The organism is Bacillus cereus group sp. BfR-BA-01380 (assembly GCF_022663535.1).
GTDB lineage: Bacteria > Bacillota > Bacilli > Bacillales > Bacillaceae_G > Bacillus_A > Bacillus_A cereus_BB.
Genome location: NZ_JAKUFS010000005.1, coordinates 1 through 230686, shown reverse-complemented (window position 1 = coordinate 230686; position 230686 = coordinate 1). Strand labels below are relative to the sequence as shown.

The window sequence follows — 230686 nt, the reverse complement described above, 5'->3', positions numbered from 1 at the left end:
ATATTTTATTCACGCGACGTGTACAGGACAAACTTACAAATACAGATCCCGAGTGTTCAAACGGTTCCGAGCACCATCCTTCTCCTACAAACCTTATGCATTACATCATTCCTCCACCTCATAAATCACAAATAGATTCCTTATTAACAGATACACAAAGAGAATTATCTTTACAAAGCCCTTTATTGCGTAAAGAAAAAAGGTAACTGTTACAGTTACTTCTACATATACAAGTTAAAAATCCGACAAAAAACCCCTTTTTTAGAGGAGCATCTGGCCATACATAGAAACGGTCAGCAACTCTTCCTACCACATGCAAGGTTGAAAACAAAAGAAAAAAACAAGTTATATTCTGCATAACAGCAACTTATATGTTGAAAAATCACCATGAATTTATATGAGTAATTCCTCTCTTCTACCGCTAAAGATTTTATATCTTCTTTTATTCCTGTTACCATTAAATATGCTCCTATATCTTCTAGAAACTACTTTGATTGTTTTGAAAACCTCTAACTCTCTCCTATCTTAACTATCTCTGTACAATATTTTGTCGTTTGGAATCCCATATCATAAGCAGTACTAAGCTTCCATATGACACAATTGGCTCTAAATTTCCCCATCCCGTATTATTAATTTTAAAATATTCAAATATAAACATAATGAAAAGCAAAACAAATAATGTAAGTACCCCCATCCAGTTATTTAAACGAAAATTAATTATTATAGCTGCTGCAAATAATAAAAAACCAAAAATATAACTTTGAGTCGAAGTTAAAGAGAAAAATGGTGTACCATACTGTTTATCTAGTAGCATTAGTCCAACAAGTAAAACCATTGGAATGACAGCCATTACCACATATATAATAGAAAACTCTCTCAATTTACTTTGAAAACTAGAGCTACGAAAAGCAAAAATCATCCCTGCTATCATCAAAAATAAAACGATAGGATATCCAATTAAATTAATAAGTGATACAGTGAATGGTTTCCCTGCATTTCGAAATACAAGTTCTGGAATCATCCAATAAGCTGCTGTTGCAATCACGAAAGAAATAAGTAAATTCCAATTTTCTTTCTTATCAACTTCCATCTCTTCAGCCAATTCTTCCGCATACTCTCTCGGCGAATCCCCAAAAATATCTGTTACCGTCTTTCCTTCTTTTTCTCCTTCTATTAAATGAAGCTCAGCATCTTCTAAAAAGCTATTTATATCTTCTTCCTTTATTCCTTTTGTTAATAAATACACTTTCATATCAGTTAAAAACTTTTCGCCTTCTTTAGAAACTTGCACAATATTCCCCCTCGTTTAGGCTATTTATTTTTACTTTACTTTCATCACATCAGCATTATCGCACCCTTCCTTTTCCTTCTAACAAGCGCTGTACACCACTTTGCATCGCTTCCCACCGTACCATAAAATCATCTAGTGCATCTTCACCTTGTTCTGTTAATGTGTAATATTTTCGCTTTGGACCAGATGGCGATTCTTTCATCGTACTTGTAATCAATCCTTCTTTTTGCATGCGAATTAATAACGGATAAATACTTCCTTCACTTGCCATTGTAAAACCATACTGTGCCAGTTTTTCACTCATTTCATATCCGTATATTTCTCCTTCAGAAATAATGGCAAGTAAGCATCCTTCCAAAATACCTTTTAACATTTGACTCGTCGACATCATTCAAATCCTTCCTCTACCTTGTTTTACAAGATAGATAGGTATAAGTATCTTGCTTTACAAAATAGTATAGCAAACAGTATTTTGTAAAGCAAGATAGCTTGTGTATTTTTTCCAAAAGGTTGCAGGATTTCCCACTTCGTTTCTATAAATAGAGCATTAGAGCTAACTATATTCATGGGGGAGATGGAATAAAAAATGTTTAAAAATCGCGTTGTATTTTTAACAGGTGCAGCAAGCGGCATTGGATATGAAATGGGAAAAGCCTTTGCGAAAGAAGGTGCAACTGTAATGATTACGGATCGGTTAGAGGACCGAGTACAAGAGGCAGTGAAACAATTACAGAACGAAGGATATAAAGTATTGGGAATGCAATGTGATGTAACAGTAGAACGTGAGATTGAACAAGCTATTTCTGAAACTGTTACACGATTGGGTTCACTTGATGTATTAATTAATAATGCAGGCATGCAATACGTTTCTCCAATTGAAGATTTTCCAACTGAAAAGTTTGAAATGCTTATTAAAATTATGCAAATTGCACCGTTTATTGCAATAAAACATGCGTTTCCTATTATGAAAAAACAAAAATACGGGCGTATCATCAACATCGCATCTATTAATGGTCTCGTTGGCTTTGCAGGCAAATCTGCATATAATAGCGCCAAGCACGGGGTAATCGGACTTACAAAAGTCGCTGCATTAGAGGGCGCTGAACATGGCATTACTGTAAACGCACTTTGTCCTGGCTATGTTGATACACCGCTTGTTCGCAACCAACTTCAAGATTTAGCTACAACGAGAAATGTCCCGCTTGAACATGTATTAGAAGATGTCATTTACCCGCTTGTACCGCAACAACGATTATTACATACAGAAGAAATTTCAGACTACGCCTTATTTTTAGCAAGTGAAAAAACGAAAGGCATTACAGGACAAGCTGTTGTCATTGATGGCGGTTATACTGCACAGTGAAATCCGACAATTTTTTCTTCTATTAAATAGATACAAGAAAACGGATTGTGTCTGTACCACACAATCCGTTTCCATTACATATTTTCTTTTGGAGCTTCATATCTTTGCATCTGCTTTGGTAGTTTCTCAATTGCGATAATAACGCTATCTAACTTACTTTCAACTCTATGCAATAAGTATAGCGTAACAACAATCGGAAAACCAACATTGCCAATAACTGATATCCATTCCTCCATCGTTGTCTCCTCCCTTCTTTTTATAAATAAGCGAAGAGACAAAAAAGTGGTAACTATATAAAGTGAAACTTTAATCAGTGGGGGTTTTCTTCATCCCCCACTGATTATCAGCCCTCACCAATCGGGCTTTTACAGGCAGTTTATCTCCCGCCTAACTTCTTCAGAAAAGCGGAAGCGTCTCGCTCAGAATCGCAGGACGCCCACGAATAGCGGGATAAATACAAACTAAAAAATCGACATAAAAACCCTCTTTCTTTTTAGGGGGGACGAAAGCATCTGGCCATGCATAGAAGCGGTCAGGGCCCTTTTCTGCCACATGCAAGGTTTAAAACAAAAGGAGAAAGCAAGTAGTGATCATGTTGTATTCTGCATAGCAGTGACTTATATCAAGAATAAAAAATTGTTTATCAACATTTTTTTGGCATATACAATTCTGGACGCCGATCAAAAAAAACAGGAATCCCTTTACGCACTTCAGAAACTTTCTTTATATCTAACGTTCCATACAAAATCGTTTCTGTTTCATCAGCCTCAGTAACGATTTCTCCCCAAGGATCAATAATAAGAGAATGGCCTGCAAATACATTATTAGGATCACTTCCAGTGCGATTGCACGCCACAACATAACATTGATTTTCGATCGCCCTTGCTTGAAGCAATAATCGCCAATGTGCTAAACGAACAAGCGGCCACTCTGCTACAACAAATAATACTGTTGCCCCATGTACAGTATGAACACGCATCCACTCTGGAAAACGAATATCATAGCAAATTGTTCCTGCACAAGGTATATCTTCCAATAGAAAATGCCCCGTTTCATTTCCAGCAATCAAATATTTATGCTCATCCATCAGTTGAAACAAATGCACTTTACTATATTCAGCCACAATTTTTCCGTTTCGATCACTAATATACATCGTATTTGTAATACCATTCTCTGTCTGCTTTGCGATTGAACCACCGACAATATTTATACCATTTTGCTTACTCCACTGTGATAATAAACGTTTCGTATAATTACCATCTAGGTCAGCAATATCAGGAAGACGCTCTAAATCATAACCCGTTGTCCATAACTCTGGTAATACAATAACATCTGGATGTTCCTTCATTGCTTCGTTTATTTTTTTTTCGGCATGTTCTATATTTTTTTCAACATCACCAAAAGTAATATTCATTTGAACACAAGCAATTTTCATTACTTTCTCCCTTCTTCCTTTTTATTTTTTTATTTACAAAAAGTTGGAAAAATCATATTATTTGTCACTAGAATTGTAACAACTTTCAAAAGAGGTGGGAAGTATGAAACATTTTCAAAACGCATTGATAACATAAAGTGAAACTTTAATCAATGGGGGTTTTCTTCATCCCCCACTGATTATCAGCCCTCACCAATCGGGCGCATGCCAGCAGTTTATCTCCCGCCTAACTTCTTAAGAAAAGCGGAAGCGACTCGCTCAGAATCGCAGGACGCCCACGTACAAGGCGGAGAGGCGCTTTTTGCCTCGCAGGAAGAAGCGAAGCCACCGAACATTCTAGCCACTGGAACTGGACAATGCTTCCGCTGAATTTTGAGGCGGGAGTATTACTGCCCACGAATAGCGGGATAAAAGTTCTCTGTCAAAATTCAGTTATCAAAATTTTAAACAATTCTAAAATACTCCTTATCAAGAGCTGGTGGAGGGAAGAGCCCGATGAAACCCGGCAACCGATCTACTTTATGTAGGCACAGTGCTAATTCTCGCAGCGTTATGCTGACAGATAAGGAGCTGGTTGTAAAAAACCTCTCCTTATCTGAGAGGTTTTTTTATTCAACTAGGAGGTTATGAAAATGAGCGGAATAACAGTTTATGAGATAAACCTTCTTTTTTGTTGAATATTTTTTACAATTTTATGAACATTTTATGAATTTTTTCTGAAAATTCTGTTTAAAATATGTTATAATACAAATAATAGAAAAAAAAGAACGAAATTGTAAAAAGGAGGAAGGGAATACATGGAGTTAATTTTAGCAATTTTGTTTGGTGTCGTTTGTGGGTCTATACCTGCTGTTGTGGGTGCTATTATGGATGAGTTAGAAATTGGTATGATTGGTTTCGTCGCATCTACTGTAAGCGCTTTATTGTTTGGTTTATATGGTGCAATTCCTGTTGGTATACTGTTTGCATTTTATATATTACGCCACGCTCGCACAAAACGATCTACTCGAAACAGAATGGCTACAGTGATTCCCTTTCCAATTGAAAAAGTACGCCGAGCAACAAGCCTTTCCTAAATGAAAAAGTCCTCATATGAGGATTTTTTCATTTATTCTCTTCTAAAAATTGAAACAGCTCTTGTAAATGAAGTGCATCGTCTCCGTAGCTAACCGAAACATAAAATTTCCCGTCTACTTCTGCATTCATATATAAATCAATGAGATCACGCTCATATTTTAGTGCTAAATAAAATTCCATCTCTTCTAGCATTTCTTTCGTTGTTCGAATAACATAACGACCTGTTGCATCTCTACCATATTCAAATACCGGTTCAAAGTTATACTTCTTTTGAAATGCCGCCATTTGCTTATCATTTATGAGAAGCGTTTCGGTACACTGTACTGTGCGAATAATATTATCGAACTTTTCTAAACTCATACACTCACTCCTTTATGTACTGTTTATATAATGCTTGTGTTCCGCTATTTTCTTCACCATCTTGCATCAATTGCTCATATAATTCTTTTGCAAGAGTTAGGCCAGGTGCAGATAATCCAAGTTGCTCAGCTTCCGCTAAAGCAATGTTCATATCTTTCATAAAGTGTTTCACGTAAAATCCTGGTTCAAAATCACCTTGTAACATACGAGGTGCTAAATTACTTAATGACCAGCTGCCTGCTGCACCAGTAGAAATACTTTGCAACACTTTTTCTGGATGTAACCCTGCCTTTTTTGCATAAGCAAGTGCTTCACATACACCAAGCATGTTAGATGCAATAGCAATTTGATTGCACATTTTTGTATGCTGGCCACTCCCTGCTTTTCCTTGCAACATAATATTTTTACCTAACAGTTCGAATAATGGTAAACACGCTTTATATACTTCTTCGTCTCCACCAATCATGATTGCAAGACGACCTTCTTTTGCTCCAATATCTCCACCCGATACAGGAGCATCTAATACATAAATCCCTTTACTCTTTCCTTCTTCGTAAATACGTTTCGCCAAAGTTGGTGTTGAAGTTGTAAAGTCGATCGTAATCGTTCCTTGTTTTGCGTGAGTAAGAATTCCATTTTCACCAAAGTATACTTCCTCTACATCATGCGGATATCCGACCATAGTCATTACGACATCTACTGTTCTTGCAATTTCCTTTGGAGAATCACACCAATGTGCACCTTCTTCAATTAAATCTGCTGCTTTTTCTTTTGTACGATTATATACGTACACCGTATAACCCGCCTTTAGTAAATGACGCACCATACTCTTTCCCATAACACCGATACCAACAAAACCAATGGAAGTTAGTGGTAATAACTGCTTCATCTTCCCATCTCCTCTTTTTCTAATAAATCACTCACAAGTTTGCGAAATTCGTTATTAAAATCATCATTAATTCCGTTTTGCACATTTGAAAATTCAATAACAAATAGTTGTTTATCCCGATTAAAGTTATTAAAAGTATTCCATCCCGAAAGTACCCCATGATTGTGATAATAATCTGGATATATATAAAAGCTAAATGCGTATTTTCTTCCTGGAGATGGTGTAAACATTAAATTTAAACTTTCAGACGAAATAAGTTTACCTGTCATAATTGCTTCGTCTAACTTTTTCATATCATGCACCGTTGTATACATTTCACCGCATCCATATAACCAACTCATGATTAATTTTGGGGCTAATACAAGCTCATTCTCTTTCTTTTTATATCCTTTTGCAACAGTCACATCTTCTTCCCGTGTCTCTCCCATACCTGACTCTGTCATTCCTACTGGGGTAAAAATATGATCTTTAACATATTGCGCTACCGATTGACCCGAAATCTTCTCTAAAATATAAGCCAACAACATATAATTATAATCTGTATATAACCATCCTTGTCCTGGTTGAAAAGCGGTTGGCTGTTGTCCAAGCCACGTTACTAAATTAAGACGGGATGCAGCATTAACTTTCCCTTTCCCGTGTTCAGGGAGTCCTGATGTATGCGTTAATAAATGATATAATGTAATATTCTTATTAACAGGGAAAGACGGAATATACGTATGCACGTTATCCTGTATATTTAATTTCCCTTGTTCTTGCAACTGCAAAATCGACACAGCAATTGTCGTTTTTGTAATAGAACCAATTCGATATTTTGTTTGCGATGTATTTTCAATTTGTTTTTGTACATCCGCATAACCATACCCTTTATCTAATATTGTTCGACCTTGATATGAAATAAGGACCGATCCATTAAATTGTTTATCTTTTAGATACTGATCTAGTTTTTGAGTAACAGCAGCATAATCAATTTCTTTTTCTTTTTCTTTTGGTTTTTCTTTCGTTGTATTAGCAGGGGCAGTTGTTTTTACTAATTGAGCTTCTTTTTTAGCAGGTACTTTAAAAAAGAAATAGCTCCCTACTAATAAAACAGAAAGCAAAAAAATAATTGTACTCCATAACGTCTTCATTTCTAAAAATCCTCCATCGCATCTAAGTATTTACTCCCCCCCTCTTTCCCATTATCCGTCAATAAAAAAAAATCGCAACAATTTGTTGCGAAAAAATACTATATTTTTTCTTTTCGATATAAACACACTTGATTTTTCCCCTTCTTCTTCGCTTCATATAGTGCAATATCTGCTCGATGCATTAACATTTCTTTTGTAATTCCATTTTCAAATGCAGCAACACCAAAGCTTGCCGTTATCTTTGAAATTCCAGAAAATTTTTTTGTTTCAATAAAAAATCGGAGTGCTTCTGCAATTTGAAATGCTTCTTTTTCTGTTGTTTGAGATAAAAAAATAATAAATTCTTCTCCGTCCCACCGCGCAAAAACATGACGCGTCTGTAATTTTGCTGTTACAAGCTCCGCCAATTGTACCAGTGCTAAATCTCCAAAATCATGACCATATGTGTCATTTACTTTTTTAAAATCATCCAGATCAAATAAAACAAGAGCAAATGATTGATTCATTCGCACAGAAGTTTCCCAACCTTCTGAAAATAGTCTTTGAAACTTCATCCTATTATAAATATTTGTCAGAGAATCAGTTGTTGCTAAACGCTCTTGCTCTTTATATTCTTCTTCTAACTCTGTAATATCTGTACATGTAGCGATGAATCTCGATACATCATTAGGCATCGGAGCAATGCGTAACAAGAATACACTCGCTTCTCCAATCTCATTATACATTTTAATTTTTCTCGATTGCGTTAAGCAATCATCAATCCACATTGTATTATTTTCCGCGATATAATACCCATTCTCCTGTGCAAAATGTTCTGCAAATGTCATATGATGCTCATGATATGACATAAGATCTTCGTATCCGAAAAAACGTAAAAAATTCGTATTGCAATCTATAATTTCATCATCTTCTACAATAAACAATAAATCATTCTGAAAATCAAATATCAGTTGAAGTAACTCTTGCTGTAATATAACTTGTTTTACTAATGACAACTCATACACACTCTTTTGCACTTCAGCAAGTACAGATTGCGGCGTAATTGGTGGTAAGATAATGTTTCGCACACCAAGTTTAATAAGGTCAACAAATTGAGATGTCACTTCTTCACTCCATACAATGATAAACGAAATATCTGAAGTAAAGATTTCCTTCACAAAATCAACCTGAGAAGCTTTAGAAATGTATATAATCACGATTTGCGGCTGAACTTTTCCAAATAATATTTTTCCTTCTTCAAAACTATGTGCCAAAAACAAGCACTTTGGCTTTACCATTGCAATTGTCTGTCTCTCGTTATGACCATCTTCAATATACAAAACATTCATATCGAGATCTTTTAATACATTTTGAAAAACTGTGTGTTCCAATAAAAAATGTAGAATGTTCACCATTAGGCTTTCACTCACTTCATTTATCCCATTCTTACAAACTTAAAAGAACTTGATTGATTCAACAAACTATTACATGGGAGCTTACATTGAAGCCCTGTATCATCTTTTATTGTATGTCAAGAATAAATAAGACGTTTGTGCGAATATCTTCTTTTATCTATATCTTTTTTCAAAAAACTTGACAATAGAAATGTATATATTATATCCTTTTACAGTACTAACTTACAAAATGTAAGTAAAGAACGTTTTTACATTTAAAATGATTTACAATTAGAAATGAAGCTTGGAGGAACTATAATGACAAAGCAAGATTTCTTTACTGTTTTATACGAACGTACATCTAATCGTGCCTTCAACCCTGAAAAAGAAATTTCAAAAGAGGAACTATATGATATTTTAAAGGCTGCTGGCCAAGCACCGTCAGCTTGGAATTTACAACACTGGAAATTCCTCGTATTCCAAGGAGAAAATGCACAACGCCGCTTACATCCGATTGCATATAATCAACAACAAATTCTTGATGCATCTGCAGTTGTCGCTATATTAGCTGACTTAGAAGCATATAAAAATATTGATGCTGTATACGGCCCACTTGTAGACCAAGGACTTATGCAAGAAGAAGCAAAAAATCGTTTAACACAAAATATTGAAAGTGCATATAAACGTGAACAATATCCACGTGATGCAGCATTCTCAAACGCATCTTTAGCAGCAATGCAACTTATGCTTGCAGCCAAAGCAACTGGTTGGGATACATGTGCAATCGGCGGATTTAACCCACAAGTATTAATGGAAGAGTTTAATGTTTCTTCTCGTTACCTTCCAATTATGTTAATTACAATTGGCGAATCTACATTAGAAGGACACCCAGCACCACGTATGAGTGTAGAACAAGTAACAGAATGGGCAAAATAAAAAACCTCCACTGATGGAGGTTTTTTCATCCTCATTAATGGGAGCTCTCACCAATCGTACACATGACAACCGTTATCCTCTACCTATCTTCTTCACTTCTCTTTGAATCTTAAGTGAGAATTACTACCTAAGAATAGCGGGTTGGAATCTAAAAGTGATTTTTTGTTACAATTATGATACAATAGTAACAAATTGATAACAAGTGAGGGATTTTCGTTGAATTTATATGGAAGCTTTATCGCCATATTATGCTACATAGTCACAGTACTGCTTCTGTACTTCGTTGGGGATATGACAAATATTGCGATGCTACAGTTTTCAAAAGAAACAACGCTTCAATCAGAAATTAGTCAGTATACCTCTCGCTCTTTTGCACCATTACTGTTAGCACTTCCTGTATATATCATTGTTTTATATAAAAGCAGAAAAATATAAAGACTGCCCTAAAAAAAGGGGCAGTCTTTTTTATTTCCATATCAGCTTTTGTCCAAACTCTCATTTCCCCCTTCTCATATGTTATAAGAAGAATCGCAACAGTCTACCTAAGACATTTATTCTTTTCCTACAAAATAGGAAAAAATCTTTTAAAAAAATTGCACTATGTCCAAACAAAGCATGTACCTAGAGCATATCTTATTAATGTGAAGGGGGTGAGAATTATGTTCGGAGGATGTTTTGGATTTGATGACTGTGGTCGCCGTAGCAATAGACACAACGTCTGCCGTAGCAATAGACGCAGCAACCGCCGTAGCTTTAAACACGACGATCGCCGTACTGGTAATAGAAATCGTTTTTGTAACGTTCTTAGAAATCTTTCAGTCGGTACTCGAGTCACTCTATTAACAATTAGAGATAACGGTACTTTTACTAACGTTGTATTTGAAGGCTTCTCAAATGGCGTAGCACTTTTCTCAGGAGGCAGTATACCAGGTGGAGGTATATTACGTGTTTGCCCAGAAGACGTTGTAGCCATCGCTTTCTAAAAGGAGTGAATAATTCCCAGGAAAGCAATTGCTTTCCTGGGTTTATTTCTACTGACAAACATGAAAAGTTAATTAACTCGAAAACAATGAATTGTATAAAAAAACCTGGGACCGATTTCAAATCAGTCCCAGGTTTTTTCATTAAATACTTTTCACAAGTTCTACTACTTCTTCAGCAGTTGACATGTTTAAAGCTTTTTGTGCTAATTCTTCCATTTGTGCTTTTGAAAGCTTGCGAATTTGTGTTCTCGCTGGAAGAATAGATGTTGCACTCATACTAAACTCATCTAATCCTAATCCAACTAACAACGGAATTGCTAGGGCATCCCCAGCCATCTCACCGCACATACCAGCCCATTTTCCTTCTTTATGAGCTGCATCAATAACCATTTTTACAAGACGTAAAATCGCTGGATTATATGGTTGATATAAGTAAGATACGCGTTCATTCATACGATCCGCTGCCATTGTGTATTGAATTAAGTCGTTCGTTCCAATAGAGAAGAAATCTACTTCTTTTGCAAATTGGTCAGCTAATACTGCAGAAGCAGGAATTTCAACCATCATACCTACTTCAATAGCGTCTGAAACAGCTACATTAGCTTGCACAAGTTTTTCTTTCTCTTCTAATAATACTGCTTTTGCTTGACGGAATTCATCAAGAGTTGCAATCATCGGGAACATAATTTTTAAGTTACCATATACACTTGCACGAAGTAAAGCGCGAAGTTGTGTACGGAAGATATCCTGTTCTTCTAAGCATAAACGAATTGCTCTGTAGCCTAAGAACGGGTTCATTTCTTTTGGTAAATGTAAGTACGGAAGCTCCTTATCGCCACCAATGTCAAGTGTACGAACGACAACTGGCTGACCTTCTCCTACACCTTCAAGAACAGCTTTGTATGCTTCAAATTGTTCTTCTTCTGTTGGAAGATTGTCACGGCCCATGTACAAGAATTCTGTACGATATAAGCCAACGCCTTCACCGCCGTTGTCGATAATACCTTTTACATCTTTCGGTGTACCGATATTTGCTACAAGCTCAACATGTTGATTATCTGCTGTAACTGTCGCTTCATTTTTTAATTTTGCCCACTCTGTTTTTTGTTCTTCAAATTGTGATTTTTTTTCTTCATAAACACGAAGAGTTTCTTCAGATGGGTTTACAATTACTTCTCCGTCTAAACCGTCGATAATTACGATATCGCCGTTTTGGATTTGTTCCATAACAACCTTTGTACCAACAACAGCTGGTATTTCCATAGAGCGAGCCATAATTGCAGAGTGAGATGTACGTCCACCAATATCAGTTGTAAAACCTTTTGCATATTTGCGGTTTAACTGAGCTGTATCAGATGGTGTTAAATCTTCTGCAATGATGATTACTTCTTCAGCAATTGTACTAGGGTTTGAGAAGTTAACTCCAAGTAGATGTGCAATAACACGCTTTGTCACATCACGAATATCAGCTGCACGTTCTTTCATATATTCGTTATCCATGCTCTCAAACATAGTAATGAACATTGATGCAACTTCATCCATCGCGAATTCAGCGTTTACTTTTTCGTTTTTCACTTTATCTTTCACTGGGTTTACTAGTTCTGGATCATTTAATACTAGTAAATGTGCTTCAAAGATAGCAGCTTTATCAGCACCAAGCTCAGCAAAAGCATGATTTTTAATTGCTTCTAATTCAGATTTTGATTTTTCAAGCGCAGCTTCTAAGCGTGCGATTTCCGCAGCTTCATCCGAAATCATTTTCTTTTCAAGGTTAAATTCAGGATTTTCTAGACGGAATGCCTTCGCAATGGCAATACCACTTGATGCAGCAATCCCTTTAATGTTAAGAGTCATTATTCTCCTAATCCTTCGTTTTTCATAGTTTCTTCGATAGCTGCTACTGCTTGAGCTGCATCATCACCGTTTGCAGTAATCTTGATTTCTGCGCCTTGTTGAATCCCTAAAGACATAACACCCATAATTGATTTTAAGTTTACAGTTCTTCCATTATATTCCAAGTTAATATCTGCGCCAAATTTGCTTGCAGTGTTTACAAGTAAAGTTGCTGGACGAGCATGAATTCCTGATTCGCTAGTTACTTTAAAGATTTTTTCCATAATAATCTATCTCCTTTAAACTACAATATTTTTAAGTTGTATAGACGTAAGTATTACCTCATCTATATTGTATAAAATAGGCGATGAGCGGTCAACTGCATCGCCTATTTTAATTATCAAAATTTTGTGTCTACATGTTAATGAATGTCAATAACGCTTGTTTCACCTGTCTTAACATTACCTTGCTTTTTAATTTCAACTTGTTGGCCTTCTTGTAAGTTTGTGAAAACAATTGGCGTAATAATAGAAGGTGCATTTTCTTTTACAAACGCTATATCTACTTTTAATAATGGTTGGCCTTGTGTTACTTTATCTCCTTGAGAAACTAGTGCTTCAAAGCCTTCTCCATTTAATTTTACCGTATCAATACCGAAGTGAATTAAAATTTCTTTTCCGCCTTCTGATTGAATACCAATTGCATGTTTTGTTGGGAATACGTTCACAATTTCACCATTTACAGGAGATACTACTGTTCCTTCTGTTGGTTCAATTGCAAAACCATCACCCATCATTTTCCCAGAAAATACTTGATCTGGCACTTCAGTAATTGGTAAAATTTTACCTTCAATTGGAATCGCAATTACTTCATTTGTATCTTTTTGGACAGGTGCTTCTACTTTTGCAGGTACTTCTTTTGTAACATGCACTGCACGACCTGCCATAATATCTTGAATTTGTGATTTTAATGTATCTGATTTTGGACCAAAGATAGCTTGAATATTGTTACCAATTTCAAGAACACCTGCTGCTCCAAGCTCTTTTAAACGATCTTTGTTTACACCCTTTTGTTCCTTTACTTGTACACGTAAACGTGTAATACAAGCATCTAAAGAAGCGATGTTTTCTTTTCCGCCAAGTGCTACTAAAATCTCACCTGGAAGTTCGCCTGCTTCTACTTTTCCTGCTCCGTCATTTTCTTCAACAACTTCACGACCTGGTGTTTTTAAATCCCATTTGCGAATTGCAAAGCGGAATCCGAAGTAGTAAATCACTGCTAGTACAAGACCAACAATAATTACCCACCACCATGCTGTACGGTTTGGTAATACACCGAATAAAATAAAGTCAATTAAACCACCAGAGAATGTCATCCCGATTTTAACGTTTAAAATTTGCATAGTCATAAATGATAAACCAGCAAATACTGCATGGATTCCAAATAATACAGGTGCTACGAATAAGAATGAGAACTCAATCGGTTCTGTAATACCAGTTAAGAAAGCTGTTAACGCAGCAGAAGCTAAAATACCAGCTGCTATTTTTTTATTTTCTGGACGTGCTTCATGATACATCGCTAACGCTGCTGCTGGAAGACCGAACATCATGAACGGGAATTTACCAGTTGTAAATGTACCAGCTGTTAACTCAACACCATCTTTTAATTGTGCCATGAAAATCTTTTGGTCACCGTGAATAACGTCACCCGCCGCATTTGTATATTGACCAAACTCAAACCAGAATGGTGCATAGAAAATATGATGTAATCCAAATGGAATTAAAGAACGCTCAATTAAACCGAATATAAATGCTGCTAACGTTCTATTTGTATCAATCATGTGATGCGAGAATGAATTCAACCCGCCTTGAATTGTCGGCCAAATAAAACACATTAAAATCCCTAAAAGTAAAGAGAATGTTGCTGTTGCAATTGGAACGAAACGTTTACCAGCAAAGAATCCTAAATATGATGGTAATTCAATATTAAAGTATTTATTATAACAGTATGCTGCTAATATCCCTACAAGGATACCGCCAAACACTCCCGTTTGAAGTGTCGGAATGCCTAATACATTTGCATATGCTTGATCTGTAAAACCAGTTTTAACTGGAACTTTGTCACTTACAATTGTAACAAATTTTTCTACTCCTAAGAATACACTCATCGTTTTGTTCATAATTAAGTATCCAACGAAGGCTGCTAACCCAGCTACTCCATCTCCACCTGCTAACCCGATGGCAACCCCTACTGCGAATAATAATGCAAGGTTTCCGAAAATAATATCACCAGATTGTTCCATAATTTTTGCAACTAGAACGAACCAATCTGCTTTTAAAGCTGGGATATGATTTGTTAACTGCGGATTTTGGAATGCATTACCAAATCCAAGTAAAATCCCTGCAGCCGGTAAGATTGCAACTGGTAACATAAGCGCTTTACCGACTTTTTGAAGAACACCAAAGATCTTCTTAAACATAAAAACCCTTCCTCTCTTATAAAATTGATACTTTCGACAAACGCCAAAAGGCATGAGGAAAAAAAAGATAGAACAATAGCTATACAAAGGGTAGTATGTCCCTTTCTTTAGCTTACATTCCCATCTTTTCTTCACTCATGCCTGATCGAATCAGTAACACGTGTCAAAAATAGGTATACATAATAAGTTCACAAATTTAAGCAAACGTTTTCTTTGTGTACTGTTATTCATTTGTCGAATTTAGTAGAACTTTGTATAATTGATTATACATAACAATTGTAAGCGATTCAACAATTTTTTTTAACGTTTACATTTTTGACAAAGTTTAAACTTGTTCAACTTTCATTAAACGCTGCAAATGCATAGTTAAATAAATCGTTTCTGCTTCATACACAGGTAATTGCAATTGTTTTTGCATCACTTTTACAAGTTTCCACGCTAAATTATAGCACTCTGGATATTCAGCTTTTAAAAGATCCGCAAAGTTTTGTGATTCTTCCACTTTCTCTCCATTCTTCACCCGCTCAATTGCATATTGCAGATGACGAACGAGACGTAAATAATGAATGCTCTCTTTGTCTAACACAAGTTGTAAATTTGTTTCAATTAAAGAAACAAGGTGAGCAATTAATTTAGAATTTTGATTAACAGAAGACAATTCAGAGTTTGTAACAGAGCTATAAATATGCAGTGCAATAAACCCAATCTCTCCTTCTGGAAGATGAATATTTAAGCGAGAATTGATTAATTCTACTACTTCTTCTGCAATTTTATATTCATTTGGATACAACACTTTTGTTTCCACTAAAAATGGATTATCTACTGTAAACCCTTGCTTTAATCGCTTTATGGCAAAAGCAATATGATCGGTTAAGGCAATATGAATATGCTCATTTAATGGTGTTTCTACTCGATCTTGAATATAAAACATGAGATCGTTCATTAATTCAATCAATTTCTCGCTCACATGCGGAACAAGAAGTTTGTATTGTTCACGCTCACGTTCATTTGTTAATACAAACATTTTTTCAATCTGTTCTACTTGTAACATTTCTCTTGCTTTTTTCCCAAACCCAATCCCTTTTCCGATAACGACCACTTCTTCGTGTTCTGGATGGACAGCAATAATAACATTATTATTTAAAACTTTTTTAATTTCGAGACAATTATCCATACAACACCACCCTTGTGCGTAAAACGTCTACTTTCATGTTACAGAACAATCTTATTTTTCGTCAATGTCAAACATCTACCATTTTAGAAATGTCATTTTTTAGACATGAATGTTCGAGATGCGTATAATGTAAAGGCATACGTCTAGTAGAAAGGAGCCACATCATGATTAAAATGTTTATAAGCGATATCGATGGCACAATGATGCAACACGGAGGTGTAATCGATAACCAAGATGTAGATGCACTGCGTAGCCTTGCTGATCAAAATATAATTCTTTGTTTCGCATCTGGAAGGCTTGATAATGAAATTGCTGATTTAATGAACAAAGTTGACATGAATTTTCATCGTATTAGTGTGAACGGTGTATTTGTATATACACACGAAAATAAACAACTCTTATCAGCAACATTCGATTCTACTATTTTACCAGAGCTGTTATCTATAACAAATAAAGAACCATTCTTTCGTTATGTAAGTGATGAATATAATTATTACATCGAGGAAAAAACACCATTTATTCATGAGCTCGAAAAACAGGTAAAAATGACTTCCGTTGAAGAACCAAACTTGCTCGGAAAAATTGATACAACAATTTTCCCAAATAAAATTTCAGTTGGTGGTACAAAAGAAGATTTAATTGTTCTTCAAAAGCAAATCGACGAAAAATTCAAAGGAAAGATAAGTACTTTTATTTCTGCCGAACAATGTTTAGATGTTATGCCTCCTAACATTAGTAAAGGTTCAGCTATTTCTGTTTTATTAAAGGAATTTAATATTGGTCCTAATGAAATAGCTTGTATTGGTGATTCTTATAATGATATCCCTATGTTTGCTTTAACACCTCATAGCTTTGCGATGGCGGGTGCAGACGATGAAGTAAGGCAGCATGCATCACATATTGTTCCCTCTGTCAAAAAAGCAATCGAATATGTTCTTCGTTATAATCAAGAACAAAAAAATACGACTCACTCCTTTTAAGGATGAGTCATATTTTTACCCTTCATTAACGGGCAATAAAGCCCTTACCTCAAGATTGTGAGTCGTCCAATTAACTATCAGCGGGAATCCTCCGCTAATAGAAGTATCACTTTATTTCACAACATAAAACTTCACGTTTTACTTACTGCGTGAAATGTTTGTAATAAACTTATAACGATCTCCTCTGTAAATACATTTTACATATTCCAACGGCAGCTCGCCTTCTGCATATGACCATTGTCTCATTACAAGCACTGGTGCTTTATTTGGAATATGAAGGTGCTCTGCCTCTTCGTCCGTTGCAATAGACGCTTCAATAGATTGCGTAGCACGAATTAGCTTAAAGCCTAGTTTTTTTTCTAAGTGCTCATACAATGATTGCTGCAAAATTTCTTCATTAATATCTTTTACAAGAGATGATGACAAATACGTTGTCTCAAACGCAATTGGTTCTTCATCAGCTAAGCGAATACGCCTTACCTCGTAAACCGATTCTCCCTCTTGAATTCTAAGCCTCTCTGCTATTTCAGCAGTAGCTGGAACAAGGTGAAAGCTTAATAACACACTACTTGGTTTCATTCCACGAGAGAGCATATCCTCTGTAAATCCTGTCATGCCTTGCAACTTTTGCTCAACCTTCGGAAGTTGCACAAAAGTTCCAATTCCACGTTTCCGATGTAAATACCCTTGTTCAACTAAGTTATTGATGGCCTGTCTAATTGTCATTCGACTTACTTCAAACTTATCACATAATTCATTTTCAGATGGAATTTTATCTCCCGGCTTCCATTCACCGGCTTCAATTAGTTGCTTCACCCACTCCTGAATCTGATAATAGATCGGAAATGGTGAATACTTGTCGATATTCATCAGCAATCGCCTCACTGCATAAAGATAGAGCTTCTTGATCTGCGATTACGGTTACATTTGGATGATGTTGTAAAACAGTAGCCGGACACCCTTCGCTTACTTTCCCTTGTAGCATTTCCTTAATCGCTGCTGCTTTTTTCACACCAGAAGCGACGAGTAAAATTTGCTTTGCTTTCATAATGCTACCGATCCCCATTGTAATAGCATGCGTTGGCACATCTTCTTCTTTTTCGAAGAAACGACGGTTTGCTTGACGGGTAGATTCTGTTAACTCCACAATGTTAGTTACAGAATCAAATGGTGTTCCCGGCTCATTAAATCCGATGTGACCGTTTTCACCGATTCCAAGAATTTGTAAATCAACTGAATTGGCATCAATAATACTTTCATAACGCTTACATTCTTCTTGTAAATCGCCTGCCATTCCATTTGGTACATACGTTTCTTTAAATGGAAGATGATTAAACAACTGTTCTTTCATAAAATAATGATAGCTGTTTTTGTCTTCCTGTGGTAAATTTACGTACTCATCTAAGTTTACAGTGGTTGCACGGCTTGTATCAAGTTTATTTTTTCTCATTAATGCATAAATCCCTAATGGAGAGCTGCCTGTAGCCATTCCTAATACTGGATTTTCTTTTGATTTTACAACATGTTCAATTAATTTATAGCCCGCTTCTGCTAATTCTTCCGGAGTTTTTACAACAACGATATTCATTTACTTCCCCTCTTTCATATGAATCCCTAATCGAACTGTATCTTGTACATATAAATCTTCAGACATAATAACAAAATCCGCATCTTTTCCTGTTTCTAAAACGCCCTTGTTTACCAATCCAAATTCCTCTGCTTGGTTAACTGATGTCATAAGAACAGCTTCTTCGATGGAGCATCCAGTAAACGCTATTACGTTGCGCAACGCTTCGTCCATTTTCAAAATACTACCTGCTAATGTGCCATCTTCTAATCGTGCGCTACCATCTTTTACGATAACCGGTTGTCCGCCAAGTTCATATAATCCATCTGCTAAGCCTTTTGCACGCATCGCATCTGTAATGACACTCACTTTTTTAGCGCCTTTTAATTTATATGCCACTTTCACCATATCCGGGTGAATATGAATACCATCTGTAATTACTTCGACCATTACATCTGAATTTAATAACACATGACCAACTACACCTGGCTCACGGTGATGCAAACCACGCATTTGATTATAAAGGTGCGTTGCATGTGTAATGTTTCTCCCTATTAATTGCTCATTCGTTGCATCTGTATGTCCAATTGTACCGATGACACCCGTTGCTGCGAGATATTCTTCAAACTCACGCGCCCCTTCTTCTTCTGGAGCATATGTTACAAGTTTAATTAAATTTCCGCTTTCTGTTTGCCATTGCTTAAATTGCTCAATATTTGCAGGGACAATGTATTCCAGTGGCTGTGCACCTGCACGTTTTTTTGAAACGTACGGACCTTCTAAATGAATATATTCGAAATGTGCACCTTTTCCCTTTGCTTCCTTCGCAGCGCCCAAAGCCGCTTCAATTGCTTGAGAAGACTGTGTCATTGTTGTTGGAAAGAACGTCGTAACTCCTTCTTGTAACAGCTGTTTACCGAGAGTTACTAATCCGTCGCTATTTGCATCCATTGCATCAATATCGTACCCACCGTGAATATGAACATCAATCATACCTGGAATCACAATATTCCCTTTTATATCATGAACCTTTTCATTTTCTTGCGGTACATACTGAGCCATCAATCCAAGTTCTTGAATTTGATCCGTGTAACGAATAAAAGCACTTTCTACCACTTCACGACCTGTATAAATTTTGGCATTGATGACGACTTGCGTTTTCATTTTCATCGATCCTTTCCCCTGTAATCCCTACTTGTCTTATTACCTATCACTATCATATTATATACACGAGTAGTTGTCTATACATTATAGATGGATTTTTGATATAAGAAAAAGGGAATTTTGTTTTTCTTCTCTAATTATAATATAGAACATTCATTTTATTAAAAAGGACTTTCAAAATATTCCCTCCTATACGAAACAAAAAAGGAACTACACTTGTAGAAATACACCGTATGATGCATGACTTAAATATTTCATTATATGTATATTAAGAAAAACCATGAAACGCTACTGTATATAAAGTGAAACTTTAATCAGCCCTCACCAATCGGGCGCATGCTAGCAGTTTATCTCCCACCTAACTTCTTAAGAAAAGCGGAAGCGGCTCGTTCAGAATCGCAGGACGCCCACGCCCCTGACAGAGAGGCGCTTTTTGCCTCGTCCGAGGGGGCGAAACGGCCGGAGATTCTAGCCGCTAGAGCTGGACAACAAAGAAATGTGGAAGTGGCTCGCCCAGAATGTGAGGGGGATGGAGCTTCTGACGTAGAGGTGTTTTTTACCTCGTAGGAAGAAGCGAAGCCACCAAACATTCTAGCCACTGGAACTGGACAATGCTTTCACCGAATTTTGAGATGGGAGTATTACTGCCCACGAATAGCCGGATAAACGAATGTAACTATACTTATCATTTCAGCAGCTTTGATTTCTTTCATACGCTGCTGAAATGAATGATACATACACTATTTTAACAACGGCAAAGGTAACTGATGCTGGAATGTGATACACTCACCATCCGTTTCAATTTCAACATCATTTTTCACCGTAGTATGTACGGTCACACCATGCCGATATAATCGTTTCACCACACTTCGATGCGGATGACCATACGGATTCTTTTTATCATACGAAATAATAGCAAACTGCGGTGCAACAGCCGTTATAAACTGTTCGCTCGTTGATGTATATGAACCGTGATGGCCAACTTTTAGCACATCTGCATGCACATCGTACTTCTTCACAATTTCTTCCTCTGTATGTGTATCAGCATCCCCCATGAATAAAAAATCAGCCTTACCATAACGAATTTTCAATACAATAGATGACTCATTATTTTCTCGTTTTGTTTTTCCATCATTTAATACTTGAACAGAAATATGAGGATCTAAGGGAATATATTGTCCTTCCTTTACACGTAAAAATGGAACTCCTCTTTTTTTAATACTTCTCATATACGAATGATATGTAAATGAACTATATAATTTCCCACTATCTAACACAAGTGAAACCGGCATTTGTTCAATAATTGGAATTAACCCTCCGATATGATCCATATCAGGATGTGTACCAATAACAACATCTAAGCGTTTAATCCCCTTCTTAATTAACTTATCTATAATAGGCTCCCCGGCCTCATACGGACCACCATCAATTAAAATTGTTTTCCCGTTTGGTAAGGAAATAATTGTTGCGTCACCTTGTCCAACTCTTAAAAAATTTACAGTCATCTTACCTAAATGTGTACGCTGACTCGAAAAGGAGGAAACCATATGTATAGAAGCATGCTGACGTATAGGAGATGCACTATTTAAAGTTATACATAATACTGCTGAAAATAGAAAAAGAGCGATACGTACATCTTTCATACACCTTCTCCTTTTTCTATTTAGTATGACGCAGCTTTGATTTCATATACAAAAAAGCTTGGCAAAATGCCAAGCTTTCACTTCGAAATTTCTTGTAAAGAACCAAAGAATAAATCCGCTTCATTCATTCCTTCGCCTTCTTCTGACAGAGCAGGTAATTCATCTAATGTTTGCAATGCAAATGTATCTAAAAACTCTTTTGTTGTGCCGTATAAAATAGGGCGTCCCGGCCCTTCTGCACGTCCTACTTCTTTAATTAATAAATGAGATACAAGCGTTTGAAGAGCGCGCTCTGTTTTTACACCGCGAATTTCTTCGATTTCAGTTCTTGTAATTGGCTGGCGATAGGCGATAATCGCTAATGTTTCTAATGCTGCTTGCGATAAAGATGCAGTTGTTGGCACATCCATCAATTTTTGATAATACGGTGCGTGCTCTTTTTTCGTTGTAAAACGATACGCTTTTGCAAATTGAACAATCTGCAAGCCGTGATGCAATTGATCATATTCTTCCTGCAGCTCTTCTACAAGTTGTATTACATTTCTCACTTCTACCTCTAATACTTTTGCAATTTGTTCTGGATAAATCCCTTCATCCCCTGCTACAAACAGCAGCCCCTCTATAACTGCCTTTTGTTCTTGTCTTTCCAACGCAAAAAGCTCCTTTCTCGCATTCTTTGTATCCATATACGTCATAAAGACCGAACAACAATTTACGTTCGGTCAAACATTACAGCTATTGTTTCATTAAAAAGATTTCATCAAAATTACGCTCTTGCTCGATAACAATTTTCTGATGTTTCATAAGTTCCAAAATTGCTAAAAATGTAACAACAATCATATCTCGATCATCATCTACAAATAAATCGTAAAAACTTTGACGACCTCCTGCAAGCTCCAATTGTTTTAAAACATCGCCCATTCGTTGTTCAATTGGGATTTCCTGCCTAGTAACTGTAGCTGTAACCGGCCGCTGTATTTTCTTACGACGCATGAGCTTTTGGAATGCTGCTAACATATCATATAACGTAACATCAATCGGCAGCTTTTCAGCCTCCTCTTTTTGAAACATCATAAAATCAAGAGGAGGCCGTGTATATAACTGCGCTCGTTCTTGTTCTTTTTCTTTTAATTGAGTAGCAACTTGCTTATATTTCTTATATTCAATTAGACGTTCCATTAATTCTTGCCGAGGATCTTCCATATATTCTTCACTGCTATCTTGTACATCTTCTTCATACTTTGGAAGCAACATTTTACTTTTAATTTGTAATAGCGTCGCTGCCATAACTAAATATTCACTTGCAACATCAAGCTGTAATTCTTTCATCGCATGGATATATGATAAATATTGTTCTGTAATTTCCGCTACAGGAATGTTATATATATCAATTTCATAACGATTAATTAAATGTAATAGTAAATCTAAAGGGCCTTCAAATGCCTCAACTTTAAAATTATATTGCACAAATCATCCCACCACATTTTTTCTATAACATCATAAGTATAGTGCATACTTATGTACTATCCAACCTTTTTCAAAAAATTAATTAAAAATAGACGTATACCTAGGCCACAATGCCCATCCGATTCATATGATAACAGTGTAATGAGTACATTGTAGGAGGTTACAAACTATGGGTCATGTTACTGGAGGTTTCCACGGCGGATTCGCTTTACTAGTTGTGTTGTTTATTTTATTAATTATTGTCGGCGCAGCTTGTTTTTGCTAACCGACATAAAGCGACTAGAGCACTCTCTAGTCGCTTTATGCTACACTATATACAACACTGCTTAGAATTGGAGTGAAAAGCATGTATTATGAAGCATACATACAGTTTTTAATTCATTTTCATAGTGATTACGACTACTTTGAATGTCACGAAGTTTTAGAAGAACATTGGAAAACAAAGCCACGCGGAGAGCGAGAACAGCATTGGGTCGGACTCATTCAAATTGCTGTCGCTTTATATCACCATAGACGCTCTAATTGGAACGGTGCTGAGCGAATGATGAAGAGTGCCCTATTTATTTTACAGAATGAAAAACAACATATAGAAGCATTAGGTTTAGAGTATTCGCAACTACTATTGATTCTTGAGGAACGACTGCACATCATTCAAAATCATGATTCTTATACAACACTATTTCTTCCTATTGCTGATTCGAATTTAGAAAACATATGTATACAATTATGCCAAACGAAAGGCTTACCATGGAAAGAGACTTCTTCTACTCCAAGCGAAGATATTATTCATAAACACTCCCGCCGTAATCGTGAAGATGTAATTAGCGAGCGAAATATACAATTACAAAAGAGAAAGCAGAGATAAGGTTATCTCTGCTTTTACTAATGCACATTATGTTCAACTTCTTTGCACTTCTTACAAAAACTAGATGTTTGTTCGTTTCCGCATACCGTAATATTTGGCAGCATTGTTTGTAATTCTTGTACCATTTTTGTTCCAATTCCCGCTTGACGATGCGAAGGATTCACACTAATATGTTGAATTTCTAGTACACCATCATCGTGCTTTACCGTCCCAATAATCCCAACAATCGCATCGTCTTCCTTCCATAAGTACAGCTGCCAATCATCATTTTGTTCATAATCTTTCATCGTTGCTTGTAATCGCTTTATGTCTTTTTCCATTGGCATAAAAGAAAGAAGTCCCATTGCAATTTTTTCATAACTTTTTTTAAAACGAATTAACATGAAATTTATCCCTTCTTACAAAAGTTACAAATCATATCCCCTCAGCCAGCATGTTCATATCATGTCTATTTTACAATATTTCTAACACGCTGAGAAGGCTTGCCTAAAAACAACGTTATAATCATACAAAGAGGGATAGCGGAAGTCAAATGTTGATATTCTGTTTATATTATGCTAATAGCATTGTATTGTTCATATCTATATATACAAGTTAAAAAACCGACATAAAAACCGCTTTCTTTTTAGGGGGGCGAGAGCTTCTGGCCATGCATAGAAACGGTCAGAACCTTTTTCTGCCACGTGCAACGTTTAAAATAAAGGGTGGAAACAAGTGCAGCTCACACTTCTGCATAGCTGCAACTTATATGTTGAAAAAATTTAAATGACACAAAAAATACACAAATTCTCCTATACGTATCTTGTACTGATCTTACCTTACAAATTCTTTTTTAATAAAAAAAGAGAGAGCCTTTTGCCCCCTCTTACCATTTTACTCTTCCCAAACTTTAACTTCTTTCATAACATCGCCTTGACGCATATTTAATACTGTCTCAATACCGCTTGTTGCTTTTCCGAATACAGTATGAACGCCGTCTAAATGCGGTTGTGGTTCATGTACAACAAAGAACTGGCTTCCTCCAGTATTTCTTCCAGCATGCGCCATAGAAAGTGCGCCTACTGTATGTTTGTGAGGATTTCCATCTGTTTCACATGGGATTGAATAGCCTGGTCCGCCAGTTCCGTTTCCAATTGGGCAGCCCCCTTGAGATACGAAACCAGGAATAACGCGGTGGAATGTTAATCCATCATAAAACCCCTCATTAGCTAATTTTCTAAAGTTTTCTACTGTTTTTGGTGCTTCTTCTGCGAAAAATTCTAATTCGATTTTTTCACCATTTTCCATTAATATGTATCCTAAAGTTTTCATGTATAATAAGCTCCTTTCAACAATCTCAGCCTTATATTACCACAATCACTGTAATAAACAAAAATATTATTGTGAAAACCGTGTTAAAATCCGACAATCCTACTGTTTCTTTCTAAAATCAATCTAAAGACGGATGACAAACATAAAAAATATACTATAATTACTTTGTTACCCGAAAATTTCAGAAAGAGAAAGGGAGCGATTTTTCGTGAAAACGAAATTGTTAGCACTGCTACTAGCTGTTATGGTCTTTTTGATTCCAACAGCTTCATATGCAGACGTGATTGAGGGAGAGTCTATTGTTACATTAGGAGAAAATTTAACAGATCAGCAAAAACAACAGCTTCGCGAAGAAATGAAAGCGCCAAAAGATGCGCAAATTATTACGGTATCAAATGCGGAAGAACATAAATATTTAGATGGGGTTGTACCAAACGCTCAAATTGGCACGAAAGCAATTTCTTCTTCTATGATTACGTATACAAAAAAAGGATCTGGCCTTGTTGTACAAGCGCATAATATTAATTGGGTAACAGATGCAATGTATACAAACGCATTAATTACAGCAGGTGTAAAAGATGCGAATATTTACATTACCGCACCATTTAAAGTATCAGGAACTGCAGCTTTAACAGGCTTAATGAAGGCTTACGAGACAGCAGCGAAAAAAGAAATTCCAGAAGAAGTTAAAAAAGTTGCGAACGAAGAAATGGTTCAAACTGCAAAACTTGGTGACCAAATCGGAAATGATAAAGCTGTACAACTTGTTGCAAAAGTTAAAGAAGAAATCGCAAAAGAACAACCAAAAACAAAAGAAGATTTACGTTCACTCATTAAAAAGATTGCAGATCAGCTCGGAATTACATTAACTGATGAACAACTTGATAATTTAGTATCACTCTTTGACAAAATGAAAAACTTAAATATTGATTGGAATCAAGTTAGTAGCCAATTAAATAAAGCAAAAGAACACGTTTCAGCGTTTCTAGGTTCTGAACAAGGTCAAGGCTTTTTAGAAAAATTAAAAGGCGTATTCGCTAGCTTCATTGACTTTATTAAATCGCTATTTAAGTAATAAAAAGCTCGTTAATAACGAGCTTTTTATTATGCTAACAATGGTAGTTTCATAATCGCTTCTTCTACAGAACGAACAATATGACTCGCTTTTTCTTTCACATATGGATGAGCATGATGCAATGTAAAGGAATGCGGCGTCACAGAAAACATGGAAATATCATTAAAAGAATCCCCGATACACGCTACTTCATGTGCTTCTATTTGTAAATGTTCCATTAAAAGCTGCAGTGCACTTCCTTTACTAATCCCCATTGGCATAATATCCACGTATCGCTTTCCTGAAATTACGACTTCTGCCTTGCCTTGGAATTCGTTTCGCAACTCTTGATCTAACATTGTAATTTTCTCTTCTTCTCCATAAACAAATAATTTTGCTGGATGAATAGTTTGTCCGAATTCTTCCTCTAATGTCTCTACTTCTGCGATTTCTCCTTGAATATATTCTTCAAACATACGATGATGTTCATTTTTCTTTTTTGTATATCGATGCTCCTTCGCACATACAATATCCACCATCTTTTTTTCATGTATATATTTATATATTTCCCGGGCAACCTCATCATCAAAAGTTGATTCGTTTAACATTGCTCCTTCTTTTGTTAATAAAACGGCGCCATTTAATCCTGTTGTATAATAAGGGAAAGCGAATTGTTTCACAACAGCATGAATACGGTGAGTAAAGCGACCAGAGGCAAAACAAATATTCGTACCTTTCTCTGCTAACCAGCATAATGCTTTTTCATCGTCACGATGGATCCGATTCACGTTATAAACGAGTGTGTCATCTAAATCGCTAACAAATAACTTAATCATGTAATCTCCCCTTTCATACATCATATTTACTTCTAGTGTACAAAAGAAATGTTATGTTTTTGTTAAAAACAGATAAATTTATAACAAAAATGAGCAGAATTGATTCTTCTGCTCATTTTTGCCTCTTTATATTTTGAGGATGAACGATACTAGGGCGTACCTTTAAACTAGAAATAGATGGGCGTATTAAAATTTTCACCAATGCTCCCCAATCAAACGGAAGAAACGGCCAAAGGTATGGCGTTTGTAAACTTCTAATAGATGCTAAAAATAAAATCAACAATGTCATTCCGACAACAAATCCTATTTCCTGAAATAAAGCAGTACATATAATGAGGAACAATTTACCAATCTTATTTCCTAATCCTAATTCATAACTTGGCGTTGCATAGGATCCAATCATAGAGATGGCAGTATATAAAATGACTTCTGGTACAAATAGACCGACATTGATTGCAATTTGACCAATTAATATAGCCGAAATTAACCCAGCCGCTGATGACAGCGGTGTTGGTGTATGGATCGATGCCATCCTCAGAAATTCCAGCCCTACTTCTGCTAAAATAATCTGTAAGGCAATCGGTAAATTGGTCACTTTATTCGGTCCAATAAACGCTAGCTTTTCTGGTAATAAAGCAGGGTCCATTACAAACACAAGCCAAAGTGGCAATAAGAACAGAGAAAATACAACTCCTAAAAAACGAACCCAGCGTAAAAATGTTCCAACAGCAGGATTTTGCCGAAATTCCTCCGCATGCTGTACATGATGAAAATATGTTGTTGGTGTAATAATTGCACTAGGAGAAGTATCTGTCATGAGTAAAACATGTCCTTCTAACAAATGGGTCGCAGCGACATCTGGTCTTTCTGTATATCGAATCAGCGGAAAAGGGTTGTACCCTTGTTTTACAAGAAACTCCTCAATCGTTTTATCTGCCATTGTGACACCGTCGACTTGAATATTTTCTAGCTCTTGCTTTAATATTTTCACTAAATCAGGATTCGCAATATCTTGTATATATGCGATACAAAGATCTGTGCGTGACCGCTCTCCCACCCGAATAATTTCATGTCGCAAACGAGGATCACGAATACGTCTCCGAATAAGGGCTGTGTTTACAATAATATTTTCAACAAATCCATCGCGCGCACCTCTGACAACTTTCTCTGTATCCGGCTCTGTCGGAGTGCGTCCTGGATAGCTACGAACATCGATTACAAATGCTTCTGTCTCTCCTTCTACAAAAATAACGATTAAACCTGATAAAACTTGCAATATGACGTCATCCATCGTCTTTACTTTACTTACTTGTTGATGAATAAGACGATTTTCTAACAACTTTACCGTATTTTCTCCATACCTTCGGATTCCATTCGTATCAATAGCCTCTTCGAGAATGTGTATGATATAGTTCGTATCACATAAACCGTTCACAAACAAAACACCAATTTCTTTATCTAAGATTTGAAATTTACGAATTCCCACATCAAACGTAACACCAAGTCCAACAGTTTGCTTCAAATAATTTTCATTGTCACTTAAAAATGAAGAAATTGGTATATTAGTCTTTTGGGTGTTGGTCATAAAACCCACTCCTTTCTAAAATTAATTGAATTGCTTGTTTTGAAATGGGCGACCCGCGTTTCCAGTCATCATTGCCGTACATTTTCCCAATATCACCGATTCCAACAATAATAGGAACATGTAATTCATCTAAACAGTAAACGGTATCACCGTTAATTCTTCCTATTTCTACATCTGCCAATCCAAATTTATCAACGCCATATTCAGTTAATCGTCCTTCTCGATCGACACTTACATCAACACGTGCCCATTCCCAATGATGCGTATTAGAAGCAACAGCTAACACGCCAAGCACATCGATTTGTTTATTCGTTGCCACATATTTTAATGCCTTTTCTCCTGATCCTTCCCCAATATATCCGCTATCATCAAACATAACAAAAACAGGGTCATGTGGTGTTTGCATGATAAGCTCAACAATCTTTCTCCCCGTTAATTTCGTTGGATTACTTTGCGTGGCCGAAATACATCGTCCACCAAACTCCTTTGCCAGTAACTCGATTGTTCGCTGTGCATATTCATCTCCGTCTGTCACCAAAATAACCCTTCTTCTCATCTTATTTATCCTTTCGGTTTAAAAATAAGTGCTGCTAAAAATGCAAACAAAATCGCTGCTGAAATTCCAACAGATGTTAACTTAAACATTCCCATTCCAATCCCAAGATAACCATGCTTTTCTGCAGCTTCCATCGCACCATGCAATAAAGAATGACCAAAACTTGTAATCGGAACAGTTGCTCCCGCTCCTGCAAACTGAATCAGTTTGTCATAAATGCCAAAACCATCTAAAATAGCACCAGCTACTACGAAGATTGCCATAACATGTGCAGGTGTTAATTTTGCAAAATCTAACAATAGTTGTCCGACAACACAAATCGCACCTCCAACTAAAAATGCATATATAAATTCCACTATTACACCCCTTTTATCCCGCATTAACGGGCAGTAAGCACCCACCTCCAGATTGAGAGAAAAGCGAAGAAGATAGGTGGGGGATAACTGCCCGTGAAAGCCCGATTGGTTCAACTAACCATAATTTTGGGATGAAGCCCCAAAAATTATGGAAGTTTCACTTTATTCTTTCAAATACAATACCGTGTGCAATCGTTGGAATCGATTCTTTTTGTTGAATCATAATCGGATTTAACAAAGCACCTGTTGCTACGACAAAAATCCGCCCGAAATTCCCTTTTTCCATTTCTTTCATTAAATGTCCATATGTTACAACTGCAGAACAAGCACAGCCACTTCCCCCAGCAAATACTTGCTGATCATCTCTATAAATCATTAAACCGCAATCATTATAGACATTACCTATATCATAGCCTTCATCTAACAAAAGTTGCCGTGCAATCGGTGTTCCTACTGCTGATAAATCTCCTGTCACAATTAAATCGTAATCGGCAGCACTTCTTTTTAAATCTTCAAAGTGTTGCCCAATTGTATGAGCTGCAGCAGGGGCCATCGCAGATCCCATATCAAATGGATCTGTTATACCTAAATCTTGTACTTTTCCAATAGTTGCTGCTGTGACTTTAATTGAACTTCTTTCACGACTTATTAAAGCCGTGCCAGCTCCTGTAACAGTAAACGTCGCTGTAGTTGGTTTTTGTCCTCCGTACTCTGTTGGATAACGAAATTGCCGCTCGGCCGTCGCATTATGGCTACTAACTGTTGCTAATACACGATTTGCAAACCCGCCATCAATAAATGCCGCGCCAACAGCTAACGTCTCCATTGAAGTGGAACACGCTCCAAACATTCCTAGAAAAGGAATCGAAAGCTCTCTAGCAACATAATTCGCTGTAACCGTTTGATTTAATAAATCTCCAGCCAAAAAGAAATCGATATCAGATGCTTGTAGCTTTTCTTTTCGCAATGCTTGTTGAATCGAATCTCTCATTAACCGTCTTTCTGCTAGCTCCCAACTCTCTTCTCCGCAATGTAAATCATTATATGTAATATCAAAACTATCCCTAAGCGGTCCCTTTGCCTCTTCCGGTCCAACGGCCGTCCCCGTCGCATTCACATATACATCATTTTGAAATAGCCACGTTTGTTTCCCAGTTAATCTCATCTGCCTTCTCCTTTGCTTACATAGGCTGAAACTTTCATCAATGGAGGAGCTTCCATGTATACCGAATGAGACCTACAACATACGCTCCAACAACTCCAAATACAATTACACTTCCAGCAATTTTGAACATATTTGTCGCAATCCCAAGAACAATTCCTTCACTGCGGTGTTCCATTGCTGCGCTCACCATTGAATTTGCAAATCCAGTTACCGGGATTGCTGAGCCTGCTCCTGCAAATTGTCCAAGTTTATCATATACACCAAGTCCCGTTAAAATTGCTGATAGTAATATTAATGTTGCAATTGTTGGATTTTCTGCATTTTTCTCCGTAAAATCGAAATAATGTATATACATCTTCGTCAAGACCTCACCTAATGTGCAAATAAGTCCACCCACAACAAAAGCCTTGATACAATTCATAATATAGTTAGGTTTAGGTTGATACTCTTTCACGTTATTCGCATAATCATCTTTTAATTTTCGCGGTGACATTGACATACCTCCTATTTCACAAAATAAATCCAATGAAATAAAGAACCTATAACCTTACCAAGAACAAGTGCGATAAGAAGAATAACAATTTTCCCATCAACGCCAACACGTTTCGCTAATATCGGAAGTACATTCAGCACTTCTGTTAAAGCAGCCGCAAGCATCCCAATAAATGTGCCGCATAACAATCCAAGAAGCAAAAGCCAATACGGCGGGGCCATCAATGTAATATCACGTAAACTGCACCATGCTCCGCTTAATGCACCGCCCACAACAGCCCATTCATAATATTGAACTCGATGACCACTTTTCGTTAACTGAGCGAGCCTCGGAATCATACCCAATACAGTTAAAAATGCAACGTATCCTCCTCCAACAGCAATTCCACCAGCAAATCCAATAAAGATGACCCCCATATATTCAATCATTTTGGATTTTCTTTATCATTTCTTTATTTTCATTCATCATCACATATTGATCGAGAGATTGCTGGTATTGAAACATTTCAACTTCTAATGGGCTTGGCTCTTCATTAATGCGCTTTTGAAAAACGTGATTAAAAAAAAGAATCATTCCAAGCCCAAGTCCTAACGAATATGGGATTTGAAATAAAAGTGGCTTTTTGTTGCTTTCCCCTGTAACCATGTAATATAAACGTTGATGCACTTGCTGCATACTAACGTCTTCATGAAAATAAATAATCGCAAGAGCCGCTCCCACAAATAGTAATAACCACACTATTCCAAAGAAAAATGGATTTACTTGTTTTTTTCATATACAATTTCAACAATCGTTTGTGCCGAACCAAGCAAATTAATTTCTAAACTGTTGGAATACTGCCGAATAGCCTGAATAACTTTCATCACATCAATTACAACATGCGTTTTATCTTTCTTTGTAATTTTATATACAGCCTGTCGTTTTATCTCGTCTACAATATGTGACTCTCCAACCACTTGTGCAACATCACCAATTTTAATCTCATAATCAGGTGACACTTGTAGACGATTCCTCATTTTTACATATATCGTTTGCTCCACTCCAATCACCTCTTAACTATTCCTCGTAGTTGTAGTATGGATATTGGAAAATTTTCTAATACAACTTTTTTAAAATAAAAAAACGAATAGACTATTCGCCTATTCGTTCCTTCATTTGCTTTAATATTTTCTTTTCTAGCCTTGATACTTGTACTTGAGAAATTCCTAAACGCTCCGCTACTTCCGATTGTGTTTGATCTTTATAATACCGCAAATATACAATCAGTCGTTCGCGCTCATCTAATTCACGAATTGCTTCTTTCAACGCAATCTTATCAAACCACTTTGTTTCAGAGCGATCCGCAATTTGATCTAAAACGGTAATAGGATCACCATCATTTTCATACACCGTTTCATGTATAGATGATGGTGTCCGGCTCGCTTCTTGCGCCATTACAACTTCTTCTGGCGTTAACTCTAACGCCTCTGCTATTTCGTTAATTGTCGGTGCACGGCCATACTCTTTTGATAATTCGTCTTTCATTTTACGAATTTTATTTCCAGTTTCTTTTAAAGAACGACTTACTTTCACTGTTCCGTCATCACGTAAAAACCGTTGAATTTCTCCAATAATCATTGGAACTGCATATGTTGAAAACTTTACATCAAAAGATAGATCAAATTTATCGACAGATTTCAGCAATCCAATACAGCCAATTTGAAACAAGTCCTCCGGCTCGTAACCGCGATTTAAAAAGCGTTGTACAACCGACCAAACAAGTCTCATATTACTTTGTATAATTAAATCTCTTGCTCCTTGATCACCATCTTGACTTCGCTTAATTAATTCTTTTAACTCATGATCCTTTAACTGCCCTTTTCCTTTTCCTTTTTCACTTCTGACCTCTATGTCCATAGGCAATTCTCCTTAATTGCATAGAGCGTTACTTTTTGATAGATACTTCGTCAAATGGATCGTTGTCCCGAAAGATTTATTAGAAATAACCTCTACTTCGTCCATAAAATTTTCCATAATGGTAAATCCCATTCCGGAACGCTCTAATTCGGGTTTTGTTGTAAAAAGGGGTTGCCTTGCTTCATCTAAATCTAGAATTCCAATCCCTTCATCACGAATCGTTAACTTTACCATGTCATCTTCCAAAATAACCGTAATATACACAATGCCATCTGGGTGTCCTTCATATCCATGAATAATGGCATTCGTTACCGCCTCAGACACAACTGTTTTCACTTCCGTTAGCTCTTCCATCGTTGGATCAAGCTGCGCAATAAAAGCGGCAACTGTAACCCGAGCAAACGATTCATTTTGACTTAATGCTGAAAATTGAAGGTTCATCTCATTTCTCATCTATGCCACCCCCAATGTCGCGAGCGCACGCACTTCATTTTCTTCTAATCGAATAATTTTAAATAGCCCTGACATCTCAAATAAGCGCTTTACAGCAGGAGAAATTGCACAAACAACCATTTCGCCGCCTAAGCTTTTGACATGCTTATATCTTCCTAATACAACACCAAGACCAGAACTATCCATAAATGCTAATTGTTCTAAGTTTAAAATAATATGATGAACATGATGCGTCTCAATCATATCAGTTACTTTCGCTCGCAACTCTTCGGCAGTATGATGATCTAGTTCGCCCGCTAAACGAACACATAAGACGTCACGCTTTACTTCTAAATGGATGGAAAGACTCACTCTATTTCCTCCTTACATTCAAAATTCGCGTATACACGCAAAACATATAAGAAGTTTTTCTCTAAAATAAATGTAGAATCCTTCCACCTGACAAAAGAAGTACTATTTCGTCATAAAATGAACCTTCTATATAAATCCAAATTAAAAAACCGACATAAAACCATTCTTTTTCGGTGGGCGAGAGCATCTGGCCATGCATAGAAGCGGTCAGTGCCCTTTCCTGCCACATACAAGGTAAAACAAAGAGAGAAAGCGGCAACTAAATTGCCGCTATTTCGATGTCGAGAACATCCCAAAACTTCGTTTAAATAATTCCCACCAGCTCGCTGCTGCAACATCTTCTTTTGCAACAATTGTTTGTTTGAGTAACACTTCATTACCTTTTTTTATAACAAGTGTACCTAAGGCATCTCCTTTTTTAATTGGAGCTTTCACCTTCTCCTCAGCAACTACTTCTTTTTTGAGATTCTTCATTGTTTCTCCCTTTTTCATTAACAGAGAAACATTGTCAGAAGCTACTAAGTCGACAGTTTCTTTTTTTCCTTTCCCTACTTTTACCGTTTGAATTTTTTCTCCTCTTGTATACATCTTTTTCGTCATATATTGACTAAATGCATAATCAAGAAGCTTCGTTACTTCCGCATTTCGTTCCTTTGATGTTGGAGATCCCATAATGACAGAAATGACACGCATGCCATTGCGTTCTGCAGATGCTGTTAAACAATATTTTGCTTCTGTTGTAAAACCTGTTTTTACACCGTCAACACCTGGATAGAAACGAACAAGCTTGTTTGTGTTTACAAGCCAAAATTTCTTATCCGTATCTTCCCGTAAATAATCTTCATATTTCCCTGTATATTTACGGATTAACGGGTATTTCATTAATTCCTTTGCCATAACTGCCATGTCATATGCTGTTGAATAATGATTTTCGGCTGGAAGACCTGTTGGATTTTGAAAATGAGTATTTTTAAGTCCTAAATCTTTTGCTTTTTTATTCATCCTATCTACAAATCCTTCTTCCGATCCAGCAATGTGTTCAGCAACTGCAACTGATGCATCATTTCCAGATGCAATGGCAATGCCTTTTAACATTTCATCGACTGTCATCTCTTCACCAGGTTCAAGGAAAATTTGTGAACCGCCCATTGAAGCTGCATGTTCACTTGTTCTCACTTTATCTGTCAGTTTCAATTTTCCTTTTTCAATTTGTTCCATAATAAGTAACATGGTCATAATTTTTGTCATACTAGCAGGCGGCAACTTTTCATTTGGATTTTTTTCAAATAAAACTTTCCCCGTATCCTGCTCAATCACAATTGCTGACGATGCTTGTTCCGCTAGTTTTGGTTTTGTTTCTGCTTCGACTTCTTTTTTCTCAGACTGCGCAAAACTAATTGGAACTGCAGAAAGCAATAACATGAAACAAACAAGTATTCCTATTAATCGCTTCATGACTAACCCTCCATTCTATATCACACCTATTTTTTCCAAACGAAGGGGTTTTATACCATAATTTTCTAAAAATATAGTTGACAAATAATGATGTACTATATATTGTATTAAGTGTATTACACCTAATAGTACACTCATACTTTTTATTAGAAGGGAGACTTTGCTCTTGCACATTCAACTAGATCCAAGAAGCAACACTCCGATATGGGAACAAATTGTTCATAATGTTAAAGAGCTCATTTTAAGAGGGATGCTCGAATCTAACGATAAACTCCCTTCCGTTCGTGAACTTGCCTCTTCACTTGTGATTAATCCAAACACAGTGAGTAAGGCTTATCAAGAATTAGAGCGACAAGGAATTATCGAAACACTGCGCGGCAAAGGAACATTCGTCTCGCAATCCATTACTCCCGCACAAGATGAAAGGAAAATCGCTATGGTAGAAAAACAATTCCATCAATTGTTGCTAGAAGCTTCGTATCTCGGTATTTCAAAAGAAAAAATTCATGATTGGATTGATTCATACTATAAAGAGTTAGGAGGACATACTCATGTTAAAGGTGACGAACGTAAAGAAAACAATTGATAATCAAACGATATTAGAAGATATTTCATTTACTTTAAAAAAAGGGAGCATTGCTGGATTACTCGGAAGAAACGGAGCTGGAAAAACAACATTATTACGTACACTCGTTGGAATTTTAAATCCAGATGAAGGCACTGTTACCTATAACGAAGTTGACGTGCATAAACACCCTGAAGTGAAACAAACCGTTGTATATGTTCCAGACTCTACAAATGTATTAAGCGGATATACAGTAAAAGAAATCGTAAAATTCTATAAAGCAGTCTATCATAATTTCAATGCAGACTATTTTTATAAGTTACTAGAGCGTTTTAACTTACCAGACAAACGCATTCGCAGCTACTCCCGCGGAATGAAAGCATTATTAGCGATGATTTTAGCCTTTTCTACTGGCGTAGAATACATTATTTTAGATGAGCCCACAAACGGACTTGATCCAATTGTAAAAAGACAAATCCTGCAATTTTTAATTGAAGAAGTAGCAGAACGTGAAATTACCATTCTCATTTCTACGCATCACTTAGATGAAATTGAAAAAATCGCAGACACAGTCATCATTTTAAAAGATCATACAATTGCATCGATTACAGCTTTAGAAGATACAAAATCACGTTATGCAAAAATTCAAGTCGCTTATGAACGCTCACTACCACAAAAACTAGAAAACTTAAGCAACGTGAAAGTATTACAACAAACAGGAAAAGTATACACCGTTTTAATCGAAGGAAATGTCACAACTACGTTAGAAAAGTTTCATAAAGAACAGCCGCTCTTATTAGAAGAATTGCCAATGTCACTTGAGGATGTATTTGTTACGGCTTTTGAGGAGGGGTCACATGTTTCATAAGGCGTTGTGGATGCGAACGTTTAAACAGGGGAAATATGTACTTCTACTCTTTTGGTGAAAGATAACGCTATTTTTAATCAAGAAGCAGACACATACAAATAGAGGTGAATTACATGTTTCATAAAGCATTATGGTTTCAAACATACAAACAAAGTAAATATATCGTATGGTTATTTTGGCTCGTTAACTTCTATCTACTATCGTGCAGATATTATTTGGCAGCTGTAGAACAACTAAACTATTTTCACGATAATATGAAATGGAATTATCGTTTTCATTACCACTATATTTTTCCTGAAGAAACTATAGTAATACAGGGTGCACTTGTTATTATTTTAGGTTGTGTTCTCATTGGCTGGGATCGTCATAATCAATCTATCGATCTACTTTGGTCAATGCCATTCAAGCGAACACATATCTTTCTTACAAAGTGGCTTTTTGGTGTTTGTAATATTATGAGCGTTCTCGTATTGAACTGGGGAATTTTCGCTATTATGAAAAAAACAACTTTCCATAATAAATATCAAATATTTGCACCGTTTCACTATTATTTTCTATACGCAGCCATTGTACTCATTGCCATCTATACGCTAACGCTATGTATTGGAACAATTGCTGGAAATGTTGTTTCACAAGGTCTGCTAACTACAATTGTTCTTATTTTACCTTTCGTATTATCTATTTTGATTGCTGGATTCATTTCTGTTCATACGAATAAATCGTATGCTAACACTTATGAACGAGAAAATGCATATACGAATGATATTGAAAAATTCACTGTCTTTTCACCTATGATAGATTTTCAAATTTATTTTAATTACGATCCGCAGTCTAATTTTAAAGATAAAACGGGAAAACGAATCAATGAGCCTAACTTTAGCTCAATCCCGTCTCCCTGGACATTAATAAGCCCTATTGTATATACATTAATTTTATTACCATTAAGTGCGTACTTATATGCCCGGTCACCTAACGAACAAAACGGAAAAATACTACTTTTTCCAAAGCTACAAAAGCTCTTTATCGTTTGTACGGTAACGTGCTTTGCCTTGCTTGGTGCTCGTTTACTAGGAGGAATCAATTCGTTAGTAAGCTATTATATCGGTTTTCTAGGCACAGGAGTTATCACTTATCTCATTTTATCTCGCTTACTAAAATGGAAATTTTCTTTAGTAGGAAAATAACGATACTGTTTTAACCAATAAAAGTACACATATAAATCGAGGTGAATTACATGTTTCAAAAAGCGTTATGGATGCGAAACTGGAAGCAAGGGAAATATGTCATTCTGTTATTCTGGCTCAGTACCTTATATCTCTTACCATATGGATATTATAGAGACGCACTGCACAGAGCTAAGTACTTACGCGAAACAACGAATACGTATTATTCCTATCATTTGAACGGAGATAGTCCTACATTTTTCCCTGCCCTGCTTTTAATTGGATTAGCAGTCATATTAATAGGCTGGGAGCGTCATAATCAAACAAATGATTTTTTATGGTCTATGCCATTTAAACGCTCACATTTATTTTTATCAAAATGGTTATTTGGTACGGTTCATATCGTAAGTGCACTTAGCGTAAGCTGGTTCCTTATGTATATCATCTATAAAACGACGATACACGCCGATTATCAATCATTTACACCGTTTCATCTATACTTTGTCTATACAATCATGACATTAATTGCAGTTTATACACTAGCTCTTTTTATCGGAACCATTACAGGAAATATTGTTTCACAAGGTGCGCTAAGTTATATTTTAATGGTTTTACCTATTTATATTTTTCAGCTTGTGTTCCCTTTCTTTGCATTACATGTTGATTTACCAGAAAAAGAATATAACAATGCCTACGATAAAAGTTCCATGTATATAGAAAATACAAGTACATTAGCTCCTCTTACCCATTTTAACATTAACTATGACTATCAACCGCAAAGAGAAGCTATCAAGGATGAATATGGAGATGTACATGCGGGACCTGCTTATCATCATATTCCATCTGCATGGACGCTACTAAGTCCGGCATTTTATATACTTATTTGTCTGTCACTAGGAGCCTATTTGTATGCCCGTTCACCAAATGAACAGAATGGAAAGATATTGCTATTCCAAAAACTTCATGTCTATTTTTCAATATGTACTTCCATTTGTTTCGGACTTCTTGGCAGCGAAGTTTTCACTGATGGCAGTAAATCGATCCCGCTTCACTATATGTATTTTATAGGGTTTGGCATTTTGACATATGCTATTTTACAGTGGGTGTTAAAACAGAAACTTTCTTTATATGCAAAATAGCCTCCTCGGAGGCTATTTTATCTTCTTTCTTCTTTCACTATAGTTCTTCTCTTCATCTGTCCCAAATCCATCGTGGTTTGTCACAATTTGATCCGTCGGTGCCACAATACTTTCGGCAATTTTCCAATCTCCATACTCTTGTACAAACACTTGTAAGAAGTAGTTCGTTCCATTCATTTGATATGTATTTTCTTTTTTCACATCATACTGCACAGCTAAATAGTACACTTGTACATTTTCTTTTCCGAATTTTGATACATACTGAGAAACTCGCGGCATATAAACCGCTGCTTTCGTTAGTGACATTTGTTTTATATCAACAAGAGAAGAATGTTTTATATTATGTAAAGTATCTTGATGATGAATGCGATCATTATGATGAAATAATACGGACGTTTGCATCGAACGCATCCATAGCTTTGAATATAAAACAGATTTATGATTTGAGATATATTCCAGTTCTTTTTGGACAATTTGATTGGGAGACGCTGCACTGATCTCAGTGCCGTAACACAATAAACAGATACCGACAATTCCAAAAGAAACAATACGCTTCATTGTCTGCCTCCTATTTCATATACGTAAAGTATAGGAATATAGGCCCATTTTTATGCAATGCATAAATCCCTTTTAATCTTTCGACATTTTTGTCTAGCTCCAGCCGCTTCCGCTTTTCTTTATAAATCGCTTCTATGCATGGCCAGATGCTCTCGCCCATCTAAAAAGAAAGAGAGTTTTATATCATTTTTTCAATTTACACATAAAAAAATAGAAAAGCAATCTTTACTTTTCTATTTTCATAGGACTCTATCGAAGAGATCTAACGCCATTTCAATTTCCTGGTCGCTCCAGTCTTGAAACTTCTCTCTATAGTATTCTTTTCGAACATTTTCCAGTTTTTCAGCAACTTCTCTCCCGCTATCTGTAATTTCTAAATACACAATGCGTCTGTCTGAGTTAGAGCGCTTTCTCATTACAAGCCCCTTACGAGCAAGACGATCTGTAACTGCTGTAATATGACTGGATGTAACATTCACTTCACTAGCAATTTGCGATGCCATTTGCGGGCTTTTCCAATATAACGCACGCAGTACAGAAAACTCATTCCATGGCATATGCTCAGAAAAAAGCTCATTAATATCGCTTTGTAATAAACGAAGCATTCTCCGAAAGGAAGTAGATAAATTTAAAATAAGTACTTCTCGTTTTTCGTTCACTGTTCTCGACCCTTTTTTATAATATTTACACATATTATAATGCATGAATACCTTAATTGTATATATTTTCTTTCTACTTAGATTTTCTGCTATATTTCTAAATTTAAGGAAAAAATGGACTTCCTTCTTTCATATAAATAAAGAAAGGAAGGTGAACAATCATGCAAATGGGCATGCCCCCCTATTCATATGAGTTACGTAATGGCAAAGAAGCAACAGTTACTGTACAAGGTGAAGGTGTCGTGAAAGCAAAACCGGATGTTGTCGTCTTAACAATCGGTGTTCGTACTGAAGACCAAAATATAAAACAAGCACAAGCAGAAAACGCTGCTCTTTCTACGAATTTACTTGCTTCTTTAAAGCAACTTGGAATTACAGAACAAAATATTAAAACACTTTCTTACACCATTACACCGCAATATGAATTCGTGAACGAAAAGCCTGTCCTAAGAGGTTATCAAGTTGAGCATTTATATGAAATTATTGTACTCAATGTACAAAAAGCAGGCGAAGTACTTGAAGCAGCCGTAGCAAACGGAGCAAATGTCGCCAGAGGACTTGTCTTTCGCGTTTCTGCACCGAATGCTTATTACAAACAAGCATTAGTACTCGCTGTGCAAAACGCGCAAGAAAAAGCAAGGACGGTTGCTAGCACATATAATCTACATATAAATCCCGTTCCTCTTTCTCTCGTTGAAGAGTCTTCCCAAATGCCGCGGGAATTTGTTGCTTATTCCGCTGTTCATAGCGGCGCTCCTCCTATTCAATCAGGCGAAATAGAAATTATTTCAACTGTACGTGCTGTTTTTACCTATATGTAATTGTATATCTAGCAAAAAAGAAAACGTTCTCATTTTTATTGTTGTAAAAAACTGTTGTTTTGCTATAATAATAGACGGTGAGCCTTACATAGGGATATCACGGGTGGGAGAGGGATATGAAAAAGAAGGTTTAACATGAAAGGAATTCTCGAAAAAACATTTCAATTAGACTTACATCAAACATCACCAAAACAAGAAATACTTGCTGGTGTAACATCATTTTTCACGATTGTTTATATTATGATTGTGAATGCATCGATTTTATCAGATGCTGGCATTCCTCTTGAAGCAGGAATTTTAGCAACAGTATTCAGCTCATTTTTTGGATGTCTATTGATGGCATTTTGGGCAAACGCACCAGCGATTCTTGTACCAGGTATGGGAGTAAATGCGTTTTTCACGTACACAGCGGTGCATACGCTTGGTTTAACTTGGCAAGAAGCATTAGCAGCGGTCTTTGTCGCTGGTATTATTTTTGCAATTGCCGCCTTTACACCAATTGCTCGCACACTTTCTGCCGCAATTCCAACGTCATTAAAAGAAGCTATTACTGTCGGAATCGGACTCTTTTTAGCATTTATCGGCTTACAAAAAGGCGGTCTTGTTGTTGCAAATTCAAATACTGCTGTTGCATTAGGAAAATTAAGTAGTCCAGTTGTTCTAGCAACACTGCTTACTCTTATTGTTGCATTAGTTTTATTTATTCGTAACGTACGTGGCAATTTTTTATGGACAATTGCAATTGGAACCGGTATCTCCTGGTTATTTGGTATTGTTGATACAAGTCAAATTGGTAACAGTTCATTCTCCTTTGCTAACTATGGTGATGTTTTTGGTGCAATGTCGTTTGGGAAGCTGGCTTCTTTACCATTTTTAATCGCAACGTTCTCATTGAGTATGGTACTCATTTTTGAAAACATGGGACTTTTGCACGGTTTATTAGAAGATCAGCGTAAATTCCCTCGTGCTTATCAAGCAAATGCAATTTCAGCGATGACATGCGGTCTTTTTGGCACAAGTCCAACTGTTTCTACAATAGAAAGTGCTGCTGGTATTACAGCGGGTGGTAAGACAGGTATGACGTCTATCGTCACTGGCGGATTATTCTTTGCCTCATTATTTGCTTTGCCGTTTGTAAAATTAATTCCAAATAGCGCAATCGCTCCAATCTTAATTATTATTGGCGGTTTAATGATTACAAACATTCAACAAATTCCTCTGAACGATTTTTCAGAAGGATTTCCAGCATTTTTAATCATCGTTATGATTCCGCTCACATATAGCATTGCTGATGGTATTGCTTTTGGATTCATTGCATATCCAATCTTAAAAGTAGCACTTGGTAAACATAAACAAGTTGCAAAACCGCTTTATGTTATCACATGTCTCTTCTTAGCCATGTTTGTGTTACATGCCATTGGCTAAAGCAAAAACGCCGGGAATTCCCGGCGTTTTATTATTTAAACCAGCCCTTCTTATAAAACCAGACCATCATGCCGCCACCTATAAAGGCCATTATCGCTAAACAAATATAATAGCCATACACCGTCTTTAACTCTGGCATATGATCAAAGTTCATTCCATATACACCAACGATAAATGTTAATGGCATAAAAATGGTTGAAAAAACCGTCAATGTTTTCATAATGTTATTCATATGATGAGAGTTGAGCGAAAAGTAGCTATCGCGAATATCAGCTGTCAGTTCTCGGCTTGCCTCAATCATTTCGGCAAGCTTTAAAAGATGATCGTGAATATCTTTAAAATAAATTTCATGGTCATTTACACCATAAAAGCGCGTTGAATTTAAAATACGATATAATAAATCGCGCATTGGTACAATTGTTCTTCGTAATTTTGATAAATCAGAGCGAATATCAAATACCTCTTCTAATACAACACCAGCTGTATCTCCCGTTAAATTATCATCAATGGCATTTAAATGATCTTCAATATAATATACAGGAGTAAAATAATCATCTACAATTTGGTCAATAATCATATGGGTCACATGAAGAGTACTTCTCTTTATGCGCTGTTTTTCCCCAAGTTTATTCCACGCTCGTTCAATCGCCTTATTATGCGAAAAGTGAAAAGATACAACAAAATGATCACTAACGAATAAATCAATTTCATGCGGCTCGAGTCCCTCTTCACTAAAAGCATGAAGAACTAAAAAATTATACCCTTCATAAAAGTCAACTTTCGGCCTCTGTACGTACTCCAAACAATCTTCAATCGCAAGGGGATGGAATTTGAAATACTCTTGTAAAATATATGTATACTCCTCTTTCGTCGGTTTACATAAATCTAACCAAAACCATACAATATCCTCTCGCTTCGTTTCTTCTAATGATACGTCATATAATACTTCATTTTCCTTTGTTACTGCGCAAATTCTTATCATAATTTCACCCATTCTTATTATATGCAAAAAAAGCTAAGGAGAAAACTCCTTAGCTTTTTTATCTCACAATTTGCGAACAAATTGTCACTTTATTTTTCGACGATACCGTGTACTAACTTCGGTGCATCTACATGATTTGCAGACACTTTCATGTTTTCGTAAATTTTTTGTTTTACATCTTCTACATTTTCACGGTTTGCGTAAATCGTTACAAGTGATTCACCTTTTTTCACGCTATCGCCAACTTTTTTACGAAGCATAAGACCAACTGCTAAATCAATTTCAGATTCTTTCGTTGCACGTCCTGCACCAAGAAGCATCGCTGCTGTACCAATTTCATCTGCTACAATTTCAGATACATAGCCATCTTCTTGTGCTTCTACTTCAATCATATATTGCGCTTGCGGAAGTTTCATTGGATCGTCAACTACAGAAGCATCGCCGCCTTGTGCTGCTAAGAATGTTTTAAACGCTTCTAGTGCCTTGCCATTGTTCATCACTTCAATTAGCTTTTCACGTGCATCTTCTAAAGAAGAAGCTTGTCCAGCTAAGTATACCATTTGACTTCCAAGTGTTAAACATAACTCTTCTAAGTCCTTTGGTCCTTTTCCTTGCAATGTATCAATCGCTTCCTTCACTTCTAGGGCGTTACCGATTGCTTCACCAAGCGGCTGACTCATATCAGAGATAACAGCCATTGTTTTACGCCCAACGTTGTTACCAATACGAACCATCGCTTCTGCTAATTGCTTCGCATCCTCATCCGTTTTCATAAATGCACCCGCACCTGTTTTTACATCAAGAACGATTGCATCCGCACCAGCTGCAATTTTTTTACTCATAATTGAGCTGGCAATTAACGGAATAGAGTTTACCGTTGCCGTCACGTCACGAAGTGCATATAACTTTTTGTCAGCAGGTGTTAAGTTACCGCTTTGCCCAATAACAGCAATTTTGTTTTCATTTACAAGTCGAATAAATTCCTCGTTCTCAATTTCTACATGGAATCCTGGAACCGCTTCTAATTTATCAATTGTACCACCTGTATGCCCAAGACCACGACCAGACATTTTCGCAACTGGTACACCTAAAGAAGCTACTAATGGACCTAATACAAGTGTAGTTGTATCACCAACACCACCTGTTGAATGCTTATCTACTTTTACGCCTTCAATCGCTGATAAATTAATTGTATCGCCGCTATTTACCATTGCCATCGTTAAATCAGCACGTTCCTGCTCATTCATATCCTGGAAGAAAATTGCCATTGCAAGTGAACTCATTTGATAATCGGGAATATCACCATTTGTGTACCCTTCAATGATAAATTTAATTTCTTCTGTCGTTAATGCTTTGCCATCACGCTTTTTCGCAATTAGGTCCACCATTCTCATTGTAAACTCATCCCTTCATTTGTTTTACAATTTCTTTTACAAGTGCTAAGAAGTTTGCTTTTACACGCTCTGTTGTTTCAATTACTTCCTCATGATTAAGTGGCTGATCTAAAATACCAGCTGCCATATTTGAAATACAAGAAATACCAAGTACTTTCATACCAGCATGACGCGCTACAACAACTTCTGGTACAGTTGACATTCCGACAGCGTCGCCGCCAACTGTGCGGATCATACGAATTTCTGCTGGTGTTTCGTATACTGGACCTGTCATCGCTACATATACGCCTTCTTGTACTTTAATATTTAAATCAGCTGCAACTTGTTTCGCCATTGCACGAAGATCTTTACTATAAGATTCAGACATATCAGGGAAACGTACACCCATTTCAGAATCATTTGGTCCGATTAATGGATTGTAGCCCATAAAGTTAATGTGGTCTGAGATTAACATTAAATCGCCTGGCTCATATGATGTATTTACACCACCAGCTGCGTTTGTAACAACAACTGTTTCTACACCTAATTCTTTCATAACACGAACTGGAAATGTTACTTTTTGCATATCGTATCCTTCATAGTAATGGAAACGACCTTGCATTGCTACAACTGTCACTCCTTGAAGTGTACCGAATACTAATTGGCCAGCATGGCCTTCAACTGTAGATACAGGGAACTCAGGAATTTCATTGTAAGGTACAGCTACTGCGTTTTCAATTTCATCAGCTAAAACACCTAAACCTGAACCAAGGATTAGTCCTACTGTTGGTCTTTCTGAAAATTTACCTTTTAAATATGATGCAGATTTTGTAATTAATTCACGATTCATTTTATATTCCTCCTATTTACCTAGCTCGTTTAAGAAGCTTTTTCCATATTTTGGCATTGTTACATTAAAGTTTTCTGCAACTGTTGCACCGATATCAGCAAATGTTTGACGAAGTGGTAATTCTTGTCCGCCATCTTTCATGCTTGGGCTATATGCTAATAATGGTACGTATTCACGCGTATGGTCTGTACCTTGGTGAATTGGATCATTTCCATGATCTGCTGTAATAATTAATAAGTCGTCTTCTTTTAATTTCTCAAGTACTTCAGGAAGACGTGCATCATATTCTTGCAATGCTTCTCCATAACCTTGAGGATCACGGCGATGACCGAATAATGCATCAAAGTCAACAAGATTTACAAAGCTTAAACCTGTAAAGTCCATATTCACTGTATCTGCAAGCTTATCCATACCATCCATGTTGGATTTTGTACGAAGAGACTCTGTTACGCCTTCTCCATCATAAATATCAGAGATTTTACCGATTGCAATTACATCATAATTGGAATCTTTTAATTCGTTCATAACTGTGCGTCCAAATGGTTTTAAAGCATAGTCATGACGGTTTGGTGTACGCGTAAAGTTTCCTGGCTCTCCAACGAATGGACGAGCAATAACACGACCTACCATATATTTTTCATCAAGTGTTAACTCACGAGCAATTTTACAAATGTTATATAATTCTTCAAGTGGTACCACTTCTTCATGAGCTGCGATTTGTAATACGCTATCAGCAGAAGTGTACACGATTAAAGAGCCTGTCTCCATTTGTTCTTGACCAAGCTCATCAAGAATAGCAGTGCCAGAAGCAGGTTTATTACCGATAATCTTACGTCCTGTTTTTGCTTCTAACTCATCAAGTAATTCTTTTGGGAACCCTTCTGGGAACACTTGGAATGGTGTATCAATGTAAAGGCCCATGATTTCCCAGTGACCTGTCATTGTATCTTTCCCAGTAGATTTCTCTTGCATTTTTGTATAATAACCAAGTGGTTTCTCTACTTTAGAAATCCCTTTCATTTCACGGATATTGCCAAGACCTAATTTCACCATGTGTGGCATTTGTAATCCATTCATATGTTCAGCAATATGCCCAAGTGTGTCAGAACCTAAATCACCAAATTTTTCAGCATCTGGTGCTTCTCCGATTCCTACAGAGTCCATTACGATAAGGAAAATACGTTTATATTTGCTCACAACTGTAACCTCCTATATATGCTACTAATGTAGTATGTTCAAATCGATGTAAAAACTTCCTTCTTTTTCTAAGTCAGATGTCAGACATCTTCTACAGCTATCATAACATGTTCGCGCTTTCTTTTTAATAAATTTTTTCACATTTCATATTTTCTACACATTTTATTGTAATCTATTCTGCACAGAAGTGCTAATGAAACTAATATATAAATCCATTTTGATTTTTTCAACATATAAATCACTGTCATGCAGAACAAAATGTAATCTACATTTACTTTTCTCCCTTTGTTTTAATTCTTGTATGTGGCAGGAAAAAGCCCTGACCGCTTTATGCATGACCAGATGCTCTCTACCGCCTAAAAATAAAAAACAGCTCTTTCAAAGAGCTGTTCCTTACTTCACTTCAACCGTTTCTTCTTTGTGGTCATGAAGATCACCTTTTCGTACATGAACCTTCACTTTATATGCGCCTGCTTCTTTAAATGTATGAGTGCTTGTATATTCACCTTTGTTGCCTTCTTTTGCTGGAACAAACTCGTGCTTTTCTGCACCATCTTTCCAAATTTCAAGTTGAACTTCCGCACCAGTTAATGCTTCTTCTTTTTGTTTTACATGTACTTTCATTGTAGATTCTGTATTTGCTTTTACACCATCTGCCATAAGATGGATCATTGTCTCACTTTTATGATCACCATGACCCGCTTCATGACTGTCATGAGCTTTCTTTTCTTCTGTAACTTTTGCATTTCCAACAGCTACTTTTACTTCTGGCATCACATGCATATCACGTGCATTTGTATGTGCAATAATATGATAAACACCTTCAGATGGGAATGTTCTATCAATTGTATAAACGCCGTTTCCTTTATGCTTCGCATTTACCATTTCTTTTTTATCTTCGCCATCTTTCCAAATTTCAAATTTCACATCATCTGCATCTGTTACTTTTTCTTTCCCTTGTGTAACAATTGCTTGGACTTCTACTTTTTCATTCGGCTTTATTGTTTCAGGGTTTGTTTTTACTTCTACTTTTACTTCTTCCATCGTCTTATCTTTTTTCGCTATCTCGTTCGATTTCGTATTACAACCTGCTAAGGCTAGCATGGCGATAAATAATGTAATTAAAAGTTTCTTCATTATAACTTCCTCCTTCGTTCTATATTAGTATAGAGGAAGTATGCTTTCATATTCTAGCCTTCTGCTGAAAACAATGTACGAAATATTTGTGAAGTTTTTGTGAAGTTTTTTCACTTTAATGGCAAAAGGACATGAAAACTCATGCCCTTGGATGGAACTGTTTATATACATCTTTTAATCTAGTTTTTGAAACATGGGTATAAATTTGCGTTGTTGAAATATCAGCATGACCAAGCATTTCTTGTACCGCCCTTAAATCTGCTCCATTCTCTAATAAATGCGTTGCAAAAGAATGACGCAACGTATGCGGTGTAAGTTCTTTTTGAATATTTGCTTCTTTTGCAAGTCTCTTTAAAATTTTCCAAAACCCTTGGCGAGATAAACGATTTCCATGATGATTTAAAAAGAGTGCTTCGGCCGCCTTCTTTCTTAACAGTTCCAGTCTTCCTTTTTCAATATAATGCTGAATCGCTTCGGCCGCTAAGCTGCCAAGTGGGATAATTCTTTCTTTATTTCCCTTTCCAATGCAACGAACAAAACCCATCGTTAAATGTACATCAGCTAAGTTTAATTCAATTAACTCGGAAACACGTAACCCTGTTGCATATAATAACTCTAGCATAGCCTTATCACGAATTCCGAAGGCACTTGTTCCTTTTGGCGTTTGTAATAATGCCTCTACCTCATCAATAGATAATACTTTCGGTAATTTACGCTCAGCTTGAGGCGTTTCAATATGTACAGATGGGTCATGTTCTACAACATGTTCACGTAATAAAAATTGATGAAACGATCGTACAGATGCAATGTGACGCGCCATCGTTTTCGAAGATTTATTATTCTCTTTTAGATGATGCAAAAAGTTCACAATATGTATACGCGTCACATCCTGAAAAGATGTAATTCCCTCTACTTTTTGTAAATACTTCGTATAACTCTTTAAATCGCGTTCATATGATACAACTGTATTTTGAGCTAAGCCTTTTTCAACAACCATATAATGAATAAAATCTTGTAATTGATCTTCCAATCTTCTCTACTCCCCATTTTCATAGAAAAAAATTATTCTGTTTACGAAAGCATCTTTCGCAGGTTCTTCTGTTCCAGATACTTTTTCTACCATTTCTTCTTTCGGTTTTTCATAACGATGATAACTTTCATATTCTTCATTTATCCATAGTATAGCGAAATAAAACAAGATGGTACAACTGGTAAACAATAAAAATACTTTCATACCATCAAAAATAACTTTCATTGCTCGGCGCATTGTAAATTCCTCCAAAATGGTTCATCGCCAAAAGACGGGGGTGACATATAGATAGATGTACACTCCACTCCGAGTGGACGCTTTCCGCGGGAGTCGCCACTCTCCGTTCCGTATATGAAAAATGATTCATTTTCAAAAAATCAACCTCATGTTACGGTGATGAACCCTCAAAATATATGTTATTACAACATATGCCAAGCTTTTCATCATTTATACCTAATGGTAAATAAAAAAACCTCTTCCTAACTAAATAGGAAAAGGTTAATTTTCTTCTGTTAATTTTTCTTGACACTTTTCACAAATACCATGGAACGTTAAACGATGGTCTTTTACTTTAAAGCGCCACTCTTGTTCTACTCTTTTTTCTACTTCACCAAGTAAATCTTCTTGAATTTCTTCTACTGCACCGCACTCCGTACAAATTAAATGATGATGAAAACGTGATGCTCCTTCTTGGCGTAAGTCATAGCGCGAAACACCGTCACCGAAATTAATCTTGTCGACAATCTTTAACTCGGATAATAACTCCAAAGTTCGATAGACGGTTGCAAGTCCGATCTCTGGCGACTTTTCTTTTACAAGGAGGTAAACATCTTCCGCGCTTAAATGATCTTCTTCATTTTCTAGCAGCACGCGAACCGTAGCTTCACGTTGTGGTGTTAATTTATAACTCGCTGCATGTAACTGCTTCTTAATTCGATCAATTCTTTCTTCCATTCGGTACTACTCCCTCCCTCGCCACTCTTATTTCATTATATCAGAAGAAGGGCAACTGTCAAAAGAAAAATAATCAAAATTACTTGATAATAATTCTCAAAGTATAATTACTTTTTATTAATAGTATCCATGACTTGTTTCATAAAAGTTGGCGATATATATGCTTCAATTCCTGAAGAAATCGCTAACACAGCACCAATAATAAGAAAAAAACAAGTGTAGCGCATAAAAAGTGGTAGCAAAGGCTCATTTACTTTGCGAATAAATTGATGACGAATCATACGCAATGAAAAGCTAGCTGCAATCGTCGTCATAATAAGAAACGTTGGTATGATAATTAAATTTTGTGGAAGTACAGACACAAATGCTAATAATAAGCCATTCCATCCAAGTTGACTTACTAAAAAACCTACTGTAAATCCAACAACAACTCCTTTTAAAAATAATAAAATAAAAATAAGTGGTAAACCAATGATGGAAATACCTAAAATCCAAATAAAGCCAATGTATTTCAGTTGCGATAAGTAACTTTCTCGAAACATTTCACCTGAATTTGCAAATTGTCCTTTGGAAACTTGTCCAAAAAAACGACTCAAATAAAAATACAAGTCTTGCTTTTGACTTACTTGTAAACTATTCACAAGAATTGCTCCAAATATAACTCCCATTAATAAAAGAACAGCTACAAATACGTATAATGAAGCGTGTTCTTGTACATGATATGTTACACGATCTTGCCAAGATGATTTCCTTATCATATTCATTCCCTCCGTTCTTTCCCTTACTATATAAAGTGAAACTTTAATCAGTGGGGTTTTTTTTTCATCCCCCACTGATTATTAGTTGAACCAATCGGGCTTTTACGGGCAGTTTATCTCCCACCTAACTTCTTTGCCTTCGCTGAATTTTGAGGTGGGATTATTACTGCCCACAAATAGCGGGATAAATTCATTTTGATTTCACTTCTCATGTGGCAGAGTAAGGCCCTGACCGCTTCTACGCATGGCTAGATGCTCTCGCCCACCTAAAAAGAATGGTTTTATGTCGGTTTTTCACTTTGTATCTATATAGAATGTATGAGAGAAAGAAAAAAGTATGACGAATTAACATTGAAATTCCACGTCACTTTGCTAAACTTAAAAGAAGAGAATAGGAGGGATTTCGTTTGAAACAACTATTATTAGATTTTCCAACATTATTTCAGACTGAGCGCTTACAGGTGCGGAAACCGTTCCCAGGTGATGGAGCGGAAGTTTACGAAGCTATTCAAGCTTCTTTAGAAGACTTGCAGCCATGGATGACTATTACACACGAAACTGAAGAAACCGCAGAATCAGCAGTTAGAGCGGCACATGGAAAGTTTTTACTTCGTGAAACATTACCGTTTCATCTATACGATAAAACATCGGGTACTTTCATCGGCGCACTCACTCTCCACCCAGAAAACTGGGATATTCCAAAGTTTTCTATCAGCTTTTGGCTTCAAAGCTCTTATACAAAACAAGGATATATGACAGAAGCATTAAAAGGAGCTGTTCAATTCGCTTTCGATAAACTTGGAGCAAAACGTCTTGAAATTCGCTGTGATGCGAATAATACAAATGCACGATTAGTAGCAGAACGCCTAGAGTTTATTCTAGAAGGTACGCTCGAAAATGACTTCCTTGCTCCTGATGGTAGTTTACGTGATACATGTGTATATGCAAAAATACAATAAAGTGAAACTTCCATCAGTGGGGGCTTCATCCCCGCTGATGGAAAGCCCGCCCAATCGGGCTTTTACGGACAGTTATCCCTCACCTATCTTCTTTGCTTGTCTCTAAATTTTGAGGTGAGGGTCTTACTGCCCACGAATAGCGGGATAAAAAAATGCTACAGCTAGTCATCTTCAAATTTCACAAAAATAAACACTCGCATAAAGCGAGTGTTTATTTTTTCAATTGTAAATATTGAATTGCAAACATTGTCTTTGCATCATGAATGCGTTGCTCTTTGATTAGTTGCAGCGCTTCTTCTAATGACACTTCCATTAACTCAACGAACTCATCCTCATCAAGGGCCGCTTTGTTTTCCTTCTTCTTCAAGCCAGTCGCTACATATACGTACACAATTTCATCTGCAAACCCCGGTGAAGTGTAGAATGACGTAATGAGCTCCATTTTCTCACATATGTACCCTGTTTCCTCTTCTAATTCACGAATTGCTGTTACTTCAGGTTTTTCCCCCTGCTCCAACTTTCCAGCAGGAATTTCAACAAGCGTTTTTTCCATCGCTTTACGATACTGTTCAACTAACACAATTTTCTCGTCATCTGTAATGGCAATAATCGCTACCGCACCAGGATGCTTCACAATTTCACGTTTACTCGTCTCACCATTTGGCAATACTACTTCATCAACACGAACTTTAATGACTCTTCCATCAAAAATAGGCTCCGTCGCAATCGTTCTTTCTTCAAGATTACTCATAAGAATTCATCTCCCTGTTCTATTTCCTAGCCTTTCTTCATACATTCTATCACATTGAAAGGAGCGAGATAAAAATGAAAATGTATATTTTACCAAATCGAGTAACGCTAGTCGGAAAAGCTTGGGAAATTCGTCATCTGCTAAAACAATATGAACAACGTTATCAAACTGTCCATGACTGGATTACAAATGAATACTCCCCCACTTAGCAAAGCTTGAAGTGGGGGTTTCTAACGTTTCGACCTAACGGACGATTAACGTCAGTGGAGTTAACACACTAGCGAGCTGTTCCTCGCCTAACCCCTCTATCCCGTTTGTCCATGCATTCGGGACTACTTTTCGTAAAATATTAGCCGCAGCGTTTACATCTGCGTTGATTCCGATTCCTTTTGCAGAACGATACATACCACGCTTCATTCGTTTTCCTGAAAAAGTTGCATTTTGGTCATTTGTTCCATACGTTGGAATAAAGTCACTATCTAGAAAACTTGCTTTTGATGTGTAAGATTCCTCGATTACAACAACTTGAATGCCTACCGCATTTGCTTTGTATGTAATCATTTGAATCAATAAACTATGCGGGATATGGCAAAATGTTTGGTTATTTTTCTTTCCCATATCAGTTTCTTGTTTCCAACTTTTATTTTGACCAATAACGATTTTGCAAACTTCCTCTTCTTGAGCTAGTTTTCCAATATGATGACTCGCTTTATGGAAGATGTCTTTTATTTTCAGGTAACGCTTTTGATGAAGTTTTTCTATTCTTTTAGAAGTAAAAGATCCTTCATTTGTTTGTTTACCTTGCCTTAGAACACTTGTAAAATGGCTCTTCATTTTATTGTAATATTGATTTATGCTTTTGATATGTTTGCCCTTAACAAGTACAGGCTTTATACCTGTGTTTGTTACGATGGTTGCAAGGTTATCAATCCCTAAATCAATACTCATATAACGACCATTCTCTTCAACGGATTGTTGTTCTGAAGGAACATCTATCACTAACTCCACCACATATCCATTGTATTTTGGGATAACACGAACTTGCTTCAGTTTACCTTCAGTAAACCCCAATTTCCCAATATTTAATTGCAATTTTGTCTTTGGAAACTTTAAAAACTTATCATTTTTAATGACACAATCTTGATTTGTATACAAGATTTCCTTTTCAGAAGAACGAATATACTTTGGAATTCCAGGTTTTCCAGTATATTTGTTGGGATTCTTTTTATAATTTTTTAAACTAGCAAAAAAAGACTTCCAATTTTGGAATACATTTTTCATGATTGATTGACTAGATTGCGTAGGCAAAGCACGATAATCTTTCTGAACCATCGCTTTAAATAATGCATCCAGAAAATGATAATCTACATAAGGTTTTTCTATAGTTGGTTCTGAAAACGAATTACATTTCACTTCTTTTTGTTTTTCTTTTGGTTTTGTTTTCTCTTTTTCCAATTTCTTTTGATAGGCAAGAAGTTGTGCATCATTCATCTTCCCAATGTTTTTATCAATTGTATCTAAAACTTCTTTTTGTAAAGGTTGTAATTCCTTATCTTGTATCAAACCTGTATACACTTGTCGTATATAAAAATTTGTCGTGTTGTACATATTTTTAGCGTTTTGACAAGATTCTTGAAAATAAGAATACATACGATGTCCTTTTTTAATCCAGATCTGAAGAGTTTTATAATTTATTTGATTTTCCGTTGTCATTTTTTCACCTCCTCGTTAAGGATATTATACCAAAACAAGAACATACGTTTCTATCATTTTGCTTAAAAATAAAATATTTTTCCGATTCACCTCACCACCTTCACATATGTTTAGAGATGGGAGTCCTCTCGAAAGATATGATAGACAAATGTAAAGTGTTTGTGAAACTTCTTACGCTTTCGTACAATAAAAGTAAGGAGGAGAATGATGAAGACACGTCAATTAGGAAATTCAGATTTATATGTAAGTGAAATGGGACTTGGATGCATGTCACTTGGAACAAATGAAACAGAAGCCATTCAAATCATTCATGAAGCGTTAGATTTAGGTATTAATTTTTTGGATACAGCCGATTTATACAATTATGGATTAAATGAAGAGTTTGTCGGAAAAGCACTGCAAGGAAAAAGGGAGCAAGTTGTCCTTGCTACAAAAGTTGGGAACCGCTGGACAGAAGAAAAAAACGGTTGGTCCTGGGACCCTTCTAAGGCATATATAAAAGAAGAAGTAAAAGAAAGCCTGCGCCGATTAAAAACGGATTATATCGATTTGTATCAGCTGCACGGCGGAACAATTGAAGATCATATAGACGAAGTTATTGAAACATTTGAAGAACTAAAACAAGAAGGATTGATTCGTCATTACGGTATTTCTTCCATCCGCCCTAATGTCATTCGCCAATATGCAGAGCGCTCTAATATTGTAAGTGTTTTAATGGAGTATAACCTGTTCAATCGCCGTCCTGAAGAATGGTTTCCGCTCTTGCAGGAACACCATATTAGTGTAATTGCCCGCGGCCCGCTTGCAAAAGGCTTATTAACGAATAACAATGAACAGAAATTAGCTAAAGTGAAAGAAAAAGGCTATCTCTCTTACAACTGTGATGAAGTAAAACGCATCGTATCGCGCGTAAAAGAAATAACAAATGAGCGCTCTCTAACAGAGACCGCGCTTCAATATTGCCTGCATACTTCGGCAATTGCAGCTCTCATTCCAGGTGCTAGCTCAATTGACCAATTACGCGAAAACGTAAAAGCCGGCACTACAAATTCATTAACAGACGAACAATACGAACGTATTCAAGCACTTTTAAAATTGGATACATATGAATTTCATCGTTAAAAAAGCTACCGAAAACCGGTAGCTTTTTTACATCGTATCATATTTCTCTGGATTTGTTCCTGAACGCTTATTGCAATCTAGTTGATCAATTTGGTGTACTTCTTCTTCCGTTAATGAAAAATCGAAAATATGAAAATTCTCTGCAATGCGTGATGGTGTAACAGATTTCGGAATTGTTACAATGCCGCTTTGAATATCCCAGCGCAAAATAACTTGAGCAGGTGTTTTTCCATATTTCTTAGCAATTTCTTGAATAACAGGATGTTCAAACACCTCTCCTCCGCGCATAAGCGGACTCCATGCTTCCATTTGAATTTGTTCTTGCTGACAAAAATTGCGAAGTTCAAATTGCGCTAACATTGGATGAAGCTCCACTTGATTCACCATCGGTTTCACGTGACAGTTTGCTAATAAATGCTTTAAATGATGAATATGAAAGTTTGACACACCAATCGCACGCACTTTACCTTCTTCATACAATTTTTCTAGAGCACGATATGTATCTACATACTTCCCACGTATTGGCCAATGAATTAAATATAAATCAACATAATCCATCTGTAATTTTTTTAAACTTGTATCGAAAGCTTTCAGCGTCGTTTCATATCCTTGTTCATCGTTCCATATTTTCGTTGTAATAAACAACTCTTCGCGCGCAATTCCAAATTCACGAATCGCTTCTCCGACACCGCTTTCATTTTCATAAATAGCAGCTGTATCAATAGAACGGTAGCCGATCTCAAGTGCAGTCTGCACTGCTCGTTTTACTTCCTCTCCTTCTTTCGCCTTATATACGCCTAAACCGAGCATTGGCATTTTCACACCGTTATGAAGTGTTGTTGTTGGAATATGCATAAAAAAACTCCTCCTTTCCTCCATTTCAACAAGAAAGAAATAAAAAGTCAAAAGAAAAGCGATTTGTTCACATAATCTTGTTATATCAGGAAACTAAAAGGAAGTATTACTATACATTTAGTTTTTTGCTCTTCTCAACTTCAAGTTGCTTATTACGAAACATAAAAGCAACTAAACTACAGAGCAATATAATTGGTATACTCGCTTTATATAAGTCTGTAAAACTTGCTGCCATCTCTTTTTCGGCATAATGACTAATATCATCTGAGAATGTACCAACTTCTCTCCTTACGTCTTCTATTTTTTCCTCAACCGCTTTCGTTACTTGATTCGTAATTTCTCCCCGCTTCATTTCTCTGTATTCTACGGGAACTTCATTTAAAGTATTGTTTACTTTCTCTTGAATCATATTTTCCTTTTGTTTCTGACTTAAACCAATATTATCAGTTCCTTGTTTCTTTTCTATATTTGATTCTAAGTTTTTATTTTGTATTTTTTCCTTTGTTACTGTTAATATTTGATTTTGTTCTGCTTTACCAACATGAAGATCATGAACTTTATTTTCTGCATAGCTATACACATTTTCTTTATTTATAGATAAATTATGAGTCAAACCTGATACAAAAATAGCCACAGCTAATACAATTCCTATTTGTCTTAGCATGGACACGACACTTTGGGAGGCAGTCAATAGTTCCCCCTCAAATGAGGAAGCAGTTAATATAGTGATTGGCCCGATGACTAAACCGTAACCAACACCTAAAATCATACACGGAGTGATAATTTCTTGACTAGTTGAATCAACGCCTATCATCTGTAAACAATAATAAGCAAGACTCATAACTATGAATCCTATTAATATAACCAGAACCTTGCCAAGTTTCTTCATAACTAGCGAAGCAAACGGAGAAACTAAAAATATCATGGCAGAAATGGGTGTCACTAAAAGAGCTGCTTCGATTTCTGTTCGGTGTTGTATTTTTGTAAGAAATGTCGGAAGTAAAACAGTTACACCAATTAGAAATAAATTACTTAGTATAACTACGATAGAAGCTCCAACAAAGGTTCGATCTTTAAATAGCTGTAAATTTACCATCGGTGATGCAACTTTTCTTTCAACTAAAATAAATAAAATGAAAGAAGCAGCACTAACGATATAGCAAATCCATGAAAAGTTACTCAGCCATCCCCAAGTATTCCCTTTAACTAGAACAAGTGTAGAAAAGAAAATAGCCACACTGGAAAGCACTAATCCAGTCCAGTCAATTTTAGCTGCTATCCGTTCTTCATTTTTTATTTTTAACATAATGAAACATAAAACAATACCAATAATACAAGTTGGAATATTCACAAAGAATACCCATCTCCACCCTAATTTTTGTGTAATAACACCCCCTAGTACAGGACCTATAGCTGCTGATAATCCTTGTGTCACTCCTAAAAGACCGAGCGCAATATGCCTTTTTGCCATTGGAACTGCTGATACTCCAATTACCATACTTATTGGAAACAAAATAGCAGCCCCTATACTTTGAATAAACCGAGAAAAAACAAGAAAATCCCCCGTATTCGCAAACGCACATAATGCTGAACCAACTCCGAAAATTATTAAACCCATAATATATAATTTTGCCTTTCCAAATATATCAGCAATTCGCCCTAGTGGTATCGCTAATACTGCAATAGACATCGTATATACATTCAATATCCAAGACATTTTCTCCAATGATGTATTCAAATCTACCTGTATTGCTGGCAAAGCAATATTCATAATCGTTGTATCAATCATACATAGAAAAATACCTAAACACATTAAGAAAACAATTTTGATTCCCTTTGATTGTTCCATAACACTCCCCCCTTTCTCACATGTAACTTTACTTTTCATCTTCTTTTTCTGGCATTGTAAGCTGAGCTAATTTATTTTTTAATGTTTCAACTTGTGCAGTATAAGATGCAATCCCAAGATCTAATGAAATCTCTTCTGCAAATGTAATTCCCTCTTTCCATTTTTCATATTTCAAACGGAGATCTGTAATATATGCTTCTTTTCTTTCAATTTCTTCTTCAATCCACTTTTTCATCGTATTCGTATCGCTATAGTCCCCAAAATACATACGCATTAAAAAGTCAGAACGCAGAACATCCTTCTCTACATCTGTCTTCATATATTCATAAAATTCTTCTCTTCCTTCATCTGTTATGAAATACATTTTTTTATTTGGCTTATCTTCTTGCATCACAACCTCTTTTTTTATTTTCCCTTCTTTTTCTAACTGTCTTAAAGTCGGATAAATCATCCCAAAACTGCCATCAAAAAAATGAGTGAATACTTCTTCAAAAACAATTTTTATATCATAGCCAGATAATTCTTTTTCCATGAGTAACCCTAAAACAACATCTCTTCCTTTCAAAATAAGCACCTCACACAATTAGTATAATCAACAATCATATTAACATTGTTAATATGATTGTTGATTATACACTTTATTCCTTCATTTGTAAAATGTACCCATTAAAATGGGTTTTATTAAGAAGGGAGGTCTATCCTCACCTAATTAACGTTTTGAGACGGACATATTACTTCGTTTATCACCATATAAAGACACTGATTTCTCTTAAAGAGGAACGCTTATGGGACTTTATTTATTTCTCTCCAAATAGGGAGAGATACTATTCAAATTCAAAGCCCATTGCTAAAAATAAATGGTCCTAACATATTAGTCATGTTTAATATGTTAGGACCATGATATTTTAAATGTTTTTTGATTTATATCTTGATAAATTCAAAACGGTATGACTTTTTAAACATTTCAACTCTGTTCCAAACCAACACCAACGCATCTGACCTTGTATAGAAGCGATCCGTGCCTTTCCCAACTTTTTTCAAGAGGTAATTCCTTGCTTTCTGCATCCTTTTATCTTACAGTGTAAGCGTAAAATAAAATACACAAAGTAGAGGGAAAAAGATGAAAGCTCTTGTATTTAACACATTTGGAGAACCAGAAGTATTACAATATAAAGAAATCCCTAATCCTGTTATCGGACCTAATGAAATTCTTGTAAAAATGAAAGCAATTGGTTTAAATTTTGCCGATGTTTATAGAAGAAAAGGAAATTACCATCTTGCCGGTAAACCACCATACATTTTAGGTTACGAAGGCGCTGGAATTGTAGAAATGGTAGGAAATAATGTTACAACAATCAAGCAAGGCGATTCTATTGCATTTGCAGATGTTCCTTATGCAAATGCAGAACTTGTAGCAGTTCCAATCGAGAAAGCAATTCCACTTCCTAATCATATTTCACATGAAACAGCTGCTTCTATTTTACTACAAGGTTTAACAGCTCATTATTTAACTCGAGATAGCTATGTGGTAAAAGAAGGAGATATTGTACTCGTACACGCTGCTGCCGGTGGTGTTGGGCAACTTCTTGTACAAATTATAAAGTTACTCGGCGGTAAAGTGATTGCACTTACTTCTTCTATTCAAAAAGCAAAAGCTGCTAAAGCTGTTGGCGCAGACTGGACCTTTTTGTATGAGGATGATTGGAAACAGAAAGTCATGCATGCGACGAACGGAAAAGGTGTCGATGTCGTATATGAATCTGTTGGTTCTACATTGATGGATAGTTTTGAAGCAACACGCATTGGAGGAACCGTTGTTTTCTACGGAATGTCAGGAGGCGATCCAGCACCTGTAGACCCGCGCATGCTTATGGACACCTCTAAAACGCTAACCGGCGGGGATTTATGGAACGTACTCACTTCTCATAAAGAACGCGTTCTTCGTTCTGAAGAGCTATTTACATGGATTCAACAAGAAAAGATCAAGTTATCTAAGCCAACTACATTTTCATTAAGTGAAGGGGCAAAGGCACACCATTATTTAGAAAGTAGAAAAAGCACCGGGAAAATTTTATTGCTTCCATAAAACAATGATAAAGTGAACCTTTAATCAGTTGGGGTTTTCTTCATCCCCCACTGATTATCAGCCCTCACCAATCGGGCGCATGCCAGCAGTTTATCTCCCACCTAACTTCTTAAGAAAAGCGGAAGCGGCTCGTTCAGAATCGCAGGACGCCCACGCACAAGGCGGAGAGGCGCTTTTTGCCTCGTCCGAGGGGGCGAAACGGCCGGAGATTCTAGCTGCTAGAGCTGGACAACAAAGAAATGTGGAAGTGGCTCGTCCAGAATGTGAGGGGGATGGAGCTTCTGACGTAGAGGTGTTTTTTACCTCGCAGGAAGAAGCGAAGCCACCGAACATTCTAGCCACTGGAACTGGACAATGCTTTCGCCGAATTTTGAGGTGGGAGTATTACTGCCCAAAAATAGCTAGATAAAAATAACGTGCCACATATATAGCACGTTATTTTTTCTTCATCCACGCCATCGCTCTTTGTTCCCTCTCACGAACAAATGCATCTTTCTCTTCAATATACCGCTCGATATCATATGTAAATTGTTTCGCAAGCTCTTGCTTTAACGTTGCATACGCTTCCGCTTCTTCACAATGTTCCATCATATAATCACGAAAAGAGAGATGACGTATAATTTCTTGATCACCTGTTTCATATACATGTAAATGATAGCTTCGCTTTTCTTCTGTACCATGTATGTAGAAACGTCGTCCCGAAATACCATTTTCACCTTTTGGTGTATAACCGAGTTTTCGGAAGATATCATTCCAACTATCCACTTTGTCAATATTCGTAACTTCCATAATCATATCAATAATGGGCTTTGCCGCTAACCCTGGCACAGATGTACTACCAATATGATGAACTTTCACATGTTCTGGCATTGCTTCCTTTACACGTTTCGCTTCTTTCTGAAATTTTTCTGCCCAATGATTTTCATAGGGCACTACTTCCACTTTTCTCATGCCCATCCCCCTTATATTCATTTCTTACTTAAAGTCTGTCCATGACAAACTACTTTCACTTAATAATTCTTCAAATGATTTATTTTTTTCACGTTCACGCTGCTCTTTACGCTTTCTCTCTAACTCAATTTCTTTTTTCTGCTCGTCTTGCTCTTTTAATGCTTTCTGTTTACTTTTTAGCTGCTTCATTAGAGCCTCGTTCAATTGATCTCCAATTGTTATTGTTTCCTTTTCCATCTTCATTGCTGTTTGGTTCTGCGTACGTTTTTGTTTTTTCTTTGCCATAATTAAATCACCTTTTACTTTTTTCTTTATTATAGTAGAAAGTGTAAATTAACAGCAACCAAAAGAGCAGTATCGCTATTAAATGGTACTAATCCTACCTCTCTATATACAAGTAAAAAAACATCCTTCTTTTAATTGTAGATCATTTTTCATTCTACATAACCGCAATTTATATAAATCCACTTTGATTTTTTAACAGACAAATCGTAACTATGCAGAATACTACACGTTCGCTACTGGCCTACTCCTTTTGTTGCAAGGGTGGAAAAGACCCTGACTGCTTCTATGCGCGGCCAGCCGCTCTCGTCTCCCTCTAAAAAAGGGTTTTTATCCCGCATTAACGGGCAGTAATACTCCCACCTCAAAATTTGGTGAAAACAAAGAAGTTAGGTGGGAGATAAACTGCCCGTAAAAGCCCGATTGGTTCAACTAATAATCAGTGGGGGATGAAGAAAACCCCCACTGATTAAAGTTTCACTTTATGTCGATTTTAAAATTCGTATTTATATATATTGAACATCAAAATAGGTTTATAGAGTTAACCGCTTACAATTAATTGTTTATTTTCTATATAAAAACAAAAAAATTTTTTGTGAATTCTCTTAAAACATCATTTTTTTTATAGATTGTTTTCTCATAATCTATTAAAATTATGTCGTATAATGTCAGATTTATATAATAGGGGAGGAACAAAAAACATGTGGAAAAAAATTATACCTGCAGTTGCTGTTTTAAGCACAATTACATTCTCAAGCGTTTTTGCAGCACCACCAACTTCTACACCAGCACAAGAAAATCGTTACATTGATGTTCAAATGCTGGGCATTAATGACTTCCACGGTCAATTAAACACAGTAACAAAAATAAACAATAAGGATGCGGGTGGTGTCGATTACTTAGCTGCATATTTGCATGATCGCGAAAAACAAAACCCAAATACACTACTTGTTCATGCCGGAGATGTAGTTGGAGGAAGTCCACCAATTTCTGCTTTATTACAAGATGAGCCGACAATTGAGATCCTCAATGACCTTGGTTTTGATGTTGGCACACTTGGAAACCACGAATTTGATGAAGGTATAGATGAAATGCGTCGCCTTATTTACGGTGGGTATCACGAGAAAACAGGAAACTTTAAAGGCGCTCAGTTCCCTTACGTTGCTGCCAACGTCTATAATAAGACAACAGGACGCTTATTCTTACCACCATTTACCGTAAAAATGGTACAAGGTGTTCCAGTCGGTTTTATTGGTGTTGTCACAACAGAAACACCAAACGTCGTTATGCCGAAAATGGTTGAAAATGTACAGTTCACAGATGAAGTAGAAGCAATTAACAAATCTACACAACAGTTAAAACGATTAGGCGTAAAATCAATTGTTGTACTAGCACACAATCCTGGTACAACGGATGATAAAGGAATTACAGATGGAGATCTCGTTCGCTTAGCTCAAAATACTGATCCAGAAGTCGATGTCATTTTCGGTGGGCATAACCATGCATACGTAAATGGCACTGTAAATGGAAAACTTCTTGTACAAGCTTATTCGTACGGTGCTGCTTTCGCAGATGTTGATTTGAAAATTGACAAGAAAACAAAAGATATTGTAGAGAAAAAGGCTGAAATTGTTCCAACGTTCCGTGACGGCATTCAACCAGATCCACAAATTAAGAAAAAAGTCGAACAGTATAAAGAAAAAGTTGCTCCTCTTGTAAATGAAGTTGTCGGCAAAGCTGCAACTGCTTTAAATAGAACACAATCACCTGCTGGAGAATCAACGCTCGGTAACTTAATTGCTGATGCACAGCGCAGTGCGATGAATGGACAAATTGCCCTTATGAATCCTGGTGGTATTCGCAACGATTTAGATGCAGGAGATATTACATGGGGAGAATTATATGGCATTCAACCTTTTGGCAACCAATTAATGAAGTCAACATTAACTGGAAAAGATATTCGTGACATTTTAAATCAGCAATGGCAAAAAGATAGAACACGTATGCTCCAAATTTCTGGCATTACATATAAATGGGATGATAGTAAAGCAGTTGGTGAAAAAGTCGTTGATGTACGCCTATCAAACGGAGAACCCCTCGTTGATTCACAAACATACACTGTCGTGGCAAATGCCTTTTTAGCTTCTGGTGGGGATGGTTTCGTTTCATTTAAAAATGGGAAAAATGCAGAGGCAGGACCAAATGATTTAGATGTACTAGTGAATTATGTGAAACAAGCAAAATCACCAATTGAAGCAAAAATTGATGGTCGTATTCAAAAAATAAATTAATCATTATAAAATACAAATTTTGAGTCTTTTACAAAATTACCTGTAATTAGTGGAATAAAAGCGGGAAATCCCGCTTTTATTCTGTTTCACGATATCTTTTTAAATATTCTTCCAGCGCAATTTCAACAACTCTAGACTTGTGCACACCATTTCTAACAGAAAAACAATCTAACTGTTCTAATATTTGTTTCGAAAGAGAAAACGTACGTTTTTTTTTCTCCCCTTGTTGGACAGAAGTAATGCATATTCCATACTCCTGTTTTTGCAATAACTTATAAATATTTTGCAATTGCTCATAAATGAGACGTTGATAATCTATTTTCTCCTGTTGTATGCTCACAGCTTCTTTTAATTGTAAATGACGAGGCTCTTCTCCTTCTCCAACAAACATCCTTTTTTTCTGTTCACTATCATATTCATATCCGAGCAATCGTAATTTTTTTGATAGTGTATACGGACTTATTTCTAGTCGTTTCGCAACAATGGCTATCGGTTCATGATTATTTAAACGATCAATAATTTCACCAATTTCCACCTCTTCCCTCCTCTCCCTTAAACATAACGTGAAACTTCTATCTTTAAGCATCTTACTGCTTATTCATACGAGATAAAGTTATTATGTTATGATACAATGATTTCTTATTAGTATATTTAGTATATGATGAAAAAAACGACACCGTTCACTATATTGCACTCAAAAGGAGGTCTCTCTCATGTTCGATCGCTGCAGCACCCCCTCTTTTTACGATAAAAATAAACAAGTGATTTCAAATAGCATTGCTACCATTGAAAATGTTCTTATAAACAATCGTCAACAATCGTTGCTCATTCGCGGGCAAGATCTCGAACAACCTCTTTTATTATGTTTACACGGTGGACCAGGAATGGCTCATATTGGCTTTGCACGCCATTTCCAAGCAGAACTTGAGAAACATTTTATTGTTGTCAACTGGGATCAACGCGGAGCAGGAAAATCCTTTTCATGGCGAGATTTCAAAGAGCCGCTAACAATTGAACAATTTATTTCGGATACACATAAACTAATTGACTATCTTCTAAACAAGTTTCAAAAAAAGAAGTTATTTCTTCTTGGGTACTCCTGGGGCAGTATCATTGGCTTATCTGCTGCACGGCAATCTCCCCAATCCATCGAAGCCTATATTGGAGTTGGTCAAATTGTGCATATGAGGCAAAACGAGACATTACTTTTTAAACATTTAATTCAATCTGCAAAGCAGCACGGGCATGACCGGGCACTCGCTTCTTTAAAAAAGCTTGGAAAACCACCATTTCTAGATACAAGACGATTGCTTATCCAAAGAAAATGGCTTGGTATCTTTGGCGGTGCTATTCAAAATGGGTCATTTTTTTCGTTCATTCGGAAAGGATTTTTTTCATCTGAATACTCATGGATAGATTGGATAAAATTTTTTAGCGGAAATATAAAATCCGGACAATTATGGAGAGAAATGTTAACAATTGATTTTTTTTCACAAATTCCAAGCGTTTCGTTTCCTGTCTATTTTTGCTCTGGACGCTATGACTATCAAACACCTTATACACTTGTACAACAATATTGCGATGTTCTGAACGCGCCTATCAAAAAAATGATTTGGTTTCCAAACTCCGCTCATTCTCCACACTTTGAAGAACATGAACGTTTTGCAGAAACGTTACTCGATATTAAACAAGAGCACTTCTTACTGCACCCTTGAATACTTCGACTTTTTCTATCTTTCATGACAAGGATTGTGCACTGCATGAAGCATATTTCTTGTTCAAAGTGAAACTTCTGTCAATCGGACTCTTGCTGCCTACAAGTAGCGAAATAAAAAAGGTGCGTGTTCTCACGCACCTTTCATTTTATTGATTCTCTCTTAATTAGAACGAAATCTAAATTCGTTCTATCTTGGTTATATTCCACTTTTTTTATTTTTGCGATTAATTTATGAATGGCAACTTCCCCTATACTTGTTATCGGCTGAGCAATTGTCGTTAAAGACGGTGTAGACCACTCTCCTTGCACAGTTCCATTCAGACCAATCACTTGTAAACGTTCCGGAATGGAGATATGTAATTTTTGCGCAGCACGGATAAAATCAATTCCGGCGGTATCACTACAAGTGACGATGCCATCTATATATGGATATTTTCGCAATACTTCTGTAGCTATTTGTTCTGAATTCGTCTCTCTTCTATACATTTCGATAATTCGGTAAGATATGTTTTTCTCCCAAACCGCATCTAAAAAACCCGTGAAATGTTCTTCCATCGCTTCATGACTTGATCCTTCATGAATATAAGCAAGAAAGTGGCATCCTTTTTCTTCTAGTAACGAAACAGCTCGCATTGCTCCATTATAGTACTGCGAAGACTTTTCCTCGCTTGAATCTATAATTGCAAATGGAACTGATACTATTTCTTTTTGTAATCCTTCATATACATCACGCGTCATAAGAATACCAGCAATATTATTTTGTTCCAATACATCCATATAACCGTTCTTATGTTTCACATTACATATAACGATTTGATATCCTTCTTTATAAGCTGCTTCTTCAATAACCGTAAGCAAGGATAGGGATGCCGGATCTTGTAAGTCAGAGACAAGTAAAGCAATCATGGTGGAAGACTTTTTAAATAAAGCTTTGGCCACTGCATTTGGTTTATATTGCAACTCCTCAATTGCTTTCTTCACTTGTTTTACCGTATCTTCATGTACATATCCTTTTTCATTTAATACTCGTGAAACTGTCGCGACTGAAACCCCCGCCAACTTTGCAACATCGCGTATCGTTGCCACTTCTTCACCCCTCAACATGGAAATGGTTTACAATTTCACCGTAAAACAAATTGAATGATACGTCAAGGGGATTGTTTTATATTTCTGAAAATTGTTACATAAAAAAAGAAGTGCTTATACAGCACTTCTCACTTTGTTGAAAAAGTCGTTTGTCAATAAATAAACGACTTTTTCTATAAACTTTACTTCTCCATATTTGGGCTTTTGATGGTTAAAAATTACTTATTTCTGAATAAAACACCATGTTTTAACCCGGAAAATCAGTTGAACTTACAACAAGATTGTTAAAGATTCACTTGACGGATTTGTTTTTCAACAGTATGAGAAGTGCTTATACAGCACTTCTTCCCTCTTTCAATTGTTTGTCTTTTATCGCAAATGTTTTCTTTAACATTGGCGGTGTAATCATTGTTGTCAAAATAACAACAATAACGATTGCTGTAAAATAATCTTTTGCTAATAGTCCTGACACAAGACCTTGCCCAGCAATAATCAGCGCTACTTCACCGCGTGAAACCATTCCCGAACCAATGATTGTTGAAGACTGTAAATCAAAGCCTGTCATACGCGCTCCAAGACCACAACCAATTAATTTCGTTAACACAGCAATTACTGTTAAAATGACGATAAACCAAATTTGATCTCCAATTCCTGCAAACGTAATATTCATCCCAATACTTACAAAGAAAATAGGAACAAACATTGCATATGCAATTGGCTCAACTTTCTTCTCAACCTCATGTTTATAATCTGTTTGAGAGATAGCAATCCCTGCCGCAAACGCTCCGATAATTCCCGCTATTCCTAATAATTCTCCGAAATAAGCAAAAGAAAAACAAATGATAAGGGCTGCGCTAATAATAGATTCTGACACACGAAGTGGAGAAAGCCAGCGCATAACCATCGGAACACCTTTCCATCCGATTAGGATTATTGCTGCGAAGAAAACAACCTTTTTCAAAATAACCATTGTTAAATTTACATCATCTGCACCTAAGAAGCTCATTGCAAATGCAAGTAAAATAACAACAAGGATATCATCAAACACAGCTGCGCCAAGCATTGTTGTACTTTCGCGCGTTTTCATTTTCCCTAAATCTCGGAGCGTTTGCACAGAGATACTAACGCTAGTTGCACAAAGAAGTAAGCCTATAAATACTGCATTTGCTTGCTCCATTCCCATAATAAGACCAGCAACATAACCACCTAAAAACGGTATAATAATTCCGCCAACTGCTACTGCGAAAGAAGAATTGCGGTTTTCATTCAATTCTTTTAGGTCCGTTTCTAAACCGGCCATAAACATGAGAAGAATGACCCCAACTTCACTTAACTGCTTTAGTAAATCCGTATTATCAATTAATCCTAGTGCTGCTGGACCAATTATAATACCTACAATAAGTTTTCCAAGTACAGACGGTTGTCCTAGCCTAACACTTAAGTCACCCGCAAGTTTTGTACTTAGCAAAATTACTGCTAATTGAAAGAAAAATATCATCTCATCTCTCCTTTTCCTATTTTACTCATTAGAATAATTATATATAAACTATACTAGTCTGTGAAATTATCAAACCCCCATCTTTACGCAATTATTACGTTTATTTTTTTCCAATAAATTCTTGTTTCAAAAAAACTTCCTATTTATAAAACATGTATATTTTCTTTAGTCAAACCCCATATTAATCTTGCGAAAATTTTTTTAAAACTAAAATTTATGTAAGATTATATCTCTATCATCGTCAATATTTCCCCTTTTATCTTTTAAATTCCTACCATCCTTGTCACTCTCACCTTTTCATGTGGTTATGATACAATATAATTATCATATGTAATGTAACTTGGAGGATAGAGTATGAAAACGTTTTGGACAGCATTTTTAGCGATAATCGGTACTCTTATTGGAATTGTCATTTTCTTTACGAATAAAGTCATGTTTTTAAAGAAAAAAACAGAAGAAGAAATTTTAGAACGTGAAACAAAACAGCATTTTCGCTTCGAGGATTTTGAAGCTCTACAGAAAGAAGAAGTATACCTCTCTTCTCAATTTGGTTATAACATTCATGGTTACTATATTCCTGTTAGCCATTCAAATAAGTTCATGATTTTTTGCCATGGCGTCACCGTCAACAAAATAAATTCTATAAAGTATGCAAATTTATTTTTAAACAGAGGATTCAACGTGTTTATTTATGATCATCGCCGTCACGGCCAAACAGGCGGCAAAACAACAAGTTATGGCTATTACGAAAAACACGATTTAAAGACGGTAGTGGATTGGCTCAAACAACGATTCGGTTCCAATATTACACTCGGTATTCATGGGGAATCAATGGGAGCAGCAACGTTATTACAATATGCAGGGATGGTTGAGGACGGAGCTGATTTTTACATTGCTGACTGTCCATTCTCTGATTTTTACGAACAGCTTCATTATCGTTTAAAGGTTGAGTTTCATTTACCAAAATGGCCTCTTTTACCACTCGCTAATGCATTTTTAAAAGTGCGTGATGGTTATACAATTCGGGAAGTTTCTCCAATTGATTGTGTCAAAAACATTAAAAATCCTGTGTTGTTCATTCACAGCAAAGATGATGATTACATTTTATGCAATATGACGCAAGCATTGTATGAAGCAAAAGAAGGGGGAAAAGAACTCTATATTGCAGAAAAAGGTGCTCATGCATGCTCTTATGCAGAAAATAGAGAAGAATATGAAGCTGCAGTTGATCAATTTTTAACAACATACGTAAACGAAACAAAAAACAGGCTCACATAAGCCTGTTTTTATTTTAATGAAATAACAATCGGTTTATCTTTAGCAAAATCAGGAGCAAATAATAATTCAGATGCCGTCTCTTCTTTAGGTATTTCAAATATAATGCTCGATTGCAATGAATCGTATGATTTTAGCTTTCTATCATGCAATACACTTGTATCCCTTTTCGTTTGAACGACTCCATATATTTTTCCGGTCTCCGAAATAACATTAAACTGAGCTGGCTTAACAACAATACTTTTGTTTCTACTGTTCTTTAAAGAAAAGTTCACAACAAGAAGCGTGTAATTATTTTTTGCAGTCCATACATCATAATGCGGTACACGACTTACATTTTTAATAACAAAATCTATTTGATGAGCGGATAAAATACCTTTTACACTTGATTTATCAGCCTGTTCTTCTCTATTGCATCCAGCTATACAAAAGAAAATAATAATACCTATTATGAACAATCGGTTCCGCAACAACTACCACCTTCTTTGCAGTTTCTATCGGTTGTATGTTGCACATATTGTATGTTTTTATGCATTTTGAATAAGCCCCATGATACTGGTACGAATTTTATTTATACAGATGATTGATTCAGCTTTACTCCGTCATTCGAGCTGTTTGGATATGGAAAATTTTATTTAAAATAATAAAAACACACTCCATTACTATGATAATATAATTTTAGACTACCCTTCCTGTTCACTCAGATCGTCTTTGCTGGCTATGAAATCACCCACTTGATTACACACAAACAGGCTAATTCATCTCCAAATGAATTAGCCTCTTTACGATCTCAACCAACAGCAAAAGTTTAATTACATGCACAATGGCCTATTACGCCAATACATCTGTAACTTGATCCATATTTTCAGAAATCCACTTTACCGCTTCATCAAGTGATGGAAACTCTGTTGTTTGAAATGTTACTTCATCTTGTAATAACCATACATCCTTTACTTCCTGTTGCACACCGGCAATTGACCAATGAAGTAAGCTGTACGGATGATTATCATTTAAAAACGATACCCATGTTCGCTCTGTTGCAATGTTTTGTAATGTACGTAATTGTTTATTCATGTCTATGTTCACCTTAATATGTTTTCAGTATATAACTTATTATATCATTTCTATTTTCTCACAAAAAGCATTGTTTCTAAACATTGTCAAGTCATTCTAGTAAGTATATGATAAGCATATGCGTTTGGTAAGGAGGTGTAACAATGGGGAAAGTACAAATTAAAGTAAATGATAATGGTTCGTTCCGCATTACAGGGGATGTGGAACTAATCGATGCGGAAGGAAATGTATTTCCAGCAAAACCGGCATTTTCATTATGCCGCTGCGGATTATCAAAAAATATGCCGTATTGCGATGCTTCTCACAAAGGCAAGTTTGAGTCTGTAGTACGTGCACCGAAAGAATAGCACAATACGCGCACAAGAAAATGTGCGCGTATTTTTACATACTCCCAATGTAAAATCCTACAAAAGCATTGCCAATACCTATTGCATAACTCATCACAAAATATAGTAATGCCTTTTGTCCTTCTCGTTTATGTATAAGTTGTATCATTTCCAGTTGATATGTCGAAAACGTCGTAAATGCCCCCATAAACCCCGTTCCGCATAATAACATCCACATTTTAGCTACTCCAGCACCATATAACAGACCGAGTAAAAACGAACCGATCATATTTATAAAAAATGTCCCATACGGAAAAGAATCCCCATATTTTTCTTTCGCTATCGTACTAATAAAAAAACGGGCAATGGCACCGAAAAAACCACCGATACTGACAAGTAAAATATTCATACGTTTCCTTCTTTCTTCACACTGCGTTCATATAGCTTATTCCCTACATAAAATCCGCCAAAGGAGAAAAGCAATCCTCCCATCATACTTGTGATCACATATAAAAAGGCCACCCTAAACGCTTCATGCTGCAATAACTTCAGCGTGTCTACGCTAAACGTTGAAAACGTTGTATATGCACCAATTATCCCTGTACCAATAGCACTTATCATAAGCGGTGACACTTGTTTCATCCGAAAGATAGACATCGTTAAAAATGCTAATAAAAAACTGCCACTCATATTAGCTAACCATGTTGCGAATGGAAAACTAGTAAAAGATGTTATCTCAAAGAGCAGCCCTACTCCATAGCGAGCTAAAGCTCCGATAACGCCGCCTATTCCTACAGCAATATATTTCATACTTTCACCTCGTTTTAGACACTATATAAATTTTTCCTACACTAGTATAACAAATTTATTCCCCTCGCTAACGTTGATTTTCCCTCCTCCTTTATTTTCATACAATTCTTCACATTCAAATATTTTTTATAGCCTTTTGTCTTTTTTGTGCTATAATGTGAGCAAACAGCATCCTTCGGGGTCGGGTGAAATTCCCAACCGGCGGTGATGAAGTGCAAACTTCTAAGTCCGTGACCCGTTTTCAACTTGAAAACGGTGGATCTAGTGAGACTCTAGAGCCGACAGTATAGTCTGGATGGGAGAAGGATATGTTTTCTAGTACGTATAATAGGATACTACGTTTATTTCAGCATGCACATTTGTACTGTTTATTTTTAAACATACACATGGTTTCTTTCGCATACCATTCTCTTTTTTGCTGAAATCATATAATAACACTAGCATGTTAAAAAATAGATATTTGCTAGGCTCCTTTTCTATGCAAACATATCGATTAACGCTAGGTTTCTTTCGTATACTCTCGTATCCTTCTTATATTTCTAGAAACATCGTCTCTCTCACCCCAAGGATTAAATCCTTGGGGTTTTTTGATTTTTTTAGGAGAGGTGAGTTTATGACAGATCAAGAATATATGGCACTTGCTTTGCAATTAGCAAAAAATACAACAGGGCAAACAAGTCCTAATCCAATGGTCGGTGCTGTTGTTGTAAAAGATGGGAATATCATTGGAGTAGGGGCCCATTTACGGGCAGGAACTGAACACGCTGAAGCTCACGCTCTTCGCATGGCTGGTGAAAATGCCCACGGTGCAACAGTATATGTAACGTTAGAGCCGTGCAGTCATCACGGAAAAACACCTCCTTGCTGTGACTTGCTCATCGCAAAGAACGTCAAACGAGTCGTTATTGCTGTACTCGATAGCAATCCGCTCGTTTCAGGTCAAGGTGTCAAGCGATTACAGGAAGCTGGAATTGACGTAACAATTGGTGTAATGGAAAAAGAAGCAAAAGAATTAAATCGTTACTTTTTTCACTACATGAAAACAAAGCGCCCATTTGTCACGCTAAAAACAGCAATGAGTTTAGATGGAAAAATCGCTACTCGTACAGGAGAAAGTAAATGGATTACAGGTGAAGAAGCACGTGCTGATGTACACCGTTATCGCCATACACACGATGCCATTCTCGTCGGTGTAAATACAATTATTACCGATAATCCGCATTTAACAACGCGGATTGTAAATGGCGGAAAAAATCCGATTCGCATCGTACTTGATACACATTTACGAACCCCGCTTTCATCTCACGTAATTACAGATGGTGAGGCGCCAACATGGTTTATCGTTGGAAATGACGTTGCAAAAGAGAAAATCGCAAAATTTCAATCAGCTATGGTATCTGTATTGCAAATGAAGACGAATCATATTGAAATAAACGAACTGCTCGATCTTCTCGGAGAAAAAAATATTCTTTCTCTCTTTGTCGAAGGCGGACAAACAGTTCATGCTAGCTTCTTAGAAGCAAAATGTTTTCAGGAACTGATTACTTATATTAGTCCAAAGCTAATTGGTGGTAAAGAAGCCCCAACATGGTTTGGCGGAAATGGTTTTACACAACTAGAAGATGCACTCACGCTGCATATTCAATCGATGGAACAAATTGGTGATGATATAAAAGTAGTTGCCACTCCAAGAAAAGAGGTGCCTTATGTTTACAGGAATTGTTGAGGAACTCGGAACAATCGCTAATATGCAGCAAACCGGCGATGCTATGAAACTGACAATTTCGGCACAGACCATTTTGGCAGACGTAAACTTAGGTGACAGCATTGCTGTAAACGGGATATGTTTAACTGTCACTTCTTTTACACCCCATTCTTTTACCGTTGATGCCATGCCCGAGACGATGCGAGCAACATCTCTACAATCACTGAGCCGCGGACGGGCAGTAAATTTAGAGCGTGCTATGAGTGCAAACGGCCGCTTCGGTGGGCATTTTGTGACAGGACACATTGACGGCACTGGAACAATTACCGATAAAAAACGAAGCTATAACGCTGTATATTACAAAATACAATTACCAAATGAATTGCTTCGTTATTGTTTACAAAAAGGGTCTGTTGCCATTGATGGTACAAGTCTCACAATCTTTGGAGTTGATGAATCTTCCATCACAATCTCTCTCATTCCACACACATTAAGTCAGTCAGTAATCGGAACAAAAACTGCTGGCGATATCGTAAACATTGAGTGCGATATGATTGGAAAATATATTGAACGTTTTATTACACAGCCAACATCTAAAAAGAGCTCCATTACAGAAAGCTTTTTACAAGACAATGGGTTCCTATAAAGGAGGAAGTGAAATGTTTCATCGAATTGAAGAAGCACTAGAAGATTTAAAACAAGGGAAAGTTGTTATCGTGTGCGATGATGAAAATAGAGAAAATGAAGGAGATTTTATTTCTTTAGCCGAGTATATTACACCAGAAACAATCAATTTCATGATTACACACGGGCGCGGCCTTGTATGTGTTCCCATTACAGAAAAATATGCACATCGTTTAGAGTTAGAGCCAATGGTTTCACAAAATACAGATTCACACGGTACGGCTTTTACAGTTAGTGTCGATCACATTTCAACGACAACTGGTATTAGCGCACATGAACGTGCAACAACTGTACGCGAACTATTAAACCCCACAGCTAAAGCAAGTGATTTTAAACGCCCTGGACATATCTTCCCTTTAATCGCAAAAACAGGGGGGGTTCTTCGCCGCGCTGGGCATACAGAAGCTGCTGTGGATTTAGCAAAATTATGCTGTGCAGAGCCAGTAGGTGTTATTTGTGAAATAATAAATGAAGATGGCACGATGGCACGAGTGCCGGATTTATTAGAAATTGCAAAGCAATTTAATCTAAAAATGATTACAATTGAAGACTTGATTGCATATCGCCGTCATCACGAAACGTTAGTGCAGCGCGAAGTCGAAATTACACTACCAACTGACTTTGGTACATTTCAGGCCATTGGCTATTCTAATTCTCTAGATAATCAAGAACATATCGCGCTTATAAAAGGCGACGTTTCTACAGGTGAACCAGTGCTTGTGCGCGTCCATTCTGAGTGCTTAACTGGCGATGTATTTGGATCTTGCCGCTGCGACTGCGGTCCGCAGCTTCATGCAGCTCTCGCTCAAATTGAACGAGAAGGAAAAGGGGTTCTTCTTTACATGCGTCAAGAAGGCCGGGGCATTGGACTGCTTAATAAATTACGAGCATATAAACTGCAAGAAGAAGGTTACGATACTGTAGAGGCAAATGAAAAACTTGGCTTTGCAGCTGATCTTCGTGATTATGGTATTGGCGCACAAATTTTAAAAGATTTAGGGTTACAACAACTTCGCCTTTTAACAAATAACCCACGGAAAATTGCAGGCTTACAAGGTTATGATTTAGAAGTTTTGGAACGCGTGCCGCTCCAAATGCCGGCAAAAGAAGAGAATAGAGCATATTTACAAACGAAATCAACAAAATTAGGCCATTTATTAAATTTATAATATATAACTACAAATTCAAAAGAGGACATTAAAACCTCCTTTTTTAGGGGAGGGCGAGAGCGTCTGGCCACGCATAGGAGCGGTCAGGGCCTTTTCCTGCCACATGCCAGGTTTGAAACAAAAAGAGCAGGCCAATAGCGGACATATTATATTCGCATAATAGCAATTTGTGTGTTAAAAAATCAAAGTCGATTTATACACACTTTGAAAAAAGGACATTAAAAACCCTTACTTTTTGGATGGGTGAGAGCAAACCATATTTCGCTTTGCCTAATAGCAACTTCTATTTTGGAATAATTAAAATAAAATTATATAGATTAAGGGAGAGATACATGATGGTATTTGAAGGTCATTTAGTTGGTACAGGATTAAAAGTAGGTATTGTCGTTGGTCGTTTTAACGAATTTATTACAAGCAAACTATTAGGTGGTGCATTAGACGGTTTAAAGCGTCACGGGGTAGAAGAAAGCAACATTGATGTCGCTTGGGTGCCTGGTGCATTCGAAATTCCGTTAATCGCAAAGAAAATGGCAAACAGCGGAAAATACGATGCTGTTATTACACTTGGAACTGTGATACGCGGCGCAACAACGCATTATGATTATGTATGTAATGAAGTAGCAAAAGGCGTAGCTTCACTTTCATTACAAACAGAAATTCCTGTTATCTTTGGCGTGTTAACAACAGAAACGATTGAACAAGCAATTGAACGCGCTGGTACAAAAGCTGGCAATAAAGGCTGGGAATCAGCCGTTGCAGCGATTGAGATGGCAAACCTATCTCGCCATTGGGGATAAAGTGAAACTTCCTCTTGTGAGACGCTTTTCCTCACAAGAGGTTAGTTAAACCAATCGGGCTCTTATGGCTGGTTTGATTTTCCTCCTGCCCTTACTTCTTACCGGCCGTTTGAGCGGGATAAAGTGAAACTTTAATCAGTGGGGGTTTTCTTCATCCCCCACTGATTATTAGCCCTCACCAATCGGGCTTTTACGGGCAGTTATCTCCCGCCTAACTTCTTTGCTTCCGCTGAATTTTGAGGCGGGAGTATTACTGCCCGTTAATGCGGGATAAAGTGATTACATTTCAAATAAAAAGAGGCTTCGGCCTCTTTTCATTTTTCCACTTTTCCTTCTCTCTGTCCTTCTTGCACAGTTTGAAGCTCTTGACGCACTTCTTTCAAATTTTTCCCTTCTGTTTCGATTCCAAAGTACGCAGCTTGGTGTCGAAAATGCTGTTCGACCCTCTTTTGTAAATCTTTCTGTTCAGGATTTTCAGCCGCTTTTACTGGATCTGCACTAACCGCCTTTAATAAAATAAGCAAACTCATAACTGCTAATATATGTTTATGCATGCGAATCCCCCAAATCGCGATTAAATTCTCTTTTACTATGTACAATTACAGAATGGGAAATTCAAATACATATTATGTCACCTCTTTACAAATCCAGTGATCACAACACTTATATACGCTTTATTACATTTTATTTACAAAAAAGAAAGCTCCGCCGTGGAGAGCTTTCTTCTCAAGTTATTATCGTATTTATCCCGCTATTCGTGGGCAGTAAAACCCCCACCTCAAGATTGAGAAAGAAGCGAAGAAGGTAGATGGGAGATAACTGTTCGTAAAAGCCCGATTGAGCGGGCTAACCATCAGTGGGGGATGAGGCCCCCACTGATGGAAGTTTCACTTTATAATGCACATTCCTCAATTTCAAACCCTAAATCTTCAATCATTCCCCAGTCTGCTGTTGGCTCTTGGCCAGCAGTTGTTAAATAATCGCCAACGAATATTGAGTTTGCCGCAAATAAGCCAAGAGGTTGAACAAATCGTAAATTAATTTCACGTCCACCAGAAATACGAATTTCTTTTGACGGATTCACAAAACGCATCATTGCTAATACCTTCAAGCATTGCATTGGTGTTAATTCTTTTTGTCCTTCTAACGGTGTTCCCTTTACAGCAACAAGGAAGTTACATGGAATAGAATCCGCATCTATACGCTTTAATTCAAATGCAATCTCTACGCGTTGTTCCTTCGTTTCACCCATTCCGAAAATAGCACCAGAACACGGTGATATACCCGCATGCTTCGCTTTTTCAACTGTATCAACACGATCGTCATACGTATGAGTTGAACAAATGCTTTCGTAATTATCTACATGCGTATTTAAATTATGATTGTAACGATGTACGCCAGCTTCTGCAAGGCGCTGCGCTTGATCTTCATTTAAGAATCCTAGACAGCAACAAATCTTCAAATCAGTCGTTTCGCGAATTTCTTTTACCGCTCCAATAACATGATCAACTTCTTTATTCGTTGGGCGGCGACCAGAAGCAACGATACAATATGTGCCTGCCTTACGTCTGATTGCTTCATGCGCACCTTCTACAATCTTCTCTTGCGTTAACCAAGCATATTTATCAATCGGGGCTTCGGATACGATTGATTGAGAACAATACCCGCAATCTTCTGGACATAAACCTGACTTCGTATTAATAATCATATTTAATTTTACTTTTTTTCCGAAGTGATGATGACGAATCACATACGCCGCATTCATAATTTCTAAAATTTCTTCGTCATTTTCTTGTAAAATACTGAGTGCCTCTTCTTTCGTTACATCTCTTCCCTCTATTACTTCAAATGCGATTTGCTTCCAATCTGTTTTCGTTTGTACCTGTTTCATTTCTTCTCTTCCCTTCTTTTTTCATATAAGAAAATAAAGCATGATAAGTTGCTGCAATTCGTTCACCTTCTGTAAAATCTCGTTCATATATGCGAAGCATGCTGCGAAAGATAGAAGGACTTTGACAATAAGATCCTTCATTACTATTCGTTGCTCCAACTTTACGAATCGATTGTAAAAATTCACGAACTGTAGCAAATGTTTCTATGTAACATGTTTCAGCAACATATATATCCCCTTTTATTCTTTTACATAATTCTTGTAGCTGTAATCTTGTAAAAAAAGCTTGTCCAACGGTGGCTGTATCTTCTATTGCATACGCTGTTTTCGCACGCTGAAATGATGTATGAAGCTCATGAAACGTTTCATTTCCAAATGTCGAAAACAGCAATACACCATTTTCACGTAAATTTTTATATAGGTTCGCTAATGTAGCTGACAAATCATTTAACCATTGAAATGTTGCATTGGAGATGATTACATCATATTGTTCGTGAAGTGTAATACGTTCAATGTCTTCACATTGAAATATAACAGACTCTACATTACACCTTGTTTTTGCTTTCGCAATCATGCTTTCTGCAAAATCAACAGCTGTAATCGTTGCTTTTGGAAAGGATGTTGCTAATTGCTCTGTTACATAGCCTGTGCCGCAGCCAAGCTCTAAAATATGAATTTGTGCCGCTTCATCGTAATGTTCTTTCAGATAAACAAGCAGACGATCTGCCATCTTTTTTTGAACATTTGCATATTGATCATAGGATACAGCAGCTTGATTAAATCGTTTTTGTAACAACGTCTTGTTAATCATTTCGCTCTATCCCCTTTACAAACTGTATAATTTCTTTTGCACATCGCTTTGCTTGTGTGAAACAAAGTGCATGTCCAGCTCCTTCTATAATTGTGAGTGATGCGTTTATTTTTTCTTGTATATACTCCGCTGCAGAAGGCGGACAAATCACATCATCCTTTCCATGAAGAAGCAATACTGGCACATCTATTTGCAATAGCTGTTCTCTAACATCTGTTTCTATTAAATAATGAAGTCCACATTGCAAAGAGTGAATCGAATCACCTTGGAATTGTTCAGCTATTTTGAGAAATGCAATCTCCTGTCCGTTTTCCTGCTCCGCCTTGGAAAACATACTCACATAAAACCGTTTCAACGTATCATCTTTTTGTTTCAAAAGATTTCGGTTCATTCGTTCGACAAAAGGTTTTTTCCAGCCATATATGTAATCAGCATCTGTTGTAAATTTCGCTGTCCCTCCTAGTAAAACAATCCCTTTCGTTTGCAATGAATGATGCACTTGAAGAGCGGCCAATGCCCCAAGTGACCAACCAACTAAAATTACTTCTTTCCCTTCTGCTACCTCTATAATTCGACGTTGAAACTCATGCCCATCTTCACTATTACGCCAATGAACAACATGTACGGGAAAATCATGTAAATGCGGAAGGAATGCTTCCCAAACCGGTTCTTCCATGCCCCACCCTGGAATAAGCACAAGACTAGGCCCAGTCATGAAATCACTCCTTCTTCTTTTCCAATTTGTACAATCCGCTGCGTCGCCCATTGTAAATCATCATTTGTATGATGCGCTGTTACGGCAAACCGAATGCGAGAACTACACTGCGGAACAGTAGGCGGCCGAATAGCAATTGCTGCTATTCCTGCTTCTTGCAATTTCATACTAAAACAGAGCGCTGCTTCATTCGAACCTACAATAACAGGAACAATATGCGTGGTGCTGTCTCCAATATGAAAACCAGCTTCTTGCAGATTTGTTCGGAAATATCGGCCATTTTCTATTAATCTATGACGATGTGTTTCATCTTTTCTTACAATGTCAATTGCTTTCCCGATTGCTCCAAGGGTTCCTGGAGGTAAAGCGGTTGTAAAAATAAAGCTGCGCATCGTATTGATCATATACTCGATGCAAACAGCACTTCCGGTAATATACGCTCCGTAACAGCCCATTGCTTTACTAAATGTACCCATATGAATATCAATCGACTTAGCTAATTGGGGATGCTCATGAGCAAGACCCGCTCCATTTCTCCCATATATTCCGCCCGCATGTGCCTCATCAACCATAAGAAGCGCTCCGTATTTTTCTTTCAGCATCACTAAGTCCTCTAAATGAGCCCTATCTCCATCCATGCTAAAAATAGTATCCGTCACAATAAGTTTTCGTTTTTCTACCTTAGCAGATTTCAGTAATTTCTCTAAATGTTCTAAATCATTATGACGATAGCGCTTATGCTCGGCCCCACTTAATACAATGCCATCTACAATACTTGCATGATTTAACTTATCGCTAAACACGACGTCATGACGACTTACAAGGGAAGAAATTGCTCCAACATTTGCCGTGTAACCGTTATTCACAATTAGCGCTTTTTCAGTTTCTTTCCAAGCACATATACGCTGTTCAATTTCTTCATATAACGGATAGTTCCCAACAACAAGACGAGACGCCGTTGCTCCGGTCCCATACCTTTTTGTCGCTTCTATTGCCGCTTCTTTTAATCGTTCATCACCAGCTAATCCTAAGTAATTGTTTGAAGCTAAATTTAATAATCTCTTTCCATTTCGAACGAGCCACGCTTGTTCGGCGTGCTCCGTCGCCAACAATTTTCGGTGCTGTGATGTTTCTATAAGACTCGATAGCTTAGACTGAAAATGCGTTTCCCACACTGGATTCATTGCGTAAAAACTCCTCTAATCTTGAGATAGCAATACTCTCTTCTACCGCTTGTAATCGTTCATTTCTTGTAAAATCTTCACGAAGCGCTGGCAGCAACCCAATAACCGGTACGCCGCTTAATTCTTCTATCATTTCTTTGTTTTCTAATACTCTTTCTTTTTCATGTTCTCGGCATCCAGATAAAATGATCCCCGCGACTGATAAGCCGTGTGCTTTTGCATAAGAAACCGTTAAAATAGTATGATTCACTGTTCCAAGTGTTGGCCTTGCTACAATAAGCAATGGTAATTGCAGTTGTTTCGCAAAATCGACAACGAGAGCATCGTCTGTATAAGGAACTACAAGTCCGCCAGCGCCTTCTACAAGCAAAGAGTCAAATTGTTTCGATAATTCTTCGTAATGACTCGTAATATCTGACAATAACACTTGCCTTCCTGCCCGCTTCATTGCTAAACGAGGCGCAAGCGGTTCTTCAACTGAATAAGGGCAAATCTCTTCGCATGATATTGTTACACCGGCAGCTGCTTTCAACCGAGCGGCGTCTCCTTCTGGATGGGAGGAAAGATGACCGCTTTGCAATGGTTTATAGACACCGATATTATATCCGCGCTCCCGAAGTACACCTGCTAATGCACCTGTTACAACCGTTTTTCCTACTTCCGTATCGGTTGCTGTCACAAAGAAACCTCTCATCATTCTCCCTCCGTTACCTCTTGAATAGCTTGCTGTAAAATCGCAATCATATCATCAAGTTCTTCTATCGTAGAAGCAAGCGGCGGCATAAAGACAACGACATTCCCTAGCGGACGAAGAATCATTCCTAAATTACGTGCTCTTCTGCAAACCTTCACACCGACTCGTTCCTGCCAAGAATATGCTTCCTTCGTTTCTTTATTTTGCACGAGCTCAATGCCAATCATAAAGCCTCGCTGACGAATATCTCCCACATGCTTAAACCCCTGCAAAAATTCTAAGCGTTTTGCGATATATTCTGCTTTATGACTAACAGCTTCTATAAGGTTAGTCGTTTCAAATAATTTCAAGTTTGCAAGTGCTACTGCACAGCCTAGTGGATTCCCTGTATAACTATGACCATGGAAAAACGTTTTTTGTTCCTCATAGTCACCTAAAAAAGCACGATAAATTTCTTCTGTCGTTACGGTAATTGCAACCGGTAAATACCCTCCTGTTAACCCTTTTCCAGCAGTTAAAATATCCGGTGTGATTCCCTCATGTTCGCATGCAAACATTTTGCCTGTTCTGCCAAATCCAGTTGCTACTTCATCTGTAATAAGAAGAACATTGTATGCTGTGCAAAGCTCTCGCAATCCTTTTAAATAACCATCTGGCATTGTAATAATTCCGCTCGCTCCTTGGACAAGCGGTTCAACAATAACAGCTGCTACTTCTTCGTGATTGCCCTGCAATAAATCTTCCATTTCTTCTAAATGTTTTTTCACAATTATTTGCCCATCTTTCCCATAAGGAGAACGATATGTATACGGATATGGTACTTTTAGCGTATCAAATAAAAGTGTACTATACGTTTGGTGAAACAGATCAATTGCCCCAACAGATACAGCACCTATTGTGTCACCATGATACGCTTCTTTCATCGTAATAAATTTTTTCTTTTCAGGCTTTCCTTTATGCTGCCAATATTGAAAGGCCATTTTAATTGCAATTTCAACTGATGTTGCACCGGAATCAGAATAAAAAACTTTCTTCAGTCCATTGGGTACAATTTCAATAATTTTTTCGGCTAATAAAATACTTGGTACATTCGCAATACCTAGCAATGTGGAGTGAGCAATTTTATTTAATTGCTCCCGAATCGCATCATCTAGCTCTTGAACATGGTGACCATGAACATTGAGCCAAATAGAAGACACACCGTCCCAATAGCCTTTCCCATTCACATCATATAATTTTCTTCCTTCTCCTCGTTCAATAATGACAGGATCATCCTCCAAATAATCTTTCATTTGAGTAAATGGATGCCACACATAATCTTTATTTTTTTGAGCTAGTTCCTCATATGTAAAAGTTTGCTCCATGCTTCTTACAGTCATGACTGCCACCCCTAATGTTAACTTATTTTAATTTAAAGTTAACATTATAAAACAAATACTGTCAATTCTTTTTCATGGAATTATATTCTCAAAAAAAAGAACGACCTATCCTAGGATAAGTCGCCTTATTTGCCGTGCTGAATTTTACCAATCTCTTGAATGAATTGTTCATCCGTTTTACCTTCTATTTCAATTCCGAGCTCTTTTGCATGCTCTCGAAGAAGCTCTTGGCGCTTTTCATAACGCACTGTGCCTATTTCTTTTTGGATTTGTTCTTTTGTTTTTCCTTCTGTAGAAACTCCGAATTTATCTGCTGTTTTTTGCATGTTTTCTTCTTCATTTTGTCTTACTGTTTCTTTTGGCTTTTCAACACTTTTCTTTACTGAATTAGGAGATGACGCAAATGCTGTATAAATTCCAGCACCACCAATGACTGTAAACAACATTGAAATAATTATAATTTTTATCTTCATATTTTGCCCTCCTTACATTCATTATAAAGAACAAAAAGATAATTTGTACTCTTTTTCTCTATCATACAACTGCAAAAATAATTATTGACATCCTCCTATTTTATATGATAAAAATTTACTAACACGATATGAATCGGCAATGATAGGATTTAGTAGTATTTCGCTTCATGATTTCAGAGAGCTGGTGGTTGGTGCGAATCAGTACAGAACGAAGTATGAATTACCCCCTTGAGCTTCTTTTACGAAATGATTGGAGTAGTGAAAGACGGATACAGACCGTTATTTCTGCAAAGTGGTGAAATTTTTTTATTTCACAATTTAGGGTGGTACCGCGATGTTTTCGTCCCTGCATATATTGCAGGGACGTTTTTTATTTTCATCGATCGGTATATACCTTTAATTGTCATACGTACATTTCACAAGCTAGGGTGGTACCGCGATTATTTTCGCCCCTGCATATATTGCAGGGGCATTTTTTATTTTCAAAAAAGGAGAGAAGTAATATGCAAGTTGGGGCGGCCGGCGGAATTATTCGATATTGGCGTATTTTTTCAAACCATAGTAAACCATAACATCTAAGGAGAATTTATTATCATGATTACAAAACGAGCATCTATTATACTAACAGCTCTTATCTTTTTCTGTATCGGTTTTAGCGTCATTCAATTACAAGTTATGCCTCATATTCCTATTTTATTTGGGATTGTCATATTACTAGCATTTGGATTCATAAAAAAAATACCATGGTCTGTGATGGAGAACGGGATGAGAAATGGTATTTCAGCTGGCTTACCATCTATTTTTATCTTTTTACTTGTCGGTGCATTAATAAGTGTTTGGATCGCTGCTGGAACGATTCCGACATTAATGGTGTACGGTTTTCAAATTGTTTCACCTAAAATTTTCTTACCAACAGTCTTTATCGTCTGTTCTATTATCGGTACTAGTATTGGTAGTGCCTTCACAACAGCTGCGACAGTTGGAATTGCCTTCATGGGAATGGGAAGTGCTCTCGGATACGATGCTGCTTTAGTTGCTGGTGCTGTTATTTCTGGATCTTTCTTTGGAGACAAAATGTCACCTCTTTCTGACACAACAAATTTAGCACCCGCTGTCTCTAAAGTAGATATGTTTGATCATATTCGAAATATGTTGTGGACAACTGTACCTGCATTTACTATTTCACTCGTTATTTTCTTTATTCTTGGGAAAGGCACTTCTGGACAACTTCAGTTTGCTTCTTTCACAGAAACATTACAAGAACATGCAACAATTTCTATTGTTACTTTACTACCTGTTCTTGTGTTATTTGTATTAGCGGTTAAAAAAGTTCCCGCAGTTCCTACATTACTTGCTGGTATTATCTCAGGTATTATCATTCTATTTATTTTTACGCCAAATACATCTCTTACAAATTTAATTAATATTATGCAAAACGGATATGTATCGCATACAGGTGTAAAAGATATCGATAGTTTATTAACACGCGGCGGGTTACAAAGTATGTTAATGTCTGTTGCTCTTATTTTCCTTTCACTCGGTATGGGAGGATTACTACAAGAAATGGGGATTATCAAACAACTTATGGCTGCAATCGCAAACTTTGTCACTACGAGCGGACGTTTAATCTTCTCAACAGCAGCTACTGCAATCGGGGTTAACTTTTTGCTTGGTGAACAATACCTTTCAATCATCTTACCAGGTCAAGCATTTGCCGAAAAATACGATGAGCTGGGCTTAAAGCGCCGCAATCTATCACGTGTATTAGAAGATGCCGGTACAGTTATTAATCCACTCGTACCATGGGGGGTTAGTGGGGTGTTTCTCGCAAGTGTCCTAAACGTACCAACAATGAGCTACCTGCCATATACCGTTTTCTGTTTACTTTGTCCAATCATTACCTTATTTGTTGGATTCACAGGATTTGGCCTTTCATGGGAAAAAGAACATAAAGAAAAGTCCGCTGCCTAGCAGTGGACTTTTTCTTTATTATTTATTTAATTTCTTTCTTCTAAATAATGCAATCGCACCTGCACCAATACACGCAAGACCTGCTCCTAATGTCGTAAACACATTCGCTCCTGTCTTTGGCAAGCTGTTGTCTGTTTTCGTTTGCTCTTGACCTGGATCTGCTGTTACCGGCTTCTCTTCGCCGTTTTTATGATCTTCTGTTGTTTTCGGCTGATCTCCGCCATTGTTATTATCTGTTGGCTTTGTCGGTTGATCAGTTCCATTACCGCCACCATTTGGCTTCTCTCCATCAGCTTGTTCATTTTTCTTCGTTAAATCCATTGCATATTTTGCAAATTCATTTTCTGATGGGCCAACGTAAGAAATATTGCCATCTTTTGTGAGATATTTTTGGGCATTTGGAGAAGAATCAAATGTAACATTCAAATTCTCACCAGTAATTGGTTTAAATGTCCAGTTTTTATCTGCTGTCGGGTTAATTGTTTTCTTTTCTTTCATATACTCTACAATAATTTGACGTGTTTCATCAGGAGACTGTAAAAGCACTTCTCCTTTACTTACACCCGGGAATGTTTGACTGCTACCTCGGTAATTATTCGTTGCTACAACAAATTCTTGACTATCCGTTACCGGTTTTCCAGCAAACGTTAAGTTCACAATACGATTTGCAGCTTCATTTACAACTTTTCCATCTTTGTCATATTTAGCTGGCTGCGTTACATCAATTTCATATTTCACGCCATCTAATACATCAAAATTGTATGTTGGATAGTTAATATTCACTAATTTTTGCTCATCTTTGTTCTTTGGATCGATTTGATTAAATTGACCAGCAGACATTTCTAACCAATCTTTCAACTGAGCCCCATTTACTTTCACTGCATATAATGTATTTGGATATACGTATAAGTCCGCAACGTTTTTAATTGCAAGCGTTCCCGCTGGAATGTCTGTATAATATGTAGCGCCGTTACGTCCACCTGCTTTAAACGGTGCACCTGCTGACAGAATTGGCAACCCTTCAAATTTCGTACCCTTCATCTTCTTCTCTGTGTACCACTTTTGTGCATTCGTTACAATTTGAACAGATGGATCATCTTGTACAAGCGCAAAGTAACTATTAATTGGCGCTGTCGTTTCGCCAACTGGCGTATTTACATATTTAATTGTTCCTTCATGATCATCCTTTATCGCTTCTACTAATGATTGATCTGAGTCTACTTTTGCATTTCCTTTACTGTCTGCAATTGGACGAACGGAAGGTTTCGATTTATCCTTTTGTACTTTCCATTCTCCATTCACTTGCTTCAATTCCATATCAACAATTCCTAAATTACTTCCAAAAGCACCAGGCATAACAACAGGAACACCATTGAAATTATCCGTTACAACTGCATGAGAATGTCCTGTTAATACCGCATCAACACCAGGAATATCCGTTAAATAATAAGAAGCATTCTCCATTCCAATATTGTATCCATTCTTATCGATGCCAGAGTGTGCTAACGCAACAATAACATCTGCACCTTCTGCTTTCATTTTCGGAATCATTTCTTTTGCTGTTGCTACAATATCTTTCGCTATTACTTTTCCTTCTAAATTTGCTTTATCCCAGCTCATAATTTGTGGTGGAACAAAGCCCATTACGCCAATCTTTACTTTATGTTTTTGACCAGCCTCATCTTCTACTTCTTTTTCAAACACATGGTACGGTTTGAAATAATTTTTACCATTATTTGCATCATATACATTCGAGTTAATTACAGGAAACTGTGTTTTGCTAGTCGCTTGTTTTAAATAATCTAAACCGTAGTTAAATTCATGGTTCCCAAGAGAAATGACGTCATATTTCATCATATTCATTAAACGATACAATGGATGTACATAATCTCCTTCTAAACCTTTTACTTTCGCTACGTAATCACCAAGCGGCGTCCCTTGCAAGGCATCTCCATCATCAAATAAAACAGAGTTTTTTGACTCTCCTCGTGCTTGATTAACAAGAGTCGCTGTTTGAACTAATCCTACTTTATTATCCGTTTTTGTTTGATAGTAATCATAGTTCATTAAGTTTACGTGAATATCAGATGTTTCTAATATTCTTAGTTTTACAGTACTTTCCTCTGCATATGCAGGCGTAATCCATACTTGTGGAGCAATAACACCTAATGCAAGTGCAGCACCAGCCAACGTTTTTGTTGATTTTTTCACAAAAAATCCCCCTTATAACATAATCCCTAGTTATAAAATATACGATGGGATCTGTGTCCCTACTTCTTAATTATCCAGATTACAAAGAAGTTAGTTGTCCTACTTCCTTTGCGAGTTGGATAAATTTACCCCATCTAAAATTTATCATAACGAACAGTCGTTTATATCGTCAACAAATTTTGACGTACTTCTACAAATTTTTTGTAAAAACTTTGTAAATTTTTCATAAAGATGTAATGTATATTCCATTGCTTCTGATCATGAATATGATACAATAACCATTTATAAGGAGGATAAAACGATGAACAAACTTCTTTTGTCTACACTTTGTCTCCTCCTTCTTATCATTACATTGTTGCATTATGAAAAGAATGATGAGACAAATGTTCAAAAAGAATCTCCGGCAGCGACCGTTCCGCACTGGATTGATACACAAACAGATGCGACGCTTCATCATCTTGTCCTAGGGGATTCTCTTGCAAAAGGTTACGGGTCTACACAAGGTGGCTATGTACAAGTTGCTTCTCATATATTAGAAACACAATTACAAAAACAAATTATAGTCGATAACCTTGCAATAAACGGCTTAACAACAGACCGGTTACTGCAAATGATGCAAACCGAGGAAATGAAGCAAAAAATAAAAGAAGCTCATATGATTACAATTAGTATTGGCGGGAATAACGTTTTACACATAAAACGAAATGTCGGTGTTATAGAGGGAATGAAATTATTAAATGAAGAAAAAGATCATTTCGAACAAGATTTACAAAACATTGTAAAAACGATTCGTGCTGCTAATCCGAATGCACTTATCATTTTATCTGAGCTCTATAACCCATTAAAACTGGAGGATTCCCTCGCTTCTTACGCAAATGTTTTCTTAGATAATTGGAACAAAATCATATATTCGATTTCAAAAAAAAATCAACCTTCACTCGTCTTACCAATTCGTACATTATTACCAAATGATCAAAAAGATTTACTGTATGATCAAGTTCATCCAAATGATAAAGGATATGAAAAAATCGCAGAATCATTTGCACAACAAGTGTTATCATATAAAGTGAAACTTCCATAAGTAGGCGGGGTTCCTACTTATGGTTAGTTGAACCAATCGGGTCCTTACAGGCGGTTCTTCTTCCTGACTTCACACAAATTACCGCCTGTTTGGGCGGGATAAAGTGAAACTTCCATAAGTAAGCGGGGTTCCTACAGGTGGTTGTTTACCTTAGATTCACGCAAAAATCATTCTATTTTTATAACATTGTGTTTTTTTGTTACAATAAGAACAGAAGGGGGCCTGTTATATGGATTCACGTGAGTGGGAACGCATCGTTGATCATCTCCTTTCGTTAGTGCCTCTTTTTTATCGCAAGTTTATGCTTCCTGGAGAGTTCTCTTCTCAGCGACAGATGCCGCCATCACATACACAGGTGTTGTTGTTATTGCATGAGCGAGATACATTAGCAGTTTCAGAAATCGGCAAACGGTTAGCTATTTCAAGACCGAATATGACACCACTGTTAAATAAACTCATTCAAGAAGAGCTTGTAGAGCGCCATTATAGCGAAAAAGATCGGCGTGTTATTTTAATGTCTCTTACAGCTGAAGGAAAATCATTAGTCAATCAATACAAACAATTCCTTTTAAAAAAACTAAAAGAAAATTTACAAACATTATCAGCAAGCGATCGGGAACAGTTAACCCATTCATTGCAAACAATCCAAAATTTAATTTTGAAAGCAAATATATAAAGCTGCTTCTAACTAGAAGCAGCTTTATGTTTCGTAATAATTTCCATAATATACATTTGAATACGGCCAAGTAGTTAAATACGGTTTACTTTCTTGTAATGGTTGCACAGTCTGCCTTATATATGGAACAGGATAATACACAATTTGTGGATAGTATCTAGGATCATAATAAGAAAAAAACATCAGCTTTCCTCCTTTTTAGAAGCATATTCAAAAAGGAAATTTGATGTGCATTCATTATAGTTGTGCAATTGGTCTTTTTATTTGTTTCTTTCTTTTCGTCAATCGTAATCTTCGGTTCTTCTCGTATAAATGGTACATAACAAAATAAGCAATTATCCCGAATACAATTCCTAAAATTGTCATTCCGATTATTACATACACTTCGTTTTGTAACAAGCTTCTTAACATCGTTAGCACATGACTTGAAAAAAAGTCTTTTATTGTATAGTGGTGATACGGCACTTTTTTTACTTCAAATGGATAAATAAATTTTCCGAGTGCATGCGCAAAAGGAATTAACAGAACAGGTAAAAATGTTGCTTTTCCAATAATATTACCGATAACAGCTGCAGGAAACGAACCTTTCAACAATCGAACAAGTGGATAAAAAATAAGATATACGAGCGAAGCCGTATGAATGACTAGCATCTCCATTCCAAAACCAACAGCAAATCCTCGTGATACAATTTTTGCACCTTCTGGTGCACGCAATAATTTATAATAATTTAACTTCACTCCTCGCCAAATACGCTGAAAGAATGAATATGTTTTCGTATTTACTCGCATCTACATCATCTCTCTTATATTTTTCTGTTTCTTACTATTATAAAGTATGTAAAGAGAAAATGCGAAGCTAGATAAGACATTTCGAATCAAAAACAACCTTCTATTATGAAGAAGGTTGTTTTTCTTGTAATAAACTGGCTAACAATGCCTTTTGTACATGCAGGCGATTTCCCGCTTGTTGAAACACAATTGATTGTGGGCCATCAATGATTTCTGAGGTTACTTCTTCTTCGCGATGAGCTGGTAAGCAGTGTAAGAAACGATAAGTTGATTTTGCTTCTTGAACCAGTTGCTCGTTTACTTGATATGGCTGAAACAATTCATATTTCTCTTTATTATCTTCTTGCCCCATACTCATCCAAACATCTGTATAAATAAAATCCGCCTCTTTGACAGCCTCTTTTGCATGATATGTAATCTCAATTTCAGCTCCTGTTTCCTTTGCAATTCCGATTGCACGATTCACAATTTCTTCATTCGCTTCATACCCTTGAGGCGTTGCAACTGTAATGTTCAACCCTACTTTCGCACTCGCAAGGAGCAATGAATGACAAACATTATTTCCATCACCAACGTAAGCAAGCTTAATATTTTGAAATGTATTTACTTCTTCATAAATCGTCATTAAATCTGCTAGGGCCTGACACGGATGGTGATCATCGGTTAATCCATTAATAATAGGAATTGTTGCTTCCTTTGCTAATCCTTCTACTTCCTCATGTGAAAATGTTCGTATCACAATTCCATCTATATATTGTGATAGCACTTTTGCAGTATCCGCAATACTTTCTCCTCTGCCCAGTTGCAACTCCTTGCCATTTAAAAACATACCATACCCTCCAAGCTGAATCATTCCAGCTTCAAAAGATACACGTGTACGAGTAGAATGTTTATCAAAGATTAATCCTAAAATTTTACCATTTAATAGTGGTAATGTTTTTTCTTTTTTTACGTACATCGCAAATTCAATAATTGCAATGATCTCTTCTTGTGTTAATTCCTCTAATGTTAAAATATCTTTAGTTTGCAGTTTTGGTACAGACACTATTTGCATACAAATTCCTCCTCTATTTTAGCAATGTTTGTTTGCATACACCATTCATTATTTGCACTGCTTCATCTATTTCTGCTTTCGTTACAATAAGCGGTGGTAATATACGCAGTATATTAGATCCAGCCTGCAAAACGAGAAGGCCTTCTTTCTCTAACGCCGCTACAATAGCACTAACTTCTCCTTTGCAAACAACCCCAATCATGAGCCCTTTCCCTCGAATATCAATCATCCATTCCGTATCCTGTAACTCTTCTTGTAATTTCCGTAAAAAATACGCTCCTTTTTCTTGTACTTCTTGCAAAAAAGAAGGCTGCGAAACAATTTGTAATACTTCTTTTGCTGCTGCCATCGCAATAAAATTCCCGCCAAACGTCGAGCCGTGTGTTCCTGGGGAGAAAACGGATCCAAATTCTTTTTTACCAAGCATCGCTCCAACCGGAATACCATTTCCAAGCGCTTTTGCAACTGTGACAATATCAGGTGAAATTCCTATTTGTTCATATGCAAATAACGTCCCTGTTCTCCCAATTCCGGTCTGCACTTCATCTACAATGAAAAGTGCACCGTATGCATGACACAACTTCTCAATTTCACGTAAAAATGGAACATCTGCTGTAATAACACCGCCCTCTCCCTGTACAATTTCCACCATAACAGCTGCGATTTCTTCATTCATCGCTTCTTGAAACGCAGTAATATCATTAAAAGGAATATGTAGAAAACTTGGAAGAAGTGGTCCAAATCCATCATGAATTTTAGATTGTCCTGTCGCACTCATCGTTGCAAAAGTTCTTCCATGAAATGATTGCTTACACGTAATTACAACGGATTTCTCTGTATACTTACGTGCTAACTTCAGCGCTGCCTCATTCGCTTCCGCTCCGCTATTACAAAAAAATGCATAGTGTAACTCTCGATCCTTTGTTAATAACTTAGCAACTTCTTCTTGTACTGTATGAGGAAATAGATTTGAAATGTGCCATATTGTTTGCAATTGCTCTTCAACAGCATTTACCACCGCTGGATGGCAATGCCCTAAATTACATACCGCAATTCCAGAAGTAAAATCTAAATATTGCTTTCCTTGTTTATCTGTAACCTTTGTGCCGCTCCCGTTCACAATTTCAATAATCCGTCTACTGTATGTTGGAAAAATATGCTGCCCCACTACCTCTCCCCCCTTTCGTTACTGTTGTGCCAATCCACTCTCCTTTATTTGTCAAAAAACATTGTGTACCGTTCACAATTCCAACATCCTTTACACCTAGTTCCAATGATGTCAATGCTGCTCTCACTTTCGGAATCATTCCGCCAGTAATCGTTTCATTATCTATAAGCTCTAGAAGCTGCTGTTCATCTGCTTTCTCAAGGAGTTGATCCTTGTATATAACGCCATCTACATCTGTAATAAAAATTAATTTTTTCGCATTGATCGCTATCGCAATTGCCGCTGCTGCTGTATCTGCATTCACGTTATATAGCTGTCCATCCATTACTCCAACAGGTGCAACAACAGGAATAAACTGATTGGCTAACAAACATTGTAATAGCGCCGTTCGAACAAATTTCACTTCACCAACAAAACCAAATTCTGCTTCTAGTGGAGCGACTTGCAATAACCTTCCATCACAGCCAGATAATCCAACTGCTTCAAGTTTTTGTTCATTTAATTTTGAAACAAATGTCTTATTTGCACTGCCGCATAATACCATTTGTACAATTTTCATTACCTCTGCTGTTGTCACACGTAGTCCATCCTTCTTTTCAATCGGAATACTTAATTTGTTTAGCATCGCATCAATTTCAGGCCCACCACCATGAACAATAATCACATCATATATTTGCGCAATTTGTTTCATACATTGAAAAAATGTTTCGCCTAAACGAGCCAACATACTGCCGCCGCATTTTATTACAATACGTTCTCTCATCTCTTCTCTCCTTATGAGCGATAACAAGCATTAATTTTTATATATCCATAACTTAAATCGCATCCCCACGCTCTTCCGCTTGCCTTACCCAGATGTAGATATACATCGATAACAAGCTCTGCTTGTTGTAACATTTGTTTCATCTCTTCTTCTGAAAAGTATTGAGGTTCACTATCCTTTAATACCGCAATCGATTGGATATAAATATCAACCGCACTTCGTTCAACCACAATGCCACTTTGTCCAATTGCGCTAATAATACGGCCCCAGTTTGCATCCTCACCGTATATAGCTGCTTTCACAAGATTGGAGCCGACAATTTGCTTCGCGATCCTATTTGCTTCTTCTACAGTTCGCGAGCCATGCACATTTACTTCAATTAACTTTGTCGCTCCTTCTCCATCTTTCGCAATTTGCTTTGCTAAATCTTCACATACCTTTCCAAATGCGAGTAAAAATTTCTCCCATTCTGGATGTTCTTCGCATATTGCAGTTGTATTGGATAACCCACTTGCCATAACAAGTACCATGTCATTTGTAGACGTGTCTCCATCGACTGTAATTTGATTAAATGTATGATTTATAACTTGAGATAAAGTTCTTTGTAATGTTTCACTTTCTATATTCACATCAGTCGTAATAAACCCGAGCATCGTTGCCATATTTGGATGAATCATTCCTGATCCTTTTGCAGCTCCGGCAATCACAACCTCTTTCCCTTCAATTGAAAACTTATAACATGATTGTTTCGCAACTAAATCTGTCGTCAAAATTGCTTCATAAAACGATGTTGCAATCTCTACTTCTGTTGATGGTTGTAACGAAGAAACACCACTTCGTATTTTCTCCATTGGCAGGGGCTCTCCAATAACTCCTGTAGATGCTACCGCAACGTAGTTCTCCTCTACATGAAACTGGTTAGCTGCTAATGCACGCATTTCATATGCATCCTGCAGTCCTTTTGTACCTGTGCAAGAATTCGCATTTGCACTATTCACAACGATGGCCTGTAATTTTTGCTTAGCAGCAATACTTTCTTTCGTAACAATAAGAGGAGCTGCTTGGAATTGATTTTGCGTATAAACAGCCCCGCAGCTCGCCGGTACTTCACATACGATTGCTCCTATATCTTTTCTCTCTTTTCTTAATCCTGCATGAATTCCGATCGCTGCAAATCCTTTTGGCGTTACAATTGAACCGTTTTCTATCTTCGTACATAATGCTGTTTCAATCATGCTTTCTCCCCCTTACGGATACAACGGCATAAAGTGTAAATTCTCCGTTTCTTCCACCCCTGCTAATATATTTGCATTTTGCATTGCCTGCCCAGCTGCCCCCTTCATTACATTATCAATAACTGCTAAAATCGTAATTCGTCCCGTTCGTTTATCATAAGCCGTTCCGATGTCACAAAAGTTAGATCCCCTTACTTCTTTCGGACTTGGAAAAACTCCCTTTTCTCGTATTCTTACAAACGGTGAATAACAATAACTTTCCTCATAAACCTGCTGAAGCACAGCATCTGTTATCCCCTGCTTCGCCTGTGCATAGAGCGTGACCATAATCCCTCTCGTAATCGGAATCAGATGTGTACTAAACGTGATTGGTTTCATGTTCTCATCCCATTCTTGCAACATTTGCTCAATTTCCGGGATATGCTGATGTTCATTTACTTTATAAATGTATAAATTATCGTGAATTTCCGGGAAGTGCGTCATACTTGTCGGTGTCTTCCCTGCTCCAGAAACTCCTGATTTCGCATCAATAATAAGAGAGTCTACTTCGATGATTCCGTTTTTTACTAGTGGAGCTGCCGCCAGCAAAGTGGCAGTTGCATAACATCCTGGATTCGCAATTAAGTTTGCTGTTGCGATTTCGCTTTTTTTCCATTCCGTTAATCCGTACACCGCTTGTTGTAATACGGCTTCTTTTGCAGCTGTTTTTTTATACCACTCTTCATATATAGCCGGTTTTCGAATTCGAAAATCTCCTGATAAATCAATCACTCTTACACCAGCCTCTAGTAAACTCGGAGTCAAATTTACTGACACCCCAGCTGGTGTTGCTAAAAACACAATATCCGCTTCTTTCGCAATCTTTTCAACATCTACCTCTGCTAATGTATGAGAAACAAAAGTAGATAAATGAGGATATGGTGTTGTCATGAATTCTCCAATTTGCGAAAAAGAATGTACCGATGTCACTGTAAAGCTTGGATGATGTGTTAATAACCGCAAAAGCTCAATTCCTCCATATCCGGTTGCCCCAATAATCGCCGCTTTCATAATTCCTCCTCATTACCTTTTTGATTTAAATATGATTATAATGTTGCATATTTATAAAGTCAATTAAATATTTATAAGTTCATAAACAATAAAAATCAATATTATAAAGTCATTTTACTAATAAAACTTTTACAATAGTGAATTTTTATGCAAAAAACAAAGATATAGAGATTTTCTTTTCAAATTCAAGTACAATAAAGTGAAACTTTAATCAGTGGGGGTTTTCTTCATCCCCCACTAATTATCAGCCCTCACCAATCGGTCGCATGCCAGCAGTTTATCTTCCACCTAACTTCTTAAGAAAAGCGGAAGCGGCTCGTTCAGAATCGCAGGACGCCCACGAATAGCGGGATAAAAACAATACATATATACATGTAGGTGGGAAAAATCATGAATGAAAAATTAATCAAAAAAATGATTACAAAAAGTTTTCAACAATATCAATGTACGCCAACTTCACAAGAAGACTATGAAACGCTTATAGAACGTATTCAAAATATTATTTCTAACAATGCGGAAACTGATTTATATGAGGCTGTAGAAGATGTTGTGTATGAGTATATTACGTTATCTTAAAGAACAAGAAGGTTATATAAACCTACTTTCATTTTTCAACTTACCAATCACTGCTACGCAAAATAAAACATAGCCCCCACTCGTTTTCTCCCTTTGTTTTAAACCTTGCACGTGGCAGAAATAGGCACTGACCGCTTCTACGCACGGCCAGATGCTCTCGACCATCTAAAAACGGGAGGATATCGTTATTTTTATAAACTTATTTTCACCTTTCAACATCCAAATCACTGCTACGCAAAACAAAACATGGCCCCCACTCGTTTTCTCCCTTTGTTTTAAACTTTGCAAGTGGCAGAGATAGGCACTGACCGCTTCTCGCGTGGCCAGATCCTCTTGACCATCTAAAAAAGAGATCTGGCCAGTTTTTAATTTGTATTAAACAAAAAGAGATTCTCTACTTGAGAATCTCCTATTTTTTACTTAATGATTTTCCAGCAACACGCTCGAATAACCCTGGAAACAATGAAAAAATAATCGGTCCTAAATTCATCCACTTCGGTAAATTTACTTCACGCTTTTTCATTTCGATTGCTTTTACAATTTGCTGCGCTACATAGTTTGGTTTTAATATGTAACGTTCTACACTTTTTATGTATGTACCTGATTGATCCGCTATCGTATGGAAGTTTGTATCGATTGGACCTGGATTAATTGCTGTTACAGTAATGTTTGTATTTACAAGTTCCATACGCAAGCTATTTGTAAACCCTAATACCGCATGTTTCGTTGCTGCATATGCACTTGATTTCGGCGTTGCAATTTTCCCTGCTAGTGAAGCGATATTCACAATATGTCCACTATTTCGTTCAATCATATAAGGTAAAACTGCTTTTGTACACGCTACTAACCCGAATACATTTACATCAAACATATCCTTTACTTCTTGAACAGATGCATCGACAAACGTTTTAAACACACCAAAACCCGCATTATTGACTAATATATCAATGCCCCCTATATCTTGAAGCACTTGTGTAAAAACAAGTTCTACTTCTTCTTCATTACTTACATCCAAAACATAATAATGACAAGAAGTACGATATGTGGTTTCAATTTTTTGTTTGAGCGCTCGTAATTTTTCTTCTGTACGAGCGATTAGTACAGGAATTGCACCGCGCTCCGCTGCTTGCATCGCCAACTCTTCCCCAATTCCACTCGAAGCTCCTGTTATGACGATTACTTTATCTTGTAAACGCCTATTCATGGCTGTCACCTACTTTGCATAGTAAATCCATTGCTCTGATGACTTATCAATCATCACCTGTTGATTATATGCTAAAAAGTCTAATTGTCCAACTGTTTCAGAGATTGTAAGCGGTAACTGCTTTTCATATAGCACAGGAAATAGTTTGACACACACTTCAAATGCTGTCATCGGTTGTTCCTTTAATAAATTTAACACTTTAAACGCACGCGCCTCTTGTTTTTGTAGACGCTCATTTACCAATTTTTTTACATCGATAATATCTTCCCCATGCCCAGGTAAAACACGTGAAATATTCATACGAGCTAAGCGTTTTAATGTTTCATTATACTGCAGCATCGGCTTTGCTCGCTCTGTTTCTCCTTCATATGGCGGTTCTAAAATCGGATTAGAAGAAATATGTCCAATTAAGGCATCACCGCCAATTAGCAATCCATCCTTTTCACGATATAAGGAAATATGGGTAGAAGCATGCCCTGGTGTTTCAATCACTGTAAATTCCGGCAACGACGCAATGCTATCCCCTTCTCTTACAGTATGTGTAAGAGAACGTTTACAGGAGTATATCATTGTTTTCGTTAGCGATGCACTTTGTTTTAAAAATGTTTCTGGAACTCCAAATTGTCTAGATGATTCTAAAAAGAATTGTTGATATCGCTTTAGAAATTGCGGATCTTGTGTAATCCACGGTTCATTCCACGGATGGCCCACAATATTTGTTTGATTAGAGAATATATCCAATAATCCGCAATGATCTGCATGGTGGTGTGTCAGTACAACTGTTTCAATATCTTCTACCTTATATCCTAGTGCATTTAGTTGCTTCTCTAATGCTAATCTCGCTTCTTCTGTATTCGTTCCTGTATCAATTAATGTAAGTGTTTCTCCCTCTACTAAAAAAACATTAACTATTTCTACCGCAAATGGAACAGGAATTTCCATTCTATGAATAACTGTCATACCTTTATGCCTCCCCTATTTCACCGTTTCAAAAAATGAATCTTCCTTCAGTTTACATCTAACATGAAAATTTGTCATTATTTTCAGATAAAAAGAAGGGATTTTCTACGAAGAAGCGAATGTATGTAAATTCACTAAGTTATTCTTATATGCATAGTAAAAGGGGGACTCATCATGTCATTACAAAAAATCGCCTTTGTCGGTGCAGGCTCAATTGCCGAAGCGATGATTGCTGGATTATTACAAGCCCAAGTTGTAAAAGGAGAACAAATTACTGTTAGTAATCACTCTAATAAAAGAAGACTACAAGAGTTGCATCACCATTACGGTGTACATGGTACACATAATAAAAAAGAGCTGATTGCTAACGCTGATATTATATTTTTAGCAATGAAACCAAAAGATGTTGTGGAAGCTCTTACTCCATTACGAGATTACATTACGAAGAATCAATTAATTATTTCATTACTAGCCGGCGTATCCACGACATCCATTGTCAATTTACTGAAAAAAAATGTTCCTATTATTAGGGCAATGCCAAATACATCATCAGCAATTTTAAAATCAGCTACTGCCATTTCTCCTTCTGTTCATGCAAAAGAAGAACATATCATGCTCGCAAAAACACTTTTTGAAACAATTGGTCTTGTGTCTGTTGTAGAAGAAAAGCATATGCATGCTGTCACCGCTTTATCAGGAAGCGGTCCAGCTTATATTTATTACGTTGTGGAAGCAATGGAAAACGCAGCAAAACAAATCGGCTTAGAGGAAGCTGTTGCAAAATCACTTATTCTCCAAACAATGATTGGCGCCGCAGAGATGTTAAAAACAAATGAAAAGCACCCTTCTATATTAAGAAAAGAAATTACATCGCCAGGAGGAACGACAGAAGCTGGTATTGAAGTATTGAAAAGCTTTCAATTTCAAGAAGCACTTATTCAATGTATTACAGAGGCAACAAAACGTTCTCACGAGCTTGGCGAAACGTTAGAGAAGTTTGTAAGTGAAAAATAAAAAAACCTTGCTTAGTGAGCAAGGTTTCCCTCTTTCTCATTTTTCTTTCCAAAAATTTCTTCCTGCAAACGACGTCCTGTCGGCGTTGCTGCAAGACCGCCTTCTGCTGTTTCACGAAGCGCACTTGGCATCTTTTGTCCGATGCGATACATCGCGTCAATTACTTCATCACACGGAATGATACTCGTTACACCAGCTAATGATAAATCAGCTGCAATCATCGCATTTGATGCACCAGCTGCGTTACGTTTTACACACGGTACTTCTACAAGTCCTGCAACAGGATCACATACTAACCCAAGCATATTTTTAAGTGCAATACTCATTGCTGTTGCTGCCTGTTCTGGTGTACCTCCAGCCATTTCAACAGCAGCTGCAGCTGCCATCCCACTTGCTGAACCAACTTCCGCTTGACACCCGCCAGCTGCCCCGGCAATGCAAGCATTGTTCGCTACAACCATACCAAATGCACCAGCTGTAAATAGAAATTCAATCATTTCTTCGCGCGTTGGGTTTAATTTTTCTTTTAATGCAAATAGCACACCTGGTACCGTCCCCGCTGAACCAGCTGTTGGCGTTGCACAAATAATACCCATTGCAGCATTTACTTCATTCGTTGCGACAGCTTTACTTACTGCATCTAAAATTGTATCCCCGGACAAACCTTTTCCACTTGTCATATACGCTTGTACTTTCACTGCATCTCCACCAGTAAGTCCAGTCGGAGATTTCACACCTTGAATTCCGCGTTCAACTGCTTTTTCCATTACAACTAAGTTTTTTTCCATACCAGCGATTACTTCTTCACGAGAAAGTTTTCTTGTGTCCATTTCACATTGAATCATAATCTCTGCGATTTTTACATTTTTCTCTTTTGCTTGTGCAACTAGTTCCGCTACATTCCGAAACATGTTGTGTCCCTCCCTGCTATTAATCCATAATTGTTACTTGACAAATATTTTGCTGCGCTTTAATTTCATTGATGATTTCATCTGCTAATAACTCATCTGTTTCAATAACCATTAGCGCTCTTCTTCCTTTTTCCTTACGTGAAACACTCATCATACTAATATTAATTTCGTGCTTTGCAAGAATAGATGTAACAGAAGCAATTGTTCCGAAACGATCATTATTTACAATTAGAAGCGCCGGACTTGTACCTGTTAATTGCAAATCAAATCCATTGAGCTCCACAACTTCAATTTTCCCGCCGCCGATTGAACAAGCAACGACTTCAATTTCATCCTCACCTTTATACAAACGAATTTTCGCTGTATTTGGATGGACTGCTTGTGCTTCTTCTTCAATAAACGTAACGTCAATTCCATGTTCTTTGGCAATTTCAAGCGCTTGCGGAATGCGAGGATCATCCGTTTCAAATCCTAGTATTCCTCCTACAAGTGCTACATCCGTGCCATGACCTCGATATGTTTTTGCAAACGAACCGTATAACGAAATGATAATTTTCTCAGGTTCATGACGAAACAGCTGACGAGCAACTTGCCCCATTCTTGCTGCACCTGCTGTATGCGAACTAGATGGTCCGATCATAACTGGACCAATAATATCAAAAACTGAACGATATTTCATAATAATTCCCCCTAAATCTTCATTATGAAAAAGTTACTTACTAATAATCTATTAAGTTACTGCTTTCTTTGCTTTTGTATATGTACTAATCTTATAGAATTCATTCAATAAACTGACACACACCATCAGCTATCATAATATATAAGAGCTCTCTTGTCACTTTTTGATTTACTACATTTTTTTACAAATACAAACAGCATATAATCTTATACTGTACAGTTATATTGAATACGCTTTCATTATATCTCTTTTTTTGCAGAATTGAAGTTTTTTAATATTTCAAATTAAGGGCATCCTTTTTTCACATATGCAGACGTATTTTATTTTCTACGTTTTGCGAGAATAAAAAAACAATGACAGATGTAGTCGATACATCTGTCATTGTCTTTTCATTATCTTGATACGAGAAAACGTTTCAAATCCGCTGCAATTTCCGTATTTGGAAATACTCGCTTCGCTTCTTCGAGAAGTATGTTACATGCTTCCCCTTGATAACGAGAGCTAATATGAGTTAAAATCATTTGTTTTACATTTGCTTGAATCGCAATATTTGCCGCTTGTTCTGTTGTAGAATGATAATAATCATGAGCTTGTTGTGAATCTTCCGCACCGAACGTCGCTTCATGTACAAGTACATCAGCATCTTGTGCTAATTGAATACTCGCTTCACAATAACGTGTATCTCCTAAAATTGTAATAATTCGCCCTTTTTGTAATGGCCCGATAAAATCCTGCCCGCAAAGTACACGTCCATCCTCAAGCTCTACTGTTTCTCCATCTTTTAAACGCTTAAAGATTGGCCCTGGTTTAATTCCTTCCTCTAATAATTTATCAACAAGAAGATGCCCTGGAATATCTTTTTCTACAATGCGATAGCCAAAACATTCAATACCGTGTGATAATCGCTTCGTTTCCACAAGAAATTGTTTATCTTCATATACAATACCTTCTTCGGTAATTTCGATAATCTCTAGTGGATATTTCACATGTGTTGTACTTACTGCCAAGGCGACTTCAACAAACTGTTTAATCCCTTTTGGACCATATACAGTTAACGGAGTTGTCCCCCCTTGAAACGAACGGCTTCCTAACAAACCTGGCAGTCCAAAAATATGATCCCCATGTAAATGGGTAATAAATATTTTCTCAATGCGACGCGGACGCACTGATGTATGTAAAATTTGATGTTGCGTTGCCTCACCGCAGTCAAATAGCCACGTTTCACCTATCTCTTCCAACAATTGCAAAGCTATTGCTGATACGTTTCTTCCTTTTGCAGGAACGCCAGCTCCTGTTCCTAAAAATACAAATTCCACATTGCATCCTCCAAGCATTTCATAATCTCTATAGTTATCTTACGGAATATAAACAAAAATGGCAAATCAACTTTGTATAAACCACCCATATAGACAACTATATAAAACGAACGTTAACAACAAAAAACACATTCATTCGTGTTCTGTAGTAAAATAATAGTATCATTTATAGAAGGTGGCTAAAACAATGAAAGAAGTATTTCGTTTACAAACTGACTTTTCTTCTTCTTTTGATCGTTGGGTAAGTTTATTTATTTCTGAAACACCAGCAGAATTACAATGGTCTACGTTAAAAGAGTTAATTCATGAATATATAGCATTGCATACAGTTCAAACCGTACCAGAATATATCCCTTCTTCCATCACATATTATGCGCAACGCATTTCTACTCCAACCAATACAGACATTGTGATTTACGAAAGTTCTTCTATGTAAAATATAAAAAGGTATCGGCTTCCGATACCTTTTTATGTTGAGATAAAGTGAAACTTCCGTCAGTGGGGGTTTTCTTCATCCCCCACTGACGGTTAGTTGAACCAATCGGGCTTTTACGGGCAGTTTATCTCCCACCTAACTTCTTAAGAAAAGCGGAAGTGGCTCGTTCAGAATGTGAGGGGGATGGAGCTTCTGACGTAGAGGTGTTTTTTACCTCGCAGGAAGAAACGAAGCCACCGAACATTCTAGCCACTGGAGCTGGACAATGCTTTCGCCGAATTTTGAGGTGGGAGTATTACTGCCCGTTAATGCGGGATAAATAAACAAAACGATTTGTTTAAACATAGAGTGAAATACCTAAACAGGCACCGTTTTTGAATTATAATGCCGCTTTTAACGTTATCCTTTCATTAGCAATTCCTTTATAATTTGTGAAGGTTCTTACAGGATGAAAATTTTACTGTCGATTAATGCGGGATAAATATATTTTGCATATTTCAATAAAAAATATTTAAGAAAGAAGAAGAAAATATATTAACATAAGTTGCCATCATAAATCCCCATAAATATCGCAATATAAATCATGCGGAATGAGGCTAATTATCTATTCCTAAATTTTTCTACAAGGAGTCGAACATGAATATTCTAAATTGGTTTATATCATTATTCACTTTTGGAAGAGGAACACAGCGAGTGTTTCAATTGTTTAGAACTAGACGGAATAATAGAAATTGGATTTGGGTTTCTTTATTAGGTATAGGAACAGTTTTTGGTTTAGCAGCAAGCCGAAACCTCAATATGATGAGACCGTTCCAGTGGTTCTTTCGAGGTCTGCAAAATAGAGCAAGAACAGTTATGCCAACGAATTTAAATTTGGCAAATATGGAAATTGCTGATGAAATAACTCCCAATAAACAAAAATAATACGAGTAAAAGATTAATTACGGTTCTTAAGAAGAACAAATATACTAAAAATCTTGCAGAAGATACCTCCTGCGAGATTTTTAGTATATACATACATTTTAAATTTCCGACATCTTTGGCTAGCTCTGCAGCATACAACATGAGCTGCACTTGCTCCCTCTCTTTGTCTTAAACCTCGCATGTGGCAGGAAAAGGCCCTGAAAAGAAAGGGTTTTTATGTCATTTTTTTACTTGTATATATAGTAAATAAACTTACATACAAATTTTTTCATGTGAATTTATTCTCTAATTTTTGTTGAAATGTTCTCTCTTGTTGCCGAAACAATTGACTACCGTGCTGGATAACCTTTGCTCCATATTTATTATTTAATTGCTCCATCACTGTCAAAAGCGGTTCTGCCTTCGCATCTTCTTCAAATGAAAATAAATCAAGCTGCTTAATCGCTTCTGTTTTCCATTCTAGTTCACAAGCAGTAATTCCAAGTAATCGAACAGGGTCACCATCCCAATGTTTTTTCCATAGCCGTATTGTCGCCTGAAAAATATCCGGCCATTCCCAAATTGCATTTTCTAACATTTTACTGCGCGTAATCGTTCGGCGATTATAGTATTTAATCGTAATTTGAATATTATATGTAACGAGAGTACGTTTTTGTAATCTTCGACTGACAGATTGAGACAAGCGCTCTAACGTACTTAACAACTCCTTCTCTTCGTCTACATCTTTTGGCAGCGTTATAGAATTTCCGATTGTTTTATATTGCCCCATTTGACTTGGGTCAACATCTCTATTATCGATACCGTTTGCACGTTTTTGTAAATCCAATCCATGATTTCCAATGACAGAACGAATAATAGGAACTTTTCCAGTAGCTAAATCTCCAATCGTATGTATATGTACATCTTTTAATTTTTCTGCTGTTTTCTTTCCAATTCCATGCATCTTTTCAACTGGAAGCGGCCAAAGCAACTCTTGTATATCACGTTTACGAAGTACTGTAATACCTAGAGGCTTTTTCATATCAGAGGCTGTTTTGGCTAGAAATAAGTTCGGAGCAATCCCAATGCTACACGGAAGCTGTAATTCTGTAAGTAATGTTTGTTGAATCATTTGAGCAATTTCTATCGGCGAACCGAGCCCGTAGCAATCTGTAATATCTAAATATCCTTCATCAATTGAGACTGGTTGAATTTTTTCTGTAAACCGTGCCAGAATTTGAAACAAAGCAAAAGAAGCCTCTCGATATAAATCAAAGTTTGGATGTTTTACAATGAGTTCCGGGCATAGCCGCCTTGCTTCCCAAACAGGCATCGTTGCACGAACTCCCTTCGCTCTTGCCTCATAACTACACGTTACAATAATGCCTTTTCGTTCTTTCGCATTACCAGCTATCGCTAATGGTTTTCCTTGCAACGATGCATTACGGGCAATTTCAACAGATGCATAAAAACAATTCATATCTACATGCAAAATGACACGGCCATTTTTCGGATACATTTCACGCATCTTTCTCACCACCAAAGGAACGTTTGTTCTTATTTTATCAAAAAACTTGTAAAAAAATCAATATTTGAGAGGAGGAAATCATTAATATATAGAAGTATGTCTATATGGAAATTTCAAGGAGGTTAGAGAAAAGAAATGACTACACATCTAAAACCCCTTTATCTCATTTTACTATCTGTTTTCTTTCTGTTGCTCATCTATTTCCTACTTCCACTCATAGGCGTCGATGCTTACTGGCTTCTTTCGTCTCTACTTTCATTTTCAACTCTGTACATTCTTCCATGGATTTTTCTGTACTGGTTTATCCGCCTTGTAAAGGCAATAGAATCAAAATAACGAACACTTTTAAGGAGAGAAGAAAATGAGTGAAGAATTTGATAGCAAACATTTTAGGCTCGAAAAAATTCGTAACGAGATCTATGCAGCAATTGCAAAAGAAGGTGGCGGTGCTGCAGCAAATGCTGGTTTTATTGATTTAGGGGATACAACTATTGTTTTTGATACATTTAATACACAACAAGCTTCTGAAGATTTAAAATATGCAGCGGAAACGATAACAAATAAGCCCGTTACATGGGTAATAAACAGTCATTGGCACGGAGACCACATTCGAGGGAACCAAACGTTTAGGGATAGCACCATTATTTCAAGCCAAATGACATATGACGAAATGAAAACTGCTCATCCATCACGAATCAATAAACAAAAAAATGATATTCATGGTCTAAGAAATTATATTCAATCTTTACAGGATCAATTAACGCAAACTTATGATACGCACTTAGAACATCAAATCAATTTTTTAAGTGAACTAGAAATCTCATTACCTACACTAGAGTTAGTACTACCTCAACAAACATTTACAGATGAGGTCATTTTCCGTGGAACGAAACGCAGTGCAAAGCTTTTCACATTAGGCGGCGGGCATTCCCCTTGCGATGCTATGCTTTATATTCCAGAAGATAAAGTAATATTCATGGGTGACTTGTTATTTGTTGATTGCCATCCTACATTTTTTGAAGAATCAAATCCGCAAAATTGGATTCATATTTTAAAAGAGGTTGAAAGGATGGATATTGATATAGCCATACCAGGTCATGGCTCGGTAGGTACAAAGATTAATTTCTTAGAAGTAATCGATTATATACATAACTTAACTGCAATTGCACAAAAACACACCGAGATCGAAACGATTCCATTACCTAACAGCTACAAAAGTTGGCCTTCTCCACAAATCTATCACCAAAACGTTAAAACCCTAAAAGAATTATTGCATTGTTAAGCTATATAAATACAAATTAAAAAATCGACATAAAAACCTCTTTCTTTTTAGGCGGACGAGAGCATCTGGCCATGCATAGAAGCGGTCAGAGCCTTTTTCTGCCACATGCAAGGTTTAAAACAAAAGGAGAAAGCAAGTACAGCTCATGTTGTATGCTACATAGCAGCGACTTATAAAGAAAAGCAGAGCTAGACAAAAATGTCGAAAAATGAAAATGGATTTATTAAAAAACGCATGGGTAATTTCACCCATGCGTTTCAACTTAGCCGATTTTTTGATTACTTCGCTACTTCCTCAATAATCGCAACAACCATCTCTGCTGTTTTCACTAGTTCTTCAACAGGAATTTTTTCGTTTGTTGTATGAATTTCTTCATAACCAACTGCTAAGTTTACTGTTGGAATACCATGACCCGCAATTACGTTTGCATCGCTACCGCCACCGCTTTGGTGAAGAGATGGTGTACGACCGATTTTTTCAGCAGCACGTTTCGCAACTTCTACAACGTGATCGCCATCAGCAAATTTAAATCCTGGGTACATTACTTTTACTTCTACTTCTGCTTCTCCGCCCATTTCTTTAGCTGTTGATTCAAATGCTTCTTTCATTTTACGAACTTGCTCTTGCATTTTTTCGTCTACTAAAGAACGTGCTTCAGCAAAGATTTCTACATAGTCACAAACGATATTTGTTTGTGTACCACCTTCAAAACGACCGATATTCGCAGTTGTTTCAGAATCAATACGGCCAAGTGGCATTTTTGCAATGGATTTTGCTGCAATTGTAATTGCAGATACACCTTTTTCTGGTGCTACACCAGCATGAGCTGTTTTACCGCGAATGATTGCATTTACTTTCGCTTGTGTTGGTGCTGCAACAACGATTTCTCCAACTTTTCCATCGCTATCTAGTGCATAACCATATTTTGCTGTAATGCGTTCACGATCTAATGCTTTTGCACCAACAAGACCAGATTCTTCACCAACTGTAATGATGAATTCTATTTTTCCGTGCGCAATGTTTTTCTCTTTTAACACGCGAATTGCTTCAAACATAGATGCAAGTCCAGCTTTATCATCAGCACCTAAAATTGTTGTACCGTCAGATACGATATAACCATCTTGAATAGAAGGCTTAATTCCTTTACCAGGAACAACTGTATCCATATGAGAAGTAAAGTAGATTGTATCTACTCCTTCTTTTGTTGCTGGTAATGTACAAACTAAGTTACCAGCACCGTGACCAGTCTCACCCATTGTATCATCTTCAAATACTTCAACGCCTAAAGAAGAGAATTTTTCTTTTAACACTTTGCAAATCTCAGCTTCGTATTTTGTTTCAGAGTCTACTTGCACAAGTTCCATAAATTCATTCACTAAACGTTCTTGATTAATCATGAGAATACGCCTCCTGCGTTATGTATGTAACAATGACTATTATAACAGAATTCTGCAAAAGTTTCGAAGGCGAAATAATGAAACTTTAATTAGTTGACGCTTTCTTCATCTCCGGTAATTATGCAATTCAAACTTTACATGTTAAACCACGTATATTATCTTTTTTAGGTGGGCGAGAGTATCTGGCTATGCATAGAAGCGGTCAAGGCCTTTTTCTGCCACGTATAAGGATTAAAATAAAATAAAAAAGCAAGTGCAAGTTATGTTTTATTGCTACATAGCAACGACTTATAAAGAAAAGCGGAACTAACTGTTTAGGCCCATTGGCTAAGGCTCTTTCATACAGAAGGTATTTTTTACCTTCTCATGTGGAAGGTTCTTAGACATGAGGGTTTAGGAGGCAGAACTAGACAAAGATGTTGAAAAATGAAAATGGATTTATGTAGAAAATGTCTCATAATAGACCCTTGTACCAAATTTCGTTTGTATATACAATAAGATTGAGGAGATTCGCAAGGAGGATCATGATGAATAAAAAAACACAAAAAATTATGGTTTATGTCATGTTAATTACAATGCTTGTCACAACATTACTTACTGGTATAAGCATGTTTTGGTAAAAAAGGGGGATATTCTCTCCCTTTTATGTTGCCATAATAATAAGTCCTGCAATACTAAACGCAATTCCCATTCCAAGCGAAAGAACAAAGTTTGGATATTGCTGCTCATAAAAAGCACTTAATGCAAAAGTAAAATTAAGAAGAGAAATAGAAAAGACAGATATTGAAAATGGACAGATATTAAAAGTTGCCAATATAAAAGTAATAATGGCAAGAGCACCAATTAAGAACTGAATGTGTGGGAGCCTATTATTCGTATACATAACAGCAACTCCTTTTCATATAATATTTATTTATACTGTATTCACGAGACGTACTAGTTCTGCTACTAAAAACATATACAAATGTATACTCTTAGAGTTTTCCTGCTTCTACGAACCCCATTTCGCTACTTTCCTTGCTACTTTGGTTTATATGGCTCTCCACAGGCGTTCATTCCGATGTAGCCCACCGTACATATATACCCACTAGTTAAGTTAGTATGGTATATTCTTTTGCTTGTAAAAGGTTGATGGATGCGTTTAAGTCTCTATCTATTTCATTTCCACACTCGCATGTATATACTCTGTCAGACAGTTTTAATTTCACTTTCTTATGGCCACAACATGAGCATAATTTAGAAGAAGGATAGAATCTGCCTACTTGGCGTAATTCAATGCCATATTCTTTACACTTTGCTAATAACCATGTTTGAAACGTATAAAAACATTGCTGTGCGACCGCTTTAGATAGATGCTTATTCTTCATCATCCCTTTTACATTCAAGTCCTCTATTGTGATATACGTTGGTTTGGTTTTCACTAACTTATTCACAACAGACTTTACATACTCTAATCTAATATTTACTAAACGAGCATGTAGTTTTTGTACTCTAAGAATATTTTTGTCTATATTCGCTCTTTTGTTCGTAGCAGATGTTTCACCTCTCTTTTTTAGATTTTTATACTTTTGCGATAAAGAGCGCTGCTCACGTTTTAATTTTTTTTCTAGCTTTCTTACTTTTCCAGTTTTGTTAATGTTTTCGTGAACTTCCCCAGTACTACAAATAGCAAAGTCTTTAATCCCTAAATCAATCCCTAATCCTGTTTCTTCTAGCTTTGGTTTTACTTGTGTTTCCTCTACTTCACAAAGTATGGATACATAATATCTCCCTGCTTTTTGTTATCATCATTAACGCATGTTATATGTACACATGTCAAGACAAGATATACTATAACAAAAAGCCAACATATACTGCTGGCTTTCTTCGTAAGCAATTGCACCCTTTTCTCTCGCAAGCTGCTCAAATGATTTTTTTGATTTCACAATCCATACTTTTGTTCCAATCGGAATACGATCGTACAAATACTCTACATCTTTTTTATGCATTCGAATACACCCTTGGGAAACATACTTGCCAATCGAGCTTGGCTGGTTTGTTCCATGTATCCCATATTTACTACCATCTGTATCTCGGGCATTAAAGCCTATCCATCTTGAACCGAGCGGATTTTCCGGTGAACCACCTGGAATGTCCTTCGCAATATAATACGGATTTTTCGCCTTCATCACAACATCAAATGTACCTTCTGGTGTTAAATCATTCGTTTTACCTGTTCCGACTGGAAATGTATTTTGTATCTTTCCATCATAAATATATGCAAGTCGGTTTGTTTGTTTATTGACGATAATAAGCGGATCGCCAACACGTGGATTATCACCGAGCGGCCAAAGAGGCGATAGGGAAATAAATAATATGAATGAAAGAAGATATGACATACCGCATTCCGTCCTTCTTATATTAATTCTTTGATGTTATATTTCCCTATAAATCGACTTTTAATGAATAAAAATTGCTCTATTTCATAGACGAGCTGAACGAGCTTAGCACGCGTTTCAAATTCTTCTCGTGTTTCTGGAAGCGGCATTTCTCGAAAGATTTCTCGCATCTCTTGAAGCTGTCTTAATGATATAACCCCTGTACTTTCTGGGCGAATTGCATTCCCAACATTTTCAATTACACCAGCCACCATACCCGCTTGTTCATATGACCAAGATAACGAAGCAACTAGCGGCATAACTCTTTCTAAAATTTCATACTGTTGCTCACGCATTTGAAAATAACGATAGTAATAATCATCTTCACGCATAAACTGATTTTCCAGCTTTATAAAAGACAATTCTTTTGCCTTCTCAAGTAATGTTTCCGTTTCAATTAGCTCTTTTCCATTCCACACACTTTCACGATTTCTTAAATATGCGGCCATTTCCAAAAGCATCGTCTTAAAATTAGATTCTACTTTTTGTTGATACTCTTTCAACTCATTTTCAACGCTTGGCATGTACAAATTAATTAATAAAGCAACACTAATTCCAACCGTTAAAATGGCAATCTCATTTCCAACAATTGCCCACGTAATTTTTTGCAATGAATATAAATGCATAACAATAACAGCGCTTGTAACAATCCCCTCTTGAATCTTAAGCATAACTGCACTTGGAATAAACAGAAGTAATAAAATCCCAAGTGTTAACGGTGTATATCCTATCGGTTCAAAAATAAAAAATGCAAAAACCATAGAAAGTAAACAAGCTATAAAGCGATGAATAGATACTTCTAATGATTTTCTTTTTGTATTTTGTACACATAAAATGACAAGAATGCCGGCTGTACTAGAAAACTCCAAATGAAGTAATTGAGCAATCCACACAGCCAATGCAGTTCCAGCTGCTGTTTTCACTGTTCGATATCCAATTTTAAACATGTTAACGCTCCTATTATGTACTTTCAACATAACTACTCAGTCACTCTATGAAAAAACGATAGAAAAGCATCTTTTTAAATGGTCTGGGAGGGACTGGCTATGTATAGTAGCGGTCAGTGCCTTTTCCTGCCACTCGCAAAGTTTTAAAACAAAGACAGGCAGCGCCATTTTTATCTTCATGGCAGCAATTTATATGCCGGAAAATGAAAAATGAAATGTATGGCTGAGTAGTTACCTTTCAACATAAAATAAGTATAAAGAAAAGGATGACATAATGTCATCCTTTTTCCCTTATTATTCACGTAACGTTTACATGTTACAACATTTTTCGCAAAAATTCTTGGGCACGTTTGCTTTCCGGTGCTGTAAAAAATTGCTCTGGCTTCGCATCTTCTACAAGTTTCCCTCCATCTAAAAAGAGAACACGATCTGCTACTTCTTTTGCAAACCCCATTTCGTGCGTAACGATTGCCATCGTCATTCCTGTCGTTGCAAGAGATTTCATAACTTCTAATACTTCTTTCACCATCTCCGGATCTAGTGCTGAAGTCGGTTCATCAAATAGCATAACGTCCGGTTCCATTGCTAATGCCCTTGCAATTGCAACACGCTGTTTTTGTCCACCAGAAAGACGATTTGGATAGGCATCCTTTTTCTCAAGTAATCCCACTTTTTCTAATAATTCTTCAGCCTTTTTTACTGCCTCCTCCTTTGCAGTACCTTTTACAGTAAGAGGAGCATACGTAATATTTTCTAACACTGTCATATGAGGGAATAAATGAAAATGTTGAAATACCATTCCAACATGCTGACGAACTTCCATAATATTTGTATTTGGATTCGTTACATCCTGATCACCAATCCAAATTTGTCCGCCAGATGGTTCTTCTAATAAGTTCATGCAACGTAAAAATGTTGATTTCCCTGAACCAGACGGCCCAATAATTGCTACCACTTCACCTTGTCCAATTGTTGTTGTAATCCCTTTTAATACTTCGTTATTTCCAAATGATTTGTGAAGGTCATTAATTTTAATCACTTTTCTTCATTCTCCCTTCAACTGCTTTCCCAACGAATGTAAGAATAATAACAAGAATGTAATAAATCATACCGACAAATAAAAGCGGCTCAAAATAAGACAATGTCTCACCGCCAACAATATACGCACGGCGCATTAAATCTGTTGCACCGATTACAGTAACAACCGCGGACTCTTTCGTTAATGTAACAAATTCATTTACTAATGCAGGTAAAATATTTTTTAATGCTTGCGGTAAAATAATATTTTGCATCATTTTACCATATGGAATACCAAGTGCCATTGCCGCTTCTGTTTGTCCTTTATCAACCGCTTGAATTCCAGCGCGAATGACCTCTGACATGTATGCGCCTGAATTTAAGCTAAATGCTAACACTGCTGCTAAAAATGCTGAAATATCATATCCTGTAATTTGCGGAAAACCGTAATAAATAATCATTAATTGTAGTACAAGCGGTGTACCACGAAAAAGAGATGTATAAAAATCAGCAATTATACTTAAAACCTTTATTCTAGCAATTTTACAAAGCGCTAATAACGTACCTAGCGCAAAACCAAGCAAAGAAGCAACGGCAACAATTTTTAATGTAACTTCTAAGCCCTTCAATATATATGGTATTGAAGGCGCTATTTGCGAAAAATCCAAGTTCATTTTCAGTCAGTCCTCTCCAGAAGAAGGAAAGGCGGCTTATTTATCGCCGCCAAACCATTTCTTCACTAATTTATCCATTTCTCCATTTTCTTTCATTTTCTTAATTACTTTATTAAATTCTTCTGTCTTATCACTATTTTTCGGAAGCGCAATTGCTGAACCAGCTTCATCTGCAGCTTCTGGAATTTCCACACTCTTTAACGCTTTATTTTTTTCTAAATACCCTTTTGCTACTGTATCTTCTAAAATAATTGCATCAAAACGTCCTGCTTGAATTTCTTGAATTAGTTCTGGTACACGATCACGTCCTTCAAATTGGAACGATACTTGTTTTTGTAAATCTTTCGCCTTTTCTTCTTGGATAGATCCTGTTTGTACTCCTACCTTTTTTCCTTGTAGATCTTGCAACGTTTTAATATTTGAACCTTCTTTAGAAATGATTACATTTTTAGCGACAAAATAAATATCTGTAAAATCAGCATTTTTCTTACGCTCTGCTGTCGGTGTCATTCCCGCCATGACAAAATCAACTTTCCCAGCCTCTAATGATGCTAACAGTCCACCAAAATCCATATCTTTAATTTTAACTTTGTAACCTAACTCTTTACTAATATAGTTCATAACATCAATATCAAAACCGATAATATCTTCACTCTTTTTTGCATCCACATATTCATACGGTTTGTAATCTGCAGATGTTCCCATAACTAAAACTTTCTTTTTATTATCACTTCCTGCATTTCCACCCTTACTACAAGCAGTGAATATACTCATGATTAAAATAAGTGCAACTGAAATTGATAAAAATTTCTTCATTACCTTTCCTCCTAGTTAATGTATATTTAAATGATCTATAGAATTTTTATTCGTTGAATGTATTGTAGCAACAAATTTATTTTTATGCAATAAATAAAATAAAAATAAATTAAGTTTCTTTAAAAAACGCTAACAAACAAGTATATAATGCATATTTTTATGCATAAATAACTCGTATTATGTATAAAAAAAGAACCGTTAAGATTTCATTCTTAACGGTTCTAAAAACGTATATTACATTTCATCACAATGTTCTTCAAAGTACGATTGTAATTTAGCAATAACTTGCATTGGATCATGACCTTCAATCTCATGGCGCTCAACCATCGTTACAATCTTTCCATCTTTCAATAGTGCAAACGATGGAGAAGATGGTGGATATCCTTCAAAATACTCACGAGCACGTGCTGTTGCCTCTTTATCTTGACCTGCGAACACAGTAACAAGGTAATCTGGACGTTTATCATAATGAACAGAATGAGCTGCTGCTGGACGAGCAATTCCCCCTGCACAGCCACATACAGAGTTTACCATTACAAGTGTTGTACCTTTCTTTTGCAGTGCTTCATCTACAGCTTCTGGCGTTGTTAACTCTGCATAACCAGCTGCTACGATTTCTTCACGCGCTTGACGTACAACGTCATTCATAAAAAAGTTGAAGTTAATCAAAGCTTTCCCTCCTCTTATATACCTATTTGTATATTACCAGTAATGATTTCGAAAATACAAGTAAACTTACTTGCTTTGCCATTAAGAAAAACGTCTTAGAGAAAGGACTCTAAGACGTTTTCCTTAATGACCACGATGCTTCTGTTTCGCTTTTTGCACTTTTAACGCACGCTTTTTCCGCTTTTCCATTTCTCGTATTTCTTTCGATTGCACTTGCTTTTCTTTTTTATGCACTTCATACGATAACTGAATCGCTTCTTGTGCTTTCGTAAACTTTGAACTGTTTAATTCCTTTGCTGCTTGCCGAACCATGCGCTTTACATTTTTCGGACGCTTTTGCTGTTTAATCTCTACTCCGCATTTCGCAAAGCGATTAAAATACGGTAACAACGTATCATTTACAAACAAAAACACTTCTTCATCAGACGGTTCAGTACCAAAAATGTGCCGTACTGCATACAACTTCCCATTTTTTTCTTGTTCAATCATTCCTACAAAATACTGACCGTCATGATATACTGTCAATTTCACTGACAGTCCCTCCTTTATAAACTTATTCAGAAATGCTGGACATCCCGGAGGGGAAGGTTATTGACATAAAGTGAAACTTTTAGCAGCACGATTTTTTGCTGCTAATTAGTTGAACCAATCGGGCTCTTACGGACAGTTATCCCCCACCTACCTTCTTCGCTTTCTCTGAATCTTGAGATGGGGGTTACTGCCCGTTAGTAGCGGGATTAAAAATTATGCGTCCGGACTACCAACCGGAACTGTATTTTTGCATTTCTATCACCATTATATTACATTTTTACTTATTTTGTATCATTTCTACATACACTTCAATCATTCTTTTATGCGATCCTACAATATACTCTGGCAATTCTGTAACCGAAAAAAGCTTTAATTGTATTGCTTCCTCTTTGTTTACAGTAGGCTCTCCTTCATAATCATGCGTATAATATGCAGTCGTTACTGTTTGAAACTCGTCACCGTTTTCTAGTTTCACAAAATATTTTGCACCTGAGAACACATTAATGAGCTGCAAATTCTTCACATGAATACCGGTCTCTTCATACACTTCACGGTATGCAGTTTCTTCCGGTGATTCCCGGAGCTCCATTAATCCACCAGGAAGTCCCCATTTTCCATGCGGTTCTTGTCTTTGCTGTAATAATACTTCCCCATTGTCATTCAATACAAGAACAACTGAACCGACTAAAATTAACGGGCGATGACCAACTACTTTTCGTAATTCCTCCACATATCCCATTTCAACAAACCTTTCTTTTTATTTCCTTGTCCACACCATTGTATCATATGTATAAAATGGAAAAATGATCCTTTTTTACTTTTTAAGCAAAATATTTATTTGTCCCTTTTCATCTATCGTTGCTAATTGAATCGATTGAATCGGTACTTTCTGCTTTAACTCGTCTTTTACCCACTCTTCTGTTTTTTCTATTAAAGCGAGAACATCCTTTTGAATATTCCCATTCTTTATTAAGATAAATGTAATAGGTGATTGTTCTGCGTATATTTTCATATCTTTTCGAGACACTGTTTCATGTGCCGCATATTGAAATACAGAAACAACCCCACTTGCTTCCCATAAAGCTAGTTTTACTGTTTGAATATCTGTAATACCTTGCAACCTCAGCTCAGAAAATAAATACTCGACTGTAATCCGCGCTTTCTTTAAATTATTTAACTGAACGGAACCATTATGTATAAGAATAATTGGTGCAGGCTCTAAAAACCGTCTCCACCGATCCCACTTTAATGTCAAAATAGAACTTACTATATGAAGTACGACGAGAATAAACGATGTAATCATAGAACCCAAAAGACCTACTTTTTCATCAGACAATGCATTCGTTAGATTTCCCTCTAATAATAACACGAGAATAAGATCTAAAAAACGAAGCTGGGCAATAGAGCGTTGTCCCATCGCTTTTGCCACAATAATTAAAAACATATATGCGAATATAGCACGAAGCACCCACTCTCCATTAGAAATGTGACGTGCTCCTTCAAAAATATGTATAGACATGAATCGCACTCCTCAAGTTGACATTATTACAAAAACGGAACAATCTACTACATTTTCTTTAGTTTATGATTATTGAGAATACCTATGTAAAAAAAAACCTGATCCGCACACAAACGGATCAGGTTTTTCATCTATATATTCTTTAGCTAACAGAAAACATGTACTTTTTGTATGTTTTTCTTACTGCTAATATGAGTCCCATTAGTATCATATTAGAGAACAAGGAGCTTCCTCCATATGATAAAAACGGAAGAGCTATTCCTTTTACTGGCATTAGCCCAACGATCATGCCAATATTTTGAAAAATCTGCAGTGTTAAAATACCAATTGTTCCCGCACATAATAATGTACCAAATAGGTTATCTGCTGCAAACCCAACTATGGTTATTCGATAAATAAGAAGAAGAAATATAAATACAATGAAAGCTGCAAATAAAAATCCACCATCTTCAGCAACAGTAGCAAAAATAAAGTCTGTATGTTTTTCTGGAATATAGACACTTCCATGCCCAATTCCTTTCCCTGCCAAACCACCACTACCCACTGCTAAAATTGATTGTTGTGTTTGATATCCTTGATCTGTATATTCGAAAGGCGCTAACCAACCTAAAATTCGTGATTGTTGATGTGGTTTTAACAAAGGAATTAACTTATTAAAAATAATACTTGGATATTCCAAGAAAATATATATTAATGTAGTCAAAATTGTGATTGGAACAATTGTAATTATTGCAATCAACTTCCTCTTAATGCCTGACATGAAAATGATACAAACAGTTGCTGAACCGTATAAGAAAACCATTCCCGTATCAGGTTGCTGATACACAAAAAGCGATGGTGGAATTACTACTAATGCAATTTTTCCTATAAGCAATAAGTCAGTTTTAAATGTTCTTGCCATATATTTCGTATTATGCTTTACTGCTAAACTCGCAATTAAAACAACTAATGCGATTTTCAAAAATTCCGAAGGTTGTATCGACCCTAAAATTGGGAACCTAAACCACCTTTTTGCACCTAAAATTTCAGGTGTAAATTTTGAAACCGGTAATATACGAAGTATTACAATAGAACCAAACCCAATAATATAAAAAAGCCAAGCTAACTTTTGAATTTGATCACTATCCATACTTGCAACAAGTAATAGTAATACACCTCCTATTACATAATTAATTCCTTGTTGCAACGCGAAATTTGTTGTTCCATACTGTCCTGTTTGTTGACTACTGTATATAGCAACTAAACTTGTTACACACAAAATACTTAAGATGAAAAGCAATCTCTTATCTAAACTATTTAAAAATTCTGCGATACTCTTCATGATATCCTCCTGAATCAACGTCACATATAAAGTGAAACTTCCATACTAGTACTCTTTATCTCATTTCTATACTCCTCAAATAAAAAAACAGCCGCTACTTATTTTAGCTCTCTATATATGGTATTGGCAATGTATTGTAGGAAATTTATAATACATAAACTTTCATTGTAAGATTAACATTGAGAAAAAGAATTTGAATAGAAGAAGTAATGCCCTTTTTCAGGAAGTTGATCATAATAAAAAAGCTCGCAAGCGCGAGCTTTTTTATATTAATATACAGAAGTATTATCTGCAGACATACTTTCAAGAATTTCTTTTACGCGTCCTAAGAACTTACCGCAAATGAATCCGTCTAATACGCGGTGGTCAAGAGATAGGCATAGGTTAACCATATCACGTGCACCGAACATACCGTTATCCATAATTACTGGACGTTTCACGATAGATTCTACTTGTAAAATTGCTGCTTGTGGGTAGTTAATAATACCCATAGATTGAACAGAACCGAATGATCCTGTGTTATTGATCGTAAATGTTCCACCTTGCATTTCGTCAGCTTTTAATGATTTCGTACGTACTTTTGTTGCAAGCTCAGTAATTTCACGAGCGACGCCTTTAATTGTTTTCTCATCAGCATGCTTAATAACTGGAACGAATAATTCATCGTCAGTTGCAACTGCGATAGAAAGGTTAATATCTTTCTTCTGCACAATTTTATCGCCAGCCCACATAGAGTTAATTTGTGGGTATTCTTTTAATGCTTGTGCAACAGCTTTTACGAAGAATGCAAAGAATGTTAAATTAAAGCCTTCACGCTTTTTAAATTCACCTTTAATTGAATTACGGTATGAAACAAGATCTGTTACATCCACTTCAATCATCATCCAAGCATGTGGTGCTTCATGTTTACTGCGCAGCATGTTTGCAGCAATTGCTTTACGCACACCAGTCACTGGGATTTCAATATCTCCAGGCATTGTTGGTACAGATACCGGTTTTGCCGCTTCCGCTTTCGGTGCTGCCGGTGCCGATGCAGCTGCTGCTTTTGGTGCTTCTTGTGTAATTGGCGCAGCTTCTTTCTTCGCACCTGCTTGTGGAATATTGCCGGATTCAACTAATGTTAAAATATCTTTGCGTGTAATACGGCCATTTGCTCCTGTACCTACTACTGCAGCTAGATCAATATTATGTTCACCTGCAAGCTTTAATACAGCTGGTGAAAAACGTGGTTTACCATCAGTTGGTTGCTTTGCTTTCGGTGCTGATACCGGTGCAGCTACTTCTGCTTTTGGCGCCTCTTTCGTTTTCTCTTCTACAGCTGTTGCAGCTACTTCATTTGCACCCTCAACTTGAATCATACAAATCACTTCACCGACAGCTAGTGTATCACCTTCGCCAGCGATTAATTCTGTAACAACCCCACTGAAAGAGGAAGGTACCTCTGCGTTTACTTTATCTGTCATTACTTCTGCAAGCGGATCATATTTATTTACGTGATCTCCAACAGAAACAAGCCACTTACTAATTGTACCTTCTGTTACACTCTCCCCAAGCTGAGGCATTGTAATTTTTTCTACAGCCATGTATAGTCCCCCCGATTAAAATTCCGCAAGTTCGCGCATTGCTTTTTCAACTTTATCTGGATTCACCATAAAGAATTTCTCCATTGTTGGTGCATATGGCATTGCTGGAACGTCTGGACCTGCAAGACGAGCAATTGGTGCATCAAGATCAAATAAGCAATTTTCTGCGATAATTGCTGCTACTTCACTCATAATGCTTCCTTCTTTATTATCTTCCGTTACAAGAAGAACTTTACCTGTTTTTGAAGCTGCTTCAATAATTGCTTCCTTATCTAACGGATATACAGTACGTAAATCAAGAACGTGAGCAGAGATGCCATCTTGTGCTAATTTTTCAGCAGCTTGAAGAGCAAAGTGTACACATAATCCGTATGTGATAACAGTAATGTCATCACCTTCACGTTTTACGTCTGCTTTTCCGATTGGTAACACATAATCATCTTCCGGCACTTCACCTTTAATTAAGCGATATGCACGTTTATGTTCAAAGAACAATACTGGATCTTCATCACGAATTGCTGCTTTTAATAAACCTTTTGCATCATATGGTGTAGAAGGAATTACAATTTTTAAACCAGGTTGGTTCGCAAAAAGTGCTTCTACAGATTGAGAATGATACAGCGCACCGTGAACACCGCCGCCAAATGGTGCACGGATTGTTACCGGGCAAGTCCAATCATTGTTAGAACGGTAACGAATTTTTGCTGCTTCGGAAACAATTTGGTTCACCGCTGGCATAATGAAGTCAGCAAATTGCATTTCTGCAATTGGGCGCATTCCATACATCGCTGCACCGATTGCTACCCCAGCAATTGCAGATTCTGCAAGTGGTGTATCAAGCGCGCGCATTTCACCAAATTGATCATACAATCCATTTGTCGCTTTAAATACGCCGCCTTTTTTACCAACGTCTTCTCCTAATACAAATACTTTCTCATCGCGTTCCATTTCCTCGCGCATTGCTAATGTAATCGCGTCAATATAAGACATTACAGCCATGAAACGTTCCCCCTTATTCCGCGTATACGTGCTTTAATGCAGACTCTGGATCTGCATACGGAGCATTTTCTGCATATTCTGTTGCTTCGTTTACGATATGCATTACGTCGTCTAACATTTGTTTTTCAGATTCCTCTGTTAAAATGCCTACTTCTCTTAAGTAATTTGCAAATGTATAGATTGGATCTTTTTTCTTTGCTTCTTCTACTTCTTCTCGGTCACGGTAAACACGATCATCGTCATCACTAGAGTGTGCTGTTAAACGATACGATACCGTTTCAATTAATGTTGGACCTTCACCACGGCGTCCGCGATCTGCTGCTTCTTTTACAGCTTTATATACTTCAAGCGGGTCATTTCCGTCTACTGTGTATCCCGGCATTCCATAACCAATTGCACGGTCAGATACATTTTTACATGCTAACTGTTTTTCAACAGGGATAGAGATTGCATATTTATTATTTTCACACATGAAAATAACAGGTAATTTGTGTACCCCAGCAAAGTTTGCACCCTCATGGAAATCACCTTGGTTGGAAGAACCTTCACCAAATGTAACAAATGTTACTAAATCTTTCCCTTCCATCTTTCCTGCTAGCGCAATACCTACTGCATGTGGTACTTGCGTTGTAACTGGTGAAGAACCTGTTACGATGCGATTTTTCTTTTGTCCAAAGTGTCCAGGCATTTGACGTCCGCCAGAGTTTGGATCTTCTGCTTTTGCAAATCCGGATAACATAAGCTCTCTTGCTGTCATACCAAATGCTAACACGACACCCATATCACGATAATACGGCAATGCGTAGTCTTTTTCACGATCAAGTGCAAATGCTGCTCCTACTTGTGCAGCTTCTTGTCCTTGACAAGAAATTACAAACGGAATTTTCCCTGCACGGTTTAATAACCACATGCGCTCGTCAATTTTACGTGCGAGTAACATCGTGCGATACATTTCTAATACTTGCTCATCGCTTAACCCAAGCTCTTCATGGCGTTTCGCTTTTACTTCAGCCATTTTAACACCCTCCTAAATCCTTTTTACCCCGCTCTATTATAAAGCAAGAACAGTGCACTATCCATTCCGAATGGTTCACTTTTACCCGTGTAACGCTTTTCCATCAACTGCTAACGCAGCTTCACCAATTGCTTCTGATAATGATGGATGTGGATGAATTGTATGTGCAACTTCCCAAGGCGTTGCGTCTAATACTCTTGCAAGACCTGCTTCTGAGATCATATCTGTTACGTGCGGTCCAATCATATGAACACCAAGAATATCATTTGTTTCTTCATCAACAACAAGTTTTACGAAACCATCAGATTCTCCATATACAAGCGCTTTACCGATTGCACGGAATGAGAATTTACCTACTTTTAATTTATAGCCTTTTTCTTTTGCCTCTTGCTCTGTTAAACCGACAGAAGCTACTTCCGGGCTGCTATATACACATTTAGATACCATAGAATAATCAATTGGCATCGGTTCTTTTCTAGCAATATGTTCAACCGCTACAATTCCTTCATGAGAAGCAACATGCGCAAGCTGCAGGCCGCCAATTACATCACCAATCGCATAAATGTGTGATTCTTTCGTTTGATAATATTCATTCGTTTGAATATAACCTTTTTCAACAACGATATCTGTATTTTCTAAGCCGATATTTTGTGTGTTTGCTTGTCTTCCAACAGATACAAGCATTTTTTCAGCTTTAAATTCTTTATTTTCACCATTCAATTCAGCTTGAATCGTTACACCATTATCTTTTACTAAAGTTTCTGGTAACACTTTTGCACCAGTTACAACTTTAATGCCCTTTTTCTTAAGCAAGCGTTGCATTTCCTTAGAAACGTCTTGATCTTCAAGCGGTAGAACGTGTTTTGCATATTCAAGTACAGTTACTTCTACACCAAAATCAGCAAGCATAGATGCCCACTCAATACCAATTACGCCGCCACCAACAATAATGATAGATTCAGGAAGCGTTTCCATTTTTAGGGCATGATCAGATGACATGACGTATTCACCATCAAGTTCAAGTCCTGGTAAAGAATTTGGACGTGATCCTGTTGCAACGATTACGTTTTTCGGAATAAGCATTTCATTCTCTTCTCCGCTTGCGAATTCAACAGAAATCGTACCTGGCATCGGTGAAAAAATAGATGGGCCAAGAATACGACCAATTCCTTCGTATACATCGATTTTCCCTTGCTTCATTAAATGCTGAACACCTTTATGAAGCTGGCTAACGATTTTTTCCTTACGTTCTTGTACTTTTGCAAAATTTAATTCTACATTACTCGTTACAACGCCGAATTCTTCACCTTTTTTCGCAGTTGCAAAAACTTCAGCACTGCGAAGTAACGCCTTACTAGGAATACATCCTTTGTGTAAGCAAGTACCGCCTAGGTTCTCTTTTTCAACAAGCGCTGTTGTTAATCCTAGTTGCGATGCACGAATAGCTGCAACATATCCGCCTGTACCACCGCCAACGATAACTAAATCGTATTCTTTTGCCATATCACTCAACCCCTAGCTACTGTTTCTTTTTCCCGTACAACATACTCTTTTGCAGTTTCTTCATCACGAAGTACACGAAGTGCACCTTCTGCTAATGCTTGCAATTCATCTTCACCCGGATGCACAATGACATCTGCGATCCAATGAACGCGCTCTTTAATTTCATCAACAAGAATTTTACTATATGCAAGCCCGCCCGTTAAAACAATGGCATCTACTTTACCATGAAGAACTGCACTTGCCGCACCGATTTCTTTTGAAACTTGATATGCCATCGCTGTATAAACAAGCGTTGCTTCTGGATCGCCTTGTTCGACCATCTTTTCTACTTTAATTGCATCATTTGTACCAAGTAAGCTTACTAAGCCCCCTTGTCCAACGATTTTTTTCATCATTTCATCGCGATAATAGTCACCAGAGAAGCACATTTCTACAAGCTGGCCTACTGGAACCGTTCCTGCACGCTCTGGGCTGAATGGTCCTTCTCCATTTAAACCGTTATTTACATCAATAACTTTTCCTTTTTTATGAGCACCAACTGAAATACCGCCGCCCATATGTGCAATTACTAAATTTAAATCTTCATATTTACGATCAAGTTCTTTTGCAACTTTACGAGCTACTGCTTTTTGGTTTAGCGCATGAAAAATACTTCTTCGCTCCATGCCAGCTATCCCGCTAATACGAGCAATATCTTCCATTTCATCTACAACTACTGGATCAACAATAAACGCCGGAATATTAAGTCCAGAAGCAATTTCATATGCTAAAATCCCACCTAGATTGGAAGCATGATGACCACTATAACCATTTTTCAAATCTTCTAGCATTGCTTCGTTTACTGTGTACGTACCGCCTTCAATCGGTCGAAGTAATCCGCCGCGTCCACATACAGCATTTAACTTAGAAATATTAATGCCATGAGAATGAAGAACCTCTAAAATAGTTCGCTTACGAAATTCATATTGGTCAATAATACGCTTATATTTCCCAATCTGTTCTGTGTCATGACGAATTGTTTCTTCTAAAACAGGTCTTTCATTATCAAAAACACCAATCTTCGTAGATGTGCTACCAGGATTAATAACAAGAATACGATTCACGGACAAGAATTCTCCCCCTACCATTTATTATAGAAAGACAGCAGCAACTTTTCTCCCCCCAACATTCCAAATGAAGTCGCTGCTGCTTTCACATTTACTTTCTCTATCAATTAGCGACGGCTTAAAATGTTGTGGCCGTTACTTAAAAATGTGCTACGTGTATTTTTTAAGCTTGCGATGCGCTCTTCAGCAAGACGATCTGCTGCTACATATGTTGGCACACCATCACGTTTTGAAATTGAGATTACTTTTTCAATTGTGTCATAAATTGCTTCTACACGTTTTAATGCACGCTCTCTATTGTATCCGTATAACTCGTCCGCTACGTTAATTACGCCACCCGCATTAATAACATAGTCTGGTGCATACACGATGCCCATTTCATGAACGATATCACCGTGACGATCTTCTTTTAATTGATTATTTGCAGAACCAGCAATTACTTTCGCTTTTAATTGTGGAATTGTTTCATCATTTACTGTTGCTCCTAATGCACATGGTGCATAGATGTCACATTCAACACCATAAATTTCGTTTGGCTCAACAGCAGTTGCACCAAATTCTTCTACAGCACGTTGTACAGCTTCTTTATTAATATCTGTAACGATTAATTTTGCACCTTCTGCATGTAGGTGTTTACATAGGTGATAAGCTACATTCCCTACACCTTGAACAGCAATTACTTTACCTTCTAAGCTATCTGTACCGAACGCTTCTTTTGCAGCTGCTTTCATACCAACGTATACGCCGTAAGCAGTTACTGGAGATGGGTTACCAGAAGAACCGAATGAAGGTGAAATACCTGTTACAAAATCTGTTTCTTCATGAATAATATCCATATCATCTACAGTTGTACCAACATCTTCAGCTGTGATGTAACGACCATTTAACCCTTGAATGTAACGTCCTAATGCGCGGAACATTGCTTCGCTCTTATCTTTGCGTGGATCGCCGATAATAACTGTTTTTGCGCCGCCTAAGTTTAAACCAGCTGCTGCATTTTTATATGTCATACCTTTTGCAAGGCGAAGAGCATCTTCAATTGCAGCTTCTTCAGAGTCGTATGTCCACATTCTTGTTCCGCCAAGAGCTGGTCCAAGAGTTGTGTCATGAATTGCAATAATTGCTTTTAAACCTGATTCTTTATCTTGACAGAACACCACTTGCTCGTAATCGTAAGTTTCTAAGTATTTAAAAATTTCTAATGTCATTGTAATTTCCCCCTTGATATGTTCACCATTTTCAATTTTAGTCCGTTGTATCGGACGCATTTCCTTAATCATTAATGAAAACATGTATTGCAAGAAAGTTTATTTAGAAGCAGTCGCAACTGCCAATGCCAATGAATACACTTTTGTTTCTGCTGAATCAGCGCGAGATGTTAACACAATCGGTGCTTTCGCTCCAGCGATAATCGCTCCTACTTTTGCATCTGCAAAATATACAAGCGATTTATATAATACATTTCCAGCTTCAATTGTTGGGACGAGTAAAATATCTGCTTTACCTGCTACATCGCTTTGAATTCCTTTATGCTCTGCTGCAATTTGTGAAACAGCAATATCTAAAGCAAGCGGTCCGTCAATGATACAATTTTTAATTTGACCCCGGCGATTCATTTGCGTTAACATTGCTGCATCAATCGTTGCTTGCATTGCAGGATTTACAACTTCCACAGCAGCAATCGGAGCTACTTTCGGTACTTCTACTCCTATTGCCCGGGCAACTTCAACTGCATTTTGTGCAATCGCCGCTTTTTGCTGTACATCTGGAGCGATATTCATCGCTGCATCTGTTACGATGATAAAGCGATCGTAATTCGGTACTTCAAAAGCTGCAACGTGTGATAACACACCGCCTTTACGAAGACCCCACTCTTTATTTAATACTGCTTTTAAAATGTTAGCTGTTGGAATGTTGCCCTTCATAAGTACATCCGCTTCTCCACCTCTTACAGCCTTTACCGCTAATTCAGCAGCTTCTGCGCTAGATGTAGTAGAAATTACTTCAATATGTTCTGAAGGCGCTAATCCATGCTCTTGTAACATACTCATAATTGTTTCTTGATTTCCATATAGACGAAATTGAGCTAACTGTAATTGTACAGCCTTTGTAACGGCTTCAATTACTTCATGATCTTCAGCTACTGCAACAGCAACTGTTTTTTTCGGTTGCTTTGCTGCTTGATCAATTAAAGTTTGTAACTTCATATTTTGTAATCAACCCTTCCTCGTCGTCCCTCGCTTATATATTAAAGCAAATACCGTGCCAACTTTTTAATTTCGTTTAAATATTTTTGAAAGCGCATTCAAAACGTAGAAAAATCAACATTTTGTAACTAAATAAAAAATTCTGTCTAATTTTGCCACATTATATATACCGTGCAAATTATTGCACGGTATGAAAATTATTGCATGCTATTTTTTGCACACTCGTATTTCTCTAGCTTATAATATAAATTCCGAACCGAAATCCCTAATGCTTGTGCTGTTTTTGTTTTGTTCCCATTACATCTAGACAAATACTCATGAATAATATTCCCCTCAAATTCAGCCACTAAATCCTCAAGAGGCCTTTCTTCTAATTCAGAAAGTACATTACTCCCTATAAGTTCTTGTTGATCCTCATGATGTAACGGCGGTAAATGGTGTACATCAATATACATCTCGTTATAATTCATAAAAATAATTGCTCGCCCTAAAATATTTTCAAGCTCACGAACATTTCCCGGCCAATCATATGACTGTAAATACTTCACTGCAGATTCCGTTAAGCCCTCAATATTACGACCATAATCTTGATTAATTTTTTGAATTAATCGATCAGCAATTTCACTAATATCTTCTTTACGCTGACCAAGTGATGGAATATGGATTGGAATTTTATTTAACCGATAATATAAATCTTCCCGAAAATCACCATCTAAAATCGCCTTTTCTAAATTCACATGTGTCGCAGCAATGACTCGAACATGAATCGGAATTGGCTTTGTACCTCCGACTCTCACGATTTCCTTCTCTTGCAAAACACGAAGTAACTTCGCTTGTGTATTCGCAGACAATTCTCCTATTTCATCTAAGAAAATACTTCCATTGTTCGCTTCTTCAAAAAAACCACGTTTCCCCCCGCGACGCGCTCCCGAAAACGCGCCTTCTTCATAACCAAACAGTTCACTTTCTAATAACGATTCAGAAATTGCCGCACAATTTACCCGAACGAACTTATTGTACTTCCGATTGCTGCTATTATGAATAGCGTGTGCAAACAATTCCTTCCCAGTTCCTGACTCCCCCCGGAGCAGTACCGTCGCCGGTGTATTCGCCCCTAGTTTCGCCTGCTCAATCGCCGCCACAATCTCTTCTGACGTTCCAACAATATCTTCGAATGAATACTTCGCTTCTAATGTACGAATAATTTGTCTTGCCCTATTTAATTCATTTGTTAATTTTTGGATTTCGGATACATCGCGAATTACACCGACACTCCCCTTTAAAATCCCATCAACAATAATCGGAGCTACGTTTACAATAACATCTCTCTTTTTTTGCCCAATTTTCATATGAATACCACGCACTGCCCTGCGCGTCCGTAGCACCTTCATATGCATACTTTCCCCTTCTACAATATCCGTTGTCGCTGGCTTACCAATAATATCTTCTTCAGAAAGACCTGTTAATTTTGTATAAGCCGGGTTAATAACAAGTCCTCGTCCTTGTTCATCGACAACAGAAATTGCTTCTTCAGAAGAATGGATAATCGCTTCTAGCAACGTTTGAATTTCTTTTAAATCCGTTACTTCTTCAGCCAAATTTACAATTTCAGTAATATCTTTAAAAACCGCAAACGCCCCTTGCACGTCTCCAGTTTCATTTAAAATCGGAATGCGCGTTGAAATAATTTTCTTTCCATTATCTAATGTTAATTCTTGATTAATCTCAATTTGTTTCGTACGAATAATACGAAGCAACTTACTCGTTGGAATGACTTCTAAAATATACTTATTAACAACTTCCGCACTTTTATATCCCGTCATCCGTTCCGCACTTTTATTGAATAATAGTACATACCCTTCTTTATCAACCACAATCATACCGTCGTGTGTGGAATTTAAAATAAGATCCCGTTGCTGCGTTTGATCTTTTAATTGCCCGATCAACCTTTCTTTTTCATGCTCAAGTTTCACACCAATATTCGCAACATCCCCTGGGACTAGGAGTACATCTTCTTTTTTCTGCACTAAAACCTTTTCATACACACTGTAATCACCTGTCATATCAAAGATGACATCAATGTCCTCACGTATAAAAGATTCCCAGTCACTCCCTGTAGAAATATAAAGACTCTTTGCAAGTTGAATCCCCTTTGCTCTTTCATCAATATCCACAATTGCAACTACTTCAAATATATTCGATTTTTGCAATAGATCTAGAATCGCACTGCCCCCAGCACCCGCTCCAATAATTAATACCCTTTGTTTCATATGCTACCAATCCTCCCGCAGCATCTCTGCAAAATTTTTCATACTTTTATCTTACTTCTTACGAAACCTCTTGACAAACGAACGCGAATTATTACATGATTTTGTATATACTAAATTGTCTGAAAAGGGGTATTCCTTATGCAACGTTATCTCGCTCTCCTATTAGCAGTTATCCCTATTTTTCTAGCTGTAGTAGGCATTAAACTGATGAGAGATACTATCTTCGGTGTTCTTTTCTCTCCAATCCCTACATTATGGTTACAATTTGTAATTGGAGCACTCTGTTTTGCAATTGGTTTTTATATTTTTGGCGGCTTCGTTTTATACCGCGACCGAAAACGGAATAAAGTACAAGCCCGATTTCGAAGATAAAGTGAAACTTCCATTCGAAGGTGCTTTTCCTTTGAATGGTTAGTTGAACCAATCGGGATTTTACGGACAGTTAGCCCACACCTATCTTCTTTAGAAATGCGGAAGCGGCTCGCTCAGAATCACAAGACGCCCGAGTTGGACAACACTTTTACTGTCCGTTAATGCGGGATAAAGTGAAACTTCTATCAATGGAAATCTTCCCACTCGCGAATCGTGCAATAGAATTCTTTACCTTGAAATACTTCACAATACCAACGTTCACAAAGAAAATGAGACCTTCTCTGAAGAAAGGTCTCATTTTTTACCTTGCAATAGTCCCTTTGCACGCTCTGGATAGTCTGTAATAATAGCCGTCACATTCATCTTTAAAAACTTCCTCATCACTTCCTCATCATTGATTGTATACGGGCGCACAGCTACACCATTTTCCATCGTTAATTCTACAATTCCATCCGAAATATACCGGTAGTTCGGATGGATAGCACTCGCTCCCATCTTTTTTGCGTAAGCCCACGGGCTATGTAACCCTTCCTTATACAAAATCGCCGTCTCAATATCAGGAGCCATCATATGACACTTCTTCATACTATAATGATTAAAAGAAGATAAAATCGTTCGCTCCTCCATACTATATTTTCGAATAAAAGTAATTACCTCTTCTTCTAAACCAGGGTACGCTACCTTATTATTCTTAAATTCAATATTAAGAATAAGGTTGTTTGTTTTCAGCCACTCTAACACTTCTTCTAATAAAGGAATAGGCTGCACACCGACCTTATCATGAAATATATAACTCGCATCTAACGTACGCAAATCCTCATATACATAATTTCGAACAGCCCCTTTTCCATTGGTCGTTCGATTTACCGTCTCATCATGAATGACAACAATCTTGTTATCTTTTGTGAACTGCACATCTAATTCAATTCCATCAGCTCCAAATTTCTCTGCCGCCTGAAAAGAAACCATCGTATTTTCCGGATACGTCCCTGCAGCTCCGCGGTGTCCAAAAATAAGCATCATCTTCTCACCTCAAATTCTATCTCACTTTAAAAGTTAACAAAAAATCATTATAGGTTGTAAATCAAACTATATATTTTTCAATATATAAGTCACTGCTATGTAGAATACAAAATGACTTGCACTTGCATGCAGCAGACTTCTATGCATAGCTAGTCGCTCTTGCCACTTAATTTTTATGTCGGTTTTTCAACTTACATTTATATAATAATACGACTCGCTATCATCGATTCCTCTCTACTTATGCTAATTTCACTTTATGCTATACTATACAAAAAGGAGGTACCTTTATGAAACCATTACAACTTTCACCAGAAACAGCTATTAAGTTATCTAAAGCTCTCGGTGTTCCACTTGAACAGCTAATGCATATGCCTCAGCATATTTTAATTCAAAAACTCGTTGAATTAGAAAAACAAAATCAAGAGAAAGAATAAACAGTCCTGTTTTGCACAGGGCTTTTCTTATAGCACCCCAATTTGCTAAAACAAAAAATGAACATCCCTTTCATGACAGTTATCTACAACTCCCAAAAAGAATGTTCATCGGTTTGTATATCAATACTTTATTGGTTAAGCAAGCGTTTATACTTACTTTTCTTTTATAAACAAAACTGCCTCATTTTTTTCTACTGTTATTTTTAACTCACCTTATGTTCAAGCCTTAAGTTATCTGCAACCATCGCGATGAATTCGGAATTCGTTGGCTTTGCTTTTGACATGGATATGGTGTAACCAAAAGCTTTAAACATTGATATGTGGAGGTTTCTAGCGCTTTCTTTTCGTCCAATAAGTGCGTTAGTTTTCACGTCCTTTATTGGTCTATCTTTTATTAATTCATTGGTAACGTTACGTTACTACTTTATACAAAAAATAACCATAGTTACTTTTTGTAGGACGCCTCTCCGGGTTTTCACGTGGACATTATACTCGTCTACCTCCGGACAGGCAATACCGTCAACTTTGAGTAATTTGATGAGGTATCAAGAACAGAGGGAATTTAGGTTAATGTTAAAACAGTGCAAAAAATTTAATGTACTAAAGATCAATATTGTTCTTAACAAAATCTTGCGTTTGGTTAATTTCATAATGTCTGAATATTTTGTATACCAAAAAAACCCCAAATACAATCAAGGTTATACCACTTAAGTTCATCGCATAAATTATACCAAATGAATCAGATATTAATGAAAAGACAATAGTTCCAATGGCACCTAATATAACACTTAATGCCCTATAGAAAGTCCAAGCATTTCCAATATCAACGTTTTTATAAAGCTCTGCTAGGCTGGTTCTATGAATTGAGGCATAAATCATATTGGCAACAGAGGATATAAAAAGGAATAAACTTATAATTATAAATGATTTAGTTTGCGTTGCAATAACATAACATAAACCCATAACAAGTATTGATAAAGATAAGGATCTATAGTATAAAGATGTTTTTACTTTTAATGATATAAGTCCTCCGAAAAATAAACCGAGTGCCATAATGCCCGATATATATCCATAGTACCTCTCGTCTTTAGCGAGATATTCCATCACAAATACAACTAGTAAACTACTAAAAGCAACTGCAGAGAAAGAATAGAATGGAAAAATAGTTATCAAATCTTTTTTTATACCTGAATCTTGTGCTTTAAACCATTGAAACAAGCCTATATTCTTAATTTTTTCTTTGTTAATGTTATTTTTGATTTGTATCTTTACAAATGAAATTAACAAAGCACTAATAATAAATGATGCTGCATTAACTAATAACGCAGCTTTATAATTCAATTCATAAGTAACTACTCCTCCTAATGCAAGACCTATTCCAATTGCAACAGTTTGTATTATTTGATCAATAATGTTTGAATTGTTCTTTTTCTTAGGATCCGTAACAGCATTTAATAATATAATACGAGAAGACGCACAATAAATTTGGACAACTTCTAATAAGAATATTATTACATATGCAAATAAAAAATGAATTTGAATTAATGGAATTAATAAAACAATTAATACACATCGTACAATGTCACCTATAACAGCTATAGACTTTTGGAATTTCATGTTACCCGCTTTATAAATAAATATACCCAAAAAATGAACCAAGGCTTTTATTGTAATGACACCTGTCGTTATTAATGCTGAATTCGTTACTTTATAAAGCGTAACACTCAAAGCAATTACATAAATTTGATCACCTAAAGAAGAGATTAATTTACTTATGTATAAAAAAAGAAGGTTTTTGTTCATAATTGATTTTACCTCTTTCTAAGCACCCAATAAGAAGGCAGGTTTTGTTTCTCATATTGCTATTCCCACCTACTTATTGGGTATATTTTCAGCATGAACTTGGTTCTATATTAAACTTCTTGTAATGTTTGTGTATTATTAGTTATATCTTTAAGGGTTAAAAAGTGTATATCCCCATTCTCCGCTGCCTTTATGGCAACTTCTGGATAACTAACCGGAAACTCTAAGGTTTTCATATCCTCAAATCTAGGATCTTTTACAATTTCACCTGTTACCTTTTTTACATCTTTTCTATTGAATAGATGTTGCAACATTTGTTCTTTATTAGCATTAAAACTTGAAGCTGTAAAAAATAAACCATATTTCTTTTTACTAGATTGATTTGACACACCATTACCACTGCTTGCATGGAGAGTTCTCCCGTCAAATAAAACCAAATCACCTGCTCTACTGTCCACTGTTTTACTACGACTAAAAACATCTAGATTTTCAGATGGTGTATAGTACTGACCATTTATCTTAATTCGTTTATGAGATCCAGGAATAACATCTATACCACCATCATTATTATTATCCTGTAAATAGATAGCGCATTGTAAGAAATTTGGTTTATCTCCAATACCACCTACTTCATTATGAAAAGCAACATCTAAATGCCAAGGTACATAAACATTTTGCCTAACTGTAAAGTTAGGATAAACTACATATGCCCCTCCAAAAATGCCCTTAAAGGCAGAAATCACTTTTTCCTTAAAAGGGACTGTATTTAATAAGGGCATGCTCAACACTTCGCTTGGTACGATTGCTGATAAGGGAGAATCTAATTTATCTAAAATATCCCTTGCTTTCTCTACTTCACTTGCAGTTAATACATTTCTTACTATTGTATATCCTTTTTCAGCTAACTCTTCTAAATAAACAGATGACATATTCTTACAACTCCTTTAGTTTATTTTATGGTGTAATATAAACGATTGAGCTATTACATATCTGCAAAAGTAACTAATTTTACACCTAAGCTACTCCATTCATTCACAATATGTAAAGGAACCTTATTTTTTACTCCGATATTCTCCATGTCTTGGTAACGTCCTACTAAAAGATTAGGATTATTACTTTGAACTTCACCACGTTTACGCAAATGTTTTAGAAAACCTTTCCAATTTGCATTAACAGAAGCAAAAGTCATGAAAACACCTAATTTTGGATCTTCATTATATTTTTTTTGAGGTGTACTTTGATGAACTAACCTTCCATCCCAAAGAACTGCCCCACCAGCACCTGCATTTACTGTTTTTCCTGAAACAGCAATATCTAATAAATTGGCAGAAGCAAATAATTTGTCATTTATTTCAATTCTTTCATGGGATTTAGGTATAATATCAACCTGCCCCCCTTTTAGTTCATCATTACTTTGTAAATAAACACCACATTGTACAAATAGTGGTTCTCCCTGGGTTCCTCCTAAATTTTCAGTAAAAGCACCATCAATATGCCAAGGCTCATAAACACCTCTTCTTACAGTGAAGTTAGGGAATATAAGAATATTTTCTCCTAGAACTGAGCGCACTACCTCAATGATTGAGGTATTTGTAAGAACTTTCGATACTAATTGATCTCCTAATACATCTGAAGGATACGCTGTAACTCTATCTTTTGTAAGATTAGAGCAAGCTTCTCTTACTACGTGTAGTTCAGAAGATGGAATGACTCCTTCAATAATTTCGTACCCTTCGCTTATCAACTTATTATTTTTTAGTGTTTTTAACATATAAAATCTTCTCCCATTTCAAATTTATAAACAATGATTTAATACAATTCCTTTTAAGGCATTAAGTCCCCCCAAGGTACAAATTCTCCTTTGTTATTCTTATATTCCTTATTTACCCCTTTATAGACATTCATCGCCATTTTACGATCATAAAGTAGAGCATTCCATATAAAATCATGTGTCGCTCTTCTGAAAAGATAAGTATCAGAATATGATTTAATTATTTTTGTGATAGGCGGTATCTGTGTTTTGTTCTTTTCTGTAGACTTATTTACACGTAAATAGGTCCTAAATGCCAATAAATCTTCAAATACCGAAACCCCCATAACATTAGAAGGATACTCATAAAAATCTTGATGTGTATCTATAAAAGCTTGAATATTTCTTAAGGCAGAGTTTACCCCTAATTTTAGTCCCAACCTCATGTGAATTCGAGAATTCGCACCCCAACGAGGATTAATTTCTATTAATTTATGCTTTCCATCTCTCTCATCTAATTTCATTTGTATGCCAGCATATCCAACTAGACCTAAACTCCTCATCAAATCTATAATCCTATCTGTTTCTGGTAAAGCATCTGTAGTCTGAATACATGTAGAATATCCACTAGCAAGATACCTATGCTTTCTTAAAGTAAATAGTAGTTTAGGATCTTGATGTTTATTCATGATTAAATGTACAGACGGTTCTTTTGTACCTGGTATATATTCTTGAAGGGCAGGCCAACCACTTATTGGTTCTACTTGCTTTACAGTCCTAATTAGTTCATCCAAATTTTTTACTAATTTAACGCCATTTGAATTGTTTGAAAATCTCACTTTTACTATTAATGGAAATGAAACTTCTTGACTAAATCTTTCAACATCATCATAACTGTTAGGTAAAATCGTATTCGGGCAAGGTAAACCTACTTTTTTAGCCTCTTGCATTACCGTGAACTTATCCATGCTCTTACATAATGAGGTAAAGGATGATGTTGTTACAGTTATTCCTTTTTCATTAAAAGCTTGAAGATTTTTTGAAAAAACAAGATATTCAAACTCTGAAGTGGGTATAACTACATTAATGCTATTACTTGTACAAATTTCTAGAATCCGATCTATAAACTCTTTTTCAATTTCATTAGTCTTCATTGTTATTTTTTCAACATTCACTTTGCCAATAACATCCTCTATTGGTTTTATATAGTGGACTTTATCTACAAATTTTGAAGCACCAACACCTTCTTCGATCTTAGAATAGTTCAGCACCGAAATATGTTCTACATGAGGTCTGATACTTCGAATAATGCTATATGAAACAATTGGAAAAGAGATTGTTATTAATACTCTAATTGAAATCACCTCCTTATTAAGTAAGCAGAAAAAATACCTAAGCCCAAATAGAGTTCTTTTCAAACCATTCTGCTAATTTAATTATCTTAGATTTTAATAAATCTTCATTTGTGTCTGAAACTATAAAAGATGCTACCTTATCAACACTCATAGTTGCTCCATTAAATTTTTGGCCTTTTGCAGCAGTAACCTGGTAATCAACCACTTGAATAGGAGGATCTCCATCTGGCGGACTTATAAAAGTACCATTTTTTGGTGGGATAATAATCCATCCATATAATTTATTAGGTAAAACTTCTTTATTATAATATTTATCTATGTTTTCAACATTACATTGGGATTGAACCCAAACTTTTAATAAATTCACATCAAAAGCATACTCAATAACATCGTTTACTCTAGCTCCACCTACTCTACTCGCTATTTCACAAAGAATTAGTTCATCATCATCTGTATGAAAGACCTCTGCATGAAATGCTGTATCTGCCGGGGTGGGAAATGATTTAAGGATGTTTGTAACAAAGTCTTTTAATCTCATAGTTAAAGGATTATTTCCATGCAACATGTGACTTCCTAAGTATTTACCTTCTTGGAAAGCCAAGCAGCCATTTACATATATTGAAGGCCAATTTACAATAATTTGGTTATTAACTATGACACCATCAACATGATACATATCACCTTTTATGAATTGCTCTACTTCTAAGTTTTCCTTTATTCCACTCGTTAACAAAACTTTTAGATCCGATTCATTTTTTAATACACTTGTTCCCACGGATCCTGCACTATCTACAGGTTTAACAACCACTGGGTAACCATTTTTATCAATAAAATCAATTAAATCAAGTGCATTAGTAATTTTACTAAAAGTAGGCACTTGCATATTACTCTCCATTGCCTTTTTTTTCATTTTCACTTTATCTCTATAAATTTGCGCACTATCTGTTTTTTGTCCTGGAATCTCAAAAGCTTCACGTAAATAACTAGCTCTAATCAAATCTAGTTCTGATATTGCTATAACCCTTCTAAATTTGAATTTTTTATGTAGCTCTAATGCCCTTGCTTCTACAAAATTATTGATCTCATAATTTTCAAATCCTTCAATATATGCATAATTTTTATTTTTAAATTCTTCAACTCTTTTTGATGCGTTCAATAAAACAATATCTTCACCTAAACTACTTAACCATTCTTCGTATGGAACTTTGTTATGTGAAGATAGGTTTAAAACTAATATACTCAAAATCAACACTCCCATCCGATTTTATTTAACAATAAGGGCACTGTAGTTTTAACCCAAATACACAGACTTTAACCTCATAAATTCTAGTAACCCTTCTCTTCCACACTCTTTTCCATAACCACTTTCCTTGAATCCACCAAATGGTGCATTAATCTGTGTTGGTCTATTATTATTAATTCCAACTATTCCGTAATCCAACTCATTTGCTATCTTTTTTGCTCTAATTAAATCATTAGTATATATATATGCGCACAATCCATAACAACAATCGTTTGCTTCTTCAACGATGTTGTTATCAAAATCGTTAAATTTTAATATTGGTAGTATAGGACCAAAGGTCTCCTCAGATACAACTTTCATCTCTGAATTTACATTTTCTATTAAAGTTGGTTCAAAGAAATACCCTTTTCCTTGACTGCTACTTCCTCTGTAAATTATATTTGCACCTTTTAATAATGCATCTTCTAAATGCTGCTTAACTTTGTTAATAGCTTTATTGTTTATTAAAGGACCAATATCATAATCGTTAGATAAACCATTTCCAATTTTAAGTTTTTTTAGCTTTGTTACTAATAGTTGTATAAATTCATCTGCTATAGTTTCTTCAATATAAAGCCTATTTACACTTGTACAGGTTTGTCCGGCATTGCGAAATTTAGTTTCGATTATATCTTCTGCTGCCTTATTAATATCAGCATCCTTAAATATGATAAAGGGAGCATTTCCTCCCAACTCTAGAATTAATTTTTTTACAGTTATCGCGCTTTCACTAATAATTTTCTTACCAGTACTTGAAGATCCTGTAAATGTTAATAGATCAATCTTTTTACTCGTAGCAAGCTTTCTTCCAACTTCTTCATCTTTGTTAGTTGTAATTAAGTTTAGGACACCTTTCGGTAAAGTTTTAGAGAAATACTCGACCAATTTTATAGCTGACAATGGAGTTTCTGCTGATGGCTTTAAGATAACTGTACAACCTACACACAATGCCGGAATTATTTTCCTTATTACCATACCAACAGGTAAATTCCAAGGTGTTATAGCTGCAACTACTCCTATTGGCTCGTATTTAACAGTGATTTCACGATCCTTTTTATCAGATGTTAAATTATAATTATTTATTCTTAGATTTTCTTCTGTAAAGTAGTTGATATAATCAAGACACTTATCTATTTCACCTATTGCTTCTTTAAAAGGTTTACCTTGTTCTAAAGAAATAATTTCAGCTAAATTATACCTATCTTGTTTTAATTCCTCTAAAAATTGAATAATATACTGATTCCTTTGCTTAGGTGTTAGTATTCTCCAACTCTTAAGGGAATCTTGAGCTGATTGAATTGCTTGATCTACATGTTCTACATCTGCATTACCTACTAGATTTATTACTTCCAAAGTAGAAGGATTATAATTTTTAAAATGTGTATCAGTTTCTACCCAGGAATCATTAATATATAAACTGCTAACTTTTGATTGTAACAATATGCTTGTCATATGAAGCCTCCTATCTTTACTCAGAAAATAGAACGTATAAATCACATAAGTTTAACGATGTTCTAATTCCTGTAATTAATTGAGAAATTTGAAGCAGACCATGATAGGTATTATTATTGTTTAGTATTTCTTCCCAATCTAACCCTTTGTAAATTATCTTTTGGTATGTATCATTTGTTGCCCAAGCTCCTGCGATGCCCTGAATAAAATCGTTACCGTCAGTTGCAAATGATATAAAAGAAGCTGCTCTTTGCAACTGACTTAATTCCTTAGCCATGCACCAGGTGAGCTCCTGGCATCTTCCACCTTTTCCTGTTCCATTTACTTTAACAGTTAGCTCACCCGAAGAGATAATACAGAGCTTTCCTTGTTTTTCGTTTGTCTTATATTTATAGATATTTCCTAAAACCTTCGCTACTTCTTTGACTTCACCTTGAAGAGTTGCAGATAAAATAAAGACCTCATATCCATTATTTCTTGCTACTCTAGCCATGGATTCAGCTACTGAGTTCGTGTCCGCTATAACATTATTGATTATGTTATTTATTGGTCTATCTAACTTTTTGTTAAAATGTGATTCTAATATTTTATCTTTTAAAGCTTTCGATAAATTTAATCTTTCTACTATGTTATTAATATCTTTATCCTTTACATCGTATGGAAATGTTAATCCTGATCCTACAGCTTTTATATCCATTTGAGCATTGTCATTTAAGATAAAGCTAAAAATGTCTGCCTCACCTGTATATTTAAGTATCCCACCTCCATGCAAGTGTGAAATAGCCTTTCTAACCTGGTTGATAGTTGTTACGTCTTCTCCTGATTCTAAAAGGATTCTATTTATTTGTTTTATCTCTGTAAGATTAAAGTGGCTTGTTGGTGACATTAACATTGCGGAAGTTCCACCTGATATTGCGAAAATTACTGCATCATTTTTGGTGAGTTTCTGTGAAGTTAGGTGATTAATCAATTTATTTGCAGAAAAATCACTCAGTTGAGAAGGCTCTGGGTGTGTACTTTGAACATTGATAAATTCCATACTATCTTGAATCTGATCTTCTAGTGAAACAATAAATGTACCTGTAATCTTTTGAGGCAGTAAGTTAATTAATGAATTACTCATTGGTGCTGATACTTTACCGACTGCTATTAGAAATATTCTATCTTTACCTTTTAATTTCTCATCAATAGAGTCTGTTATTAATGCTTTTTTTATAAGGGAATTAATATCAAGATTATTAACACTTTCTAGTACTAAATTTAAATGTTTCGAAACCCTACTTTCTGTTAAAATCATATGAATTAACTCCATTCATATAATACGGATGTACTCTTGGATTTATAGGGAACTCTATTAATTTATTTCCCAAATGAGAATAATAAGGCATAAGAAGCATTTCTAAAACTTTCATAAAAGTTTTAGCGTTACTTTTAGGTTCTCTATTATGTTGAATTGAATAAATAAGATCCTTAGCAACCAATTTTTGATAATCACCATAGGTACTAGTTGGAGATGTTTCTATTCTCCCCCATTTTATATCAGATCTATGGTTTATAAAGGGAGCCGGATAATACCAAATTGAGTGATCTGCATAAGGTGCACGAACCATTAAAATTCCTTTTTCACCATATATGTTTAAGGAATAGGGTTGTTCACTCCGTTCTAGAATATCTAGCTTCTTTGATTGAATTGTTCCAATGATTCCATTGTCAAATTGATATGTTGCAAATATACTATCGCCTGCAATCTTACCTAATCCTTCATTTCCTTCTATGAAGTCACTCTCACTAATGTTAACTCCATCTTTACTAATAAAACCATGCCCTACTATAGGATTTCCTACAATTCTAAGCATCATATCTGCAAAGTGAGGTCCTAAGATTGCAAAATCCTCTCCTCCACCCCTATGATCGTGTTTACAAACACCTTCCATTTTATAAATTTCCCCAATTAGATTATCTTTCAGTAAATTCTTCAACTGAATAAATCTATCTTCATAAGAGAATGGTAAAGATACAGCAATTTTTAAATTTCTTTCTGTTGCTAAAGAAATTAACTCATCTGCTTGCTCTAAATTTTGAACAAATGGTTTTTCACAAAGTACATGACAATTATTTAATAGTGCTTCTTTAACCAGACTATAATGGCAATCTGTAAATCTGGGGGCAACAACAACAATGTCAAGTACTTCTGAATTAAACATCATAGTTTGATGCGGGTAGTAGTTAGCCCCCAACTCCTGTGCTTTCTTAATACCTTCTGTTTTATTAAAATCTGTTAAAGCTACTATATTTGCATGTTCATTATTAACAAAAGCTTGATCTAACCTATGGCCATAATTACCTCTTCCTGTATGTCCGATAATACCAACCTTAAACTTTTGCATAGCTATAACCTTCCTCAATAGGAATATTTTTTAAATTTTCCAACTCATCTAACAATACATTTGGTAGACTTCCTCTATTGGCCAATTCGACGTTAATCTCAAGTTCTTCAATATTTTTTGGACCTGCAAACACAACGTCAACATCTGGGTCACTAATTAAATATCTTAATGCAATTTCTGGCATAGGCATCTCATAATTTCTCGATATTTCATGTAATTTTTTCAACCTCTCTATAAGACTAGGTGTTAAGTCCTTGGGTCTGTTAATTAAAATCTTTTCAACGAAATCTCTATCATTACTAGTTAATAATCCCTGTTTAAATGGAGTTCCAATTGAAATCCCCATATTATTCTTTTTGGCAGCGTCAAAAAATATATCTCTAGATTCCTGCCACAAAACATTGTAGTAATGGACAAAGAGAATCGCATCAAACAACCCTGTGCTACAAAGTTCATTTGCTAAAAAAGGATCTCTAAGAGATATACCAATATTATCAACCAATCCCTCTTTCTTTAAATCTGATAAAACATTCAAAACGGCGGAGTTATCAAACCCTTGCTTCCACCATTCACTCCAATCTGCTTCATGAATCAATAATAAATCAACTTTGTTACGATTTAGTAATCGAAGGCTGAAATCAAATTGAGATCTGATCATAAATTCATTGGTATATGCTTTAGTTCCCAGTTTTCTATATGCTAAAGACTCAAATCTTCCAACCTTGTTAATGATTTTGGTGTCGCTTTCATCGACTGAATCACCAATCAAGTATTCGACATATCCTCCACCATATAAAGGTGCAGTATCTAAGATATTAACTCCTAATAATGCAGCCTTTTTTAATATACTTTGTGCATATTGATAAGAAACCCCCTTATCTGGCGATAAATTATATGTCCCTAAACCTAACTTTGAAGCATTCCATTCTTTGAAAATGTTAGCCATTATATTTTAACTCCTTAATTTTGTTGTAGAAGGTGCTAATGTTCCACCACCATCTATGAAAAACTCTTGTCCAGTTATATAGGAGGATACATCAGACACTAGAAAAACTATTGCGTTAGCGACATCTTCTGGTGTCCCAATTCTTCCTAATGGTATGTTCTTTTTGTGCAAATCAAGAGTTTTATCATCCTTTCTACCATCTCTCCTTATTCTCGGTGAATCTATTTGACTTGGAACTACTGTATTTACATTGATATTGTGAGAAGCTAGCTCTAGTGCCATTTGTTTGCACAATCCTAAAATACCTGCCTTAGCAGAAGCATAACCAACGTTTCTTCCCCAGGTTCCTTTAAAAGCTGCATTTGAAGAAATGAAAATTATTTTCCCGTATTTTTGTTTTATCATATATGGAGCAACATATTTTGAACAAAGAAAACTGCCATGTAAAGTAGTAAGAATCTCCTTCTCCCATTCGAAATTATTAATCTCGTGAATTTTTTTTCCTGGCCCTCCGTTAGCTGCATTATTAATTAAGATATCAATCCTATTATCTTTTAGCTGAATAGTTTCAATCATTCGTTTTACTTCTAAATCATTTGAAACATCTGCAACTATGCTTCTCGCATTCACTTTTAACTTATTTGGCAAAGATGAAATTATTGATTCTAATTGGTCTTGCTCTCTGCCATTAAAGTAAACTATTGCACCTAGTGATAATAACAACTTACCTGTATAAGTACCTACTCCGCCACCACTTGCTCCTGTTATTAAAACTACTTTGTTTTCTAAATTTAAGTTAAACAAACTTATAGCCCCTTTGTCTTAATTCTGTTTCTACACTAAACGGTTCATAAGAGGTCCAAGAATTTCTGATTCTTCTTTCTTCTGCTAAGGAATTTTCTATAGAATTAATTAGATCTATGGATATATCTCTAGGTATAACAATAACGCCATCATCATCACCAAAGATAATGTCACCAGGGTTAACAATTACTCCACCACATACTACAGGGATATTTACGGAACCATACTCAGCAGACACTGGATAATGATAATTTTTCGGTGTCACATTTCTAACAAACGTAGGAAAATTTAATTCTCTAATCCCAGCAGAATCTCTAGTTGAGCCATCAATTATAGCACCTTCCATCCCTTTAACTTGCATTCTTTTTGCAGTTCCATCTCCAAAACATGCATAATCTTCTATTCCATGTGCTGCAACTACGAGTACATCACCAGGTTTAGCTAAATCAATAGCCATTCTTCTAACAGATAAATCTGGTCCGTACGAAGTTATAGCAGGTCCGCAAATTTTCATACCATTTGATAAGGGTTTAATATCCGTTATCATTGCACCGTATTTCCCTAAATGATCGAGAATTATTCCAGTATAAAACTCCTTTAACCTGTTAATTACCTCAGAGCTAGGTCTCTCAATATCTCTAACTACAACTCCCTGCATTTCATGTTTTTTAATTAGTAACGTATTCAAGAAATACACCTCTTTTTTAGAAAATTTGTTATAATCAAAAAATAACGTAACACAAAATTCTCCATAATTCCACCTTTTTCGTGTTAAAATTATGTAAAAAAGTAAGGGAGATGGAATTTTTGTTAATTTTTGATAATGTTTTGTCGATTTCTGACAAAGAAGTGGCGGATTTATTGTCAACAAAAGAGGCAATAGACCTATTAGAAGATTTCTTTACAAAAAACAGAATAGTTACACCATCTAGGAAATACGTTAATTTAGAAAACGAGAGAGTTGTTTTCACTTGTGGTAATGTTGATGATGGAAATATTAGTGGATTCAGAGCTTATTGGCAATTTAATAATAATGAAAAATTTACTGATCATATCACGGTAATAGTAGATAATAAGAAAAATAAACTTAAAGGGATTATTATCGGAAATAATCTCGGGTTTATTAGAACTGGTGCAATTGGGGGGATTGCTATAAAATATCTCTCAAAAGAGAATTCAGAAATTTTAGGAGTTCTTGGTACTGGTCCACAAGCAAAATCGCAAGTACTTTCTGCACTTTATGTACGCGATTTCAGTAAGGTAGTTGTATATTCTCGTAGCTCCACGAATATTTCTAATTTTATTAACGATATTAAAAGAGAGACCTTTAAAAATATTGAATTCATAGGTGCTAAGTGTTACAAGGAAGTAGTTACTCAAGCGGATGTATTAATTTGTGCTACAAACTCAAAAAAACCACTCTTTCCGAAAGAATGGTTAAAACCAGGGGTTCATATCAACGCGATTGGTCCGAAGAACATAAAGGAGCATGAAATAGGCCTTGATGTACTAAATAACTGTGATTTTATATTCACCGATTCACTTAATCAAGTTTATGATTATCCCACAGAAACACTATTATCTACTTGCAACTTATATAACTCAATAATAGATTTGAAAGATTTACTTGAAAAAGATTGTAAAACGATCGAAAGAGGGGAAAATGATATATCCCTTTTCTATTCTGTTGGACTTTCTGGTACTGAAGTATATCTTGGAAATAAAATATTAGATAAATTATATTAATATCAAAGTTTATTTTATTATCACTATAGATACAAAAATGATTGATTATAACAATTACCCAAAATTGAGTTTGCCACTCAAGAAAGAGTTTATTTTTTATAGATGACTAAAAAAGCTCTTTCATAGACTTAAGGGACGCTGTTTATAAAAAATTTTAATCAGATATCTCCTAAAAACCTTGGTTTCATAGCATTTTTGTTAATTGAATCAATTTCATAATTCTCAGTTCTGATATACCAAGGGTTTTAAGGACACAAAAAGGAGTGCCTCCCAAAATTCTTGTATAATGTAAGTGATGGAAAAGCCGTTCTTGTATACCTTTTAATAAAGGTATACAAGAACGGCTTTCTTTGCTATTCATTCCGTATAGCCTGTTAGACGGGGATTATGATTACAAAATGATTTACACACAACCAAATGAATGTAAGACTTGCCCATTATCAATGAGTTCTCTTTGCCAAAAAATCTACAAAATCAAAATAGAGACAGATATTCGAAAATATAGCACCCCAGGCCGTGGATCAAAAGCACGGAAAAAGATTTGCAATCAAAAGAGTGCTGTCGATCAAATCAAGTTACTTATTATTCTCAAAAAACATACTTCTAAAATTCCGCCAATCTAACTCAGGAAAAGAAACAATTATGAAATTGATTTAATTAATAAAAAGTTTCAATCCAAGCACTCTACAAAAAAATCAGATTCTATTTTAGACTTACACTCTTTAATTTAATTTAATCTAATTTAATTTACTGTATTATAAACACCCAAAATATATATATCTATATAATTTTTATTTTTAAATAAATTTGAATTTTGTATAAAATTAAGATAAACTTTAATTATTACTTTTTTAAAGGGGAGAAATTTTATGGATTATCGCAAAGGTTTAGAAGGAATAGTAGCTGCAGAAACTTCAATTGGATTAGTTGATGGGAAAAAGGGGCATTTGGTATACCGTGGCCATTGGGCAAAGGATTTAGCAATTAATAATACGTTTGAGGAAGTTTCCTATCTCATTTGGAATGGTAAGCTACCAAATGAAAGTGAGTTAAAAAATTTTACATTAAAAATGAAAGAATATAGACAAATTCCTACATACATAAAGCAAATTGTAGATCTTCTACCAAAAGATATGGATGTTATGAGTGTCCTCAGAACAGCAATTTCTTCTTTAGGAAACAGTCAATTTAGTTGGCCACCTACTATTGACCAAGCAATGCAATTAACATCTATATTACCTAGTCTTATTGCATACAAGTATAGATTAGACCAAGGTAAAGAATTTATTGAACCAAATCAAGATTTAGATCACGTTTCAAATTTTATATATATGTTAGAAGGTCAAGAACCAACACCTGCTTTTACAAAAGCTCTAAATGCATATTTAGTACTAACTATTGAACATGGTATGAATGCTTCTACTTTTTCATCAAGGGTTGTTGTATCCACAGAATCTGAAATTATTTCTGGTATTTGTGCAGCTATTGGAGCTATGAAAGGTCCCCTTCACGGTGGTGCCCCATCTGAAGTTATAAGCATGCTAGATGAAATTGGTACAATCGATAACATTGAACCATGGATTAGGAATAAATTAGAAACAGGCGGCAAAATTATGGGCTTTGGACACAGAATTTATAAATCACAAGACCCAAGAGCAGAAGCTTTAAAAATTGTTTCACAAGAACTGACTGGTGAAAGTGATTGGTTTGACCTTGCAATTGAAATGGAACAAAAAACTATAGATTTACTAAATGAGTATAAGCCAGGAAGATGTTTATATACGAATGTAGAATTTTTCGCTGCTGCAGTATTAAAAGGAATTTCTTTACCAAAGGAATTATTTACACCAATGTTTACTTCAAGTAGAATAGTTGGCTGGACTGCTCATATACTCGAACAGGCACAAGATAATCGTATTTTTAGACCACAATCTTCTTATGTAGGAAAAAAACCTGAAGAATTATCTCATGCTTAATTATAACGCTACTTTTAGTTTCGAAATGTAAACCCTTTCATTCGTTGCCTTTGAGTCTTCTGGTTGAATTAAAATGAATTATTTGTCCAAAGCTGTTTGAACAATAGAACAGCTTTGGATATAAGCATATTTTTTAAAAAAACAGTATGTATTTATCAATTGAAAATCCAACCGTTTTGTCATTAAAAACCCAGACAAGATTACCTTCTGACCTTCTTTAATGAAGTCCAAATGTTTTAATCGTTTAAATTTTTGTTGGGCATCCATAGATAAATCTGTAAGTGATAAATCTTCTAGGTATTTTTTATAAGGAAATTCCGCCTTACGAAATCAATTATGCTTGGCGGTCTACTTCTAATAAGCCCCCTATATTAATGTCTTTGACAAATAGGTTATTTACAAGTTCTTTCTAATTCTTTTCAATTAGATGGTAGGGGTTTTAACATTGGGTTAACCGTTGATTCACTGTGATACATAATCTCTTTTTTCGAACAATTGATAAAAAAATTCATTATCTCTTCAAATCTTTGAACACTTTTAACATCTCTATTATACAATTCTTCTAATCCTGCCCCAGCTACAAGGTCAAATCTTCTATATTTCAAAAGAAAATCTATAATCGATAACCTCTTACTTACTTCCATTTTATGAGGAAAATAAAAAAAATCCTGAATCCTTTTAATAATATTTGCATCTAACACTATAGATATAGGTTTATATTCCTTGTCACTTAAATAGATGGTTCTTATTTGCTTATATCTATCCTCTTTAACAAATCCCATCTCTTCTACCATCCTTCCTTTTCTAACCGCTTTTCAAGACAATCAGTAGTTATATTTAACATGTTTTTTATCTGCTGTTGTGCTTTGTTTATTTTTTTAGAAATCGTATCTCGTTCAGCCAAAAAGCTAATGTCTTGTAATTCTCTAAAAAATAGAATCATAGACATTTCCAGTTTTATTATTCCAGTGTCTAATGACATTCGTATTAATTCTTTATCCATTCCCATTAAAGGTACTTCAATTATATGAGTTTCTCTGCTTTTTTCAAAAAAACCATAAGCTACATTACCGCCGTTAGACCCAAACAAAGTAACTCCTGGTGCGAACTCTTTTACTTCATAACGTTCGTTGTGTTGTATTAAAACATCAATTGCCCATAATTGTATATATCCATTTTCACCAATCGCACCTTCTGCCCCATTGGATTCTAGTATAAAAGAAACATAGTCTTTTGGAAAACTTATGTTCAATCGGGATTCAATTAAAGTGATATTTTCTAATGATGTAGGTTGTTGTAAAGCTAAATCGTTAATATATTTACGAAACATATCATTCATAATTGATTATTCTTCGTCTTCAAAATTACGTAGGATAGAATGCACGATATTAAAGGAGGCCTGTTTTCAATGCTTCTTCAAGCATTGTATTGAAATCATTATATGTTTTCATCACTGTGCCCGATGGTTTATCAAGTTCTAAGTAAGTACCATCACATAAGTTTTTACAAAACCACGCAATACTTGAATCTCCAAAGAAAAGGTACTCTTTTTGAAATTCATTTTCATACCAAATCTCATTCGTGTCTATAAATCCACAAATGGGTTCGTTTCTTTCTGTTTCTAGCAAGGAAGGGTCAACTCCATAAATAACTAGTCCACCAAAATCTAAACCATTTACGTTTTTAAGAAACTCCTCAAATTCACTCGGTAAATCAACATTAAATTTCTCTTTCACGTGTTCTCTTAATCTGTGAACTTCAGTATCTGTTGCTGGTGTGTTCAAATTAAAGTTAACACTTTTCAGTATATCTTCAATTTCTAAAACTAGATTTTTCCACATATAAAAACCTCTTTCTAAGTATATTTATTCTCCTTTAGGGTAGATATTATATTTTGGTATAGTCCAGCTTATGTCTACACTATCTCCATCTTGTAAGTGTCTAGTTAATGTACGCTGTGTATTAGTTATAGCTTTATGATATGGATGACTTTGTATTAAAGTTAAATTTTCAAATGCGTTTGTTCCTCCGTCGTCTAAAGGAAGATTATGATGTACTTGCCACCCTACTGGAGGTCTTCCTTGTTTCATTAATTCTAGATACCATCTGTTATTCCCGCTTTCTTAAGTTCAGTAAGCTTGACAGGGTCATTTACCAAGGATTTAAGAAACTCTTGTCTTACCCTGCTATCAAAAACTTTCCTAAGTTGTTCAAATTCTTCTCTAGGTCTCTTAGTATAAGTAATGTCATCAACTTTGACGTCCTCAAGAGGTACATCTTTTCCATATAATTTACCAACAAAAACATCTCCATCTGTGGTACTTTTAGTATATTGATAAGGAAATAATTTATTTCTAGCTTCTTGGTAAACATCAACAAAACTAGATTTCAAAGAACCTCCATCAATCCCAGCAAATGAAAATTGATTTCCAAAATTAAATTCAAAGTTATTTAACACATACAATGCATTTCTATATGCGGCAGAATTAGTTATGAACGACTTTCCTTTTGTAAAGCCTGTAACAGCTGCTACTTTCCCTACTTGTCCTGCTTTACTAAGACCTTTATCACCCAGAAACCCCAGCCCTAATGATGCTATACCATAGGTAGCGTAATGCATTCTACTCTCCATATCTCCATTCCAAAATTTTTTTACAAATGAATCAGAGAATGTGTTCCACATTGCGGGAAAAGTTTCCTTGTAGTTACGCCCTTTGCGTTACTTCTACCGATGAATGCCCTAATACCCTCGACAAACTAAACCAATCACCACCATTAAGAATGTAATACTTCGCAAAGTTGTTTCTTAATTGATGGGGTGTAAAATGTACATCTACTTTTTTACCAATGCTTCTAATACTTGCTTCGAAGTTATTGACGTTTAGCATAGTTCCTCTTATCGTAGGAAACAAATATTCAGCATCACTGAACCTATACCAACGCTTTAAATCGTTAGCCATAATATTAGAGAAATACACATAACGTTGTTTTTTATTTTTCGGGTTCGTAATTAGAATACTTTTATTTTTTATATCTAGGTCTTCTGCTTGCATACTGCAACATTCCCCAGCACGTATACCAGTATCAAGAATGAGTTTTATCATGACATAACTTCTAAAGCCATGAAACGTACTTATATCAATCGAATACAGTACTTTTTTTATTTCATCTACTGATAACAATATCTTTTGTTTCCGTTGTGGCTTAATCGTTTCAATATTAGATATCGGATTCTTAATGATATCCCCTTCAACTTCTAAAAAGTTAAAAAACACTTTAATATTACGAAGATAATTAGCAATTGTTGTTTCACTAATGGTTTTTCCATAATCAGTTCTGCGTGTTGGATAATTAATTTGTTCACTAGCTGCATTAGACGTAAATGTATATTTACCACGTTCCCGTAAATATTTAATATACGTCCGAATATGCAAAGGTTTTACTTTATCAACGTTCGTTATTTTTAATTCCCTTTCTAAATATGAAGCAAACAATTTTAACGTTTGGTCATATGATCGAATCGTTTTCCTACTTAAATGCTTTGCATCACAATGAAGTAAAAAGTTTTCGACATTCATCTGAAAATTATTCATACAACAAAAAAACCTCCTATCTATCGGAATAAACTTCTAATCCAATAAATAAAAGGTTTTTAAATTAACCGCCAATTACTTATGTACTTTATTGCCTACATACGTAATTTGTTGGCTATTAAATTTTGTTATGAAATACCCTCAAAACCCTGCCACAACTGCGATTAACTAGCCTTATGTTCAAGCCTCAACTTATCTGCAACCATCGCGATGAATTCGGAATTCGTCGGCTTTGCTTTTGACATGGATACCGTATAGCCAAATAAAGAAGAAATGGACTCAATATTTCCACGGCTCCACGCAACTTCAATCGCATGGCGAATGGCACGTTCCACACGACTTGCTGTTGTATTATATTTCTTTGCGATATCTGGATATAGTACTTTTGTAATTGATCCAAGTAATTCAATGTCGTTATAGACCATAGAAATCGCTTCGCGTAAATACATATATCCTTTAATATGCGCTGGTACACCGATTTCATGAATGATACTCGTAATGCTTGCATCTAAATTTTTCGGTTTTCCATCAGACGTTGTTACAGAACGAAAGGCTGGCAGCGGTCGTTTAATGGTAGCGCTTGATTTTCCACTAACTTGACGAATATGACTTGTTAAATTTTCCATATCAAATGGTTTTAAGATAAAATATGATGCACCTAAATCAACAGCCTTTTTCGTCACATCCTCTTGCCCAAATGCTGTTAACATAATAACATTCGGCTGTTTGAAACGATCAATATGACGCATTTTTTCTAGTACTGCGAGACCATCTAAATGTGGCATAATAATATCAAGAACAAGTACATCCGGTTGTCTCTCTTTTAATAAATTTAAGCACTCTTGACCATTATACGCTACACCAATCACTTCCATATCATCCTGAGCAGCAACATAACTCTCTAACATAGATACAAGTTCTTTATTATCATCCACGAGACACACTTTAATCTTCTCCACAGCTTTTCCTCCCTACTAATGGTTTCTCCCGTTATAAAGTATTACCTTCTAGACTACATGAATTGTTCGACAATTATGTGAAAATCCCCTTTAAAACTTTCTTAAATTCCGAAAAAATCACAAAAAAACATTTTTATCGTCCATTTCTTAGTGTTCTTTTACATATTCCATCATATGGTTACAGCTAAATATGTATGCTCTACTTTTATTTTACAACAAAAAACACCTATTGCGAAATTTTTGTAACATTTCAATGGCTTTACAAGAAAAATTTTTTATCAATAAGGAGTCCTCTTCTTCTCCCCCTATTTAAAAATAACAAAAAACAAGCTGAATATATTCAGCTTGCTTTTTTCTGATCTGTATAAATATTAATTCCTGCTTCATGTAGCATCCACTCAATATGAACACCATATCCAGATGTTGGATCGTTGACAAATACGTGTGTGACAGCCCCTACTAATTTTCCATCTTGTACAATAGGACTACCACTCATTCCTTGTACGATCCCACCTGTTTTTTCTAACAAGCGTTTATCTGTAATCTTTACAACCATTCCTTTTGTCGCAGGGAATTTTTGCGGAACTGTACTTACAATTTCTATATCGAATGCTTCTACTTTATCTTGATTAATAACTGTCAAAATTTTCGCAGGTCCTTCTTTCACTTGATGGGAAAGAGCAATCGGAAGTGCTTCATCCATAATTCCATTTTTCATTTCTGTATTTAACTTACCAAAAATACCAAATGGACTATTCGTTGTAATATTACCAATAACTTCATGATCTGGTGAGAATCTTGCTAGTTTTTCACCAGGATCTCCATTACTCCCTCGTTCAATAGACGTTACTGTCGAGCGGACAATTTGTCCATCTTCAACTTGAATTGGCTTTTTCGTATCATTGTCAGAAATCACATGACCAAGCGCGCCATATTTCCTTGATTCCGGATGAATGAATGTCATCGTTCCAATACCTGCAGCTGAGTCACGAATGTACAAGCCAATTCGATATGACTGTTCTCCGCCATCTTTTTGTGGAGTTAATTTTGTTCGAATATATTTCCCATCCCTTAGCAAAACAAGATTAAGCGATTCCCCTGTTTTCCCGCTATCATGAATAAATGGTGCAATATCACTCATTCGTTCAATTGTCTTACCATTTATTTCAGTAATCATATCCCCTACTTGCACACCTGCAAGTTCACCTGGGGATACCTTTCCTTTTTCTGTTTGAATTAAATGATGTCCTACAACAAGTACCCCTTTTGCATTTAATTTCACGCCAATTGATTGCCCACCTGGAACTACTTTAAAATCTTTTAATACTTTCACATTTACTTTTTTCACGGGTAATCCTGCAAGCTCATAAACCATATCAGCTGCTCCGCTTTCATGCGCATTTACCGCAATTGTTTTTTCACTAGCACGCCCAGAAGCAATCGTAAAAATCGTTTCATCAGTTGATTTTGTTTGAAATACAGGCAAAGAAGATACTTGTGAATCTTGATTTTGAAATACAACAAGTTGCTTCGGAAGTGAAATAAACTCACGAAGCGGTTTATAACACCCAATAAAGACAAGCGAAACAAGGAGACAGATCCCTATGATTTTTCGAAATTGCTCTAATTTCAATCTTTTCACTCTCCTCGCTCCTAACCCACATTCAGCCTAGAGGCTTCATTATTTAATGTCTCCTTGCTATCCTTTCTTTATAACCGGAAGAATTAAGAAATCATTATTGTTAACAAAAAAGCTATCCATTATTGGATAGCCTCTGCTGTTTGTTTAAAACGATGTGCCTGCGAAAGTAACTCTCTTGCATGTTCCGTCGTTAAATCAGTAATTTCCACACCAGAAATCATGCGAGCAATTTCTGTTACTTTCTCTTCCTGACTAAGTACAGTAACAGATGTAACCGTTCGTTCATTCACAATTTGTTTACGAATAAATAAATGCGAATCTGCCATAGACGCAACTTGTGGTAAATGTGTAATACATAGCACTTGTGAATTAACAGAAACACGATAAATCTTTTCCGCAATCGCCTGTGCAACGCGCCCACTTACTCCAGTGTCTACCTCATCGAAAATAACAGAGGCAACACCTTGATGTTTAGAGAAAATACTCTTTAACGCTAATATAATACGGGATAATTCTCCTCCCGAAGCTACTTTAGAAAGCGGCTTTAACGGTTCTCCTGGATTTGTGGAAATATAAAATTCCACATCGTCATACCCATCTTGTGTCATTTTGACAGGAGCTCCTTCAACAAGAGGATCATCAATTGTCCCTTCTTTTTTCTTTATCATCACTTCGAATTTTGTTTTTTCCATGTACAGCTCTTTTAATTCTTGATGAATCGCCGTTGTTAATCGATTCGCAAGGTCATGGCGCATATCACTTAGCAGTTTCGCTTCTTCCACTATAAGCTGCTCGATTTCTTTTAGTTTCTTTTTTGTCGTTTCAATGTGTACATCTTTATTTTCAATCGTAAATATCTCTTTTTCAATTTCATCCGCATACGCCAAAATCTCTTCTACAGTATTTCCATATTTGCGCTTTAACATACGAATTTCATTTAAACGTGTTTCAATTTCGTCCAAACGATTTGGATCATATTCCATCATATCTAACTTTTCGCGGAGTTGATAAGCTACTTCTTCTAATAAATAATAACTATTTGCAATCGCATCGTAGTTTTCTTGATATGCAATATCCAAATCCGTAATGCTCTCCATCTGGTTCATCGCATTCCGAATATGATCTAAACCAGAACGGTCTTCCGTTAAAGAACGATACGAATCACCCAGTGCCTTATAAATCTTTTCGAAGTTCGAAATCTTCAATCGTTCTTCTAATAAATTTTGCTCTTCATCTATTTTCAATCCCGCATTTCGAATCTCTTCATGTTGAAATTGGATCAAATCTAAACGATGTGCCATTTGTTGTTCATTCTCTGTTAAAGAGTGCAATTGTTTTTTTAATTGCTCATATTCCCTATACACATTTTGATACTTTTCTAACTGAACTAAAATATGATCTCCCTCAAAATGATCAAGCATAAATAAATGGCGGTCTTCATTCATTAAATCTTGCGTTTCATGTTGCCCATGAATATCAACAAGTGTTTTTCCAATTTCCTTTAATGTACTTAATGTAACAAGCTTTCCATTGACGCGGCATACACTTTTCCCATTCACAGAAATATCCCGTTTTAAAATGATCATGCCATCTTCTAGTTCAATATCAAGTTCTTCTGCTTTCATAGCACAAGGATGCTGTTCATCTTCAATATAAAATAACCCTTCAATTTCAGCTTTATCTGTCCCATAACGTACAAATTCCGCTGAGCCGCGTCCTCCAACAAGGAGACTAATCGCATCAATAATGATGGATTTTCCTGCGCCCGTTTCACCACTTAAAACAGTGAGCCCTTTTTGAAAAGAAATATTTAATGATTCAATAATAGCAAAGTTTCTAATCGATAATTCCGATAACAATGCCTCATTCACCTCGTTATTTCATTCACACTCCGCACGGGAGGCTTAAACTATTCGCACACACATTCTTCTGTTACTTTTTTCATGAAGAATATGTTATGTAACCTGCTTATTGTAACAAACATTTGTTTTTACGGTCAATGCAACAATACTGATATTCCTATATGGAAATATATATTTTCACATGCTATTTTAGGATTTTTTATTTCTCCATAACAAAAATATCTTGTCTACTTTTTACTCTTCTGAGCAATAAAGCAAACAAGATTTCTTTGTTACAGCATATTTAAGAAGCGATTCGATACAACTCCTGTATCTTCAGGTGTACGACAAATAATTAAACACGTATCATCACCGCAAATTGTACCAATAATTTCATCCCACTCTAAATGATCAATCAACGCACCGAGAGCATGTGCATTACCTGGCAATGTCTTTAACACAAGCATATGACCAGCTGCATCTAATTTAACAAACGAATCAACAAGATTACGTTTTAATTTTTGAAGTGGATTAAAACGTTGATCGGCTGGTAAGCTATATTTATACCGTCCATCATGAAGTGGTACCTTTACTAAATGTAACTCTTTAATATCTCGCGATACCGTTGCTTGTGTTACATTAAAACCTTCATTACGTAAAATATCCACTAGTTCATCTTGCGTTTCAATTTCTTTATTCGCAATAATTTCTCGAATTTTAATATGGCGCTGCCCTTTATTCATATTTTTGCACCTCGCACTATCTCTTACCGTAGTTTTACCATTATTATACTTCACTTATTTATGTTAACGTATAATTGGCTACTTGTACATAATTGTTTTTACAATCATTATACAATTCTAACTTTCAATATGAGGAAAAAGAGGAACAACAATTGTTATTCCTCTTTTCCTTTTTGCTTCAAGGCTTCGTGAGCTTCTGTTACAACTTCCTCTGCCTGAATAGGAGATTGATTTTCTCCCTGTTCACGCTCACCATACCATTTTAAATGAATTAAAAATTCAATGTTTCCATCTCCGCCTGTAATTGGAGAAAACGTTAAGTTTTGAACATCGTAACCTTCTGCTAGCGCAAAATCGACAATCATTTCTATAACTGCTTCATGCACTTTACGGTCCCGAACAATTCCCTTTTTCCCCACTTGCTCTCGCCCAGCTTCAAATTGCGGTTTAATAAGCGCCGCAACATCACCACCAGGTGTTAACATCGTTTTCAATACAGGCAAAATTAATTTCAAAGATATAAACGATACATCAATACTTGCAAATTGCGGTAATCCTTGCTGCAAATCAGCAGGTGTTACATAACGAAAATTCGTCCGTTCCATTACGACAACACGTTCGTCCTGTCTCAGTTTCCATGCAAGTTGGTTATACCCTACATCTAAAGCATATGATAGCTTTGCACCATTTTGCAAAGCACAATCCGTAAATCCACCCGTTGATGAACCAATATCCAGCATAATCTTATCTTGTAAATCTATATGAAACGTCTCTAACGCCTTTTCTAGCTTATATCCACCACGGCTTACATAGCGCATTACTTGTCCTTTTACTGTAATTTCTGTATCTTGTGGTATTTTTTCACCTGGTTTATCTAGACGCATTTCATTTGCATATACAAGACCCGCCATAACAGCGCGCTTCGCTTTTTCTCTTGTTTCAACAAGTCCTCGTTCTACTAATAGTATATCTACTCGTTCTTTTTTTCCGCTCATTTGTTACGCCCTTTTTTGTTTTAATGGAATCATTGTACAAATGCGTTCAACAACTGCATCTGTTGTTAAGCCAATTTCTTCAAGAAGTTTAGAGACACTGCCATGTTCAATGAAATGATCTGGAATACCCATACACTCAATTAGCGCATTATGATATCCATGTTCACTAGCAAACTCTAACACACCAGAGCCAAATCCTCCAATTAAACACGCCTCTTCAATTGTTAAAATCGGCATATTCTTTCCTAATAACTCATGCAAGCACGCCTCGTCCATTGGCTTAATAAAGCGAGCATTCACAACCTTTACAGAAATCCCTTTCTTCTCAAGTGATTCTGCCGCTTCCATTGCCATCGGAATTGTCGTACCAAATGTTAGAATCGCCGCTTGTGATCCTTCACGAAGCGTTTCCCATGTACCGATTGGAATTTCTTTAAACTCTTTATCCATCGGTACACCAATTCCATTTCCACGTGCATAACGAAGTGCAATCGGTCCTTCTTCGTAATTGATTGCTGTATATACCATATGTTGACCTTCATTCTCATCTTTCGGCATCATCAAAACAATATTTGGAAGATGACGTAAAAATGCAATATCAAATATACCTTGATGCGTTTCTCCATCAGCTCCTACTAACCCTGCTCGATCAATCCCGAAAAAGACATTTAAATTTTGGCGACATACATCGTGAACAACTTGATCATAAGCGCGTTGTAAAAATGTAGAATAAATCGCTAAAAACGGCTTCATGCCTTGCGTTGCTAAACCAGCTGCCATTGTTACTGCGTGCTGTTCAGCAATCCCCACATCAAACATACGATTAGGAAATTCCTTTGCAAATTTTTCAAGCTTCGATCCAACTGGCATTGCTGGCGTTACAGCAACGATACGCTGATCATTCTTCGCCAATTTACGAACTGCTTCACTAACAACAGAGCTCCATGCCGGTGCAGCTTCTTTTGGCTTCACAAAATCACCAGACTCAATTTTGTATGGTCCTGTACCATGCCAAGTTCCAATTACATCACTTTCAGCTGGCTTATAGCCTTTTCCTTTTTTCGTAATGACATGAACAAGAACAGGCCCTTTCGTTTTCTTTGCATATTGAAGATTTTCAAATAAACTTTCATAATCATGTCCATCAACAGGCCCTAAATATGTGAAGCCTAGCTCTTCAAAAAACACACCCGAAACGAGTAAATATTTCAAGCTGTCTTTTACTTTTTCAGCCGTTGCAGCTACTTTTCCGCCAACAGCTGGAATTTTCTTCAATAAGTATTCTAATTCATCTTTTACCCATCGATATTTCCCTGCTGTACGTAAACGTCCAAGTACGTTATGCAATGCACCAACGTTTGGTGCAATCGACATTTCATTATCATTTAAAATAACCGTCATATCTGTTCGTTCATGCCCAATATGATTTAGTGCTTCCAGCGCCATACCGCCTGTTAATGCACCATCACCAATAATAGGAACAATATACTCTTTCTTTTTCTTTAAATCACGAGCAAGTGCCATTCCCATAGCAGCAGATAAAGAAGTAGAGCTATGTCCCGTTTCCCATACATCATGTTCACTTTCACAACGCTTTGGAAAACCACACAAACCTTTATATTGTCTTAATGTTCCAAATTCCTTTGCACGCCCCGTTAAAATTTTATGTACATAGGATTGATGTCCTACATCCCATAAAAATTTATCTCTTGGACTATCGAATACTTTATGCAAAGCAATTGTGAGTTCTACTACACCTAGATTTGGAGCAATATGTCCACCTGTTTGAGAAAGCTCTTCAATTAAAAACTTTCGAATATCTTCGCTTAACGTCTCTAGTTCGCTTATAGACATATCCTTCAAAAAACTAGGATTTTGAATTTGCGTCAGATCCACCAGGATCACTCACTTTCGTTTCATAATCTGTCATCATGTCAACTATTATACATTCGTAAAATATAGTTGTACTTAGTTGTATTACAACTATCAAGCATATTCTTTATTTTATCCCGCTATTCGTGGGCAGTAAGACCCCCCACCTCAAGATTGAGAGAGAAGCGAAGAAGATAGGTGGGGGATAACTGCCCGTAAAAGCCCGATTGGTTCAACTAACCATCAGTGGGGGATAAAGCCCCTCCACTGATGGAAGTTTCACTTTATACGATGAAAAAAGAGCCGCTAACACAAAGTGATAACGGCAATGTAATCTACGTATATTTTTGCCAATAAAAAGAAAAGAAAAACCTTTGTCTACATTTATACCATAAAATGCTGAATGGCTCAACAAATGAAAACATTCTTATACTAGTGGTTGCGCTTTGCAATTAAATCACAAATTACTAACAAATATTCATCTTGTAATTGTAAAGAAGAAATTGCATCTTTCGCTTTCGCAATTGTATCTTCTAAAATCCCCTTCGCTTCTTCTACTGTAAATAACGTTGTATATGTACTTTTTTCATTTGTCATATCACTTCCGACCGGTTTCCCAATCTCTTCTTCTATTCCTTCTACATCTAGAATATCATCACGAATTTGAAAAGCAAGTCCGACATACTTCGCAAAAGCAAGTAACTTTTCCTGTTGCTCCGCCGTAGCCCCTGATAATAACGCACCAGCTAATACGGCAAATTCTAATAAACGTCCAGTTTTATTTTTATGAATATATTCTAACTCATGAAGGTTTAATTGCTTCCCTTCCGCTTCCATATCCGCAACTTGTCCACCAACCATTCCTTCTGGTCCTGCTGCTTTAGCAAGTTCTAGTAAAATGCGCAGTTTTGTCTCGGAAGTAATTTCTTTATGGTCTTGCTCTGTTACAACTTGGAATGCGTATGTTAATAACCCATCACCAGCTAGTACGGCCATAGCCTCACCAAACACTTTATGATTTGTTGGCTTCCCGCGGCGTAAGTCATCATCATCCATACAAGGTAAATCATCATGAATTAAAGAATATGTATGAACCATTTCTAATGCGCAAGCTGTACCTATCCCTAATTCTCTATCTTTTCCAAACGCCTGCAGCGTTGCAAATAAAAGTAACGGACGGAGACGTTTCCCGCCCGCTTCTAATGAATACACCATCGCCTCGCGAAGTACATCTGGACATTGCAAGGCATTTGCATAACGCACAAGATTTTCTTCTACTAACGCTTTACTTTCTCTCATAAAAGCATCAAAAGTTACATGCGTCATTATGCTTCCTCTCCTAAATTAGAAAATGGACGAAGTTCACCATTTTCTCCAAGTATGACTGCCATTTGTTCTTGCACGCCTTTTAATTTTTCATCGCAAAGCTTAGAAAGTTCCATACCTTCTTTAAAATACGAAATTGCTTCTTCAAGCGGAACATCACCTTGTTCGAGCTTGGAAACAATTTGTTCAAGCTTTGCAATCGCTTCTTCAAAGCTCAATTTATTTTCCATCGCCTAGTTCACGCTCCTCTATTCCCCATACATTACAGTCCAGTACACCATCTTGAAGCCGCACTGTCACTTCATCTCCAAGCCCAATTTCTTTTACGCTTTTTAGCACCTGTTTCTCATTATTATAAACAAGACCGTAGCCTCGCATCATCACTTTAAGAGGACTTAACGTTTCTAACTTCTCTATCGCTCTTGTAAAAGCAAACTCTTTTCTTTGTAGAAGAGACTGCATTTCACGTTGCAATTGCTTTTGCAATGTGTCTAACGTAAGCTTTGTTTGTTCAATTTTTTGCATGGGATGATGTTTTCCTAAATAAAACGACAACTGTTGAAGTTGATTGGTCTTCTTTTCTATGTAACGCTCTTTCGTTTGCATCAACTTATCAATTGTACGATCCAATTGTTCTTCCTTTTGCTCATACAATTGCTTTGGATAGCGAAATGCATATGATTTTTGTAATGTTTGCAAACGTTCCTGCTTATAGTTCAACATCTCACGTATCGCTCGTGTCAAGCGAAGTGTACGCTGCATCACTTTTTCTTCTAATTCAAGAATGTGAGGAACTGCCAGTTCAGCTGCCGCTGTTGGCGTTGGAGCTCTTAAGTCCGCAACAAAATCTGCAATTGTAAAATCTGTTTCATGTCCCACAGCAGAAATAATTGGAATTTGACTCACAAAGATTGCTCGGGCCACCGTTTCTTCATTAAATGCCCACAGCTCTTCAATCGAACCTCCACCGCGCCCTACAATTAACACATCTATATCATTCATTTCATTGGCCTTTTCAATAGCTTGTACAATTGAGGGAGCTGCAAACTCCCCTTGTACAAGAACTGGAAATACAATTACCTTTCCAATTGGATAGCGACGTGCAATTGTCGTTATAATATCACGAATTGCCGCACCCGTTGGCGACGTAATCACACCAATTGTTGTTGGATAAGCAGGTATTGGCTGCTTGTATACTTGTGAAAACAGCCCTTCTTCTTCTAAACGAGCCTTTAACTGCTCATACGCTAAATGAAGATTTCCCACTCCATCTGGCTGCATATCATGAATATAAATTTGGTATGAACCACTTGCTTCATAAACAGAAATTTTTCCTTTTACAAGCACTTTCATCCCGTCTTCTGGTCTAAACTTTACATTGCGATTATGACTCGCAAACATGACCGCAGCAATTCTTGCATTTTCATCTTTTAATGTGAAATACATATGACCGCGGCTATGATATTTAAAATTTGAAATTTCTCCTTTTAACCAAACAGACTGTAGATGAGGATCATACTCTATTTTAGTTTTCATATAACGAGTTAACGCTGTAACGGTTAAATATTGCTTTTCCATTTCTCTCTCCTCATAGCCGCCCTACAATTATTTACAAACAACACCTGCACGCTGTGCAGATAATACTGTATTTTCTAGTAGCATTGTAATCGTCATTGGGCCTACGCCTTTTGGTACTGGCGTAATGTGACTTGCAACGTTTAATACATCATCGAAATCAACATCACCGCATAGTTTTCCTGTTTCTAAACGATTTACTCCGACATCAATTACAACTGCACCTTCTTTTACGTAATCAGCTGTTACTATTTTCGCTCTTCCAACCGCAACAATTAAAATATCAGCTAACTTCGTTAATTCTTTTATATTCGCTGTTTTGGAATGACAATATGTAACTGTTGCATTTTCATTTAAAAACAGTTGTCCTACTGGTTTTCCAACAATATTACTTCGTCCAATAACAACAACGTGTTTCCCTGTAATATCAAGATTTGTTTCTTTTACTAATTCTAAAATACCATGCGGCGTACATGGAAGGAATGTATCTTGTCCTGTCATCATACGACCGATACTAATTGGGTGGAAACCATCCACATCTTTCTCAGGAGAAATTTTTTCAATGATAGCTTTCTCTTCAATATGATTTGGCAACGGTAATTGTACTAAAATACCATGAATACGATCATCATTATTTAAACGGTCGATTTCCGCTAATAAGCGATCTTGTGTAATTGTATCTGGAAATGTAATTAACTCAGAATAAATACCAACTTGTTCGCAGCCTTTTTCTTTCCCTTTTACATACGAATGAGAAGCTGGATCATCCCCAACTAAAATAACAGCTAGCCCTGGTACAATTCCTTGTTCTTTTAGTTCTGCAACTTTCTCTTTTAACTGCGCTCGCTTTTTCTCTGCAACTTCATTTCCTTTGATGATTACTGCTACCATTTCAAAATTCCCCCTTTAAAAATTACAAAGCTACTTTTTTCTCCCGCTCTAACGGGCAGTATAGCTTCCACATTAACATTCTGAAAAATGAAAGAATAAAGATGAGAGATAACTGCCCGTAAAAGCCTGATTGGTAAGAGCTTTCTTGAGTGGGGATGAAGTTCCCCGCCCAAGAAAGTTTTACTGTATACTAGATAAAACGCCGTTAATAAAACGACGAGATTCCTCGTCTCCATATGCTTTTGCAATTTCAATTGCCTCGTTCATAGATACGCTGTGTGGAATATCTTCCATGTATTTCATTTCATACACAGCAAGTCGTAAAATACTACGATCAACAATGCTAATGCGTTCTAATTTCCACTTTTTTAAATTTTGACGAATAAGCTCATCAATTGCTTCTTTATGCTCTACACATCCGAAGACAAGTGCTTCTAAAAATTCATTTGTATTTTCGCCTTCTTCAAGTGTGTTTTCTACTGCTGCTTTCGGATTGTAGTCTCCTGTAATGTCCATTTGATAAAGTGCTTGCATCGCTCTTTCTCTAGCCGTCCTACGTTTCATTATAACTCTCCTTTGTACTTCAAGTCTTTCCTTATGTTTTGTTATATTATTATAATTTATAAGCCATCGAATTACTTACCCTTTATAATTTTTGCTGACCCTTCAATCTTATAATACAATGATAATACCACAATTTGTCGTTTCATACACGAGTTCCCTCACGGAAAAATAATAAAAAGATTAACTTCAAGTTCCATATCATACCACAATGTACGTTTTTTTCAAAAACTCGAATTCACCTTTAATTTTTTCACTTTTTCGAACAATATAATTTCTCTCGAGTTTAAATAGAAGAAGACAAAATGATAAAAAGGTGCCTGAATAACAAGGCACCTTTTTCAGTATTATACTGGTTCAATTTCTGTCTTTGGTGCTTCAAATGTTACACCAACGATATGCACGTTTATTTCTTTCGGTTCAAGGCCTGTCATTGTAGACAGCGCTTGACGAATATTATCTTGAATGTTTTGTGCAACAACTGGAATTGCTACACCAAAATACATTAGTACGTAAACATCAACGATAATATCATCATTTGCCAATTCTACTTTTACGCCTTTTCCATGATTTTTCTTTCCTAACTTCTCAACAACATCTGTTGCAAAGTTACCACGCATTGCTGCTACGCCTTCTACTTCAGAAGCAGCAATACCTGCAATTACTTCAATTACTTCCGGTGCGATTTCTACTTTACCAAGAGTTGTATCTTGTCCCATGTCTAACATATGTTCAGCCATGAAAAAACCTCCTTTAAATGTATCAGTGCGCCGTTAAATCATGCTGTTCTAAAAACTTCGTATTAAATTCACCTTGTACGAATTCAGGGTGGTCAAGAAGTTGCAAATGAAACGGGATCGTCGTATGTACGCCCTCAATGACGAATTCACTTAACGCTCGCTTCATTTTCGCAATTGCTTCTTCACGTGTTTTTCCATAAACGATGAGCTTTGCAACCATCGAATCATAATAAGGCGGAATCGTATACCCAGGATATACAGCTGAATCGACGCGAATACCAAATCCTCCTGGCGGTAAATACATTTTTACCTTACCTGGAGATGGCATAAAGTTTTTGGCAGGGTTTTCCGCATTAATTCGGCACTCAATTGCCCAACCGTTAAATTGTACTTCTTCTTGTTGCAGCGATAACTGCTCTCCTGATGCAACGCGAATTTGTTCTTTAATAAGGTCTACTCCCGTCACCATTTCAGTTACAGGATGCTCAACTTGAATTCGCGTATTCATTTCCATGAAGTAGAAACTTTTCGTTTTATATTCGTAAATAAATTCAACTGTGCCAGCACCTGTATAATCTACTGCTGCTGCCGCTTTTACTGCTGCTTCTCCCATTCGTTGACGGATAGTAGCATCTAAGGCTGGAGATGGTGACTCTTCTAACAATTTTTGCAAACGACGCTGAATTGTACAATCGCGCTCTCCTAAATGAATGACGTTACCATGGTTATCTGCCATCACTTGAATTTCTACATGACGGAAATCTTCAATATACTTTTCTAAGTATACACCAGGGTTTCCAAAAGCGGTACTTGCTTCTTGCTGTGTAATTTGAATTCCTTTTACAAGCTCTTCTTCCGTGCGCGCAACGCGAATTCCCTTACCGCCGCCGCCCGCTGTTGCTTTAATAATAACAGGATATCCAATTCTCTCTGCAAGTGTTACTGCCTCTTCGATATTTTTAATAATTCCTTGTGAACCTGGTACAATCGGAACCCCTGCTTCCTTCATTGTATCACGCGCAACGTCTTTTGTGCCCATTTTTGAAATAGCTTCTGGGCTTGGACCGATAAAAATCAAATTACATTCACGACAAAGCTCTGCAAAATCAGCATTTTCTGCTAAAAATCCATATCCAGGGTGAATTGCATCACAACCCGTTAATTTTGCAACACTAATAATGTTTGTTAAGTTTAAATAACTTTCCTTTGATACAGTTGGACCAACGCAGTATGCTTCATCGGCAATTTGTACATGAAGTGCTTCTTTATCTGCTTCAGAATAAATTGCAACTGTTTCAATATTCATTTCTTTGCAAGCACGAATAATTCGTACCGCAATTTCCCCGCGATTCGCAATTAATACTTTTTTAATCATGATTCCAGACTCCCTTATTATGCTTTTACAAGAAATAGCGGTTGTCCATATTCAACAAGCTGACCGTTATTCACAAGAATTTCAACGATTTCCCCATTTACTTCTGCTTCAATTTCATTAAAAAGTTTCATCGCTTCTACGATACAAACAATTTTCCCTTCTGTTACGCGATCTCCAACATTTATATATGCTTGCGCATCTGGTGATGGAGAAGCATAGAACGTTCCAACCATCGGAGAAGTAATTTTTAGTAAGTTCTCATCTTGTAATGCTTGTTTCTCTTCTTGCTTTGGAGCTTCGCTTTGAGCTGGTGCAGCAACTACTTCTGGCACTACAGCTTGTACAGGTTTCTGCACTGCCGGGGCAGGTTGTATAGCAATTACTTCATTGCCACGCTTTTTCATCTTAATTGTAGTACCATCTTTTTTGTATTCGAATTCATCAATATTAGAATCATCAATTAGCTTAATTAATTCACGAACTTCTTGAATTTTAAACATGTAAAATCCACTCCTATATACTTGTTTTTCCTGTTGTAACAGCTCAAGTCATCAGTAATAAATACCACTCACTGAATCCTGCTAGAACAATCCATCATAAATTCCTTCTCGTACTATCAATGAAAAACTACTATGAAGTTTCATACTATATAAATACAAATTAAAAAATCGACATAAAACCCTCGTTCTTTTTATGCGGGCGAGAGCGTCTGGCCATGCATAGAAGCGGTCAGAGCCTTTTCCTACCACATGCCGGGTTTAAAACAAAAGGAGAAAGCAAGTAGCGGTCATGTTGTATGATGCATAACAGCGACTTATATGCCGAAAAATCAAAATGTATTTATATTCATCTTACGATAAATATTTTCAACATTCCAATTTTATTTCTTCTGTATGATGTATGAAAATTCCTGTGAAAATAACAGTATGCTATTTTACTACCTAGTAATAATACCAAGTTTCACTCAAAATTGGCAAGACCACTTCCTAAAAAACACTCTCATCCACTTCATTTATATAAATCCACTTTGACTTTTCAACCCACAAATCGCAACTATGCAGAATGTATCCTCTGTGAGGCCAGACGCTCTCGCCCCCCCTAAAAAAAGGGTTTTTATGTTGTGTTTTCAATTTGCATTTATTTATCCCGCTATTTGCGGGCAGTAATACTCCCGCCTCAAAATTCAGCAAAAGCATTGTCCAGTTCCAGTGGCTAGAATGTTCGGTGGCTTCGCTTCACATTCTGGACGAGCCACTTCCACATTTCTTTGTTGTCCAGCTCTAGCGGCTAGAATCTCCGGCCGTTTCGCCCCCTCGGACGAGGCAAAAAGCGCTTCTCCGCCCTGTGCGTGGGCGTCCTGCGATTCTGAGCGAGCCGCTTCCGCTTTTCTGAAGAAGTTAGGCGGGAGATAAACTGCCCGTAAAAGCCCGATTGGTGAGGGCTGATAATCAGTGGGGGATGAAGAAAACCCCCACTGATTAAAGTTTCACTTTATGTGAGTTTATATATTTTTTACTAAATAATTGAAGTTTATTTACATCCACTTCATATTCCCTTCATATAAGAATAGTATCGTAAAAATAGAATCATATACAGTGAGGTGTGGGATGTGAACATTTGGCTTATTCTCTTTCTACCAGCTGTTATAATTTGGGGTGTAGCTCTCTTTATTCAAATGAAATGCGGAAAAAGTAATCGCTCTCATCAAGAACCGCTAATTTTTCACTCACAACGAATTTCTCCTATAAAAACAAAAGAAATTGAACTGCGATTGTTAGATGAACTCCTAGTAGATAAAAAAAGCTATCGAAAAAATCGATAGCTTTTTACTTTGCTATTTCATATCGAACATCTGCCATTAAGCCCGTCTCACTTTTTACAAGCTGTATAATTTTATTTGCTTCTTTTGCAGAAAGTTTTGCTGCTTTTACTGTCACTTTAACATCATTTCCATCTGCACGTACAAGTGTATCTTTATAACCGCCTTCTGTTTTAATTAATGTTTCTAATAATGTTTCTTTTGTTGCTAAATCACTCAATGCATCAAATTCATTTTTTGCTTTATTTCTCTCCTCAGCAGAAGAGGTTGTTGAGTTCATTACATCTTGCAATTTTTCCTTTACTTCACTGCGCTGATCCTCCATTTTTAAACGAAGTGCGGTGAAACTATCATCACTAGCTGAGTGACTCGATACATTCCCTTCTTTCTTGCCTGTTTCTTTTTTACTAGTTTCCTTTTCAGAGCCTTGCTTCTCTTTCGCTCCCTCTCCTAATGATGTTGTTACAACCTTTGTTTTATTATCTGGCGTCATTACATAGTATACTGAAAGTACAATAACTAAACTTAGCATCGTTAATAACCAAACTGTTTGTTTTTTTAACACTTTATTTCCTCCCTAATTCTTTTTTGGTAAAACAGATACACGGTGACTTGGAACCTCTAGCATACGTGAAACAGCTTCTATCACCATCTGTTTCACTTGTAAATTATCCACTCCTCTTGCAACAACAAGAACGCCGCGAACTTTCGGCTTATTTTCTCGAAGTATAATAGGAGCCTCTTTATCACCTTGGCGTACAATCACTGTTTTTTCATCTGTCGATTCATCTTCAACTTTCCGCTTTCCGCCTTCTTTATCTGTTTCATCTGTCGTTTGCGATCGCTTCACCTTATTTTTATCAAGTATTTTTTCTTCTGATGAATCAAGATTAATTTCAATTGTTACATCTTTAACGCCTGCAACACTTTCTAATGCTTCTTTTAATTGTTGTTCATATTCTTTTTCATATTTATCAATGATAGATTTGTTGTCGCTATTCTTTTGCCCAAATGTTGGTACATCTTTTACTTGCTCTGTTTGCGATTTGAGAACAGGTACTTCTGGTTTTTTTGCTTGGAAAAGGTTACTAGAAAACATAAGGATGATCCCAACTATAAGTAAAATGATTAAAAACTTTGCTGAAATTTTTTTCTCTTTCTCATCTTTTTCATTTCCTTTAAAAAGATTGCGAAAAAATTGAAATTTATTATTCATTTACTTTCCCTATCCCCCCTTCCACCTGAATCTTAATTTTTTTCTCTTCTAATTGCCATTTGTTTGAGAAGAATTGTTTCATTTCGGCTGTATTTTGTTCTGACGTCTTCCGAGGTTCCTTCGAGTTAATTTCTACCTTTTGAATCGTTTCAATAGCTCCTTCTCGACTTTTTTCATTTGCCTGAAGCGTTACAACAACAGATTGAACATCTTGCTGAGATTTCACTTCCTTTTTGTCTTCTGGTACTTTTATCTGCAAACTCATAACGGCCATACCATATTGTTCTTCTAGCTCTTTCCCAACTTGTTTTTTCATTTGGACAGCCATCTGTTCTAAAATATATGCACGTTGTGAGGCTTGTATTTCTTTTTTCTTTTCATTAATTTTATTTTCTATTGATCCGTTTGCCATATACTTGTCCTGACTAGCATTTGCAATCACATCTTGAATATCTGTTTGAAACAATTTAAATAAGGGGGTTAAGATTAGAACGACTAGAAGCAAACTTACAACAAACTTGACATACTTTTGTAAATTTGAATTAGGAAGTAACATATGAAGCATCGTTGCTAATAGTAGAAACATAATTATATTTCGAATCCACTCCACGACAAATTGCAACCTTCTCACCTCCTAACGCATCATTAACGTAATATTTCCAGCTGCGATAACAATCGTGATACTTAGAAAAAACATGAACGATACAATAGCCAAGCAAGCAAACACGTATATAATACTTCTTCCGATAATGTCCAAACATTGGATAATTGTTCCTCCACCAACAGGTTGCAGCACTGCTGCCGCAAATTTATAAATGAACGCAATGCAGAAAATTTGAATAGCAGGAAAAGCAACGATAAGTAATAAAATAACAACCCCAACAATCCCCACTGTATTTTTTAATAACGCCGATGCACTAAGTACAGTGTCTGCTGCTTCAGTAAACATCCGGCCGACAACTGGAATAAAGTTTCCCGTTACGAATTTTGCTGTTTTAACAGCAATCCCATCCGCTACTGCTGTTGCTGTTCCTTGTACAGAGAGCACACCCAAAAAGATTGTTAAGAAAATCCCAATGATGCTAACGCTAACATTTTGCAACATTTTGGACAATTTTGTAACTTTATATTGATCGCTCATTGTACTGACAATACTTAAAATTGTAGCGAGGAGAAGAAGCGGTAAAACAATATAATTCATGAGCATTCCGCTCGTATTCATAAGAAAAACGATAATTGGATGAAAGAAAGAAACAGATACAACACCGCCTCCTGTCGCAATGAGCGCCAACAAAATAGGAAGGAGCGCTAAAATGAAATCGATCATTGTTTGAATAGTGTCTCTTGTATACGTCATAACAACATAAAAACTGTTTAAAGCAAAGACGATAAGTACCATATATACAACAGCATCCGCTATTTTCCCGACGCTACTTTTTGCAAAAGCAGATTGAAGCGATTGCAAAAGCGCGCTGAAAATAGTAAGCATAATGAGTGTCCCAAGCAACTTTCCGTTCGCTACTAATTCATGAAATAAATATTTTAGTAATCCAATCATCCACTCTTTAATTGAAAACTCTTTTTCTCCTTTAACAAACTCCATAAAATTCCCCTTCTGGCTTTCCGGCAAATACCCTCCGTACTTAGTAACAAGGTCATCCCAATATTTCTTTACATCTTCAATCCCAAGCTTTCCTAGTTGTTCATCTACAACATTTTGTTCTGGGGGAGAAGCTTGTACGATAATTGGCAAAGAAAAAAAGAGGAAAAAAGCAATCGAAAGCTTTATTCCAAACGAGCGCACAATTCACCCCTCCTTTATCCGGTTGGTAAAAAACCGAGAATCGTTTCAATCACAACAGTTAATATCGGAATTGCCATCACTAAAATTAAAATTTTTCCCGCTAATTCAATTTTTGAAGCGATTGCTCCTTGCCCTGCATCTTTCGTAATTTGTGCACCGAATTCTGCAATATAAGCAATTCCAATAATTTTCAGCAGCGTTTCTACATACACATTGCTCACTTTCGCTTCATTTGCAATACGCTCAATCATCGTTAAAATCGAATGAATTTGATCAATGACAAGTAAAAACATAATGCTACTAACAAACACAATAAATAATGAAGTTACACTCGATTTATGCTGATTCAATATTGCCGCCAAAAAAGTCGCCACAAGTCCAAGTCCTACAATTTGTAATATTTCGATTCGAATCGCCCCCTTTAATGAAAAAGAAAGACGCTTTTAATTTTGTCAAATAAATTGTTTATTAAAAATGCAACCTGAAATAAAATAACGACAAAACCAACGAGAATCACCCAGTTGGCAATATCTTCTCGCTTTAGTTCTTTCAGCACAGTATGAATGAAAGCTAAAATAATACCAATTCCTGCAATTTGAAAGATTAACCCAACGTCGATCGACATTACCTTTCCCCCTTACAACAGTAAAATAACGATAAGTAATCCTGCTAATACTCCTAAACTTTTCATCATCTTTTCGTACTGAATTTGCATTTCCTTTGCTTCTCCTTCTTCTCTCTCTAAATGTGTAATACATAAACGAATATGCTTTTGCTGTGATTCACGATCATGTTGTCCTAGCGTTTCTCCAAATTGCTGTAAAATCTCATATTCCGTTTGCTTCAATGCTGTGAGTTTCCAATTTTCTTGTAAACTATCCATCCATGCTTCCCGAACCGTTTGCTCTCCCGTTTCTAATCGTTCGTGAAAACTATGAAAGAACCAGTTCAAAGGCTTAGGCATTTGTTTTACAAGGCGTGCAGCAGCCTCAGACAAAGGGGTATGTCCATACATAATTTCCGCCTCAAGTGATTGCAAAGCCGCCTTTAACAACCGTAGTTGGCGAGGGCGTTCACTATATTTCTTCGCATATGAAAAACCAAAAAATGTTGATACAGCAACAATGAGTGCAGCGCCAAAAAATTTAATCATACGCTCAGCACCTTCTCTCCGCGGCGAATTGGCTTTCCGCTGCCATCCTTCACATTCATAATCGTTCCTGGTCCTTTTATTTTAGAAAGCTCAATAAAACGTTCGAACACGCCCAGCTCTATAATTTTCCTTAGCGAAGGTCGTTTCAGTATGTCTTCATGTCCTTGTCCATGCACACTAGTAAACAATTGAACACCAGCATGAACAGCTTCCATAATTGCTTCGCTATCTTCTGGACGACCGATTTCGTCAACAATTAATATATCGGGACTCATTGAGCGAATCATCATCATCATACCTTCTGCTTTTGGGCATGCATCTAACACATCTACTCTTGTTCCAAACTCATATTGGGGAACACCTTTCACACACCCCGCAATTTCTGATCTTTCGTCTACGATACCAACTTTACAAGAAGGAATATGTTGCCTTGGAACACCCGCACTCATGAGGCGTGCTACATCACGCAATAATGTTGTTTTTCCTGTTTGCGGTGGACCGATAATCATTGTATTTAGCCAATGCTTCTCATATAAATATGGTATAAGCGGCTCAGCAATCCCCTTTTTTTGCCGAGCAATTCGAATATTAAATGACGCCACATCCCGAATCATTTTCACTGCGCTCTTTTCCATAATGACTTTGCCTGCTAACCCAACGCGATGTCCTCCGCGCAATGTAACATACCCTCGCTTCAATTCCTCTTCCATCGTATAAAGTGAATATTGACTCAGCTTATTCAGCAAATATGCCGCGTCTTCTGTCGTCACAATATAGTTATAAAAATGCGCTTCCCCGCGCGCAATACATTCAAGCGGCCGACCAACCCGAACCCGTATTTCTTCCAATCCATCATATTCCTTATAGTCTTGTATAAAACGTTCGATTTGCCTTGGCAACATCTCTAATACTTCTTTCATAGCTCTCTCCCCATCACATCGCTATTTCAGTACTGCAATAAAAATACAACCAATTCCAAGCGCCAAAAAAAATAATTTCAAAAAAGAAATTTCATTCGTAACACTCGCAATGCCAATTGACATCGTTACAATCAAAACAGTTGGACCAACAAATGCAAGCATGCCATTTACGAACAATGCTTTTTTGGCATCATTGAAATACAACATAAGCAAAGCGGCGAAAATCTCCATGCTCCCCGAGAAGATCCTAAGAAGCGCCATTACAAGCACAGACGTTTCAAATGCCGCTAGCCACTGTTTCATCCTCTCACCTTCTCTCGTTATCCTTACACCGCCCGAACAACACACATATATCCCGCTCAAACAAGATGAAAGAGTACGTTTGTACAACCATATGCACCGGTTGTCTATTTCAGAAGTGAAAAAGGAATTTTTTGCTTATCAAATAAAATTAAGCAGAATTTTTTGTAAAAACATGTTATATTGAAATAAAAAGAGGAAATATATGAAAATTCTAAAAATAACACTTACACTCATTGTAGAAGTATCTATTATTTTTTTATTCACTAAATTTGTTAATTGGACATTCATGGAAAGTTTCTTTTTAGGGAGTTTGGCCATTTTTGGACTCACATGGCTTTTTCTTTTAAATATGAACCGAAACACGAATACGGATCGTGCCATCACAAAAGGTTTGACGGGGCTTGACGGCGGAGAAGTAACACCTTTTCAAATTCGAATGAATCCCTATATGACCGGGACCCTTTTATTGCTTACCGTTAGCTTTATTATGACTGTTATTTATTACCTGCCTTATTTCACATAAAAAAACGTAACTACTCAGCCATACACTCTATTCTCAGATAGATTGCGGTCATAAAGATAAAAACAGCAAAGTACCTTGCTGCCTTTCTTTGTTTTAAAACTTTGCACGTGGCAAGAAAGGGCCCTGACCGCTCCTATACTTAGCCAGTCCCTCTCGCCCATTTAAAAAAGATGCTTTTCAGTCTTTTTTCACAGGATAACTGAGGAGTTACAAAAAAACACTCGTGGATCAATCCACGAGTGTTTTTCATTACGCACGAGAAACGTATTTTGATTCTCCTGTGTTAATAATAAGCATTTCACCTTCATTAATGAAGATTGGTACTTGTACAACTAGACCAGTTTCTAGTGTAGCTGGTTTTGTTACGTTAGAAGCTGTGTCACCTTTAATACCTGGCTCTGTTTCAACAACTTTTAACTCAACAGTGTTTGGAAGTTCTACACCAAGTACTTCGCCTTGATATGTCATGATTGCTATTTCCATGTTTTCTTTCAAGAATTTTAATTCATGTTCGATTTGCTTTTCAACAAGTTCGATTTGCTCGTATGTTCCATTATCCATGAATACGTGAGCTTCACCACTTGCATATAAATATTGCATACGACGGTTTTCAATATGCGCTTTTTCTACTTTTTCACCAGCACGGAATGTTTTTTCTTGAACAGAACCTGTGCGAAGGTTACGTAATTTAGAGCGAACGAACGCTGCACCTTTACCTGGTTTTACGTGTTGGAAATCGATAACCTGCCATAGGCTGTTGTCCACCGCAATTGTTAATCCTGTACGAAAATCGTTTACTGAAATCATGCAAAAAATCCTCCTGTGTATTACAAAATGATAAGTTCTTTTGGAGATTTAGTTAACACTTCATTACCTTCAGCTGTTACTATAATATCATCTTCAATGCGAACTCCGCCTACATTTGGAATATAAATTCCCGGTTCTACAGTGACTGCCATTCCCGGCTCAAGTACCGTTTCAGAGCGGAATGCTAAACTTGGTGCTTCATGAATTTCAAGACCAATTCCATGACCTGTAGAGTGCCCGAAATACTCACCGTATCCTTTTTCAGTTATGTAGTCACGTGTTAATGCATCTGCTTCACGACCAGTTATACCAGCTTTAATACCGTTTACACCACGCAATTGTGCTTCTAATACGATATTATAAATTTCCTTTAACTTATCAGCCGGCTCACCTACTGCAATTGTACGAGTAATATCGGAACAATACCCTTTATAGTAAGCACCGAAGTCTAATGTAACAAAATCTCCCTTTTCTATCAATTTTTCAGACGCAACGCCGTGCGGCAATGCTGAACGAAGTCCCGAAGCAACGATAATATCAAACGAAGAAGACGTTGCTCCTTGCTTTCTCATGAAAAATTCAAGTTCATTTGACACTTCAATCTCAGATACTCCCGGGCGAATAAATGATAGAATATGTTCAAAGGCAGCATCTGCAATCTGTGCAGCTTCCTTTAATATCTTAATCTCTGAATCAGTCTTAATCAAGCGTAACTTTTCTACCATACCAGATGTTGCAACAAATTCTGCATCAACTTCTTCTTTATATGCCGTATAAGAGCTGTATGTAAGAATATCTTGCTCAAAACCAAGCCTTTGAATTCCTAAGTCTTTTACTTGTTTTGCAACTTCTTCAAGAATCGTACCTGTATGCTGTACGATTTCATAACCAACCGCTTGTTTTTGCGCTTGTTCAACGTACCGGAAATCTGTAATAAATAAAGCGCGTTCGCTTGAAATTAATACAACACCTGCTGTTCCTGTAAAGTTTGCCATATATCTACGACTATGTTGATTCGTTAATAAAATACCATCAATACCAGCTTCCCCAAATGCACTTCTTAATTTTGTAAGTTTCTCCATGAATTACGCCTCCTGAATTTTCTCCACTAATGCAAGTAACGCTAAATGATACCCATACAAACCGAATCCTACAATTTGTCCCGCTGTGACCGGTGCCGTAACAGATACGTGGCGAAACGATTCGCGCTGGTGAATATTTGAAATATGTATCTCAATAACAGGAATCGAAACACTCGCAATTGCATCACGGATTGCATAGCTATAATGTGTAAATGCCCCTGGATTTAGAATAATTCCTTTATATGTACCCTCAGCCTCATGAATGATATCAATAATGGCACCTTCATGATTAGATTGGAAACACTCTAGCTCCACTCCCAAACTTTCCGCTTGTTGCTTCATATCTGTTTCTAACGATGCTAACGTCCCCGTACCATATACATTAACTTCTCGCACACCAAGACGGTTTAAATTAGGACCGTTAACGAGGAGCAACTTCTTCATATATCTAACTCCTTAATAAAAAAATGTCTATATAATATTCTACCATACCTCTCACTTATTTGAATAGTTTGCCTTTTCCGCATCCCTTGTACTCGTATTGTTATTCACCTCAAATGAAACGGAGTATGCAATAAAAACACCATATAAAATAAAAATACACGCTGTCGTTACAATCGTTTCCTTAGGCATTTCCACCATACTTTTTATAACTGGTGCAACAGGAGCAATTACAAAGAATAATAATCCCCACCATACAAGGCCGTATATAATACCTGGCATTAGACCTTCAAACTTACTAAAAATTGCTTTATATACAAACGCTACAAGAATTGAAAATATCCCCATACATATAATACCAGCTATATTCCCCCATACCCCCTCTTTCCAATTTCCCAACGCAAACGGGAGTAAAAAATAATTAGGTCCCGCGACAGTAAAAGAAAAAATATGAAGAAAATACCAAACGGATCCCCAAAACAAACCTCCAAACACACCAATTTGGACAATTTTTTTCATGACAGATTGTTCTTGTTTCACATCCACACCTCCGCTTACTAGTATGTCCGAAACTTATTTATAGCATGTTTAAATACTGCGAATTTTGTCTATAAAAAGAATAGGAAATGTCCGCCTAACCTGCCGATTTTCCTTGTCAGAAATGTACTTTTGTCGATAAAATAAAGGAAACTGTAGTGATGTCATATAATATAATGACATCACCTAGAGTCGCTACCTCTTTTCTGATAAGAGAGAAACAAATACAGGTTGGTGTTGACATGGCAGAAGAGACAAAACAAATCTACGGCGGTCAAGCGGTAGTAGAAGGAGTTATGTTTGGCGGTAGAGAATATACTGTTACAGCGATTCGTCGTAAAGATAAATCTATCGAATTTTATCGATTACCTCGCGTTCGTAATAAAGTATCGTCTATGTTTAAAAAAATTCCATTTCTACGCGGAATCGCGGCAATTATTGATGCAAGTGCAAACGGAGCAAAGCATTTAAATTTTGCTTCAGAACGATTTGATGTAGACCCTTCAGAGGATGCACAATTCGTACAGAAAAAAGAAGAGAAGTCGAAGTTAACGATGATACTTAGCGTTGCAGCAGTCGGTGTTTTATCCTTTATCTTTGGAAAAGTGATTTTCACTGCAGTTCCTGCGCTTTTAGCAGAACTAACAAGACCTGTTTTTCCATCTCATGCTGGGCAAATTATTGTTGAAAGTATTATTAAACTCATGTTATTACTTAGTTACATTTACTTTGTTTCACTGACTCCACTTATTAAACGTGTATTTCAATATCACGGAGCAGAACATAAAGTAATTAATGCCTATGAGAACAATCTTCCATTGACAGTAAAAAATGTACAGAAGCAAACTCGTCTCCATTATCGGTGCGGTAGCAGCTTCATTTTATTTACTGTTATTATAGGGATGTTTGTATATTTTCTCGTTCCAACCGACCCTCTTTGGGTTCGCGTTTTAAATCGGATTTTACTCATCCCTGTAGTGCTAGGTATTTCATTTGAAGTGTTGCAATTTACAAACAGCTTACGAAGCGTTCCAGTGCTCCGCGCATTAGGATATCCTGGCCTATGGCTTCAGCTGTTAACGACGAAAGAACCAACAAATGATCAAGTTGAAGTAGCAATTGCATCATTTGAAGAATTACTGCGTCTAGAAGGAAAACAACAATAACTTTTTCGTAATGGTATTCAATTCTTTCGCCTTTCGTTAATAAACTAATTAAAATATCTTTCTTTTTAGGAGGTGTTCCTTATGAACGGTCGCTCATTTATGTTCGCTCTATTTGTTGTAATTGTTGGATTGGCAATATTTAACCTTGTATCATTCACAATTGAAGACCCAATGGGAGTTGTAAAAAACATTGTGATCATGCTCATTGTTGTTGGTGTCTTTTATTTACTTTATAAAATGCTTACAAGTTCAAGCAGTTCAGCTAATAGCTCACAATCTTCCTACAAACGTGCTGCGAAACAATCAAACCGAAAATATGGAAAACAAAATGTAACACCCCTAAGTAACAATCTGTTAAAGAAAAGTGCTTCCGATACGAAAGGAAAGAAAGGAAATACTTCCTTCCTAAAACGAAAAAGAAAGCAATCCCATTTAACAGTCATTGAAGGTAAAAAAGGCAAAAAGAAAGACCGTGCTTCTTTTTAAGAAGTGTGGTCTTTCTTTTTTTGTTTTAATATGTTCAATTACCGCGTTTGCTCTTCATTTGCCTTTTGAACACTACGAAGCTTTTCAATGCGAAGCTCATCTTGCTCAAAGTACTGTACCAAATCACCAATGCGATCGATAGCTTCCCAGCTTAAATGATGTTCAATTCCTTCTACATCATTATAAATCTTACTTTCATCTACACCGATAATACGCATAAACTGTTCTAATAATTCATGACGATAAACAAGGCTCTTACCAATCTTTTTCCCTTTTGTTGTTAATACAAGCCCTCTATATTTTTCATAAATAAGATATTCATCTTTATCAAGTTTTTGGACCATTTTTGTTACAGAGGATGGATGTACATTAAGCGCTTCAGCAATATCAGATACACGGGCATATCCCTTTTCTTCAATTAGCAAATAAATTTGTTCGATATAATCTTCCATACTAGGAGTAGGCATCGTTTTCCTCCATCCAATTCAATTTATAAATTCCGCACTAAGCAATCAATAAAATGATACAACAGAAAGGATATTGTGACAAGGGGATAAACAACCCAGGTAAATGATTTGTTAAAGGAAGAGTGGAGTTGATGAAGGCGAAAGATATGGTTGAATTGAACAATAAAAAACGTAAGCTTCTCACACCTGAAAACGAAGTTACACTTGGTTTAACAATTGCAATATCATTTTCTTCATCCGTATTCTCGTATATATAACTTAAACAAATTTCTTATCTCTCCTACAATTTAACAGTTTGGCAAAGTACTTTTATTGCTTTTTTATTTTATATCGTTTATAAATTATTATATAAGATTTCTAAATTCTAACAGCTCTTCAGAGGGCTGTTTTTTCGTTTGTCTAATTTTACAAATTAAAAAATTTCATAAACAAAAAAGAAAAATACAAAATAATTAAAGTAAATTGTTGACGTGATGCTTTTATTATCGGTATCATATTTCTTCGTGAGCAATTATTTTTCGTTATATGGATTTTTATTGTTACTAAATTTTTGAGAGGGGAAATTTGATGTCACTTAAGAAGAAAACGCAAGTACGCACCGGCAAAATGGTACGTGAACTAATGTTAGCCGACGAAGATGTAAATGCTTCGCTAATTATGGTGTATAGTGAAAACGGTGTAAACGCAGAAATTAAAATCGAGGGCTTAACGCCAAAATGTAACGAAGAATTATTTTTGAGCGGAAAAGTAGATTGGAACAAGAGCGTTATTTATAAAATTGTCGATTTTACTGGCAATGCTGAAGTTGGGAAAGTGACATTAAGCGCCATGAACAAAAACAATGTTTCACTGCAAATTGAACGCGTTATGTGGAGCAAAGAAACGAAAGAAGAAATGGCAGAAGTAACAGACAATACGCTAGCCGTTGTCGAAACACCAATTCCAAAGAAAGAAGCAATAGCTGAGACTTCAAAGGAAGTGACACCTATAGCAAAACCAGTTGTAAATGTTGCACCTACACAGGCACCAATTCCAAAGCCGGTGCATCCAGATCCAGTAGTGAAAACTACACCAAAACCTGTACAAAAAGAAGTAGTTGCACCAACTACAGTACAAAAAGTAGTAACGGCGTCAACTCCAGAAAAGCCAACACCTTCAGTTAAACAACCTGTGACAAATCAACCAAATTCTGAACTACAAGAAAAATATGTTCGTCTCGTAAAACATGCTGTAGATGTATGTCAAGATTATGAACTTGGTATGGATGTAGACGATTCTATCGAGAACTTAAAAAATGAGTTACAAAAACAAGGAATATCGGTAGCATTCGATACAGAAATTATGGATATTGTAAACCGTTTGCGTTCATTAAAGCAAAAAGGCATTAAAGTGGAAAAAGTATTGAACTTATTATAAATAATATAGCGGAGCTTTCCTTGTTGGAGAGCTCTCATTCATATAAGAAATAAGGAGATGGGCATCCATCTCCTTATTTCTTATAATTCCATTCATCACTTTCATATTTTTCTTTTGCCAACGTTTCTACTTCATGAAGTTGCTCTTCTGTTAACTCATACGGAACAAGCTCCACATTTAATCCTTTTTCAAATCCAATATGGAATGCATCGATAAGCTGCTGAATTGTAAAAGTACGATCCGTTAATTCATTAATTGCAATTGCCTTTGAAGAGAACATTTTTTTCATGCGTTCTTTCACACGTTCATTAGGAAACAGGAACAAATCATACAGCATATCTAAGTCGATTTCTAACGGAATGGAACCGTGCTGTAAAATAACACCTTTTTGTCTAGTTTGTGCACTTCCAGCAATTTTGCGACCTTCTACAACAATTTCATACCATGACGGAGCATCAAAACAAACTGCTGAACGAGGATTTTTCAAATTATCGCGCTCCTCAGCGGTTTTTGGTACAGCGAAATATGCTTCTAAACCTAACTCTTTAAATCCATCTAACAATCCTTGTGAAATAACACGATATGCTTCTGTTACTGTTTTCGGCATGTTTGGATGCTCTTCAGACACAATGACACTATACGTTAATTCTTTATCATGAAGAACGCCTCGCCCGCCCGTTTGACGACGTACAAAACCAAAACCATTTCTATGTACTGCATCCATATCAATTTCTTTTGATACACGCTGAAAATAACCGACTGTTACTGTCGGAACTTCCCATTCATAAAAACGAATTATCGGCGGCATTTTCTTTTCGCTTTGCCAATTTAATAAACACTCGTCCAACGCCATATTAAACGCTGGAGAGCATTTACCGGAATTTATATAACACCATTTTTCCTTTTCCATCCCACACCTCATATAACTAATTTTCCTCACATTCTCTAGTCTATCAAATTCGACAAAATTTGTGAAAGAATATGAAATTTCTTCGAATACAAAATGAACTTGTTGCATAAATACATGTGGGCATTATAATATGGAAAGTAGGATAAGAAAAAGGGAGCGATATAATCGTGTCAACAAACGTTATTATGTTACTAGCCATATCTGCAGGAATCATCGGCTACTCTGTATGGATGTATTTCTATCAGAAAAAATTAATTAAAACACTTTCAGAAGAAGACTTTCGCGCTGGTTATCGTAAGGCACAGCTTATCGATATTCGTGAAGCGGACGAATATAATGCTGGTCACATTTTAGGAGCGCGCAATATTCCGATTTCACAAATACGTCTTCGTTACAAAGAACTTCGTACTGATCAACCGATTTATATGTATTGCCAAAACGGTTTCCGAACAGGCCGCGCAGCACAATTTTTAAAGAAACACGGCTATAAAGATTTTTATCAATTACAAGGCGGCTTTAAAACTTGGTCTGGTAAAGTGAAAAAGAAAAACTCATAATAAATAGCTAGCTTGTCCTATACAAGCTAGCTATTGCATTTTACTAGCGATATATACTAAATTTCGTTTGACATCTTCACTATTTTGATCACGAATATTTCGATAAAGCAACTGATACTCCACATTCTTTTCTTTCCATGTGAGAGTTGCCATATCTTCGCCGTCCATTTCTTTATCACTATTTTTAAAATAGGCTGTTATACCATTTGTAAGCTTTACTTGCTCCTGAAAACGATTTTGTTCTACGATAAAAGGAAAGTTGTACGAAAAGTTGGCAACTGTTAATTCAATATAATCTCGCATGCCTTTTTCCTGTGGTTCATATTTAATATCAAGTGCAATCCGCTTATCTCCCATTTTTCGAACTACTGCTTTTGGATTATCCGTTGATTCATATGGTAAAAATGATGGCGTGTAAAAAGAAAAAGGAAGAACATTTTTTACAGCCTGTACCGGTATCGGATCAGACATCATATCTTCACTTGCCTCTAAGTCTGCTGCAAACTTTTTTTCTTCAACCATTGTTTGTTGAAAAGAACATGCACTTAACACCATACTAGAAAATACGAAACATATCATCCGTTTTTTCAACGTGTATCCGCCCTTTCTCAACATTCTCTTTTCAGGCTTTCGTCTGTTATGTTCATATTCTCTTTTTCTTACTGTTCCACCTTTGAAAACTTTCCTCGTTTATCTCACACAATTTGACAAAAACGCCTTCCCTATTCTCACGCCGAATAGAATCGTTACGCGAATAGCAAAAGCGTTATTAATAAGATAGAGTATGAAACGCTTTTCATGTCAAGAGTTTCACAAGATTTCTCTCGCCCTTTTCTTGTATAATAGAAATAGAGGTGAAACATATGGTAAATATAAAACAAATCGCGAAAACGGCTGGAGTCTCTGTTGCGACTGTTTCACGCGTCTTAAATGAACATCCATATGTCAGTGAAGAAAAACGAAAACGCGTCCTAGAGACTATTGAAGAATTAAATTACGCAAAAAATGTAAATGCGGTTCACCTTCTAAAAGGAAAAACACATACAATTGGTGTCATGCTTCCTTTTATTAATTTACCGTACTTTAGTACAATTATTGAAGGTATTGGAACGAAAGCACTTGAAGCCGGATACCGTATTACTCTCTGTCAAACAAACTACGATAGTATTGAAGAAATACGTGTCCTCGAAATGATGAAAATGAAACAATTTGATGGCATGATTATTTGCTCCCGAACGAGCTCATGGGAAGCCATTGAACCTTACGCAAAATTTGCGCCTATCATTTCGTGTGAAAAACTGCTGCATCCTCTTATATCTTCTGTCTATGTTAATCATTATGACGGCTTTCGGATTGGAACAGAATATTTATTACAAAACGGACACGAGCGCATCGGATTTTGTTTAGCACGCAAAAAAAGCGTGAGTACAAAGCAGCGTGAGCAAGCATTCCTTGATACTCTTCTTGCAGCAGGTAAACGTGCGCAAACAGACTGGCAGTTTTATCAATGCTATAATATTCAAGACGGTGCGAATGTAATTCAAAGCATACTAACGATGAAAAATCGCCCTACCGCTCTTTTTGCTGCAAGCGATCAAGTCGCTTCTGGATTATTAACGGAAGCGAAAAAACAAGGAATGCGAGTACCAGAAGATTTAGCGATTTTAGGATTCGATAACCATCCTATTTCTGAAGCATTAGAGATAACAACGATTGAACACCCAGGATTAGCAATGGGGAATCGAGCTTTTTCACTATTTTATGAACAAGTACAACAAGAACAAATTACAGGGACTTCTGAAGAATTACCGTTTCGTCTCATTGAGCGAGGAACAGTATAAAGTGAAACTTTAATCAGTGGGGGTTTTCTTCATCCCCCACTGATTATCAGCCCTCACCAATCGGGCGCATGCCAGCAGTTTATCTCCCACCTAACTTCTTAAGAAAAGCGGAAGCGGCTCGTCCAGAATGTGAGGGGGATGGAGCTTCTGACGTAGAGGTGCTTTTTACCTCGCAGGAAGAAGCGAAGCCACCGAACATTCTAGCCACTGGAACTGGACAATGCTTTTGCTGAATTTTGAGGCGGGAGTATTACTGCCCGCGAATAGCGGGATAAAAGCTCCTATTACTGGAGCTTTTATCAATTTTGTACGATCCCTCTTCTTGACTATATTCTTGTTTTGTTTTACACTTTAACTAACGAACGGTAGGTAGGGGATGAACATGACAGCAAACCGTATTAAATCTGTAGCACTTTCACACTTTGCACGCTATGGCTATGAAGGAACTTCATTAGCCAACATTGCCGGGGAGGTTGGAATTAAAAAACCGTCCATATATGCACACTTTAAAGGAAAAGAAGAGCTATATTTTATTTGCTTAGAAGAATCTTTACAAAAGGATCTTGAATTCTTTAAACAGTATGTACAGAAGTCAGAAGACACTCCCTTTGGAGACTTTTTATTTCATCTTCTTAAAGATTATGGCCATCGCTTTCAAGAAAGTATTGAAGCAATGTTTTGGTTACGCACTTCGTTTTTTCCACCAGATGCCTTTCGTGAGCAAATTGTCGAAAAAGCAAATGCATACATTGAAAGCATCGGACAGCTTTTAGTACCTATATTTGAACAGGCAAAAGAAAAGAAAGAACTTTGTAGCATTGAAGTAACAGAAGCTGTTGCAGCTTATTTATGTTTAATGGACGGATTAATGGTTGAATTTTTATTTGCTGGAATACAACCATTTGAAAATCGATTACATGCATCTTGGAAAGTATTTTGGCGCGGATTGTCAGGCTGACGGATTGCACACGCAATACGTCATTTTCTCACCCTGAGCCTAACGACTGGTAGGAAGGAGAATGAATGATGGAATGGATTTATGTTATTATAGCAGGACTCATTGAAATTGTTTGGGTAATTGGTTTAAAGCATGCCACAACACCACTAGAATGGATTGGTGTTGCACTTGCAATCGCTATTAGCTTTTTCCTTTTATTTAAAGCTTATGCGAAGCTCCCTGTCGGAACCGTGTATGCTGTTTTCACGGGAATTGGAGCTGGAGGTATTGTACTAACAGAAATCTTTATTTTCGGCGAGCCATTTTCGATTATAAAAATCTTATTTATCGCTTTAATTTTCATTGGTGTTATTGGTTTAAAACGAGTAACAGGTGAACAAGAAGAGAAGGAGGCTGCATAAAATGGCATGGGTATATTTAATTATTGCTGGTATATGTGAAGTTACCGGTGTTATCTTTATGAAGATAGCAAATGAAAAAAAAGGCTGGACACCAAAACTTATGTTAATCGCAAACTTCGGTGTAAGTTTCTTCTTCTTATCCCTCGCAATGGATACACTGCCAATGGGAACAGCTTACGCAATCTGGACAGGAATCGGAACCGCAGGAAGCGCACTTCTTGGTATTCTCATTTTCCGCGAATCTGCTGATTGGCGCCGCCTTGCTTTCTTAAGCTGCATCTTATGCGGTGCAGTTGGTTTAAAATTAATGAGTTAACGAGGTGAATGCGGTGTGCAAAAAAAGGGTAACACAAATTATGACGGGAATCCTAATTGCCATTGTATTCTTATTGCAAACTATATTCCATATTGCAGAATGGTTATTTCATAAAGTATTTGCAATTCTTGCTTTTCTCCCAAACATGGCTCTTGAGATCACTTCCGTTATTTGGTCCATTATCGCTTCGCTTGGAATTATCATCATTTGGAGTATTGCGAAGCTCTGGAATAAGCTCTTTTCAAAAGACAGTTCTTCTGATAAGAAGTAACTGTCTTTTTTGTAACTACTCAGTCGCGCTATGAAAAAAAGGTAGAAAAGCATTTTTTTAGATGGTCGAGAAGGACTGGCTATGTATGGTAGCGGTCAGTGCCTATTCCTGCCACGTGCGAAGTTTTCAAACAAAGAAAAGTAGCGAGGTGCATTGCCATTTTTGCCTTCATGGCAGCAATCTATATGCTGAAAACTTCTAAATACAATGTATGACTGAGTAGTTACCTTTTTTCATATCATTTCCTCCTTTGGACATACTACGAAAAAAGGAGCTGATGATATGCAAACTTCCGTACATAAGCATATTTTACTGTTATTTTTCGTCTTTGTTATGTTTGCTGTGTTTTTTAGTTTTTTACTACATACATATAACGTTCCTGCTTATTCGCCGAGTATGGTGTCAGTTTATAAAATTGTTATGCATAGTTTGTTGCATTGAAGAAGGTGTCTCGCGATGAGACACCTTCTATAACATACGATTTTCTTTTTTTCTAATTATATTTCCTGTCGTCACGAAAACCGTGCCGAATAGAAGACGGGTGGAAACTGATATATGAGTAAGAATGAAATGAAGCGCAACTCCAATCCCGGTTCCAATAATGAATAGAAATCCACCTATTACGAAGAAGGTCCCCATGATTTCCAGCCACTTTCTGCTTATTCTTTTAAAATTCCCTATTTCGAAAAATCAAAATAGAAACACGCATAGAAACAAAATAAACGATACATACCCCGATGCTCAACATACTTACAATAAATACAAGGTTTGAAGAGCGAAAAAACATTAACATGAGCCTTTCCTCAGCAAGAACATTACACATAAGCCCTAATAAACCGATTAGCGGAAACATTATCATTATGTTGAAAATAGTAACGCTTTGTTTGTTTCCTCCATATTTCAAAGGAAGAACCATAATTGCATAAAGAGTAGCAAGAAAAACCGCTATAAAAATGGCATACCACGGAATATTTATAGCTTCACCTAACAAAAATTTAGGTAATATCATAATAATTAAAGTAACTAGTAAACCACATCCAATAAAGAGAATGGCTGATATGTATTTCGCAATGACAATATCTCTTCTAGCAAACGGAAAACTTATCAATATTTTCTCTGTTTCATTTTTATCATCAGCATGTAAGGACACTGTTATGAATAAAACACAAGTACCTAAACAAGCAATTGCTATCTGAAATGGTTCAGCGGACTGTTTCAAAGCGCCATAAATTGGCAATATAAGATAAAGAAGAAAAACTTTTCGTTGTAAGAAAACTTCCTTCCACACTAACTGTCGCATCATTCCATTCTCTCCTTTATATATCTCTTTTTTCATATAACTTAATTGCAATAAACATAGAAACGATGTAGATAACTGCCAATCCAACTATCCCCAACATACATATGCCTACATGTGACATATTCATGATCCAATCACCAAATGAATCCTCCACACGACTTTCTCCTCCGTCTATCATAAATAAAGGTATAAGCGTAGTAGGTATAATAAATCCCATTGCAAATAAGCCACGAATGATTTTTGATTCAGTTCCATAATAAACAGGTAAGAATAATGAAATGTATATAAAAGGAGTTATAATACCTCTTAGCACTGTATACCACCTAAGTTCAATGTAGAAATAAGGATGATATACACGAATGTCTTCAATGAAAGTCATTCCTCTCATAATCCAAACGACTGTTGTTGTTAATAAAATTGCTATAACCGAGATTATAGCGAAAGTCATATATTTCGCTATAATAATATTTTTAGACTCGATTGGTAAACTAGAAAGTATTTTTTCACTACCATTCTTTTCATCTACCGCTATGGACAATATAAGAGATGCCATTACTGATATGAGGCAACTTGCAGCGAAAATACTTTGATTAGATGCATCCGTGATAAATAATAAAGCCGAAAAACCTAAACAGACTATCCACATTGCGCGAAGAAAATACAAGTCTTTAAGCAAAAGTTGACGCATTTGCACTTCTCCCTTTCGCCGTATATACAATAATGTCATCTAACGTCGGCTTTTCCAGCACAACTTCTTGTCCAAACCAATCTTCAATCGCCTGTTTGTCCTTCGCCAACCCTTCAAACCCAAACTTATTTTTACGTAAACCGATAAACAATTCTTTTCCTTCTTGATCTAATAAATCGTTGCTTCCTTTTACGATTATGTAATTCTCCAGTAATTCGTCTTTCTCTCCAGAAAAAACGATTTCACCTTCATTGATAAATGTAATATAATCGGCAATCCGTTCTAAATCGGTTGTAATATGAGTAGAAAATAATACAGATATTTCTTCTTTCAGCACAACTTCTTGTAATATATCAAGTAGCTCACTTCGTACAACCGGATCTAAACCTGCTGTTGGTTCATCCATTACAATGAGCTCGGCATGATGCGACAGCGCTACAGCGATGGCATATTTCATTTTCATTCCTTTTGATAACTGTTTAATCTTTTTATGTTTCGGAACTTGTAATCGATCCATATAAGATTGATATTGCGCCTCATCCCACTTTTTATATAGCGGGGCAACAATCCGTTTCATTTGTTCACACGTTAAATCTTCATAGTAATGATTTTCATCGTATACAAAGCCAATATTTTGTTTTACTTCTTTTTCATATTTTTGATTGTCCTTACCAAAAATATGAATTTCACCACTATTTCGTTTGACTAAATTCATAATCATTTTGATTGTCGTACTTTTTCCTGATCCATTTGGTCCAATAAACCCCATAATATATCCGCGTGGTAGCGTAAAGCTTACATTTCGTATAGAAAAACCTTGATAGTCTTTACAAACGTTTTGTAATTTTAACATGTGTCCTTATTCCCCCTTATATAGAAACATAATCATTTGCTGTAACTCTTCCAGTGAAAGCTGCAGCAGTTTACTTTCATTGACTACTTCTTCTGCTTTACTTTCTAACAATCGTAGCCTTTGTTCTCGTATGAGTTCCTTATTTTGCATCGAAACATAAGTCCCTTTTCCAGCAACTGTTTCAATATACCCTTCTTTTTCAAGCTCTTCATACGCACGTTTTGTCGTAATGACACTAATTTGCAGTTCTTTTGCTAAGCTGCGAATAGACGGTAATTGCTCTCCACCTTTTAAATTCCCATTTAAAATTAGCTGCCGAAGCTGCTTACTAATCTGTTCATAAATAGGGTCTGGTGAAGAGTTTGAAATAATAATATCCATTTTCCCCTCCACTGTGTATATACTGTATATAACTTATATATACAGTATATACACAGTATCTATTTTTGGCAACAAAAAAAGACCAACATTTTCCTGTTGGTCTTTCATATATGTATCACTTCTCAAAGCGATTTAACATCTCATCTCTCATACCAAAGCTTACAACTGCAATTCCGACATACATAAAAATAAGAAATGCTGGATGTACTGTGTTGTACCAATGGCTATCAATAATTAAATATACAGTTAATCCTGCAACAAGTAAAAACGCAACAATAAACATATAGAAATGTCTTTGACTACCCATAACGAACTCCTCTCTAATTACTCATTTATTGTAACGAATTATCCCCTATGACTCAAGACTAACTTTCCTGTAAATGATCTAGCTCAACTTTCACAATATCATGACAAGCGATTGGAATAAGTGTTCCTTTACTATCAATTGCAGTTACACTCGTATTATCTAATACGTGATGTTTCACTCTCTCTAACATTTTTTCTGTATCTTGGTAATAAAATTCTTTAATATCCTTAATCATATCACCATTTTCTAAATGATACACCATCCTACAACGCTTATAGCCCATCTTTTTCATCCCCTTGTTCATTTCTTCACATACGTATGAAAAATTGACATTTTTGCTGCTCATTCACTTTAATTTCAATAAAATTCTAACAAAAATACACACTTTTATCAAAGAGACTTTTTCAACAAAAATGTTGAGAAAGTTTGATAATTCTTCAATCTCACATAAAACCCTCCATTTTATAACATCTTTTTTAAGTACTGACGTTTTCTTCGACAATATAAAAAAAGAACCCGCATATAGCGAGTTCTTTACAAACTATATAAATCCATGTTAATTTTTCGACATTTTTGTCTAGCTCTAGCGGCTAGAACAGTCGGTGGCTTCGCGTCTTCCGCCGAGGCCAAAAGCGCCTCTATGTCAGAAGCTCCATCCCCCTCTTGTTCTGAGCGAGCCGCTTCCGCTTTTCTTTTTAAGTCCCTGCTATGCAGAATACAACATGAGCTGTACTCGCTTGCTCCCTTTGTTTTAAACCCGGCATGTGCCAGGAAAAGGCCCTAACCGCTTCTATACACGGCCAGATGCTCTTGTCCCCCCTAAAAAGAAAGAGGTTGTATGTCGTTTCTTAACTTGGATATATATTATTAATTTTTAAACTTGTACCATAGATGGTTTTTGATAGCGTAAAATCGGCTTACGTGCTGCCATTGTTTCATCAAGACGCTTAATTACTGTTGTATGCGGCGCTTCTTGAACCACTTCTGGGTTTTCTTCTACCTCTTTTGCGATTTGAATCATCGTATCGATGAATCCATCTAATGTCTCTTTTGATTCTGTTTCTGTCGGCTCAATCATAATACATTCTTCCACATTTAACGGGAAGTAAATTGTTGGTGGATGGTAGCCGAAATCAAGCAGACGTTTTGCAATATCAAGCGTACGTACACCAAGTTTCTTTTGACGACGACCAGATAAAACAAATTCATGTTTACAATGTCTATCAAATGGAAGATCATAGAATGGAGCTAATCTTCTCATCATATAGTTCGCGTTTAATACTGCATATTCTGTTACTGCACGAAGTCCATCTGGACCCATAGAACGAATATACGTATACGCACGAACGTTAATACCAAAGTTACCATAGAATGGTTTCACGCGTCCAATCGCTTGTGGACGATCGTAATTAAAGTGGTAGCCGCTTTCTGTTTTCTCTAAAACTGGCTTTGGTAAAAACGGAATTAAATCTGCTTTTACACCTACTGGACCAGAACCTGGGCCCCCGCCGCCATGCGGACCTGTAAATGTTTTATGAAGGTTTAAATGCACAACGTCAAATCCCATATCTCCTGGGCGTGCTTGACTTAATACTGCATTTAAGTTTGCACCATCATAATACAATTTACCGCCTGCATCATGGACGATTTGTGCCATTTCTAAAATGTTCTCTTCAAATAATCCAAGTGTATTTGGGTTTGTTAACATAAGCGCTGCTGTTTCTTCGTTCACAACACGTTTTAAATCTTCTAAGTCAACAAGACCATTTTCATTTGATTTTACTGTAATCGTCTCAAATCCTGCTACTGTTGCAGAAGCTGGGTTTGTTCCGTGAGCAGAGTCAGGAACGATTACTTTCGTACGTTTATAATCGCCATTTGCTTCGTGATATGCACGAATTAACATTAATCCTGTCCATTCACCGTGTGCTCCTGCTGCTGGTTGAAGCGTAACAGTATCCATACCTGTAATTTCTTTTAAATGCTCTTGCAAGTCATACATTAATTCCATTGCACCTTGCACTGTCTTTTCATCTTGAAGCGGATGAATATGTGCAAGACCAGGGAAACGCGCTACATTTTCGTTAATTTTCGGATTGTACTTCATCGTACAAGATCCTAATGGATAAAATCCAGAATCAACGCCGTGGTTACGGTTTGAAAGCGCTGTGTAATGGCGCATAATATCAAGTTCTGATACTTCTGGAAGCTCTGCATCTTCTGTGCGAATATACTCGCTCTCAAACACATCTTCTAAATTTACTTCTTCTACATCTAATTGGGGTAAGCTATATCCTACGCGTCCTTCTCTACTCATTTCAAAAATAAGTGCTTGATCTTGGTTCTTCATTGGATAGCCCCCATTTCGTTTACAAGTGTGTCGATTTCTTCTTTTGTACGTAACTCTGTTACAGCTAGAAGCATATGATTTGTAAGTTCTTTATAATCACGGCCAAGATCGTAACCACCGATAATATTTTTTGATAATAATGCATCGTTTACTTCTTGTACTGAACGTTTGCAATCTACAACAAATTCATTGAAGAACGGTCCAGCAAATGTTACTGTAAATCCTTTTGCTTCAAGTTGGCGTTTTGCATATTGTGCTTTAGAAACGTTTTGACGTGCCATTTCCTTCACACCTTGTTTTCCAAGTGCTGTCATTGCAACAGAAGCTGCTAATGCATTTAATGCTTGGTTTGAACAAATATTAGATGTCGCTTTATCACGACGAATATGTTGCTCACGAGCTTGCAGCGTTAATACGAAACCACGTTGTCCTTCAGAATCCACTGTTTGTCCAACAAGACGTCCTGGAATTTTACGCATAAATGCTTTTGTTGTAGCAAAATAACCGCAGTGCGGGCCGCCAAACTGTGTTGGAATACCAAATGGTTGTGCATCACCGATCACAATATCAGCACCTAACTTACCAGGTGGTGTTAACGCTCCTAATGCTAATGGATTAGAAGAAACGATGAATAATGATTTTTGCTGATGAACGATTCTCTCAATATCAGCTAGTTTCTCCACTTGTCCAAAGAAGTTTGGGTATTGAACGATTACGCAAGCTACTGTATCATCTACTTCACTTTGTAATACGTTTAAATCTGTTACACCATCTTTATGATCAATTTCAACTACTTCAAGGTGTTGACCTTTTGCATATGTTTCAAGAACTGCTCTTGATTCCGGATGAACTGCTTTAGAAACAAGAATTTTCTTTTTACGAGTATGACCTGCCGCTAGCATTGCCGCTTCTGCTAACGCTGTACCTCCGTCATACATAGAAGAGTTCGCTACATCCATACCTGTTAGTTCACAAATCATTGTTTGGAATTCAAAGATTGCTTGTAATTCCCCTTGTGAAATTTCTGGTTGGTACGGCGTATAAGCTGTATAAAATTCTGAACGAGAAAGAACATGATCTACAATTACTGGTGCATAATGATCATATACACCTGCTCCTAAGAAGGAAGCATAGTCTTTTAAGTTTGCATTTTTACTAGCAAGCTCAGACAGTTCTTTTAAAAGTTCTGGTTCTGATTTTGCTTGTTTAATATTTAAATTTCCTTGGAAACGAACGCTTTCTGGAATATCAGAAAATAACTCATCAATCGTTTGAACGCCGATCGTTTGTAACATTTCTTTTTTGTCTTCTTCTGTCATTGGAAGATAACGATGCAACATGAAATTTTCCCCTCTCCCCGTTACTTTGAACGTTTGTAAAATGGTGTTGGAACAACAACTGCTTTGACGCGTTTATTACGAATTTCAATTTCCACTTCTGTATCAACTGCTGCATATTTCACATCAATTAACGCTAAACCGATACTTTTCTTTAACGTTGGAGATTGTGTACCACTTGTAACTTCCCCGATTTTTTCTTCGCCCACATATACTGGGTAATGCGTGCGCGGGATACCACGTTCAATTACTTCGATGCCGACTAATTTACGAGGTGCACCGTTTTCTTTTTGTTCCTTTAACGTTTCTTTTCCAAAGAAGTCCATTTCTTTATTTGGTTTTACTGCAAAACCAATTCCAGCTTCAATTGGTGTAATATCTTTTGATAACTCTTGACCATAAAGAGGAAGTGTTGCTTCAAAACGAAGTGTATCACGCGCTCCTAAGCCACATGGTTTTAAGCCGTCTTCTTCGCCTACTTCAAGAAGTTTTTCCCAAAGCTTTGCAGCCTCTTCGCTCTTACAGTAAATTTCAAATCCATCTTCACCTGTATAACCAGTACGGGATACAAGCGCTTCTACACCATCTACAAGAACATGGTCTGTAAATTTAAAGAACTTAATTTCTTTCAAATCTTCTGATACAACTTTTTGTAAAATGCCCTCTGCTTTTGGTCCTTGAATTGCAAGTTGTGCAATTTCACTAGAAACGTTGACTACTTGCACATCACCGCTTACGTGAGAAGCTAACCATTGGTAATCTTTTTCAATGTTTGATGCATTGATTACTAGCAAATAGTCTTCTTCTCCGCGTTTGTAGATTAATAAATCATCTACTGTACCACCATCTTCGTAACACATTGCCGTATATTGTGCTCCGCCTACCTTTAATATAGAAACATCGTTCGTAACTACACGTTGTAAAAATGCTAAACTATCTGCACCTTTTACTTCTACTTCCCCCATGTGAGAAACATCAAAAAGACCTGCTGCTGTGCGAACAGCTTCATGTTCTTCTTTAATGCTTGAAAATTGAACTGGCAATTCCCAACCACCAAAATCAATTGTTTTCCCACCATACTTAGCGTATACATCAAATAGCGGTGTACGTTGTAACGTAATCATGTTCTCTCCCCTTTACGCTTTCTATGACAAATCAATAAAAGTTAGTTTCCCATTTCTAAACATTTTCAATTCTGAAAAGATGGGATATACGGAATCTCATCCTATTTTTTTATGAAAGCGTACATAAAAAAGTGCTTTCTTGGATAAAATACGAAAGATTCCACACATTTCACAACATTATCCTAACATTTTTCGAGTCGTTTCATCAATATTCTAGCTAAAAAAATAATTTTGAATTTATAGAAGGTGAGATATTATCCATGAATGTCGAAATTTCAATAGAACGTTCTTGGCAAGAAAACTTCTTAAAACGAATTGAAGAAGATGGCCCGTGGACAAACTGGGAACTATTTTATCTTGCATATCAAACTGAACAGTCCCTTGTCATTCCAACATTTGACGGGCTACAGGCGCCTAAACATTTACCTAATTTCACGCCACTCCCACATCAGTTAGAAGTAGCGCAAACCGTCATTGAACAAATGAACGGAAAAGCAATCTTAGCAGATGAAGTTGGCCTTGGAAAGACGATTGAAGCTGGGCTTATTTTAAAAGAATATATGGTGCGCGGACTTGTGAAAAAAGTGCTCATTCTTGTACCTGCATCTCTCGTTTCACAATGGGCATATGAACTAAATACAAAATTTTTTATTCCAGCCGTTGCACAGCGAAAAAGTTACTCCTGGGAGCAAGCTGACGTTATTGTATCGTCTATCGATACAGCAAAGCGCTCTCCGCACCGTGATATTGTTTTGAATTTAGAATATGATCTCATTATTATTGATGAAGCACATAAACTAAAAAACAACAAAACGAAAAACTATGAATTTGCGCAACTATTAAAGAAAAAATTTTGCTTGTTACTAACAGCAACACCTGTTCAAAATCGCATTGATGAAATCTTTAATCTTGTCTCGTTATTAAAACCTGGACATCTCGGCAACCAATCCAACTTTGAAGAATATTATGCTTCCAAAAATCGCACGGCCGAAACAGATGAACATTTAAAAGAACTCATTAATAAAGTAATGGTACGGAATCGCCGGCATGACACCGGCATTGAATGGCCAAAACGGCACGTTCATACGCTCTTTGTCGACTTCAATGAACAAGAGAAAGCTTTATACGATGCAATTGAAGGATGGAAAAGACAAGATGCATTTACTTCTGCATTTTCCGCTTTAACGTTAAAGCGTGAAGCGTGCAGCAGCCGAGAAGCTGTTTATTTCTCACTCAAGAAGCATGTAGAAAAACGCCAAAAGGAAAATGCGCAATATACAGTAGATCCATACATAGATGTGTTAATGGAGAAAATTAATGGTATTTCCTCTAATTCAAAAGCAAATAAAGCATTAGAAATCATTAAAGAAATTAATGATAAAGTTGTAATTTTTACAGAATACCGCGCTTCTCAAATGTATTTACAGTGGTTTTTAAAGCAGCACGGCATCTCGTCTGTACCATTTCGAGGCGGATTTAAACGCGGTAAAAAAGATTGGATGAAAGAATTGTTTCAAAACCATGCCCAAGTATTAATTGCGACAGAAGCAGGCGGGGAAGGAATAAATCTACAATTTTGTAATTACATGATCAACTACGATCTTCCTTGGAATCCGATGCGCCTTGAACAAAGAATCGGGCGGATTCATCGCCTTGGACAAAAGCATGATGTTCATATTTATAATTTGGCAACGAAACATACAGTAGAAGAGCATATTTTAAAACTGCTGTATGAAAAAATCGACTTATTTGAGCGTGTCATTGGTGATTTAGATGAAATCTTAACAAGAATTAATATGAAAAATATCGATGCACACATTCACGATATTTTTGCCCATTCCAAAAGTGAAGGAGAAATCCGAATCAAAATGGAAAATTTAACGTCCATTATTGAATTTGCCAAACGAAATGAAGCTGAGGTGCACGGCTATGCAACAACATGAAATCCATGATTATTTACATTGTTTTTTTGAGGCAAACGGCTGTGAAATCTTGCAGCGTTTCCCTCATTTATTAGACGTTCAATTAACGATTGAAATGGACAAACTACTGATGAACCGCCCATTTTACTGGCATTATCTTGAAAAAACAGGCGGCATACCAAATCCGATGCGCCTTACATTCATTACCGATGCAAAACATGAGGAGCAAACAGGCGAGCTCATTCACTACGGTTCTCCGCGTTTACATCAAATTTTTCAAGCAACAAAGGAATTAGGTGCTTACATTCGTTTATTTGAAGATGTACATTCAAATGGACAAACAAACACTCCGCTTCATCCTTGGCTTGGTATCAATATAAAAGTCTCCTATCAATGTGATCGAAAAAAAGATATGCTGTACTCTATTGGTATTCACCTTATTTCTGGTGCGATGATTACAAATTTTCATGAAGCATTAACAGCTCTTCATCTTACACCAAAAATTCCTGATTTTTGTTTTACATTAACGCCGATTATTAAACCGCAAAGCGGACTATCTAGAATTGAAGAAGCAATGAAACGTATCATTGAATCCGATGATCACTCATGGGCTGAAGAAGCAAAAGTTCGTTGGAATCACGATTTACAACTACTAAACCGCTTTTATGAGGAAAGTAATGAATTACCGGAAAGCTACGAAATAGAAAAACGCGCCTTACAAGAACAATATGAACCGCGCATTACGATGCAATTTATCAACGGTGGACTCTTTTATGTGACAGCGAATCATTTTCTAACGTAAAAAAGCTCCTTCTGCAAGGAGCTTTTTTTATGTTAGAAAATATGAGGAAAGATTCTCCCGCTATTTTTGGACAGTAAAACCCCGATTGAATGGACTTTTTATAAGCGGAAGATCCCCCCACTTATGGAAGTTGCACTTTATCCCGCATTAACGGGCAGTAATACTCCCACCTTAAAATTCAGCGAAAGCAAAGAAGTTAGGCGGGAGATAAACTGCCCGTAAAAGCCCGATTGGTGGGGGCTGATAATCAGTGGGGGATAAAGAAAACCCCCACTGATTAAAGTTTCACTTTATATTTTCCCATTATATTTTCGGCCGTCATTATGTTCTTGTTGGTGAATCTTTGTCATTCTCTTTTGATATTCTCTCTGTTTTGCACTTACATGATTTGCATCCGTTTCTCTATTCTTCTTTGAACCGCCTACTCCGTTACTCATTTTGTTCACCCCACTTGTATATACTTCAGCATTAGTTTTCGCATTCAACATTTCCCTTATACAAAAATAAGGAGAGGCATTCGCCTCTCCTTACACATATTTTTGAAACATATCATGCAGCCCTTGATTCACAAGATAAGAAATCTGCTCATCTGACTTATTAGGATAGCGGTCACGCAGTCGAATAGATGCCTTTAAAATTAAATTCTCTAATACGGAACGTCCGCCTTTTCCATAAATTGTTTCTGCATATTCTATCAATTTTCCATCTTCAACTGTTGCAGGATTTTGATCGAAGAAAAACTTACTCATTTGTACCACCTCTCCTTTGATAACGTTTACATTTATAGAAACTCAACATGTTATTTATTTCACAATTAATGTATGCATGTATAGATGATTAGTTCCATTATAAAACAACATTGCCATAGTATCAAAGTGTATTTTAGACAATTTTGTGAACAAATTTAAAAAATGAAAGCGTTTTAATCGTTATTATTTATATTATACCAATTAAACTTGATAATTCAATATACTAAAAAGCTCAAATCTTACTATTAAGACAACAAAAAAAGGTTTTTATACTAAAATAAAGAACCTCGGACAAGAATATCCAGCTTTCATCATTAAGTAAATTGAGAGCACCAATAATTATTTCTAGCTTACCTTCAATTACATAATCAATTTCATCGTAGTTCAAAGTCCAATGGAATGTCGTTTCTTTCATTTCCATTATACCGTAGCCTAAACGTAGACTTAAAAGAACTTATAGTTGCCCTAATAGCAAAAAATAATGATTCTCATTATATTAAATTATTATCTCGCTATTAGTAATCATTTTTTATTCTTAATCCCATAATCAGGTGTAATATTCAGAATATTTATTGTAAAATACAAACAAGGGAGGAGTTCAATGAAACAAAACAATAAAGCTATCTACGATATTATATTTTATCTCATCTTTCCATTTGTTATTTGGAAATTCGGTAAACAATATATGGGTGCATATTATGCCATGCTCATTTCTTCTGTACCAGGCATTTTTTATACACTGTATTGTTTTAAGAAAGAACGGCAATTTCATGTAACCGGCTTTTTTATCCTCATTACGATGATTGTAAATACGAGCGTAGACTTGCTCTCTGGCTCAGCTGAAAAGATGTTATGGAACGACGTATACTATCACATTGCACTTGGTATTGTTGTCATAGGTACTATTTTTATCAAGCAACCACTCATGTTATATTTTGCTGCCGACTATGCTGCATTGCAAGGAGATAATCGAAAGGAAGCGCAATTGTTATATCGTGACCCTCGCCTCTTTCCATCGTTCCAATACTTTACTTTCTTTTTCGGCTTACAATTTATTGTACTTAGCAGTATTAAGATCTATATGATTTCTAAATTTGGAGTAGATGGATACGGAGAAATGAAAGCAATTATGACAGGAATTGGTTGGTGCATTTCAATAGGAATTGGAGCTGGATTCCTTTGGATTGGTAATAAAATTAAACAGGTGACTGAAGCTGAAGTTTAACGTATAGAAAAAGAAGTTCCACTGCCTGTAAGCAGTGGAACTTCTTTTTTTAGGTTATCTTGTCGGATATATGACGAGTACGACTAGTCGTAGAAATGGTACTATGACATGAAATCCTTTTCTAGTTGTAAATTATTCCAATAAAATACTTAACTTAATTTCTTTCTTTTTTTCTTCATTTGGCCATAAAAGATTGCGGCGCTTAACGGCAGCATACCAAACCAACGATTCAAAAATGGTTCTCTCTCTTCACGTCGTTGCTGCCGTTTTTGTTTTCGATCCTCTTTTGGAGCATCCATATATGATACAAATTGTTGTGTGACATATTTTATATAATCATTTGTAGACATACTTATCACCTCTACTAGATTAGTATGTCCATTTTTTTATTTATTAATCCGCTCCTGAACTTCTTGGACAATTGCTTCAATACTTTTATTTGTCGTGTCGATCTTCACTATTGCTTCTTCATAATAAGCTTGACGCTTTTCAAATTTCTCGATAAACGACCCTATGTTTTCTTTTTGAAATAACGGTCTTGTTGTATCCCCAGCAATTCGCTCTGCAATCACATATGGATCACAGTACAAATAAATTACAGTACCATGTTCTTTCATCCACTCTCGGTTCTCCGCTTTTTCGACGATTCCGCCTCCAGTTGTAATAATATAATCATTTGTCGGTAGTGATTGCAGCACTTCACTTTCATACTTTCGAAACACATCTTCTCCTTCTTCTGAAAAGATATCCCGAATGATTTTCTTTGTCTTTTCTTCAATACGCCCGTCTGTATCAATAACCGGCATATGAAGTGCACTGCTTAATGCTTTACCAATCGTCGTTTTCCCCGATCCCATAAAACCTGTTATATATAATGCTTTCATGTTATCCTCTCTCCTCTTGCCAATTCGTAATCGCTTCGTTATTTGTATTATAACGAAAGCTAACTTTACATGCGCGCTTTCGTTTTGTTATACATTGTAAAGTAATAAAAGCATTCCCATCTACTATTGTGTAATCTCCCTTTGCTTCTCCTTTTTCATACGTATGAAAAAATTCTCTTTTTTCCATTTTAGCTTTTAATTCTTGTTTCACATCCGCAACAGCTTGACTCGTTATTTCTTCTAAAATAAACAATTCTTCTGCTTCTGTATAAAACTTTTGATCTGATAGGAATATATTTGTCTCATATACTAAAAAAGACATGAGTAAAAATATGAGGATGATTGTTCCTGGCATTGTAAATCCACTTTCCGATCTCATCCTTTCACCTCAATAGCAGAATAACGGGTAACAACACCATCATATACTTTACCACTTATATCCTGCACACGTATTATTAATGTATGAGCTGCTAATTGATAAGAAATGTCCTTTACTTTTTGCAGAAGAACCTCATGTCCCGCCCCATTTACTTTTCGAATAATATTATTTCCAGACCTGACATATGTGATATGTTCCCCTGTCTTTGTTTTAAAAAGCAATTTTCCTTCCCCATTATTTCCTTCTTCTACATCGCGAAACTCAATTTGCACTTGCTCTAAAAAAACGTTCCATTCCCAGTTCGTAATCTGCTTAGGATAAGGAGGTTCTATAAAGAGGACATGAAGACGCGGAAGAAGAAGAAAAAATACAGATAAAAATAGAAAACATATCATAACTTCTAACAACGTGAACCCAGCTTGCTTATTTTTTAACATAACGACACCGTTCATTCTCACGCTGTTTACTATCTTTCCACACTACACACACCTTTTCGGTCTCCCATTGAATTGTATATACCGTATTTTCATATCGCTTTTCTATTACTGGCGAAACTACATGATCATACATATATACAGCTGCCGCTTCTTTCAAAAGTAGCTGCGCTCTGTACCGAAACTGAATATTTTTCCTTTCCTGCATAATGAGAAGCGTTTGTGGAAGTAATAGCGAAACCGCCATCATTAATAAACTAAGAGACACAAGAATTTCTAGCATAACCGAACCTTTGTCACACTTCATAATACGTAAATCTTCCTCTCCCAAGTTGGAATACAACATGGTACGTTTTGGATTTATAAGAAATAATAATTGTTCCACCTCTATTAATATTACCGTCCGCCCCATAACTCATTGGATTAGGGAATGTGTTTACATTCACCTGTATATCGGATGGATAGTAACGAACAAGAATAGGATTCGTTTCTCCTGAAGATGTAATGCTGTACGAAGCTTGATTAGGAAACCACCGTAATGTGTGACGATTATGGCGGCTCATCGCTACTTGTTGCATGAAAAGGATGTCTTGAGAAAATTGATGCATAAACTGATTCATCTTTTGTTTTTCATAAATCGACGATAAATTAAAATACGTTACAACACTTAAAATAGAAATAGCACTTAATACGAGGAGCATTTCTAATAATGTAAAACCATTTTTCTTCACGATTTCCCTACAACTTTAACCTCTCCATTTGCAGCATCGATTGTAATACTCTCCCCTTTTGGACAAGTTTTAGATGTAATATATTTACCCGTATACAAATCATCCACCGTCGGTATTTTATTATATTCTAATTGATATGCTTGTACTTGTGATTCAACAGACTTTACAAGGGCGTCGCATCCCTTTCCTTGTACAGAAGAGCGCTGTTTTACGACATTTGGAATAATAAGCAGTAGCAACACAGAAATTACAACCATAACAAGCAACATTTCTAACAACGTAAATCCTTTTTCATTTTTCACAGAACACGCCTCCTAAATAGAATTCATCATTTGGAACATCGGCATAATCATCGCTAAATACATAAGCACAACGACCAGTCCGATACATGCAAACAAAAGGGGTTGTATAATAAACAAAGTACGATTAATTTTCTCTTCGATTTTTTCTATTGTCATTTCACTATAATCAGCAAGCTCAGTTGCTAAATTGCCATTTGCTTGTCCATGTTTAATAATATAAGCAAGCTCCTGTTCATAATACGAACGATTCATCATAATAGAGTCAAGATGTTCACCTACCGTTAATAACTCCTGTATTTTGAGAGCTTCGCATTGAAAAAACAAATGATGCTTTTGCTCCCTCATTAACGTTAGTGCTTCTAATATAGATAGCCCGCCTTGTAAAAGGCCGCTTAATTGAATTGCAAAATAGTGCGAGTTTGTTAATTTTAAAAACAGTTTTATAAGGGGCACGCGCATACAAATATCCATTCTCGTAACCGGATGCAACCTTTTTACATACAGCATATATATAAGCACTAGTGTGCCAATTGCAAAAACGACGCCCCCCATAACATACGGAAGTGCTTGAATAACTGTTAAAATATTATCTGTAAATGAAGTGGATGATCCACGGAGTGAACGATATAAAGTAGAAAACTGTGGAAGAAGAACTAGGTTAAATACGAGGAGAATACCTAATAAAAACAAAGAAAGAACGAATGGATAGCGCAGCACTTTCATCATATTTTTTTGATGTTTATCTTTTCTGCCGAGTAGTGAGCTCCCTTGCTGCAATGCAAAAGCAATATCACCATGCTGCTCAGCATAAAATAAATAACTTAAAATATCGGGATGAAACGCAAGTTTATCAAACACATCATGTAAGCTGCTTCCCTTTTTAAATTCTTCGGCAGCATCTTGAAGCTGTATTTGTTTATGCGGTGTTAAGTGAAAATACAGAAACTCTAATGCATGTAATAAAGAATATCCTTTCTCTAAAAGTTCGCCAAGCCTTCGCAGCAACAATGCTTGTTCATGTAACCGCCACTTTTCTTGCTTAAACATAAACATCTTCTTCAATAAACCCTAATGCATAGCCTTTTCTTAATTCATCCTGAAGCGTTGTATATTGGTACGTTGCTTGTTTTCCATTTGCTTCATAAATGACTTCTTTCAATTCATCACCATACAATAATTCATAAATGCTCGCTCTGCGTACGTGACGCATTTTTTTGCATAGAGGTGAGCATTTCCCTTTGCAAAATGGACATTTTAATTCCACTAGTCGCTGCGCCGCTACCGCTAGTAGCGATTGTTCAATTTCTAGGAGTGTAATACCATAATCCATTAAACGGAGCATCGCACTCTTCGCATCATTCGTATGCAATGTGGTCATCACTAAATGACCTGTTAAACTTGCTCGAACCGCCACCTTTGCTGTTTCTTCATCTCGGATCTCTCCCACTAATATAATATCTGGGTCATGACGTAAAATCGCTTTTAATCCAGTTGCATACGTAACACCCGCTTTTTCATTAATTTGAATTTGTAATAGTCCATCCTTTTTCTTTTCAACTGGATCCTCTAGTGTCACAATGCGGCGAGTCTGCTCCTTCTTTGCTACTTCTAAAAGAGCATACATCGTTGTCGTTTTCCCGGAGCCGGTCGGACCTGTAAAAATTATTAATCCGTGCGAATGATGTAAAAAAGAGAGAAGTGTTTTTGCGGAATTTGGGAATAATGAGAGATGAGAGAGATTCGGAACCGCAGTTTGTAAGTGCAACCGAATAACAAGACTTTCATGATGTACAGTTGGCAAAGTAGAAAGGCGTAAATATACCTCCTCATCATCAACTTTCATCTGCAATGAACCATTTTGCGGCTTTCTCCTTTCACCAATATCCATAGCTGCTAAAAACTTAAAGTGTGATACAAGTCGTTCACAAAATTCTTTTGAAGTATGATGTTTTGTCATCAAATCTTTTCCAATACGCAATTGTACAACAGCATCTTCGTGCCGCGGCACAATATGAAGATCTGATGCGCGCAACCTGCATGCTTCTTTCATAATTGTGTCAGCAAACTGTTCGACAGCATTCACTGTTATCGCCTCCTCACTCTTTATATATCATGGCCATCATGAAAAGGAAAATAGTGAATTTTCTATTTTTATTGCATCATTTTTGAATTTCACAAATTAAAAAACCAAAACAGTTTGTGAAATTATGAACAATTAATGAATCATTGCCCAAAAACATGATTATACAACATTATCTATATTATAATATTGTTATCCCAGATAAACTAACGAAGGTGGCGATCCTCATGGAACAAGCTTTAAAAATTACAAACGTACTTTCTGATCCAACACGCTATTATATTTATAAATATATTTCTCAAAAACACACTGAGGTTACCGTACAAGAAATTGCTGACGAATTTGATATTCACCCGAATGTTGCGCGTTTACATCTTTCAAAGCTAGAAGATGTAAATATGTTAAAATCGGAAACAAAAAAAACAGGTAAAGGCGGCCGACCAAGTCGATTATATGCCTTATCAGATGATGTAATTCAACTGCAATTTCCATTTCGTGATTATCAATTGTTAGCACAAATTGCTTGCAATACATTACTTAGCTTAGGCGAAGTCGGTGAGAAAGCACTATATGAAACGGGTAAAAAGTTTGGTAAAGAATTAATGGAACAACAGCTAAATCGATTACGCATTAACGAAAATGAATTGACGGTTGAACAAAAAATACAAATTGCCAAAGAAGCTTTAACAACAGCGGGCTTATCTCCGGAATTTGAATTAAGCACCGATGGATCAAAAATTTTCTATGACGTATACAATTGTCCATTTAAAGAAGTTGCCGTACGTCATCCAAAAGAAGTTTGTAACATGCACGTAGATATGATGAAAGGTATCTTTGAAGTTCTATTTCCAAACATGGAATTAACACATAATGATACTATGTTCGAAACAGGTTGTAAGTCTTGTAATTATCATCTTCATATGTAAAATAGGAAGCCAGATTATACTGGCTTTTTATTATCTTGTAAATGTTTACAATAGTTAGAAAAGTGCATTATAATTAAGAGGAGTATTGAGTTCATACAAAGGGAGGGGAATGGGATGGAGCGCATGTTTCGCGTTCTCGGCTTTTGGACTGGTATTTTTTCCGTAATGTTTTATTTAGGGGATATGTATGGGACAGCACTATTATTTTTAGGACAAACAGGATTTTTTGTACTTTTAAGTTATTTAAAATTAACAGAGCGCATGTACATTTATGTATTTGGCGCATATTTAACAGTCTTCTTCATTGGATTTACATACTATACGACATTCCTTCTTACACCAGGAATTGGACATTAAGATGGCAAATATGCCATCTTTTTTTATCCTCTTTTGATTCCATAGTTGACTTATAGGTTTTATTGGAATATATTTGTATGAAACAGATTTGAAAGGGGAAAAACAATATGAGTACATTGTTAGTTAGCATAAACGTCATCATTATGCTCCTATTACTCGGTGTATTATATTATATGCAACAGAAACACGTTTCTTTTAATAAACGTGTATTTACTGCACTCGGAATCGGAATTACATTCGGACTTATTTTACAATTTTTTTATAAACCAACTTCTGAAGTCATTATCCAATCTAATAATTGGTTTAACTTAATTGGAAGTGGTTATGTTAAGTTGTTACAAATGATTGTTATGCCACTTATTTTAGTTTCAATTACTTCAGCGTTTACAAAATTAAAACTAACCAATAATCTTGGCAAAATTAGCGGTCTTATTATCGGCATTTTACTTCTTACAACTGGAATTGCAGCTGCAGTCGGAATTGCAGCAAGTGCTGGCTTTGATTTACAAGCAACTGGCTTACAGCAAGGCAGTGCAGAAACAGCTCGCTTAAAATTAGTGGAAGAAAAATTCACCTCCATTGAACAAACACCCATTCCGCAAAAATTATTAGAGTTACTCCCTGCAAATCCATTTCTAGATTTAACAGGTGCTCGTCCAACATCAACAATTTCTGTTGTCATTTTTGCCGCATTAATTGGGATTGCCTTCTTAGGAGTAAAAAAGAAATATCCAGAACAAGCGGAACAATTTAAGAATATGCTAGATGCCGTATATGCAGTCGTCATGCGGATGGTAACATTCATTTTACGTCTTACTCCATATGGCGTACTTGCTCTCATGGTAAAAACAGTCTCAGGTAGTGACGTGCAGGCCATTTTAAAACTCGGAAACTTTGTGTTAGCGTCTTATGTAGCACTCATTGTTATGTTTATTATTCACTTATTGCTTATCGCTCTTTCCGGTTTAAATCCAGTACAATATTTGAAAAAGGTATTCCCTGTTTTAACATTTGCGTTTACTTCACGCTCAAGTGCTGGTACACTGCCATTAAATATTGAAGCGCAAAAAGAAAAACTAGGCGTTTCAGAAGGAATTGCAAACTTCGCTGCTTCCTTTGGTGTATCAATTGGTCAAAACGGATGTGCTGGTATTTATCCTGCAATGCTTGCGATGATGGTTGCGCCAACTGTTGGCATCGATCCGTTGCAGCCGCAATTTATCTTAACGTTAATTGCCGTTGTTGCAATTAGTTCATTTGGCGTTGCCGGTGTCGGAGGTGGAGCAACATTTGCAGCACTCATTGTACTTTCTACACTGAACTTACCAATTGGAATTGTTGCACTATTAATCTCTGTTGAACCATTAATTGATATGGGACGTACGGCTTTAAACGTGAGCGGTTCTATGACAGCTGGGATTATTTCTAGCAAATGGCTTGGAGAATTAGATGTACATGCGTACAATGAAGCTGATAATAAAACTGAAGAAGTTGCATTATAAGAAAAAACACCCTGGATGTTCAGGGTGTTTTCCTTTTTTGAAAAATCTATTTACAAATACCCTTGCTCTTCACACCAATCATGAAATTGCCGAACATCTACATCAATTAAAACAATATCTTTTAACTCAATATCAATATACATGCCGTCAATTACAATCACATATTTCGCACTGTTCTCCGCACTATTTCGTTTTATGATTCCTATTTGATTTCGATGCGGTCCATCTTTTACATATGCTTTTTGTCCTGTAATATCAAAGTTCAACATCTTCACCTCTTTCATTTGCTTTACTTATCTATGTATATGATGAAACAACGAAAGAGTCCTCTACTTTTTTGCTTTATTACAATTATTTTTCATTTATTTTATTTTTATAAAATATACATAAAAATTCGTGTTAGAAACACCTTGATAGCGCTTTCTTAAATAGACTCATGTTATACTAATACAGTGAAACCGCCATCAAAAGGTGGCTTCACTAATGGTCATTTTCATACATTGCTTTTGGAGGGCATTTATTCTTCACAATCTTTTTGGCTTTCTCACAGTCTTAAGGTGAAGGGCTTACTGTCCGCAAATAGCGAGATAAAGTCGAACTTCTTAAAGAGGAAAAACAATGGATACAGTAACAATTACAAAAATCATCGAAACTTTACAATCGTATGGATTTCAAAATGTAGCATATTGTGAAAAAACAAAGCAATATTTGTTTCACAACGAGACAGATATTATGAGCGGTTATGCAGCAATAACATATAGCGCTCAATTTGAAAAATTCAGCGTACAAATCCATCCTATTGAAACACATTACCTTACAGAATTGCAAGAAGTCGAGAAGCATATACAATCTTGCATACAAAAGGTTGAGCATTTAAATACGATAATTGAAAAGCAATATAAAAACGCAGAACATACAATTATTCTATAAAAAAGAACGTGCCAAGCACGTTCTTTTTATACATTCATATTTTCTTTAATCTGAAGACCCGTCACATTCTCTAATAATTCACTTGCTTCTTCTAATGTCATCTCAAAAATTGTTCGGTTACCTTCTACATAAGGAAACTTTGGAAAACGTTTCTCCATTTTCTTTATTGTATCAGGTGAAAACATCGCACTATCTACACGAAATTCTGATTCCAATAACACAATGTAGTCTAATAATTGAAACCCTAAGCCATTTATAAAAGAGATGAACTTCTCTTTTGGCTGCGTTGATAAAAAGACATTACGCTCAAGTTCATAAAATAATTCTTCACCTAAAATCTCTTCTAATTCTTCATCATGTTCACGATTGATAATCTCTTCATATCCATAATCATCGACAAGTTCTTCTACTTCTTCCCCGTCTTCAAATAGTAATTGTGTTAAAGTTGCACCTTTCTTATATTCACTTTGCTGTACAACTGTTAAAGAGTTTGTTTTCCATCCTTGTTCTAAATGCATGTTTTATAACTCCTTTTATACATCCTTTATTATTAAATATATAATTTGTAGCAATTATAATCAAACTTGTGTAACACCTAACACTTCTTCTATACATTCTTCTATACTTCCATCAACTATACACACTTCTGGTAAATGGTAAAATGTTGTATCCAAAGGACTATTTCCGCTATATACAAATATTTTCTTTCCCCAAGCAAGTGCCATTCCGAATTCGGTATGACTCCCTTTTCCACCACTTAATAAAAGCAGAAAAACGTCTGCGTCTCGTACAGCTTGTTTTTCTGCTTGTCCAATACTTTGTAATTCTAATCTATTTGTCGCTTTTTCATTTTTTGTCCAATCATATGTATGAATCCACCCTGCTTGTTTCAGTTTATCCGCTACAAGGTGGACAATGTGTTTATTCGCAAAGGCTGAAGCGATGTAAAATTTCATGCTACCTCTCTCCTTCATATACAAAAATAGGTAGAAAAATCTTAGGGGAAAAGGACATTTACAATTCTCTATTTACTTTTTTATCAATTTTATCATTTAACATATCTAATTCAGCTTTAATTTCTGATTTTTCTAATTTTCGTTCTTGTGAAAAATTCCGTCCCATATAAACTATAATACTACCAATATACAATACTAAACAAACAACTAGAGCAATATTTTCACAGAGACTCAGCCCCAACGTAATCACTCCTAATCTCATCCGTATTATCACGCGTCAATAATTAGAATTCGTCTGTCAAATCAATGTTATTGTAACATAAAGTGAAACTTTAATCAGTGGGGGTTTTCTTCATCCCCCACTGATTATCAGCCCTCACCAATCGGGCTTTTACGGGCAGTTTATCTCCCGCCTAACTTCTTAAGAAAAGCGGAAGCGGCTCGCTCAGAATCGCAGGACGTTGGAGCACCCGACAGAGAGGCGCTTTTGGCCTCGTCCGAGGGGGCGAAACGACCGGAGATTCTAGCCGCTAAAGCTGGACAATGATTCCGCTGAATTTTGAGGCGAGAGTATTACTGCCCACGAATAGCGGGATAAAGTGTGCTTTTATCTCTATCTTAAAAAGCAATCCTAAATGGATTGCTTTTTTTACTACTCACCTTTTTCTTTCGAGAAAAACATTCTAGAAATAACAATCCCTAGCCCACCAATAAGTAAGAATAATACTGCACGAATCATCATTGATACTTCTGGTAAATCTAAGAGGAATAACTTAATCACTGTCACAACTAACACAACTAATCCGGCGTATAATATTTCATTCATTCCTCTATTACGCCCAAACCAAACTGAAACTAAAGCATATATCATCCATAAAAGAGAGACAGGTACACTGATAATACTTCCGTCTGTTGAAAGAACCTCTCCTATTCTAGTAATCGTAATAAATACAAGTACCATAAAGCCATATAACGTAATCGAATACACATATTTCCCAAAACGTTGCAACATTGGTTTCACTTTCATCATTCCATAATAAAATGTTCCAACTAGAATGAGATGGGCTACAAAAGCTGCTGACATGAATGTCTCAAATGGACTAACAAGCGTTTGCAACATACCGATTACATAAATAACTCCACTGATATAAAACTTGATTTCTTGTTTTAATTTCGCAGAAGTAACGATACCTAAAAAACCTTGTAACATCAATACAATTGCTCCATTCACTAAACTAAATTCATATAAAATCGCTAAACTAAACGACCCCATCGCAAAACCAAATAAAAGATCTGTAAATGACGATTTTTTATTTTTCATATAGTCAGCCACAAACATTACAGTGTGTACAATTGTACTAATTAACAATCCCCATGTTGTAAAATCCAGAATTTTTACAATTGCTAGAATAAAGAAGATTGCATTGGCACTAAACAAGGCCATTCTAGGTTGATAAATAAAACTTCGATCAATAAACATATGCCAGAAAAGCAGAATATGAATTAATCCATAAACAATTGTTAATTGTACCTGTAAATTTCCGAGTAACACCGTCATAATTACAAAAAAGACAAACGTTACAAGTACAGAAACAGAGTAAGACACCATATATAAATATTGATAGCGATTTTTATACGCATACCATAATAAACTCATCGTTAACACTGTTTCATATCCAAAGAAAATGTAAGAATTAGGTGTTGTACTATTTAATAAGAACGGTACAAAAAAGGCTCCTACAGATACAAATATAGCGAGATACTCTGATTGATATCGCTTAGCTAAATAGATACCGAGTATAATCCAAATAATGTTGAATATAAATGCCATCGTTGCCGGAAAGAAATGATACAAATAATGCGCCGCGAATGTCGTTAAAACAATGCCTGTAATACTTCCTCCAGCTAACACTAAACCTAACGCTTGACGTTCTTTTTTTATTTGTATATCACCTACATAATACAAAGCAACTGATAATGCTACGCCAAATACAATACGAATTGCTGGAGTAAGTAATCCTGCATCCACTCCCGCTTTAAATAGCCAAATTACCCCAAGTAGCATAATGGCAACGAAAATACGTGGTAGCCATGTTTGACAAAATTTTATAATGTCAAATGGTTCAGGCTTAAACGCAGATATATCTACCTGCTTTATATCCGGTTCCTTCACACTTTCTTGGCTAATGACTCTTTCTTCTTGTCGTACATTTTGCACAGGGATACTAACTTCTTGTTTCTTCTCAATAGGTTCCTTTACTTGTTGAACTCTTTCTTCGTCCATTTCTCTTTGCTGTGTTTTTAACTCATAGAGCGTCTCCTGCAATGTATCAATTGCTGTTTCTAGAGCTTCTATTTTTTTGTTCAAATCTTGTTTCATTTTCTCCCCCCTCTAATCATGCTGCTAAATAGAAATATGCCTATAATTAGTTTAATTTCCAATTAACTACATCATACTATTAGTTTATTCATTTTTTAAGAGAATTTTTTCTGATATTCTCCAATTTCTGCTATTATAGTAACAAATAGCATTTCCATTCGACTTTTCAGCTTAACTAGAAAATATTGTTTATAGGCGAATTGTAACTACTCAGTCACTCTATGACAAAAAGGCAGAAAAGCATTTTTTTAAATGATCGAGAGGGACTGGCTATGTATAGGAGCGGTCATGGCCAGACGCTTTCGCCCATCTAAAAAAAGTGGTTTTTATGTTGGCTTTTCAATTTGTATTTATATAGATTAAGTAAAAAAGGTGTTAACAGCTTTCCAAACAGCCCTAAAAGCATGATTTCTATGAAATCATGCTTTCGTAACGTAATCAATAATCGTTTGCAACGCTTCTTGTCCGTTATATTTCTGCATCGATCTTTTATACTGCAAACGATTTTTATATAGTTCTTCTACATATTCAATTAACAAAGTTTCTGTTATGTCTTCTTCAAATAACATACGTCCATATCCTTGTTTTTCAAAAGACTGTCCGTTTAAAATTTGATCCCCTCGGCTCGAAGATTTCGGAAGAGGAATTAATAACATTGGCTTTTGTAATGTTAAAAACTCAAAAATCGCATTGGATCCTGCACGAGAAATGACAATATCTGTTGCCGCTAATATGTCTGGAAGTTCACCATGAACATATTCAAACTGCTTGTATCCCGGTGTATTCTTAAGTTTCTCGTCCATATTGCCTTTCCCGCACAAATGAACAATTTGATAGTTTTGCAGGAGGTTAGGTAATGCGCCGCGTACTGCTTCATTAATGCGTCGTGCTCCTAAGCTGCCTCCCATAACGGTAATAACTGGTTTTGATGCAGTGAATCGTAAAAATTGCAATCCTTTGTTTCGACTTCCTTGCAATACCTCTTCTCGCACAGGCGAACCAGTATATACTGTTTTGTCTTTCGGTAAATGCTTTTTCGCTTCTTCAAACGTAACAAATATTTTCGAAGCAAAGCGGAGAGCAATTTTATTTGCAAGCCCAGGCGTCATATCAGACTCGTGTAAAAAAACAGGAACACGGTTTAGCCACGCACCAATTACAACTGGTACAGACACGAAGCCTCCTTTAGAAAAAATAACATCCGGTTTTAACTTTCGAATAAGGAAATACGCATCCATAACCCCTTTCATAACAAGAAAAGGGTCTTTTATATTTTTCAAATCAAAATATCGGCGAAGCTTCCCACTCGCTATTCCATAATAAGGAATCCCTTCTTTTTCAATAATTGTCTTTTCGATTCCATTATGTGAACCAATATAACACACCTTCCAACCGCTCTTTTGAAAATGTGGTATAAGCGCTAAGTTCGGCGTAACGTGACCAGCAGAACCACCGCCTGTAAATATAATCGTCTTCACAGTATGTCTCCTTTTAATAAAAGTTTTACTATTAATTATAACACACTGAAATAACGCGCTTCTGGATGAGCAAACACCATGGCTGTTACAGAAGCCTCTGGTTCCATCATAAACCCTTCCGTTAAGGAAATTCCAATTTCTTCAGGGCGAAGCAACCGGAATAGTTTTTCTTGATCAGCAAGTTCTGGACACGCAGGATAGCCAAAAGAAACGCGAATCCCTTGATATTTTGTGCGGAACCGCTCTTCCATCGTCATATTTGGTGAATCTGGAAATCCCCAGCGATCACGGATGAGCATATGCGTTTTTTCAGCTAATCCTTCTGCAAGTTCCAGCGCCAGTGATTGAATCGCATGGCTGCGCAAATAATCGCCTTGTTCTTTCCACTTTTCCGCTACGGCACGGACACCTTTCCCAACCGTTACAGCTAAAAAAGCAACATAATCCATTTCATCTCCAACTGGGCGCAAGTAATCACCAAGCGTGCGATGTGGTGCTTTTCCTTGTCTTGGGAATGTAAAACGCTCTAATACACGATCCCGATCTTCTGGATCATAAATTAGAATATCTTGATTTTCACTTTGCGCAGGAAAGAATTGATATACAGCGCTCGGACGTAACCATGATTCTTCCCCGCGAAGCAATTCATCGATTAAGTCATTCAGTTCATGTGCCCTTCTATCCCCTTCTTGTAGCAACTTTTTCACATTCCCCTTTAAACCTAAGTGATGTCCAATTAACATTTGCCGATTTAAAAACGGAGCAAGATGTGCTACTGAAATATCCCGAAGAACGACACGTTTTGTAAAATGCGGTACAATTACTGGTGCTGGCGGTAATTTTTCAATTTGAGCCGGTACCTCTCCTACCTGTTTCTCCTCTTGTACAACAACATGTAAGTGACGCTTCGCTTTTTCCTCGCGCATCTTTTCTCGTTCCTCTTCTTGTTGTAAACGATTGATAAGATCTAATCCTGTCATCGCATCGCTTGCATATAGGACAAGCCCTTGATAAGAAGGGGAAATCCGCGTTTCTGTAAATTTCCGAGTCAGCGCGGCACCTCCTACAACAATAGGAACATCAATATTTGCCGCTTTTAAATCTTCTGCTGTTGTTACCATTTGCTGCGCAGATTTAACAAGTAATCCTGATAAGCCAATAATATCTGGCTTTTGTTCTTTTACCTCTTGAATAATACGATCAGATCGCACATTAATACCGAGATTTACAATGTCATATCCATTATTCGATAAAATAATTTCCACTAAATTTTTACCGATGTCATGCACATCACCTTTTACTGTCGCAAGTAGTACTTTCCCTTTCTTCACACTATCACTTGTCTCCATATACGGCTCTAAATACGCAACGGCCGCTTTCATACTTTCCGCACTTTGCAGCACTTCTGCAACAATAAGCTCATTATGATTAAATAAACGTCCCACTTCATCCATGCCTGCCATAAGTGGTCCGTTAATAATGGCAAGCGGCTTTCTTCCTTCATCTAGCGCCTCTTGCAAGTCATCATGTAATCCTTGCTTCGTGCCTTCTATAATATAATGAGCTAACCGCTCATCAAGTGTTAACGTTTCAGCTACTACGACTTCTTTTTGCTTCACATTTCTATAAAAATTTGTAAATTTCTCTAATGTTTCTTTCGTCGTCTCAAACAAAAGTGCATTCGCCAATGCCTTTTCTTCTTCAGAAATAGAAGCATAACGCTCTAGCTTTTCAGTATTCACGATTGCATAATCTAAACCAGCCTTTGTCGCATGATATAAAAAGACCGAATTTAATACTTCGCGTCCTGCTGGTGGTAAACCAAATGAAATGTTACTTACACCTAATATCGTTAAACATTCAGGTAGCTCTTCTTTTATGAGCCGAATGCCTTCAATTGTCGCTGCAGCTGAACCGATGTATTCTTCATCACCTGTTCCAACGGGAAAGACAAGTGCGTCAAAAATAATATCTGACGGACGCACTCCATATTTTGTTGTTAATAGCTCATAACTTCTTTTCGCAATTTCAAGCTTCCGCTCAGCCGTTACCGCCATACCAATTTCATCAATTGTTCCCACAACAATAGCCGATCCGTACTGTTTAATAAGCGGAATCACTTTTTCAAAACGCTCTTCTCCATTTTCTAAGTTAATAGAGTTAATCACCCCTTTTCCTTGCAAATAAGTAAGAGCTCGATTCATCACTTGCTCGTCAGTCGAATCAATCATGATTGGCACCTTTAATACTTTCGTCACAGCTTGCAAGAAATTCTCCATATCTTCTATTTCATCACGGTCTGGGTCTGCCATACAAATATCAATAATATGGGCATTTTTCTTTACTTGTGCCCTTGCTACTTCCGCCGCCTCTTCAAAATTCCCTTCTGCAACAAGACGTTTAAATTTGCGTGAACCAATTACATTCGTACGCTCTCCAACGAATAACGGGCGCATAGAATCTTCATATTGCAGCGCTTCAAGTCCACTAATTCCATGTCCTTTTCTTTCTCGTTTCACCCGTGGCTGAAATGATAATAACGCCTCTTTCATCGCACGAATATGTACCGGCGTTGTCCCGCAGCAACCGCCAACAATATTCACCCAGCTTTCTTCTGCAAACTGCTTCACTTTATGAGCAAGGGACTGCGGCGATTCATGATAATGACCGTCTTCATCTGGAAGCCCAGCATTTGGATAACAAGAGATGTAACACTCAGATAACTCTGCCAGTGAACGAATATGTTCTCTCATAAACTCTGGTCCTGTTGCACAGTTTAACCCAACCGATAATGGATTCATATGCTCTACCGATAAGTAGAATGCTTCAATTGTTTGCCCAGCTAACGTCGTTCCCATCGGTTCAATTGTTCCGGAAATCATAAGCGGAACTTTTTTTTCTGCCTCAATAAATGCCTTTTCAATTCCTAAACAGGCTGCTTTTACATTTCGCATGTCCTGACTTGTTTCTACAAGCAACAAATCGACACCACCGCGCAGTAAACCACGTGTTTGTCTTGTATATGCCTCAATAAGCTCTTCAAAAGTAACGCCACCCGTAACACTAATCGCTTTTGTCGTCGGGCCCATTGCACCGGCTACATATACTTCTTTACCGCTTTCTTTGACAGCTTGTTTCGCTAACCTGGCAGCTCGTTCATTCAACTCCTCATCTAAGTGAGAAAGGTTATAATCACTGAGTACAATGTTCGTTGCACCAAATGTATTCGTTTCAATAATATCGGCTCCTGCTTCAATATACGCTTTATGAATATGTAAAATAACGTCCGGCCGAGTTTTTACTAAATATTCATTACAGCCCTCATATTCTTCTCCGCCAAAATCTGCAGCCGAAAGGTCTTCTTGTTGAATCATCGTTCCCATTGCACCATCTAATATTAAAATTTCTTGCTGCAATCTTTCCTCGATTGGTCTCATATATTCATTCCTTCTTTCTGCTCTTTCCTCGCTTGAATATACTGAATGAGCGTTTCTGTCACTTCATATTTTAAAAATGGTGTGATTAAATAAATACCATTGAATAACTCCATCGCAGCATCAATTAATTCTTTAGATATATGGATTCCTTCTGCCACTGCTTCTTCTGATGTCTTATGTCCGGTCATACGCCTTCTCACTTCTTCTGGAAGAGTAATGCCTGGCACCTCAAAATGTAAAAAGTCTGCATTTCGTTTACTTACAAGCGGCATAATCCCAATAAAAATTGGCTGTTCGATATGCTTCGTTGCTTCATACACGTTTCGAATGACTGCTGCATCATAAATGGGCTGTGTTAAAAAATACTCAGCACCAGCTGCAATTTTTTTCTCCATATGTTTTACAGCTGCCTCGATATGTCTTACATGCGGATTAAAAGCCCCGCCAACCGAAAAACGGGTAGCTGTTCCAATTGTTTTTCCTAAAATAGACCGGCCATTGTTCATTTCTTTAATCATTTTAATGAGTTCTATAGAAGAGAGGTCATATACAGATGTTGCACCAGGAAAATCACCAACCCTCGCAGGATCTCCGGTTAATGCTAATACTTCCTCCAGACCGAGCGCTGCTAATCCTAGTAAATGAGACTGCAGCCCAATCACATTATGATCACGGCACGTTAAATGAGTTAATATAGGGATATCGTGCTTTGTTAATAACGCTCCCATTGCCATATTTGATACGCGGGGCGATGCTAAGGAGTTATCAGCTAACGTAATGGCATCTGCCCCTGCACGCTTCAGCGCCTTAGCTCCTTCAAAAAATCTCTGTGTATCCAACGTTTTTGGCGGATCTAGCTCAACAATCACTGTCGTTTCCTTTTTCGCTTTTTCTGCTAATGTAATGCGATCTACTGCAATGACATGCTGTGTTGTTATTACTTCAGCTCGCTTTACAACTTCTTTAGCTGTTACAGGATGCTCATTTTCAAGTGCTCGCTTCATCGCCTCGATATGGGAAGGAGTTGTACCGCAACACCCCCCAAGCAGCCTAACGCCTTGCTTAATAAATTCCGGTGCCATCTCTTCAAAATAAGCAGGACTTCCTTCGTATACGTAACGGCCTTCTACATATTTAGGAAGACCAGCATTTGGATACGCAGATAAATAACCATACTTAGGAATTTCTATTATTTTAAAAGATTCAATCATATGAAGCGGTCCTAACTGACAATTTAATCCGACCACATTTGCACCATACTCTATAAGCTGCCTAAGCACATCATCTACACTATTTCCATTTTGAGTTGTACCCGCTTGGTGAAGGGCAAGCTGCGCAATAAGAGGGACATTTGTTTGCTTACGTAATACCTTCACTGCATGAAGTAATTCAAATTCATCGTAAAACGTTTCTAATAATAACCCATCAACACTTTCTTCTAGCAGGGCATCTGCTTGCTCTAAGAGCATAAATTCACGCTCCATATCAGTGGTTGTAACTGCTCCAATATGTTTCATTCCACCAATGGTCCCAACGATTGCATTCTTTTCTGTCACAGCTTCTTTTGCATGTCTTACAGCAGCCCGGTTAATTTCCCTTACGCGATCCTCAAGACCATACATGCGAAGTTTCCCTTCATTTGCTCCGTATGTATTGGTTTGAATGACATCTGCCCCTGCTGCAACATATTGTTTATGAATCGAAATAATCCGCTCCGGCTCAGATACATTCAATTCTTCAAAGCAGCTTTGTAAACCATGAGAATATAGCAATGTTCCCATCGCTCCGTCTCCAATCACAATTCCTCTTTGCAATAAATCTAGTAATTTCACATGTCTCCCTCTCTTTCTTCAATATAAAAACCCCCTCTTCTCAATGAAGAGGGGGACAGCATTTTATCCTCCTCTTATCATTCAGAACAATTTGTTCCGCAGGTCTTAGCACCGTTTCAAACATGTTGTTTGAAGGTTGCTGGGTTTCACAGGGCCTTTCCCTCCACCACTCTTAATAAGAGTTTTATTCGATTATAATTACAAAAAGTAAACATCATCCGTTCACTTATTAACAATCTTTGTTAATTTTTTCACTAATTTAGCATGTTAAAATACGAAAGTCAATGAAAATAAAGAAAAGTAAAATTATTCAAAAAATAGTTGCATTTCTTTCTAACTTTATTGTAAAGTAAAAAGCATAATCAAAAACTTCATATTTCGAATTCTTATCGAGAGAGGTCGAGGGACTGGCCCAATGACGCCTCAGCAACCATTAACAAGCTTTTTATTGTTAATAAGGTGCTAATTCCAGCAAATTGAGAAATGATTTGACAGATAAGAAGAAGACTATATTCGCCGTATATAAGCCTTCTTCTTAGAAGGCTTTTTTATTTTGCACTAAGGAGGAATTCTATTATGTCTACAATGGAAACAAAGCTTGCCCAAATTGGAAATCGCAGTGAAGCAACAACCGGAGCAGTCAATCCACCCGTTTACTTCTCCACTGCGTATCGCCACGAAGGAATCGGAAAGTCAACAGGATTTGATTATTCCCGAACTGGAAATCCAACGCGCCTTCTATTAGAACTCGCAATCGCTGACTTAGAACAGGGAGAACAAGGCTACGCCTGTAGCTCAGGAATGGCTGCTGTACTTCTTGTCCTTTCACTATTCCGCTCTGGTGATGAACTTATTGTATCTGAAGATTTATACGGCGGAACGTATCGTCTATTTACAGAACACGAACAAAAATGGGATGTTCGATGTAAATACGTAAATACCCAACAGATACGAGAAATCGAAAATGCAATTTCACCGAATACAAAAGCAATTTTCATAGAAACTCCCACTAATCCACTGATGCAAATAACGGACATTGCAGCAGTTGCTACTGTTGCAAAACGTCACAACTTGCTCCTTATTGTTGATAACACATTCTACACCCCCTATTTACAACAACCATTAACAACAGGTGCCGATATTGTCCTGCATAGCGCTACAAAATATTTAGGCGGTCATAATGATGTATTAAGCGGGCTCGTTGTTGCAAAAGGCGCAAAATTATGTGAAGAACTCGCTCACTATCACAACGCATCTGGAGCTGTGTTAAGCCCATTTGATTCTTGGCTTTTAATACGCGGCATGAAAACATTAGCACTGCGCATGAAGCAGCATGAAGAGAACGCAAAAGCAATTGTTGTCTTTTTACAAGAAGAAGAATCTATAACCGATGTATTTTACCCAGGAAAAGGCGGTATGCTCTCTTTTAAACTACGAGAAGAAGCGTGGATTAATCCGTTCTTACAATCTCTTTCTCTTATTACATTTGCAGAAAGTCTTGGCGGTGTAGAAAGCTTTATTACATACCCCGCAACACAAACACACGCCGATATACCAGAAGATATTCGCATCGCACGAGGCGTTTGTAATCGTCTGCTCCGCTTCTCCGTAGGAATTGAAAACAAAGATGATTTAATTCAAGACTTACAGCAAGCATTAAAACAAGTAAAAGAAGAGGTGAGAACATGAGTTATTCCCTAGATACACTTTTACTTCATAATCGTTTTAAGCATGACAAACAAACAGGTGCTGTAAATGTTCCTGTTTACAATACATCTACGTTTCATCAATTTGATGTAGATACATTTGGAAGATATGATTATAGTCGTTCTGGAAATCCAACGCGCGAAGCTCTCGAGGAACTCATCGCTTTATTAGAAGGCGGAAGCAAAGGATTTGCCTTCTCATCAGGCATGGCTGCTATTTCCACTGCTTTTCTTCTTTTATCTCAAGGAGACCATGTCCTTATTTCTGAAGACGTGTACGGAGGTACATACCGAATTATAACGGAAGTTCTCTCTCGTTATGGCGTCTCACACACATTCGTTGACATGACAAATTTAGAAGAAATAAAGCGAAACATTCGTCTAAATACAAAAGTCTTTTACATCGAAACACCATCCAATCCATTATTAAAAGTGACGGATATTAAAGCCGTTTGCGAGTTTGCAAAATCTGCTCATGCGCTCACTTTTGTTGATAATACATTTTTAACACCGCTATACCAAAAACCATTAGAACTTGGGGCTGATATCGTTCTCCATAGTGCAACAAAATTCCTTGCAGGTCATAGTGATGTTACCGCAGGATTAGCAGTCGTAAAAGATAAAGAACTCGCAAAAAAAGTGGGATTTTTACAAAATTCTTTTGGAGCTATATTAGGACCACAAGATTCCTCCCTTGTCCTTCGCGGTTTAAAAACATTGCACGTCCGCTTAGAGCATTCTTCACGAGGTGCTGAAAAAATCGCCTGTTATTTACAGCAGCATCCCAAAATTAAAGATATCTATTATCCCGGGTTACCGTCACACCCTGGATATGAAACGCAACACAATCAAGCAAAATCAGCAGGAGCGGTCCTCTCCTTTACACTAGAATCTGAACATGCACTGCGACAATTTCTAGCACACATTCAACTTCCCGTATTCGCAGTTAGTTTAGGGGCTGTTGAATCGATTCTTTCCTATCCAGCAAAAATGTCACACGCTGCCATGTCACAAGAAGAACGTGAAAAACGAGGAATTTCAAATTCATTGCTGCGCTTATCGGTTGGATTAGAAAACGCAGACGATTTAATTGCGGACTTTGAGCATGCACTTACGTATGTAGAAGAATTTATTATTTCGTGAATAACCCCTCCTTATCCACCTTACGGTCTGATTGAAGCAGGGGCTTCCTGTTTCACAGACCGTTGCATAGTGGGGGGCCACCGTGTCTTACACAGTCTCCACAGGCTTAGATTATACTGTTCGGACATAACCTTGCCCTACAGTTTATAGGTTTTAGTTTGTGGCAAGCAATTCTTCTAATCCTTTTTGTAAGATATTCTGGCTCGCGTTATAGTCTCTATCCAATACCGTTCCGCACTTTGTACAAATATGGGTACGAATGGAAAGAGACTTCTTCACACGATTCTTACAAACAGAACAGTCTTGTGAAGTATACTTTGGTTCTACTTTGATGAGTACACCACCATGATTTTCGCATTTGTAAGCAAGCATGTTTCGAAACATTCCCCACCCAGCATCAGAAATAGACTTCGATAGCTTTCTGTTTCTAACCATGTTACGAATGTTCAGATTTTCTACAACGATAACGGAATGCTCTTTCGCTAGATTGTAACTGAGTTTATGAAGAAAATCTCTGCGCTGATTCGCTACTTTTTCATGTAGCTTACGAATACGCTCGGCCTGTTTCATGAAGTTAGCAGAACCTTCTTTCTTCTTAGAAAGCTTCCGCCCTGCTTTCTTGAGTTGTTTTTCTTTTTCACGGAGAAATCTAGGATTTTCAAACTCTGAACCGTTAGAAAGAACGGCATACTTATGTAATCCCACGTCAATTCCTATCACACGATTGGTATCGATATCAGATGGCACCACTTGTCTTTCGACACAGAAAATAGCGTACCATCTTTTCCCTTGACGTTTGAGAATCAGTTGCTTGATTATTCCTTCGAGTGGTCTATGAAGTAGGATATCTATTTCTCCCAATTTTTTATTGTATAACCTTCCGTTATCAGAAAAAGACATGGCATAGCGATGCTTTCCGTTTGGTTTGAATCCAAATTGAGAAAACGTCATACTATTATAGTCTTTATACTTTTTCTGTTTTGGATACTTTGCATCTTTACGAAAGAAATGATCAAAAGCTTTTTTCAGACGTGCAAAAACTTCTTGCAAAGGCTGAGAAGGCACTTCTTTTAGAAAAGGATACGTATTCTTGTCCAATGTAAGTTGTCTTTGCATATCATAACGATCGTAATTTTCTTTGTTTTGCTTATATTTCCGTTCTTTGTCTAGTAAGGCAGAATTGTAGGTTTGGCGACAATATTGTAACCAACGGTCTAACACTTCTTTTTGTGCTTCTGTTGGAAAAATTTCGTATTTTTGATTTAACAACATTGTCATCACCTCTCGTTAGTTTTTTGTGTTTCGATGTATTGTTTTAGCATTTCTAATGGTGCACCGCCTACAGTCGATAAACAATAACTTTGAGATCAAAAGTATTCTTTACATACATTCTATCTGATTTGAAGAAATTCCTTTTTCATTCCTTTGGCTTACACCAGCCAAAATTCATCCCCTCCCTACTCATTAGGCTTCACCCTTCTCATTTTTTGAGGAAGGTAAATTCTTTTGGGAATATGTAAAAAAAGATTAGACTGGAAACTCATATAAATACAAATTTAAAAACCAACATAAAATCCCTTTCCTTTTAGGCGGGCGAGAGCACCTGGCCATGCGTAGAAGTGATCAGAGCCTTTTCCTGCCACATGCAAAGGTTAAAACAAAGGGAGAAAGCGAATGCAGGTCATTCTTTGTTCTGTATAGCAGCGACTTAAATTAAAATGATAAGTATTGATCTTTTGAAAAATAATTATAGACTTAAAAAACACATACCTCCCTTTAGTAGAAATAAAAAAGCTAGATGAAGAAAATTCATCTAGCTTTTCTATATTAAATTGATAATTTCATTAAGATTTGAGTTTCCTTAAATCCTAATCTTTTATATAATTCTTTCGCTGTATTCGCTGCAAATACATTTAAACTTATTTCTTCATAGCCTTTTAATTTGAACTCCTCAATTCCATACTGGATAAGCATCTTAGATAATCCTTTTCCACGATATTCAGGCAAGACAAATATATCGTAAATAAATCCATGAATTACATCTGTAAAGTAATCTTTATTTTGACCAAGAAGAATCCATCCTTGTATTTGATCCTCTTCTTTGGCTACTAGATAATATCCCCCTTTTTCCAGTATAGAGGTAAACATTGCATATACCTTTTCTTCTGGAAGGTTGACTGTATTACCAGTACTTTCATATACCCCAGCTGCAGAATGCTTTAAAATAACGCTCACATCTTGATTATTAGCTTTTAGAATTGAAAGTAACATAATGTATTCTTTCTCTCCCATCACTAGTAAAATAAGTTTCCATCAACACATTCTTCTAAATGAGAAAGAAACCCTTTTATTTATCATACATATCTGCAACAATACATGAATAATTACTTCCTACAAACAAAAATCATCTCTGACCCTTCTTCAATAGAGCAGCCATCATAATTCCCATATTGCTCAGCAATTGTAAATCCAGCAGCTTGAATCATATCCGTTATTTGTTCATAGTAATAATACTTGAGAGACAACTGTTCTTTTAATTCTTCTTTTGTTCCGTTCTCATGTGTAATCCGAAATATATATTCTGGATAAATAATTTGATTTTCCACATCAATCGCTCGGGCGATATGAAATTTTTGAATGGTACTTCCTGTTTGCAGATCTATTTTTTCCCATTGCAACATTTCAGGTTGAATCCAAGTTTCATCTAACTTTTTAAAAGGGCGAAATACATTGAAAATAAATTCTCCATCAGCTTTAAGATGTTTATATACCATTTTCAAACACTCTATTTGATCTTCTTTGTGTAGAAGTGCTTGATATGAAATACCCGGGATTAAAATGAAATCATAGCTCCTATTCATCGTAAAATTCGTCATATTTGCTTGCTGAAGATGAACCTTCTTCTGAATTTCACTAGACATAGCATGTAGCTTTTCTTTAAGTAAATGTAACATATATTCGGATAAATCAATTCCCCATACCGAAAAACCAGCCTGAGCTAACGGTAACGTAATTCTTCCTGTCCCACAAGCAATTTCTAAAATATCACCCGATAATTTAGAAGCTCTTTCGAGATAAAAAGATACTTCTCTATGATCTCGTCTCTCTTCGAAATCATAAAACCTAGCTGTGTTTTCATAGAGATTTCCTGTTGTTGGAGCCATGCATGCACCCCCTCTAAACTTCAATTTGCATTGTATCGTAAGCAAATGTTATATTCATACCTTCCGCTCGTAATTCAGCTTCCATTTCTTTCAGTTCGTCATATCCAAGGTTTTCTACTTCTTCAATGTGCGTAATAATTGTATGCTTTGCTCGTAATTGCTTCGCTACTTCTAGCGTATCTTCAAACGTCGCTTCCCGTATGCGTTCAATAAAAACACGGTCTCTTATTTGCTCTTTCGTCTTCCAATCAAACTCGGCAATTCCCATTGGTAAAATAGCTACATCTAAATTACCAATTAAATGAGCAGGTGGTTCCCATTTATATAATTCATCCATGGCAATAAGTACTCGCTTTTCTTTTTCTTCTAATAAGAATGCATACACATATTGTTCATATAAACGAAATGGAGTAACTTTTACTTTATTTTTCACGAAAGATTGCCCATCTTGTAATATAATTAAATCAATCCATCCTTGCTGCTGCATAAATTGCAGATGGTCCCACGATCCTAAAAATTTTTTCATATCTTCTGCTACTTGCTCTGGTACATATACGGCAGTACTCCAAGCTCTGTTCGTTTCAAACGCCATTGTTTCCCAAATTCTCCGGCCCATTGTATGATCTGGGTGCCAATGAGAGTATATCCCGGCTTCTACTTTCAAAATTTGAGATCGCTCTAATTGCAAGCGGACTTCCTCTGGCGTATCAATTAATAAGCCGAGATCGTGAATAAAAACACTTGGTCCCATTCTACTATATGGTAAACCTTTCTCTCTCGCTTCTTTACTTACTTTGCTATAACTCCCTGGCCTTGGAGTTGGTATAGCACCGCCTGTTCCTAAAAATTCCATTCTCATGATTATCCCTTCTTTCTATCTCAATTAATTTCCAGATTAATATATATAATTCCTTTTGAATTATCGAAAAATTTTTTCATTTCTATTGTTGAAAGAAAAATAAAATATGGTAAAATTGTAATATAAATGAAAATATTTTTTATCGAGAACAAAAATATTTATGATTAACATCTATAAGTACTGCTTTATCCTAATGGAAAAACGTCTAGATTTACCCAATTTATTTACATCACAGTCTCTTTTCTTACAATTTCTTTACTTTAGAGCATTTTTTTTGCAACAACTATTCTCTTTGGTTTAGAATTTTGTTATGTATAGTATGGGTATAATAGTACACATGGAGGTGGAGAAAATATGTTAGAAACCTTTCAACAGGAATTAGAACTATATGAAAACAATGCAGAATTATTAAAAGTACTTGCTCATCCAGTTCGTTTATGTATTGTAAAAGGATTGATTGAGCGAGGACCAAGTAATGTTTCTACAATGTATACAGGCTTAAACATGCCCCAATCTACAATTTCTCAGCATTTAGCGAAGTTAAAAAGCGCTAAAATTGTTTCAAGTGAAAGAAAAGGATTGGAAATTTACTACAAAGTAGAAAATGAAACAATTATTCAATTAGTTCGTGTATTACTAGGCTAGGTGTATTCAAATAAACAATAGGCGTATTATGTATGTATTTTTCATCTCATATCTTTAATATAAATATATATCATGAGGTGAAATATAAACATACTACATAATCCTAAACAAAATGTCGTATTTACCTATGAAACGAGGCGCAGTATTTTACACTGCGCCTCGTTTTATGAAAAGATATGCAGATAATGCTCTAGATTGAAATGAGGCAACCCCTTTTGCTGAATGACAACATCAAAAGCATCACTTATTCCACCTTGTAAAATCATAGAATGAATCGCACGGTTTTTCTTTTGATTATCAGAAAATGGATTACGATCTTCATGATTAACAAGTTGTTCTAAAATTCCTGCAGCAAACAAAAATTCTCTTTGTTTCGTATGCCATACTGTTTGTAAGCCTTGCTCTTCGCAGGCAACCTTCAATGCATCCCAATGAATATGAGTTGTTATATCCATCTCTCCTGGAAATTGAAGAGGGTTACGAATCATTTGATGCTCATAATAACTTCGTAAACTTCCTTCACGACGAGCTGGGTGCATCCATTCTTCATTTGTATATCCATAATCGATTGTTATAAGTAAGCCTTCTTGCAACCATCTTGTAAGCTGTTTTACATAGACATTCATTTGTAATGGCACTTCAAATCGTTGTCCTTCATGCAATTGAATTTGGTGTCTTTGTAAATAGCTTATAATCTGTTCATTATGTAACGGGCGCAACACTTCAATAAGTCTGTCTTCACTGTTATACTTTACGCGTACTTCATATAACATTCCTTCCTGCTTCTCAATTACTTCTACAGGAAACGCATCAAACAACTCATTTGAAAAAACAATTCCTGTAAAAGCGGGATCCAATTCATCATAGGATGCATATTGCGAAACATTTGTAAAAGAAATAAGTTGCTGTTTTTGCAACCTTCTATGAAATGGACTCACTTCTATAATAGAATATTGCATGTTTACAAACGTATCAGGGGATATCGTTTGCCACTCTTGCAACACATCATATGCAAACCTCCCCGTTCCACCACCAATTTCACATATATGAGGTGAAACAACTCCTGCTTTTACAAGCCGAATAAAAAAATGAGCAAATGTTTTTGCGTAAACAGAGGACACATTACTACTTGTAAAGAAGTCTCCTTGCCTGCCAATTTTTTCACGTTCTTTCATATAATAGCCTTTATTTACGTCATATAAAGCAAGGCTCATATATGTATTATAAGAAATAGACTGGTCTTCTTCTTTTTCCATCGCTTGTTTTAGAACGTGCTTCATCGCCGTTCCCCTTATTGTAAAAATGGATTATTTTCTTTTTCAAAGCCAATGGTTGTTTCTGGACCATGCCCACATAATACGGTTGTATCATCGGGTAATACAAATAACTTCTCTTCAATACTCATGATTAATTCTTGGAAGCTACCTCCTGGTAAATCAGTCCGGCCAATGCTCATTTGAAATAAAACATCCCCTGAGAATACAGCGTTTGCCTCTTTGCAATAGTACGAAATACTTCCCGGCGAATGCCCCGGCGTTTCAAACATATCAAACGTAAACGAACCAATTGTTAATGCTCCTTCTTCCTCAATGATATGATCCGCAGGTTTTGCCGTAATACTACGATTCATCATAAAAATTTGTGAACCATTAGTAGTAGCATCACCTAACCAATCCGCTTCTTCTTGATGAACATACACTGGAATTTGAAAAGCAGTACGTACTTCATCCACTGCACCAATATGATCGAAATGTGCATGTGTTAATAAAATAGCTAATGGTTTTAACTGCTCTTGTTTTACATAATTTATAAGTTTTTCTCCTTCATTACCTGGATCAAAAATAATACATTCTTTTTGATCATTACTTAAAATATATGCATTTGTTTGCAGTGGTCCTAATGGCATTTGAATCCAATTCATCCTTAATCTCCTCCAGTCATTACACTCACTTTCATCATACAATATTTTCTTCTTATAAGAAACGAAACGATACCTCGACAACTATATAGAAAACATGTACAATAAAAATGAAAAAATATTACAAAAACTCAGACAAAAAAAAAAAAAACGAGAGAGCAGAGGAGGATATGTATGGGCCTTGTTATTATTTTTGCGTTAGTCACTCTGTTAGCTGTATACTCTTCTCTTAAAACGTTACGAGACAAGAACTTTCTTGCTGGAGGCTTTTCCCTTGCAACTGTACTTGTTTTCGGGTGGTTTACAGTCATGACAGTGCTAAACAATGGTTATCCACCAACACATTAAGCAATTGTTTACAATCTCTACATACATCATGATTTCTAACATATGAAAAAGGAAGGGAAAACCCTTCCTTTTTCTTTTCTTGCTCATCTTTTACAAATATAAAGCTTCATTTTACTTTGCTTCATAAATATACTTTTTCACAAGCCATGCTCCGCCAATTACCCCAGCATCATTACCAAGTGTCGCAATTGATAGTTTTGTACTTTTAGCAGCACGTGAAAATGCATATTGTTCAAAATAGCGTTGAATTGGTTGTAACAATGCATCACCTGCTTTTGATACACCGCCGCCAATAACAATTTTCTCTGGATTTAATGTGCTAGATAAATTCGCTACTACTAGTCCTAAATACGAAGCAACCTTTTCGACTACTTTTTTTGCTAATGCATCACCTTGTGCAAGTGCTTCAAACACATCTTTGGATGTAATGCGTCCTTCTTGTTCTAACACCGAACGTAGTACACTAGCCTCATCTGTTTCCTGCATTTTTTGCATGGCAACCCGTACAATACCAGTTGCAGAAGAAACAGTTTCTAAGCATCCTGATTTCCCGCAGTTACAAGCAAAACCATTTTCCGTTACAACTGTAATATGCCCAATTTCACCAGCTGCTCCGCTTACACCATGGACGATTTCACCGTTTACGATAACACCGCCACCAACACCCGTTCCAAGCGTCATACAAACAATATCTTTTGAACCTTCTCCAGCACCCTTCCACATTTCTCCAAGCGCTGCAATATTCGCATCATTATCAACGACAACTGGTACACCAGTTTCTACTTCTAATAAATCTTTAAGAGGATAGTTTTTCCACCCTAAGTTTACTGCTTCATAAATCATTCCAGAAGCACCGTGAACTGGTCCCGGGGCACCCATCCCAATTCCAGCCAGTTTGCTTTTTAACTCACCTAATTCTTGTAACTTTTTATCAATTGCTTTTGCTATATCAAGTGTAATATGTTTTCCTTGTTCACTTGTATTCGTTGGGATTTCCCATTTATGTATAAACTCACCATAAATACTAATGAATGCTAATTTAATTGTTGTTCCACCAAGATCAACACCAACCAACCATTTCTCTTCCATGCCGTTCTCCTTCTTTCCTCTATTTCTCCAGCTATTTGCTAATAAAAGTTTTACTGTATACATTTATTTTGATTTTCCAACATATAAACACAAAAGTGATATACACCTTTGCTTTCGTATGACACGTGACAGGAAAGAAATTTGATCGCTTCTATGCATGATCAGACACTCTCGCCCACCTTAAGAAAGTTGTTTTTATCCCGCATTAACGGGCAGTAATACTCCCGCCTCAAAATTCAGCAAAAGCAAAGAAGTTAGGCGGGAGATAAACTGCCCGTAAAAGCCCGATTGGTTCAACTAATAATCAGTGGGGGATGAAGAAAACCCCCACTGATTAAAGTTTCACTTTATGTCGTTTTTTCAATTTGTGTTTACATGTATTTCTTTTTGAATTTCTTGCTTTAATAAAAACAAGGCAGTTTGATAATCTTTTGGCTCAATAAGCTGTGATTTATATAATTCACGAACTTCATCACCCATTAATTGTAAATCCGCAACACGATCTCCTGTATAAATAATCGTTCCAAATCGCTTTAATAATTGCTGAATATCATAAATAGATTTCATTTTTTCACCCTCTAAATGTCTATTTACTATAAAAACATAATAAGAAAACGTTCACATAATTTATTATAATAAACATAAAAAAGAATCGTCAATTTATAATTTGTCTATATAAGTTATAAAATACAAACTGTTTCTTTTTCTGTAATAATTTTCTGCACTGTCTTATCAAACGGTTCAACTGGAATATGAGAAACAATTTGAAAATCAAAAACTAATGATAGCGTTTTCCCTTTATAGTTCACAAGATAACGATCATAGTATCCTCCGCCATACCCTACACGCTCTCCTTTTTGGGTAAAGGCAACACCTGGTACGAGAAGTAAATCTATCTCCTCTGCTAATACCTCTTCTGTCATAGACGGATCTGGCTCTCGTAAATTCATATAAACGGTTTCTAATTGTTCAAAACTTGTAATTTGACGGAATGTCATTGTTCTCGTTTCACGATTACATTTTGGAACAACAATTGCTTTTCCTTCTTCCCATGCTTTTTTAATAATTGCATATGTATTTACTTCACGCTCCATAGAAAGTGTAATTCCAATTGTTTTAGCCTCAATCCATTCTCGTTGTTTATATAAAGAATCTGCAATTTTTTCTGATAAAGTTGTATACTGTTCTTCTGATAAATCATTCATACGCTGTAATATTTCTGTTCGTAATCTTTTCTTCTCTTCTTTCATTTTGAATTCCCCCTATATACAAAAGAAACAGTAGGAAAATATTCCTACTGCTTACTTTGTTTCGCGGTGTAACGTAGACTTCTTGTCACGCTTGCAATATTTTTTAAGCTCAAGACGCTCAGCGTTGTTACGTTTGTTTTTCTTAGAGATATAGTTACGATCTCCGCATTCTGTACATGCTAGAGTAATATTTACACGCATTCTTATTTCCCTCCAGTCACTAATAACTTAAATCAGACTATACCATAATACCACTTTTAAAACAAAAATTCTACACCTTTTGATATTGTCTAATTTTTTCAATAAGATTATCCATATTTTCCTTTGCTATGACTGGATTTCTTGCATGAGAATACACGAGAAACTTCGGTTGATTTACATCCGAAACAATATAAGACCACTCTTCTTCTGCATGTGTAAACTTAATTCCTTCTAATACTTCAAACTCTCGCTGTGCCATATCTCCCAGCAACATCCCTAACACTTTTCCTTTCTCATTCCATGAACAAACTACTTCATCACACAATAAATAAAGTGGTGGGTATTGCTCTAACATTTCTGGTAATGTTTTCCCTTGAAGAACAATTAACTCCAATAATTTACCAACTCGAAATAAAATATCTTGCTGCCATCTCATTTGCAATAACTTCTTATTCTCATTATGCATATAAAAAAGAAGATAACATTCTCCTAATTTCAATGATAATGGGTAGAAACATTCTTCTTTTTCAAACAATAAATTAGGAATATCAATCTCTTCACAATTTGTATTTCTGTAAATATCCCCATAAGGATCGTATAATTCAAATGCATTTCCTTGCTCACGAAAGATGATAGCCATATCCGCTCGGCTCGATTTCATTAATGACTTGATGTGTTCTTTTTGTTCCTCGGCATATATCCACGTTACTGTGCAGCCGATTTTCTGTAAAAAAGAGAATAGCAAAGGCTGAAACATTTTATCCCACTGATTTATAAGAAGATGAAACTGTTGTTTTTTTATAGCAGGTACATCTATTAATTTCAAAGCAGATTCAATATACATTTCTGAAGAAACATGTATGACTTCGTTATTCCCGATTTTTTTACAATCAACATATCGAAATGACTCTGCTATATACAAACTTTCTATCTCTTTTTGCTTTTTATACGTTAATCCCATTCCTTCTTCATTATAAAATTGAATAACAAGTTTCTCATCTTGCCCCTTATAAAAAAATACTCCGCCAACGACATTTGTTTGCTCGGTTGCATATCGGAAGCAAGATTCATTCATTTCTTGGCATTCCATTGTATGCACTCCCACTGTATGAACAGCATGTAAAAAAATATGTTTAAACATTTGCACTTCCGCATGTGTACTGCTGCCAATCAGCAAACTTTCTCCTTCTGCTAATAAAGAACCATATGCCATCGCCAATTTTACGACAACTTGCGGCGTAATATCTAAATTACTTCTACCGCAAATACGACTTTTCTGCAAAAAACACGAAATATTTTCATGTTCTGTAATTCCAGATGAAGCAATAATTGTACTGTTCTCAACTACCTTCTCTGGCCATACTTTCCCTTTCGTCTTAATTACTGTATTCTGACCAATTCGGCACTGATCAGCCACAACACTCTTTTCAAATAAAGTAACTCCATCTTCAATAATTGTACTGGCTCCAATTGTGGTTCCAATCAATTCGCATCGCTTTCCTACATACGTATGAGCGAGTAAAATACTTTTTTGAAGGCGGGTATGTGCAGAAATTAAGCTATGCTTACCAATAATAGAATACGGTTCAATAATAACTCCTGTTTGCACTGTTGTTCCCTCACCAATAAAGGCAGGTCCGTGTATCTTTGTTCCCTTTTCAATTGTTACATCTTCTCCAATCCATACCATTGGTAACACTTCTGTATATGGAATAGGTACATGAACTTTCTTTGTAAGCAAATCAAATTGAGCCTGGCGATATTGAGTAAACGTTCCAATATCAAGCCAATATCCATCCGCCACATATCCATACATTGCTTCTTTGTTTTCTAATAAAGGAAATACATGATGACTAAAATCAAAAAACGTATGAGGTGTAATATAAGAAAAAATGTCGGGGTTCATAATATAAATACCGGTGTTTACTGTATTGGAAATCACTTCATTCCAACTTGGTTTTTCAATGTATTTAATAATTTCATGATGCTGATTTGTAACAACTAATCCATAAGATGATGGATTCACTACTTCTTTAACAAACATCGTAACGATTCCACTATGACTATTATGAAAATCAATTCCTTTAGATAGGTGAAAATCTGTTAGGGCATCTCCGCTAATTACAACAAATGGCTCATCTAAAAACTTCTCTGCTTGTTTTACACTCCCCGCCGTACCAAGAGGAGGAGTATCTTCAAAATAATATAGTTTCACTCCCCATTTACTACCATCACCAAAATAATTTTGAATAACAGAACTCATATATTGAACAGTAATAGCAATTTCGCGAATACCATGCCGTTTCAATAGTTCAATACTATATTCCATCACCGGCTTTTGTAGTAGAGGTAACATGGGCTTTGGAAGGTTACATGTTAACGGGCGTAAACGCGTCCCTTTCCCTCCAGCTAAAATAACCCCCTTCATCGGCATTCAACCTCCACATTTATGATGTTGAACTGCTTTTTCATACGTGTGTGCGGTTGCTCTTGCAATTTCACTCCAATTATAGTGAACAAGAACATCTTCATATCCTTTATTTGCTACGCACTGAGCAATTTCTGGGTGCTCTATCATACATATTAATTTCTCACTCAAACTTTGCGCACAGCCTGCTTTCATTAGAAATCCATTCACACCCTCTATAATAATCTCTTGCAGACCACCCACACGCGAAACTAAAACTGGTTTCTTTGCGAGCATTCCTTCTAATGCAACAATTCCAAAAGGCTCATACAGGCTTGGAATCAACAATACATCACATCTTTGGAAAAACGCCCGTTGCTCTTCTTCTGTAATATGACCAAGAAAAAGAATAGAATGTTGTAGTCCTCTTCCCTGAACAACCGCACGGTACTGTTCTAACATAGTTCCTTGACCTGCAATAATAAATAAAACTTGCGGGTACCGCTGGGTAATATGTGGTGCTGCCTCAATAATGGTATAGAAGCCCTTCTCATTCACAATACGACCAATTGAAAATACAACCAATCGATCTGATAAATTATGGCGCTTTATGATTTCTAGCGAAGGCGTAACCGCATGAAAAAAATGACAATCAATTCCATTAGGATGTACGATAACTTCTTCACTATTTATTTCGAAATTCTGCATAACTTCGCCTTTCATAAACTGACTACAAACAATCACAACAGTAGATTCTTTCACTAGCTCTTTTTCATGCATATGTATTTTCCATTGCAATGATGTATAAATCCCGCTATTCCGTCCATGTTCCGTTGCATGCACTGTCGTAACAAGAGTCAACCGTTTCTTTTTTTGTAAATCCATAGCACAAATAGCAACAAGCCAATCATGAGCATGAATTACATCAAACGCATAACCTTCACATAGCTCTTGTGTATAAGCAAGCATAGATTTGTTTAACGCAGTAATCCACTCATAAAAATGATACTTTTCACGATAATCAACTGAAACACGATGCACATGTACACCATGTATCTTTTCATATGTTGTACATTGCTCTTCGTGTACAGTTACTACATGCACATCATGTCCGTAATGTGCAAGAGCTCGTGATAATTCATACACATGCCTTCCAAGACCACCTACCATCATCGGAGGATATTCCCATGCCAACATTAAAATACGCAAAGGTTCCATACATCCCTCTTTTCTCTTCATATAGAAGAATAAAGTGAAACTTCCTTTCATGAACGCCCTTCTCATGAAAGGTTAGTTGAACCAATCGGGCTCTTACGGATGGTTTGTTTTCTTCTTGCCTGTACTTCTTACCAGCCGTTTGAGCGGGGTAAAGTGAAACTTCCTTTCATGAACGCCCTTCTCATGAAAGGTTAGTTGAGCCAATCGGGCTCTTACGGATGGTTTGTTTTCTTCTTGCCTGTACTTCTTACCAGCCGTTTGAGCGGGGTAAAGTGAAACTTCCTTTCATGAACGCCCTTCTCATGAAAGGT

Annotated in this window: 249 protein-coding genes, 7 pseudogenes, 4 riboswitches and 1 other annotated feature (1 of these 261 cut by a window edge); of the genes and pseudogenes, 66 read left to right on the top strand and 190 right to left on the bottom strand. The window is 36.4% G+C overall.

Annotated elements, in window-relative coordinates; translation table 11 throughout:
• A protein-coding gene (locus tag MR076_RS07325; RefSeq protein ID WP_242219192.1) for an ImmA/IrrE family metallo-endopeptidase crosses the window boundary here: on the top strand, positions 1–206 show its final stretch. The gene continues 412 nt to the left of window position 1, outside the view; the window shows 206 of its 618 coding nt (coding positions 413–618); its start codon lies beyond the left edge, outside the window; it ends in the stop codon at positions 204–206.
• A gap of 323 nt (positions 207–529) precedes the next feature.
• Here the strand turns inward: MR076_RS07325 and MR076_RS07320 are convergent, their stop codons facing one another.
• Positions 530–1291, bottom strand: a complete 762-nt coding sequence (locus MR076_RS07320; RefSeq protein WP_242219190.1) for a DUF1129 domain-containing protein — start codon at positions 1289–1291, stop codon at positions 530–532.
• A 55-nt stretch (positions 1292–1346) separates the two neighbouring features.
• Complete coding sequence (locus MR076_RS07315; RefSeq protein WP_242219224.1) at positions 1347–1679, bottom strand: PadR family transcriptional regulator; 333 nt, start codon at positions 1677–1679, stop codon at positions 1347–1349.
• 198 nt (positions 1680–1877) lie between these two features.
• Between MR076_RS07315 and MR076_RS07310 the strand changes: the two genes are divergently transcribed.
• On the top strand, positions 1878–2654 hold the full coding sequence (locus MR076_RS07310) for a 3-hydroxybutyrate dehydrogenase (RefSeq protein WP_242219188.1): 777 nt from the start codon (positions 1878–1880) through the stop codon (positions 2652–2654).
• A 74-nt stretch (positions 2655–2728) separates the two neighbouring features.
• Here the strand turns inward: MR076_RS07310 and MR076_RS07305 are convergent, their stop codons facing one another.
• A complete protein-coding gene (locus tag MR076_RS07305; RefSeq protein WP_242219186.1) occupies positions 2729–2890 on the bottom strand; it encodes a YvrJ family protein in 162 nt (53 codons plus the stop codon).
• Positions 2891–3297: 407 nt separating this feature from the next.
• A complete protein-coding gene (locus tag MR076_RS07300) occupies positions 3298–4089 on the bottom strand; it encodes a carbon-nitrogen family hydrolase (protein ID WP_242219184.1) in 792 nt (263 codons plus the stop codon).
• A 462-nt stretch (positions 4090–4551) separates the two neighbouring features.
• Positions 4552–4658, top strand: a riboswitch (SAM riboswitch).
• Between the two features lie 228 nt (positions 4659–4886).
• Between MR076_RS07300 and MR076_RS07295 the strand changes: the two genes are divergently transcribed.
• Entirely contained in the window at positions 4887–5165 is a 279-nt protein-coding gene (locus MR076_RS07295; RefSeq protein ID WP_242219181.1) for a hypothetical protein, read from the top strand.
• A gap of 28 nt (positions 5166–5193) precedes the next feature.
• Here the strand turns inward: MR076_RS07295 and MR076_RS07290 are convergent, their stop codons facing one another.
• The 4 genes from MR076_RS07290 to MR076_RS07275 form a co-directional block, all read right to left on the bottom strand.
• Entirely contained in the window at positions 5194–5526 is a 333-nt protein-coding gene (locus MR076_RS07290; RefSeq protein WP_242219179.1) for a DUF3909 family protein, read from the bottom strand.
• A gap of 4 nt (positions 5527–5530) precedes the next feature.
• On the bottom strand, positions 5531–6415 hold the full coding sequence (locus MR076_RS07285) for an NAD(P)-dependent oxidoreductase (protein WP_242219178.1): 885 nt from the start codon (positions 6413–6415) through the stop codon (positions 5531–5533).
• Positions 6412–7545, bottom strand: a complete 1134-nt coding sequence (locus tag MR076_RS07280; protein WP_242219175.1) for a serine hydrolase domain-containing protein — start codon at positions 7543–7545, stop codon at positions 6412–6414. Before MR076_RS07280 ends, MR076_RS07285 begins: the two co-directional genes overlap by 4 nt.
• A 98-nt stretch (positions 7546–7643) precedes the next feature.
• Positions 7644–8936, bottom strand: a complete 1293-nt coding sequence (locus tag MR076_RS07275; protein ID WP_242219222.1) for a GGDEF domain-containing protein — start codon at positions 8934–8936, stop codon at positions 7644–7646.
• 300 nt (positions 8937–9236) lie between these two features.
• Here MR076_RS07275 and MR076_RS07270 point away from each other — a divergent pair, with 300 nt between their 5' ends.
• The 3 genes from MR076_RS07270 (at position 9237) to MR076_RS07260 (ending at position 10837) form a co-directional block, all read left to right on the top strand.
• The gene (locus tag MR076_RS07270) at positions 9237–9854 is read left to right on the top strand and encodes a nitroreductase family protein (RefSeq protein ID WP_242219170.1); all 618 of its coding nucleotides are present in this window, start codon (positions 9237–9239) and stop codon (positions 9852–9854) included.
• Positions 9855–10070: 216 nt separating this feature from the next.
• On the top strand, positions 10071–10289 hold the full coding sequence (locus MR076_RS07265) for a hypothetical protein (protein ID WP_242219169.1): 219 nt from the start codon (positions 10071–10073) through the stop codon (positions 10287–10289).
• Positions 10290–10513: 224 nt separating this feature from the next.
• Complete coding sequence (locus MR076_RS07260; RefSeq protein ID WP_242219166.1) at positions 10514–10837, top strand: DUF3915 family protein; 324 nt, start codon at positions 10514–10516, stop codon at positions 10835–10837.
• A 141-nt stretch (positions 10838–10978) separates the two neighbouring features.
• Here MR076_RS07260 and ptsP read toward each other — a convergent pair whose 3' ends face one another.
• From ptsP to glcT, 4 genes are all read right to left on the bottom strand, one after another.
• Complete coding sequence (gene ptsP / locus MR076_RS07255; RefSeq protein WP_242219163.1) at positions 10979–12691, bottom strand: phosphoenolpyruvate--protein phosphotransferase; 1713 nt, start codon at positions 12689–12691, stop codon at positions 10979–10981.
• A complete protein-coding gene (locus MR076_RS07250; protein ID WP_242219161.1) occupies positions 12691–12954 on the bottom strand; it encodes a phosphocarrier protein HPr in 264 nt (87 codons plus the stop codon). Before MR076_RS07250 ends, ptsP begins: the two co-directional genes overlap by 1 nt.
• 137 nt (positions 12955–13091) lie before the next feature.
• Positions 13092–15149, bottom strand: coding sequence for a glucose-specific PTS transporter subunit IIBC (ptsG, locus tag MR076_RS07245; RefSeq protein ID WP_242219160.1), 2058 nt, complete (start codon positions 15147–15149; stop codon positions 13092–13094).
• Between the two features lie 325 nt (positions 15150–15474).
• Positions 15475–16323, bottom strand: coding sequence for a glucose PTS transporter transcription antiterminator GlcT (glcT, locus tag MR076_RS07240; protein WP_242219158.1), 849 nt, complete (start codon positions 16321–16323; stop codon positions 15475–15477).
• A gap of 164 nt (positions 16324–16487) precedes the next feature.
• Between glcT and MR076_RS07235 the strand changes: the two genes are divergently transcribed.
• Entirely contained in the window at positions 16488–17303 is an 816-nt protein-coding gene (locus MR076_RS07235; RefSeq protein WP_242219152.1) for an HAD family hydrolase, read from the top strand.
• Positions 17304–17441: 138 nt separating this feature from the next.
• Here the strand turns inward: MR076_RS07235 and phnF are convergent, their stop codons facing one another.
• The 6 genes from phnF to MR076_RS07205 form a co-directional block, all read right to left on the bottom strand.
• A complete protein-coding gene (gene phnF, locus MR076_RS07230; RefSeq protein WP_277928402.1) occupies positions 17442–18173 on the bottom strand; it encodes a phosphonate metabolism transcriptional regulator PhnF in 732 nt (243 codons plus the stop codon).
• Positions 18103–18891 carry a glucosamine-6-phosphate deaminase gene (locus MR076_RS07225; protein ID WP_242219146.1) on the bottom strand — a complete coding sequence of 263 codons (789 nt, stop codon included), beginning with the start codon at positions 18889–18891 and terminating at the stop codon, positions 18103–18105. The genes phnF and MR076_RS07225 overlap by 71 nt, the downstream gene beginning before the upstream one ends.
• Positions 18892–20034 carry an N-acetylglucosamine-6-phosphate deacetylase gene (nagA, locus tag MR076_RS07220; RefSeq protein WP_242219220.1) on the bottom strand — a complete coding sequence of 381 codons (1143 nt, stop codon included), beginning with the start codon at positions 20032–20034 and terminating at the stop codon, positions 18892–18894.
• Positions 20035–20774: 740 nt separating this feature from the next.
• On the bottom strand, positions 20775–21677 hold the full coding sequence (locus tag MR076_RS07215; RefSeq protein ID WP_242219144.1) for a ComEC/Rec2 family competence protein: 903 nt from the start codon (positions 21675–21677) through the stop codon (positions 20775–20777).
• A gap of 77 nt (positions 21678–21754) precedes the next feature.
• Positions 21755–22327, bottom strand: a complete 573-nt coding sequence (gene scpB, locus MR076_RS07210) for an SMC-Scp complex subunit ScpB (RefSeq protein WP_242219140.1) — start codon at positions 22325–22327, stop codon at positions 21755–21757.
• Positions 22328–22412: 85 nt separating this feature from the next.
• Entirely contained in the window at positions 22413–23144 is a 732-nt protein-coding gene (locus MR076_RS07205) for a segregation/condensation protein A (RefSeq protein WP_242219138.1), read from the bottom strand.
• A 169-nt stretch (positions 23145–23313) separates the two neighbouring features.
• Here MR076_RS07205 and MR076_RS07200 point away from each other — a divergent pair, with 169 nt between their 5' ends.
• Both MR076_RS07200 and MR076_RS07195 read left to right on the top strand, forming a co-directional pair.
• Positions 23314–23409: a YjcZ family sporulation protein gene (locus MR076_RS07200; RefSeq protein ID WP_098914571.1), complete on the top strand. Its 96-nt coding sequence runs from the start codon at positions 23314–23316 to the stop codon at positions 23407–23409.
• 81 nt (positions 23410–23490) lie between these two features.
• Positions 23491–24009 (top strand): DUF309 domain-containing protein, encoded by a 519-nt coding sequence (locus MR076_RS07195; protein ID WP_242219136.1) that lies wholly within the window; start codon positions 23491–23493, stop codon positions 24007–24009.
• Between the two features lie 17 nt (positions 24010–24026).
• Here MR076_RS07195 and MR076_RS07190 read toward each other — a convergent pair whose 3' ends face one another.
• Both MR076_RS07190 and MR076_RS07185 read right to left on the bottom strand, forming a co-directional pair.
• Positions 24027–24392, bottom strand: a complete 366-nt coding sequence (locus MR076_RS07190) for a GNAT family N-acetyltransferase (protein ID WP_242219134.1) — start codon at positions 24390–24392, stop codon at positions 24027–24029.
• A 490-nt stretch (positions 24393–24882) separates the two neighbouring features.
• Complete coding sequence (locus tag MR076_RS07185; protein WP_020059398.1) at positions 24883–25320, bottom strand: peptidylprolyl isomerase; 438 nt, start codon at positions 25318–25320, stop codon at positions 24883–24885.
• A 208-nt stretch (positions 25321–25528) separates the two neighbouring features.
• On the opposite strand from MR076_RS07185, the gene MR076_RS07180 reads away from it, so the two are divergent.
• Positions 25529–26395 (top strand): DUF1002 domain-containing protein, encoded by an 867-nt coding sequence (locus MR076_RS07180; RefSeq protein ID WP_242219131.1) that lies wholly within the window; start codon positions 25529–25531, stop codon positions 26393–26395.
• A gap of 29 nt (positions 26396–26424) precedes the next feature.
• On the opposite strand, the gene MR076_RS07175 is transcribed toward MR076_RS07180, so the two are convergent.
• The 12 genes and pseudogenes from MR076_RS07175 to MR076_RS07120 all read right to left on the bottom strand — a co-directional run bounded on the left by MR076_RS07175 (position 26425) and on the right by MR076_RS07120 (position 35520).
• Positions 26425–27210, bottom strand: coding sequence for a Cof-type HAD-IIB family hydrolase (locus tag MR076_RS07175; RefSeq protein ID WP_242219128.1), 786 nt, complete (start codon positions 27208–27210; stop codon positions 26425–26427).
• Between the two features lie 112 nt (positions 27211–27322).
• Positions 27323–28795 (bottom strand): spore germination protein, encoded by a 1473-nt coding sequence (locus tag MR076_RS07170; protein ID WP_242219125.1) that lies wholly within the window; start codon positions 28793–28795, stop codon positions 27323–27325.
• Complete coding sequence (gene spoVAEA, locus MR076_RS07165) at positions 28773–29351, bottom strand: stage V sporulation protein SpoVABEA (RefSeq protein WP_242219124.1); 579 nt, start codon at positions 29349–29351, stop codon at positions 28773–28775. The genes MR076_RS07170 and spoVAEA overlap by 23 nt, the downstream gene beginning before the upstream one ends.
• Positions 29352–29356: 5 nt before the next feature.
• Positions 29357–29731 carry a stage V sporulation protein AE gene (gene spoVAE / locus MR076_RS07160; RefSeq protein WP_277928401.1) on the bottom strand — a complete coding sequence of 125 codons (375 nt, stop codon included), beginning with the start codon at positions 29729–29731 and terminating at the stop codon, positions 29357–29359.
• A gap of 133 nt (positions 29732–29864) precedes the next feature.
• A complete protein-coding gene (spoVAD, locus tag MR076_RS07155; RefSeq protein ID WP_242219119.1) occupies positions 29865–30872 on the bottom strand; it encodes a stage V sporulation protein AD in 1008 nt (335 codons plus the stop codon).
• Between the two features lie 37 nt (positions 30873–30909).
• Positions 30910–31365, bottom strand: coding sequence for a stage V sporulation protein AC (gene spoVAC, locus MR076_RS07150; RefSeq protein ID WP_242219115.1), 456 nt, complete (start codon positions 31363–31365; stop codon positions 30910–30912).
• Between the two features lie 11 nt (positions 31366–31376).
• Positions 31377–31793, bottom strand: a complete 417-nt coding sequence (locus tag MR076_RS07145; RefSeq protein ID WP_242219113.1) for a stage V sporulation protein AB — start codon at positions 31791–31793, stop codon at positions 31377–31379.
• Positions 31786–32405, bottom strand: a pseudogene (locus MR076_RS07140) (stage V sporulation protein AA). The gene MR076_RS07145 and the pseudogene MR076_RS07140 overlap by 8 nt, the downstream one beginning before the upstream one ends.
• A 91-nt stretch (positions 32406–32496) precedes the next feature.
• Positions 32497–33261: an RNA polymerase sporulation sigma factor SigF gene (gene sigF / locus MR076_RS07135; protein WP_242219111.1), complete on the bottom strand. Its 765-nt coding sequence runs from the start codon at positions 33259–33261 to the stop codon at positions 32497–32499.
• A gap of 12 nt (positions 33262–33273) precedes the next feature.
• Positions 33274–33714, bottom strand: coding sequence for an anti-sigma F factor (gene spoIIAB / locus MR076_RS07130; RefSeq protein ID WP_242219110.1), 441 nt, complete (start codon positions 33712–33714; stop codon positions 33274–33276).
• Positions 33715–34065: an anti-sigma F factor antagonist gene (gene spoIIAA, locus MR076_RS07125; protein ID WP_242219104.1), complete on the bottom strand. Its 351-nt coding sequence runs from the start codon at positions 34063–34065 to the stop codon at positions 33715–33717.
• Positions 34066–34335: 270 nt separating this feature from the next.
• Positions 34336–35520 (bottom strand): D-alanyl-D-alanine carboxypeptidase family protein, encoded by a 1185-nt coding sequence (locus tag MR076_RS07120; RefSeq protein WP_242219102.1) that lies wholly within the window; start codon positions 35518–35520, stop codon positions 34336–34338.
• Between the two features lie 166 nt (positions 35521–35686).
• Here MR076_RS07120 and MR076_RS07115 point away from each other — a divergent pair, with 166 nt between their 5' ends.
• From MR076_RS07115 to MR076_RS07100, 4 genes are all read left to right on the top strand, one after another.
• Positions 35687–36106, top strand: coding sequence for a GntR family transcriptional regulator (locus MR076_RS07115; RefSeq protein ID WP_242219100.1), 420 nt, complete (start codon positions 35687–35689; stop codon positions 36104–36106).
• A complete protein-coding gene (locus tag MR076_RS07110; protein WP_242219098.1) occupies positions 36072–36953 on the top strand; it encodes an ABC transporter ATP-binding protein in 882 nt (293 codons plus the stop codon). Before MR076_RS07115 ends, MR076_RS07110 begins: the two co-directional genes overlap by 35 nt.
• A gap of 113 nt (positions 36954–37066) precedes the next feature.
• On the top strand, positions 37067–38137 hold the full coding sequence (locus MR076_RS07105) for an ABC transporter permease subunit (RefSeq protein ID WP_242219096.1): 1071 nt from the start codon (positions 37067–37069) through the stop codon (positions 38135–38137).
• Positions 38138–38187: 50 nt separating this feature from the next.
• Positions 38188–39255 (top strand): ABC transporter permease, encoded by a 1068-nt coding sequence (locus tag MR076_RS07100; protein ID WP_242219095.1) that lies wholly within the window; start codon positions 38188–38190, stop codon positions 39253–39255.
• Between the two features lie 12 nt (positions 39256–39267).
• Here the strand turns inward: MR076_RS07100 and MR076_RS07095 are convergent, their stop codons facing one another.
• On the bottom strand, positions 39268–39813 hold the full coding sequence (locus tag MR076_RS07095) for a hypothetical protein (protein WP_242219092.1): 546 nt from the start codon (positions 39811–39813) through the stop codon (positions 39268–39270).
• Between the two features lie 239 nt (positions 39814–40052).
• On the bottom strand, positions 40053–40472 hold the full coding sequence (locus MR076_RS07090; protein WP_242219090.1) for a MarR family winged helix-turn-helix transcriptional regulator: 420 nt from the start codon (positions 40470–40472) through the stop codon (positions 40053–40055).
• Between the two features lie 161 nt (positions 40473–40633).
• Here MR076_RS07090 and MR076_RS07085 point away from each other — a divergent pair, with 161 nt between their 5' ends.
• Entirely contained in the window at positions 40634–41293 is a 660-nt protein-coding gene (locus MR076_RS07085; protein WP_242219088.1) for an SIMPL domain-containing protein, read from the top strand.
• Positions 41294–41428: 135 nt separating this feature from the next.
• Positions 41429–42718 carry an NCS2 family permease gene (locus tag MR076_RS07080; protein ID WP_242219086.1) on the top strand — a complete coding sequence of 430 codons (1290 nt, stop codon included), beginning with the start codon at positions 41429–41431 and terminating at the stop codon, positions 42716–42718.
• Positions 42719–42749: 31 nt separating this feature from the next.
• Here the strand turns inward: MR076_RS07080 and corA are convergent, their stop codons facing one another.
• The 9 genes from corA to spoIIM all read right to left on the bottom strand — a co-directional run bounded on the left by corA (position 42750) and on the right by spoIIM (position 50999).
• Positions 42750–43712, bottom strand: coding sequence for a magnesium/cobalt transporter CorA (gene corA / locus MR076_RS07075; RefSeq protein ID WP_242219085.1), 963 nt, complete (start codon positions 43710–43712; stop codon positions 42750–42752).
• 77 nt (positions 43713–43789) lie between these two features.
• On the bottom strand, positions 43790–45094 hold the full coding sequence (locus MR076_RS07070) for a pyrimidine-nucleoside phosphorylase (RefSeq protein WP_242219080.1): 1305 nt from the start codon (positions 45092–45094) through the stop codon (positions 43790–43792).
• A 7-nt stretch (positions 45095–45101) separates the two neighbouring features.
• Complete coding sequence (locus tag MR076_RS07065; protein WP_242219077.1) at positions 45102–45923, bottom strand: purine-nucleoside phosphorylase; 822 nt, start codon at positions 45921–45923, stop codon at positions 45102–45104.
• A gap of 12 nt (positions 45924–45935) precedes the next feature.
• Positions 45936–47120, bottom strand: a complete 1185-nt coding sequence (gene deoB, locus MR076_RS07060) for a phosphopentomutase (protein WP_313897309.1) — start codon at positions 47118–47120, stop codon at positions 45936–45938.
• 393 nt (positions 47121–47513) lie between these two features.
• Positions 47514–48257 (bottom strand): FixH family protein, encoded by a 744-nt coding sequence (locus MR076_RS07055; protein WP_242219075.1) that lies wholly within the window; start codon positions 48255–48257, stop codon positions 47514–47516.
• Between the two features lie 139 nt (positions 48258–48396).
• Entirely contained in the window at positions 48397–49287 is an 891-nt protein-coding gene (gene xerD, locus MR076_RS07050) for a site-specific tyrosine recombinase XerD (protein ID WP_242219073.1), read from the bottom strand.
• 6 nt (positions 49288–49293) lie between these two features.
• Complete coding sequence (locus tag MR076_RS07045; RefSeq protein WP_242219071.1) at positions 49294–49524, bottom strand: YqzK family protein; 231 nt, start codon at positions 49522–49524, stop codon at positions 49294–49296.
• Positions 49525–49785: 261 nt separating this feature from the next.
• Positions 49786–50241, bottom strand: a complete 456-nt coding sequence (gene fur, locus MR076_RS07040) for a ferric iron uptake transcriptional regulator (RefSeq protein WP_020059430.1) — start codon at positions 50239–50241, stop codon at positions 49786–49788.
• A 107-nt stretch (positions 50242–50348) separates the two neighbouring features.
• Positions 50349–50999 carry a stage II sporulation protein M gene (gene spoIIM / locus MR076_RS07035; RefSeq protein ID WP_242219069.1) on the bottom strand — a complete coding sequence of 217 codons (651 nt, stop codon included), beginning with the start codon at positions 50997–50999 and terminating at the stop codon, positions 50349–50351.
• A gap of 407 nt (positions 51000–51406) precedes the next feature.
• Here spoIIM and MR076_RS07030 point away from each other — a divergent pair, with 407 nt between their 5' ends.
• On the top strand, positions 51407–51958 hold the full coding sequence (locus MR076_RS07030) for a GNAT family N-acetyltransferase (RefSeq protein WP_242219068.1): 552 nt from the start codon (positions 51407–51409) through the stop codon (positions 51956–51958).
• Between the two features lie 211 nt (positions 51959–52169).
• Here the strand turns inward: MR076_RS07030 and MR076_RS07025 are convergent, their stop codons facing one another.
• Positions 52170–52709 carry an NUDIX domain-containing protein gene (locus tag MR076_RS07025; RefSeq protein ID WP_242219066.1) on the bottom strand — a complete coding sequence of 180 codons (540 nt, stop codon included), beginning with the start codon at positions 52707–52709 and terminating at the stop codon, positions 52170–52172.
• Positions 52710–52783: 74 nt separating this feature from the next.
• On the opposite strand from MR076_RS07025, the gene mciZ reads away from it, so the two are divergent.
• Positions 52784–52918, top strand: coding sequence for a Z-ring formation inhibitor MciZ (gene mciZ / locus MR076_RS07020; protein WP_242219064.1), 135 nt, complete (start codon positions 52784–52786; stop codon positions 52916–52918).
• A gap of 34 nt (positions 52919–52952) precedes the next feature.
• Here the strand turns inward: mciZ and MR076_RS07015 are convergent, their stop codons facing one another.
• Positions 52953–54422 carry an RNA-guided endonuclease InsQ/TnpB family protein gene (locus MR076_RS07015; protein WP_242219063.1) on the bottom strand — a complete coding sequence of 490 codons (1470 nt, stop codon included), beginning with the start codon at positions 54420–54422 and terminating at the stop codon, positions 52953–52955.
• 207 nt (positions 54423–54629) lie between these two features.
• Between MR076_RS07015 and MR076_RS07010 the strand changes: the two genes are divergently transcribed.
• Entirely contained in the window at positions 54630–55544 is a 915-nt protein-coding gene (locus tag MR076_RS07010; RefSeq protein WP_242219061.1) for an aldo/keto reductase, read from the top strand.
• 27 nt (positions 55545–55571) lie between these two features.
• Here MR076_RS07010 and MR076_RS07005 read toward each other — a convergent pair whose 3' ends face one another.
• From MR076_RS07005 to MR076_RS06995, 3 genes are all read right to left on the bottom strand, one after another.
• Positions 55572–56399 (bottom strand): aldo/keto reductase, encoded by an 828-nt coding sequence (locus tag MR076_RS07005; protein WP_242219059.1) that lies wholly within the window; start codon positions 56397–56399, stop codon positions 55572–55574.
• 109 nt (positions 56400–56508) lie between these two features.
• Complete coding sequence (locus MR076_RS07000; protein ID WP_242219057.1) at positions 56509–58248, bottom strand: MFS transporter; 1740 nt, start codon at positions 58246–58248, stop codon at positions 56509–56511.
• Between the two features lie 28 nt (positions 58249–58276).
• The gene (locus tag MR076_RS06995; protein ID WP_242219055.1) at positions 58277–58813 is read right to left on the bottom strand and encodes a helix-turn-helix transcriptional regulator; all 537 of its coding nucleotides are present in this window, start codon (positions 58811–58813) and stop codon (positions 58277–58279) included.
• A gap of 555 nt (positions 58814–59368) precedes the next feature.
• Here MR076_RS06995 and MR076_RS06990 point away from each other — a divergent pair.
• Positions 59369–60334, top strand: coding sequence for a quinone oxidoreductase family protein (locus tag MR076_RS06990; RefSeq protein ID WP_242219048.1), 966 nt, complete (start codon positions 59369–59371; stop codon positions 60332–60334).
• A 435-nt stretch (positions 60335–60769) separates the two neighbouring features.
• Here the strand turns inward: MR076_RS06990 and MR076_RS06980 are convergent, their stop codons facing one another.
• Both MR076_RS06980 and MR076_RS06975 read right to left on the bottom strand, forming a co-directional pair.
• Complete coding sequence (locus MR076_RS06980; RefSeq protein ID WP_242219046.1) at positions 60770–61285, bottom strand: GrpB family protein; 516 nt, start codon at positions 61283–61285, stop codon at positions 60770–60772.
• A gap of 24 nt (positions 61286–61309) precedes the next feature.
• On the bottom strand, positions 61310–61570 hold the full coding sequence (locus MR076_RS06975; RefSeq protein WP_242219045.1) for a YqkE family protein: 261 nt from the start codon (positions 61568–61570) through the stop codon (positions 61310–61312).
• Positions 61571–62268: 698 nt separating this feature from the next.
• Between MR076_RS06975 and MR076_RS06970 the strand changes: the two genes are divergently transcribed.
• Positions 62269–63858 carry a bifunctional metallophosphatase/5'-nucleotidase gene (locus MR076_RS06970; protein WP_242219043.1) on the top strand — a complete coding sequence of 530 codons (1590 nt, stop codon included), beginning with the start codon at positions 62269–62271 and terminating at the stop codon, positions 63856–63858.
• Between the two features lie 76 nt (positions 63859–63934).
• Here MR076_RS06970 and MR076_RS06965 read toward each other — a convergent pair whose 3' ends face one another.
• Positions 63935–64444: a ribbon-helix-helix domain-containing protein gene (locus MR076_RS06965; RefSeq protein ID WP_242219041.1), complete on the bottom strand. Its 510-nt coding sequence runs from the start codon at positions 64442–64444 to the stop codon at positions 63935–63937.
• A gap of 127 nt (positions 64445–64571) precedes the next feature.
• On the opposite strand from MR076_RS06965, the gene MR076_RS06960 reads away from it, so the two are divergent.
• The gene (locus tag MR076_RS06960; protein WP_242219039.1) at positions 64572–65573 is read left to right on the top strand and encodes an alpha/beta fold hydrolase; all 1002 of its coding nucleotides are present in this window, start codon (positions 64572–64574) and stop codon (positions 65571–65573) included.
• A 143-nt stretch (positions 65574–65716) separates the two neighbouring features.
• Here the strand turns inward: MR076_RS06960 and MR076_RS06955 are convergent, their stop codons facing one another.
• Entirely contained in the window at positions 65717–66661 is a 945-nt protein-coding gene (locus tag MR076_RS06955; protein ID WP_242219037.1) for a LacI family DNA-binding transcriptional regulator, read from the bottom strand.
• A 331-nt stretch (positions 66662–66992) separates the two neighbouring features.
• Positions 66993–68159 (bottom strand): cation:proton antiporter, encoded by a 1167-nt coding sequence (locus MR076_RS06950; protein ID WP_242219035.1) that lies wholly within the window; start codon positions 68157–68159, stop codon positions 66993–66995.
• Positions 68160–68513: 354 nt separating this feature from the next.
• On the opposite strand from MR076_RS06950, the gene MR076_RS06945 reads away from it, so the two are divergent.
• Positions 68514–69437, top strand: a complete 924-nt coding sequence (locus tag MR076_RS06945; protein WP_242219033.1) for an alpha/beta hydrolase — start codon at positions 68514–68516, stop codon at positions 69435–69437.
• Between the two features lie 8 nt (positions 69438–69445).
• Here the strand turns inward: MR076_RS06945 and MR076_RS06940 are convergent, their stop codons facing one another.
• Together MR076_RS06940 and MR076_RS06935 are read right to left on the bottom strand one after the other, a co-directional pair.
• Positions 69446–69904, bottom strand: coding sequence for a DUF4352 domain-containing protein (locus MR076_RS06940; RefSeq protein WP_242219031.1), 459 nt, complete (start codon positions 69902–69904; stop codon positions 69446–69448).
• A gap of 361 nt (positions 69905–70265) precedes the next feature.
• On the bottom strand, positions 70266–70508 hold the full coding sequence (locus tag MR076_RS06935; RefSeq protein WP_090914031.1) for a DUF2552 family protein: 243 nt from the start codon (positions 70506–70508) through the stop codon (positions 70266–70268).
• 143 nt (positions 70509–70651) lie between these two features.
• On the opposite strand from MR076_RS06935, the gene MR076_RS06930 reads away from it, so the two are divergent.
• Positions 70652–70855, top strand: a complete 204-nt coding sequence (locus MR076_RS06930; protein ID WP_242219029.1) for a CDGSH iron-sulfur domain-containing protein — start codon at positions 70652–70654, stop codon at positions 70853–70855.
• A 34-nt stretch (positions 70856–70889) separates the two neighbouring features.
• Here MR076_RS06930 and crcB (MR076_RS06925) read toward each other — a convergent pair whose 3' ends face one another.
• Positions 70890–71243, bottom strand: a complete 354-nt coding sequence (gene crcB, locus MR076_RS06925) for a fluoride efflux transporter CrcB (protein WP_242219026.1) — start codon at positions 71241–71243, stop codon at positions 70890–70892.
• Complete coding sequence (gene crcB, locus MR076_RS06920) at positions 71240–71644, bottom strand: fluoride efflux transporter CrcB (protein WP_242219024.1); 405 nt, start codon at positions 71642–71644, stop codon at positions 71240–71242. Before crcB (MR076_RS06920) ends, crcB (MR076_RS06925) begins: the two co-directional genes overlap by 4 nt.
• 167 nt (positions 71645–71811) lie before the next feature.
• Positions 71812–71955, top strand: a riboswitch (FMN riboswitch).
• A gap of 302 nt (positions 71956–72257) precedes the next feature.
• Between crcB (MR076_RS06920) and ribD the strand changes: the two genes are divergently transcribed.
• The 4 genes from ribD (at position 72258) to ribH (ending at position 75999) form a co-directional block, all read left to right on the top strand.
• Positions 72258–73370, top strand: a complete 1113-nt coding sequence (gene ribD, locus MR076_RS06915) for a bifunctional diaminohydroxyphosphoribosylaminopyrimidine deaminase/5-amino-6-(5-phosphoribosylamino)uracil reductase RibD (protein WP_242219018.1) — start codon at positions 72258–72260, stop codon at positions 73368–73370.
• Positions 73351–73995 (top strand): riboflavin synthase, encoded by a 645-nt coding sequence (ribE, locus tag MR076_RS06910; RefSeq protein ID WP_242219015.1) that lies wholly within the window; start codon positions 73351–73353, stop codon positions 73993–73995. The genes ribD and ribE overlap by 20 nt, the downstream gene beginning before the upstream one ends.
• Positions 73996–74008: 13 nt before the next feature.
• Positions 74009–75202 (top strand): bifunctional 3,4-dihydroxy-2-butanone-4-phosphate synthase/GTP cyclohydrolase II, encoded by a 1194-nt coding sequence (locus tag MR076_RS06905; RefSeq protein WP_242219013.1) that lies wholly within the window; start codon positions 74009–74011, stop codon positions 75200–75202.
• 335 nt (positions 75203–75537) lie between these two features.
• Entirely contained in the window at positions 75538–75999 is a 462-nt protein-coding gene (gene ribH, locus MR076_RS06900; RefSeq protein ID WP_242219214.1) for a 6,7-dimethyl-8-ribityllumazine synthase, read from the top strand.
• Between the two features lie 323 nt (positions 76000–76322).
• Here the strand turns inward: ribH and MR076_RS06895 are convergent.
• The 8 genes and pseudogenes from MR076_RS06895 to MR076_RS06860 form a co-directional block, all read right to left on the bottom strand.
• Positions 76323–76553 (bottom strand): annotated as a pseudogene (locus tag MR076_RS06895) (hypothetical protein); the annotation flags it as partial.
• A 338-nt stretch (positions 76554–76891) separates the two neighbouring features.
• The gene (gene bioB / locus MR076_RS06890; protein WP_242219011.1) at positions 76892–77890 is read right to left on the bottom strand and encodes a biotin synthase BioB; all 999 of its coding nucleotides are present in this window, start codon (positions 77888–77890) and stop codon (positions 76892–76894) included.
• Positions 77844–78701 (bottom strand): malonyl-ACP O-methyltransferase BioC, encoded by an 858-nt coding sequence (bioC, locus tag MR076_RS06885; RefSeq protein WP_242219009.1) that lies wholly within the window; start codon positions 78699–78701, stop codon positions 77844–77846. The genes bioB and bioC overlap by 47 nt, the downstream gene beginning before the upstream one ends.
• Positions 78694–79416: an alpha/beta fold hydrolase gene (locus tag MR076_RS06880; protein WP_242219007.1), complete on the bottom strand. Its 723-nt coding sequence runs from the start codon at positions 79414–79416 to the stop codon at positions 78694–78696. Before MR076_RS06880 ends, bioC begins: the two co-directional genes overlap by 8 nt.
• Positions 79413–80600, bottom strand: a complete 1188-nt coding sequence (gene bioF, locus MR076_RS06875) for an 8-amino-7-oxononanoate synthase (RefSeq protein WP_242219005.1) — start codon at positions 80598–80600, stop codon at positions 79413–79415. Before bioF ends, MR076_RS06880 begins: the two co-directional genes overlap by 4 nt.
• Complete coding sequence (gene bioD / locus MR076_RS06870) at positions 80566–81294, bottom strand: dethiobiotin synthase (RefSeq protein ID WP_242219003.1); 729 nt, start codon at positions 81292–81294, stop codon at positions 80566–80568. The genes bioF and bioD overlap by 35 nt, the downstream gene beginning before the upstream one ends.
• Complete coding sequence (bioA, locus tag MR076_RS06865) at positions 81294–82673, bottom strand: adenosylmethionine--8-amino-7-oxononanoate transaminase (protein WP_242219001.1); 1380 nt, start codon at positions 82671–82673, stop codon at positions 81294–81296. The genes bioD and bioA overlap by 1 nt, the downstream gene beginning before the upstream one ends.
• A gap of 125 nt (positions 82674–82798) precedes the next feature.
• The gene (locus MR076_RS06860; protein ID WP_242218999.1) at positions 82799–83146 is read right to left on the bottom strand and encodes a hypothetical protein; all 348 of its coding nucleotides are present in this window, start codon (positions 83144–83146) and stop codon (positions 82799–82801) included.
• Positions 83147–83276: 130 nt separating this feature from the next.
• Positions 83277–83497, top strand: a binding site (T-box leader).
• A 243-nt stretch (positions 83498–83740) separates the two neighbouring features.
• On the opposite strand from MR076_RS06860, the gene nhaC reads away from it, so the two are divergent.
• Positions 83741–85117, top strand: coding sequence for a Na+/H+ antiporter NhaC (nhaC, locus tag MR076_RS06855; RefSeq protein ID WP_242218997.1), 1377 nt, complete (start codon positions 83741–83743; stop codon positions 85115–85117).
• 18 nt (positions 85118–85135) lie between these two features.
• Here the strand turns inward: nhaC and MR076_RS06850 are convergent, their stop codons facing one another.
• Positions 85136–87328, bottom strand: a complete 2193-nt coding sequence (locus MR076_RS06850) for a bifunctional 2',3'-cyclic-nucleotide 2'-phosphodiesterase/3'-nucleotidase (protein WP_242218995.1) — start codon at positions 87326–87328, stop codon at positions 85136–85138.
• A 301-nt stretch (positions 87329–87629) separates the two neighbouring features.
• Here MR076_RS06850 and MR076_RS06845 point away from each other — a divergent pair, with 301 nt between their 5' ends.
• Both MR076_RS06845 and MR076_RS06840 read left to right on the top strand, forming a co-directional pair.
• The gene (locus tag MR076_RS06845) at positions 87630–88409 is read left to right on the top strand and encodes a GDSL-type esterase/lipase family protein (protein ID WP_242218987.1); all 780 of its coding nucleotides are present in this window, start codon (positions 87630–87632) and stop codon (positions 88407–88409) included.
• Positions 88410–88638: 229 nt separating this feature from the next.
• Positions 88639–89085 (top strand): MarR family winged helix-turn-helix transcriptional regulator, encoded by a 447-nt coding sequence (locus MR076_RS06840; protein WP_242218985.1) that lies wholly within the window; start codon positions 88639–88641, stop codon positions 89083–89085.
• Positions 89086–89109: 24 nt separating this feature from the next.
• On the opposite strand, the gene MR076_RS06835 is transcribed toward MR076_RS06840, so the two are convergent.
• The 7 genes from MR076_RS06835 to argC form a co-directional block, all read right to left on the bottom strand.
• Positions 89110–89268: a hypothetical protein gene (locus MR076_RS06835; RefSeq protein WP_242218983.1), complete on the bottom strand. Its 159-nt coding sequence runs from the start codon at positions 89266–89268 to the stop codon at positions 89110–89112.
• A gap of 54 nt (positions 89269–89322) precedes the next feature.
• Complete coding sequence (locus MR076_RS06830; protein WP_242218981.1) at positions 89323–89874, bottom strand: DUF2062 domain-containing protein; 552 nt, start codon at positions 89872–89874, stop codon at positions 89323–89325.
• A 103-nt stretch (positions 89875–89977) separates the two neighbouring features.
• The gene (gene argF / locus MR076_RS06825; protein WP_242218979.1) at positions 89978–90928 is read right to left on the bottom strand and encodes an ornithine carbamoyltransferase; all 951 of its coding nucleotides are present in this window, start codon (positions 90926–90928) and stop codon (positions 89978–89980) included.
• Positions 90929–90941: 13 nt separating this feature from the next.
• Positions 90942–92096, bottom strand: a complete 1155-nt coding sequence (locus MR076_RS06820; RefSeq protein ID WP_242218974.1) for an acetylornithine transaminase — start codon at positions 92094–92096, stop codon at positions 90942–90944.
• Positions 92065–92859 (bottom strand): acetylglutamate kinase, encoded by a 795-nt coding sequence (argB, locus tag MR076_RS06815; RefSeq protein ID WP_242218972.1) that lies wholly within the window; start codon positions 92857–92859, stop codon positions 92065–92067. Before argB ends, MR076_RS06820 begins: the two co-directional genes overlap by 32 nt.
• 11 nt (positions 92860–92870) lie before the next feature.
• Positions 92871–94094, bottom strand: a complete 1224-nt coding sequence (gene argJ / locus MR076_RS06810) for a bifunctional glutamate N-acetyltransferase/amino-acid acetyltransferase ArgJ (protein WP_242218970.1) — start codon at positions 94092–94094, stop codon at positions 92871–92873.
• Positions 94095–94106: 12 nt separating this feature from the next.
• A complete protein-coding gene (gene argC / locus MR076_RS06805; RefSeq protein ID WP_242218967.1) occupies positions 94107–95144 on the bottom strand; it encodes an N-acetyl-gamma-glutamyl-phosphate reductase in 1038 nt (345 codons plus the stop codon).
• Between the two features lie 390 nt (positions 95145–95534).
• Here argC and MR076_RS06800 point away from each other — a divergent pair, with 390 nt between their 5' ends.
• Positions 95535–95720 (top strand): YqzH family protein, encoded by a 186-nt coding sequence (locus tag MR076_RS06800; RefSeq protein WP_242218963.1) that lies wholly within the window; start codon positions 95535–95537, stop codon positions 95718–95720.
• Positions 95721–96129: 409 nt separating this feature from the next.
• Here MR076_RS06800 and MR076_RS06795 read toward each other — a convergent pair whose 3' ends face one another.
• Both MR076_RS06795 and MR076_RS06790 read right to left on the bottom strand, forming a co-directional pair.
• Entirely contained in the window at positions 96130–96924 is a 795-nt protein-coding gene (locus MR076_RS06795) for an SDR family oxidoreductase (protein ID WP_242218961.1), read from the bottom strand.
• A gap of 9 nt (positions 96925–96933) precedes the next feature.
• Positions 96934–97884: an MBL fold metallo-hydrolase gene (locus MR076_RS06790; RefSeq protein WP_242218959.1), complete on the bottom strand. Its 951-nt coding sequence runs from the start codon at positions 97882–97884 to the stop codon at positions 96934–96936.
• A gap of 174 nt (positions 97885–98058) precedes the next feature.
• On the opposite strand from MR076_RS06790, the gene proI reads away from it, so the two are divergent.
• Complete coding sequence (gene proI, locus MR076_RS06785) at positions 98059–98898, top strand: pyrroline-5-carboxylate reductase ProI (protein WP_242218958.1); 840 nt, start codon at positions 98059–98061, stop codon at positions 98896–98898.
• Positions 98899–98909: 11 nt separating this feature from the next.
• Here proI and sdaAA read toward each other — a convergent pair whose 3' ends face one another.
• The 3 genes from sdaAA to rnz form a co-directional block, all read right to left on the bottom strand.
• Positions 98910–99809 (bottom strand): L-serine ammonia-lyase, iron-sulfur-dependent, subunit alpha, encoded by a 900-nt coding sequence (gene sdaAA / locus MR076_RS06780; protein ID WP_242218956.1) that lies wholly within the window; start codon positions 99807–99809, stop codon positions 98910–98912.
• A 19-nt stretch (positions 99810–99828) separates the two neighbouring features.
• On the bottom strand, positions 99829–100488 hold the full coding sequence (gene sdaAB / locus MR076_RS06775; protein WP_242218953.1) for an L-serine ammonia-lyase, iron-sulfur-dependent subunit beta: 660 nt from the start codon (positions 100486–100488) through the stop codon (positions 99829–99831).
• Positions 100489–100880: 392 nt separating this feature from the next.
• Positions 100881–101804 carry a ribonuclease Z gene (rnz, locus tag MR076_RS06770; RefSeq protein WP_242218950.1) on the bottom strand — a complete coding sequence of 308 codons (924 nt, stop codon included), beginning with the start codon at positions 101802–101804 and terminating at the stop codon, positions 100881–100883.
• A 187-nt stretch (positions 101805–101991) separates the two neighbouring features.
• On the opposite strand from rnz, the gene MR076_RS06765 reads away from it, so the two are divergent.
• Together MR076_RS06765 and MR076_RS06760 are read left to right on the top strand one after the other, a co-directional pair.
• Positions 101992–102240, top strand: a complete 249-nt coding sequence (locus MR076_RS06765; protein ID WP_242218948.1) for a DUF3932 family protein — start codon at positions 101992–101994, stop codon at positions 102238–102240.
• A 636-nt stretch (positions 102241–102876) separates the two neighbouring features.
• Positions 102877–103164, top strand: a complete 288-nt coding sequence (locus MR076_RS06760; RefSeq protein ID WP_242218946.1) for a hypothetical protein — start codon at positions 102877–102879, stop codon at positions 103162–103164.
• A 268-nt stretch (positions 103165–103432) separates the two neighbouring features.
• Here MR076_RS06760 and MR076_RS06755 read toward each other — a convergent pair whose 3' ends face one another.
• On the bottom strand, positions 103433–104671 hold the full coding sequence (locus MR076_RS06755) for a DNA polymerase IV (RefSeq protein WP_242218944.1): 1239 nt from the start codon (positions 104669–104671) through the stop codon (positions 103433–103435).
• Positions 104672–104806: 135 nt separating this feature from the next.
• On the opposite strand from MR076_RS06755, the gene MR076_RS06750 reads away from it, so the two are divergent.
• Together MR076_RS06750 and MR076_RS06745 are read left to right on the top strand one after the other, a co-directional pair.
• Positions 104807–105007, top strand: a complete 201-nt coding sequence (locus MR076_RS06750) for a hypothetical protein (protein WP_242218941.1) — start codon at positions 104807–104809, stop codon at positions 105005–105007.
• 25 nt (positions 105008–105032) lie between these two features.
• The gene (locus MR076_RS06745) at positions 105033–105953 is read left to right on the top strand and encodes an MBL fold metallo-hydrolase (RefSeq protein WP_242218939.1); all 921 of its coding nucleotides are present in this window, start codon (positions 105033–105035) and stop codon (positions 105951–105953) included.
• A gap of 278 nt (positions 105954–106231) precedes the next feature.
• On the opposite strand, the gene MR076_RS06740 is transcribed toward MR076_RS06745, so the two are convergent.
• The gene (locus tag MR076_RS06740) at positions 106232–107350 is read right to left on the bottom strand and encodes a tripeptidase T (RefSeq protein ID WP_090913962.1); all 1119 of its coding nucleotides are present in this window, start codon (positions 107348–107350) and stop codon (positions 106232–106234) included.
• A 527-nt stretch (positions 107351–107877) separates the two neighbouring features.
• Here MR076_RS06740 and prli42 point away from each other — a divergent pair.
• Positions 107878–107970: a stressosome-associated protein Prli42 gene (prli42, locus tag MR076_RS26350; RefSeq protein ID WP_230573203.1), complete on the top strand. Its 93-nt coding sequence runs from the start codon at positions 107878–107880 to the stop codon at positions 107968–107970.
• Positions 107971–107993: 23 nt separating this feature from the next.
• Here prli42 and MR076_RS06735 read toward each other — a convergent pair whose 3' ends face one another.
• The 20 genes and pseudogenes from MR076_RS06735 to MR076_RS06640 form a co-directional block, all read right to left on the bottom strand.
• Complete coding sequence (locus MR076_RS06735; protein WP_242218937.1) at positions 107994–108233, bottom strand: DUF3894 domain-containing protein; 240 nt, start codon at positions 108231–108233, stop codon at positions 107994–107996.
• A gap of 208 nt (positions 108234–108441) precedes the next feature.
• Positions 108442–109128 (bottom strand): annotated as a pseudogene (locus MR076_RS06730) (RNA-guided endonuclease InsQ/TnpB family protein); the annotation flags it as partial.
• Positions 109129–109140: 12 nt separating this feature from the next.
• Entirely contained in the window at positions 109141–109728 is a 588-nt protein-coding gene (locus MR076_RS06725; protein WP_242218934.1) for a L,D-transpeptidase, read from the bottom strand.
• A 17-nt stretch (positions 109729–109745) separates the two neighbouring features.
• Positions 109746–110714: an aromatic acid exporter family protein gene (locus tag MR076_RS06720; RefSeq protein ID WP_242218932.1), complete on the bottom strand. Its 969-nt coding sequence runs from the start codon at positions 110712–110714 to the stop codon at positions 109746–109748.
• Positions 110715–111030: 316 nt separating this feature from the next.
• Positions 111031–111753 (bottom strand): amino acid ABC transporter ATP-binding protein, encoded by a 723-nt coding sequence (locus MR076_RS06715; RefSeq protein WP_242218930.1) that lies wholly within the window; start codon positions 111751–111753, stop codon positions 111031–111033.
• Positions 111746–112405, bottom strand: a complete 660-nt coding sequence (locus MR076_RS06710; RefSeq protein WP_242218928.1) for an amino acid ABC transporter permease — start codon at positions 112403–112405, stop codon at positions 111746–111748. Before MR076_RS06710 ends, MR076_RS06715 begins: the two co-directional genes overlap by 8 nt.
• 36 nt (positions 112406–112441) lie before the next feature.
• Positions 112442–113221, bottom strand: a complete 780-nt coding sequence (locus MR076_RS06705) for a transporter substrate-binding domain-containing protein (protein WP_242218927.1) — start codon at positions 113219–113221, stop codon at positions 112442–112444.
• 234 nt (positions 113222–113455) lie between these two features.
• Positions 113456–113869 (bottom strand): BrxA/BrxB family bacilliredoxin, encoded by a 414-nt coding sequence (locus MR076_RS06700; RefSeq protein WP_242219212.1) that lies wholly within the window; start codon positions 113867–113869, stop codon positions 113456–113458.
• 144 nt (positions 113870–114013) lie between these two features.
• On the bottom strand, positions 114014–114421 hold the full coding sequence (locus MR076_RS06695; RefSeq protein WP_242218925.1) for a YjdF family protein: 408 nt from the start codon (positions 114419–114421) through the stop codon (positions 114014–114016).
• A gap of 277 nt (positions 114422–114698) precedes the next feature.
• On the bottom strand, positions 114699–115160 hold the full coding sequence (locus MR076_RS06690) for an NUDIX hydrolase (RefSeq protein WP_242218924.1): 462 nt from the start codon (positions 115158–115160) through the stop codon (positions 114699–114701).
• Positions 115161–115235: 75 nt separating this feature from the next.
• On the bottom strand, positions 115236–115940 hold the full coding sequence (locus MR076_RS06685) for a DUF421 domain-containing protein (protein WP_242218923.1): 705 nt from the start codon (positions 115938–115940) through the stop codon (positions 115236–115238).
• 142 nt (positions 115941–116082) lie between these two features.
• The gene (locus MR076_RS06680; RefSeq protein ID WP_242218921.1) at positions 116083–117261 is read right to left on the bottom strand and encodes an FtsW/RodA/SpoVE family cell cycle protein; all 1179 of its coding nucleotides are present in this window, start codon (positions 117259–117261) and stop codon (positions 116083–116085) included.
• Positions 117262–117530: 269 nt separating this feature from the next.
• Entirely contained in the window at positions 117531–118844 is a 1314-nt protein-coding gene (locus tag MR076_RS06675) for a dihydrolipoamide acetyltransferase family protein (protein ID WP_242218919.1), read from the bottom strand.
• A gap of 15 nt (positions 118845–118859) precedes the next feature.
• Entirely contained in the window at positions 118860–119843 is a 984-nt protein-coding gene (gene bfmBAB, locus MR076_RS06670) for a 3-methyl-2-oxobutanoate dehydrogenase subunit beta (RefSeq protein ID WP_035429503.1), read from the bottom strand.
• A gap of 13 nt (positions 119844–119856) precedes the next feature.
• Positions 119857–120858: a 3-methyl-2-oxobutanoate dehydrogenase subunit alpha gene (bfmBAA, locus tag MR076_RS06665; protein WP_242218917.1), complete on the bottom strand. Its 1002-nt coding sequence runs from the start codon at positions 120856–120858 to the stop codon at positions 119857–119859.
• An 81-nt stretch (positions 120859–120939) separates the two neighbouring features.
• Positions 120940–122361: a dihydrolipoyl dehydrogenase gene (gene lpdA / locus MR076_RS06660; RefSeq protein WP_242218915.1), complete on the bottom strand. Its 1422-nt coding sequence runs from the start codon at positions 122359–122361 to the stop codon at positions 120940–120942.
• A 5-nt stretch (positions 122362–122366) separates the two neighbouring features.
• Positions 122367–123470, bottom strand: coding sequence for a butyrate kinase (gene buk, locus MR076_RS06655; protein WP_242218913.1), 1104 nt, complete (start codon positions 123468–123470; stop codon positions 122367–122369).
• Between the two features lie 104 nt (positions 123471–123574).
• Complete coding sequence (locus MR076_RS06650; RefSeq protein ID WP_090913935.1) at positions 123575–124675, bottom strand: leucine dehydrogenase; 1101 nt, start codon at positions 124673–124675, stop codon at positions 123575–123577.
• A gap of 99 nt (positions 124676–124774) precedes the next feature.
• On the bottom strand, positions 124775–125674 hold the full coding sequence (yqiS, locus tag MR076_RS06645; protein WP_242218911.1) for a phosphate butyryltransferase: 900 nt from the start codon (positions 125672–125674) through the stop codon (positions 124775–124777).
• Positions 125675–125871: 197 nt separating this feature from the next.
• On the bottom strand, positions 125872–127944 hold the full coding sequence (locus MR076_RS06640; protein ID WP_242218908.1) for a sigma-54 interaction domain-containing protein: 2073 nt from the start codon (positions 127942–127944) through the stop codon (positions 125872–125874).
• A gap of 138 nt (positions 127945–128082) precedes the next feature.
• On the opposite strand from MR076_RS06640, the gene MR076_RS06635 reads away from it, so the two are divergent.
• Complete coding sequence (locus MR076_RS06635; RefSeq protein WP_242218906.1) at positions 128083–128316, top strand: DUF2627 domain-containing protein; 234 nt, start codon at positions 128083–128085, stop codon at positions 128314–128316.
• 294 nt (positions 128317–128610) lie between these two features.
• Here MR076_RS06635 and MR076_RS06630 read toward each other — a convergent pair whose 3' ends face one another.
• Entirely contained in the window at positions 128611–129339 is a 729-nt protein-coding gene (locus MR076_RS06630; RefSeq protein ID WP_242218904.1) for a glycerophosphodiester phosphodiesterase, read from the bottom strand.
• Between the two features lie 287 nt (positions 129340–129626).
• On the opposite strand from MR076_RS06630, the gene MR076_RS06625 reads away from it, so the two are divergent.
• Positions 129627–129773 carry a YycC family protein gene (locus tag MR076_RS06625; RefSeq protein ID WP_020061562.1) on the top strand — a complete coding sequence of 49 codons (147 nt, stop codon included), beginning with the start codon at positions 129627–129629 and terminating at the stop codon, positions 129771–129773.
• Positions 129774–129976: 203 nt separating this feature from the next.
• Here the strand turns inward: MR076_RS06625 and MR076_RS06620 are convergent.
• The 12 genes and pseudogenes from MR076_RS06620 to MR076_RS06565 all read right to left on the bottom strand — a co-directional run.
• Positions 129977–130090, bottom strand: a pseudogene (locus MR076_RS06620) (sporulation initiation factor Spo0A C-terminal domain-containing protein); the annotation flags it as partial.
• 283 nt (positions 130091–130373) lie between these two features.
• Positions 130374–131576 (bottom strand): MFS transporter, encoded by a 1203-nt coding sequence (locus tag MR076_RS06615; RefSeq protein ID WP_242218902.1) that lies wholly within the window; start codon positions 131574–131576, stop codon positions 130374–130376.
• A gap of 110 nt (positions 131577–131686) precedes the next feature.
• The gene (locus tag MR076_RS06610) at positions 131687–132505 is read right to left on the bottom strand and encodes a phytanoyl-CoA dioxygenase family protein (RefSeq protein ID WP_242218900.1); all 819 of its coding nucleotides are present in this window, start codon (positions 132503–132505) and stop codon (positions 131687–131689) included.
• A gap of 53 nt (positions 132506–132558) precedes the next feature.
• Positions 132559–133347 (bottom strand): phytanoyl-CoA dioxygenase family protein, encoded by a 789-nt coding sequence (locus tag MR076_RS06605; RefSeq protein ID WP_242218899.1) that lies wholly within the window; start codon positions 133345–133347, stop codon positions 132559–132561.
• A gap of 53 nt (positions 133348–133400) precedes the next feature.
• Positions 133401–134597, bottom strand: a complete 1197-nt coding sequence (locus MR076_RS06600; protein ID WP_242218897.1) for an ATP-grasp domain-containing protein — start codon at positions 134595–134597, stop codon at positions 133401–133403.
• 121 nt (positions 134598–134718) lie between these two features.
• Positions 134719–135924 carry an ATP-grasp domain-containing protein gene (locus MR076_RS06595; RefSeq protein ID WP_242218895.1) on the bottom strand — a complete coding sequence of 402 codons (1206 nt, stop codon included), beginning with the start codon at positions 135922–135924 and terminating at the stop codon, positions 134719–134721.
• Positions 135925–135972: 48 nt separating this feature from the next.
• Positions 135973–137415: an NAD-dependent succinate-semialdehyde dehydrogenase gene (locus tag MR076_RS06590; protein WP_242218893.1), complete on the bottom strand. Its 1443-nt coding sequence runs from the start codon at positions 137413–137415 to the stop codon at positions 135973–135975.
• A gap of 16 nt (positions 137416–137431) precedes the next feature.
• Complete coding sequence (locus tag MR076_RS06585) at positions 137432–138712, bottom strand: DUF4147 domain-containing protein (RefSeq protein WP_242218891.1); 1281 nt, start codon at positions 138710–138712, stop codon at positions 137432–137434.
• Positions 138693–139802 (bottom strand): Gfo/Idh/MocA family protein, encoded by a 1110-nt coding sequence (locus MR076_RS06580; protein WP_242218889.1) that lies wholly within the window; start codon positions 139800–139802, stop codon positions 138693–138695. Before MR076_RS06580 ends, MR076_RS06585 begins: the two co-directional genes overlap by 20 nt.
• Positions 139789–140748, bottom strand: coding sequence for an aldo/keto reductase (locus tag MR076_RS06575; RefSeq protein ID WP_242218887.1), 960 nt, complete (start codon positions 140746–140748; stop codon positions 139789–139791). Before MR076_RS06575 ends, MR076_RS06580 begins: the two co-directional genes overlap by 14 nt.
• A 6-nt stretch (positions 140749–140754) precedes the next feature.
• On the bottom strand, positions 140755–141552 hold the full coding sequence (locus MR076_RS06570; RefSeq protein WP_242218885.1) for an SDR family NAD(P)-dependent oxidoreductase: 798 nt from the start codon (positions 141550–141552) through the stop codon (positions 140755–140757).
• Positions 141545–142240: an RraA family protein gene (locus MR076_RS06565; RefSeq protein ID WP_242218883.1), complete on the bottom strand. Its 696-nt coding sequence runs from the start codon at positions 142238–142240 to the stop codon at positions 141545–141547. The genes MR076_RS06570 and MR076_RS06565 overlap by 8 nt, the downstream gene beginning before the upstream one ends.
• A 119-nt stretch (positions 142241–142359) precedes the next feature.
• Here MR076_RS06565 and MR076_RS06560 point away from each other — a divergent pair, with 119 nt between their 5' ends.
• Together MR076_RS06560 and MR076_RS06555 are read left to right on the top strand one after the other, a co-directional pair.
• Complete coding sequence (locus MR076_RS06560) at positions 142360–143298, top strand: hypothetical protein (protein WP_242218881.1); 939 nt, start codon at positions 142360–142362, stop codon at positions 143296–143298.
• An 869-nt stretch (positions 143299–144167) separates the two neighbouring features.
• Positions 144168–145274: a citrate synthase/methylcitrate synthase gene (locus MR076_RS06555; protein WP_242218879.1), complete on the top strand. Its 1107-nt coding sequence runs from the start codon at positions 144168–144170 to the stop codon at positions 145272–145274.
• Between the two features lie 419 nt (positions 145275–145693).
• Here MR076_RS06555 and MR076_RS06550 read toward each other — a convergent pair whose 3' ends face one another.
• The 19 genes and pseudogenes from MR076_RS06550 to accB form a co-directional block, all read right to left on the bottom strand.
• Positions 145694–146056, bottom strand: a complete 363-nt coding sequence (locus MR076_RS06550; RefSeq protein ID WP_242218877.1) for a hypothetical protein — start codon at positions 146054–146056, stop codon at positions 145694–145696.
• Positions 146057–146061: 5 nt separating this feature from the next.
• Entirely contained in the window at positions 146062–146613 is a 552-nt protein-coding gene (locus tag MR076_RS06545; RefSeq protein WP_242218875.1) for an SMI1/KNR4 family protein, read from the bottom strand.
• A gap of 49 nt (positions 146614–146662) precedes the next feature.
• Complete coding sequence (locus tag MR076_RS06540) at positions 146663–147115, bottom strand: YrhA family protein (RefSeq protein ID WP_242218873.1); 453 nt, start codon at positions 147113–147115, stop codon at positions 146663–146665.
• A 24-nt stretch (positions 147116–147139) separates the two neighbouring features.
• Positions 147140–147981: pseudogene (locus MR076_RS06535) on the bottom strand (HNH endonuclease signature motif containing protein); the annotation flags it as partial.
• Entirely contained in the window at positions 147980–148867 is an 888-nt protein-coding gene (locus MR076_RS06530; protein ID WP_242218871.1) for a tyrosine-type recombinase/integrase, read from the bottom strand. The gene MR076_RS06530 and the pseudogene MR076_RS06535, both read right to left, overlap by 2 nt.
• Before the next feature lie 164 nt (positions 148868–149031).
• A complete protein-coding gene (gene spo0A / locus MR076_RS06525; RefSeq protein WP_090913927.1) occupies positions 149032–149826 on the bottom strand; it encodes a sporulation transcription factor Spo0A in 795 nt (264 codons plus the stop codon).
• A 340-nt stretch (positions 149827–150166) separates the two neighbouring features.
• A complete protein-coding gene (gene spoIVB / locus MR076_RS06520) occupies positions 150167–151468 on the bottom strand; it encodes a SpoIVB peptidase (protein WP_242218869.1) in 1302 nt (433 codons plus the stop codon).
• 119 nt (positions 151469–151587) lie between these two features.
• The gene (gene recN, locus MR076_RS06515) at positions 151588–153327 is read right to left on the bottom strand and encodes a DNA repair protein RecN (protein ID WP_242218867.1); all 1740 of its coding nucleotides are present in this window, start codon (positions 153325–153327) and stop codon (positions 151588–151590) included.
• A 275-nt stretch (positions 153328–153602) separates the two neighbouring features.
• Positions 153603–154052: an arginine repressor ArgR gene (gene argR, locus MR076_RS06510; RefSeq protein WP_242218865.1), complete on the bottom strand. Its 450-nt coding sequence runs from the start codon at positions 154050–154052 to the stop codon at positions 153603–153605.
• 155 nt (positions 154053–154207) lie between these two features.
• Positions 154208–155047: a TlyA family RNA methyltransferase gene (locus MR076_RS06505; RefSeq protein ID WP_242218863.1), complete on the bottom strand. Its 840-nt coding sequence runs from the start codon at positions 155045–155047 to the stop codon at positions 154208–154210.
• Between the two features lie 3 nt (positions 155048–155050).
• Positions 155051–156943, bottom strand: a complete 1893-nt coding sequence (gene dxs / locus MR076_RS06500) for a 1-deoxy-D-xylulose-5-phosphate synthase (protein WP_242218861.1) — start codon at positions 156941–156943, stop codon at positions 155051–155053.
• A gap of 408 nt (positions 156944–157351) precedes the next feature.
• Positions 157352–158245 carry a polyprenyl synthetase family protein gene (locus MR076_RS06495; protein ID WP_242218859.1) on the bottom strand — a complete coding sequence of 298 codons (894 nt, stop codon included), beginning with the start codon at positions 158243–158245 and terminating at the stop codon, positions 157352–157354.
• The gene (locus MR076_RS06490; RefSeq protein ID WP_242218857.1) at positions 158245–158475 is read right to left on the bottom strand and encodes an exodeoxyribonuclease VII small subunit; all 231 of its coding nucleotides are present in this window, start codon (positions 158473–158475) and stop codon (positions 158245–158247) included. The genes MR076_RS06495 and MR076_RS06490 overlap by 1 nt, the downstream gene beginning before the upstream one ends.
• Positions 158465–159823: an exodeoxyribonuclease VII large subunit gene (xseA, locus tag MR076_RS06485; RefSeq protein WP_242218855.1), complete on the bottom strand. Its 1359-nt coding sequence runs from the start codon at positions 159821–159823 to the stop codon at positions 158465–158467. Before xseA ends, MR076_RS06490 begins: the two co-directional genes overlap by 11 nt.
• Before the next feature lie 27 nt (positions 159824–159850).
• Positions 159851–160711, bottom strand: a complete 861-nt coding sequence (gene folD / locus MR076_RS06480; RefSeq protein WP_242218854.1) for a bifunctional methylenetetrahydrofolate dehydrogenase/methenyltetrahydrofolate cyclohydrolase FolD — start codon at positions 160709–160711, stop codon at positions 159851–159853.
• Between the two features lie 180 nt (positions 160712–160891).
• On the bottom strand, positions 160892–161275 hold the full coding sequence (gene nusB, locus MR076_RS06475) for a transcription antitermination factor NusB (RefSeq protein ID WP_242218852.1): 384 nt from the start codon (positions 161273–161275) through the stop codon (positions 160892–160894).
• Between the two features lie 344 nt (positions 161276–161619).
• Positions 161620–162012 carry an Asp23/Gls24 family envelope stress response protein gene (locus tag MR076_RS06470; RefSeq protein WP_242218850.1) on the bottom strand — a complete coding sequence of 131 codons (393 nt, stop codon included), beginning with the start codon at positions 162010–162012 and terminating at the stop codon, positions 161620–161622.
• A gap of 22 nt (positions 162013–162034) precedes the next feature.
• Positions 162035–163387 (bottom strand): acetyl-CoA carboxylase biotin carboxylase subunit, encoded by a 1353-nt coding sequence (accC, locus tag MR076_RS06465; RefSeq protein ID WP_242218848.1) that lies wholly within the window; start codon positions 163385–163387, stop codon positions 162035–162037.
• A 17-nt stretch (positions 163388–163404) separates the two neighbouring features.
• A complete protein-coding gene (accB, locus tag MR076_RS06460) occupies positions 163405–163887 on the bottom strand; it encodes an acetyl-CoA carboxylase biotin carboxyl carrier protein (RefSeq protein ID WP_242218846.1) in 483 nt (160 codons plus the stop codon).
• Positions 163888–164996: 1109 nt separating this feature from the next.
• Here accB and MR076_RS06455 point away from each other — a divergent pair.
• Complete coding sequence (locus MR076_RS06455) at positions 164997–165209, top strand: DNA recombination protein RecO (protein ID WP_242218844.1); 213 nt, start codon at positions 164997–164999, stop codon at positions 165207–165209.
• Between the two features lie 4 nt (positions 165210–165213).
• Here MR076_RS06455 and MR076_RS06450 read toward each other — a convergent pair whose 3' ends face one another.
• The 9 genes from MR076_RS06450 to MR076_RS06410 are packed head-to-tail and all read right to left on the bottom strand — an operon-like array spanning position 165214 to position 170602.
• Complete coding sequence (locus tag MR076_RS06450) at positions 165214–165771, bottom strand: SpoIIIAH-like family protein (protein ID WP_242218842.1); 558 nt, start codon at positions 165769–165771, stop codon at positions 165214–165216.
• A gap of 12 nt (positions 165772–165783) precedes the next feature.
• Positions 165784–166422: a stage III sporulation protein AG gene (spoIIIAG, locus tag MR076_RS06445; protein ID WP_242218841.1), complete on the bottom strand. Its 639-nt coding sequence runs from the start codon at positions 166420–166422 to the stop codon at positions 165784–165786.
• Entirely contained in the window at positions 166415–167044 is a 630-nt protein-coding gene (gene spoIIIAF, locus MR076_RS06440; RefSeq protein WP_242218838.1) for a stage III sporulation protein AF, read from the bottom strand. The genes spoIIIAG and spoIIIAF overlap by 8 nt, the downstream gene beginning before the upstream one ends.
• 12 nt (positions 167045–167056) lie before the next feature.
• Positions 167057–168229: a stage III sporulation protein AE gene (gene spoIIIAE, locus MR076_RS06435; protein WP_242219211.1), complete on the bottom strand. Its 1173-nt coding sequence runs from the start codon at positions 168227–168229 to the stop codon at positions 167057–167059.
• 11 nt (positions 168230–168240) lie between these two features.
• Positions 168241–168627 carry a stage III sporulation protein AD gene (gene spoIIIAD, locus MR076_RS06430; protein WP_396021675.1) on the bottom strand — a complete coding sequence of 129 codons (387 nt, stop codon included), beginning with the start codon at positions 168625–168627 and terminating at the stop codon, positions 168241–168243.
• 20 nt (positions 168628–168647) lie between these two features.
• The gene (gene spoIIIAC, locus MR076_RS06425; RefSeq protein WP_242218836.1) at positions 168648–168851 is read right to left on the bottom strand and encodes a stage III sporulation protein AC; all 204 of its coding nucleotides are present in this window, start codon (positions 168849–168851) and stop codon (positions 168648–168650) included.
• A 12-nt stretch (positions 168852–168863) separates the two neighbouring features.
• A complete protein-coding gene (gene spoIIIAB, locus MR076_RS06420) occupies positions 168864–169379 on the bottom strand; it encodes a stage III sporulation protein SpoIIIAB (RefSeq protein WP_090913890.1) in 516 nt (171 codons plus the stop codon).
• On the bottom strand, positions 169376–170299 hold the full coding sequence (gene spoIIIAA, locus MR076_RS06415; RefSeq protein WP_242218834.1) for a stage III sporulation protein AA: 924 nt from the start codon (positions 170297–170299) through the stop codon (positions 169376–169378). Before spoIIIAA ends, spoIIIAB begins: the two co-directional genes overlap by 4 nt.
• 21 nt (positions 170300–170320) lie before the next feature.
• On the bottom strand, positions 170321–170602 hold the full coding sequence (locus tag MR076_RS06410) for a YqhV family protein (RefSeq protein ID WP_035429538.1): 282 nt from the start codon (positions 170600–170602) through the stop codon (positions 170321–170323).
• Between the two features lie 202 nt (positions 170603–170804).
• On the opposite strand from MR076_RS06410, the gene MR076_RS06405 reads away from it, so the two are divergent.
• Positions 170805–171125, top strand: a complete 321-nt coding sequence (locus MR076_RS06405) for a hypothetical protein (protein ID WP_242218832.1) — start codon at positions 170805–170807, stop codon at positions 171123–171125.
• Between the two features lie 249 nt (positions 171126–171374).
• On the opposite strand, the gene efp is transcribed toward MR076_RS06405, so the two are convergent.
• The 4 genes from efp to MR076_RS06385 are packed head-to-tail and all read right to left on the bottom strand — an operon-like array spanning position 171375 to position 173995.
• A complete protein-coding gene (efp, locus tag MR076_RS06400; protein WP_242218830.1) occupies positions 171375–171932 on the bottom strand; it encodes an elongation factor P in 558 nt (185 codons plus the stop codon).
• Positions 171933–171952: 20 nt separating this feature from the next.
• Positions 171953–173014, bottom strand: coding sequence for a Xaa-Pro dipeptidase (gene pepQ, locus MR076_RS06395; protein WP_242218828.1), 1062 nt, complete (start codon positions 173012–173014; stop codon positions 171953–171955).
• A gap of 3 nt (positions 173015–173017) precedes the next feature.
• Positions 173018–173458 carry a type II 3-dehydroquinate dehydratase gene (gene aroQ, locus MR076_RS06390; RefSeq protein WP_242218826.1) on the bottom strand — a complete coding sequence of 147 codons (441 nt, stop codon included), beginning with the start codon at positions 173456–173458 and terminating at the stop codon, positions 173018–173020.
• A gap of 51 nt (positions 173459–173509) precedes the next feature.
• Positions 173510–173995, bottom strand: coding sequence for a YqhR family membrane protein (locus MR076_RS06385; RefSeq protein WP_313897308.1), 486 nt, complete (start codon positions 173993–173995; stop codon positions 173510–173512).
• A 239-nt stretch (positions 173996–174234) separates the two neighbouring features.
• Between MR076_RS06385 and MR076_RS06380 the strand changes: the two genes are divergently transcribed.
• Positions 174235–175158, top strand: a complete 924-nt coding sequence (locus MR076_RS06380; RefSeq protein ID WP_242219205.1) for a DUF1385 domain-containing protein — start codon at positions 174235–174237, stop codon at positions 175156–175158.
• A gap of 81 nt (positions 175159–175239) precedes the next feature.
• On the top strand, positions 175240–175644 hold the full coding sequence (locus tag MR076_RS06375; RefSeq protein WP_242218823.1) for an SA1362 family protein: 405 nt from the start codon (positions 175240–175242) through the stop codon (positions 175642–175644).
• Positions 175645–175682: 38 nt separating this feature from the next.
• Here MR076_RS06375 and mntR read toward each other — a convergent pair whose 3' ends face one another.
• The gene (gene mntR, locus MR076_RS06370) at positions 175683–176111 is read right to left on the bottom strand and encodes a transcriptional regulator MntR (RefSeq protein WP_242218821.1); all 429 of its coding nucleotides are present in this window, start codon (positions 176109–176111) and stop codon (positions 175683–175685) included.
• Positions 176112–176242: 131 nt separating this feature from the next.
• Here mntR and MR076_RS26345 point away from each other — a divergent pair, with 131 nt between their 5' ends.
• Both MR076_RS26345 and MR076_RS06365 read left to right on the top strand, forming a co-directional pair.
• Positions 176243–176368 carry a hypothetical protein gene (locus MR076_RS26345; protein ID WP_277928398.1) on the top strand — a complete coding sequence of 42 codons (126 nt, stop codon included), beginning with the start codon at positions 176243–176245 and terminating at the stop codon, positions 176366–176368.
• A gap of 310 nt (positions 176369–176678) precedes the next feature.
• Positions 176679–177527 carry a hypothetical protein gene (locus MR076_RS06365; protein WP_242218819.1) on the top strand — a complete coding sequence of 283 codons (849 nt, stop codon included), beginning with the start codon at positions 176679–176681 and terminating at the stop codon, positions 177525–177527.
• Between the two features lie 73 nt (positions 177528–177600).
• Here MR076_RS06365 and MR076_RS06360 read toward each other — a convergent pair whose 3' ends face one another.
• Positions 177601–178437 (bottom strand): lipoate--protein ligase family protein, encoded by an 837-nt coding sequence (locus MR076_RS06360; protein WP_242218818.1) that lies wholly within the window; start codon positions 178435–178437, stop codon positions 177601–177603.
• A 167-nt stretch (positions 178438–178604) separates the two neighbouring features.
• Here MR076_RS06360 and MR076_RS06355 point away from each other — a divergent pair, with 167 nt between their 5' ends.
• Positions 178605–178994 (top strand): rhodanese-like domain-containing protein, encoded by a 390-nt coding sequence (locus tag MR076_RS06355; RefSeq protein WP_242218816.1) that lies wholly within the window; start codon positions 178605–178607, stop codon positions 178992–178994.
• 30 nt (positions 178995–179024) lie between these two features.
• On the opposite strand, the gene MR076_RS06350 is transcribed toward MR076_RS06355, so the two are convergent.
• A complete protein-coding gene (locus MR076_RS06350; protein ID WP_242218814.1) occupies positions 179025–179609 on the bottom strand; it encodes a DNA polymerase III subunit delta in 585 nt (194 codons plus the stop codon).
• Between the two features lie 248 nt (positions 179610–179857).
• Between MR076_RS06350 and MR076_RS06345 the strand changes: the two genes are divergently transcribed.
• The 6 genes from MR076_RS06345 (at position 179858) to MR076_RS06320 (ending at position 183222) form a co-directional block, all read left to right on the top strand.
• Positions 179858–180835 (top strand): LacI family DNA-binding transcriptional regulator, encoded by a 978-nt coding sequence (locus tag MR076_RS06345; protein WP_242218812.1) that lies wholly within the window; start codon positions 179858–179860, stop codon positions 180833–180835.
• A 376-nt stretch (positions 180836–181211) separates the two neighbouring features.
• Entirely contained in the window at positions 181212–181793 is a 582-nt protein-coding gene (locus MR076_RS06340; RefSeq protein WP_242218809.1) for a TetR/AcrR family transcriptional regulator, read from the top strand.
• Between the two features lie 68 nt (positions 181794–181861).
• Positions 181862–182194, top strand: coding sequence for a DMT family transporter (locus MR076_RS06335; RefSeq protein ID WP_242218807.1), 333 nt, complete (start codon positions 181862–181864; stop codon positions 182192–182194).
• Between the two features lies 1 nt (position 182195).
• On the top strand, positions 182196–182510 hold the full coding sequence (locus MR076_RS06330) for a DMT family transporter (protein WP_090913855.1): 315 nt from the start codon (positions 182196–182198) through the stop codon (positions 182508–182510).
• Positions 182511–182523: 13 nt separating this feature from the next.
• Positions 182524–182781 carry a DUF3975 family protein gene (locus MR076_RS06325; protein ID WP_242218805.1) on the top strand — a complete coding sequence of 86 codons (258 nt, stop codon included), beginning with the start codon at positions 182524–182526 and terminating at the stop codon, positions 182779–182781.
• Between the two features lie 282 nt (positions 182782–183063).
• Positions 183064–183222 (top strand): hypothetical protein, encoded by a 159-nt coding sequence (locus tag MR076_RS06320; RefSeq protein ID WP_242218803.1) that lies wholly within the window; start codon positions 183064–183066, stop codon positions 183220–183222.
• 226 nt (positions 183223–183448) lie between these two features.
• Here MR076_RS06320 and MR076_RS06315 read toward each other — a convergent pair whose 3' ends face one another.
• From MR076_RS06315 to gcvT, 9 genes are all read right to left on the bottom strand, one after another.
• The gene (locus MR076_RS06315) at positions 183449–184081 is read right to left on the bottom strand and encodes an ABC-2 transporter permease (RefSeq protein ID WP_242219203.1); all 633 of its coding nucleotides are present in this window, start codon (positions 184079–184081) and stop codon (positions 183449–183451) included.
• Positions 184082–184097: 16 nt separating this feature from the next.
• Complete coding sequence (locus tag MR076_RS06310) at positions 184098–184769, bottom strand: ABC-2 transporter permease (RefSeq protein ID WP_242218801.1); 672 nt, start codon at positions 184767–184769, stop codon at positions 184098–184100.
• Positions 184750–185622, bottom strand: a complete 873-nt coding sequence (locus MR076_RS06305) for an ABC transporter ATP-binding protein (RefSeq protein WP_242218799.1) — start codon at positions 185620–185622, stop codon at positions 184750–184752. The genes MR076_RS06310 and MR076_RS06305 overlap by 20 nt, the downstream gene beginning before the upstream one ends.
• Positions 185623–185628: 6 nt before the next feature.
• Entirely contained in the window at positions 185629–186003 is a 375-nt protein-coding gene (locus tag MR076_RS06300) for a GntR family transcriptional regulator (RefSeq protein WP_242218797.1), read from the bottom strand.
• Between the two features lie 115 nt (positions 186004–186118).
• Positions 186119–186310, bottom strand: a complete 192-nt coding sequence (locus MR076_RS06295) for a hypothetical protein (RefSeq protein WP_242218795.1) — start codon at positions 186308–186310, stop codon at positions 186119–186121.
• 58 nt (positions 186311–186368) lie between these two features.
• Positions 186369–186593 carry a DUF3929 family protein gene (locus MR076_RS06290; protein ID WP_090913836.1) on the bottom strand — a complete coding sequence of 75 codons (225 nt, stop codon included), beginning with the start codon at positions 186591–186593 and terminating at the stop codon, positions 186369–186371.
• 591 nt (positions 186594–187184) lie between these two features.
• Positions 187185–188660 carry an aminomethyl-transferring glycine dehydrogenase subunit 2 gene (gene gcvPB / locus MR076_RS06285; RefSeq protein ID WP_242218793.1) on the bottom strand — a complete coding sequence of 492 codons (1476 nt, stop codon included), beginning with the start codon at positions 188658–188660 and terminating at the stop codon, positions 187185–187187.
• A complete protein-coding gene (gene gcvPA, locus MR076_RS06280; RefSeq protein WP_242218785.1) occupies positions 188657–190000 on the bottom strand; it encodes an aminomethyl-transferring glycine dehydrogenase subunit 1 in 1344 nt (447 codons plus the stop codon). The genes gcvPB and gcvPA overlap by 4 nt, the downstream gene beginning before the upstream one ends.
• Positions 190001–190020: 20 nt before the next feature.
• On the bottom strand, positions 190021–191121 hold the full coding sequence (gene gcvT, locus MR076_RS06275) for a glycine cleavage system aminomethyltransferase GcvT (protein ID WP_242218780.1): 1101 nt from the start codon (positions 191119–191121) through the stop codon (positions 190021–190023).
• 260 nt (positions 191122–191381) lie between these two features.
• On the opposite strand from gcvT, the gene MR076_RS06270 reads away from it, so the two are divergent.
• The gene (locus MR076_RS06270) at positions 191382–193064 is read left to right on the top strand and encodes a DEAD/DEAH box helicase (protein ID WP_242218778.1); all 1683 of its coding nucleotides are present in this window, start codon (positions 191382–191384) and stop codon (positions 193062–193064) included.
• On the top strand, positions 193051–193845 hold the full coding sequence (locus tag MR076_RS06265; RefSeq protein WP_242218774.1) for a YqhG family protein: 795 nt from the start codon (positions 193051–193053) through the stop codon (positions 193843–193845). The genes MR076_RS06270 and MR076_RS06265 overlap by 14 nt, the downstream gene beginning before the upstream one ends.
• A 290-nt stretch (positions 193846–194135) precedes the next feature.
• Here the strand turns inward: MR076_RS06265 and MR076_RS06260 are convergent, their stop codons facing one another.
• From MR076_RS06260 to MR076_RS26770, 3 genes and pseudogenes are all read right to left on the bottom strand, one after another.
• A complete protein-coding gene (locus MR076_RS06260; RefSeq protein ID WP_090913824.1) occupies positions 194136–194282 on the bottom strand; it encodes a hypothetical protein in 147 nt (48 codons plus the stop codon).
• A 90-nt stretch (positions 194283–194372) separates the two neighbouring features.
• Positions 194373–194603 (bottom strand): hypothetical protein, encoded by a 231-nt coding sequence (locus MR076_RS06255; RefSeq protein WP_242218771.1) that lies wholly within the window; start codon positions 194601–194603, stop codon positions 194373–194375.
• A 325-nt stretch (positions 194604–194928) separates the two neighbouring features.
• Positions 194929–195039, bottom strand: a pseudogene (locus MR076_RS26770) (ethanolamine utilization protein EutQ); the annotation flags it as partial.
• A gap of 156 nt (positions 195040–195195) precedes the next feature.
• Here MR076_RS26770 and MR076_RS06245 point away from each other — a divergent pair.
• On the top strand, positions 195196–195819 hold the full coding sequence (locus MR076_RS06245) for a VC0807 family protein (protein ID WP_242218768.1): 624 nt from the start codon (positions 195196–195198) through the stop codon (positions 195817–195819).
• Between the two features lie 149 nt (positions 195820–195968).
• On the opposite strand, the gene MR076_RS06240 is transcribed toward MR076_RS06245, so the two are convergent.
• The 9 genes from MR076_RS06240 to comGA are packed head-to-tail and all read right to left on the bottom strand — an operon-like array spanning position 195969 to position 200632.
• Positions 195969–196169: a YqzE family protein gene (locus MR076_RS06240; protein WP_242218764.1), complete on the bottom strand. Its 201-nt coding sequence runs from the start codon at positions 196167–196169 to the stop codon at positions 195969–195971.
• Between the two features lie 36 nt (positions 196170–196205).
• Complete coding sequence (locus tag MR076_RS06235) at positions 196206–196703, bottom strand: shikimate kinase (protein ID WP_242218762.1); 498 nt, start codon at positions 196701–196703, stop codon at positions 196206–196208.
• Between the two features lies 1 nt (position 196704).
• A complete protein-coding gene (gene comGG, locus MR076_RS06230; RefSeq protein ID WP_242218760.1) occupies positions 196705–197082 on the bottom strand; it encodes a competence type IV pilus minor pilin ComGG in 378 nt (125 codons plus the stop codon).
• Positions 197079–197534: a competence type IV pilus minor pilin ComGF gene (comGF, locus tag MR076_RS06225; protein ID WP_242219201.1), complete on the bottom strand. Its 456-nt coding sequence runs from the start codon at positions 197532–197534 to the stop codon at positions 197079–197081. The genes comGG and comGF overlap by 4 nt, the downstream gene beginning before the upstream one ends.
• The gene (locus MR076_RS06220) at positions 197506–197823 is read right to left on the bottom strand and encodes a type II secretion system protein (protein WP_242218754.1); all 318 of its coding nucleotides are present in this window, start codon (positions 197821–197823) and stop codon (positions 197506–197508) included. Before MR076_RS06220 ends, comGF begins: the two co-directional genes overlap by 29 nt.
• Positions 197813–198247 (bottom strand): competence type IV pilus minor pilin ComGD, encoded by a 435-nt coding sequence (comGD, locus tag MR076_RS06215; RefSeq protein WP_242218752.1) that lies wholly within the window; start codon positions 198245–198247, stop codon positions 197813–197815. The genes MR076_RS06220 and comGD overlap by 11 nt, the downstream gene beginning before the upstream one ends.
• Positions 198244–198549: a competence type IV pilus major pilin ComGC gene (comGC, locus tag MR076_RS06210; RefSeq protein WP_242218749.1), complete on the bottom strand. Its 306-nt coding sequence runs from the start codon at positions 198547–198549 to the stop codon at positions 198244–198246. The genes comGD and comGC overlap by 4 nt, the downstream gene beginning before the upstream one ends.
• A 12-nt stretch (positions 198550–198561) precedes the next feature.
• Positions 198562–199602: a competence type IV pilus assembly protein ComGB gene (gene comGB / locus MR076_RS06205; RefSeq protein ID WP_277928396.1), complete on the bottom strand. Its 1041-nt coding sequence runs from the start codon at positions 199600–199602 to the stop codon at positions 198562–198564.
• Entirely contained in the window at positions 199589–200632 is a 1044-nt protein-coding gene (gene comGA, locus MR076_RS06200) for a competence type IV pilus ATPase ComGA (RefSeq protein ID WP_242218745.1), read from the bottom strand. The genes comGB and comGA overlap by 14 nt, the downstream gene beginning before the upstream one ends.
• A gap of 224 nt (positions 200633–200856) precedes the next feature.
• Between comGA and MR076_RS06195 the strand changes: the two genes are divergently transcribed.
• The 3 genes from MR076_RS06195 to MR076_RS06185 all read left to right on the top strand — a co-directional run bounded on the left by MR076_RS06195 (position 200857) and on the right by MR076_RS06185 (position 203414).
• Positions 200857–201555, top strand: a complete 699-nt coding sequence (locus tag MR076_RS06195; RefSeq protein WP_242218744.1) for a helix-turn-helix transcriptional regulator — start codon at positions 200857–200859, stop codon at positions 201553–201555.
• Between the two features lie 114 nt (positions 201556–201669).
• On the top strand, positions 201670–201912 hold the full coding sequence (locus tag MR076_RS06190; RefSeq protein WP_230574913.1) for a DUF2626 domain-containing protein: 243 nt from the start codon (positions 201670–201672) through the stop codon (positions 201910–201912).
• 107 nt (positions 201913–202019) lie between these two features.
• Positions 202020–203414: an L-cystine transporter gene (locus MR076_RS06185; protein ID WP_242218742.1), complete on the top strand. Its 1395-nt coding sequence runs from the start codon at positions 202020–202022 to the stop codon at positions 203412–203414.
• Between the two features lie 50 nt (positions 203415–203464).
• On the opposite strand, the gene MR076_RS06180 is transcribed toward MR076_RS06185, so the two are convergent.
• Entirely contained in the window at positions 203465–203680 is a 216-nt protein-coding gene (locus MR076_RS06180) for a DUF3912 family protein (protein WP_242219199.1), read from the bottom strand.
• A gap of 352 nt (positions 203681–204032) precedes the next feature.
• On the opposite strand from MR076_RS06180, the gene MR076_RS06175 reads away from it, so the two are divergent.
• Positions 204033–204344, top strand: a complete 312-nt coding sequence (locus MR076_RS06175; protein WP_242218741.1) for a hypothetical protein — start codon at positions 204033–204035, stop codon at positions 204342–204344.
• A gap of 26 nt (positions 204345–204370) precedes the next feature.
• Here MR076_RS06175 and MR076_RS06170 read toward each other — a convergent pair whose 3' ends face one another.
• The 7 genes from MR076_RS06170 to MR076_RS06140 form a co-directional block, all read right to left on the bottom strand.
• Positions 204371–204862, bottom strand: coding sequence for a hypothetical protein (locus MR076_RS06170; RefSeq protein WP_242218739.1), 492 nt, complete (start codon positions 204860–204862; stop codon positions 204371–204373).
• A gap of 60 nt (positions 204863–204922) precedes the next feature.
• Positions 204923–205300 (bottom strand): nucleoside 2-deoxyribosyltransferase, encoded by a 378-nt coding sequence (locus MR076_RS06165; RefSeq protein ID WP_242218737.1) that lies wholly within the window; start codon positions 205298–205300, stop codon positions 204923–204925.
• A gap of 58 nt (positions 205301–205358) precedes the next feature.
• Complete coding sequence (locus tag MR076_RS06160; protein WP_242218735.1) at positions 205359–205562, bottom strand: DUF3966 domain-containing protein; 204 nt, start codon at positions 205560–205562, stop codon at positions 205359–205361.
• Between the two features lie 390 nt (positions 205563–205952).
• Positions 205953–207680: a DUF2339 domain-containing protein gene (locus tag MR076_RS06155; protein ID WP_242218733.1), complete on the bottom strand. Its 1728-nt coding sequence runs from the start codon at positions 207678–207680 to the stop codon at positions 205953–205955.
• A gap of 419 nt (positions 207681–208099) precedes the next feature.
• Positions 208100–209158, bottom strand: coding sequence for an undecaprenyldiphospho-muramoylpentapeptide beta-N-acetylglucosaminyltransferase (locus tag MR076_RS06150; RefSeq protein WP_242218731.1), 1059 nt, complete (start codon positions 209156–209158; stop codon positions 208100–208102).
• A 35-nt stretch (positions 209159–209193) separates the two neighbouring features.
• Positions 209194–212595: a methionine synthase gene (gene metH / locus MR076_RS06145; protein ID WP_242218729.1), complete on the bottom strand. Its 3402-nt coding sequence runs from the start codon at positions 212593–212595 to the stop codon at positions 209194–209196.
• Positions 212592–214427 carry a bifunctional homocysteine S-methyltransferase/methylenetetrahydrofolate reductase gene (locus tag MR076_RS06140; RefSeq protein WP_242218727.1) on the bottom strand — a complete coding sequence of 612 codons (1836 nt, stop codon included), beginning with the start codon at positions 214425–214427 and terminating at the stop codon, positions 212592–212594. Before MR076_RS06140 ends, metH begins: the two co-directional genes overlap by 4 nt.
• Before the next feature lie 71 nt (positions 214428–214498).
• Positions 214499–214609: riboswitch (SAM riboswitch) on the bottom strand.
• 201 nt (positions 214610–214810) lie between these two features.
• Positions 214811–214929: riboswitch (SAM riboswitch) on the top strand.
• Between the two features lie 74 nt (positions 214930–215003).
• On the opposite strand from MR076_RS06140, the gene MR076_RS06135 reads away from it, so the two are divergent.
• Together MR076_RS06135 and metC are read left to right on the top strand one after the other, a co-directional pair.
• Positions 215004–216116, top strand: a complete 1113-nt coding sequence (locus MR076_RS06135) for a methionine biosynthesis PLP-dependent protein (RefSeq protein WP_242218725.1) — start codon at positions 215004–215006, stop codon at positions 216114–216116.
• Entirely contained in the window at positions 216113–217276 is a 1164-nt protein-coding gene (metC, locus tag MR076_RS06130) for a cystathionine beta-lyase (protein ID WP_242218723.1), read from the top strand. The genes MR076_RS06135 and metC overlap by 4 nt, the downstream gene beginning before the upstream one ends.
• Positions 217277–217429: 153 nt before the next feature.
• On the opposite strand, the gene MR076_RS06125 is transcribed toward metC, so the two are convergent.
• The 5 genes and pseudogenes from MR076_RS06125 to MR076_RS06110 all read right to left on the bottom strand — a co-directional run bounded on the left by MR076_RS06125 (position 217430) and on the right by MR076_RS06110 (position 221299).
• Entirely contained in the window at positions 217430–218554 is a 1125-nt protein-coding gene (locus tag MR076_RS06125; RefSeq protein ID WP_242218721.1) for an RNA-guided endonuclease InsQ/TnpB family protein, read from the bottom strand.
• Positions 218554–218634: pseudogene (locus MR076_RS26765) on the bottom strand (IS200/IS605 family transposase); the annotation flags it as partial. The gene MR076_RS06125 and the pseudogene MR076_RS26765, both read right to left, overlap by 1 nt.
• Positions 218635–219103: 469 nt before the next feature.
• Positions 219104–219547 (bottom strand): GNAT family N-acetyltransferase, encoded by a 444-nt coding sequence (locus MR076_RS06120; RefSeq protein WP_242218719.1) that lies wholly within the window; start codon positions 219545–219547, stop codon positions 219104–219106.
• 113 nt (positions 219548–219660) lie between these two features.
• A complete protein-coding gene (locus MR076_RS06115; protein WP_242218716.1) occupies positions 219661–220440 on the bottom strand; it encodes a class I SAM-dependent methyltransferase in 780 nt (259 codons plus the stop codon).
• Between the two features lie 13 nt (positions 220441–220453).
• Positions 220454–221299 (bottom strand): MBL fold metallo-hydrolase, encoded by an 846-nt coding sequence (locus MR076_RS06110; protein WP_242218714.1) that lies wholly within the window; start codon positions 221297–221299, stop codon positions 220454–220456.
• Positions 221300–221653: 354 nt separating this feature from the next.
• On the opposite strand from MR076_RS06110, the gene MR076_RS06105 reads away from it, so the two are divergent.
• Positions 221654–221944, top strand: coding sequence for an ArsR/SmtB family transcription factor (locus MR076_RS06105; RefSeq protein WP_020062633.1), 291 nt, complete (start codon positions 221654–221656; stop codon positions 221942–221944).
• 164 nt (positions 221945–222108) lie between these two features.
• Here MR076_RS06105 and MR076_RS06100 read toward each other — a convergent pair whose 3' ends face one another.
• Positions 222109–223224, bottom strand: a complete 1116-nt coding sequence (locus MR076_RS06100) for a class I SAM-dependent methyltransferase (protein WP_242218712.1) — start codon at positions 223222–223224, stop codon at positions 222109–222111.
• Positions 223225–223235: 11 nt separating this feature from the next.
• Positions 223236–223865: an MBL fold metallo-hydrolase gene (locus MR076_RS06095; protein WP_242218709.1), complete on the bottom strand. Its 630-nt coding sequence runs from the start codon at positions 223863–223865 to the stop codon at positions 223236–223238.
• 171 nt (positions 223866–224036) lie between these two features.
• Between MR076_RS06095 and MR076_RS06090 the strand changes: the two genes are divergently transcribed.
• Positions 224037–224210 (top strand): DUF2759 domain-containing protein, encoded by a 174-nt coding sequence (locus MR076_RS06090; RefSeq protein WP_242218707.1) that lies wholly within the window; start codon positions 224037–224039, stop codon positions 224208–224210.
• 111 nt (positions 224211–224321) lie between these two features.
• Here MR076_RS06090 and MR076_RS06085 read toward each other — a convergent pair whose 3' ends face one another.
• The 6 genes from MR076_RS06085 to MR076_RS06060 all read right to left on the bottom strand — a co-directional run bounded on the left by MR076_RS06085 (position 224322) and on the right by MR076_RS06060 (position 230426).
• A complete protein-coding gene (locus MR076_RS06085) occupies positions 224322–225299 on the bottom strand; it encodes an ROK family glucokinase (RefSeq protein WP_242218705.1) in 978 nt (325 codons plus the stop codon).
• A gap of 360 nt (positions 225300–225659) precedes the next feature.
• On the bottom strand, positions 225660–225866 hold the full coding sequence (locus MR076_RS06080; RefSeq protein WP_242218703.1) for a YqgQ family protein: 207 nt from the start codon (positions 225864–225866) through the stop codon (positions 225660–225662).
• Between the two features lie 113 nt (positions 225867–225979).
• The gene (locus MR076_RS06075) at positions 225980–226549 is read right to left on the bottom strand and encodes a 5-formyltetrahydrofolate cyclo-ligase (protein WP_242218701.1); all 570 of its coding nucleotides are present in this window, start codon (positions 226547–226549) and stop codon (positions 225980–225982) included.
• Positions 226550–226600: 51 nt separating this feature from the next.
• A complete protein-coding gene (gene rpmG, locus MR076_RS06070; protein WP_012095458.1) occupies positions 226601–226750 on the bottom strand; it encodes a 50S ribosomal protein L33 in 150 nt (49 codons plus the stop codon).
• A gap of 70 nt (positions 226751–226820) precedes the next feature.
• Positions 226821–229178 carry a sugar phosphate nucleotidyltransferase gene (locus MR076_RS06065; RefSeq protein ID WP_242218698.1) on the bottom strand — a complete coding sequence of 786 codons (2358 nt, stop codon included), beginning with the start codon at positions 229176–229178 and terminating at the stop codon, positions 226821–226823.
• A 6-nt stretch (positions 229179–229184) separates the two neighbouring features.
• Complete coding sequence (locus tag MR076_RS06060; protein WP_242218696.1) at positions 229185–230426, bottom strand: glycosyltransferase family 4 protein; 1242 nt, start codon at positions 230424–230426, stop codon at positions 229185–229187.
• Between the last annotated feature and the right edge of the window lie 260 nt (positions 230427–230686).

What these genes read in the sequence shown, in the direction of transcription:
- MR076_RS06965 (WP_242219041.1), bottom strand. Translation starts at nt 64,444, where the DNA reads ATGCTTAAAGATAGAAGTTTCACGTTATGTTTAAGGGAGAGGAGGGAA.
- MR076_RS06530 (WP_242218871.1), bottom strand. Translation starts at nt 148,867, where the DNA reads ATGAATAATTTTCAGATGAATGTCGAAAACTTTTTACTTCATTGTGAT.
- MR076_RS06290 (WP_090913836.1), bottom strand. Translation starts at nt 186,593, where the DNA reads ATGGGCTATAAGCGTTGTAGGATGGTGTATCATTTAGAAAATGGTGAT.
- argC (WP_242218967.1), bottom strand. Translation starts at nt 95,144, where the DNA reads ATGAAAGCGGCGATTATTGGGGCAACCGGATATGGAGGAATTGAGCTT.
- argR (WP_242218865.1), bottom strand. Translation starts at nt 154,052, where the DNA reads ATGAATAAAGGGCAGCGCCATATTAAAATTCGAGAAATTATTGCGAAT.
- MR076_RS06830 (WP_242218981.1), bottom strand. Translation starts at nt 89,874, where the DNA reads ATGCGAGTAAATACGAAAACATATTCATTCTTTCAGCGTATTTGGCGA.
- MR076_RS26345 (WP_277928398.1), top strand. Translation starts at nt 176,243, where the DNA reads ATGAAGGCGAAAGATATGGTTGAATTGAACAATAAAAAACGTAAGCTT.
- MR076_RS07235 (WP_242219152.1), top strand. Translation starts at nt 16,488, where the DNA reads ATGATTAAAATGTTTATAAGCGATATCGATGGCACAATGATGCAACAC.
- ribE (WP_242219015.1), top strand. Translation starts at nt 73,351, where the DNA reads ATGTTTACAGGAATTGTTGAGGAACTCGGAACAATCGCTAATATGCAG.
- MR076_RS06545 (WP_242218875.1), bottom strand. Translation starts at nt 146,613, where the DNA reads ATGAATGATATGTTTCGTAAATATATTAACGATTTAGCTTTACAACAA.
- MR076_RS06195 (WP_242218744.1), top strand. Translation starts at nt 200,857, where the DNA reads ATGGAACAAGCTTTAAAAATTACAAACGTACTTTCTGATCCAACACGC.
- MR076_RS06350 (WP_242218814.1), bottom strand. Translation starts at nt 179,609, where the DNA reads ATGTTGAGAAAGGGCGGATACACGTTGAAAAAACGGATGATATGTTTC.
- MR076_RS07100 (WP_242219095.1), top strand. Translation starts at nt 38,188, where the DNA reads ATGTTTCAAAAAGCGTTATGGATGCGAAACTGGAAGCAAGGGAAATAT.
- bioB (WP_242219011.1), bottom strand. Translation starts at nt 77,890, where the DNA reads ATGAAACAGGTACAAACGAAAACAGATTGGAAGCAAATCGCATTTGAA.
- pepQ (WP_242218828.1), bottom strand. Translation starts at nt 173,014, where the DNA reads ATGGAGAAACTTACAAAATTAAGAAGTGCATTTGGGGAAGCTGGTATT.
- bioC (WP_242219009.1), bottom strand. Translation starts at nt 78,701, where the DNA reads ATGATTAACAAGACGTTGTTACAAAAACGATTTAATCAAGCTGCTGTA.
- MR076_RS06960 (WP_242219039.1), top strand. Translation starts at nt 64,572, where the DNA reads ATGTTCGATCGCTGCAGCACCCCCTCTTTTTACGATAAAAATAAACAA.
- MR076_RS06935 (WP_090914031.1), bottom strand. Translation starts at nt 70,508, where the DNA reads ATGAATAAACAATTACGTACATTACAAAACATTGCAACAGAGCGAACA.
- MR076_RS06860 (WP_242218999.1), bottom strand. Translation starts at nt 83,146, where the DNA reads ATGAAGATAAAAATTATAATTATTTCAATGTTGTTTACAGTCATTGGT.
- MR076_RS06755 (WP_242218944.1), bottom strand. Translation starts at nt 104,671, where the DNA reads ATGCGTGAAATGTATCCGAAAAATGGCCGTGTCATTTTGCATGTAGAT.
- MR076_RS07065 (WP_242219077.1), bottom strand. Translation starts at nt 45,923, where the DNA reads ATGAATCGTGAATTAATTACAAAATCTGCATCATATTTAAAAGGTAAA.
- spoVAC (WP_242219115.1), bottom strand. Translation starts at nt 31,365, where the DNA reads ATGTCACCGCGAAAATTAAAAGATGATTATGCGAATAACGTGAAAGAG.
- crcB (WP_242219026.1), bottom strand. Translation starts at nt 71,243, where the DNA reads ATGAATATTTTACTTGTCAGTATCGGTGGTTTTTTCGGTGCCATTGCC.
- MR076_RS06360 (WP_242218818.1), bottom strand. Translation starts at nt 178,437, where the DNA reads ATGGAAAAGGAAAAATGGTGTTATATAAATTCCGGTAAATGCTCTCCA.
- MR076_RS06270 (WP_242218778.1), top strand. Translation starts at nt 191,382, where the DNA reads ATGAATGTCGAAATTTCAATAGAACGTTCTTGGCAAGAAAACTTCTTA.
- spoIIIAA (WP_242218834.1), bottom strand. Translation starts at nt 170,299, where the DNA reads ATGAAAGAAGTATTAGAGATGTTGCCAAGGCAAATCGAACGTTTTATA.
- MR076_RS06740 (WP_090913962.1), bottom strand. Translation starts at nt 107,350, where the DNA reads ATGATTAATCAAGAACGTTTAGTGAATGAATTTATGGAACTTGTGCAA.
- MR076_RS06365 (WP_242218819.1), top strand. Translation starts at nt 176,679, where the DNA reads ATGTCACTTAAGAAGAAAACGCAAGTACGCACCGGCAAAATGGTACGT.
- MR076_RS06845 (WP_242218987.1), top strand. Translation starts at nt 87,630, where the DNA reads ATGAACAAACTTCTTTTGTCTACACTTTGTCTCCTCCTTCTTATCATT.
- MR076_RS07315 (WP_242219224.1), bottom strand. Translation starts at nt 1,679, where the DNA reads ATGTCGACGAGTCAAATGTTAAAAGGTATTTTGGAAGGATGCTTACTT.
- MR076_RS07005 (WP_242219059.1), bottom strand. Translation starts at nt 56,399, where the DNA reads ATGCATATTCCAACAACAACACTTCATAACGGTGTGAAAATGCCAATG.
- MR076_RS06490 (WP_242218857.1), bottom strand. Translation starts at nt 158,475, where the DNA reads ATGGAAAATAAATTGAGCTTTGAAGAAGCGATTGCAAAGCTTGAACAA.
- MR076_RS06635 (WP_242218906.1), top strand. Translation starts at nt 128,083, where the DNA reads ATGCAACGTTATCTCGCTCTCCTATTAGCAGTTATCCCTATTTTTCTA.
- MR076_RS07200 (WP_098914571.1), top strand. Translation starts at nt 23,314, where the DNA reads ATGGGTCATGTTACTGGAGGTTTCCACGGCGGATTCGCTTTACTAGTT.
- gcvPB (WP_242218793.1), bottom strand. Translation starts at nt 188,660, where the DNA reads ATGAAGAACCAAGATCAAGCACTTATTTTTGAAATGAGTAGAGAAGGA.
- MR076_RS06750 (WP_242218941.1), top strand. Translation starts at nt 104,807, where the DNA reads ATGACTACACATCTAAAACCCCTTTATCTCATTTTACTATCTGTTTTC.
- MR076_RS07190 (WP_242219134.1), bottom strand. Translation starts at nt 24,392, where the DNA reads ATGTTAATTCGTTTTAAAAAAAGTTATGAAAAAATTGCAATGGGACTT.
- MR076_RS07250 (WP_242219161.1), bottom strand. Translation starts at nt 12,954, where the DNA reads ATGGAAAAAATCTTTAAAGTAACTAGCGAATCAGGAATTCATGCTCGT.
- crcB (WP_242219024.1), bottom strand. Translation starts at nt 71,644, where the DNA reads ATGAAATATATTGCTGTAGGAATAGGCGGCGTTATCGGAGCTTTAGCT.
- ptsG (WP_242219160.1), bottom strand. Translation starts at nt 15,149, where the DNA reads ATGTTTAAGAAGATCTTTGGTGTTCTTCAAAAAGTCGGTAAAGCGCTT.
- MR076_RS06680 (WP_242218921.1), bottom strand. Translation starts at nt 117,261, where the DNA reads ATGAAGAGTATCGCAGAATTTTTAAATAGTTTAGATAAGAGATTGCTT.
- MR076_RS06975 (WP_242219045.1), bottom strand. Translation starts at nt 61,570, where the DNA reads ATGGCAAAGAAAAAACAAAAACGTACGCAGAACCAAACAGCAATGAAG.
- MR076_RS06320 (WP_242218803.1), top strand. Translation starts at nt 183,064, where the DNA reads ATGCAAACTTCCGTACATAAGCATATTTTACTGTTATTTTTCGTCTTT.
- MR076_RS06375 (WP_242218823.1), top strand. Translation starts at nt 175,240, where the DNA reads ATGAACGGTCGCTCATTTATGTTCGCTCTATTTGTTGTAATTGTTGGA.
- MR076_RS07120 (WP_242219102.1), bottom strand. Translation starts at nt 35,520, where the DNA reads ATGAAGCGATTAATAGGAATACTTGTTTGTTTCATGTTATTGCTTTCT.
- MR076_RS06090 (WP_242218707.1), top strand. Translation starts at nt 224,037, where the DNA reads ATGGGCCTTGTTATTATTTTTGCGTTAGTCACTCTGTTAGCTGTATAC.
- accC (WP_242218848.1), bottom strand. Translation starts at nt 163,387, where the DNA reads ATGATTAAAAAAGTATTAATTGCGAATCGCGGGGAAATTGCGGTACGA.
- ribH (WP_242219214.1), top strand. Translation starts at nt 75,538, where the DNA reads ATGGTATTTGAAGGTCATTTAGTTGGTACAGGATTAAAAGTAGGTATT.
- comGG (WP_242218760.1), bottom strand. Translation starts at nt 197,082, where the DNA reads ATGAGATCGGAAAGTGGATTTACAATGCCAGGAACAATCATCCTCATA.
- spoVAD (WP_242219119.1), bottom strand. Translation starts at nt 30,872, where the DNA reads ATGAGATTAACTGGGAAACAAACGTGGCTATTTCAAAATGATGTATAT.
- MR076_RS07000 (WP_242219057.1), bottom strand. Translation starts at nt 58,248, where the DNA reads ATGGAACAATCAAAGGGAATCAAAATTGTTTTCTTAATGTGTTTAGGT.
- MR076_RS06075 (WP_242218701.1), bottom strand. Translation starts at nt 226,549, where the DNA reads ATGAAAGAAGAGAAGAAAAGATTACGAACAGAAATATTACAGCGTATG.
- nagA (WP_242219220.1), bottom strand. Translation starts at nt 20,034, where the DNA reads ATGAAAACGCAAGTCGTCATCAATGCCAAAATTTATACAGGTCGTGAA.
- MR076_RS06540 (WP_242218873.1), bottom strand. Translation starts at nt 147,115, where the DNA reads ATGTGGAAAAATCTAGTTTTAGAAATTGAAGATATACTGAAAAGTGTT.
- MR076_RS06765 (WP_242218948.1), top strand. Translation starts at nt 101,992, where the DNA reads ATGAAAGAAGTATTTCGTTTACAAACTGACTTTTCTTCTTCTTTTGAT.
- MR076_RS06185 (WP_242218742.1), top strand. Translation starts at nt 202,020, where the DNA reads ATGAGTACATTGTTAGTTAGCATAAACGTCATCATTATGCTCCTATTA.
- MR076_RS06630 (WP_242218904.1), bottom strand. Translation starts at nt 129,339, where the DNA reads ATGATGCTTATTTTTGGACACCGCGGAGCTGCAGGGACGTATCCGGAA.
- bioF (WP_242219005.1), bottom strand. Translation starts at nt 80,600, where the DNA reads ATGAATCCAGTGTGGGAAACGCATTTTCAGTCTAAGCTATCGAGTCTT.
- MR076_RS07085 (WP_242219088.1), top strand. Translation starts at nt 40,634, where the DNA reads ATGCAAATGGGCATGCCCCCCTATTCATATGAGTTACGTAATGGCAAA.
- MR076_RS07070 (WP_242219080.1), bottom strand. Translation starts at nt 45,094, where the DNA reads ATGAGAATGGTGGACCTAATTGCGAAAAAGCGTGATGGCAAAGCATTA.
- MR076_RS06080 (WP_242218703.1), bottom strand. Translation starts at nt 225,866, where the DNA reads ATGAAATCTATTTATGATATTCAGCAATTATTAAAGCGATTTGGAACG.
- MR076_RS06095 (WP_242218709.1), bottom strand. Translation starts at nt 223,865, where the DNA reads ATGAATTGGATTCAAATGCCATTAGGACCACTGCAAACAAATGCATAT.
- bfmBAB (WP_035429503.1), bottom strand. Translation starts at nt 119,843, where the DNA reads ATGGCTGTAATGTCTTATATTGACGCGATTACATTAGCAATGCGCGAG.
- MR076_RS06720 (WP_242218932.1), bottom strand. Translation starts at nt 110,714, where the DNA reads ATGTTTAAAATTGGATATCGAACAGTGAAAACAGCAGCTGGAACTGCA.
- sdaAA (WP_242218956.1), bottom strand. Translation starts at nt 99,809, where the DNA reads ATGTTTCGGAATGTAGCGGAACTAGTTGCACAAGCAAAAGAGAAAAAT.
- gcvPA (WP_242218785.1), bottom strand. Translation starts at nt 190,000, where the DNA reads ATGTTGCATCGTTATCTTCCAATGACAGAAGAAGACAAAAAAGAAATG.
- MR076_RS06495 (WP_242218859.1), bottom strand. Translation starts at nt 158,245, where the DNA reads ATGACGCATGTAACTTTTGATGCTTTTATGAGAGAAAGTAAAGCGTTA.
- MR076_RS06330 (WP_090913855.1), top strand. Translation starts at nt 182,196, where the DNA reads ATGGCATGGGTATATTTAATTATTGCTGGTATATGTGAAGTTACCGGT.
- MR076_RS06580 (WP_242218889.1), bottom strand. Translation starts at nt 139,802, where the DNA reads ATGCAAAAGTTTAAGGTTGGTATTATCGGACATACAGGAAGAGGTAAT.
- MR076_RS06605 (WP_242218899.1), bottom strand. Translation starts at nt 133,347, where the DNA reads ATGTTAAAAACACTAAAAAATAATAAGTTGATAAGCGAAGGGTACGAA.
- MR076_RS06625 (WP_020061562.1), top strand. Translation starts at nt 129,627, where the DNA reads ATGAAACCATTACAACTTTCACCAGAAACAGCTATTAAGTTATCTAAA.
- MR076_RS07055 (WP_242219075.1), bottom strand. Translation starts at nt 48,257, where the DNA reads ATGAAGAAACTTTTAATTACATTATTTATCGCCATGCTAGCCTTAGCA.
- glcT (WP_242219158.1), bottom strand. Translation starts at nt 16,323, where the DNA reads ATGGATAATTGTCTCGAAATTAAAAAAGTTTTAAATAATAATGTTATT.
- MR076_RS06575 (WP_242218887.1), bottom strand. Translation starts at nt 140,748, where the DNA reads ATGGCTAACATTTTCAAAGAATGGAATGCTTCAAAGTTAGGTTTAGGG.
- MR076_RS06315 (WP_242219203.1), bottom strand. Translation starts at nt 184,081, where the DNA reads ATGCGACAGTTAGTGTGGAAGGAAGTTTTCTTACAACGAAAAGTTTTT.
- MR076_RS06690 (WP_242218924.1), bottom strand. Translation starts at nt 115,160, where the DNA reads ATGGGATATGTGGAGGAATTACGAAAAGTAGTTGGTCATCGCCCGTTA.
- comGB (WP_277928396.1), bottom strand. Translation starts at nt 199,602, where the DNA reads ATGTTTATGTTTAAGCAAGAAAAGTGGCGGTTACATGAACAAGCATTG.
- MR076_RS07010 (WP_242219061.1), top strand. Translation starts at nt 54,630, where the DNA reads ATGAAGACACGTCAATTAGGAAATTCAGATTTATATGTAAGTGAAATG.
- ptsP (WP_242219163.1), bottom strand. Translation starts at nt 12,691, where the DNA reads ATGACTCTTAACATTAAAGGGATTGCTGCATCAAGTGGTATTGCCATT.
- MR076_RS07225 (WP_242219146.1), bottom strand. Translation starts at nt 18,891, where the DNA reads ATGAATATCGTTGTTGTAAAAACTCCGGAAGAATTAGCAGAAGCGGGC.
- MR076_RS06675 (WP_242218919.1), bottom strand. Translation starts at nt 118,844, where the DNA reads ATGGCTGTAGAAAAAATTACAATGCCTCAGCTTGGGGAGAGTGTAACA.
- MR076_RS07195 (WP_242219136.1), top strand. Translation starts at nt 23,491, where the DNA reads ATGTATTATGAAGCATACATACAGTTTTTAATTCATTTTCATAGTGAT.
- MR076_RS06340 (WP_242218809.1), top strand. Translation starts at nt 181,212, where the DNA reads ATGAACATGACAGCAAACCGTATTAAATCTGTAGCACTTTCACACTTT.
- MR076_RS07080 (WP_242219086.1), top strand. Translation starts at nt 41,429, where the DNA reads ATGAAAGGAATTCTCGAAAAAACATTTCAATTAGACTTACATCAAACA.
- MR076_RS06135 (WP_242218725.1), top strand. Translation starts at nt 215,004, where the DNA reads ATGTCTACAATGGAAACAAAGCTTGCCCAAATTGGAAATCGCAGTGAA.
- MR076_RS07110 (WP_242219098.1), top strand. Translation starts at nt 36,072, where the DNA reads ATGTTAAAGGTGACGAACGTAAAGAAAACAATTGATAATCAAACGATA.
- MR076_RS07285 (WP_242219178.1), bottom strand. Translation starts at nt 6,415, where the DNA reads ATGAAGCAGTTATTACCACTAACTTCCATTGGTTTTGTTGGTATCGGT.
- MR076_RS06905 (WP_242219013.1), top strand. Translation starts at nt 74,009, where the DNA reads ATGTTTCATCGAATTGAAGAAGCACTAGAAGATTTAAAACAAGGGAAA.
- MR076_RS07015 (WP_242219063.1), bottom strand. Translation starts at nt 54,422, where the DNA reads ATGACAACGGAAAATCAAATAAATTATAAAACTCTTCAGATCTGGATT.
- MR076_RS06300 (WP_242218797.1), bottom strand. Translation starts at nt 186,003, where the DNA reads ATGGATATTATTATTTCAAACTCTTCACCAGACCCTATTTATGAACAG.
- MR076_RS06585 (WP_242218891.1), bottom strand. Translation starts at nt 138,712, where the DNA reads ATGATTTTAACAGAAAGTAGGGTTTCGAAACATTTAAATTTAGTACTA.
- argB (WP_242218972.1), bottom strand. Translation starts at nt 92,859, where the DNA reads ATGAGAGAACGTATTGTAATAAAATGCGGCGGCAGTATGTTGGCTCGT.
- MR076_RS06795 (WP_242218961.1), bottom strand. Translation starts at nt 96,924, where the DNA reads ATGAATAGGCGTTTACAAGATAAAGTAATCGTCATAACAGGAGCTTCG.
- comGF (WP_242219201.1), bottom strand. Translation starts at nt 197,534, where the DNA reads ATGAACGGTGTCGTTATGTTAAAAAATAAGCAAGCTGGGTTCACGTTG.
- MR076_RS07170 (WP_242219125.1), bottom strand. Translation starts at nt 28,795, where the DNA reads ATGACCAACACCCAAAAGACTAATATACCAATTTCTTCATTTTTAAGT.
- MR076_RS07145 (WP_242219113.1), bottom strand. Translation starts at nt 31,793, where the DNA reads ATGATTGAATATATGGGGGTCATCTTTATTGGATTTGCTGGTGGAATT.
- MR076_RS06115 (WP_242218716.1), bottom strand. Translation starts at nt 220,440, where the DNA reads ATGGCTCCAACAACAGGAAATCTCTATGAAAACACAGCTAGGTTTTAT.
- spoIIIAG (WP_242218841.1), bottom strand. Translation starts at nt 166,422, where the DNA reads ATGAATAATAAATTTCAATTTTTTCGCAATCTTTTTAAAGGAAATGAA.
- MR076_RS07260 (WP_242219166.1), top strand. Translation starts at nt 10,514, where the DNA reads ATGTTCGGAGGATGTTTTGGATTTGATGACTGTGGTCGCCGTAGCAAT.
- MR076_RS06930 (WP_242219029.1), top strand. Translation starts at nt 70,652, where the DNA reads ATGGGGAAAGTACAAATTAAAGTAAATGATAATGGTTCGTTCCGCATT.
- prli42 (WP_230573203.1), top strand. Translation starts at nt 107,878, where the DNA reads ATGAATAAAAAAACACAAAAAATTATGGTTTATGTCATGTTAATTACA.
- MR076_RS06245 (WP_242218768.1), top strand. Translation starts at nt 195,196, where the DNA reads ATGAAACAAAACAATAAAGCTATCTACGATATTATATTTTATCTCATC.
- corA (WP_242219085.1), bottom strand. Translation starts at nt 43,712, where the DNA reads ATGGGTGAAATTATGATAAGAATTTGCGCAGTAACAAAGGAAAATGAA.
- MR076_RS06120 (WP_242218719.1), bottom strand. Translation starts at nt 219,547, where the DNA reads ATGTTACTTTCAATTCTAAAAGCTAATAATCAAGATGTGAGCGTTATT.
- MR076_RS07305 (WP_242219186.1), bottom strand. Translation starts at nt 2,890, where the DNA reads ATGGAGGAATGGATATCAGTTATTGGCAATGTTGGTTTTCCGATTGTT.
- MR076_RS06700 (WP_242219212.1), bottom strand. Translation starts at nt 113,869, where the DNA reads ATGAATGACGTTGTACGTCAAGCGCGTGAAGAAATCGTAGCAGCTGGT.
- MR076_RS07310 (WP_242219188.1), top strand. Translation starts at nt 1,878, where the DNA reads ATGTTTAAAAATCGCGTTGTATTTTTAACAGGTGCAGCAAGCGGCATT.
- MR076_RS06100 (WP_242218712.1), bottom strand. Translation starts at nt 223,224, where the DNA reads ATGAAGCACGTTCTAAAACAAGCGATGGAAAAAGAAGAAGACCAGTCT.
- MR076_RS06615 (WP_242218902.1), bottom strand. Translation starts at nt 131,576, where the DNA reads ATGAACAAAAACCTTCTTTTTTTATACATAAGTAAATTAATCTCTTCT.
- MR076_RS06760 (WP_242218946.1), top strand. Translation starts at nt 102,877, where the DNA reads ATGAATATTCTAAATTGGTTTATATCATTATTCACTTTTGGAAGAGGA.
- gcvT (WP_242218780.1), bottom strand. Translation starts at nt 191,121, where the DNA reads ATGATTACGTTACAACGTACACCGCTATTTGATGTATACGCTAAGTAT.
- MR076_RS06710 (WP_242218928.1), bottom strand. Translation starts at nt 112,405, where the DNA reads ATGAACTTGGATTTTTCGCAAATAGCGCCTTCAATACCATATATATTG.
- MR076_RS06555 (WP_242218879.1), top strand. Translation starts at nt 144,168, where the DNA reads ATGGATTATCGCAAAGGTTTAGAAGGAATAGTAGCTGCAGAAACTTCA.
- efp (WP_242218830.1), bottom strand. Translation starts at nt 171,932, where the DNA reads ATGATTTCAGTAAACGATTTTCGTACAGGATTAACAATTGCGGTGGAC.
- MR076_RS06980 (WP_242219046.1), bottom strand. Translation starts at nt 61,285, where the DNA reads ATGAGAAAAGTGGAAGTAGTGCCCTATGAAAATCATTGGGCAGAAAAA.
- MR076_RS06240 (WP_242218764.1), bottom strand. Translation starts at nt 196,169, where the DNA reads ATGTCTACAAATGATTATATAAAATATGTCACACAACAATTTGTATCA.
- MR076_RS06335 (WP_242218807.1), top strand. Translation starts at nt 181,862, where the DNA reads ATGGAATGGATTTATGTTATTATAGCAGGACTCATTGAAATTGTTTGG.
- MR076_RS06060 (WP_242218696.1), bottom strand. Translation starts at nt 230,426, where the DNA reads ATGAAAGGAAGTTTCACTTTATTCTTCTATATGAAGAGAAAAGAGGGA.
- MR076_RS07290 (WP_242219179.1), bottom strand. Translation starts at nt 5,526, where the DNA reads ATGAGTTTAGAAAAGTTCGATAATATTATTCGCACAGTACAGTGTACC.
- argJ (WP_242218970.1), bottom strand. Translation starts at nt 94,094, where the DNA reads ATGATTGAAACAGCATTATGTACGAAGATAGAAAACGGTTCAATTGTA.
- MR076_RS06590 (WP_242218893.1), bottom strand. Translation starts at nt 137,415, where the DNA reads ATGACAAGCATATTGTTACAATCAAAAGTTAGCAGTTTATATATTAAT.
- sdaAB (WP_242218953.1), bottom strand. Translation starts at nt 100,488, where the DNA reads ATGAAATATCGTTCAGTTTTTGATATTATTGGTCCAGTTATGATCGGA.
- nhaC (WP_242218997.1), top strand. Translation starts at nt 83,741, where the DNA reads ATGATTACAAAACGAGCATCTATTATACTAACAGCTCTTATCTTTTTC.
- MR076_RS07295 (WP_242219181.1), top strand. Translation starts at nt 4,887, where the DNA reads ATGGAGTTAATTTTAGCAATTTTGTTTGGTGTCGTTTGTGGGTCTATA.
- MR076_RS06800 (WP_242218963.1), top strand. Translation starts at nt 95,535, where the DNA reads ATGAATGAAAAATTAATCAAAAAAATGATTACAAAAAGTTTTCAACAA.
- MR076_RS06220 (WP_242218754.1), bottom strand. Translation starts at nt 197,823, where the DNA reads ATGAAGTGTGACAAAGGTTCGGTTATGCTAGAAATTCTTGTGTCTCTT.
- MR076_RS06160 (WP_242218735.1), bottom strand. Translation starts at nt 205,562, where the DNA reads ATGAGATTAGGAGTGATTACGTTGGGGCTGAGTCTCTGTGAAAATATT.
- metC (WP_242218723.1), top strand. Translation starts at nt 216,113, where the DNA reads ATGAGTTATTCCCTAGATACACTTTTACTTCATAATCGTTTTAAGCAT.
- MR076_RS06265 (WP_242218774.1), top strand. Translation starts at nt 193,051, where the DNA reads ATGCAACAACATGAAATCCATGATTATTTACATTGTTTTTTTGAGGCA.
- MR076_RS06235 (WP_242218762.1), bottom strand. Translation starts at nt 196,703, where the DNA reads ATGAAAGCATTATATATAACAGGTTTTATGGGATCGGGGAAAACGACG.
- ribD (WP_242219018.1), top strand. Translation starts at nt 72,258, where the DNA reads ATGACAGATCAAGAATATATGGCACTTGCTTTGCAATTAGCAAAAAAT.
- MR076_RS06405 (WP_242218832.1), top strand. Translation starts at nt 170,805, where the DNA reads ATGAAAATTCTAAAAATAACACTTACACTCATTGTAGAAGTATCTATT.
- MR076_RS07105 (WP_242219096.1), top strand. Translation starts at nt 37,067, where the DNA reads ATGTTTCATAAAGCATTATGGTTTCAAACATACAAACAAAGTAAATAT.
- MR076_RS07095 (WP_242219092.1), bottom strand. Translation starts at nt 39,813, where the DNA reads ATGAAGCGTATTGTTTCTTTTGGAATTGTCGGTATCTGTTTATTGTGT.
- spoVAEA (WP_242219124.1), bottom strand. Translation starts at nt 29,351, where the DNA reads ATGAGAAGAAGGGTTATTTTGGTGACAGACGGAGATGAATATGCACAG.
- aroQ (WP_242218826.1), bottom strand. Translation starts at nt 173,458, where the DNA reads ATGAAGAAGTTGCTCCTCGTTAACGGTCCTAATTTAAACCGTCTTGGT.
- bioD (WP_242219003.1), bottom strand. Translation starts at nt 81,294, where the DNA reads ATGAGAGGTTTCTTTGTGACAGCAACCGATACGGAAGTAGGAAAAACG.
- mntR (WP_242218821.1), bottom strand. Translation starts at nt 176,111, where the DNA reads ATGCCTACTCCTAGTATGGAAGATTATATCGAACAAATTTATTTGCTA.
- MR076_RS06945 (WP_242219033.1), top strand. Translation starts at nt 68,514, where the DNA reads ATGAAAACGTTTTGGACAGCATTTTTAGCGATAATCGGTACTCTTATT.
- MR076_RS06260 (WP_090913824.1), bottom strand. Translation starts at nt 194,282, where the DNA reads ATGAGTAACGGAGTAGGCGGTTCAAAGAAGAATAGAGAAACGGATGCA.
- MR076_RS06410 (WP_035429538.1), bottom strand. Translation starts at nt 170,602, where the DNA reads ATGAAACAGTGGCTAGCGGCATTTGAAACGTCTGTGCTTGTAATGGCG.
- MR076_RS06065 (WP_242218698.1), bottom strand. Translation starts at nt 229,178, where the DNA reads ATGAAGGGGGTTATTTTAGCTGGAGGGAAAGGGACGCGTTTACGCCCG.
- MR076_RS06105 (WP_020062633.1), top strand. Translation starts at nt 221,654, where the DNA reads ATGTTAGAAACCTTTCAACAGGAATTAGAACTATATGAAAACAATGCA.
- MR076_RS06165 (WP_242218737.1), bottom strand. Translation starts at nt 205,300, where the DNA reads ATGAAATTTTACATCGCTTCAGCCTTTGCGAATAAACACATTGTCCAC.
- MR076_RS07025 (WP_242219066.1), bottom strand. Translation starts at nt 52,709, where the DNA reads ATGAGTAATCTTGAAGAAAGAACGATTGCGACGGAGCCTATTTTTGAT.
- MR076_RS06305 (WP_242218799.1), bottom strand. Translation starts at nt 185,622, where the DNA reads ATGTTAAAATTACAAAACGTTTGTAAAGACTATCAAGGTTTTTCTATA.
- metH (WP_242218729.1), bottom strand. Translation starts at nt 212,595, where the DNA reads ATGAGACCAATCGAGGAAAGATTGCAGCAAGAAATTTTAATATTAGAT.
- MR076_RS07270 (WP_242219170.1), top strand. Translation starts at nt 9,237, where the DNA reads ATGACAAAGCAAGATTTCTTTACTGTTTTATACGAACGTACATCTAAT.
- MR076_RS06650 (WP_090913935.1), bottom strand. Translation starts at nt 124,675, where the DNA reads ATGACATTAGAAATTTTTAAATACTTAGAAACTTACGATTACGAGCAA.
- MR076_RS06970 (WP_242219043.1), top strand. Translation starts at nt 62,269, where the DNA reads ATGTGGAAAAAAATTATACCTGCAGTTGCTGTTTTAAGCACAATTACA.
- MR076_RS06640 (WP_242218908.1), bottom strand. Translation starts at nt 127,944, where the DNA reads ATGAAACAAAGGGTATTAATTATTGGAGCGGGTGCTGGGGGCAGTGCG.
- nusB (WP_242218852.1), bottom strand. Translation starts at nt 161,275, where the DNA reads ATGAAACGTAGGACGGCTAGAGAAAGAGCGATGCAAGCACTTTATCAA.
- lpdA (WP_242218915.1), bottom strand. Translation starts at nt 122,361, where the DNA reads ATGGCAAAAGAATACGATTTAGTTATCGTTGGCGGTGGTACAGGCGGA.
- folD (WP_242218854.1), bottom strand. Translation starts at nt 160,711, where the DNA reads ATGGTAGCAGTAATCATCAAAGGAAATGAAGTTGCAGAGAAAAAGCGA.
- MR076_RS06725 (WP_242218934.1), bottom strand. Translation starts at nt 109,728, where the DNA reads ATGTCATATCTTCTTTCATTCATATTATTTATTTCCCTATCGCCTCTT.
- MR076_RS07215 (WP_242219144.1), bottom strand. Translation starts at nt 21,677, where the DNA reads ATGAAAGATGTACGTATCGCTCTTTTTCTATTTTCAGCAGTATTATGT.
- accB (WP_242218846.1), bottom strand. Translation starts at nt 163,887, where the DNA reads ATGTTTAAAATTCAAGAAGTTCGTGAATTAATTAAGCTAATTGATGAT.
- MR076_RS07300 (WP_242219184.1), bottom strand. Translation starts at nt 4,089, where the DNA reads ATGAAAATTGCTTGTGTTCAAATGAATATTACTTTTGGTGATGTTGAA.
- spoIIIAB (WP_090913890.1), bottom strand. Translation starts at nt 169,379, where the DNA reads ATGATTAAATTTTTTGGCGCTGCACTCATTGTTGCTGTATCAACATTT.
- MR076_RS06470 (WP_242218850.1), bottom strand. Translation starts at nt 162,012, where the DNA reads ATGGCTGAACATATGTTAGACATGGGACAAGATACAACTCTTGGTAAA.
- MR076_RS06735 (WP_242218937.1), bottom strand. Translation starts at nt 108,233, where the DNA reads ATGTATACGAATAATAGGCTCCCACACATTCAGTTCTTAATTGGTGCT.
- spoVAE (WP_277928401.1), bottom strand. Translation starts at nt 29,731, where the DNA reads ATGCGGGATAAAAGGGGTGTAATAGTGGAATTTATATATGCATTTTTA.
- MR076_RS06345 (WP_242218812.1), top strand. Translation starts at nt 179,858, where the DNA reads ATGGTAAATATAAAACAAATCGCGAAAACGGCTGGAGTCTCTGTTGCG.
- MR076_RS06380 (WP_242219205.1), top strand. Translation starts at nt 174,235, where the DNA reads ATGGCAGAAGAGACAAAACAAATCTACGGCGGTCAAGCGGTAGTAGAA.
- MR076_RS06610 (WP_242218900.1), bottom strand. Translation starts at nt 132,505, where the DNA reads ATGTCATCTGTTTATTTAGAAGAGTTAGCTGAAAAAGGATATACAATA.
- xseA (WP_242218855.1), bottom strand. Translation starts at nt 159,823, where the DNA reads ATGGAAAAGCAATATTTAACCGTTACAGCGTTAACTCGTTATATGAAA.
- spoIIM (WP_242219069.1), bottom strand. Translation starts at nt 50,999, where the DNA reads ATGATAAGGAAATCATCTTGGCAAGATCGTGTAACATATCATGTACAA.
- MR076_RS06125 (WP_242218721.1), bottom strand. Translation starts at nt 218,554, where the DNA reads ATGACAATGTTGTTAAATCAAAAATACGAAATTTTTCCAACAGAAGCA.
- proI (WP_242218958.1), top strand. Translation starts at nt 98,059, where the DNA reads ATGTCATTACAAAAAATCGCCTTTGTCGGTGCAGGCTCAATTGCCGAA.
- MR076_RS06990 (WP_242219048.1), top strand. Translation starts at nt 59,369, where the DNA reads ATGAAAGCTCTTGTATTTAACACATTTGGAGAACCAGAAGTATTACAA.
- MR076_RS06155 (WP_242218733.1), bottom strand. Translation starts at nt 207,680, where the DNA reads ATGAAACAAGATTTGAACAAAAAAATAGAAGCTCTAGAAACAGCAATT.
- MR076_RS06085 (WP_242218705.1), bottom strand. Translation starts at nt 225,299, where the DNA reads ATGGAAGAGAAATGGTTGGTTGGTGTTGATCTTGGTGGAACAACAATT.
- yqiS (WP_242218911.1), bottom strand. Translation starts at nt 125,674, where the DNA reads ATGAAGTTACAAACTTTAATTGATCAAGCAGCAAAGCAACCGAAAAAA.
- spoIIIAC (WP_242218836.1), bottom strand. Translation starts at nt 168,851, where the DNA reads ATGTCGATCGACGTTGGGTTAATCTTTCAAATTGCAGGAATTGGTATT.
- bfmBAA (WP_242218917.1), bottom strand. Translation starts at nt 120,858, where the DNA reads ATGGCTGAAGTAAAAGCGAAACGCCATGAAGAGCTTGGGTTAAGCGAT.
- MR076_RS07175 (WP_242219128.1), bottom strand. Translation starts at nt 27,210, where the DNA reads ATGATTAAGTTATTTGTTAGCGATTTAGATGACACACTCGTTTATAAC.
- spoIIAB (WP_242219110.1), bottom strand. Translation starts at nt 33,714, where the DNA reads ATGAGAAATGAGATGAACCTTCAATTTTCAGCATTAAGTCAAAATGAA.
- MR076_RS06790 (WP_242218959.1), bottom strand. Translation starts at nt 97,884, where the DNA reads ATGACAGTTATTCATAGAATGGAAATTCCTGTTCCATTTGCGGTAGAA.
- sigF (WP_242219111.1), bottom strand. Translation starts at nt 33,261, where the DNA reads ATGGACATAGAGGTCAGAAGTGAAAAAGGAAAAGGAAAAGGGCAGTTA.
- MR076_RS06310 (WP_242218801.1), bottom strand. Translation starts at nt 184,769, where the DNA reads ATGCGTCAACTTTTGCTTAAAGACTTGTATTTTCTTCGCGCAATGTGG.
- MR076_RS06190 (WP_230574913.1), top strand. Translation starts at nt 201,670, where the DNA reads ATGGAGCGCATGTTTCGCGTTCTCGGCTTTTGGACTGGTATTTTTTCC.
- MR076_RS06110 (WP_242218714.1), bottom strand. Translation starts at nt 221,299, where the DNA reads ATGAGAATGGAATTTTTAGGAACAGGCGGTGCTATACCAACTCCAAGG.
- MR076_RS06950 (WP_242219035.1), bottom strand. Translation starts at nt 68,159, where the DNA reads ATGATATTTTTCTTTCAATTAGCAGTAATTTTGCTAAGTACAAAACTT.
- mciZ (WP_242219064.1), top strand. Translation starts at nt 52,784, where the DNA reads ATGAAAATGTATATTTTACCAAATCGAGTAACGCTAGTCGGAAAAGCT.
- MR076_RS06835 (WP_242218983.1), bottom strand. Translation starts at nt 89,268, where the DNA reads ATGTTTTTTTCTTATTATGATCCTAGATACTATCCACAAATTGTGTAT.
- MR076_RS06505 (WP_242218863.1), bottom strand. Translation starts at nt 155,047, where the DNA reads ATGAGCGGAAAAAAAGAACGAGTAGATATACTATTAGTAGAACGAGGA.
- MR076_RS07045 (WP_242219071.1), bottom strand. Translation starts at nt 49,524, where the DNA reads ATGCGCCGAGCAATGAAAGTTATTTTTGATGGTATGAAAGTATTTTTA.
- MR076_RS06170 (WP_242218739.1), bottom strand. Translation starts at nt 204,862, where the DNA reads ATGCATTTAGAACAAGGATGGAAAACAAACTCTTTAACAGTTGTACAG.
- MR076_RS07185 (WP_020059398.1), bottom strand. Translation starts at nt 25,320, where the DNA reads ATGAAAACTTTAGGATACATATTAATGGAAAATGGTGAAAAAATCGAA.
- phnF (WP_277928402.1), bottom strand. Translation starts at nt 18,173, where the DNA reads ATGAATATCGACAAGTATTCACCATTTCCGATCTATTATCAGATTCAG.
- MR076_RS06295 (WP_242218795.1), bottom strand. Translation starts at nt 186,310, where the DNA reads ATGGGTAGTCAAAGACATTTCTATATGTTTATTGTTGCGTTTTTACTT.
- MR076_RS06840 (WP_242218985.1), top strand. Translation starts at nt 88,639, where the DNA reads ATGGATTCACGTGAGTGGGAACGCATCGTTGATCATCTCCTTTCGTTA.
- MR076_RS06880 (WP_242219007.1), bottom strand. Translation starts at nt 79,416, where the DNA reads ATGACTGGGCCTAGTCTTGTGCTTATTCCAGGGTGGGGCATGGAAGAA.
- MR076_RS06705 (WP_242218927.1), bottom strand. Translation starts at nt 113,221, where the DNA reads ATGAAGAAATTTTTATCAATTTCAGTTGCACTTATTTTAATCATGAGT.
- bioA (WP_242219001.1), bottom strand. Translation starts at nt 82,673, where the DNA reads ATGACTGTAAGAAGCATGGAGCAAACTTTTACATATGAGGAACTAGCT.
- MR076_RS06685 (WP_242218923.1), bottom strand. Translation starts at nt 115,940, where the DNA reads ATGTCTATACATATTTTTGAAGGAGCACGTCACATTTCTAATGGAGAG.
- MR076_RS06745 (WP_242218939.1), top strand. Translation starts at nt 105,033, where the DNA reads ATGAGTGAAGAATTTGATAGCAAACATTTTAGGCTCGAAAAAATTCGT.
- MR076_RS06550 (WP_242218877.1), bottom strand. Translation starts at nt 146,056, where the DNA reads ATGGGATTTGTTAAAGAGGATAGATATAAGCAAATAAGAACCATCTAT.
- argF (WP_242218979.1), bottom strand. Translation starts at nt 90,928, where the DNA reads ATGCAAATAGTGTCTGTACCAAAACTGCAAACTAAAGATATTTTAACA.
- MR076_RS07280 (WP_242219175.1), bottom strand. Translation starts at nt 7,545, where the DNA reads ATGAAGACGTTATGGAGTACAATTATTTTTTTGCTTTCTGTTTTATTA.
- fur (WP_020059430.1), bottom strand. Translation starts at nt 50,241, where the DNA reads ATGGAAGAAAGAATTGATCGAATTAAGAAGCAGTTACATGCAGCGAGT.
- MR076_RS06175 (WP_242218741.1), top strand. Translation starts at nt 204,033, where the DNA reads ATGGATACAGTAACAATTACAAAAATCATCGAAACTTTACAATCGTAT.
- rpmG (WP_012095458.1), bottom strand. Translation starts at nt 226,750, where the DNA reads ATGCGTGTAAATATTACTCTAGCATGTACAGAATGCGGAGATCGTAAC.